The 227,731-nt window shown below is 54.3% G+C and carries 235 protein-coding genes, 2 pseudogenes and 1 other annotated feature (2 of these 238 only partly in view); of the genes and pseudogenes, 21 read left to right on the forward strand and 216 right to left on the reverse strand.

Annotated features, from left to right (window positions below):
- The 11 genes from BJQ97_RS11070 to dpaA all read right to left on the reverse strand — a co-directional run.
- A protein-coding gene (locus tag BJQ97_RS11070; protein WP_160156615.1) for a BMP family lipoprotein crosses the window boundary here: on the reverse strand, positions 1–453 show its start. 639 nt of this gene lie to the left of the window's left edge; 453 of the gene's 1,092 nt are visible here — the first part of the coding sequence; its start codon is at positions 451–453; its stop codon lies beyond the left edge, outside the window.
- 83 nt (positions 454–536) lie between these two features.
- A complete protein-coding gene (locus BJQ97_RS11075; protein ID WP_013145714.1) occupies positions 537–1,268 on the reverse strand; it encodes a GntR family transcriptional regulator in 732 nt (243 codons plus the stop codon).
- Positions 1,269–1,478: 210 nt separating this feature from the next.
- Positions 1,479–3,809: an FtsK/SpoIIIE family DNA translocase gene (locus BJQ97_RS11080; RefSeq protein ID WP_160156616.1), complete on the reverse strand. Its 2,331-nt coding sequence runs from the start codon at positions 3,807–3,809 to the stop codon at positions 1,479–1,481.
- Between the two features lie 108 nt (positions 3,810–3,917).
- Positions 3,918–4,142 (reverse strand): YlzJ-like family protein, encoded by a 225-nt coding sequence (locus BJQ97_RS11085; protein ID WP_011230780.1) that lies wholly within the window; start codon positions 4,140–4,142, stop codon positions 3,918–3,920.
- Complete coding sequence (locus tag BJQ97_RS11090; protein ID WP_160156617.1) at positions 4,139–4,879, reverse strand: ClpP family protease; 741 nt, start codon at positions 4,877–4,879, stop codon at positions 4,139–4,141. Before BJQ97_RS11090 ends, BJQ97_RS11085 begins: the two co-directional genes overlap by 4 nt.
- Positions 4,880–4,996: 117 nt before the next feature.
- Positions 4,997–6,667 (reverse strand): ribonuclease J, encoded by a 1,671-nt coding sequence (locus BJQ97_RS11095; protein WP_160156618.1) that lies wholly within the window; start codon positions 6,665–6,667, stop codon positions 4,997–4,999.
- Between the two features lie 181 nt (positions 6,668–6,848).
- Positions 6,849–7,724, reverse strand: a complete 876-nt coding sequence (gene dapA / locus BJQ97_RS11100; protein WP_160156619.1) for a 4-hydroxy-tetrahydrodipicolinate synthase — start codon at positions 7,722–7,724, stop codon at positions 6,849–6,851.
- Positions 7,725–7,729: 5 nt separating this feature from the next.
- Complete coding sequence (gene dapG / locus BJQ97_RS11105) at positions 7,730–8,983, reverse strand: aspartate kinase (RefSeq protein WP_160156620.1); 1,254 nt, start codon at positions 8,981–8,983, stop codon at positions 7,730–7,732.
- Positions 8,984–9,003: 20 nt separating this feature from the next.
- Positions 9,004–10,047, reverse strand: a complete 1,044-nt coding sequence (asd, locus tag BJQ97_RS11110; protein WP_160156621.1) for an aspartate-semialdehyde dehydrogenase — start codon at positions 10,045–10,047, stop codon at positions 9,004–9,006.
- A 111-nt stretch (positions 10,048–10,158) separates the two neighbouring features.
- Entirely contained in the window at positions 10,159–10,764 is a 606-nt protein-coding gene (locus BJQ97_RS11115) for a dipicolinate synthase subunit B (RefSeq protein WP_160156622.1), read from the reverse strand.
- Positions 10,761–11,666, reverse strand: coding sequence for a dipicolinic acid synthetase subunit A (dpaA, locus tag BJQ97_RS11120; protein WP_160156623.1), 906 nt, complete (start codon positions 11,664–11,666; stop codon positions 10,761–10,763). The genes BJQ97_RS11115 and dpaA overlap by 4 nt, the downstream gene beginning before the upstream one ends.
- A gap of 191 nt (positions 11,667–11,857) precedes the next feature.
- Here dpaA and BJQ97_RS11125 point away from each other — a divergent pair, with 191 nt between their 5' ends.
- The gene (locus BJQ97_RS11125; RefSeq protein WP_160156624.1) at positions 11,858–12,100 is read left to right on the forward strand and encodes a YlmC/YmxH family sporulation protein; all 243 of its coding nucleotides are present in this window, start codon (positions 11,858–11,860) and stop codon (positions 12,098–12,100) included.
- A gap of 62 nt (positions 12,101–12,162) precedes the next feature.
- On the opposite strand, the gene BJQ97_RS11130 is transcribed toward BJQ97_RS11125, so the two are convergent.
- The 90 genes and pseudogenes from BJQ97_RS11130 to BJQ97_RS11575 form a co-directional block, all read right to left on the reverse strand.
- Entirely contained in the window at positions 12,163–13,410 is a 1,248-nt protein-coding gene (locus tag BJQ97_RS11130) for a M16 family metallopeptidase (RefSeq protein ID WP_160156625.1), read from the reverse strand.
- On the reverse strand, positions 13,397–14,380 hold the full coding sequence (locus BJQ97_RS11135) for a polysaccharide deacetylase family protein (RefSeq protein WP_160156626.1): 984 nt from the start codon (positions 14,378–14,380) through the stop codon (positions 13,397–13,399). Before BJQ97_RS11135 ends, BJQ97_RS11130 begins: the two co-directional genes overlap by 14 nt.
- Before the next feature lie 87 nt (positions 14,381–14,467).
- Positions 14,468–16,639, reverse strand: coding sequence for a polyribonucleotide nucleotidyltransferase (gene pnp / locus BJQ97_RS11140; protein WP_160156627.1), 2,172 nt, complete (start codon positions 16,637–16,639; stop codon positions 14,468–14,470).
- 140 nt (positions 16,640–16,779) lie between these two features.
- Positions 16,780–17,049, reverse strand: a complete 270-nt coding sequence (rpsO, locus tag BJQ97_RS11145) for a 30S ribosomal protein S15 (protein WP_011230768.1) — start codon at positions 17,047–17,049, stop codon at positions 16,780–16,782.
- An 87-nt stretch (positions 17,050–17,136) separates the two neighbouring features.
- The gene (ribF, locus tag BJQ97_RS11150; RefSeq protein WP_201451730.1) at positions 17,137–18,117 is read right to left on the reverse strand and encodes a bifunctional riboflavin kinase/FAD synthetase; all 981 of its coding nucleotides are present in this window, start codon (positions 18,115–18,117) and stop codon (positions 17,137–17,139) included.
- 43 nt (positions 18,118–18,160) lie between these two features.
- On the reverse strand, positions 18,161–19,069 hold the full coding sequence (gene truB / locus BJQ97_RS11155; RefSeq protein WP_160156629.1) for a tRNA pseudouridine(55) synthase TruB: 909 nt from the start codon (positions 19,067–19,069) through the stop codon (positions 18,161–18,163).
- Positions 19,070–19,123: 54 nt separating this feature from the next.
- Positions 19,124–19,507, reverse strand: a complete 384-nt coding sequence (gene rbfA / locus BJQ97_RS11160) for a 30S ribosome-binding factor RbfA (protein ID WP_160156630.1) — start codon at positions 19,505–19,507, stop codon at positions 19,124–19,126.
- Between the two features lie 15 nt (positions 19,508–19,522).
- Complete coding sequence (locus tag BJQ97_RS11165) at positions 19,523–19,801, reverse strand: DUF503 domain-containing protein (protein ID WP_011230764.1); 279 nt, start codon at positions 19,799–19,801, stop codon at positions 19,523–19,525.
- Positions 19,798–22,017: a translation initiation factor IF-2 gene (gene infB / locus BJQ97_RS11170; RefSeq protein WP_160156631.1), complete on the reverse strand. Its 2,220-nt coding sequence runs from the start codon at positions 22,015–22,017 to the stop codon at positions 19,798–19,800. The genes BJQ97_RS11165 and infB overlap by 4 nt, the downstream gene beginning before the upstream one ends.
- Positions 22,018–22,030: 13 nt before the next feature.
- Positions 22,031–22,339 (reverse strand): YlxQ family RNA-binding protein, encoded by a 309-nt coding sequence (locus BJQ97_RS11175; RefSeq protein WP_160156632.1) that lies wholly within the window; start codon positions 22,337–22,339, stop codon positions 22,031–22,033.
- Positions 22,329–22,619: an RNase P modulator RnpM gene (rnpM, locus tag BJQ97_RS11180; protein WP_044731692.1), complete on the reverse strand. Its 291-nt coding sequence runs from the start codon at positions 22,617–22,619 to the stop codon at positions 22,329–22,331. Before rnpM ends, BJQ97_RS11175 begins: the two co-directional genes overlap by 11 nt.
- Positions 22,620–22,632: 13 nt before the next feature.
- Entirely contained in the window at positions 22,633–23,784 is a 1,152-nt protein-coding gene (gene nusA / locus BJQ97_RS11185; protein WP_160156633.1) for a transcription termination factor NusA, read from the reverse strand.
- Between the two features lie 24 nt (positions 23,785–23,808).
- Positions 23,809–24,282: a ribosome maturation factor RimP gene (rimP, locus tag BJQ97_RS11190; protein WP_160156634.1), complete on the reverse strand. Its 474-nt coding sequence runs from the start codon at positions 24,280–24,282 to the stop codon at positions 23,809–23,811.
- 245 nt (positions 24,283–24,527) lie between these two features.
- Positions 24,528–28,832, reverse strand: a complete 4,305-nt coding sequence (locus tag BJQ97_RS11195) for a PolC-type DNA polymerase III (protein WP_160157603.1) — start codon at positions 28,830–28,832, stop codon at positions 24,528–24,530.
- A 103-nt stretch (positions 28,833–28,935) separates the two neighbouring features.
- Positions 28,936–30,639: a proline--tRNA ligase gene (locus BJQ97_RS11200; RefSeq protein ID WP_160156635.1), complete on the reverse strand. Its 1,704-nt coding sequence runs from the start codon at positions 30,637–30,639 to the stop codon at positions 28,936–28,938.
- 23 nt (positions 30,640–30,662) lie between these two features.
- Positions 30,663–31,928 (reverse strand): RIP metalloprotease RseP, encoded by a 1,266-nt coding sequence (rseP, locus tag BJQ97_RS11205; protein WP_201451690.1) that lies wholly within the window; start codon positions 31,926–31,928, stop codon positions 30,663–30,665.
- A 2-nt stretch (positions 31,929–31,930) separates the two neighbouring features.
- Complete coding sequence (dxr, locus tag BJQ97_RS11210; RefSeq protein ID WP_160156637.1) at positions 31,931–33,079, reverse strand: 1-deoxy-D-xylulose-5-phosphate reductoisomerase; 1,149 nt, start codon at positions 33,077–33,079, stop codon at positions 31,931–31,933.
- 20 nt (positions 33,080–33,099) lie between these two features.
- Positions 33,100–33,894 carry a phosphatidate cytidylyltransferase gene (locus BJQ97_RS11215; RefSeq protein WP_160156638.1) on the reverse strand — a complete coding sequence of 265 codons (795 nt, stop codon included), beginning with the start codon at positions 33,892–33,894 and terminating at the stop codon, positions 33,100–33,102.
- Positions 33,891–34,664: an undecaprenyl pyrophosphate synthase gene (locus BJQ97_RS11220; protein WP_160156639.1), complete on the reverse strand. Its 774-nt coding sequence runs from the start codon at positions 34,662–34,664 to the stop codon at positions 33,891–33,893. Before BJQ97_RS11220 ends, BJQ97_RS11215 begins: the two co-directional genes overlap by 4 nt.
- Positions 34,665–34,746: 82 nt before the next feature.
- Positions 34,747–35,304, reverse strand: coding sequence for a ribosome recycling factor (gene frr, locus BJQ97_RS11225; protein ID WP_011230752.1), 558 nt, complete (start codon positions 35,302–35,304; stop codon positions 34,747–34,749).
- A 2-nt stretch (positions 35,305–35,306) separates the two neighbouring features.
- On the reverse strand, positions 35,307–36,029 hold the full coding sequence (gene pyrH, locus BJQ97_RS11230; protein WP_011230751.1) for a UMP kinase: 723 nt from the start codon (positions 36,027–36,029) through the stop codon (positions 35,307–35,309).
- 68 nt (positions 36,030–36,097) lie between these two features.
- Complete coding sequence (gene tsf / locus BJQ97_RS11235; RefSeq protein ID WP_011230750.1) at positions 36,098–36,982, reverse strand: translation elongation factor Ts; 885 nt, start codon at positions 36,980–36,982, stop codon at positions 36,098–36,100.
- 157 nt (positions 36,983–37,139) lie between these two features.
- Complete coding sequence (rpsB, locus tag BJQ97_RS11240) at positions 37,140–37,847, reverse strand: 30S ribosomal protein S2 (protein WP_013145737.1); 708 nt, start codon at positions 37,845–37,847, stop codon at positions 37,140–37,142.
- Positions 37,848–38,009: 162 nt separating this feature from the next.
- Complete coding sequence (locus BJQ97_RS11245; RefSeq protein WP_160156640.1) at positions 38,010–38,627, reverse strand: hypothetical protein; 618 nt, start codon at positions 38,625–38,627, stop codon at positions 38,010–38,012.
- 8 nt (positions 38,628–38,635) lie between these two features.
- Positions 38,636–38,881: a hypothetical protein gene (locus tag BJQ97_RS11250; RefSeq protein ID WP_160156641.1), complete on the reverse strand. Its 246-nt coding sequence runs from the start codon at positions 38,879–38,881 to the stop codon at positions 38,636–38,638.
- Positions 38,882–38,897: 16 nt separating this feature from the next.
- A complete protein-coding gene (locus BJQ97_RS11255) occupies positions 38,898–39,653 on the reverse strand; it encodes a FliA/WhiG family RNA polymerase sigma factor (RefSeq protein WP_160156642.1) in 756 nt (251 codons plus the stop codon).
- Positions 39,654–39,691: 38 nt separating this feature from the next.
- The gene (locus BJQ97_RS11260) at positions 39,692–40,189 is read right to left on the reverse strand and encodes a chemotaxis protein CheD (protein WP_160156643.1); all 498 of its coding nucleotides are present in this window, start codon (positions 40,187–40,189) and stop codon (positions 39,692–39,694) included.
- Positions 40,186–40,818, reverse strand: a complete 633-nt coding sequence (locus tag BJQ97_RS11265; RefSeq protein ID WP_160156644.1) for a chemotaxis protein CheC — start codon at positions 40,816–40,818, stop codon at positions 40,186–40,188. The genes BJQ97_RS11260 and BJQ97_RS11265 overlap by 4 nt, the downstream gene beginning before the upstream one ends.
- A 22-nt stretch (positions 40,819–40,840) precedes the next feature.
- On the reverse strand, positions 40,841–41,278 hold the full coding sequence (locus BJQ97_RS11270) for a chemotaxis protein CheW (RefSeq protein ID WP_011230743.1): 438 nt from the start codon (positions 41,276–41,278) through the stop codon (positions 40,841–40,843).
- 82 nt (positions 41,279–41,360) lie between these two features.
- Complete coding sequence (locus BJQ97_RS11275; RefSeq protein ID WP_160156645.1) at positions 41,361–43,361, reverse strand: chemotaxis protein CheA; 2,001 nt, start codon at positions 43,359–43,361, stop codon at positions 41,361–41,363.
- Between the two features lie 13 nt (positions 43,362–43,374).
- Complete coding sequence (locus BJQ97_RS11280) at positions 43,375–44,424, reverse strand: protein-glutamate methylesterase/protein-glutamine glutaminase (RefSeq protein WP_160156646.1); 1,050 nt, start codon at positions 44,422–44,424, stop codon at positions 43,375–43,377.
- A gap of 9 nt (positions 44,425–44,433) precedes the next feature.
- On the reverse strand, positions 44,434–45,300 hold the full coding sequence (locus tag BJQ97_RS11285; protein WP_160156647.1) for a MinD/ParA family protein: 867 nt from the start codon (positions 45,298–45,300) through the stop codon (positions 44,434–44,436).
- Complete coding sequence (gene flhF, locus BJQ97_RS11290) at positions 45,294–46,406, reverse strand: flagellar biosynthesis GTPase FlhF (protein WP_160156648.1); 1,113 nt, start codon at positions 46,404–46,406, stop codon at positions 45,294–45,296. Before flhF ends, BJQ97_RS11285 begins: the two co-directional genes overlap by 7 nt.
- The gene (gene flhA, locus BJQ97_RS11295) at positions 46,403–48,448 is read right to left on the reverse strand and encodes a flagellar biosynthesis protein FlhA (protein ID WP_236567369.1); all 2,046 of its coding nucleotides are present in this window, start codon (positions 48,446–48,448) and stop codon (positions 46,403–46,405) included. The genes flhF and flhA overlap by 4 nt, the downstream gene beginning before the upstream one ends.
- Before the next feature lie 36 nt (positions 48,449–48,484).
- Positions 48,485–49,567 (reverse strand): flagellar biosynthesis protein FlhB, encoded by a 1,083-nt coding sequence (gene flhB / locus BJQ97_RS11300; RefSeq protein WP_160156650.1) that lies wholly within the window; start codon positions 49,565–49,567, stop codon positions 48,485–48,487.
- Positions 49,568–49,702: 135 nt separating this feature from the next.
- Positions 49,703–50,341: pseudogene (gene fliR / locus BJQ97_RS11305) on the reverse strand (flagellar biosynthetic protein FliR); the annotation flags it as partial.
- 6 nt (positions 50,342–50,347) lie between these two features.
- Positions 50,348–50,617 (reverse strand): flagellar biosynthesis protein FliQ, encoded by a 270-nt coding sequence (fliQ, locus tag BJQ97_RS11310; protein ID WP_044731712.1) that lies wholly within the window; start codon positions 50,615–50,617, stop codon positions 50,348–50,350.
- Positions 50,618–50,632: 15 nt separating this feature from the next.
- The gene (gene fliP / locus BJQ97_RS11315) at positions 50,633–51,301 is read right to left on the reverse strand and encodes a flagellar type III secretion system pore protein FliP (RefSeq protein ID WP_160156651.1); all 669 of its coding nucleotides are present in this window, start codon (positions 51,299–51,301) and stop codon (positions 50,633–50,635) included.
- On the reverse strand, positions 51,294–51,950 hold the full coding sequence (gene fliZ, locus BJQ97_RS11320) for a flagella biosynthesis regulatory protein FliZ (protein WP_160157604.1): 657 nt from the start codon (positions 51,948–51,950) through the stop codon (positions 51,294–51,296). The genes fliP and fliZ overlap by 8 nt, the downstream gene beginning before the upstream one ends.
- Positions 51,951–51,969: 19 nt before the next feature.
- The gene (locus BJQ97_RS11325) at positions 51,970–52,329 is read right to left on the reverse strand and encodes a response regulator (RefSeq protein WP_033025091.1); all 360 of its coding nucleotides are present in this window, start codon (positions 52,327–52,329) and stop codon (positions 51,970–51,972) included.
- A 25-nt stretch (positions 52,330–52,354) separates the two neighbouring features.
- Complete coding sequence (fliY, locus tag BJQ97_RS11330; protein WP_160156652.1) at positions 52,355–53,536, reverse strand: flagellar motor switch phosphatase FliY; 1,182 nt, start codon at positions 53,534–53,536, stop codon at positions 52,355–52,357.
- Positions 53,526–54,530, reverse strand: a complete 1,005-nt coding sequence (gene fliM / locus BJQ97_RS11335) for a flagellar motor switch protein FliM (protein WP_160156653.1) — start codon at positions 54,528–54,530, stop codon at positions 53,526–53,528. Before fliM ends, fliY begins: the two co-directional genes overlap by 11 nt.
- A 28-nt stretch (positions 54,531–54,558) precedes the next feature.
- Positions 54,559–54,987, reverse strand: a complete 429-nt coding sequence (gene fliL, locus BJQ97_RS11340; RefSeq protein WP_160156654.1) for a flagellar basal body-associated protein FliL — start codon at positions 54,985–54,987, stop codon at positions 54,559–54,561.
- On the reverse strand, positions 54,974–55,198 hold the full coding sequence (locus tag BJQ97_RS11345) for a flagellar FlbD family protein (protein ID WP_160156655.1): 225 nt from the start codon (positions 55,196–55,198) through the stop codon (positions 54,974–54,976). Before BJQ97_RS11345 ends, fliL begins: the two co-directional genes overlap by 14 nt.
- Positions 55,199–55,242: 44 nt before the next feature.
- Positions 55,243–56,103, reverse strand: coding sequence for a flagellar basal body rod protein FlgG (gene flgG, locus BJQ97_RS11350; RefSeq protein WP_160156656.1), 861 nt, complete (start codon positions 56,101–56,103; stop codon positions 55,243–55,245).
- An 18-nt stretch (positions 56,104–56,121) separates the two neighbouring features.
- On the reverse strand, positions 56,122–56,550 hold the full coding sequence (gene flgD, locus BJQ97_RS11355) for a flagellar hook assembly protein FlgD (protein WP_160156657.1): 429 nt from the start codon (positions 56,548–56,550) through the stop codon (positions 56,122–56,124).
- 16 nt (positions 56,551–56,566) lie between these two features.
- Entirely contained in the window at positions 56,567–57,760 is a 1,194-nt protein-coding gene (locus BJQ97_RS11360; protein WP_160156658.1) for a flagellar hook-length control protein FliK, read from the reverse strand.
- Positions 57,757–58,368 (reverse strand): MotE family protein, encoded by a 612-nt coding sequence (locus BJQ97_RS11365; protein ID WP_160156659.1) that lies wholly within the window; start codon positions 58,366–58,368, stop codon positions 57,757–57,759. Before BJQ97_RS11365 ends, BJQ97_RS11360 begins: the two co-directional genes overlap by 4 nt.
- Complete coding sequence (gene fliJ / locus BJQ97_RS11370) at positions 58,369–58,815, reverse strand: flagellar export protein FliJ (protein WP_160156660.1); 447 nt, start codon at positions 58,813–58,815, stop codon at positions 58,369–58,371.
- Positions 58,816–58,857: 42 nt separating this feature from the next.
- On the reverse strand, positions 58,858–60,168 hold the full coding sequence (gene fliI, locus BJQ97_RS11375) for a flagellar protein export ATPase FliI (protein ID WP_160157605.1): 1,311 nt from the start codon (positions 60,166–60,168) through the stop codon (positions 58,858–58,860).
- Complete coding sequence (fliH, locus tag BJQ97_RS11380) at positions 60,146–60,925, reverse strand: flagellar assembly protein FliH (protein ID WP_160156661.1); 780 nt, start codon at positions 60,923–60,925, stop codon at positions 60,146–60,148. Before fliH ends, fliI begins: the two co-directional genes overlap by 23 nt.
- Positions 60,909–61,928 (reverse strand): flagellar motor switch protein FliG, encoded by a 1,020-nt coding sequence (fliG, locus tag BJQ97_RS11385; protein WP_023634015.1) that lies wholly within the window; start codon positions 61,926–61,928, stop codon positions 60,909–60,911. Before fliG ends, fliH begins: the two co-directional genes overlap by 17 nt.
- Before the next feature lie 12 nt (positions 61,929–61,940).
- The gene (fliF, locus tag BJQ97_RS11390; RefSeq protein ID WP_160156662.1) at positions 61,941–63,524 is read right to left on the reverse strand and encodes a flagellar basal-body MS-ring/collar protein FliF; all 1,584 of its coding nucleotides are present in this window, start codon (positions 63,522–63,524) and stop codon (positions 61,941–61,943) included.
- 82 nt (positions 63,525–63,606) lie between these two features.
- Complete coding sequence (fliE, locus tag BJQ97_RS11395) at positions 63,607–63,903, reverse strand: flagellar hook-basal body complex protein FliE (protein ID WP_160156663.1); 297 nt, start codon at positions 63,901–63,903, stop codon at positions 63,607–63,609.
- A 19-nt stretch (positions 63,904–63,922) separates the two neighbouring features.
- Complete coding sequence (gene flgC / locus BJQ97_RS11400; protein WP_160156664.1) at positions 63,923–64,375, reverse strand: flagellar basal body rod protein FlgC; 453 nt, start codon at positions 64,373–64,375, stop codon at positions 63,923–63,925.
- Positions 64,376–64,378: 3 nt separating this feature from the next.
- Positions 64,379–64,768, reverse strand: coding sequence for a flagellar basal body rod protein FlgB (gene flgB / locus BJQ97_RS11405; RefSeq protein WP_011230716.1), 390 nt, complete (start codon positions 64,766–64,768; stop codon positions 64,379–64,381).
- Between the two features lie 196 nt (positions 64,769–64,964).
- Positions 64,965–65,744: a GTP-sensing pleiotropic transcriptional regulator CodY gene (gene codY, locus BJQ97_RS11410; RefSeq protein WP_011230715.1), complete on the reverse strand. Its 780-nt coding sequence runs from the start codon at positions 65,742–65,744 to the stop codon at positions 64,965–64,967.
- A gap of 16 nt (positions 65,745–65,760) precedes the next feature.
- The gene (gene hslU / locus BJQ97_RS11415; protein ID WP_160157606.1) at positions 65,761–67,155 is read right to left on the reverse strand and encodes an ATP-dependent protease ATPase subunit HslU; all 1,395 of its coding nucleotides are present in this window, start codon (positions 67,153–67,155) and stop codon (positions 65,761–65,763) included.
- An 18-nt stretch (positions 67,156–67,173) separates the two neighbouring features.
- Positions 67,174–67,716 carry an ATP-dependent protease subunit HslV gene (hslV, locus tag BJQ97_RS11420; RefSeq protein ID WP_011230713.1) on the reverse strand — a complete coding sequence of 181 codons (543 nt, stop codon included), beginning with the start codon at positions 67,714–67,716 and terminating at the stop codon, positions 67,174–67,176.
- A gap of 23 nt (positions 67,717–67,739) precedes the next feature.
- Entirely contained in the window at positions 67,740–68,642 is a 903-nt protein-coding gene (gene xerC / locus BJQ97_RS11425; RefSeq protein WP_160156665.1) for a tyrosine recombinase XerC, read from the reverse strand.
- Positions 68,643–68,736: 94 nt separating this feature from the next.
- A complete protein-coding gene (gene topA / locus BJQ97_RS11430; RefSeq protein ID WP_160156666.1) occupies positions 68,737–70,812 on the reverse strand; it encodes a type I DNA topoisomerase in 2,076 nt (691 codons plus the stop codon).
- Positions 70,813–70,890: 78 nt separating this feature from the next.
- Positions 70,891–71,772, reverse strand: coding sequence for a DNA-processing protein DprA (gene dprA / locus BJQ97_RS11435; RefSeq protein ID WP_160156667.1), 882 nt, complete (start codon positions 71,770–71,772; stop codon positions 70,891–70,893).
- 71 nt (positions 71,773–71,843) lie between these two features.
- Positions 71,844–72,746: a succinate--CoA ligase subunit alpha gene (sucD, locus tag BJQ97_RS11440; protein ID WP_011230709.1), complete on the reverse strand. Its 903-nt coding sequence runs from the start codon at positions 72,744–72,746 to the stop codon at positions 71,844–71,846.
- Positions 72,747–72,763: 17 nt separating this feature from the next.
- The gene (sucC, locus tag BJQ97_RS11445) at positions 72,764–73,924 is read right to left on the reverse strand and encodes an ADP-forming succinate--CoA ligase subunit beta (RefSeq protein ID WP_011230708.1); all 1,161 of its coding nucleotides are present in this window, start codon (positions 73,922–73,924) and stop codon (positions 72,764–72,766) included.
- 114 nt (positions 73,925–74,038) lie between these two features.
- A complete protein-coding gene (locus BJQ97_RS11450) occupies positions 74,039–74,326 on the reverse strand; it encodes an EscU/YscU/HrcU family type III secretion system export apparatus switch protein (RefSeq protein WP_033006714.1) in 288 nt (95 codons plus the stop codon).
- Positions 74,323–75,870: a flagellar hook-length control protein FliK gene (locus BJQ97_RS11455; RefSeq protein ID WP_160156668.1), complete on the reverse strand. Its 1,548-nt coding sequence runs from the start codon at positions 75,868–75,870 to the stop codon at positions 74,323–74,325. The genes BJQ97_RS11450 and BJQ97_RS11455 overlap by 4 nt, the downstream gene beginning before the upstream one ends.
- Positions 75,871–75,888: 18 nt before the next feature.
- The gene (locus tag BJQ97_RS11460) at positions 75,889–76,671 is read right to left on the reverse strand and encodes a ribonuclease HII (RefSeq protein ID WP_160156669.1); all 783 of its coding nucleotides are present in this window, start codon (positions 76,669–76,671) and stop codon (positions 75,889–75,891) included.
- A gap of 86 nt (positions 76,672–76,757) precedes the next feature.
- A complete protein-coding gene (ylqF, locus tag BJQ97_RS11465) occupies positions 76,758–77,624 on the reverse strand; it encodes a ribosome biogenesis GTPase YlqF (RefSeq protein ID WP_160156670.1) in 867 nt (288 codons plus the stop codon).
- A 12-nt stretch (positions 77,625–77,636) separates the two neighbouring features.
- On the reverse strand, positions 77,637–78,191 hold the full coding sequence (lepB, locus tag BJQ97_RS11470; protein WP_160156671.1) for a signal peptidase I: 555 nt from the start codon (positions 78,189–78,191) through the stop codon (positions 77,637–77,639).
- Positions 78,192–78,310: 119 nt separating this feature from the next.
- Positions 78,311–78,667 (reverse strand): 50S ribosomal protein L19, encoded by a 357-nt coding sequence (gene rplS, locus BJQ97_RS11475; protein ID WP_013145772.1) that lies wholly within the window; start codon positions 78,665–78,667, stop codon positions 78,311–78,313.
- A 135-nt stretch (positions 78,668–78,802) separates the two neighbouring features.
- On the reverse strand, positions 78,803–79,537 hold the full coding sequence (trmD, locus tag BJQ97_RS11480) for a tRNA (guanosine(37)-N1)-methyltransferase TrmD (RefSeq protein ID WP_201451732.1): 735 nt from the start codon (positions 79,535–79,537) through the stop codon (positions 78,803–78,805).
- The gene (gene rimM / locus BJQ97_RS11485; protein WP_160156673.1) at positions 79,537–80,055 is read right to left on the reverse strand and encodes a ribosome maturation factor RimM; all 519 of its coding nucleotides are present in this window, start codon (positions 80,053–80,055) and stop codon (positions 79,537–79,539) included. Before rimM ends, trmD begins: the two co-directional genes overlap by 1 nt.
- A gap of 15 nt (positions 80,056–80,070) precedes the next feature.
- The gene (locus tag BJQ97_RS11490; RefSeq protein ID WP_160156674.1) at positions 80,071–80,457 is read right to left on the reverse strand and encodes a YlqD family protein; all 387 of its coding nucleotides are present in this window, start codon (positions 80,455–80,457) and stop codon (positions 80,071–80,073) included.
- A gap of 88 nt (positions 80,458–80,545) precedes the next feature.
- Positions 80,546–80,782 carry a KH domain-containing protein gene (locus BJQ97_RS11495; protein WP_011230698.1) on the reverse strand — a complete coding sequence of 79 codons (237 nt, stop codon included), beginning with the start codon at positions 80,780–80,782 and terminating at the stop codon, positions 80,546–80,548.
- Between the two features lie 11 nt (positions 80,783–80,793).
- Positions 80,794–81,066: a 30S ribosomal protein S16 gene (rpsP, locus tag BJQ97_RS11500; protein ID WP_011230697.1), complete on the reverse strand. Its 273-nt coding sequence runs from the start codon at positions 81,064–81,066 to the stop codon at positions 80,794–80,796.
- A gap of 94 nt (positions 81,067–81,160) precedes the next feature.
- On the reverse strand, positions 81,161–82,501 hold the full coding sequence (gene ffh, locus BJQ97_RS11505; RefSeq protein WP_011230696.1) for a signal recognition particle protein: 1,341 nt from the start codon (positions 82,499–82,501) through the stop codon (positions 81,161–81,163).
- A gap of 17 nt (positions 82,502–82,518) precedes the next feature.
- Positions 82,519–82,836 carry a putative DNA-binding protein gene (locus tag BJQ97_RS11510; RefSeq protein ID WP_407066456.1) on the reverse strand — a complete coding sequence of 106 codons (318 nt, stop codon included), beginning with the start codon at positions 82,834–82,836 and terminating at the stop codon, positions 82,519–82,521.
- Between the two features lie 252 nt (positions 82,837–83,088).
- On the reverse strand, positions 83,089–84,075 hold the full coding sequence (gene ftsY / locus BJQ97_RS11515) for a signal recognition particle-docking protein FtsY (protein WP_160156676.1): 987 nt from the start codon (positions 84,073–84,075) through the stop codon (positions 83,089–83,091).
- A gap of 19 nt (positions 84,076–84,094) precedes the next feature.
- Positions 84,095–87,658: a chromosome segregation protein SMC gene (gene smc, locus BJQ97_RS11520; RefSeq protein ID WP_160156677.1), complete on the reverse strand. Its 3,564-nt coding sequence runs from the start codon at positions 87,656–87,658 to the stop codon at positions 84,095–84,097.
- A 227-nt stretch (positions 87,659–87,885) separates the two neighbouring features.
- Entirely contained in the window at positions 87,886–88,626 is a 741-nt protein-coding gene (rnc, locus tag BJQ97_RS11525; protein WP_160156678.1) for a ribonuclease III, read from the reverse strand.
- Positions 88,627–88,805: 179 nt separating this feature from the next.
- Entirely contained in the window at positions 88,806–89,039 is a 234-nt protein-coding gene (locus BJQ97_RS11530) for an acyl carrier protein (RefSeq protein WP_011230691.1), read from the reverse strand.
- 60 nt (positions 89,040–89,099) lie between these two features.
- A complete protein-coding gene (fabG, locus tag BJQ97_RS11535; protein ID WP_160156679.1) occupies positions 89,100–89,843 on the reverse strand; it encodes a 3-oxoacyl-[acyl-carrier-protein] reductase in 744 nt (247 codons plus the stop codon).
- Positions 89,844–89,847: 4 nt separating this feature from the next.
- On the reverse strand, positions 89,848–90,789 hold the full coding sequence (fabD, locus tag BJQ97_RS11540) for an ACP S-malonyltransferase (RefSeq protein WP_160156680.1): 942 nt from the start codon (positions 90,787–90,789) through the stop codon (positions 89,848–89,850).
- A gap of 21 nt (positions 90,790–90,810) precedes the next feature.
- Entirely contained in the window at positions 90,811–91,794 is a 984-nt protein-coding gene (gene plsX, locus BJQ97_RS11545; protein ID WP_160156681.1) for a phosphate acyltransferase PlsX, read from the reverse strand.
- Positions 91,778–92,374 carry a transcription factor FapR gene (gene fapR, locus BJQ97_RS11550; RefSeq protein ID WP_160156682.1) on the reverse strand — a complete coding sequence of 199 codons (597 nt, stop codon included), beginning with the start codon at positions 92,372–92,374 and terminating at the stop codon, positions 91,778–91,780. Before fapR ends, plsX begins: the two co-directional genes overlap by 17 nt.
- Positions 92,375–92,672: 298 nt before the next feature.
- Positions 92,673–94,721: an ATP-dependent DNA helicase RecG gene (gene recG, locus BJQ97_RS11555; RefSeq protein ID WP_160156683.1), complete on the reverse strand. Its 2,049-nt coding sequence runs from the start codon at positions 94,719–94,721 to the stop codon at positions 92,673–92,675.
- The gene (gene sdaAA / locus BJQ97_RS11560; RefSeq protein ID WP_160156684.1) at positions 94,718–95,602 is read right to left on the reverse strand and encodes an L-serine ammonia-lyase, iron-sulfur-dependent, subunit alpha; all 885 of its coding nucleotides are present in this window, start codon (positions 95,600–95,602) and stop codon (positions 94,718–94,720) included. The genes recG and sdaAA overlap by 4 nt, the downstream gene beginning before the upstream one ends.
- Before the next feature lie 73 nt (positions 95,603–95,675).
- Positions 95,676–96,338, reverse strand: a complete 663-nt coding sequence (gene sdaAB, locus BJQ97_RS11565) for an L-serine ammonia-lyase, iron-sulfur-dependent subunit beta (RefSeq protein WP_160156685.1) — start codon at positions 96,336–96,338, stop codon at positions 95,676–95,678.
- A gap of 63 nt (positions 96,339–96,401) precedes the next feature.
- Positions 96,402–98,072 carry a DAK2 domain-containing protein gene (locus BJQ97_RS11570; RefSeq protein ID WP_160156686.1) on the reverse strand — a complete coding sequence of 557 codons (1,671 nt, stop codon included), beginning with the start codon at positions 98,070–98,072 and terminating at the stop codon, positions 96,402–96,404.
- A gap of 17 nt (positions 98,073–98,089) precedes the next feature.
- Positions 98,090–98,452 (reverse strand): Asp23/Gls24 family envelope stress response protein, encoded by a 363-nt coding sequence (locus tag BJQ97_RS11575; RefSeq protein WP_160156687.1) that lies wholly within the window; start codon positions 98,450–98,452, stop codon positions 98,090–98,092.
- Between the two features lie 228 nt (positions 98,453–98,680).
- Between BJQ97_RS11575 and rpmB the strand changes: the two genes are divergently transcribed.
- The gene (gene rpmB / locus BJQ97_RS11580) at positions 98,681–98,866 is read left to right on the forward strand and encodes a 50S ribosomal protein L28 (RefSeq protein ID WP_031410471.1); all 186 of its coding nucleotides are present in this window, start codon (positions 98,681–98,683) and stop codon (positions 98,864–98,866) included.
- 89 nt (positions 98,867–98,955) lie between these two features.
- Here rpmB and spoVM read toward each other — a convergent pair whose 3' ends face one another.
- From spoVM to BJQ97_RS11665, 17 genes are all read right to left on the reverse strand, one after another.
- The gene (gene spoVM / locus BJQ97_RS11585) at positions 98,956–99,036 is read right to left on the reverse strand and encodes a stage V sporulation protein SpoVM (RefSeq protein WP_011230680.1); all 81 of its coding nucleotides are present in this window, start codon (positions 99,034–99,036) and stop codon (positions 98,956–98,958) included.
- A gap of 81 nt (positions 99,037–99,117) precedes the next feature.
- The gene (locus BJQ97_RS11590) at positions 99,118–99,768 is read right to left on the reverse strand and encodes a thiamine diphosphokinase (protein ID WP_160156688.1); all 651 of its coding nucleotides are present in this window, start codon (positions 99,766–99,768) and stop codon (positions 99,118–99,120) included.
- 100 nt (positions 99,769–99,868) lie between these two features.
- Complete coding sequence (rpe, locus tag BJQ97_RS11595) at positions 99,869–100,528, reverse strand: ribulose-phosphate 3-epimerase (protein ID WP_160156689.1); 660 nt, start codon at positions 100,526–100,528, stop codon at positions 99,869–99,871.
- A 2-nt stretch (positions 100,529–100,530) separates the two neighbouring features.
- On the reverse strand, positions 100,531–101,412 hold the full coding sequence (gene rsgA, locus BJQ97_RS11600) for a ribosome small subunit-dependent GTPase A (protein ID WP_160156690.1): 882 nt from the start codon (positions 101,410–101,412) through the stop codon (positions 100,531–100,533).
- 4 nt (positions 101,413–101,416) lie between these two features.
- A complete protein-coding gene (gene pknB, locus BJQ97_RS11605) occupies positions 101,417–103,387 on the reverse strand; it encodes a Stk1 family PASTA domain-containing Ser/Thr kinase (protein WP_160156691.1) in 1,971 nt (656 codons plus the stop codon).
- A 5-nt stretch (positions 103,388–103,392) separates the two neighbouring features.
- Positions 103,393–104,142: a Stp1/IreP family PP2C-type Ser/Thr phosphatase gene (locus BJQ97_RS11610; protein ID WP_160157607.1), complete on the reverse strand. Its 750-nt coding sequence runs from the start codon at positions 104,140–104,142 to the stop codon at positions 103,393–103,395.
- 5 nt (positions 104,143–104,147) lie between these two features.
- On the reverse strand, positions 104,148–105,245 hold the full coding sequence (gene rlmN / locus BJQ97_RS11615) for a dual-specificity RNA methyltransferase RlmN (protein WP_160156692.1): 1,098 nt from the start codon (positions 105,243–105,245) through the stop codon (positions 104,148–104,150).
- A 4-nt stretch (positions 105,246–105,249) separates the two neighbouring features.
- The gene (rsmB, locus tag BJQ97_RS11620; protein WP_160156693.1) at positions 105,250–106,584 is read right to left on the reverse strand and encodes a 16S rRNA (cytosine(967)-C(5))-methyltransferase RsmB; all 1,335 of its coding nucleotides are present in this window, start codon (positions 106,582–106,584) and stop codon (positions 105,250–105,252) included.
- Complete coding sequence (gene fmt / locus BJQ97_RS11625) at positions 106,571–107,530, reverse strand: methionyl-tRNA formyltransferase (RefSeq protein ID WP_160156694.1); 960 nt, start codon at positions 107,528–107,530, stop codon at positions 106,571–106,573. The genes rsmB and fmt overlap by 14 nt, the downstream gene beginning before the upstream one ends.
- 6 nt (positions 107,531–107,536) lie before the next feature.
- Entirely contained in the window at positions 107,537–108,010 is a 474-nt protein-coding gene (gene def, locus BJQ97_RS11630) for a peptide deformylase (RefSeq protein ID WP_160156695.1), read from the reverse strand.
- A gap of 16 nt (positions 108,011–108,026) precedes the next feature.
- The gene (gene priA / locus BJQ97_RS11635; protein ID WP_160156696.1) at positions 108,027–110,432 is read right to left on the reverse strand and encodes a primosomal protein N'; all 2,406 of its coding nucleotides are present in this window, start codon (positions 110,430–110,432) and stop codon (positions 108,027–108,029) included.
- Complete coding sequence (gene coaBC, locus BJQ97_RS11640; protein WP_160156697.1) at positions 110,429–111,634, reverse strand: bifunctional phosphopantothenoylcysteine decarboxylase/phosphopantothenate--cysteine ligase CoaBC; 1,206 nt, start codon at positions 111,632–111,634, stop codon at positions 110,429–110,431. The genes priA and coaBC overlap by 4 nt, the downstream gene beginning before the upstream one ends.
- 49 nt (positions 111,635–111,683) lie before the next feature.
- Entirely contained in the window at positions 111,684–111,884 is a 201-nt protein-coding gene (rpoZ, locus tag BJQ97_RS11645; protein ID WP_160156698.1) for a DNA-directed RNA polymerase subunit omega, read from the reverse strand.
- 2 nt (positions 111,885–111,886) lie between these two features.
- Positions 111,887–112,504, reverse strand: a complete 618-nt coding sequence (gene gmk, locus BJQ97_RS11650; protein WP_075261654.1) for a guanylate kinase — start codon at positions 112,502–112,504, stop codon at positions 111,887–111,889.
- Between the two features lie 11 nt (positions 112,505–112,515).
- A complete protein-coding gene (gene remA / locus BJQ97_RS11655) occupies positions 112,516–112,779 on the reverse strand; it encodes an extracellular matrix/biofilm regulator RemA (protein ID WP_160156699.1) in 264 nt (87 codons plus the stop codon).
- Positions 112,780–112,835: 56 nt separating this feature from the next.
- Complete coding sequence (locus BJQ97_RS11660; protein WP_160156700.1) at positions 112,836–113,711, reverse strand: YicC/YloC family endoribonuclease; 876 nt, start codon at positions 113,709–113,711, stop codon at positions 112,836–112,838.
- 81 nt (positions 113,712–113,792) lie between these two features.
- Complete coding sequence (locus tag BJQ97_RS11665) at positions 113,793–116,465, reverse strand: calcium-translocating P-type ATPase, SERCA-type (protein ID WP_160156701.1); 2,673 nt, start codon at positions 116,463–116,465, stop codon at positions 113,793–113,795.
- A gap of 297 nt (positions 116,466–116,762) precedes the next feature.
- Here BJQ97_RS11665 and BJQ97_RS11670 point away from each other — a divergent pair, with 297 nt between their 5' ends.
- Positions 116,763–118,502, forward strand: coding sequence for an Rqc2 family fibronectin-binding protein (locus BJQ97_RS11670; protein ID WP_160156702.1), 1,740 nt, complete (start codon positions 116,763–116,765; stop codon positions 118,500–118,502).
- 130 nt (positions 118,503–118,632) lie between these two features.
- Here BJQ97_RS11670 and BJQ97_RS11675 read toward each other — a convergent pair.
- From BJQ97_RS11675 to BJQ97_RS11895, 46 genes and pseudogenes are all read right to left on the reverse strand, one after another.
- Positions 118,633–120,291: pseudogene (locus tag BJQ97_RS11675) on the reverse strand (IS1634 family transposase).
- Positions 120,292–120,684: 393 nt separating this feature from the next.
- Complete coding sequence (pyrE, locus tag BJQ97_RS11680) at positions 120,685–121,308, reverse strand: orotate phosphoribosyltransferase (RefSeq protein WP_066232810.1); 624 nt, start codon at positions 121,306–121,308, stop codon at positions 120,685–120,687.
- Positions 121,305–122,024 carry an orotidine-5'-phosphate decarboxylase gene (pyrF, locus tag BJQ97_RS11685; protein WP_160156703.1) on the reverse strand — a complete coding sequence of 240 codons (720 nt, stop codon included), beginning with the start codon at positions 122,022–122,024 and terminating at the stop codon, positions 121,305–121,307. Before pyrF ends, pyrE begins: the two co-directional genes overlap by 4 nt.
- A complete protein-coding gene (locus BJQ97_RS11690) occupies positions 121,996–122,937 on the reverse strand; it encodes a dihydroorotate dehydrogenase (protein ID WP_044731782.1) in 942 nt (313 codons plus the stop codon). The genes pyrF and BJQ97_RS11690 overlap by 29 nt, the downstream gene beginning before the upstream one ends.
- Positions 122,934–123,707 carry a dihydroorotate dehydrogenase electron transfer subunit gene (locus BJQ97_RS11695; protein ID WP_160156704.1) on the reverse strand — a complete coding sequence of 258 codons (774 nt, stop codon included), beginning with the start codon at positions 123,705–123,707 and terminating at the stop codon, positions 122,934–122,936. Before BJQ97_RS11695 ends, BJQ97_RS11690 begins: the two co-directional genes overlap by 4 nt.
- On the reverse strand, positions 123,704–126,901 hold the full coding sequence (carB, locus tag BJQ97_RS11700) for a carbamoyl-phosphate synthase large subunit (RefSeq protein ID WP_160156705.1): 3,198 nt from the start codon (positions 126,899–126,901) through the stop codon (positions 123,704–123,706). Before carB ends, BJQ97_RS11695 begins: the two co-directional genes overlap by 4 nt.
- Positions 126,894–127,988, reverse strand: coding sequence for a carbamoyl phosphate synthase small subunit (locus BJQ97_RS11705; RefSeq protein ID WP_160156706.1), 1,095 nt, complete (start codon positions 127,986–127,988; stop codon positions 126,894–126,896). The genes carB and BJQ97_RS11705 overlap by 8 nt, the downstream gene beginning before the upstream one ends.
- Position 127,989: 1 nt before the next feature.
- Positions 127,990–129,276, reverse strand: a complete 1,287-nt coding sequence (locus BJQ97_RS11710; protein WP_160156707.1) for a dihydroorotase — start codon at positions 129,274–129,276, stop codon at positions 127,990–127,992.
- Entirely contained in the window at positions 129,239–130,165 is a 927-nt protein-coding gene (locus tag BJQ97_RS11715; RefSeq protein ID WP_160156708.1) for an aspartate carbamoyltransferase catalytic subunit, read from the reverse strand. Before BJQ97_RS11715 ends, BJQ97_RS11710 begins: the two co-directional genes overlap by 38 nt.
- A gap of 162 nt (positions 130,166–130,327) precedes the next feature.
- Complete coding sequence (locus BJQ97_RS11720; protein ID WP_160156709.1) at positions 130,328–131,626, reverse strand: solute carrier family 23 protein; 1,299 nt, start codon at positions 131,624–131,626, stop codon at positions 130,328–130,330.
- A 155-nt stretch (positions 131,627–131,781) separates the two neighbouring features.
- Positions 131,782–132,321 (reverse strand): bifunctional pyr operon transcriptional regulator/uracil phosphoribosyltransferase PyrR, encoded by a 540-nt coding sequence (pyrR, locus tag BJQ97_RS11725; RefSeq protein ID WP_044736169.1) that lies wholly within the window; start codon positions 132,319–132,321, stop codon positions 131,782–131,784.
- 191 nt (positions 132,322–132,512) lie between these two features.
- Entirely contained in the window at positions 132,513–133,427 is a 915-nt protein-coding gene (locus BJQ97_RS11730) for an RluA family pseudouridine synthase (protein ID WP_160156710.1), read from the reverse strand.
- Entirely contained in the window at positions 133,428–133,919 is a 492-nt protein-coding gene (gene lspA, locus BJQ97_RS11735; RefSeq protein WP_080997780.1) for a signal peptidase II, read from the reverse strand.
- An 84-nt stretch (positions 133,920–134,003) separates the two neighbouring features.
- The gene (ileS, locus tag BJQ97_RS11740; RefSeq protein WP_160156711.1) at positions 134,004–136,778 is read right to left on the reverse strand and encodes an isoleucine--tRNA ligase; all 2,775 of its coding nucleotides are present in this window, start codon (positions 136,776–136,778) and stop codon (positions 134,004–134,006) included.
- 52 nt (positions 136,779–136,830) lie between these two features.
- Positions 136,831–137,051: a binding site (T-box leader), on the reverse strand.
- Between the two features lie 97 nt (positions 137,052–137,148).
- Positions 137,149–137,661, reverse strand: a complete 513-nt coding sequence (locus BJQ97_RS11745; protein WP_156133417.1) for a DivIVA domain-containing protein — start codon at positions 137,659–137,661, stop codon at positions 137,149–137,151.
- A 77-nt stretch (positions 137,662–137,738) separates the two neighbouring features.
- Positions 137,739–138,512, reverse strand: coding sequence for a YlmH family RNA-binding protein (locus BJQ97_RS11750; RefSeq protein ID WP_160156712.1), 774 nt, complete (start codon positions 138,510–138,512; stop codon positions 137,739–137,741).
- Between the two features lie 123 nt (positions 138,513–138,635).
- Positions 138,636–138,908 (reverse strand): YggT family protein, encoded by a 273-nt coding sequence (locus tag BJQ97_RS11755; RefSeq protein ID WP_160156713.1) that lies wholly within the window; start codon positions 138,906–138,908, stop codon positions 138,636–138,638.
- A 3-nt stretch (positions 138,909–138,911) separates the two neighbouring features.
- A complete protein-coding gene (locus BJQ97_RS11760; RefSeq protein WP_044731803.1) occupies positions 138,912–139,340 on the reverse strand; it encodes a cell division protein SepF in 429 nt (142 codons plus the stop codon).
- Positions 139,341–139,353: 13 nt separating this feature from the next.
- Positions 139,354–140,028: a YggS family pyridoxal phosphate-dependent enzyme gene (locus BJQ97_RS11765; RefSeq protein WP_160156714.1), complete on the reverse strand. Its 675-nt coding sequence runs from the start codon at positions 140,026–140,028 to the stop codon at positions 139,354–139,356.
- The gene (pgeF, locus tag BJQ97_RS11770; protein WP_160156715.1) at positions 140,025–140,849 is read right to left on the reverse strand and encodes a peptidoglycan editing factor PgeF; all 825 of its coding nucleotides are present in this window, start codon (positions 140,847–140,849) and stop codon (positions 140,025–140,027) included. Before pgeF ends, BJQ97_RS11765 begins: the two co-directional genes overlap by 4 nt.
- Positions 140,850–140,854: 5 nt before the next feature.
- Entirely contained in the window at positions 140,855–141,082 is a 228-nt protein-coding gene (locus BJQ97_RS11775) for a hypothetical protein (RefSeq protein ID WP_236567249.1), read from the reverse strand.
- A gap of 16 nt (positions 141,083–141,098) precedes the next feature.
- Positions 141,099–141,341, reverse strand: coding sequence for a YlmC/YmxH family sporulation protein (locus BJQ97_RS11780; protein WP_160156717.1), 243 nt, complete (start codon positions 141,339–141,341; stop codon positions 141,099–141,101).
- A 95-nt stretch (positions 141,342–141,436) separates the two neighbouring features.
- Positions 141,437–142,216: an RNA polymerase sporulation sigma factor SigG gene (sigG, locus tag BJQ97_RS11785; protein WP_081207029.1), complete on the reverse strand. Its 780-nt coding sequence runs from the start codon at positions 142,214–142,216 to the stop codon at positions 141,437–141,439.
- A 119-nt stretch (positions 142,217–142,335) separates the two neighbouring features.
- Positions 142,336–143,055 carry an RNA polymerase sporulation sigma factor SigE gene (gene sigE / locus BJQ97_RS11790; protein WP_160156718.1) on the reverse strand — a complete coding sequence of 240 codons (720 nt, stop codon included), beginning with the start codon at positions 143,053–143,055 and terminating at the stop codon, positions 142,336–142,338.
- A gap of 52 nt (positions 143,056–143,107) precedes the next feature.
- The gene (gene spoIIGA, locus BJQ97_RS11795) at positions 143,108–144,022 is read right to left on the reverse strand and encodes a sigma-E processing peptidase SpoIIGA (protein ID WP_160156719.1); all 915 of its coding nucleotides are present in this window, start codon (positions 144,020–144,022) and stop codon (positions 143,108–143,110) included.
- A gap of 379 nt (positions 144,023–144,401) precedes the next feature.
- Positions 144,402–145,529 carry a cell division protein FtsZ gene (gene ftsZ / locus BJQ97_RS11800; protein ID WP_160156720.1) on the reverse strand — a complete coding sequence of 376 codons (1,128 nt, stop codon included), beginning with the start codon at positions 145,527–145,529 and terminating at the stop codon, positions 144,402–144,404.
- A 27-nt stretch (positions 145,530–145,556) separates the two neighbouring features.
- Positions 145,557–146,825 carry a cell division protein FtsA gene (gene ftsA, locus BJQ97_RS11805; protein WP_160157608.1) on the reverse strand — a complete coding sequence of 423 codons (1,269 nt, stop codon included), beginning with the start codon at positions 146,823–146,825 and terminating at the stop codon, positions 145,557–145,559.
- 183 nt (positions 146,826–147,008) lie between these two features.
- Positions 147,009–147,371, reverse strand: a complete 363-nt coding sequence (locus BJQ97_RS11810) for a small basic family protein (protein ID WP_044731807.1) — start codon at positions 147,369–147,371, stop codon at positions 147,009–147,011.
- Between the two features lies 1 nt (position 147,372).
- Complete coding sequence (locus BJQ97_RS11815) at positions 147,373–148,089, reverse strand: DUF881 domain-containing protein (RefSeq protein WP_160156721.1); 717 nt, start codon at positions 148,087–148,089, stop codon at positions 147,373–147,375.
- A gap of 28 nt (positions 148,090–148,117) precedes the next feature.
- Entirely contained in the window at positions 148,118–148,822 is a 705-nt protein-coding gene (locus BJQ97_RS11820; protein WP_160156722.1) for a DUF881 domain-containing protein, read from the reverse strand.
- On the reverse strand, positions 148,803–149,588 hold the full coding sequence (gene divIB / locus BJQ97_RS11825) for a cell division protein DivIB (RefSeq protein ID WP_201451691.1): 786 nt from the start codon (positions 149,586–149,588) through the stop codon (positions 148,803–148,805). The genes BJQ97_RS11820 and divIB overlap by 20 nt, the downstream gene beginning before the upstream one ends.
- Positions 149,589–149,800: 212 nt before the next feature.
- Positions 149,801–150,901: a stage V sporulation protein E gene (spoVE, locus tag BJQ97_RS11830; protein WP_160156724.1), complete on the reverse strand. Its 1,101-nt coding sequence runs from the start codon at positions 150,899–150,901 to the stop codon at positions 149,801–149,803.
- 53 nt (positions 150,902–150,954) lie between these two features.
- On the reverse strand, positions 150,955–152,310 hold the full coding sequence (gene murD, locus BJQ97_RS11835; RefSeq protein ID WP_160156725.1) for a UDP-N-acetylmuramoyl-L-alanine--D-glutamate ligase: 1,356 nt from the start codon (positions 152,308–152,310) through the stop codon (positions 150,955–150,957).
- Positions 152,311–153,285 (reverse strand): phospho-N-acetylmuramoyl-pentapeptide-transferase, encoded by a 975-nt coding sequence (gene mraY / locus BJQ97_RS17425; RefSeq protein ID WP_201451692.1) that lies wholly within the window; start codon positions 153,283–153,285, stop codon positions 152,311–152,313.
- A gap of 6 nt (positions 153,286–153,291) precedes the next feature.
- Positions 153,292–154,761: a UDP-N-acetylmuramoyl-L-alanyl-D-glutamate--2,6-diaminopimelate ligase gene (locus BJQ97_RS17430; protein WP_201451693.1), complete on the reverse strand. Its 1,470-nt coding sequence runs from the start codon at positions 154,759–154,761 to the stop codon at positions 153,292–153,294.
- Between the two features lie 112 nt (positions 154,762–154,873).
- Entirely contained in the window at positions 154,874–156,808 is a 1,935-nt protein-coding gene (locus BJQ97_RS11845; RefSeq protein WP_160156726.1) for a stage V sporulation protein D, read from the reverse strand.
- Positions 156,809–156,879: 71 nt separating this feature from the next.
- Entirely contained in the window at positions 156,880–159,090 is a 2,211-nt protein-coding gene (locus BJQ97_RS11850) for a penicillin-binding protein (RefSeq protein WP_160156727.1), read from the reverse strand.
- Between the two features lie 6 nt (positions 159,091–159,096).
- Positions 159,097–159,453 carry a cell division protein FtsL gene (gene ftsL / locus BJQ97_RS11855; protein WP_160156728.1) on the reverse strand — a complete coding sequence of 119 codons (357 nt, stop codon included), beginning with the start codon at positions 159,451–159,453 and terminating at the stop codon, positions 159,097–159,099.
- A 71-nt stretch (positions 159,454–159,524) separates the two neighbouring features.
- Positions 159,525–160,457: a 16S rRNA (cytosine(1402)-N(4))-methyltransferase RsmH gene (rsmH, locus tag BJQ97_RS11860; protein WP_160156729.1), complete on the reverse strand. Its 933-nt coding sequence runs from the start codon at positions 160,455–160,457 to the stop codon at positions 159,525–159,527.
- A gap of 277 nt (positions 160,458–160,734) precedes the next feature.
- Positions 160,735–162,363 carry a bacillithiol biosynthesis cysteine-adding enzyme BshC gene (gene bshC, locus BJQ97_RS11865; RefSeq protein ID WP_160156730.1) on the reverse strand — a complete coding sequence of 543 codons (1,629 nt, stop codon included), beginning with the start codon at positions 162,361–162,363 and terminating at the stop codon, positions 160,735–160,737.
- 82 nt (positions 162,364–162,445) lie between these two features.
- Positions 162,446–162,832 carry a DUF3397 domain-containing protein gene (locus tag BJQ97_RS11870; RefSeq protein ID WP_160156731.1) on the reverse strand — a complete coding sequence of 129 codons (387 nt, stop codon included), beginning with the start codon at positions 162,830–162,832 and terminating at the stop codon, positions 162,446–162,448.
- Entirely contained in the window at positions 162,825–163,718 is an 894-nt protein-coding gene (locus tag BJQ97_RS11875) for a 2-dehydropantoate 2-reductase (protein ID WP_160156732.1), read from the reverse strand. Before BJQ97_RS11875 ends, BJQ97_RS11870 begins: the two co-directional genes overlap by 8 nt.
- Positions 163,719–163,816: 98 nt before the next feature.
- Positions 163,817–164,395 carry an RsfA family transcriptional regulator gene (locus BJQ97_RS11880; protein WP_160156733.1) on the reverse strand — a complete coding sequence of 193 codons (579 nt, stop codon included), beginning with the start codon at positions 164,393–164,395 and terminating at the stop codon, positions 163,817–163,819.
- A gap of 68 nt (positions 164,396–164,463) precedes the next feature.
- Positions 164,464–165,219: an enoyl-CoA hydratase/isomerase family protein gene (locus tag BJQ97_RS11885; RefSeq protein ID WP_160156734.1), complete on the reverse strand. Its 756-nt coding sequence runs from the start codon at positions 165,217–165,219 to the stop codon at positions 164,464–164,466.
- Between the two features lie 161 nt (positions 165,220–165,380).
- On the reverse strand, positions 165,381–165,554 hold the full coding sequence (gene rpmF, locus BJQ97_RS11890) for a 50S ribosomal protein L32 (protein ID WP_011230605.1): 174 nt from the start codon (positions 165,552–165,554) through the stop codon (positions 165,381–165,383).
- Between the two features lie 145 nt (positions 165,555–165,699).
- Positions 165,700–166,239 carry a YceD family protein gene (locus BJQ97_RS11895; RefSeq protein WP_160156735.1) on the reverse strand — a complete coding sequence of 180 codons (540 nt, stop codon included), beginning with the start codon at positions 166,237–166,239 and terminating at the stop codon, positions 165,700–165,702.
- A gap of 309 nt (positions 166,240–166,548) precedes the next feature.
- Here BJQ97_RS11895 and BJQ97_RS11900 point away from each other — a divergent pair, with 309 nt between their 5' ends.
- Positions 166,549–167,769 carry a nucleotidyltransferase gene (locus BJQ97_RS11900; protein WP_160156736.1) on the forward strand — a complete coding sequence of 407 codons (1,221 nt, stop codon included), beginning with the start codon at positions 166,549–166,551 and terminating at the stop codon, positions 167,767–167,769.
- Here BJQ97_RS11900 and BJQ97_RS11905 read toward each other — a convergent pair.
- Together BJQ97_RS11905 and BJQ97_RS11910 are read right to left on the reverse strand one after the other, a co-directional pair.
- Positions 167,742–168,761, reverse strand: a complete 1,020-nt coding sequence (locus BJQ97_RS11905; protein WP_160156737.1) for a SepM family pheromone-processing serine protease — start codon at positions 168,759–168,761, stop codon at positions 167,742–167,744. The genes BJQ97_RS11900 and BJQ97_RS11905 overlap by 28 nt on opposite strands.
- Positions 168,758–169,546 carry a patatin-like phospholipase family protein gene (locus BJQ97_RS11910; protein WP_160156738.1) on the reverse strand — a complete coding sequence of 263 codons (789 nt, stop codon included), beginning with the start codon at positions 169,544–169,546 and terminating at the stop codon, positions 168,758–168,760. Before BJQ97_RS11910 ends, BJQ97_RS11905 begins: the two co-directional genes overlap by 4 nt.
- A gap of 126 nt (positions 169,547–169,672) precedes the next feature.
- On the opposite strand from BJQ97_RS11910, the gene ylbJ reads away from it, so the two are divergent.
- Positions 169,673–170,908 carry a sporulation integral membrane protein YlbJ gene (gene ylbJ, locus BJQ97_RS11915; protein ID WP_160156739.1) on the forward strand — a complete coding sequence of 412 codons (1,236 nt, stop codon included), beginning with the start codon at positions 169,673–169,675 and terminating at the stop codon, positions 170,906–170,908.
- Positions 170,909–171,047: 139 nt separating this feature from the next.
- On the opposite strand, the gene coaD is transcribed toward ylbJ, so the two are convergent.
- Both coaD and rsmD read right to left on the reverse strand, forming a co-directional pair.
- Positions 171,048–171,542, reverse strand: coding sequence for a pantetheine-phosphate adenylyltransferase (gene coaD / locus BJQ97_RS11920; RefSeq protein WP_160156740.1), 495 nt, complete (start codon positions 171,540–171,542; stop codon positions 171,048–171,050).
- Positions 171,508–172,104, reverse strand: coding sequence for a 16S rRNA (guanine(966)-N(2))-methyltransferase RsmD (gene rsmD, locus BJQ97_RS11925; protein WP_160156741.1), 597 nt, complete (start codon positions 172,102–172,104; stop codon positions 171,508–171,510). The genes coaD and rsmD overlap by 35 nt, the downstream gene beginning before the upstream one ends.
- Before the next feature lie 393 nt (positions 172,105–172,497).
- Here rsmD and BJQ97_RS11930 point away from each other — a divergent pair, with 393 nt between their 5' ends.
- Entirely contained in the window at positions 172,498–172,887 is a 390-nt protein-coding gene (locus tag BJQ97_RS11930; protein WP_160156742.1) for a DUF7147 family protein, read from the forward strand.
- Between the two features lie 57 nt (positions 172,888–172,944).
- Here the strand turns inward: BJQ97_RS11930 and BJQ97_RS11935 are convergent, their stop codons facing one another.
- The 7 genes from BJQ97_RS11935 to BJQ97_RS11965 all read right to left on the reverse strand — a co-directional run bounded on the left by BJQ97_RS11935 (position 172,945) and on the right by BJQ97_RS11965 (position 176,494).
- Positions 172,945–173,214, reverse strand: a complete 270-nt coding sequence (locus BJQ97_RS11935; RefSeq protein WP_160156743.1) for a YlbG family protein — start codon at positions 173,212–173,214, stop codon at positions 172,945–172,947.
- 17 nt (positions 173,215–173,231) lie between these two features.
- Entirely contained in the window at positions 173,232–173,678 is a 447-nt protein-coding gene (locus tag BJQ97_RS11940) for a YlbF/YmcA family competence regulator (RefSeq protein ID WP_160156744.1), read from the reverse strand.
- Between the two features lie 134 nt (positions 173,679–173,812).
- Entirely contained in the window at positions 173,813–174,187 is a 375-nt protein-coding gene (locus tag BJQ97_RS11945; protein WP_160156745.1) for a hypothetical protein, read from the reverse strand.
- Positions 174,188–174,227: 40 nt separating this feature from the next.
- Complete coding sequence (locus BJQ97_RS11950; RefSeq protein WP_013145870.1) at positions 174,228–174,461, reverse strand: YlbE-like family protein; 234 nt, start codon at positions 174,459–174,461, stop codon at positions 174,228–174,230.
- A 12-nt stretch (positions 174,462–174,473) separates the two neighbouring features.
- On the reverse strand, positions 174,474–174,857 hold the full coding sequence (locus tag BJQ97_RS11955; RefSeq protein WP_160156746.1) for a YlbD family protein: 384 nt from the start codon (positions 174,855–174,857) through the stop codon (positions 174,474–174,476).
- An 80-nt stretch (positions 174,858–174,937) separates the two neighbouring features.
- The gene (locus tag BJQ97_RS11960) at positions 174,938–175,945 is read right to left on the reverse strand and encodes a CAP domain-containing protein (protein ID WP_160156747.1); all 1,008 of its coding nucleotides are present in this window, start codon (positions 175,943–175,945) and stop codon (positions 174,938–174,940) included.
- A gap of 123 nt (positions 175,946–176,068) precedes the next feature.
- The gene (locus tag BJQ97_RS11965; protein ID WP_160156748.1) at positions 176,069–176,494 is read right to left on the reverse strand and encodes a CBS domain-containing protein; all 426 of its coding nucleotides are present in this window, start codon (positions 176,492–176,494) and stop codon (positions 176,069–176,071) included.
- A gap of 175 nt (positions 176,495–176,669) precedes the next feature.
- Between BJQ97_RS11965 and BJQ97_RS11970 the strand changes: the two genes are divergently transcribed.
- Positions 176,670–177,029 carry a YugN family protein gene (locus tag BJQ97_RS11970; RefSeq protein ID WP_013523323.1) on the forward strand — a complete coding sequence of 120 codons (360 nt, stop codon included), beginning with the start codon at positions 176,670–176,672 and terminating at the stop codon, positions 177,027–177,029.
- 290 nt (positions 177,030–177,319) lie between these two features.
- Here the strand turns inward: BJQ97_RS11970 and BJQ97_RS11975 are convergent, their stop codons facing one another.
- The 8 genes from BJQ97_RS11975 to cyoE all read right to left on the reverse strand — a co-directional run bounded on the left by BJQ97_RS11975 (position 177,320) and on the right by cyoE (position 184,168).
- Positions 177,320–177,625 (reverse strand): Asp23/Gls24 family envelope stress response protein, encoded by a 306-nt coding sequence (locus BJQ97_RS11975; RefSeq protein WP_160156749.1) that lies wholly within the window; start codon positions 177,623–177,625, stop codon positions 177,320–177,322.
- A gap of 94 nt (positions 177,626–177,719) precedes the next feature.
- Positions 177,720–178,175, reverse strand: coding sequence for a DUF420 domain-containing protein (locus tag BJQ97_RS11980; protein WP_160156750.1), 456 nt, complete (start codon positions 178,173–178,175; stop codon positions 177,720–177,722).
- 49 nt (positions 178,176–178,224) lie between these two features.
- Positions 178,225–179,127 (reverse strand): cytochrome c oxidase assembly factor CtaG, encoded by a 903-nt coding sequence (gene ctaG, locus BJQ97_RS11985; protein WP_160156751.1) that lies wholly within the window; start codon positions 179,125–179,127, stop codon positions 178,225–178,227.
- 106 nt (positions 179,128–179,233) lie between these two features.
- Positions 179,234–179,566 carry a cytochrome c oxidase subunit IVB gene (gene ctaF / locus BJQ97_RS11990; protein WP_013145877.1) on the reverse strand — a complete coding sequence of 111 codons (333 nt, stop codon included), beginning with the start codon at positions 179,564–179,566 and terminating at the stop codon, positions 179,234–179,236.
- 4 nt (positions 179,567–179,570) lie between these two features.
- The gene (gene ctaE, locus BJQ97_RS11995; protein ID WP_011230584.1) at positions 179,571–180,191 is read right to left on the reverse strand and encodes a cytochrome c oxidase subunit III; all 621 of its coding nucleotides are present in this window, start codon (positions 180,189–180,191) and stop codon (positions 179,571–179,573) included.
- Positions 180,191–182,062, reverse strand: a complete 1,872-nt coding sequence (gene ctaD, locus BJQ97_RS12000) for a cytochrome c oxidase subunit I (RefSeq protein WP_160156752.1) — start codon at positions 182,060–182,062, stop codon at positions 180,191–180,193. The genes ctaE and ctaD overlap by 1 nt, the downstream gene beginning before the upstream one ends.
- 22 nt (positions 182,063–182,084) lie before the next feature.
- Positions 182,085–183,158, reverse strand: coding sequence for a cytochrome c oxidase subunit II (gene coxB, locus BJQ97_RS12005; RefSeq protein ID WP_160156753.1), 1,074 nt, complete (start codon positions 183,156–183,158; stop codon positions 182,085–182,087).
- 80 nt (positions 183,159–183,238) lie between these two features.
- Positions 183,239–184,168: a heme o synthase gene (cyoE, locus tag BJQ97_RS12010; RefSeq protein ID WP_160156754.1), complete on the reverse strand. Its 930-nt coding sequence runs from the start codon at positions 184,166–184,168 to the stop codon at positions 183,239–183,241.
- 381 nt (positions 184,169–184,549) lie between these two features.
- Here cyoE and BJQ97_RS12015 point away from each other — a divergent pair, with 381 nt between their 5' ends.
- On the forward strand, positions 184,550–185,503 hold the full coding sequence (locus tag BJQ97_RS12015) for a COX15/CtaA family protein (RefSeq protein WP_160156755.1): 954 nt from the start codon (positions 184,550–184,552) through the stop codon (positions 185,501–185,503).
- Positions 185,504–185,576: 73 nt separating this feature from the next.
- Here the strand turns inward: BJQ97_RS12015 and pyc are convergent, their stop codons facing one another.
- The 3 genes from pyc to BJQ97_RS12030 all read right to left on the reverse strand — a co-directional run bounded on the left by pyc (position 185,577) and on the right by BJQ97_RS12030 (position 190,704).
- Positions 185,577–189,020, reverse strand: a complete 3,444-nt coding sequence (gene pyc, locus BJQ97_RS12020) for a pyruvate carboxylase (protein ID WP_160156756.1) — start codon at positions 189,018–189,020, stop codon at positions 185,577–185,579.
- 62 nt (positions 189,021–189,082) lie between these two features.
- Entirely contained in the window at positions 189,083–190,294 is a 1,212-nt protein-coding gene (gene ftsW, locus BJQ97_RS12025; protein WP_160156757.1) for a putative lipid II flippase FtsW, read from the reverse strand.
- Positions 190,295–190,416: 122 nt separating this feature from the next.
- Entirely contained in the window at positions 190,417–190,704 is a 288-nt protein-coding gene (locus tag BJQ97_RS12030; protein ID WP_013145884.1) for an Fpa/YlaN family protein, read from the reverse strand.
- Between the two features lie 162 nt (positions 190,705–190,866).
- Here BJQ97_RS12030 and BJQ97_RS12035 point away from each other — a divergent pair, with 162 nt between their 5' ends.
- On the forward strand, positions 190,867–191,373 hold the full coding sequence (locus tag BJQ97_RS12035; protein WP_160156758.1) for a molybdopterin-binding protein: 507 nt from the start codon (positions 190,867–190,869) through the stop codon (positions 191,371–191,373).
- A 185-nt stretch (positions 191,374–191,558) separates the two neighbouring features.
- Here the strand turns inward: BJQ97_RS12035 and BJQ97_RS12040 are convergent, their stop codons facing one another.
- Positions 191,559–192,890: a PhoH family protein gene (locus BJQ97_RS12040; RefSeq protein WP_160156759.1), complete on the reverse strand. Its 1,332-nt coding sequence runs from the start codon at positions 192,888–192,890 to the stop codon at positions 191,559–191,561.
- Between the two features lie 136 nt (positions 192,891–193,026).
- Here BJQ97_RS12040 and BJQ97_RS12045 point away from each other — a divergent pair, with 136 nt between their 5' ends.
- Both BJQ97_RS12045 and BJQ97_RS12050 read left to right on the forward strand, forming a co-directional pair.
- Entirely contained in the window at positions 193,027–193,626 is a 600-nt protein-coding gene (locus BJQ97_RS12045; RefSeq protein ID WP_160156760.1) for a YhcN/YlaJ family sporulation lipoprotein, read from the forward strand.
- A 161-nt stretch (positions 193,627–193,787) separates the two neighbouring features.
- A complete protein-coding gene (locus tag BJQ97_RS12050) occupies positions 193,788–193,988 on the forward strand; it encodes a YlaI family protein (RefSeq protein WP_013145887.1) in 201 nt (66 codons plus the stop codon).
- Positions 193,989–194,048: 60 nt separating this feature from the next.
- Here the strand turns inward: BJQ97_RS12050 and BJQ97_RS12055 are convergent, their stop codons facing one another.
- From BJQ97_RS12055 to typA, 3 genes are all read right to left on the reverse strand, one after another.
- Complete coding sequence (locus BJQ97_RS12055; RefSeq protein WP_160156761.1) at positions 194,049–194,330, reverse strand: hypothetical protein; 282 nt, start codon at positions 194,328–194,330, stop codon at positions 194,049–194,051.
- A complete protein-coding gene (locus BJQ97_RS12060; RefSeq protein ID WP_160156762.1) occupies positions 194,327–194,635 on the reverse strand; it encodes a YlaH-like family protein in 309 nt (102 codons plus the stop codon). Before BJQ97_RS12060 ends, BJQ97_RS12055 begins: the two co-directional genes overlap by 4 nt.
- A 90-nt stretch (positions 194,636–194,725) precedes the next feature.
- Positions 194,726–196,570 carry a translational GTPase TypA gene (gene typA / locus BJQ97_RS12065; RefSeq protein WP_160156763.1) on the reverse strand — a complete coding sequence of 615 codons (1,845 nt, stop codon included), beginning with the start codon at positions 196,568–196,570 and terminating at the stop codon, positions 194,726–194,728.
- A 118-nt stretch (positions 196,571–196,688) separates the two neighbouring features.
- On the opposite strand from typA, the gene BJQ97_RS12070 reads away from it, so the two are divergent.
- Positions 196,689–196,859 carry a DUF5325 family protein gene (locus BJQ97_RS12070; RefSeq protein WP_011230569.1) on the forward strand — a complete coding sequence of 57 codons (171 nt, stop codon included), beginning with the start codon at positions 196,689–196,691 and terminating at the stop codon, positions 196,857–196,859.
- A gap of 50 nt (positions 196,860–196,909) precedes the next feature.
- Here the strand turns inward: BJQ97_RS12070 and BJQ97_RS12075 are convergent, their stop codons facing one another.
- The 4 genes from BJQ97_RS12075 to BJQ97_RS12090 form a co-directional block, all read right to left on the reverse strand.
- Positions 196,910–197,704 carry an inositol monophosphatase family protein gene (locus tag BJQ97_RS12075; RefSeq protein WP_160156764.1) on the reverse strand — a complete coding sequence of 265 codons (795 nt, stop codon included), beginning with the start codon at positions 197,702–197,704 and terminating at the stop codon, positions 196,910–196,912.
- A gap of 103 nt (positions 197,705–197,807) precedes the next feature.
- A complete protein-coding gene (locus BJQ97_RS12080; protein ID WP_011230567.1) occupies positions 197,808–197,996 on the reverse strand; it encodes a hypothetical protein in 189 nt (62 codons plus the stop codon).
- Positions 197,997–198,119: 123 nt separating this feature from the next.
- The gene (locus BJQ97_RS12085; protein ID WP_160156765.1) at positions 198,120–198,413 is read right to left on the reverse strand and encodes a UPF0223 family protein; all 294 of its coding nucleotides are present in this window, start codon (positions 198,411–198,413) and stop codon (positions 198,120–198,122) included.
- A gap of 16 nt (positions 198,414–198,429) precedes the next feature.
- Positions 198,430–199,389 (reverse strand): NAD(P)H-dependent flavin oxidoreductase, encoded by a 960-nt coding sequence (locus BJQ97_RS12090; protein WP_160156766.1) that lies wholly within the window; start codon positions 199,387–199,389, stop codon positions 198,430–198,432.
- A gap of 157 nt (positions 199,390–199,546) precedes the next feature.
- Between BJQ97_RS12090 and BJQ97_RS12095 the strand changes: the two genes are divergently transcribed.
- Positions 199,547–201,019, forward strand: coding sequence for an aminotransferase class I/II-fold pyridoxal phosphate-dependent enzyme (locus BJQ97_RS12095; protein ID WP_160156767.1), 1,473 nt, complete (start codon positions 199,547–199,549; stop codon positions 201,017–201,019).
- A gap of 113 nt (positions 201,020–201,132) precedes the next feature.
- Here the strand turns inward: BJQ97_RS12095 and BJQ97_RS12100 are convergent, their stop codons facing one another.
- Complete coding sequence (locus BJQ97_RS12100) at positions 201,133–201,258, reverse strand: GapA-binding peptide SR1P (RefSeq protein WP_160156768.1); 126 nt, start codon at positions 201,256–201,258, stop codon at positions 201,133–201,135.
- Between the two features lie 325 nt (positions 201,259–201,583).
- On the opposite strand from BJQ97_RS12100, the gene BJQ97_RS12105 reads away from it, so the two are divergent.
- Positions 201,584–201,961: a DUF1885 family protein gene (locus tag BJQ97_RS12105; protein ID WP_066233774.1), complete on the forward strand. Its 378-nt coding sequence runs from the start codon at positions 201,584–201,586 to the stop codon at positions 201,959–201,961.
- Positions 201,962–201,986: 25 nt separating this feature from the next.
- On the opposite strand, the gene BJQ97_RS12110 is transcribed toward BJQ97_RS12105, so the two are convergent.
- From BJQ97_RS12110 to pdhA, 5 genes are all read right to left on the reverse strand, one after another.
- A complete protein-coding gene (locus tag BJQ97_RS12110; protein ID WP_160156769.1) occupies positions 201,987–202,229 on the reverse strand; it encodes a hypothetical protein in 243 nt (80 codons plus the stop codon).
- Between the two features lie 576 nt (positions 202,230–202,805).
- On the reverse strand, positions 202,806–204,218 hold the full coding sequence (lpdA, locus tag BJQ97_RS12115) for a dihydrolipoyl dehydrogenase (protein ID WP_160156770.1): 1,413 nt from the start codon (positions 204,216–204,218) through the stop codon (positions 202,806–202,808).
- A gap of 4 nt (positions 204,219–204,222) precedes the next feature.
- Positions 204,223–205,521, reverse strand: a complete 1,299-nt coding sequence (locus BJQ97_RS12120; protein ID WP_160156771.1) for a dihydrolipoamide acetyltransferase family protein — start codon at positions 205,519–205,521, stop codon at positions 204,223–204,225.
- 72 nt (positions 205,522–205,593) lie between these two features.
- Positions 205,594–206,571 (reverse strand): pyruvate dehydrogenase complex E1 component subunit beta, encoded by a 978-nt coding sequence (pdhB, locus tag BJQ97_RS12125; protein ID WP_160156772.1) that lies wholly within the window; start codon positions 206,569–206,571, stop codon positions 205,594–205,596.
- 3 nt (positions 206,572–206,574) lie between these two features.
- Positions 206,575–207,684 (reverse strand): pyruvate dehydrogenase (acetyl-transferring) E1 component subunit alpha, encoded by a 1,110-nt coding sequence (gene pdhA / locus BJQ97_RS12130; RefSeq protein WP_160156773.1) that lies wholly within the window; start codon positions 207,682–207,684, stop codon positions 206,575–206,577.
- A 527-nt stretch (positions 207,685–208,211) separates the two neighbouring features.
- Here pdhA and def (BJQ97_RS12135) point away from each other — a divergent pair.
- A complete protein-coding gene (gene def, locus BJQ97_RS12135; RefSeq protein ID WP_160156774.1) occupies positions 208,212–208,766 on the forward strand; it encodes a peptide deformylase in 555 nt (184 codons plus the stop codon).
- A 52-nt stretch (positions 208,767–208,818) separates the two neighbouring features.
- Here the strand turns inward: def (BJQ97_RS12135) and BJQ97_RS12140 are convergent, their stop codons facing one another.
- Complete coding sequence (locus BJQ97_RS12140) at positions 208,819–209,601, reverse strand: Cof-type HAD-IIB family hydrolase (protein WP_160156775.1); 783 nt, start codon at positions 209,599–209,601, stop codon at positions 208,819–208,821.
- 176 nt (positions 209,602–209,777) lie between these two features.
- On the opposite strand from BJQ97_RS12140, the gene BJQ97_RS17960 reads away from it, so the two are divergent.
- The 3 genes from BJQ97_RS17960 to rnjA all read left to right on the forward strand — a co-directional run bounded on the left by BJQ97_RS17960 (position 209,778) and on the right by rnjA (position 211,937).
- Entirely contained in the window at positions 209,778–209,912 is a 135-nt protein-coding gene (locus tag BJQ97_RS17960) for a hypothetical protein (protein ID WP_268892802.1), read from the forward strand.
- A 145-nt stretch (positions 209,913–210,057) separates the two neighbouring features.
- A complete protein-coding gene (locus BJQ97_RS12145) occupies positions 210,058–210,273 on the forward strand; it encodes a DNA-dependent RNA polymerase subunit epsilon (RefSeq protein WP_011230554.1) in 216 nt (71 codons plus the stop codon).
- A complete protein-coding gene (gene rnjA, locus BJQ97_RS12150; RefSeq protein WP_011230553.1) occupies positions 210,270–211,937 on the forward strand; it encodes a ribonuclease J1 in 1,668 nt (555 codons plus the stop codon). Before BJQ97_RS12145 ends, rnjA begins: the two co-directional genes overlap by 4 nt.
- Before the next feature lie 70 nt (positions 211,938–212,007).
- Here the strand turns inward: rnjA and BJQ97_RS12155 are convergent, their stop codons facing one another.
- The 5 genes from BJQ97_RS12155 to BJQ97_RS12175 all read right to left on the reverse strand — a co-directional run bounded on the left by BJQ97_RS12155 (position 212,008) and on the right by BJQ97_RS12175 (position 216,069).
- Positions 212,008–212,670, reverse strand: a complete 663-nt coding sequence (locus BJQ97_RS12155; RefSeq protein WP_160156776.1) for a potassium channel family protein — start codon at positions 212,668–212,670, stop codon at positions 212,008–212,010.
- Positions 212,671–212,831: 161 nt separating this feature from the next.
- Positions 212,832–213,074, reverse strand: a complete 243-nt coding sequence (locus BJQ97_RS12160; RefSeq protein ID WP_160156777.1) for a YkuS family protein — start codon at positions 213,072–213,074, stop codon at positions 212,832–212,834.
- Between the two features lie 45 nt (positions 213,075–213,119).
- Positions 213,120–214,256: an N-acetyldiaminopimelate deacetylase gene (locus BJQ97_RS12165; protein ID WP_044731861.1), complete on the reverse strand. Its 1,137-nt coding sequence runs from the start codon at positions 214,254–214,256 to the stop codon at positions 213,120–213,122.
- 157 nt (positions 214,257–214,413) lie between these two features.
- Positions 214,414–215,124: a 2,3,4,5-tetrahydropyridine-2,6-dicarboxylate N-acetyltransferase gene (gene dapD, locus BJQ97_RS12170; RefSeq protein WP_160156778.1), complete on the reverse strand. Its 711-nt coding sequence runs from the start codon at positions 215,122–215,124 to the stop codon at positions 214,414–214,416.
- Positions 215,125–215,196: 72 nt separating this feature from the next.
- Positions 215,197–216,069 (reverse strand): transcriptional regulator CcpC, encoded by an 873-nt coding sequence (locus BJQ97_RS12175; RefSeq protein ID WP_160156779.1) that lies wholly within the window; start codon positions 216,067–216,069, stop codon positions 215,197–215,199.
- Between the two features lie 118 nt (positions 216,070–216,187).
- On the opposite strand from BJQ97_RS12175, the gene BJQ97_RS12180 reads away from it, so the two are divergent.
- Entirely contained in the window at positions 216,188–216,931 is a 744-nt protein-coding gene (locus BJQ97_RS12180) for a sulfite exporter TauE/SafE family protein (protein WP_160156780.1), read from the forward strand.
- On the opposite strand, the gene cbpB is transcribed toward BJQ97_RS12180, so the two are convergent.
- The 5 genes from cbpB to fadH all read right to left on the reverse strand — a co-directional run bounded on the left by cbpB (position 216,888) and on the right by fadH (position 220,327).
- Positions 216,888–217,361, reverse strand: coding sequence for a cyclic-di-AMP-binding protein CbpB (gene cbpB / locus BJQ97_RS12185; protein ID WP_160156781.1), 474 nt, complete (start codon positions 217,359–217,361; stop codon positions 216,888–216,890). The genes BJQ97_RS12180 and cbpB overlap by 44 nt on opposite strands.
- Before the next feature lie 100 nt (positions 217,362–217,461).
- Complete coding sequence (gene abbA, locus BJQ97_RS12190) at positions 217,462–217,665, reverse strand: antirepressor AbbA (RefSeq protein ID WP_160156782.1); 204 nt, start codon at positions 217,663–217,665, stop codon at positions 217,462–217,464.
- Between the two features lie 188 nt (positions 217,666–217,853).
- Complete coding sequence (locus BJQ97_RS12195) at positions 217,854–218,087, reverse strand: hypothetical protein (protein ID WP_160156783.1); 234 nt, start codon at positions 218,085–218,087, stop codon at positions 217,854–217,856.
- A 48-nt stretch (positions 218,088–218,135) separates the two neighbouring features.
- Positions 218,136–219,353, reverse strand: a complete 1,218-nt coding sequence (locus BJQ97_RS12200; protein WP_160156784.1) for an EAL domain-containing protein — start codon at positions 219,351–219,353, stop codon at positions 218,136–218,138.
- A gap of 206 nt (positions 219,354–219,559) precedes the next feature.
- Positions 219,560–220,327 carry a 2,4-dienoyl-CoA reductase gene (gene fadH / locus BJQ97_RS12205; RefSeq protein ID WP_160156785.1) on the reverse strand — a complete coding sequence of 256 codons (768 nt, stop codon included), beginning with the start codon at positions 220,325–220,327 and terminating at the stop codon, positions 219,560–219,562.
- Positions 220,328–220,470: 143 nt separating this feature from the next.
- Between fadH and BJQ97_RS12210 the strand changes: the two genes are divergently transcribed.
- Both BJQ97_RS12210 and BJQ97_RS12215 read left to right on the forward strand, forming a co-directional pair.
- Positions 220,471–221,340, forward strand: coding sequence for a metallophosphoesterase (locus BJQ97_RS12210; RefSeq protein WP_160156786.1), 870 nt, complete (start codon positions 220,471–220,473; stop codon positions 221,338–221,340).
- Positions 221,341–221,409: 69 nt separating this feature from the next.
- Positions 221,410–221,844, forward strand: a complete 435-nt coding sequence (locus BJQ97_RS12215; RefSeq protein ID WP_160156787.1) for a YkyB family protein — start codon at positions 221,410–221,412, stop codon at positions 221,842–221,844.
- 309 nt (positions 221,845–222,153) lie between these two features.
- Here the strand turns inward: BJQ97_RS12215 and BJQ97_RS12220 are convergent, their stop codons facing one another.
- The 5 genes from BJQ97_RS12220 to corA all read right to left on the reverse strand — a co-directional run.
- Positions 222,154–223,560, reverse strand: a complete 1,407-nt coding sequence (locus BJQ97_RS12220) for a glycosyltransferase family 2 protein (RefSeq protein ID WP_160156788.1) — start codon at positions 223,558–223,560, stop codon at positions 222,154–222,156.
- Positions 223,560–224,582: a HEAT repeat domain-containing protein gene (locus tag BJQ97_RS12225; RefSeq protein ID WP_160156789.1), complete on the reverse strand. Its 1,023-nt coding sequence runs from the start codon at positions 224,580–224,582 to the stop codon at positions 223,560–223,562. The genes BJQ97_RS12220 and BJQ97_RS12225 overlap by 1 nt, the downstream gene beginning before the upstream one ends.
- Positions 224,582–226,270 carry a GGDEF domain-containing response regulator gene (locus BJQ97_RS12230; protein WP_236567252.1) on the reverse strand — a complete coding sequence of 563 codons (1,689 nt, stop codon included), beginning with the start codon at positions 226,268–226,270 and terminating at the stop codon, positions 224,582–224,584. The genes BJQ97_RS12225 and BJQ97_RS12230 overlap by 1 nt, the downstream gene beginning before the upstream one ends.
- A 140-nt stretch (positions 226,271–226,410) precedes the next feature.
- Positions 226,411–227,061, reverse strand: coding sequence for a glycoside hydrolase domain-containing protein (locus BJQ97_RS12235; protein WP_160156790.1), 651 nt, complete (start codon positions 227,059–227,061; stop codon positions 226,411–226,413).
- Between the two features lie 76 nt (positions 227,062–227,137).
- Positions 227,138–227,731 carry the 3' portion of a magnesium/cobalt transporter CorA gene (gene corA / locus BJQ97_RS12240; RefSeq protein ID WP_044736108.1) on the reverse strand. It continues 405 nt past the right edge of the window, so 594 of the gene's 999 nt are visible here — the last part of the coding sequence; its start codon lies off the right edge, out of view; it ends in the stop codon at positions 227,138–227,140.

The raw sequence follows: 227,731 nt of genomic DNA on the forward strand, positions 1-227,731 counted from the left end.
GAACGAGCCTTCATGCTCCTTGAACGTGATGCTGGCGACATTTGGCTCGTCAACGACGGTGTCGACGATGGCGAAATGTTTTTTCGGGTTTTGCTTAGCGACTTCTTTCACCGCGTCGCCCATCAAATACCCGATGCCGAAAATCAAGTCAAAGTCGCTGCGCACAAGCTTGTTTAAGTTCGTGGCATAGTCAGCGTCGCTCGATGACTGCAAGTAGTCGTAGCCGCCGCGGCCTTTTTCAAGCCCGTTGTCTTTGCCGAACTTTTGCAGCCCTTCCCAAGCCGACTGGTTGAACGATTTGTCGTCAATGCCGCCGACGTCGGTCACCATGGCGACACTGAACGTATCTTTCTGATTGCTGCCTCCCGCATTGTTGCCAGCTTGTCCGCAGGCGCTAAGCAGTGTGCCGGCGGCAAACAGGACGGACAACACCAATCCGATTCGCTTTTTCACATTCACTACCTCCCAGCTTAAAAATTTGTTCCTTAATTAGTATAAAGCTTCCGCTCTCTTTCTATGTACCCATTTTCACCCCCTTAAAAGCTGAACCGCTTCCGCATAACATGGAAGCTGAACTTGTCGGAGCGGAAGTAGTTGACGGAATAAAAAATCGGCTCATCGTTTTTATCGAAATGCATTTGCTTGAGCACAAGTAGCGCCGTTTCCGGATCGCATTGCAAAATCGGCGACACTTTTTCATGATAACCGAGCGGCACGATGCGCGCGACCGCATAGGCGATATCACGATGCGTTTGGTTGTGCAAGTTTTCAAACAGCGACTCATGTTCATAGGAGATGCCTTTTGGTAAATATTTACATAAAATTTTATCCAAGCAATAAACGACCGGCTCCCCATCGGCGGTGCGCACCCGCTCGATGAGCAACAAATTCTCATCCGGCCGGCATTGGAAGCGGCGCATATCGTCTTCCGTCGGCTGTTGGATGGAGGAAGACAAAAAAATCGTTCCTGGCTTGCGCCCCGCTTGACGAATCATATCCGTGACGCTTGAGAGCTGCTCGATGCCGGACGTAAACAGCGGACGGGCGTTGACAAACGTTCCGACGCCGTGGCGGCGGATGATAATGTTTTCTTCTTCAAGCACCCGCAGCGCTTCCCTCAATGTCGCCCGGCTGACGCCAAGCTGTTTGGCGAGTTCAAACTCGGACGGCAGTTTTTGCTTTTCTTTGTACACTCCCGTTTCAATATCGCGCTTGATGCGATCAATCACTTGCAAGTAAAGATGGCGGCTGTCTGATTTGATTGACATGACAACGTCCTCCGTGTTACGCATTTCCGTTGAGATCAGACCTCTGACATTAGACATATAACCTTTTTGAGATTACTATATCATTTTTTACTGGGCAAATAAATAGGTGATATCAAATTTTGTCGAAGAAAAAGAAATAGGATTGGTAACGCTTCCAATAAGATGTATGATTGAGCGGGCAAGCTTTTTTCGCCCGCCCTTTTTCCCATTTTATGACGTCTTTTTTAAATCTTCCTTCGACCAAAGAACGGCGCGCGGCTTGCTTCCTTCATAGGGGCCGACGACGCCGCGCTCCTCCATGGCATCAATGAGCCGAGCGGCGCGATTGTAACCAATGCGGAAGCGGCGCTGCAGCATCGAGACGGAGGCGCTTTGCATTTCCACGACAAGACGGACTGCTTCATCGTACAACTCGTCTTCAAGAGCTGAGGAAGAGGGTTCGCTGTCTTCGACGAACATCTCCTCATAATATTGCGCCTGCTGCTGTCCGATGACAAACCGAACGACTTCTTCCACCTCTTGGTCGGAGACAAACGCCCCTTGAACGCGCACTGGCTTTGAGGCCCCCATCGGCAAAAACAGCATATCGCCGCGGCCGAGCAGTTTTTCCGCCCCGCCCATATCCAAAATGGTGCGCGAATCGATTTGCGATGATACACTGAAGGCGATGCGCGACGGAATGTTCGCTTTGATGACGCCGGTGATGACGTCCACCGACGGACGCTGGGTGGCGATGATCAAATGGATGCCAGCGGCGCGCGCCATTTGCGCCAAACGGGTAATCGCCTCTTCCACATCCGAGGAAGCCACCATCATCAAGTCCGCCAATTCGTCGATGATCACGACGATGTATGGCAAAAGCGGCTGCTGTTCCGATGCCGTTTCGTTATGGTGGCGGATATGCTCGTTATACCCTTCGATGTTGCGCGTGCCGGTATGCGAGAACAGCTCGTAGCGCCGCTCCATTTCTTGGACGACTTTTTTCAGCGCCTGGGCCGCTTTTTTCGCGTCGGTGACGACCGGCGTCAACAAATGAGGAACACCGTTGTACACACTTAACTCCACCATTTTCGGATCGATCATCATCAGCTTCACCTCATGCGGCTTCGTGCGCATGAGCAGGCTGACGATAATGCCGTTGATGCAGACGCTTTTGCCGCTGCCGGTCGCGCCGGCGATCAACAAATGCGGCATTTTGTTTAGTTCCGCAGCGACGACTTCACCGGAGATGTCGCGCCCAAGCGGAATCAAAAGCTTCGCCTTGTCCCGTGTATGCTCAATGGCTTCCAGCACTTCGCGCAGCGAAACAGTGGCGATCTCTTCATTTGGCACTTCGATGCCGATCGCGGACTTGCCGGGGATGGGCGCTTCAATGCGGATGTCTTTCGCCGCCAAAGCGAGCGCCAAATCGTCGCTTAAACTGACAATTTTGCTCACTTTCACCCCGACGTCCGGATACACTTCATATTTCGTCACCGCCGGACCGAGGTGCACTTGCGTCACTTTCGCCTTGACGCCGAAGCTTTGGAACGTTTTCTCCAGTTTTCGCGCGTTGGCGTAAATGTTAGCATGATCGGCCGATTGCCCGGCCGGCTTCGGCAGGCGAAGCAAATCAAGCGGCGGCAGGTCGTAATTGGTGTTTTCATGCTCGGAAAACGCCAACGGCGGCGCCGGTTTGTCCTCCTCCCCCCCATTGTCGCCTTCCACCAGTGGATTCTTCTCTTCTTCCGGCTCAGCGGCCGACCGGATCGCGGCAAAATCGGAAATGATCGGCGGCGGGGAAAACAGTTCCTCATTCGGCTCGACGCTGCTTGCTTCAGCCGGCTCGTCTTCCCGCTTTGCGGCCGCCCGCCGTGAGCGTCGGCTTCGGCCCCCGCTTTCCTTGCGCTTCCTCCCTGTCCGCCATTGCTTGATATCTTCGACAAACGCCAACCATTCTTTTCGCACAAACGCTGCGGCAAAAGCAACCCATTTGCCGGCTGTCTCGCGCAGCGATTTCCCGGTCAGCACGACAAAACCGACGATGAACAGAAGGAAACAAATCCATTTCGTCCCGGGCGAATCGAACAACTGGTAGCTGGCGGCAAATAACAGTGCGCCGACCATTCCGCCCCCTAAATCCACATCGGCCGCCTTGCCGCTTGCTTCGTTCCAAAACAGCCCCCACGTCGTCCGAATGATGCTCGGGTCCAGCTCGCCGCGCCGCGACATGAGTTCAAACAGCTTGTCATGGCTCAAAAGCAGGAGCGCCGCGGCGATGGACGAAGCGCCGACAAACGGGCGGCCCGTCCATGACGGCCACTCCCGCCGCCACATGAGGATGAGCGATAATATGAAAAGTCCGCCTACTAATAGCATGTACCATTCGCCGAAAAAAAAGCGGCCCACAAGCACGAGCGTCTTTCCGACAAGCCCGAGGCGGGCCATCGCAACGACGGCGACCGCGAGCAAGCCAAGTCCGATCAATTCAAAGCGGATTGTTTCCGTCCATGGCTGCGTTTTCGACGGCTTCCCTTTTCTTCTTCGCTTTCGTTTCGCCATGATCGTTCACTCCAGCATGAATGAATTGGCAAGCCGGAAAAAAGCAGCCAACAATGGCTGCTTTTTTCCGTTTGTTTACTATTATATCATGAACGGCCGAACAATTCATTACGATGTTGCCGCAGAAGCCGGAAATCGCGCCCCAGGCGCATATTTGGCGTTTAAAAAATGGAACGGATTCGTGCTTAAGTTTTGCACGATTTCATATTCTCCCGTTTCTACAGATTGGACGAGAAACGGAATGCCATCGTAATACACCATTTTCCGCTTCTCATAAACAGCGGCATCGACCGGAAAAATCAAATGTTCGGGCATGATCGTATACAAAATCATTGAATCATCTTCCCTTCCCCGTTTTTCCTCATCGCGATCAGCTCGCGCAGCTTCGCCATCGCTTGGGACACGCCCCCGACTTCATCGATGAGCCCGTACCGGACGGCGTCAGGTCCAACGACGTTCGTGCCGATGTCGCGCGTCAAATTGCCTTTGGAAAACATGAGCTCTTTAAACTTTTCCTCACTGATCTTCGAATGTTTCGTCACAAAGCGGACGACGCGCTCCTGCATTTTATCCAAGTACTCAAACGTCTGCGGTACGCCGATGACAAGCCCCGTCAAACGGATCGGATGAATCGTCATCGTCGCCGTCTCCGTGATGAACGAATAGTTGCACGACACAGCGATCGGCACGCCGATCGAATGGCCGCCGCCAAGCACAACGGAAACAGTCGGTTTCGAGAGCGAGGCGAGCATTTCAGCAATAGCGAGCCCTGCTTCCACATCGCCGCCGACCGTATTTAAAATGACGAGCAGTCCTTCAATTTTCGGGTTTTGCTCAATGGCCACAATCTGTGGAATGACGTGCTCGTATTTCGTTGCCTTGTTTTGTGGCGGCAGCTGAATATGCCCTTCAATCTGTCCGACGATGGTCAAACAATGAATATTCGTATCGGGATCCATTTGCGGGATGTTCGTCTGCCCAAGCTGGGTGATGGCGGCAGTCGCTTCCTCGGCCTTTGTTTCCGGCTGTTCGTCCTCGGTTTCCGCTTGAAAATAACGTTCCTTCTCCATCTATCTCGTCTCCTTTCTTGTCGATCATACGCTTAGTATGGCCGAAAGAAAAAAGAAAAATGCCGGCAACGGCTGATCGTTCCCGGCATTTTCCAGTCGACTTTGAGCATGATTGCATTATACTTCCATAATAATAGGCAAGATCATTGGTCTCCGCTTCGTTTTTTCAAATAAAAACTGGCCTAACGCTTCACGGATGTTCGCTTTCAACGACGACCATTCAAGCATGTATGATTCAAGGCAACGCTCGATGATTGCCGCCACCATTTTCTCCGCTTCCTCAAGCAGTGTCTCAGACTCGCGCATGTAGACGAACCCCCGCGAAATGATTTCCGGGCCGGCGGCGATCGTTTTCGTTTCTTTATTCAGTGTGACGACGGCGATCAAAATGCCGTCCTGGGACAATAAGCGGCGGTCACGCAACACAATGTTGCCAACATCTCCAATGCCGAGGCCATCAATTAAAATGTTGCCGTACGGCACTTTGCCGCCGGGGCGGGCGGCGCCGCCGCGGAACTCGATCACTTCGCCTTTGTCGATTAAAAACGTCCGCTCCTCGGAGATGCCGACCGCCTTCGCCAACCGGGCATGCGCTTTTTGCATCCGATATTCCCCATGCACTGGAATAAAGTATTTTGGCTTCATTAAATTGAGCATCAACTTTAATTCTTCTTGGCAACCGTGCCCAGATACGTGCACTTGCCGGTCACGGTAAATCACGTTGGCGCCGGCCCGGTACAAGGTGTCGATCGTTTTCGCGAACCCAAGCTCATAGCCCGGCATGACGGATGCGGCGACGATGACGGTATCCCCTTCTTTGATGTTCACTTGTTTGTTCGCTTGACGCGCCATGCGCCAAAGCGCGCTCATCGGCTCGCCATGTCCGCCGGTTGTCAAAATGACGAGCTCGCGGTCATTGTAGCGATCGAGATCGTGCGCAGAAATCGTCACCTTGTCTGGAACGTGCAAATAGCCAAGGCGCACGGCAATGTCCATTACTTTATGCAGCGTTTTGCCGATGACTGCCACTTTACGCCCGGATTGGTGGGCGGCGTACAGCACCTGCTGGATGCGGGTGATGTTCGATGCGTAGCAAGCAACAAACACGCGTCCTTTCGCACGGCCGATCACGTCAGCGATCTCATAAGCGACCACCGTATCGGAGCCGCTGTAGCCGGGGCGCTCGGCGTTTGTGCTGTCCGACAAAAGACACAGCACCCCTTCTTCGCCGATTTTCGCCATTTTCCCGAAGTCGGTGCGGTTGTTTCCGTACGGAGTTTGATCAAATTTAAAATCGCTCGTGTACACGATCGCACCTTGCGATGTATGCAGACTGATGCCGATCGAATCGGGGATGCTGTGGATGGTGCGGAAAAACGTCACTTTCGCCTTGTCAAACACGAGCTCCGCATCCGGATGAACTTCATTGAGCTTCGCGCCCGACACCCCTTGTTCTTTTAACAGCGCCTCCGCCAACCCGAGCGTCAGCTTCGTTCCGTATATCGGCACAGACAGCTGCTTGAGCACGTAGGCGATCGCCCCCATATGCTCCTCGTGTCCGTGGGTGAGAAAAATGGCCTGAATGCGATGCTGCCGTTCAATCAAATATGTGATGTCCGGAATCACTTTGTCGATGCCGAGCATTTCGTCTTCCGGAAACATCACCCCGGCGTCGATGACAAAAATGTCCTCGTCCAATTCGACAACATACATGTTTTTGCCGATTTCTCCGACTCCCCCGAGGGCAAAAATGCGTATTTTCTCTACCGGCTTTATTTTCGATTTCAAGGCTGCGTCCTCCCAATTGTGATGCTAACCCGCTCAAAGTCACTTGCTTTTATTATAACGAATCGATGCTGAAAAACACAAGATGGTTCATTCACCAGCCAATGGATTTCACAGCCAAGGCAAAAAAAGGCCCCAACGCGCAAGCAAAGCGTTGGGGAATCGTTTCACCGAGAGTCCATTGTTACGACAGCGCATCGAGCAGGCCGCTTAGCTCCTTCCGCTCTTGTTCGGTGAGCGGCACAAGCGGAAGGCGCACCGAACCGACGTCCAGCCCGCGCAACTGCAACGCCGTTTTCACCGGCACCGGGCTTGGGGCGGCAAACAAGCCTTTCATGAGGGGCAGCCATTTTCGATGCAGCGCCGCCGCCTTCTGATGATCACCCGATAAAAAGGAACGAATCATTTCCTGCATTTCATTGCCAATGATGTGCGAAGCGACCGAGACGACGCCATTGCCGCCGATCGCTAAAACCGGAAGCGTCAAGCTGTCGTCGCCGCTGTAGAGCCAAAAGTCGTCCGGCGTACGCTCAATGATTTCCGACATGGCGTCCAAATTGCCGCCCGCTTCCTTGACGGCGACAATGTTCGGAACCTCGGACAGCCGGATGACCGTCTCCGGGGCGAGATTCACCGACGTGCGCCCTGGAACGTTATACAGCATCACCGGCAGCGATGTGCTTTCGGCAATCGCTTTGAAATGTTGATACAGCCCTTCTTGGTTCGGCTTGTTGTAATACGGCGCCACAAGCATGACAGCATCGACGCCCGCCTCTTCCGCCTTTTTCGTCAGCTCGATCGACGCGCGCGTATCGTTCGTGCCCGTTCCAGCAATGACCGGCGCCCGGCCGTTGACGACGGAGACGACATGGCGAAAAAGCGCGATTTTTTCCTCGGTCGTCAACGTCGGCGACTCCCCGGTCGTGCCGGCGACCACAAGCGCGTCTGTGCCGTTGTCAAGCAAGTAGTTGACAAGCTCCGTTGTTTTGGCCAAGTCAAGATTTCCTCTGCGGTCAAATGGCGTCACCATCGCCGTTACGATGTTCCCGAATTGAACCACGGTTTTCACTCCTCGCTCCAAATCGCTTCATGCCCGCCCGCATCCGCCTCGGATAGGCAAAAGGCGTCATGCAGAGCGTTGACGGCTTTTTCCATATCGTCCTGTTTCACTAACACCCAAATCGTCGTATGGCTGTCAGCGGACTGCAAAATTTGAATGCCTTGCTCCGACAAGGCAGTGACGATTTTCGCCGTCACTCCCGGTACGCCAGCAATACCGGCGCCGACGACCGACACTTTGGCGCATCGAGGCGTCACGGCCGGTTCGTAGCCGATGCGGCGGAGGGCGGCCACCGCTTTTTCCGTCATGTCGCCGCTCACGGTGTACACAACACCGTACGGGGAAATGTTGATAAAGTCCACGCTGATCCCTTCATGGGCCATCGCTTGAAACACGTCAGACTGCAGCTCATAGCGTCCTTCTTTCGCCAGCACTTTGATTTGTGTGACGTCGGCGACGTACGTAATGCCGGTGACAAGCCGCTCTTTCACATCGCTTCCTCTTCGGCCGCGCACTGATGACGTGACGAGCGTCCCGGGGGCATCCGAGTACGTCGAGCGAATGCGCAGCGGCACTTTCGCCTGCATGGCGATCTCCACCGCGCGCGGATGGATCACTTTCGCCCCTTGGTACGCCATGTTGCAAATTTCCGTATACGTAACGACATCAAGCGGCCGGGCGCTCTCAACGATGCGCGGGTCGGCGGTCATGACGCCGTCGACATCGGTGAAAATATCAACCCATTCCGCGTTTAACGCCGCGCCAAGCGCGGCCGCCGACGTATCGCTCCCGCCGCGGCCGAGCGTTGTGATGTCGCCGTTTTCCGCCATGCCTTGAAAGCCCGCGACAACGACGACGTCGTATTGCTCAAGTGCCTCAAGGAGGCGGTCGCAGCGCATTTCGAGAATTTTCGCGTTCGTATGATCGCTGTTCGTGCAAAATCCTGCCTGGGCGCCAGTGAACGCCGTCGCTTTGATGCCGTGTTCGTTCAACAAGTTGCTGAACACAACGCTGGAGATGATTTCTCCGCACGCCATAAGCATATCTTGCTCTCGTTTGGTGACATGGTGATGAACGCCGCCGATCAAACTAAGCAGCGTATCGGTCGCATATGGATCGCCGCAACGTCCCATAGCCGATACGACGGCCACGACTTTATAGCCATCTTCCAACGCCCGTTCAATATGGCGGCGCGCCAAGTTCCGCCCGCGCTCGTCGCGGACGGACGTGCCGCCGAACTTTTGAACAATGAGTTTCATGCTAACACCTCGATGCTTTTTCAAATGAGCCCGAGCTTCAACAAACTTTCTGCGATTTGCACCGAGTTCGAGGCCGCGCCTTTTAGCAAGTTGTCAGCGACAATCCATAGATGGAAGCCGCGGCGGTTGTCCAAATCGCGGCGGATGCGGCCGACAAACACGTCGTATTTACCGACGCAATGGGCCGGCATCGGATACAACTGTTCGCTCGGATCATCTTGAAGCACAACACCCGGCGCTTCGCGGAGCACTGCCTGCAAGTCGGCAACGGTGACGCCGTCTTGTTCAATTTCGATGTACACCGATTCCGAATGGCCGCTCGCCACCGGAATGCGCACGCACGTCGCCGCCACTTTCAGCTCAGGCATATGCATAATTTTTTTTGTTTCATTGATCATTTTCATCTCTTCAAACGTGAATCCATTATCTTGAAACTTATCGATTTGCGGAATGGCGTTGAACGCAATTGGGTAATGCTTCCGATCGGATTTCACTGGCAAAATGTTCGCCTCAATCGGCTTGCCTTCGAGCACGGCTTTCGTCTGCTCGTTGAGCTCTTCAATGGCCTGCGCTCCCGCCCCGGAGACGGCCTGGTACGTTGAGACGATGACGCGCTCTAAGCCAAACGCTTTTCGAATCGGCTCCAACGCCACGACCATTTGAATCGTCGAGCAGTTCGGATTGGCGATAATGCCGTTATGCCACGTCAAATCGCTTTCGTTCACTTCCGGAACGACAAGCGGCACGTTTTCTTCCATCCGAAACGCACTCGTATTGTCGATCACGATCGCCCCGCGCCGCACCGCTTCGGGCGCCAGCGCTTTCGATACGGCGCCGCCGGCGCTGAACAAGGCGATGTCGACCCCGTCAAAGCGCTCGGGCGATGCCGCCTGCACCTCGATCTCCTCGCTGCGAAAGCGCATTTTTTGGCCGGCTGACCGCTCCGATGACAACAAAGTCAATTTTCCAACCGGGAAGTTCCGGTCTTCAAGCGTCCGCACCATTTGCTGCCCAACTGCCCCCGTTGCTCCGACGACAGCGACATGATATTGTTTTTGAGCCATCAACCATTCTCCTTCCACATCGTCACTCTAAGAAGTGAATTCATAGTCTTTATTTTATCACATTCCGCTGTGGACGAGAGAACATTTTTATGCGGAACATTGATTTTTGATTCAGGTGTAGCGGAACCGCTCGATAATGACCGGCTGCAGCTGCTTCCCTTCAAGCGCAGCGAGAATCGTATCGCGCAAAAGCGGCATGTAGGCGACCATAGAGTTCGGCTTCGCCTGCGGGGCGTCTTGGCCGAACGGGATAAAATAAATGTTTTTGGCTGCCATAAGCCGCATTAGATTGACGCCGTTTAAGCCGAGCGCATCGTTTGTCGAAATGCCAAGCACGACCGGGCGGTGGTTGCGCATCGTCGCTTTCGCTGCCATCAGCACGGGGGAATCCGTCATGGCATTGGCCAGCTTACTCATCGAGTTGCCGGTGAGCGGGGCGATCACCATGCAATCAAGCGGGATTTTCGGTCCGAGAGGTTCTGCTTTGACGATCGTATCAATCACCTCGTTTCCGGTCAGTTGCTCGAGTTTTTTCACCCATTCTTCTCCTTCGCCAAAGCGGGTGTTCGTCGTTTTCACCGTATACGTGACGATCGGCAGCACCTCCGCTCCTTCGTTGACAAGCTTCTCGATCTCCGAGAACACCGCATCATATGTGCAATGCGAACCGGTGAGGCCAAAGCCGATCCGTTTTCCTTTCAAGCTGTTTCCGCTCATGCATGATTCTCCTCCCGTTTTTGTAAATCTGCATATAACAGCTGCGCCAAGACGTTGGCGATGATTTGCCCAGCTGTCTTCGGCGCGACGATCCCCGGCAGCCCGGGCGCCAAAATGGCTTTCACTCCGCGTTTTTCGGCATAGCGGAAGTCAGTGCCGCCCGGTTTTGACGCCAAATCGATAATGAGTGTATGGGGCGGCATTTTGGCGATGACGCTCGCCGTCACGATGAGATGAGGCACGGTGTTGATGCAGACGTCAATGTCACGCACTTCTTTTTCCAAATCGTTTAAGTGAAACGGCACGAGCCCCATTTCTGTAATGCGGGCGAGATGCTCCGATCGGCGCGCCCCAACTTTCACTTTCGCCCCCAATGCGGCGAACGTCCGAGCGACCGTCATGCCAACGCGTCCAAGCCCCAAGACGGCAACACATGAGCCATGGATCGTAAAATCCGTGTGCTGAATGACCATCATCACCGTGCCTTCCGCGGTCGGAATGGAGTTGTAAATGGCGACATCGTCGCGCTCAAACAACTGCACATGCTTGCGCCCTGTTTTTTTCACCAATTCGTCCAAATACGCGTTGCTGATGCCGGAATAAATCGTGCAGCGCCGCGCCGTTTTTTGCACCATCTCTTCTGTAAACGGAATCGGTTCGTGGGCAAACACGCTGTTGACGTTTCCATCCAACGTCGTGCCGTGAACCGGCAAAATGATCGCATCCAAATCGGCAAAATCGACTTCGCCAATCGGCAGCTTCATCGCCCCGGTGAAATGATGGGCGAGCTGGTCGAAGCCGACAAGCGACAACTTCGCGTCGAGTTCAACGAGTTTGCGAATGACTTCAAGCTGCCTAGCATCGCCGCCGATGATGGCGATATGCATTCCTGTCAGCATCATGTTGTACGCTCACCTTCTTTTCTGGCAAACTGCTCCATTTCCTTTCCCATCTTATGTTGGAAGGAAAATATAGGTGAATATCCTTGCAGGAAAAAATGGCGATATGCGCTGAAAGCAGACAAGAGGCAGTCATTTTTTCCGTTTTTGTTCCTTACATATAAAGTAAAGAAGCGAAAAAGGAGGGAACCAGCATGAGGCTGAGCGAGTTAAGCGGAAAAGAAATTGTCGATGTAAGCCGAGCCGAGCGGCTCGGGGTGCTCGGGCAGACCGATTTGGAAGTCAACGAGCAAACGGGGCAAATCGAGGCGCTGCTCATCCCAACGGGAAAATGGTTCGGGTTTCGCAAAGACGGTCAGGAAATTCGCGTGCCGTGGAAATATATTCGCAAAATCGGCGCCGATATGGTGATGATCGACATCCCCGAGGAAGGGTGAAAGAGGCGGGAACGAAAAAGCTAACAACCTAGCGAAAGGTCGTTAGCTTTTTTGAGATCAGTCTATGAACGGAGCGGGCGCGGCAGCACGCCGTCCGGGCTGATTAAGGCAAGCGCGTAATCGTCCGTGAAAACCGTGCGCGCCAGTTCGTTTACTTTTTCCACCGTAACGCTTTCAATCTCTTCAATGATCTCATCAAGCGAACGGTGGCGGCCAAGAAGGAGCTCATTTTTGCCGTTGCGGCTCATCCGGCTGTTCGTGCTCTCGAGCCCAAGCATCAGGCTTCCTTTCATCTGCTCTTTGCTGTTATGCAACTCTTTTTCGGTCACTCCGTCCTCCTTCAGCTGGCGAATGGTCTGCTGGATCGTTTCGAACAGCACATCAAGCTGGCTGCTTCCTGTGCCGGCGTAAATGGCGAGCAGGCCGCTGTCTTGGTAGGCGGAATGGTACGAGAATACCGAATACGCCAATCCGCGCTGTTCGCGCACTTCCTGAAACAGCCGGCTGCTCATGCTGCCCCCTAAAATATTGTTCAAGATGAGGAGCGGGTACGCGTCCGGATGGCCGATCGGCAACCCGTTGAATCCGATGCATACGTGCGCCTGCTCAGTGTCCTTTTTGCGCGCGATCTTTTGCGGCATAAACGCCGGCGCCCCCGAAGAAGGGGGCTTGCTCTCTGCGGAGAACGAGCCGAAATAGCGCTCGACCTCATCAATAAACCGTTCGTCGACGTTGCCGGCGACCGAAATGACGACGCGATCCGGTGTATAGTAGTCCGCCATATATTGGCGCAACGTGTCGCCAGTGAACGTGCAGAGCGTCTCTTCCGTGCCCAAAATCGGATAGCCGAGCGGATGGCCCGCATAGCACGCTTTGCCGAGCAAATCGTGGACGATGTCATCCGGTGTATCTTCATACATTTTGATTTCCTCAAGCACGACATTGCGCTCCTTGTGCAGCTCATCTTCCACAAATGTCGAGTGGAAAAACATATCGGCGAGCATTTCAAGCGCCAGCGGCGCGTGTTCATCCAACACTTTGGCGTAGTAACACGTATACTCCTTCGATGTAAAGGCGTTTACTTGCCCGCCGATGCTGTCGAATGCTTCCGCAATGTCCCGGGCCGTGCGCGTCGTTGTCCCCTTGAAAAACATATGCTCTAAAAAATGGGAAATGCCATTGGTTTGCTCCGTTTCATTGCGCGAGCCGGTCCTGATCCATATACCGATGGCCACCGACCTTACAGTCGGGATTTGCTCGAGCACGATTCGCACACCGTTTTTGCACGTATATTTGTTAATCAACTCCATGTTCCTCCTGTTTGTTTGCCAGTCTTTTCTCGTCGAATAAGGCCGTCAAGCTGCCTAGGGCGTAGCCTTTTCGCTTAATCGAGGTGATCAGCTCGTCAAGTGCAGCCGCCGTCGGCATCGTTGGATGCATCAAAATGATGGCGCCAGGATGAACTTTCGATGTCACCCGTTTCACTATAACAGATGGCGACGGTTTTTGCCAATCAATTGTATCGACGCTCCATAGAATCGTTTTCATGCCGAGTTCCGCGGCGACCTCGACGACCTCGTCGCGGTAGCTGCCGCTTGGCGGGGCAAACCATTTGCATTTCACCGATGTCGCCGCTTCAATCACTTCGTTTGTTTTCTCGAGCTCGCGGCGGATGTTGTCGACAGCGAGTGTTTTCATATCGGGATGGCTGTAGGAATGGTTGCCGATTTCATGGCCGGCGTCTGCTATCATTTTTGCCATCTCCGGGTGCTTTTTTACCCATCGTCCTTCCAAAAAGAACGTCACCTTGACATTGTATTTCTTCATCGTCTCAAGCATGTCGGGGAGGTATTCTTCCCCCCAAGCGACATTGACCGCAAACGCCACCATCGGCTTGTCAGGATGGCCGCGGTAAATCGGCGCCGGCGGCAAATCGTCCAAATGGACGCGCGGGGGCACTTGACGAAACACGAGTTTTCGCTCATCAAACATCCCCGTTTTCTTCATGTTTTGATAGGAGGCGTCAATGTCGACGGCGAGCCCGTTGTAGCCGGGCGTCGCCTTCCATACTTTATCGATGACCGCATCTTGGGCGGGAATTTCATATTGCTTCGCTTGTTTGACAATCGTGTCGTACAGCTTGTCGCGCTCTTTCATCGCGGTTGTTTCCATCGGGCGCCAGCTTGCGATATAATCGCCAACCGGAGGCCAATGAACCGCCGCCCAGGCGGCAAGAAACATGACCGCTAGCGCTATATAGCGGGCGCTTCCGTTGTTCACCCTTGTCCCCCTCCTTTTTTACTACTACAACATATGTCTTAGGGGGACAGGATAGAACATAACAAAAGAGCCTTAAGAAACAAATTCCTAAGGCTTCATGCGATGGCGCTCCGGCCGTCTTCCTCGTTTTTCCCTAGATTCCCGCGGCAGTTCCCCTCCAATGCTGCGGGCATCGCGCAACACCGCTTTGCGCGACAAATTGACGCGCCCTTGCTTATCGATTTCCGTTACTTTCACTAAAATTTCATCGCCAATCGAAACGACGTCTTCGACTTTGCCGACCCGCCCTTCAGCGAGCTCGGAAATGTGGACAAGCCCGTCTTTGCCGTTGAACAACTCCACGAAGGCGCCGAATTTTTCAATCCGTTTCACTTTGCCTAAGTACACTTGGCCGACTTCGACTTCGCGGACGATGTCTTCGATGATTTGCTTCGCTTTTTGGTTGGCCGCTTCATCCACAGACGAGATGAAAATCGTGCCGTCTTGTTCGATGTCGATTTTGACGCCTGTTTCATCGATGATTTTGTTGATCTGCTTGCCGCTTGGTCCGATGACCTCGCGGATTTTATCCGGATTGATGTGCATGATCAAAATTTTCGGCGCATATTTGGACAGCTCTTTGCGCGGTTCGCTGAGCGTTTGCATCATATGGTCCAAAATCTCAAGCCGCCCTTTGCGCGCTTGCATGAGCGCCTCTTCCAAAATCTCACGCGTCAACCCTTTGATTTTAATGTCCATTTGCAGCGCGGTGACGCCTTTTCTCGTGCCGGCGACTTTAAAGTCCATATCGCCGAGATGGTCCTCGATGCCTTGAATGTCGGTCAAAATCGTATAATGATCGTCGTTTTTCACAAGCCCCATGGCAATGCCGGCGACCGGCGCTTTGATCGGCACCCCGGCGTCCATCATCGCCAGCGTGCTGGCGCAAATGCTGGCCTGCGATGTCGAGCCGTTCGACTCAAGCACTTCCGAAACGAGGCGGATCGTATACGGGAATTCACGCTCCGACGGCACGACCGGCTCAAGCGCCCGTTCGCCAAGCGCCCCGTGTCCGATTTCACGACGCCCCGGCCCGCGCATCGGTCCGGTTTCCCCGACGGAAAACGGCGGGAAGTTGTAATGGTGCATAAACCGCTTCGATTCTTCAAGGTCAAGCCCGTCCAAAATTTGCACATCGCCAAGCGCTCCAAGCGTACAAACGCTCAACACTTGCGTCTGCCCGCGCGTAAACAAACCGGAGCCGTGCGTGCGCGGCAGGACGCCGACAGCCGATGAGAGCGGACGGATTTCATCGACTTTGCGCCCGTCCGGACGGATTTTCTCGACCGTGATCAAACGGCGCACTTCCTCTTTTACGAGCTTATGCAAAATTTCCTGTACTTGCTTGAGCTTCTCCTCATCCGCTTCTTCCGCCTCATATTTGGCGATGACGCCGGCTTTCACATCTTCAATGGCGGCATCGCGCGCCAGTTTCTCCGGCACTTGCACCGCTCGCTTAATGTCGGCCTCGGCAAACTGGCGGATTTCGGCCTCCAGCGCTGGATCCGGCTCATAAAGGACGACTTCCATTTTTTCTTTGCCGACTTGGGCGGCGATTTCCTCTTGGAAGGCGATGAGCCGCTTCACTTCCTCATGGCCGAACATGATCGCTTCAAGAATCACTTCTTCCGGCACTTCATCTGCCCCGGCTTCCACCATGTTGATCGCATCTTTTGTGCCAGCGACGACCAAATGCAAATCGCTTTTTTCCATCTGCTCAACCGTCGGATTGATGACAAACTGGCCGTCGACGCGGCCGACGATGACACCGGCGATCGGTCCTTCAAATGGAATATCGGAAATCGTCAGCGCCGCCGACGAACCGATTAAGGCCGCTACTTCCGGCGCGCAGTCTTGATCAACGCTCATGACCATCGAGACGACTTGCACTTCGTTTCGGAATCCTTCGGCAAACAGCGGGCGAATCGGTCGGTCGATGAGACGGCTCACCAAAATGGCTTTCTCGCTCGGGCGACCTTCACGCTTAATAAACCCGCCAGGAATTTTTCCAACCGCATACAACCGTTCCTCGTAGTTGACGGTGAGCGGGAAAAAGTCAACGTTTTTTGCCTCTCGCGACGCGGTGGCTGTGCTCAACACGACCGTATCGCCGTAGCGGACGAGCGCCGCGCCATTCGCCTGTTTCGCCAGTTCGCCAATTTCGACGATGAGCGGCCGCCCCGCCAAATCGATGGAAAACACGCGTTTCTCTTGTTCCATACAGACGAGTACTCCTCTCTATGTACAGATGAAATGATCAATCCGCTGATGATTAGTATAGACGAATTGGCGCCATTGTTATCATCGCCGCGTCAATCACGCCTATAAACTAGCAAAAAAGCGGGAATGCTCCCGCTTTTTTATCGACGTAATCCGAGTTTCTCAATCAATTCACGGTAGCGCGCCACATCTTTCTTGCGCAAGTAGGCCAATAAGTTGCGGCGCTTCCCGACCATTTTCAGCAAGCCGCGCCGTGAATGATGGTCTTTTTTATGAATGCGCAAATGCTCGTTCAAGTTGTTGATTTGCTCTGTCAGGATCGCAACTTGCACTTCCGGAGAACCGGTGTCGTTCTCATGGATTTTAAATTGCTCGATGATTTCGCGTTTGCGCTCCTGCGTCAATGCCATCCTTGTTCACCTCCCTAGTCCTAGATCCCCGATTGCCGAGCGGGCGTCGGTGACTCGCCTAGCCAAGCAATGGTTCGCATACATTGATTAGAATACCTCTTTTTCCGGCAAAATGCAAGTCTTTTCGCTGAAACAGCGGAAATACTGCTCCGCCTCTCTCTTGTCGCGGGCAATTTGCGCCGTCAGTTCGTCGACACTGGCGAACTTCTGCTCGCTCCGCAGACGGCGGTGCCACTCAATGGTCATCGTTTGTCCATAAATATCGCCGGAAAACTTGAACAAGTGCACTTCAATATTCGGCAATCCTTCGCGCGTTTTATGGAATGTCGGTTTGTAGCCGACGTTCGCCACCCCTTCATATACTTGCCCGCCGATCATCGCCTTGACTGCATAGACGCCGACTGCCGGCAAAGCATAATCGCTGTTTAAAGTGATGTTCGCCGTTGGAAAGCCGATCATCCGCCCGCGCCGTTCGCCGGCAACGACCGTTCCTTCAAGCTCGTAAAAGCGGCCGAGCAGGCGGGGAAGCTGTTCGACCGCCCCGTTTTCGAGCAGTTTCCGCACCCGGGACGAGCTCACTTTTTCCCCATCGACCGCAAGCTTCGGAATGACCGTCTGTCCAAAGCGGCCACGAGCGTGAATCGGCATCGTCTCCATCGTTCCTTTTCCGAACCGCCCATAAGTGAAATCGAAGCCAGCGACGACATGTTTCACGTGCAACCCGTCCAAATATTGGTCAACGAACGCTTCTGGCGACAGCGCGGCAAACGTCGGCGTAAATTCAACGATGTACAGCCGGTTGACGCCAAGTGATGCAATCAGCTGCTCCTTTTTGCCAAGCGGCGTGATCGAGCGCAGCTTAGACTGTTTGCCAAGCACAACGGACGGATGAGGATGAAACGTCATCACCGCGCTTTCGTACCCACGCTCGTTGGCGATCTCGACCGCGGTGCGGATCACTTTTTGATGGCCAAGGTGGATGCCGTCGAAATAGCCGAGCGCCATCACCGCCGGAGGGAGCGCCTGGCGTTCGAGACGGTGTGGATGCGAAAGAAACAGCGTTTCCATGTCCATGACCTGCCTTTTTTATTTCCGCGCTGCACCCGCGGCGTTAACGAAACACTTTGAGCGGCTTCATCAAGCCGGGGCGCGCCGGATGCTTCACGTACAGGGCCAGCGCTTCCCGCTCGGGCGAAACAAGCACGACCGGCCCGTCAAGCTTCTCGAAGAAAGCGGGAAGCCGGAGCAACGCCCCGTTTTTTACCTTCTCTGCTACTTTATCATTGATTTCATATTTCGGCAAATGAAAAAGCGCCCGCTCGATCGAGATGAGCAAGGCATGAGCCGTCCCGTCGGCCGCCCGGCGCTCAACGTCCTCAAACGTTACGCAATCTTCAAGCCGAAACGGCCCGGACGCCGTACGGATGAGGTCCGACATATGCGCCGGATAGCCGAGCCGCTCGCCGATCATCACCGCCAGCGTACGCACGTACGTGCCTTTGCTGCACGTGACGCGAAAGCGAAATGACACCGTTTCCCCAAGGAATTGTTCACGTTCATCAAGCAATTCGAGCTCATAAATGGTCACGCGCCGCGTTGGACGTTCAACTTCGATGCCGGCGCGCGCGTATTCATACAGTTTTTTGCCGCCCACTTTCACCGCAGAGTACATCGGCGGCGTTTGCTCAATTTCTCCGGTCAAGCTGTCAAACACCGCTTCAATTTCCGCACGCGCAATCGGCCGGTCAACCGAACGGGCGGCGATGATGTCGCCGTCTGCATCTTCGGTTGTCGTCGCGGCGCCAAGCGTCACTTTGCCTTCATACGTTTTCGTCGTCCCGGTCAAAAACTCAGCGATGCGCGTCGCCTTGCCAAGGCAAATGGGCAGCACACCGGACACGTTTGGGTCAAGGGTGCCGGTGTGTCCCGCTTTTTTTACGCAAAGCAGACGGCGCACTTTGGCCACACAGTCGTGAGACGTCATCCCTTTCGGTTTATTGAGCAGCAATACCCCGTCCATCGACGCACCCTTTCCGTTTCCATGATCATGGATGGAAGTGGATAGACGGTTCGTCTATCCATTGTTCGGCTCCTCATCCGCCTCTTTCGCCGGGTGGTCATCGCTTGAAATTTGCCGGATCAGCTGTTCGATGCGGCTGCCGTATTCAATCGTTTCGTCGATTTCAAAGAAAATTTCCGGCGTCTTGCGAAGGCGGATGCGTTGCCCGATTTCCGAACGGATAAACCCTTTCGCTTTCTCGAGCGCCTTCAACGTCTCTTCCCGCTGCTTATCATCGCCGAGAACACTGATGTACACTTTCGCCTGCTGCAAATCACCGGTGACCCGCACATCGGTCACCGTGACAAAGCCGATGCGCGGATCTTTCAGCCTGCGGCTGATGATGTCGCTCAACTCTTTTTTCATTTGCTCGCCAACGCGAGTTGCCCGTATATTCATCACCCATCACCTCGGTTACAACCACTCGAATGATGTAGCCGCCCGCTCCAGCTCAGGGAACGAGTCGATCAAAGCAAGCGCCCGCTCGAGCTCCCGTTCAGTCGCCCGGCGGCTGGACGTAATGGCAACAAGGCCGATGGTCGCCCGCTGCCATGCATCTTGATGATCGATTTCGGCCACAGAGACGTTATATTTTTGCCGGATTCTTGTCATGACCCGCTGCAGGACGGCCCGTTTATCCTTGAGCGAGCGGGCGTTGTAGATGATGCATTCGCACGCGGCGAAGCCGATCATGCCCGGGCCACTTCCTGCATGATGTATGCTTCGATGACATCTCCTTCTTTGATATCATTGAAGTTTTTGATCGTCAACCCGCATTCATACCCTTGCGCCACTTCACGCACATCGTCTTTATACCGCTTGAGCGAATCGATTTCCCCTTCGTAGACGACAATGCCTTGGCGAATGAGGCGCACCTTGCTGTCGCGGGTAATTTTGCCGTCAGTGACATAGCAACCGGCGATCGTGCCGACTTTCGATACTTTGAACGTTTGCCGCACTTCCGCCTGACCGATCACTTTCTCTTCGTACTCCGGATCGAGCATCCCTTTCATCGCCGCTTCAATTTCCTCGATGACATTGTAAATGATGCGATGGAGGCGGATGTCGACTTTTTCCGATTCAGCGGCGCGCTTTGCGTTTGCATCGGGACGGACGTTAAATCCAATGACGATGGCGTTCGATGCCGTCGCCAGCGAAATGTCCGATTCGGTGATGGCGCCGACAGCGGCGTGGATGATTTTCACCCGCACGCCTTCGACCTCAATTTTTTGCAAGGCGGCGACAAGCGCCTCAACCGATCCTTGAACATCGGCTTTGACGATCAAATTCAGCTCTTTCATTTCGCCTTGCTTAATTTGTTCAAACAAATCATCCAAGCTGACGCGCGTTTTGACGCTTCGTTGCTCCTGCAACTGCCGCTGCGCCCGCGCCTCCGCGATTTGCCGCGCCTTTTTCTCATCCTCAAACACCATGAAGCGGTCGCCGGCTTGCGGCACTTCATGCAGCCCAGTAATTTCGACTGGCATCGACGGAGTCGCCTCTTTGACGCGCCGGCCGCTGTCGTTCACCATCGCGCGCACGCGCCCGTATGTTGTGCCGACGACGATCGGATCGCCGACACGCAGCGTTCCCGTTTGAACCAAAAGCGTTGCCACCGGGCCACGCCCTTTATCAAGCTTCGCTTCGATCACCGTACCGACCGCACGCCGGTTCGGGTTGGCTTTTAATTCTTCCATTTCACTGACAAGCAAAATCATTTCCAAAAGATGATCAAGGCCCTCTTTCGTTTTCGCCGACAACTTGCAGAAAATCGTATCGCCGCCCCATTCTTCCGGAACAAGGTTGTATTCCATCAGCTCTTGCATGACGCGGTCTGGGTTCGCTTCCGGCTTATCGATTTTGTTGATGGCGACAATAATCGGCACGTTTGCCGCCTTGGCGTGGTTGATCGCTTCCACCGTCTGCGGCATCACCCCGTCATCCGCGGCAACGACAAGAATGACGATATCAGTCACTTGCGCGCCGCGCGCCCGCATCGTTGTAAACGCTTCATGCCCCGGCGTATCGAGGAACGTAATTTTTTTATCATTGACCGTCACTTGATACGCACCGATGTGTTGCGTAATACCACCAGCTTCTTGCTCCGTCACTTTGGAATGGCGGATTGCATCAAGCAGCGTCGTTTTCCCGTGGTCGACGTGCCCCATGATCGTCACGACCGGCGGCCGTTCAACCAAATCTTCCGGCGCGTCGACAATTTCGATCGCTTCAAAGTTCGTCTCATCGATCGTCACTTTTTCTTCGACCTCAACCCCATAATCCGAGCAGATGAGCTCGATGGCGTCTTTGTCTAAATCTTGGTTGATTGTCGCCATCACGCCGAGCATAAACAGTTTCTTAATAATTTCTGACGGTTCACGGCCAAGCTTTTTCGCCAATTCGGCCACGGTAAGCGAGCCTTCAAACGTAATTTTTTTCGGCAGCTCTTTTTCTTTTTTCGCCGGCTGCGGCGCTTGTTTTGCGGCTGGTGCTCCCTGCTTTTTCCCTTTCACCGGCCCTTTTCCTTTCTTTTTCGCCGCTTGGAGCAGTTTCTTTTCCTGCTGTTGCGCCTCGGTTTTTTTCGTTTCCTTCCCTTTTGGCGCTCCTTTTTTCTTCGCTGGTTTCATTTTCGCCGCTTCTTTGCTGTCGTCAAAAATTTCCTCATCGGCAAAATCGGCCGCTTTCGCCGGCGTCGGCCGTTTCGGCTTCTCCGTTTTCTTTTCCGCTTTTTTCTCTTCTCTTTTCCCGGCGTTCGGACGATATTGATGGTCGAGTTTCTCGACGACATCAGCCTCCAGCATCGCCATATGGTTGTTCACTTCAATGTTCATTTCTTTCAATTTATGAATGACGTCCTTGCTTGGAACGTTTTGTTTTTTCGCGTATTCATACACACGCATTTTCGACATACATTCACCCCCATTAAGATCGGTCGAGCATCGTTTGCAATTGGCGCGCAAACCCTTCATCGGTGACAGCGACAACGACGCGGGCGTCCTTGCCGATCGCGCCGCCAAGCGTATACCGGTCCGGCACCTTGCAAAGCGGGACGCCATAAAACGTGCATTTGTCCGTCACTTTTTTTTCGGTGTTGACCGATGCGTCTTGCGAAAGCAAGACGAGCCGCGCCCGGCCCCGCTGCACTTCTTTGACGACAAGCTCCTCGCCGGAGACGACTTTGCCCGCCCGCTGCGCCAATCCAAGCAGCGATGCCCAACGGTTATGATTCATGTCCGGCTTGTTTCTCCTTTTCCGCCAAGGCGAGCAATTCGTCATAAATCGCATCATCGATGTCTGCTTTTAAATGGCGGGCCAAAATGTTTTTCTTTTTCGCCTGCAAAATGCATTCCGGATCAAGGGTAATATACGCGCCGCGCCCCGCCTTTTTGCCGGTTGGGTCGATCGACACTTCCCCCTCTTTCGAGCGGACGATGCGCACCATCTCCCGTTTCGGCTTCATCTCTCCAGTGACGACGCATTTGCGCAACGGAATTTTCTTTTGCGCTGCCATTTTTCATTCCCCCTCACTCGATTTCCGCCGATTGATCAAACGATGGGCCGTTTTGTTCGCTATTTTCATTATCGGCCGCCGCATCGATGAAATCAAGCGAAGTGGATGGCGCATGCGGATCAATGCCCATCTCCCGCGCTTCCGATTCGCTTTTAATATCAATTTTCCAGCCGGTCAATTTCGCCGCCAGCCGCGCGTTTTGTCCCCGTTTGCCGATGGCGAGCGACAGCTGATAGTCCGGAACGATGACCGTCGTCGCCTTTTGTTCTTCGTTGACAATGACGCGCAGCACTTTCGCTGGGCTTAACGCGTTGGCGACAAACTCCACCGGATCGGCCGACCAGCGGACGATATCGATTTTTTCTCCGTTCAGTTCATCAACAATGGCCTGCACGCGTTGCCCTCTCGGTCCGACACATGCGCCGACCGGATCGACTTCTGGGTTGTCGGAGTGGACGGAAATTTTCGAACGGTCGCCGGCTTCGCGGGCGATCGATTTAATCTCGACCGTTCCGTCGTAAATTTCCGGCACTTCGAGCTCAAACAGCCGTTTTAACAGTCCCGGGTGGGTACGGGAGACGAAAATTTGCGGCCCTTTTGTCGTTTTTTCCACTTTCGTAATGTATACTTTCAACCGGTCGTGCGGCTTATATGTTTCATTCGGCATTTGTTCGTTTGCCGGCAGGAGCGCCTCCGCCTTGCCGAGGCTGACGTAGACAAAGCGAGGGTCGACGCGCTGAACGATGCCGGTCATAATATCCTCTTCACGGTCGACAAATTCGGCGTAGATGATGCTCCGCTCCGCCTCGCGCACGCGCTGGGTGACGACTTGCTTCGCCGTCTGTGCGGCGATGCGCCCGAAATCGCGCGGCGTCACTTCGAGTTCGACGACGTCGCCGATTTGATAATTCGGATTGATCCGCTGCGCTTCCTCAAGCGAAATTTCAAGGCGCGGATCGGTCACCTCTTCGACGACATCTTTGCGCGCGAACACGCGGATTGTGCCGGTGTCCATATTGAGATCGACGCGCACGTTTTGCGCTTGGCCGAAATTGCGTTTATACGCCGAAACGATCGCCGCTTCGATCGCTTCCATCACGACTTCTTTGCTGATGCCTTTTTCCCGCATCAGATCAGCTAACGCCTCAAGCAATTGCGTGTTCATGCAACAAAAATCCCCCTTTTGCGATTAGAAGAAAATGACGGCTAATCGGGCGCTTGCCACTTTTTCATACGGAATGGCGACCGTTTTTTGCCGTCCGCGTTCTTTGACCAACAGCGTTACGGTCGTTCCGTCAAAAGCGGTTAGTTCGCCTTCAAACTGCTTTTCTCCTTCAATGGGCTCATACGTTTTGATATATACATGTTTCCCAATGGCCTTGGCAAAATCTTTTGCCTTTTTCAGCGGCCGCTCCGCTCCGGGCGATGACACTTCCAAAAAATAATTATGTGGAATCGGATCGACTTCATCCAGCTTTTCGCTCAATTTTTCGCTGACAACACCGCATTGTTCAATATCGACGCCATCGTCAGAGTCAATGAAGACGCGCAAAAACCAATTTTTCCCTTCCTTCACATATTCAATATCGACGAGTTCAAGCCCCATTTCGTCCAAGATCGGTGTGACGAGTTGTTCGACCGTTTCTGTCACCTTTTTGCTCATTGTGTTCCTCCTTACCGAGCAAACGTGCATACGTGGCATAATGAGAAAATCCCCTGCACAAGGCGGGGAATGAACGAGAGACGGGTGCCCATTCAAGACGAAAGAGTGGGTTTCCCCACTCTCTGCTTGCCATTATCTTTGCCAATTCCACTAAAACTATAACACATTGGGAAATATATTGCAACGAAAAAACTGCCGTCCGGACGAAAGAGCAATGTCCGCTTCCTTCAGCGGCGGCGCTTCCACTAAAACAGCGACAGCTGGTTATGGTCTGGAAGCGAGTCAAGGCAGCCGCGGCTTTCTAGATACTCGAGCAACGTTTTCGACAATTTGCCGCGCTGCTGCAAATCCTCCTTCGACAAAAACTCGCCTTCCTCGCGAGCGCGCACGATCGCCTGCGCCACGTTCGTCCCAAGCCCTGGAATGGCGTTAAACGGCGGAATGAGCGAATTGCCGTCAATGACGAATTCCGTCGCCTGCGAGCGGTACAAATCGATATTTTTAAAGGAAAATCCACGCTCGCACATCTCTAAGGCCACCTCAAGAACCGTGAGCAAGCTTTTTTCTTTCGCCGTCGCCTGAATGCCTTTGGCGTTGATTTCCTCAATCCGCTTGCGAATGGCGGCTGACCCTTTGATCATGGCGTCAAGGTCAAAGTCCTCCGCCCGCACGGTAAAGTACGACGCGTAATACAAAAGCGGATGGTGCACCTTAAAGTAGGCGATGCGCACCGCCATTAATACGTAGGCAGCGGCGTGCGCTTTCGGGAACATGTACTTGATTTTTTTGCATGAATCGATGTACCACTCCGGCACATCATGTTTGCGCATTTCTGCTTCAAACTCCGGCGTTAAGCCTTTTCCTTTGCGCACCGATTCCATGATTTTAAAAGCAAGCGACGGTTCGAGCCCGCGGTAAATCAAATAGACCATAATGTCGTCGCGGCAGCCGATGACTTCCGATAACGTGCACGTGCCGCTTTGAATGAGCTCTTGCGCGTTGCCGAGCCACACATCGGTGCCGTGCGACAAGCCGGAAATTTGCACGAGTTCGGAAAACGTTTTTGGCCTTGTCTCTTCCAACATTTGCCGAACGAAGCGCGTGCCAAACTCCGGAATGCCGATCGTGCCGACATTGCACATGATTTGCTCCGGCGTAACGCCAAGCGGCTCGGTGCTGCTGAAAATGCCCATCACATCCGGGTCGTCGGTCGGGATCGTTTTCGGATCGATGCCGCTTAAATCTTGCAGCATGCGAATGACCGTCGGATCGTCGTGCCCGAGAATATCGAGCTTCAACAAATTGTCGTGGATCGAATGGAAGTCGAAATGGGTCGTCCGCCATTCGGAGGACGTGTCATCGGCCGGATATTGAATCGGCGTAAAATCATAAATTTCCATATAATCCGGGACAACGATGATGCCGCCCGGATGCTGTCCGGTCGTCCGCTTCACCCCGGTGCAGCCAGCCGCGAGCCGGTCGATTTCCGCGCCGCGCAGCTGAAGATTATGGTCGCTCGCATATGCTTTGACAAATCCGTACGCCGTTTTGTCAGCGACCGTGCCAATCGTCCCGGCGCGGTAGACGTTGTCTTCGCCAAACAGCACTTTCGTATAGTTGTGGGCACGCGGCTGGTATTCGCCGGAGAAGTTCAAATCGATATCCGGCACTTTGTCTCCCTTAAAGCCAAGGAACGTCTCAAACGGGATGTCGTGCCCGTCTTTTTTGTATTTCGTCCCGCATCGCGGGCAGTTTTTATCCGGCAAATCAAATCCTGAGCCGACCGAACCATCGTTAAAGAACTCCGAATGCTTGCAGTTCGGGCAAACGTAATGCGGCGGCAGCGGATTGACCTCGGTGATTTCCGTCATCGTCGCGACAAACGACGAGCCGACCGATCCGCGCGACCCGACAAGGTAGCCGTCATCGAGCGATTTTTTCACAAGCTTGTGCGAGATCAAATAAATGACGGCAAAGCCATGGCCGATGATGCTTTTTAACTCCTTCTCAAGCCGCTCTTCCACAAGCTTCGGCAACGGGTCGCCGTAAATGTCCTTCGCCCGCCGGTAGCTCATTTCCCTGATTTCCTCGTCCGCCCCTTCGATGCGCGGCGTATACAGCTCATCTTTGATCGGCTTGACATCGCCGATTAACGAAGCGATTTTTTGCGTGTTGTCAACGACGATTTCCTTCGCTTTTTCCGGCCCTAAAAACGAGAAGCAGTCAAGCATTTCATTCGTCGTACGGAAATATACATCCGGCAGTTCATGGCGGTTGAGCGGATTCGCTCCGCCTTGCGAATGGATTAAGATTTTCCGGTAAATTTTATCTTCTGGGTTCAAGTAATGGACGTTGCCAGTGGCGACAACCGGGATGTCGAGCTTCTCACCAAGGGCGACGATGCTGCGGATGATGTTTTTGATCATCTCTTCGTCTTTCACATAATCCATCTCGATGAGCGGCTTGTACACGTCCGGCGGATGCACTTCAAGAAAATCGTAAAAACGGGCGATGTCTTCGACTTCTTCTGGCGCCTTTTGGATCAAGTTGTCAAACAGCTCTCCTTTGTCGCAGCCCGAGCCGACAAGCAGGCCGTCGCGATGCTTGACGAGCACGGAGCGCGGGATGCGCGGCATACGGTGAAAATATTGAATGTGCGACAATGACACAAGCTTGAACAAATTTTTCAATCCAGTCTCGTTTTGCGCCAACAGCGTCACATGGAACGGGCGCGCAAGCCGATAGGACGCTTCGCTGTGCGTGCGGCTGTTTAATTCGTCATGAAACAGTATGCCGCGCTCTTCCGCTTCCTTCAGCAGCCTCATAAGCAAATGCCCGGTTGCCTCCGCGTCGTAGATGGCGCGGTGGTGCTGCGTCAATTCAATGTCAAATTTTTTGCACAATGTATTGAGTCGATGGTTTTTCAAATCCGGGTATAAAAAACGGGCCAGTTCGAGCGTATCGATGACCGGATTCGTGATTTTGCCGCGCCCCATGCGAGCGAGGCCCGCGTTTAAAAAACCGATGTCAAAGCTGGCGTTGTGGGCGACAAGCGTCGCATCGCCGGCCCAGTCAACAAAACGGGCCAACACGTCTTCCGGCTTCGGGGCATCTTTCACCATCTCATCGGTGATCCCAGTCAGCTCCATCGTTGTCACCGACAACGGATGTCCAGGGTTGGCAAACGACATAAACCGATCAATGATCTCGCCGTCTTTCACTTTGACCGCTGCCAGCTCAATGATCGTATTGTACACAGCCGACAAGCCCGTCGTCTCGACGTCAAAGACGACGTACGTTTCCTCCGAAAGACGGCGGTGCGTTTCATTGTAGGCGATCGGCACGCCATCATCGACGATATTCGCCTCAAGGCCGTAAATGACCTTTATGCCATGTTTTTTCGCCGCACTGTAAGCCTCCGGAAACGACTGAACAACGGCATGGTCCGTAACGGCGATCGCCGGATGCCCCCATTTTTTCGCTTGCTCAATGAGTTTTGTCACCGAGGTGACCGCGTCCATTTGGCTCATCGGGGTATGCAAATGCAGCTCGACCCTCTTTTCCCCTTCCGGCGCCGTATCTTGCCGTTCGTTTGCGGCGATTTCGTTCAAATCGTTGGCGATGATGACCAAATCACGGACGAACGTATCGTTTTGCACGCTGCCGCGCACTTTCACCCACATGCCTTTTTTGACGCCGCTCATGAGCTCGGCGTCCTCTTTGTCGCGCGAGAACATTTTGACTAAAATCGAGTTCGTGTAATCTGTGATTTTGATGGTCAACAGCGTGCGGCCGCTTTTTAATTCGCTCACTTCGGCGTCAAATACATAGCCTTGCACCACGACGCGCCGCTCTTCTTCGACGATCGTCTCAAGCCGCCGCACCGGCTCCTCGTCGCGGATCGGATAGCCGATGACAAGCGGGCCGGACGGAGGTGCAGACGCAGCCTTTTCTTCTTCCCTCGCTAAATCGGTCAGTACAGCAAGCGCTCGCTCTTCGTCCTCTTGCTGTTTTTGCGCCAAAAACTGTTCCATTTCCTGCTTGGACGGCTCGACGCTGACGTCAAGCTGAAGGGTGGGAAACCCAAACGAAGCGTACACATCAGCGATTTTTTTCGCGAACCGCCGTTTGATCGCCAGCGCTTCCGCTTCATGGCGGGCAACGACAAGCAGCTTGTTTCCTTTCAGCTCCGGCGTCTGCCGGCTGAGCCAATCGACAAGCGGCGACATGCCTTCTTGCAGCTCGGCAAGGCAAAGCGGCCAATACGCCTGCACATCCGCCTCCGTTACGCGCGGCGCTTCGACCTCCATTGTATGGCGGACGGCGGCGATATGGCGGAACGCCGCTTGCAGCCGATCGGCAAACGTTTTGTATACATGAACCGGCAGCACGTTGTCAAACTGAAAATAAAAATGCCAGCTTTTCTCCTCTTTATCGATCACGACTTTGCGAATGGCCGCCTCGCGAAAATGCGGCATCCATTCGTCCGACGTCATCTTCAGCTGCTCAAGCAGGATGAGAAACCTCTCTTTTTGCTCTTTTGTCACCATGACGTCCGTTTGTTCCCCTCTCAACATCATTCTCTTTTCTATATCATACCATAACAAAAGCGCCGGCGAAAAAGACAGGATTCTTTTTCGCCAGCGCCGGCACTCATGATTGAAGGAGACGGCGCGCAGTGTCGACAAGCTCGCTGACCGGCACATCGAACGTCTCGCCTGTTTTCCGCACTTTTACTTCCACAACGCCTTCGCCCGCTCGCTTGCCGACGGTGACGCGGAGCGGAATGCCGATCAAATCGCTGTCGGCAAACTTCACCCCAGCCCGTTCGGGGCGGTCGTCATACAACACTTCAAACCCAGCCTGTCCGAGTTTTTCATACCACTCTTCCGCCAGCGCGCGCTGTTCATCGCTTTTTGCGTTCGCTGTAAGCAAATGAATGTGGAACGGTGCGACCGAAGCTGGCCACACAAGCCCGTGTTCGTCGGCAAACTGTTCGGCGATTGCGGCCACCAATCTTGATACGCCGATGCCGTAGCAACCCATGATCATCGTCTGCGTTTGGCCGTTTTCATCCAAATAGACGGCGTTCATCGCTTCGCTGTATTTCGTGCCAAGCTTAAACACGTGCCCGACTTCAATGCCGCGGGCGAAGCGGATCGTTCCTTTGCCGTCCGGAGACGGGTCGCCCTCTTGGACAAAGCGCAAATCCGCATACTGGCTGACGGCAAAATCGCGGCCCGGGTTCACGCCGATGTAATGATAGCCTTCCTCGTTCGCGCCGCAAACGCCGTTGACGATGGCGGTGACAGCATGGTCCGCAATCACCATGACGTCTTCGCTGACGCCGATCGGGCCGAGCGAGCCGATTGGAGCGTTCATCACCCGCTCTGTTTCTTCCGGCGTCGCCAATTCGACAACCGTCGCGTCGAGCACGTTTTTCACCTTCACCTCGTTCGCTTCATGATCGCCGCGGACGAGAACGAGCACATAGCGGCCGTCCACATTGAACAAAAGCGATTTGATGCAGCGCTCTGGAGATATTTGTAAGTACGAAGCGACTTCAGCGATCGTTTTTTGGCCCGGCGTCGCCACTTTTTTCAATTCGGCTGGCGGCTCATCGCTTTTTTCGTACGTCGCCACGACCGGCGCCATCTCAATGTTGGCGGCGTAGTCCGACGCGTCCGAGTAGGCGATCGTATCTTCTCCGATGTCTGAGAGCACCATAAACTCATGCGTATCTTTGCCGCCGATCGCTCCCGAGTCAGCGATGACGGCGCGGAAGTTCAATCCGCAGCGGCGGAAAATGTTCGAATAGGCGTTGTACATGTCGTTGTACGTTTCATCCAAGCTCTCTTTTGACGTATGGAACGAGTAGGCGTCTTTCATCATGAACTCGCGGCCGCGCAACAGCCCAAAACGCGGACGCTTTTCATCGCGGAATTTCGTTTGGATTTGATACAAGACAAGCGGCAGCCGCTTGTACGTTTTCACCTCGTCGCGGACAATCGCGGTGATCATTTCCTCATGCGTCGGACCGAGGGCGAAATCGCGCTCGTGCCGGTCTTTTAAGCGCATCAGCTCCGGCCCGTACGAGTACCAGCGGCCGGACTGCTGCCAAAGTTCAGCCGGCTGCAAGGCCGGCATGAAGAGCTCCATCGCTCCAATCCGGTTCATTTCCTCGCGAATGATCGCTTCCACTTTTTGCAAAACACGCTGCCCAAGCGGCAAAAACGTGTAGACCCCGCTTGCGCTTTGACGAATGAAGCCGGCCCGCAGCAGGAGCTGATGGCTTTTCACTTCCGCATCCGCCGGCACTTCACGCAACGTCGGAATAAATGCTTGACTTTGTCTCATCCATTAGCCACCTCGTTTTCTCTCTATAGGAAAAATTTTTGAATGTCATTCCATGTCACCACAAGCATAAGCAACATCAGCAAGGCAAAGCCGATAAAATGGACCATTCCTTCTTTTTGCCGGTCGACCGGCTTGCCGCGCACCGCTTCAATGGCGAAAAAGAGGAGCCGCCCGCCGTCTAGCGCCGGCAATGGCAACAAGTTGACAATCCCCAGGTTGATGCTTAAAATCGCGCCCCATTTCATCAAGTAATAGATCCCAGACTCAGCAACTTTGCCGGTCGATACGGCGATGCCGACCGGTCCGGACAGCATGTCAAGCTGAAACTGGCCGGTGATCAATTGGCCGAGCCCCGTTACAATTTCCCGCGTCCAGTAATACGTCTCAACCAGCCCTTGCTTGATCGAGCCCAGCACCGATTTTTCCATCGGCTGATAGACGCCGATCAAGCCGATCGTCTCCCCTTGCACCGTTTTCGCCTCCGGAGTGACCGTCACCCTCCGTTCTTTTCCATTCCGCTCAATTTGAAACTGAAGCGGTTCTCCCGGATGGGCGCGAATCGTGTTGACGATTTCCGTCCACGTTTCCATCCGTTCGCCGTTAATGGCGATCACTTCATCCCCTTGCTTCAAGCCGGCGGCACGCGCCGCTCCTTCCGGCGTCAGCTCGCCGATCACCGGCTTGTCGACCGGATAGCCTTGCAAAAGACCGATAATGATAAAGACAACGAGCGACAAGAGAAAGTTGGCGAGCGGTCCGGCCAAAATCGTCATCGTTCGCTGACCGAGCGTTTTTGCCGCAAATTGGCGATGGTACGGAGCAATTTGAATCTCTTGACGGTCGACGACGAAAAACGCCGGCTCCTTGACCGTAAACCGCTCGAACCGCTCACCATCCGTATAGCCGGCCACATACATGCCATGCTCTAAATCGGCCTCTTCCACTTCCACTACGCGGATATTTGGATAATCATCCTTATGGTTGAGGACGATTTTTTCCACTTGGCCGCTCTCATCAAGCAAAAGGCCGACGACTTGCCCCCGCTTCAATTCAATCGTCTCCGGGTCTTCCCCGGCCATGCGGACGAAGCCGCCAAGCGGGAGCAGGCGGATCGTGTACACCGTTTCGTTTTTCTTGAACGAAAACACTTTCGGCCCGAAGCCGATGGCAAATTCGCGGCACAAAATGCCGGCCCGTTTTGCCAGCAGCAAGTGGCCGAGCTCGTGAAAAAAGACGAGGGCACCAAAGACGACGATAAATGAAATGATCGATTCCAACGTTTCAACCACCTTTATGATAGTAGTGAGCGGACGTAGGCGCGCGCGTCCGCATCGATTTCACGAATGTCCTCAAGCTGCGGATCGCTCACTGGCCGATGGCGCTCGAGCGCGCGTTCAATCCACTCCTCGATGGCCAAAAACGGAATGCGCCCGGCTAAAAACGCCGCCACCGCCTCCTCATTGGCCGCATTCAACACCGTCGGCAGCGAGCCGCCGCGCTTGCCAGCCTCATAGGCGAGACGCAAACAGCGATAGCGGTCGAAATCAACCGGGGCGAAATGGAGCGCCCCAAGCGAGATGAAATCAAGCGGCTTGGCGGATGGGAGCGGCAACCGCTTTGGATACGCAAGCGCATATTGGATCGGAACGCGCATATCCGGCGCTCCAAGCTGCGCCAATACGCTTGTGTCACGGAACTGAACGAGCGAATGGATGATGCTTTCTCGATGCAAAACAACCTCAATCCGCTCATACGGCAGCCCGAACAGCCAATGAGCCTCAATGACCTCAAATCCTTTATTCATCATGGTCGCCGAATCAATCGTAATTTTTGCCCCCATCGACCAGTTCGGATGGCGGAGCGCCTCCTCAACCGTCACATGTGCGAGCTCTCGGCGCGTCTTGTCGCGGAAGCTGCCGCCGGATGCAGTTAAAATCAGTTTCTCGACGTGCTCCAACTTTTCCCCTTGCAAACATTGAAAAATAGCCGAGTGTTCGCTGTCCACCGGCAACAGCGGCACGCCGCGCCGCTTGGCTGCAGCCATGACGAGATGTCCGGCGACAACGAGCGTCTCTTTGTTGGCGAGGGCAATCGCTTTTCCCGCTTCAATCGCCTTTAGCGTCGGCACAAGGCCGACGCTGCCGACGACAGCGGTGACGACAACATCGGCTTGTGGGCAAACGGCTGCTTCAATCAATCCTTCCTCTCCGTACACGATCGTCGTCTGTCCGCGGTACTCGCGATACAGAACTTCATACGCATCACGGTCAGCGACGGCGACAAGACTTGGGGAAAATTCAGCGATCAGCCGCCTCGCCGCCTCGATATTTTTTCCGACTGATGCGGCGGCCAAGCGGAATTCGTCCGGATGGGCGCGGATGACATCGAGCGTCTGTGTGCCAATTGATCCGCTCGCCCCTAATATACTAATATATTTCAATTGTTTCACTCCTCACCCGCTTATCGTGCGATTGCAAGCAATATGTACAATATCGGCAGCACGAACAGCAAGCTGTCAAACCGGTCTAAAATGCCGCCATGCCCCGGCAAGATCGCCCCGGAATCTTTGACGCCGTAATGGCGCTTAAATGCCGATTCGATCAAATCGCCGAACTGACCGAACGCCGACAGCAACAACGCGACGCCAAGCGCCGCCGCCAAACTGCCAAACGGCGCCGCCGCCCACTCGTAAATCGCGGCGACAACAGCCGCGGAAGCGATGCCGCCGATGGCGCCTTCCACCGTTTTTTTCGGGCTGATCTCCGGCCATAGCTTGCGCCGGCCAAACGCGCGGCCAAAGAAATACGCCCCAATGTCAGTCGCCCAAATGACAAACAAGGCATAAACGAAGTACACGAACCCAACCAAACGAACAGCGCCGAAACAGAAAAACCCTACACCGACATAGACGACCGCCAAAACGACAAACGCCGCCTCATCGAACGAGAGCGCATTTTTCGTCACGACCGTACCGACAAGCAGCAAAAAAGCCAAAGCGGCGAGCACGCCAAATTTGGCGGTCCCAGACGCCAACCACTCGCCGCCGTAACGAGCGGGAACGAGCAACAACCAAAGGGCGATCAATCCAGCGGCCCCGGCAAACGACCCAAGACGCATCCCCTTCATACGCAGCAATTCAAACAGCCCGATCGTGGCCAATATATATGTTACTATTATAAACGGAAATCCGCCAAAAATAACAATCGGCAAAAAGAGCGCCGCCGCTATGACTCCGGTGATGATTCGCTGCTTCATCGCGCTGACACTCCTCCAAATCGGCGGTCGCGCCGCTGGTAAGCGGCAATCGCCTCTAAGAAATGTTGCTCTGTAAAATCTGGCCATAACACATCCGTAAACCAAAGTTCCGTATACGCCAACTGCCAAAGCATGAAATTGCTCAAGCGAATCTCCCCGCTCGTACGGATGAGCAAGTCAGGGTCAGCGAGCTCGCTCGTCATCAAGTACGAGGAAATGAGCGGCTCGGTGATGTCTTCCGGCGCGAGCATCCCGCGTTCGACGTCTTTGGCGATCTGCTTTACGGCGGCAGTGATTTCCGCCCGGCTTCCATAATTAAGGGCAAAGTTTAGCACAAGGCCGGTGTTGCTGCTTGTTTCCTCCACAGCTTTCTCAACCGCCCGGCGCGTATGATCGGGCAGCGCCTCCGTATGACCGATCACTTGGACTTTGACATTTTCGGCGACGAGTTCGGGAAGAAACGTCGTCAAAAACTGTTCCGGCAGCTTCATCAAATAATCGACTTCATTTTTCGGACGTTTCCAGTTTTCTGTCGAAAACGCGTAAAGCGACAAAATCTGAATCCCCAGCTCATTCGCAAAACGCGTGATTTTGCGCACCACTTGCATGCCTTCGTAATGGCCGGCCGCCCTCGGCAGCGCCCTCTTTTTCGCCCATCTCCCGTTTCCGTCCATAATGATGGCGACGTGGTTCGGCACCGGATGCCTGAGCACCTCTTCTTTCGTCACCGGGACGTCTTTCTCTTTTGTTTTTCGCATTTTATTGAACATACGAGTCCTCCGGGATCGTGTTTTGCCTTTCCATTATAGCAAAAAAACCCTCCATCAACATAGAGGGTTTGCATCGCTTTGCCTATACTTCCATTACTTCTTTTTCTTTTTCTTTTGTGATGGCGTCAATTTTGGCGATGTGGTCATCGGTCAGCTTTTGCACTTCGTCCGTGTAGCTGCGGAGCTCGTCTTCCGTAATCTCTCCGTTTTTCTCGAGTTTTTTCAATTCATCGTTCGCATCGCGGCGGATGTTGCGCACCGCGACTTTCGCGTCTTCTGAATACTTTTTGACAAGCTTCGCCAGCTCGCGGCGCCGTTCCTCGGTGAGCGGCGGAATGACAAGACGAATGACTGATCCGTCATTCGATGGCGTCAGCCCTAAATCCGATGCTAAAATCGCTTTTTCCATTTCTTTGATGGCCGATTTGTCATACGGCTGAATGACAAGCAGCCGCGCTTCCGGCACGCTGATGGAAGCCAGCTGGTTGATCGGCGTCGGTACGCCGTAATAGTCAACGGTTACTTTCTCAAGCAGCCCTGCGTTCGCCCGTCCAGCGCGAATGCTTGCCAGCTCGCGGGTGAACGCTTGCACCGCTTTATCCATCTTTTCTTTCGCCTGTTGGATCACTTGCTTTGCCATCGTTATTTCCCCCTTACGATCGTTCCGATGTTTTCACCTAACACTGCGCGTTTAATATTGCCTTCTTCCATAATCGAGAAGACGATGAGCGGAATGTTGTTGTCCATGCAAAGCGAGGAAGCAGTCGAATCCATGACGCCGAGGCCTTGCTTGATGACGTCCAAGTACGACAGCTCATCGTATTTGACCGCATTGGCGTCGACGTTCGGGTCGGCGCTGTAGACGCCATCGACGTTGTTTTTCGCCATTAAAATGACGTCCGCCTCGATTTCCGCCGCCCTTAAGGCCGCAGTCGTATCGGTCGAAAAGTACGGGTTGCCTGTGCCGGCGGCGAAAATGACAACTCGTTTTTTCTCAAGATGGCGAATCGCCCGGCGGCGAATGTACGGTTCGGCCACTTGCCGCATTTCAATCGATGTTTGCACCCGCGTTTCCACACCGAGCTGCTCAAGGCTGTCCTGCAAGGCGAGGGCGTTCATCACCGTCGCCAACATGCCCATGTAATCAGCCGTCGCCCGGTCCATGCCCATTTCGCTTCCCGTTTTTCCACGCCAAATGTTGCCGCCGCCGACGACGATGGCGACCTCGACGCCCAGTTCAACAACTTCTTTCACTTGTTTGGCGATCGACTGAATGACCGCCGGTTGAATGCCAAACCCTTGCTTTCCGGCGAGCGCTTCCCCGCTCAACTTTAACACGACGCGTTTGTATTTTGGCTGTTCCATGTCCAACCTCCATGATGCGAGTCGCTTTGAAAAACAGGGAACACGCGCGTGTTCCCTGTTGCGGTCCGTCATTGCTTTCTGACTTGGCTCATGACTTCTTCGGCGAAATTGTCTTGGCGTTTTTCGAGCCCTTCGCCGACTTCGTAACGGATGAACTGCTTGACTGTTGCTCCGTTCGATTCGACGTATTGGCGCACCGTCACATCCGGGTTTTTCACGAACGCTTGCTCGAGCAGGCAGACGTCTTCGTAAAACTTGTTCAGCCGGCCTTCGACCATTTTTTCAACGATTTTCTCCGGCTTGCCTTCGTTCAATGCCTGTTGTTTCAATACTTCACGCTCATGCGCAATCTCTTCCTGCGGCACGTCGTCGCGCGAGACGTATTTCGGATGAAGTGCGGCAATGTGCATGGCCACATCTTTGGCGACGTCTTCGCTCGCATTGCCGGCTAATAACGTTAATACGCCGATGCGCCCGCCCATGTGCAAGTACGCACCGAACGTTTCGCCGTCCGCTTTATTGACGACGGCAAAGCGGCGAAGCGTAATTTTTTCACCAATTTTGGCAATCGCTTCGTTGATGTAGTCTTGGACGGTCGACCCGTTGTCCATCGTTTGACCAAGCGCTTCATCAAGCGAAGCCGGCTTTTGTTTCAGCAAGTGGGCGGCCAGCTCTTTGACAAGCGTTTGAAATGCTTCGTTTTTCGCAACGAAGTCCGTTTCCGAGTTCACTTCCAAAATGACGGCGGTATTGCCTTCCACCGCGATGTACGCCATCCCTTCGGCCGCGATGCGGTCCGCTTTTTTCGCCGCTTTGGCAATTCCTTTTTCGCGCAGCCAGTCAATCGCTTTCTCCATGTCACCGTTTGTTTCGGTGAGCGCCTTTTTGCAGTCCATCATGCCTGCGCCTGTTTTTTCGCGCAGTTCTTTCACCATTTGTGCTGTAATCGCCATAAAAAAATCCTCCTTCTCATTGTCCCGTATATGTATCGGCGCCGGCAACGGCTTCCCGTTTTGCCCTTATTCGTTAGTATAGCCAAAAGCTGCTCATTTCTGTCTCAAAAAAAGGTGATAAAAGGCTTTCCCCTCTTATCACCTTTCTTGTGCATCGTTACTCTGCCGCGACAGCCGCTTCTTCGCCTTGTTTCGCCTCAAGCACGGCGTCGGCGATTTTTGAAGTCAACAGTTTGACAGCGCGGATGGCGTCGTCGTTGGCCGGAATGACATAGTCAATTTCGTCCGGATCGCAGTTCGTATCGACGATGCCGATGATCGGGATGTTCAGCTTGCGCGCTTCCGCCACCGCGATCCGCTCTTTGCGCGGGTCGATGACAAACAACGCATCCGGCAGCTCTTTCATGTCTTTGATGCCGCCCAAAAACTTCTCAAGACGCTCTTTTTCTTTTTTCAAGCGAATGACTTCTTTTTTCGGCAAAACGTCAAATATGCCATCTTCTTCCATTTTTTCGATTTCACGCAGCCGTTTGATCCGCTTTTGGATCGTAGCGAAGTTCGTCAGCGTGCCGCCGAGCCAGCGTTGGTTGACATAAAACATGCCGCAGCGTTCCGCTTCTTCTTTCACCGACTCTTGCGCTTGTTTTTTCGTGCCGACGAACAAAATTTTGCCGCCATTCGCCGCCAATTCGCGGACGAAGTTGTATGCTTCCTCGACTTTTTTCACCGTTTTTTGCAAGTCGATGATATAGATGCCGTTGCGCTCCGTGAAAATGTATTTTTTCATCTTCGGATTCCAACGGCGCGTCTGATGTCCAAAGTGGACGCCAGCTTCAAGCAGTTGTTTCATCGAAATAACCGACATGTATGCTCCTCCTGTTTCCTTAGTGGTTTTTGGTCCTCCGCCTGCCTCATCTTTCAGCAAGACTGGAGTTCCCAGCACCGTTGCTGAAATCATCAGGCGTGTGTATTCACACCATGAAAAAATATATCACAACTGCAAACGGCAAATCAAGCTGTTATTCGCCTATTGATTCGTTTTTTGCGCAAATTTGAGCCATAGCTCGACTTCCGTTTTCCCTTTGCCGAGCTGTTTGGCAATTTCCTCAACCGCCACCCCTTCCGCATATAGGCGGCGAGCAAGCTCACTCGCGTCGGCTGATCGAGCGAGTGAAAGTTCGAGCACATCCTTGACCGTTCCGATGTCTGGGAAATAGTCCAGCGTTGCGCTGGAGCGGCTTGTTTCTGTGCGTTTTTCGGTTTCTCCCTGCTCCGCCGGCTCGTTTTCCCCCTTTTTTGCTTCCGCTGTTCGCTTTTCGAACCCTGCTCCGATTTCACCGCCTCCCGCCCCCGGCATAGACGCCGTCTCTTTCCCGCTCGCGCCCCGTTGCACACTGAGCGCACCGTTCGTTTCCGGTGCAACAACGAATGGTGCCGCTCCGCTGCCAAGCAACGAGTCAAGCTCAGCCAAAAATCGCTCGTTTTCTTCCTTCCAGGCAGCAAGATAAGCGGTCATGGCTTCCTCGAGCTCCTCGGCCCGCCTCTCTGCCTCGCCAAGCCGCGACAAGCGGAGGAAAAGCACAATGATCAACCAAAACGACAAGGCGTGCAACAGCAAACTGATCGTTAGCCAAAATGCCATCATGATGTTCACTATCCTTGAATGTCGATCGTTTTTCCTTTATAAGGATGTCCTCCAAAATGGGACGCCTCCTGCTCAAGACGGGCGCTCGTTCGTTTATCCGTCACCCGACGGCGCGCACGCTCCGACCGCTTTTCACCGGCAGCTGCCATTTGCGCCTGCACTGCATAGGAGTGTTGTTGCGTCGAGGCTTGAAGCCTTTCCGCATCGGGCGTTTTCGGCATGACGCTTTGCAACGCTGGAAGCTGGATGTCCATCGTTTTTTCTCTCCCCTCATGGGTCTTTTTCAAAAAAGCGGCGCAGTTTCCAAAGCGCTTTTGCATGAATTTGCGAAATTCTTGATGTCGACAAATGCAAAAGACTCGCGATTTCTGTAAACGTCAGTTCCTCTTTGTAAAACAAACTGATGACGAGCTGCTCTTTTTCATTCAACTGTCCGATGGCTTCAGCGAGCTTTTCGATCATTTCCTGCTTGACGATTTGCTCCTCGGGAAGCGGAGCGCGGTCGTCGCGAACCGCCAATATTCCTTCATCTTCGTCGATGGTCGTCTGCCCGAGCGGCAGCCAATGGGAAAAAAACGTTTCACTCGCCGCCGTCTGCACTTCTTCTTCCGTCATCCCGAGCTCAGCGGCGATCTCTTTCGCCGTCACCGATCGCATGTGCCGCTGTTCGAGCCGCTCGATAGCTTCCTCAATTTTTTTTGCCTTATCGCGCATGCTGCGCGGCAGCCAGTCTTCTTTGCGCAAACCGTCTAAGATGGCGCCGCGGATGCGGAACGAGGCGTACGTATCGAACTTCAAATCACGCGATGGATCAAATTTCTCCAACGCATCGTATAAGCCGACGAGTCCAAGGCTGACGAGCTCATCCTTCGGCACGGAGCTCGGCAGCGTCGCCGAAAGCCGCTGCACGTGGTAGAAAACAAGCGGCATATAGCGCTGCACCAGCTCCTCGGCCGCGTGGCGGTTACGGCCGTTGATCCATTCATCCCAGTATTTCCGTTCTTCTCCTTTTAGCGCGCTTCCCATTATTCTCCCCCTTGCCTTGCGGAAACGGCGCATCCCGGTCATATTTCCTTTGTTTCTTGTGCGGCGGTGCGGATGGAGAGCACGCCCGTCTGCGGATTAAATTCGATCGTGCGGCCGCTATGACCCCCGACATCTTCAGCGACGACCGGAATGTGAAACCGCTCGAGCTGCTTTTTCACTTCCTCCACATTGCGCGCGCCAATGCGCATCATATCGCCGCCAGCTGTCGAAAACGAAAACATTTGCGCCCCGCCGGCCAGCTTCGCTTTCAGCATCCCTTTCCGCCCGCCAGCGGCCATGACAAGCTGAACGAGCGCCTCGACCGCCGTATCGGCGTATTTAGCCGCATTGATGACTCCGCCGCGCGCCATCGAGGAATGGGGAAGCATGACATGCGCCATGCCGGCAACCGCCTTGCCTGCATCGTAAATGACAACACCGACGCACGACCCAAGCCCGCACGTGCGGATGACATTCGGCGCTATGACGACCTCCATTTCCGCAATGCCGATTTTGACAGCCTGCGCTGTGCTCATAGACCATCCACACCTAATGCTCGAAAGATGGTGGAAAACGACCCAGGGTCAGGCAGAAGAAAGAAATGGCCGTTGATGCTTTCGTCCGGGCGCCGTTCATCGTAAATGGCTGTGTCAATCAAAATGGCGTAATCGCCAACACGCGACAGCTCAAGCAATCCGAACGACAGCACAGCTCCAATCATGTCGATGGCCAATGCCGGCACGGACGGGTGCAAGTTGAGCCGCGTAAAGTCGGCCAATGCCGACAAATACGAGCCGGCTAAAATATTGCCGAGCTCCTGAAGCGCCGAGCAGCCAAGCTCATGGGCTTCTCCTTGAAACGAAAACGAGTCATCGCCAATCATCCGGCGGACAAACCGCTCAGCCTGTTCCGGCGGCAACACGAAAAACATGTTTCCCGGCGCTTCTCCTTCGATGCGCAAATAGACGCACGCCACGACTTGTTCCGGTCCGCCGATGGATTCCATCATTTCGGCAAACGTCGCAATTTGAACGCGCGGCACCGCCATTTCAATTTTTTTGTTCAGCAACGTCGACAAAGCCGTCGCCGCGTTGCCGGCGCCAATGTTGCCGATTTCGCGCAAAATGTCAATATGCATCCCCGTCAAATTGCGAATATCGTCCAATGTCAACGCTCCTCTCCACGGGTTATCGGTCGAGCACTTTCGCCAAATCGAGCAAAATGAGGAGCCGATTCTCCACTTTCGCCACGCCGTCGATGTAACTTGCCTCAACGGAGCCAATGGCCTCTGGCGGCGGTTCGATGCTTTCCGCCGGCAGATCAAGGACATCATTCGCGGCATCGACGATGAGCCCGACTTCCATATCCTCAAGAGCAACGATAATGATTCGCGTCTGTTCCCCATATGGTTCGGGGGCAAACCCGAACCGCTCACGCAAATCGATGATCGGCGTCACAACACCGCGCAAGTTAATGACCCCTTTTACATAATGGGCCGTCCCCGGCACGCGCGTGATCGGCTGCATTTTCTCGATGGAACGGACATGCTGCACCGGCAAAGCATATTCTTCTTCTTTTAGGCGAAACGCAATCACTTTCCAGTCTGCTTGCACGCTGGCCGTCATCCAATCCTCCCCCTTTTTTTCGACATGCCACTGAAAACGGCAGATCAACGCCATAGGCGCCCCGCACCGACGCGGCCATCTCCTACTTCACGAGCGCGTTGCAGTCGATAATCAGCGCCACCCGGCCGTCTCCCAAAATCGTCGCCCCCGAGATGGCAAAAACCGAAGATAAATAGTTTCCTAGAGATTTCAACACGACTTCTTGCTGACCGATAAACGAGTCGACCGCCAGCGCCGCCAGTTTTTCCCCTTTCCGGACGATCACGACCGCCACCGCATCTCCGTCATCGGCCGCTCCAGGAACAGCGAAGACGTCCTTCAGGAGGACGAGCGGGACGATTTTGCCGCGAAAATCGATGACCGGCTGGTTGTGGGCGGAAAAAATCTCTTCCTTTTTCACCAGCGCCGTCTCAATGATCGATGACAGCGGAATCGCGTACGTTTCCTCGGCAATTTGAACGAGCAACACGGAGATGATCGACAATGTGAGCGGCAGCTGAATCGAAAAGAGCGACCCTTTTCCAGGCTGCGAATCGACCGAAACAGTGCCGCCGAGCGACTCAATCGTGCTTTTGACGACATCCAAACCGACGCCGCGGCCGGAAATGTCCGAAACTTGCTCAGCGGTCGAAAAGCCGGGAGCGAAAATCAACTCGTAAATTTGCTGATCGTTCAAATGCTCCGCCGCCTGCGGCGAGACAATGCCGCGGCTTTTCGCCTTTTGCAGCACCTTCTCCCGGGAAATGCCGGCGCCGTCATCCTCGATTTCAATAAAGACATGGTTGCCGCTATGGTATGCTCGCAATTGAACGGTCCCTTCTTCCGGCTTTCCGCGCGCCACCCGGACATCCGGCGCTTCGATGCCATGGTCGAGTGCATTGCGGATCAAATGGACAAGCGGGTCGCCGATTTCATCGATCACCGTCCGGTCAAGCTCGGTATCCGCGCCGATGATGTCAAGGCGCACCTTTTTGCCGAGCTCGCGGGCGAGCTGGCGCACCATGCGCGGGAAGCGGTTGAACACCGTTTCGACCGGCACCATGCGCATATTTAAAATGATGGTCTGCAAATCGCTCGAAATGCGAGACATCCGCTCGACCGTTTCCGTCAATTCAGCATGGTTCAGTTCGCGGGAAATTTGCTCAAGCCGACCGCGGTCGACAACCAATTCTTCAAATAAGTTCATCAACCGATCGAGCCGTTCGATGTTGACGCGGATCGTTTTCGTCGCCTGTTTCGCTGTTTGTTTTTCCGGCGCCTCTGCTTCGGCCTGAACGGTCGCCGCCTGCTCCATAGCGGCTGGTTGTTGGGGCGCAGCCGCTTTCTCGCTTTCTGGCGACGGTTCATCGCTCGATAGCCTAGACACCTTGACGTCATCAATTTCCGAAATGCTCATCAGCCGCTTTTGCAACTCATCGGCTGGCGCTTTGGATACGACTGTAACGAGAAACTCCCGGTCAAACTGTTCTTCCTCCAGCATCTCGACCGGCGGCGTTGCTTTCACAATTTCTCCGACTTCATTCAGCTGTTCAAACACCATATAGACGCGCGCTGCTTTCAACAAGCAATCATCACGAAGCCGAACGCGGATTTCGTAGACGGAAAATCCCTGCTCCATTGCCTGCTCGAGCACATGGTATTCAAACTCCCCATACGCATGTTCAAGGGGCGGTTCTTCCCTTGCTGCCTGCTTGTTCGGCATCTCCCCTTGCTCGATTCGTTTCAGCTGTTCGACTGTTCCTCTTACATCGCGCGTTCCGTCGCCGCCTGCAGCGATGGAACTGATCATCGCCTCCAAATGGTCGACGGCCTCAAAAATGACGTCAAGCAATTCCGGGGTAACGGAAAGCCGCCGATTGCGGATGCCATCGAGCACGTTTTCCATTTGGTGCGTCAAATTGGCCAAATCTTCAAACCCCATTGTAGCAGACATGCCTTTCAACGTATGGGCCGAACGGAAAATATCATTCACCACAGACATGTCCTCTGGAGTTTTTTCAAGTTCCAACAGCCGCTCGTTGATCGCCTGCAAATGCTCTTTGCTTTCATCAATAAACAAATCCAAATATTGGCTCATGTCCATGCCATTTCCCCCCTTACTCCCCGATCAATTGGACGATAGCAGCGGCGATGCTGTCAAGCGGAACGATGACATCAACGACGCCAGCCTCGATCGCCGCTCTTGGCATCCCAAAGACAACGGCTGTCTCGCGCGCTTCCGCGATCGCTTTTGTGTCCCCGCTTTCCTTCAGCTTTTTCAGTCCCGCTGTTCCGTCGCTTCCCATCCCGGTCATGATCACTGCGATTTTCCGACAGCGGCGAATGGCAGCGAGCGACTCGAACAACACGTCAACAGCCGGACGATGGCCGGCGCGCGGCGGCGATTCGTCGAAACGGGCTGTCAGCACGCCGCCTTCTTCGCGAACGATGAGATGAACGCCGCCTGGCGCAATATAGGCGGTGCCATTCCGCAGCACTTCTCCGTCTTCCGCCTCCTTGACCGTGATCGCGGTAAGCGCATCAAGCCGATTGGCGAGCGATGCCGTAAACCCTTTCGGCATATGCTGGACAGCGACGACCGGAGCCGCTAGATCGGGCGGAAGCTGCGTCAACACCGTCTCGAGCGCACGCGGACCGCCGGTGGAAGTGCCGATCGCGACGATGGACTGTTGCGGCCGCGCCGCCGCTTTGAACGATGGGCGCCAAGACGGGCGTTGGTAGCGCGGGGCAGCCAAGGCGGACACGTTCGCTTCGCTCGCGTGCAGCACTTTTCCAATCAGTTCATCTTTCACTTTGTACAAATCGAGCGAAATCGGTCCGGACGGCTTGGCGACAAAGTCGACCGCTCCGCACTGCATGGCGGCGATCGTGTTTTCCGCCCCTTCGGCCGTCGTGCTTGACACCATGACGACCGGCACAGGATGATCCCGCATGATGCGCTGCAACGTTTCGAGTCCGTTCATAACCGGCATTTCCACATCAAGCGTCACGACATCCGGCCTTAGGGCAGCGATTTTCTCGAGCGCCTCCCGGCCGTTGCGAGCTGTTCCGATGACTTCGAGGCGCGGATGCTCGGACAAAAAATCACTGATCCATTTGCGCATAAACGCCGAGTCATCGACGACAAGCACCTTGATCGCCTTCATTTTCCGTCTCTACCTTTCTAGCAAAAGTTGACGCAGCTTCGCAAAAAAGCGGGGAGCCCGTTCCAACTCTTTTTCTCCTTCCGCCGCATAGCGGCATGCCATTTGACGCACTGCCCGACTCGCCTTCGCTGCCGGATCAAAGAGAACAAACGGCGTTTGCCGTATGACACAGCGTGCAACAGTCCGGTCTTCAGGAACGACGCCAAGCAAGGCGATGTCTTTATGGAAAAACCGACTGGCGGCATGCTGCAGGCGCGAAAAAACGCCATATCCTTCCCGCTCGCTGCCGGCGCGGTTGACGATGACGGAAAACGGAGCCTCGCTGCCGGCGGTGTGCATATATTTCATCATGGCGTACGCATCCATCATCGCGGTCGGCTCCGGCGTCGTAACAATAAACACATCGTCGACGGACTTTAAAAAATACAATCGTTCTTCTGAGGCACCCGCCCCCATATCGAAAATGAGATAATCATATCGCGACGCCACCGTCTGCAGCTCGGCCAACAAATAGTCGATAGCGGATCGATCGACACTCAACCATTGCGCGGCGCCCGTCCCTCCAGCAATATACGATAGATGCTCCGGTCCGCTTTTTACCAGCTCCGAAAGCGGCAACCGCGCGGAAAACCAATCCGAAAGCGTCAATGGCGACGACTGGCCAAGCAAAATGTCGATGTTGCCCATGCCGATGTCCATATCAAGCAACAAGATGCGAAACCCGAGCTTCGAGAGCGACAGCGAAAAATTGAGCGAAAGGTTTGACTTGCCGACTCCGCCTTTCCCGCTCGTCACTGCGATGGTCCGCGGCCCCGCCGCCGGCTGGCGCCGACGGCCCAGCTCATAGCGCAGCCGTTCCGCTTGATCGCTCACCATCGCTCCGCCCCAAACAGCAAATGAACGAGCCGGTCTGCGGACGCTTCCACCATGTCGTCCGGCACATTTTGCCCGTTTGTGAAATAGGCGGCGGCAAGCCGGCTGTCAAGCAACACATTGACGATCGCGCCAAACGAGTCGGTCTCATCGAGCTTCGTCACGATCAATTGATTGATTGGCAAGCGGGAAAAGCGATCATAGACCGCCTTCATGTCGTCATACTTTCCGGTGGCGGCGAACACGAGAAACGTTTCCGTTTCATGGTCAAACTCGAGCGTTTGCTGCAGTTCATCGACGTATTGCGGGTTGCGGAAGTTGCGGCCAGCCGTATCGACAAACACGAGATCGCAGCCGGCCAATTTCCGCTTCGCGGTCCGAAAATCATCGGCATTGTAGCATACTTCCAACGGAGCGTGCAAAATGTCGGCATACGTCTTCAGTTGGTCGATGGCGGCGATCCGGTACGTGTCGGCCGTGATGAACCCGACTTTTTTTCCTTGCTCGAGGACGGCGCGCCCCGCCATTTTGGCGAGCGTCGTCGTTTTTCCAACCCCGGTTGGACCTAGCAAAATCATATACTTTTTTTGCTCCGCCGTTTTGACAAACGGAAGCGTCGACAATAAATCACGCACCGCTTCTCTCACCCAGGCAGCAACCGCAGCGGGCGACCGGCCGTCTTTGTCGGCATACCACCGCTCAAGCAGGCGATCCATCACTTGGCGGACGTACACATCTGCCATCCCTTGCCGAACGAGGCGACGTTCCGCTTCCGCAAGCGGCGGAGGGTACAGCAGCGAAGACGAGCGGGCGTTGAAGTGACGGATGAGCGCCTTGACTTCCTCGATCTCACGGGCAAGCGAGCTGTCTTCCTCCCGCTCAGCCACCCGCAAAGGGGCAAAGGACGCAGCAACACTCGGCTGACGCCGCGGCAATGGATCCGGATCAACGCCGGCCAACACTTCGATCTTTTTTTTCGCAAACAGACCGAAAAATCCGCCGGTCTGCACGACTTTCGAGTGCAAAATGACGGCGTCGCGGCCAAGTTCGGCGCGAACCATTTTCATCGCTTCGTTCATGGACGGGGCGACAAATTTTTTCACTTTCATTCAATTTCCACCATCCCCACGCTTTGAACTTCGACATCCGCTTCAAGCTCGTTGTACGACAGCACCGGAACAGTCGGAAAATGGCGCTCGATCAGCTGGCGGACGTACATGCGCACCGCCGGAGAGCAGAGCAAAATCGGCGTCTGGCCGGCGAACGGATAGCGTTCAAGCGCCGCGGCGACCGCTTCCACAAACGCCTGCGCCCGCGCCGGCTCGAGCGCCAAATAGCGGCCATGCTCGGTTTGCTGCACGGCGTCGGCGATCGTTTTTTCCACCCTGCCCGACAGCGTAATGACGCGCAGCGGCTCGCCCGGCACGGCGTACTGCGAGGTGATTTGCCGCGCCAACGCTTGGCGGACGTATTCCGTCAACAAATCGGTGTCGCTGGTCAGGCGGGCAAAATCGGCGAGCGCCTCAAAAATAAGCGGCAAGTTGCGGATCGACACTTTCTCTTTCAACAGCTTGGCGAGCACTTTTTGCACGTCGCCGACAGACAACGGATTCGGCGTCACCTCGTCGACAAGCACCGGATACGATTCTTTTAAATGATCGATCAGCTGTTTTGTTTCCTGACGCCCCAGCAGTTCGTGGGCATGGGCTTTCAGCACCTCCGTTAAGTGCGTCGAGACGACCGATGGCGGGTCGACGACTGTATAGCCAAGCATTTCTGCCCGATCTTTTACAGTCTCGGAAATCCATTTCGCCGGCAGACCAAACGCAGGTTCGATCGTGTCAATGCCGTCGATCGAACCGTCATCCCCTCCAGGACTCATCGCCAAATAATGGTCAAGCAACAACTCGCCGCGCGCCACTTCCTCGCCTTTCACTTTGATCCGGTATTCATTCGGCTGCAGCTGGATGTTGTCGCGAACACGCACGACCGGAATGACGATGCCGAGCTCAAGCGCGAGCTGACGACGAATCATGACGATCCGGTCGAGCAAATCGCCGCCTTGATTGGCATCGGCGAGCGGAATGAGCGCGTAGCCGAACTCAAACTCAATCGGGTCAACGTGCAGCAGCTGAATAACGCTTTCCGGGCTTTTCAATTCGTCTGCGGCCGCCGCCTCCTCTTCCGGAGCAGCCAACGCCGCTTCTTCTTGCTTTTGCCGCTCGATAAATCGATAGCCGCCAAGCGCCAGCAACACGGCAATCGGCATCGTCAACAAGTCGTTGATCGGCGTAAACAAGCCGAGCAGGAAAATCGTTCCTGCCGTGACGTACAACATTTTCGGAAAGGCGAACAGCTGGCGCATAATATCGCTGCTCAAATTGCTGTCGGACGCTGCTCGAGTGACAATGATGCCGGTTGCCGTGGAAATCAACAGCGCCGGAATTTGGCTGACGATTCCGTCGCCGACCGTCAACAGCGTGTAGCGCTTCGCCGCCTCCGCCATGTCCATTCCTTGCTCGACGACGCCGATCACCATGCCAAACAGCATGTTGATGACGACGATAATGATGCTGGCGATGGCATCGCCTTTCACGAACTTGCTCGCCCCGTCCATTGCTCCGTAAAAATCGGCTTCTTGCGCCACTTTTTCCCGCCGCTTTCGCGCTTCTTGCTCCGAAATCATGCCGGCGTTTAAATCGGCGTCAATGCTCATCTGTTTGCCGGGCATCGCATCGAGCGTAAAGCGAGCCGCCACTTCAGAGACGCGCTCCGCCCCTTTGGTGATGACAACAAACTGAATGATGACCAAGATCAAAAACACGACAAACCCAACGACGACATCGCCGCCAACGACGAACGTTCCGAACGTTTCAACGACGCCGCCCGCCTCCCCTTTGCTTAAAATCGAGCGGGTGGTTGACACGTTCAGCCCGAGCCGAAACAGCGTCAGCACTAAAAGCAATGACGGAAAAATGGAAAACTCAAGCGGCTCTTTCGTGTTCATCGCCGTCAGCAAAACAAGCAAGGCAAGGGAAATATTGATGATGATCAATACGCTCAACAGCCATGTCGGCAGCGGGATGACGAGCATGGCGACGATGAGCACGACAAGAAACAACACAGATAAATCTTTTATTTGCGCTTGCATTGTTTTCTCTGCTTGCATTGTTTTCTCTCCTTGTTGCTACACGTTTCCTTTGAGCCGATAGACATATGCCAAAATTTCCGCCACTGCCTTAAAAAACGCCTCTGGAATCATGTCGCCGACTTCCGTCTGACGGTAGAGCGCCTGCGCCAACGGACGGTTCTCAACGGTAACGACGCCGTGGGCTTTCGCCACTTCCTTGATTTTCAACGCCATATAATCCGCCCCTTTCGCGACGACGACCGGTGCTTCCATCTTGCCGTCTTCATACTTGAGGGCAACGGCGTAATGCGTCGGGTTCGTAATGACGACATCCGCTTTCGGCACTTCCTGCATCATCCGCCTCATCGCCATCTCGCGCTGTTTTTGCTTGATGCGCGATTTGATGAGCGGATCGCCTTCCGTCTTTTTGTATTCATCTTTAATGTCCTGTTTGGACATGCGGATGCTTTTTTCAAATTCAAACCGCTGATACAAGTAATCAAACAGCGCTAAAAACAAGAGCGCCCCCGCGGCGTACAGCCCCATTTTCACCGTCAAGCCGCCGACGACAATCAAAGCTGCGCCCGGCGTCTTGGAAACGAGCGCCGCGAGCTCACTTCGTTCGGCCAACAGCGCCGCGAACACGACCGCACCGATAATTCCCGCTTTTAACACGGATTTCAACAGCTCGACCAAAGCGCGCAACGAAAACAGCCGTTTCATTCCTTGCACGGGATTGAGGCGGTTCCAATCCATTTTTAACGGTTCAACGGTGAACATGGCGCCGATTTGCAAAAAGTTGGCCAACCCGGCCGCCAGCACTGCAGCGGCAAACAGCGGCGCCAAAAGCAAGGCGGCATGGGAAAGCCAGTCAAGAAACAGCTGGTGAAGCGAGTCGATTGTCAACGAAGCGGACGCAGAATCGGACAAGGCGCGGGTGAACAACCGCAACAGACCATCCCGCTCGTACTCCCCAGCCAAAAACAAAGCCAGAAACGAAGCAAGCAACACGGAAGCGGAAACGACATCGCCGCTTTTGGCCACCTGCCCTTTTTCCCGCACTTCTTGCCGTTTGCGAGGCGTCGCCTTTTCGGTTTTTTCCCCAGCGAAAAATTGCAAATCGAGGCGCCACCCGCCCATCTTATCCGCCCCCCAACAGCCGCATAAACTCGCGCAACGAAGCAAACATGAAGTGAAATACACTGCGCGCCGCGAGCAATATTCCCCAATCTCCGCCAACAGGAGCCAAAACGCCGCCGCCGTTTTGACGGAAAAGCCGACCGCGAAAATGTTCATTTGCGGCACCGCGCGGGCGATGATGCCAAGCGCCACATCAACTAAAAAGAGCGATCCGACAAGCGGGGCTGCCATTTGGAACGCAACGGCGAACATCGCGGCAAACGCCCGCACCGCGTATTCTATCGCCCGCCCGTCAGCGACGTGAGGCAAGCGGTCAAGCGGCAGCCAATGATAGCTGTAAAACATGCCATCAAGCAGCAAATGGTGCCCGTCAAGCATAAGAAAAAGGGAAAGCGCCAGCAAATGAAGATATTCGCCAAGCAGCGGGCTTTGCGCTCCGGTTTGCGGATCGATGACGTTGGCGATGGCAAACCCGGCTTGAAAGTCGATCAAACCGCCGGCGATTTGCACCGCCGCCATGAGGATCGCAGCCAGCAGACCAAGCGCCAGCCCGACTAGCGCTTCTTTCACGACGAGCAAGACGTACACGCCGTCAAGCGCCAACACAGGTTTGGGCATGGCCAAAAACAACAGCCAACTGAACAAAAACGCCAGTCCGACTTTATACGAAGCCGGCACAGTTCGATAGGAAAACAACGGCATCGCCGCGAAAAAGGAAGCTGCGCGGACAAAGACGAGCAAAAACGCCGGAAAATAAGTCCATACTTGTTCCATCGCCGATCAGCCTATAAACGAAGCAAGATTGTTGAAAATATCGTGCGCGTACGACACCATTTTCGAGAGCATCCACGGCCCAAAGAACACAAGTCCAAGCAAGACGGCGACGATTTTCGGCACAAACGCGAGCGTCTGCTCTTGAATTTGCGTCGCGGCTTGAACAATGCTGACGACAAGCCCGACGGCAAGGGACAACAACAAGAGCGGTCCGCAGACGACAAGCACGATATACACGCCTTGTTCAGCAAGGCGGATGATGAAATCGGCACTCATAAACGCCACCTATCTTTATTGAAAACTTTGCAACAATGATTTGACGACCAAATGCCATCCATCAACAAGCACAAACAATAAAATTTTAAACGGCAGCGAAATCATCACTGGCGGCAGCATCATCATCCCCATCGACATTAGGACGCTGGCGACGATCATGTCGATGACTAAAAACGGAATAAAAATCATAAATCCCATTTGAAACGCCGTTTTCAACTCACTGATGGCAAACGCCGGCACGAGCGCGGTCATCGGGATGTCGTTGACCGTTTTCGGCTGTTTGGCGCCGCTGTACGATAAAAACAGCGCCAAATCTTCCTGCCTTGTGTATTGGCTCATAAACTGCTTCAGCGGAACAGCCGACCGTTCATACGCCTCCTCCAACTCAATTTTGTCGGCAAACAGCGGCTGCAATGCCTGGTCGTTAATTTCTTTCCAGGTTGGCGCCATAATGAAAAACGTTAAAAACAATGCGAGCCCGACGAGCACTTGGTTCGGCGGCATCTGCTGCGTGCCGAGCGCCGTGCGCACAAACGACAAAACGATGACGATGCGGGTAAAACATGTCATCATAATGAGAATGCCGGGAGCGATCGACAACACCGTGAGCAGCAGAAGAAGCTTCACCGCTGTCGACACGTGCTCGGGAGCCATCGAATCAAACATATGGACAAATTCACTCATCGCCCGCCGTTCCTTTCCCTTTCAGCCGCTTCAGCCACTCGTTCCGTTTTTCAGCCATTTGCTTCATCTCCTCAGCCAACAGCGCCGAAAACGACGGCGGCAAACCGTTTTTCCTTTTTGATTTACCCGTCCACTCGCCGCGAAGGAGAGAGCCAAACCGGCCGAACTCCGTCATTCGTTCCAACCGCTCGCGATGCTGCGCTAGCAGCTCGTTGATTTCCTTTTCATCCTCAATTTCCCTAAGCAGCTGAATCGAATCGCCGACGCCGATGACGAGCAGCCGGCGGCCGACTTTAATCAGCTGCACAGAGCGGTTCGCCCCGACGCTCGTCCCGCCGAGATGTTCGATGACGCCCTTTTGGCTCAAAACGAATGACTGACGGCGAGACATCCATCTTAACAACGCATAAAGAAGAATGAGGACAAAGGCGGTCGCGCCGATGAGCCGAAGCACATCGGAAGCGGAAACCGCATCTGCGGCTTGATTCGCTGTCTGCTTTGTCTGCTGCCTGGAAGGAGCTGACGGCCCGCATGAATCGGGATGCTGCAGACAGTCGGCGACCGTCGGGCTTTGAGCGGCCGATGCCGGCACCGGCCCCAAAGCGATGGCTGCCGCCAGCAAAACGGCCGCCCAGCGCCAAATTGTCATAGTTTCCATCTCTGATCGCTCACCCGATCGTTTTGTTGATCGCCTCGATGACGCGGTCCGCTTGGAACGGCTTGACCACAAAATCTTTCGCCCCTGCCTGAATGGCATCAATTACCATTGCCTGCTGCCCCATCGCTGAGCACATAATGACTTTGGCGTTGCTGTCGATTTTTTTAATTTCCTTGAGCGCCGTAATCCCATCCATCTCCGGCATCGTAATATCCATTGTTACGACATCAGGCCGGGTTTCCTTGTATTTCTCGATCGCCTGCCGCCCATCGGCCGCTTCAGCGACGACTTCATGTCCGTTTTTCGTCAAAATGTCTTTAATCATCATGCGCATAAATGCCGCATCATCAACGACAAGCACTCTTGCCATGTCCCCTTACCTCCCAAACGCCTGTTTATTTTAGCCGTGTTAGCCGATCGCTTTGGCTGATGATGTCCGTGATGCGGACCCCGAAATTTTCATCGATGACGACAACCTCGCCTTTCGCGATCAGCTTGTTGTTGACAAACACGTCGACCGGTTCGCCGGCCAGCTTATCAAGCTCAATGATCGATCCAGTCGACAGTTGCAAAATTTCCTGCACCGACCGCTTCGTCCGTCCGAGCTCAACCGTCACCTGCAACGGCACATCAAACAGCAACTCTAAATTGTGCACCTCCGTTGCCGCAAGCGGCGGGGCATCGAACTCGACGAAATCGGCGGTTTGAATATGCCGCGCGGTTGCCCCCTCTCTCTCCTTGTCTGCGCGTCCAGCGGGCGGTTTATCCATCGAGCGGCTCGCCGCTTCTGAAACGGCCGCACCGCCGTTCGTCTGAGCGTCAGTCAGAACAGGCTGCGGCTCGCTGAACGGCCGTGCGTCCGCCGACGGCTTGAGGTTGACTTCCGCAGCCCCCGGCTCCTCAAGCGGCGAGCCGAGCAATTGGGCGACCAATTCTTTCGCGAAACTGATCGGCAACAGCTGCATAATGCTTGAGTCGATCAAATCGCCAATTTTCAGCCGAAACGACACTTTAATGAGAAAATCTTCGTCCGGCAAATATTCCATCCCTTTTCCTTCCGTCAAATCAAGAAGATGGAGCGTCGGCGGGGAAATATCAACCCGCTTGCCAAAGACGGTCGACATCGACGTCGCCGCTGAGCCCATCATTTGGTTCATCGCTTCTTGAACAGCGCTCAGCTGAATCTCTCCGAGTGGGCCATCGGCCGCCGTTCCGTCGCCGCCAAGCATTAAATCAGCGATAATCGCCGCGTCTTGCTGCTTAATGACCAATAAGTTTGTCCCAAGCAGCCCTTCCGTATAGTTGACTTGGATGGCGACATATGGCTGCGGAAACTCATCGGCGACGCTTGCGCGCTCGATCATGGACACACTTGGCGTCGTAATTTCCACCTTTTGGTTCAATAACATCGACAGTGCAGTAGCCGAACTGCCGAAAGAAATATTGCCGATTTCCCCAAGAGCGTCCTGCTCAAGTGGAGAGAGAATATCATGAAGCGCCGGAATATGTCCATCGCTGTCCATTCCGCGCAACAAAGCATCAATTTCATCCTGCGACAACATTCCATCATTCATCATGATCGTCTTCGTCCCCCTCGATCATCGCTAAAATTTGCACCGCCAGCTTTTTGTTCCGCTTCCCGGGCTGGCCGATAAACTTTGGAATATGGCCGATTTTGACCACGAGCGGCTCATGAATCGACTGTTCAAGCTGAATGACGTCGCCGGCTTCGAGTTGAAGAAATTCATTGACGGTGATGACCGCCGTTCCCAGTTCAGCGATAATCGGCAATTTTGCCGCGCGGATGCGCTGTTCGATCCGTTTCGCTTCCTCGGGGGAACGCTCCTTTTTTTGCGCCTGCATCCAGTAATGCACCGACAGCCGCGGCATAATCGGCTCCAAGACGACATGCGGAATGCACACATTCATCATACCGCGCGCTTCGCCGATTTGCGCGTTGAGCGAAATGACGACGACGGTGTCGTTCGGCGCAATCATGCGCAAAAACTGCGGATTGACTTCAAAATCGACAAAGAGCGGATCGACTTCCGCCACCGATTCCCAAGCGTCGCGCCAATGGATAAACGCCTTGTCAAACAAATTAGACATGATGCGTGTTTCAATCTCAGTCAAATGCTCCACTTTATCCATGCCAACGCCGCGCCCGCCCATCACCCGATCAAGCATGGCGTAAGCGATGTTCGGGTTGACTTCCAAAAGGACATGCCCGCCAAGCGGTGGCACCTCAAAGACATTGATGATCGTCATTTTTGGGATGGAGCGGACAAATTCTTCGTATGGAATTTGGTCGGCCGATGCAACCGAAATTTGCACATACGTGCGCAACTGGGCGGAAAAAAACGTTGTCAGCAGACGGGCGAAATTCTCATGAATGCGCGTCAGGCTGCGGATTTGATCTTTGGAAAACCGGAGCGCCCGCCGGAAATCATACGTTTTGACGCGTCGGTCTTCCTCCTCTTTTTTCAGCTCCTCCGCGCTCATCTCCCCTGCAGAAAGCGCAGCGAGCAACGCGTCAATTTCGCTTTGCGACAATACTTCCCCGGCCGTCATTTCGTCTTCCCCCCTTCCAATGACAGGGCTACTGGAGGATAAAAGAGGTAATGTAGACGTTCTCCACTCTCCCTTCTTGCATCAGTCCGTTGATCTCACGCTTCAACCGCTCTTTCAGCGCCGTCAGCCCTTCTTTTCCTTTAAAGTCGGCCGCTTTCATCTGTGAGAGTTGCTCGATGATCACGTCTTTCATCTGAAAATCCCGTTTCTCCGCCTCTTCTTTTCCTTGATCGCTGTCTGTTTCAATTTTAAATGAGATTTTAATATAACGCCCGTCCGCTAAATTCGTTGTCATTTCCGGAATGTCGATCGATCGTTCTGCAAGTTCATCGGCGCTTGGCGCCCCCTGTTTCTCGGCATGTCCCATCTTCATCACCGCGGCAAGCGCCGCCGTTCCGGCTAAGGCGATGACTGCCAGCACAATGATCATCGTTTTGATTGCTTTATTCCCTTTCACTGTCCAATCCTCCTGCTTTCGGTAAGCGAAACACGCCAAGCTGCTGGTAAAATTCGCTCGCTCGTGCAACCACTTGCTCGACCGTTTCGCGGACGACGAATTTTTTGCCGTTCGTCAGGGTCACGGTCGTATCAGGAAACGCTTCAATTTGTTCGATGTACAGCGCATTGAGCACAAACCGTTTGCCGTTGAGCTTCGTTAACGAAATCATCGGCCAGCAGGCGAGAGAAGGCCGCTCACGCCCTACCTCCTATTCTATTTTTTCAAGTTGACAAGCTCTTGCAAAATTTCGTCCGATGTCGTAATGATGCGCGTATTCGCCTGGAAGCCCCGTTGGGCGACGATCATCTCCGTGAATTCCTCGGCAAGGTCGACGTTGGACATTTCAAGCGCGCCGGAAACAATTGAGCCCGCTCCGCTTTCTTGAGGCGAGTAGGCAATCCATTCGTTTTGATTATTTGGATTGATGATTGTGCCTGAGTTGGCTGTTTCTCTAAATAAATTTTCCCCTACTTTTTCTAACCCATCATTGTTGGGGAACTTGGCCAGTCGAATTCTCCCTGCCACTTGCAAGTTTCCAACCGCATCTACATAGTTCACAACCCCATCAGCGCCGATGCTGACGCTTTGCGCATCAGTTGGAATTTGAATTCGAGCCCGTTTTCCCGTAAATGCCCCGTTCTGATATCCTTCACCGACTAAATATAAGCCGTCGGCATTGACAATATATCCCTCTTTATCTAAATAAAAATTTCCTGCTCTCGTAAACAACGGATTTATAAGATTTCCATTATTCAACTCGCCGAGAATAAAGAATCCATCCCCAGAAATCGCCAAATCGAGCACGCGGCCGGTTGTTTGCAAGCTGCCTTGCGTATGGACGGTGTCGATCGCCGCAAGCTGCGAACCGAGCCCGACTTGCTTCGGATTCGTCCCGCCGCGGCCGGCGTTCGGCCCGCTTGCGCCAGAAATCGTCTGGCTCATTAAATCTTTAAACACCGTTCGTCCTTTTTTAAATCCGTACGTGTTGACGTTGGCGATGTTGTTGCCGATGACATCCAACTTCGTTTGAAAGTTGCGCATGGCGCCGATTCCGGAATACATCGAACGAAGCATCGGTTCCCTCTCCCCTTTTTATCCTTTTTGTTCGACTTTCACGACCGCATCCGCGGCAATCGTTGTCCCGTTATCAAGCCCAAGAGTCACTTGGCCGTCTTTTTGCATGACCGATTGAACGACGGCGCTCATCATCGTCTCACCGTCTTGCCAGTGCACCGTTTTGCCGATCCATTCACTGTAGCGCAGCAGCGCATCGCGGCTGGACGCTTGCATCCATTGTTGCATCAGATTCGCGATATTCATCATTTGCTCAAGCGAGGAAAAGCTCGCCATCTGTGCAATGAAGTCTTTATCTTCCATTGGATTAAGCGGATCTTGGTTTTGCAGCTGAGCGAGCAAAATTTTGAGAAAATCGTCTTTTCCTAAAATTTGATTGCCCGTTTTCCGTTCCGGCTGAACCGCGTTGACCAGCCATAAACTTCCATCGATCACATTCGTTGTCATCCTCGTTCTTTTCCCCCTATGCGTCAGCTTCGATCCCGTCTAGCGCAAACGAGAAGGAAGATGATGGATTCCGCTTTTGTTTTTGCCGCGATTCGCCCTGCTGCTGTCCTCCTTGGCGGTTCCCGTAATACGGCGGCATCGCGGAACGTTCATAATCCGACCAAACAGTCCATTTTTCGACCGTGATGTGACTCGCATCAAGCTGCTGAGCAAGCTGCGGCAAATGAGCGTAGAGCAACTCTTTTACTGCGTCGTTCGCCACAAGCAGCTTGGCGGCGAGCTTTCCGCCTTCCTCTGTCATCTTCACCGTCACCGTCCCGAGATGTTCCGGATGCAGACGGATGACAAGTTGCATGACACCGCTTGGCAGCTTCATCCACCGAGCCGACCTTAGCGCGTGGGCGACTTGATCAGCAACGCTTCCGCCAGCTGACGCCGGCATCTCACCGATCAGCTCGACAGATGAAGAGAATGATAAAAGCGCAGGAGGAGTGGTGAAGGAAGGAGCAGCCTCACCGCCATGCCCCTTGTCCACCCTTTTTGGCAACGAAACGTCTTTTTCACCAGCCGGCCGGACGAAAGAAGCTCCGTTAGGCAGCGCGACTACCGGCCTGTTGCCTCCCTGCTCCTTGAATGAATGCTGGTAGCCATCGCTCAGGAGCGGAGGAAACATCCCTGTTTTTCCGCTGGAAGGCGAAAAAGATTCAGCATCGATATTACGGCTTTTTCGTCCGTCGGTTATGAACGCACGTTCAAATCCCGCTTTATCGGCCGCCGGCTGAGCGGCAATCGTTTCTTCCCCATTCATGGCTCCGACAAGCGGAAGTGTCGAATGATCACTAGTTTTCCCTTCCGTCTGCTTATCTGTATCTGCCACTAAAAGCGGCGCGCCTGCAGCTGCCCAAATTGGTGCAACAGCCAAAGCAGCCACGATGGAAGGGGCAAGCCACAATGGTTCTATTTGCGCCGGCTTCTTTTCCTCTGAAGATAGTTGTCCGGCTGCGTCCGTTTCCATTCCGTCATTTTGCCAATCCAGCTCTTTGTTTTTGTTCGACTCCTCTTGAAACAAGCTAATCCTTGCCCCAGCTGGCAATAGCTCTTGCTGCTTGTGGGCAAGCAGCGCCGCAAACACACTCGTGTTTTCAGATTCTTTTTTCACCGCCATAGTGCCTGCGGATGGCGGCGTGCTTGCTGTGATCGTTACTTTCATTCGGCCGCCTCCTTCCCCATCGCCCTTTTGCTTAACGATGCCAACAGTTTCGCCGCTCGCCCAGCCGGCAGTTGTTCCAAAATGGCTGCCGCTTTGTCGCCGTCAATCCGGCTCAATACACGGAGCGCTTCGCTCTCAGGTAGTTCCGCTAAAATAGCCGCTGCCTGTTTTTCCGACATGGCGTCATACATGCCGGCGACATCTTCTTCCGTCAAGGCCCGCTCGTCAACAGGTTCAGCCTGAGCGTCCGTTTTCCCGCTTGGCATAGACAGCTGGGCGATTTCCTTTTCCTTTGCCGCCAATTCGTTTTTCAACCGCTTGATTTGGTTTTGTTGGTCGGCAATCGTTCGTTTTTGCTGCTCGATCGTCCGTTGCTGGACCTCAATCGTTTTTTGCAAAGCTTTCTCCCTCTTGCTCCAGTTGATCCACTCGGAGACAAACGGCACCTTTGTTGTCCACTGCTTTGCCGCCTTGGCCACATCAACGCCAGCAACGTTTAAAATCAACAAGAGAAAGGAGGCGGCAAACGCACTCGGAATGACAATGACGAACAACAGCCATTGCCACCAGTTCGCCTGCATTTCCTGTTCAACTTTGCTATCTGCCATCTATACCTCTCCTTGCCTTGCAAAACGTTGAACGGCCATTTCATCGAGCAGGCGGCGTTCCGCTTCCCTCTCAAGCTGCTCAGCCCACCGCTTCATGCGCTCGCGCATTTTTTCGTATTTTTTCACTTCGATATTCAATTCCATCAAACGCTGTTGCCGGCGCTGCATCTGCTCGCGCGCCTGCATGACGACGAGCTGATAATGGTCGATCGTCCGCTCTAAATTCGCCATATATTGCAGCCTAAGGCGAATGTCTCCAACGGACAGGCCGGCTTGAAGCTGTTCATCCCGAGCCGCCGCGCATTCTTCTTTTTCCTTGAGCAGGCGGTAAAGCGTTTCGGCTGCCTGCTCAAACCAGCGGACCGCCTCCTCGTATTCGCCAAGCGCCTTCTCTTTTTCTTTTTCTTTCATCGCCATCACTTTTTGCAGCCGAAACGTCGGCGTCACATTTGTTCACCCTTTCATCGTCTGAAAATGGCGCGCGATTTCTCACCGAACCGACAGCAAGCGCAACAGTGCATCAATGCTTTCGGCGCGCGTCGTTTTTTCATCGATGTTTTGGCGGCAAAACGCCATCATTTGCGGATAAAATTCGATCGCCTCATCAATTTCTTGAGATGACCCCCGTTTATACGCCCCGATTTGAATCAAATCCTCCGAATCGATATAAGTGGACAGAAGGCGGCGGAACCGGTTTGCCGCTTCGCGGTGCTCTGCGCTGATCATGTGGGGCATGACGCGGCTGACGCTTTTGAGCACGTTGATCGCCGGGTAATGCCCTTTGTTCGCCAGCTGGCGTTCCAACACAAAATGACCATCCAAAATGCCGCGCACCGCATCCGCGATCGGCTCATTCATGTCATCACCGTCAACAAGCACTGTATAAAACGCGGTGATCGTGCCGGAAGCGTTTGTTCCAGCCCGCTCAAGCAACTTTGGCAGAAGGGCGAAGACCGATGGCGTATAGCCTTTCGTCGTCGGCGGCTCACCGACGGCAAGGCCAATCTCCCGCTGCGCCATAGCGACGCGGGTGACCGAGTCCATCATAAGCATGACATCCGCCCCTTGGTCGCGGAAATATTCGGCGATCGCCGTTGCCGTATAGGCGCCTTTGACACGCATCAGCGCCGGCTGGTCGGATGTAGCGACGACGACGACCGAGCGGGCCAAGCCGTCCGGGCCAAGGTCGCGCTCTAAAAACTCGCGCACTTCGCGGCCACGCTCGCCGATTAAGGCGATGACGTTCACATCAGCCGACGTATGGCGAGCGATCATTCCCATGAGCGTGCTTTTACCGACGCCCGAGCCGGCAAAAATGCCGACGCGTTGCCCCTTGCCGACGGCAAGCAGGCTGTCGATGACGCGGATTCCGACTTCAAGCGGTTCGGCAATCGGCGGCCGAACGAGCGGATTGGGCGGATCGCGTTCGACCGACACCGGCTTCAGCCCAGGCGGCAACGGACTCCCGTCAAGCGGTTGGCCGAGCGGATCAAGAACCATGCCAATAAGCGCATCGCCGACGTGCACTTCAAGCGGCCGGCCGGTTGCTTCGACAAGGCAGCCGGGAGCGATATGAGACATGGCAGAAAACGGCATAAGCAAAACATGCTGTTCATGAAAACCGACGACTTCAGCGGGAATTTTCCGGCATCCGCTCTGTTCATGGATGTAACAAAGATCGCCAATCGAGCTTTTCGGTCCTTTCGATTCCATCATCAAGCCGATGACGCGCGACACTTTGCCAAACCGTTTATACAAGTCAACAGCGTCTATTTCATCAAGAAGCGCCTGCCAGTTCAGAAAACGCCCCCTCCTTCAATCGCCGGTAGAGCGCCTCGCGCAGCCGCTCAAGCTGTACATCGACGCTCGCCTCGATGCGCCCAAACGGCGTCTCCACGACACATCCATATTCAGGAAGCGCATCGTCCGGGTAGATGAATAGATCAACGCGATGCGGGAACACAGATTTCAGCAGCTCTTTTTGCTCTGCCACGATTTCGTAGCTGTTCGAATGCACATAAACCGCCACTTCCGTTTGCCGACGCACTTCCTGCAACGCTTGGTGCACGAGCGGCAAAAAAGCGTTTCGATCGCCCTCAAGCGCGGCTCCAATAATGCGTTCGGCCGCTTTTAGCGCCACCTCCAACATCGCCTCAGCCGTCGATTCGATGCGAGCGTAAAATTCGGTGTTCGCTCGCTCTGCCAAACGGCGGGCTTGCTCGATCAACGCGCGGTGCTCGCTCAAGGCCTTCTCGCGCCCAGCCGCATAGCCATCTTCATACCCGCGGGCGCGCGCTTCCTGCATGAGACGCTCTTTCTCACGCTGCCATTCCTCTTGCTCGCGGGCCAACTGCTCGCGCACTGATTGGCAATATTGCTCTGCCTGGCGGCGAAGCTTGGCTGCTTCTTCCTTGGCGGCAGCGACCGCTTCCATCTCCCGCTGCCGATCGTCGACGGACGATGGAAGATCGGAAACATGGCGCTGCACGACGATCGTTTTTTTTCCAGCGCGCGCCGCCAATCTCGGCGCTTTAATGACGTTAGACAATAATATCATCTCCTCCCCCGCGCGCGATGACGATTTCTCCGACCTCTTCGAGACGGCGGATCACGGCGACGATGCGCGATTGCGCCTCCTCGACATCACGCAGCCGGACTGGCCCCATATATTCCATTTCTTCTTTGAACGTCTCGGCCATTCTTGTCGACATGTTGCGGAAAATAATGTTTTTCACTTCGTCGCTCGCTACTTTCAGCGCCAACATGAGATCGTTGTTGTCCACCTCGCGGATGACGCGCTGAATGGCGCGGTGGTCGAGCGTCACGATATCTTCAAAGACAAACATCCGTTTTTTAATTTCCTCGGCCAGTTCCGGGTCTTGGATTTCCAAAGCATCCAAAATCGTCCGTTCCGTGCTCCGGTCGACTTGGTTCAGCACTTCAACGACCGCCTCAATTCCGCCGGCTTGGGTGTAATCTTGCACGACAGTTGCAGACAGCCGCCGCTCCAAAATTTGCTCGACTTCGTTGATAATCTCCGGCGATGTGCTGTCCATGAGCGCGATGCGCCGGGCGACATCCGCCTGCATTTCCTGCGGCAGCGCCGATAAAATTTGCCCTGCCTGTGCCGGCTCCAAATACGAAAGAATGAGAGCGATCGTTTGCGGATGTTCATTTTGAATGAAGTTTAACAGCTGCATCGGATCGGCTTTGCGGGCGAAATCAAACGGCCGCACCATCAGCGCTGATGTCAGGCGGTTGATGATCTGCATCGCCTTATCCGGGCCGAGCGCTTTTTCAAGCACTTCTTTCGCATAGGCGATGCCGCCTTGGGCGATGTAATCTTGCGCCAAAGCGAGCTGCCGAAACTCTTCAAGCACTTCCTCTTTTTGTTCAGCCGTCACTTGACGGACGTTGGAAATTTCCAGCGTCAGCTTCTCGATCTCTTCCTCGGATAAATGTTTATAGACAGAGGCCGACACATCCGGGCCTAGGGAAATAAGCAGGATGGCTGCTTTTTGCCTACCCGACAGCCCGCCTTTTCGTTCGCGCTTTGCCATACGCCGTTCCCCCTACTCTTCCGATAGCCACGTTTTTAATAGTTTTGCAAACTCATCTGGCTTTTCTTTCGCCAGCCGCTCCAGCTGTCGGCGGCGCAACGCTGCCTCCGTCTCCGGCGGCTCCGGCAAATCCGGCTCCGTCGAAAGCGGCGGAGTGAACAATTGTTCTTCTTCCTCTTCCTCGTCTTCACGGCGGCGCAGCCAGAGGAACAACAGCAAGGCAACGAGCAACAGCGCTCCTGCACCAGCCGCATACCACCACCACGCCGGCCGGCCTGGCGTTGATTCGGTAAATGTCGGCTTGCCGTTGAATTTTTGCACCGAAACGACGATGCGGTTGTTGATATCTTGATCAGTGAGCGTTTGCGCCTCGCTTTTGTCAATGGACGTCCGAACGATCGTTCCTAGCAGTTTTTGAATATCATTGACCGTCTCGGGCGGCAGCGAGTTCGGATCATTAGGGTCAGGCGGCTCGACCATCACTTGGATGCCTAGATCGCGGATTTTATATGGACTTTCGACGATTTGCTTTTTGATTTTGTTTACCTCGTTGTTGATCGTCTCTTCCGTTCGTTCATAGTTGCCGTTTGCTGCACCGTTTGCGTTTTGATAGCCCGGCACTTCGTTCGCGCCCGTTCCAGCGGCGCCTCCGGGCGGCACTCCGCTTCCTGAATACGTCTCTTTAATGCGCTGGACGCTGACGGCAATGCCTTCTTTTGTTTTATCATCAACTGGGGCAACTAAGTTTTCTTCGCGCTTTTCTTGCGTAAAGTCAATGTCGGCCGTCACGGAAACGACGACTTTATCCTGCCCCATCATCGTGCCGAGCAGTTGTTGCACCTGGCGCTGAATGTCGCGCTCGATCTGTTTTTTGATTTGCTGCTGCGAGGCGAATGTTGCCCCTGTCGAATTTTCTCCGTCATTTTTCAAATCGAGATACTCAAAAAACTGATTCATAATGACGATATTATCTGTAGAAAGATTCGGAACACTTTTGGCGACGAGATGATAGAGCGCTTTGATTTGCTCGTCGCTGAATCGATAGCCCGGCTTCGTCTTCAGCACGATCGAAGCCGAGGCTTCCCCTTTCTCATCGGAAACGAATACGCTCGGCTGCGGAAGGTTGATCATGACTTTGGCGTCCTCCACGCCGTCGATCGTCTTGATCAAGTTGGCGAGCTCCGTTTGCATCGCCTTCAGCTTCACCATATTGAACTCGTTATCCGTCATGCCGAAGCTCGCGTTTTGGCCGAAAAATGAATAGTCAATGACTCCACTGTTCGGGATGCCTTCAGCAGCGAGCTCGACTTTCAGCGCGTCCACTTGCTCTTTCGGCACTTTGATCGTCGTCCCGCCGTCCGCCACTTCAGACGGAACGCCGCGCTGGTCAAGCGTTGCTTTAATTTGCCCCGCTTCTTGCGGCGACAAATTGCTGTAAAGGGGCACCATTTCCGTCCTTGTGGCGAAAAAGACGCCGACGCCAACGGCCAAAAGCACGGCCGCTGCCGCAGTGAGCACGAGCCATTTCTGTTTTTTTGTCCGTTCCTGCCAAAACGCGCGAGCGCGGCTCCACCACTCTTTCCATTTCCTTCTCATACAATTCCCCCGATGATCCAATACCTGCCGCCATAACGCAACGATGGCGGCGGCTTCCGTTATGTAGTGCAGTTCGTTTCCGCTACAATGGCATGCGCATCATTTCTTGATACGCCTCGATCGCTTTGTTGCGGATCTCCAGCGTCAGCTGCAGCGTGATGCTCGCTTTTTGCGCGGCGATCATCACATCATGCAACTGAACGTTCTCCCCGCGAACGAGCTTTTCCGTCAGCGCATCGGCTTGAATTTGCGCTTCATTCACGCGGTTGAGCGCCTCTTTGAAAAATGCAGCGAATTGCTTTTGCGCCTCAGCCCGCTTCGCTGGAGGCGAAACGGCGGAAGACATCGTCAGCCCAATGCGGGTTGCTCCATCAATCATCGTTTATCCCCCTCGCATGCTATTTCCCGATCTCGAGCGCCTTCATGAGCATTCCTTTTGAAGCATTCAGCACCGTGACGTTCGCCTCATACGAACGCGTCGCCCCGATCAAGTCCACCATTTCTTTCAGCGGGTCGACGTTTGGCAGACGCACATAGCCATCGGCGCCCGCATCCGGGTGATTTGGGTCGTAGACGAGTTTAAACGGCGCCGAATCATCGACAATTTCGCGCACCCGCACTCCACCGTCCACCGCGTCGGCACCGCCGAGCGCAGCCTGCAAATAGCCCGAAAACGACCCGCTGCGCGGTTCGATGATGACCATTTTGCGGCGGTACGGCTCCCACTGGCCGTTGACAAGGCGAGCGCGCGTCGTATCGGCGTTGGCGATGTTGGAGGCAATCACGTCCATGCGCAACCGCTGGGCGGTCAACGCCGAAGCCGAAATGTTTAGACTTTGAAACAAAGACACCCGTTATTTCCCTCCTTTAATCACGGTTTTCAACGTGGTAAATTTGCCGTTGAGCCGCTCGATTAAGGCATTGTAATAAATTTGGTTTTCTGCTAGTTTTGACATTTCTTGATCGATATCGACACTGTTTCCATTATGATTGTAACTCACCGTTGTGTCCGTCGTCACGATGATTTTTCCGTTTTGTTCGTTTGGAAACGAAAAATGCTTCGGATTCGTCCGTTTGGCCTCAAGACGAAACGCCCGTTCCAATTCAGCCTGAAAGCGCACATCTTTTGCCTTATAGCCCGGTGTATCGGCGTTGGCGATGTTATCGGCGATCGCCTGTTGGCGAAGCGCAGCATAGCGAAGCCCTTGTTCAAGCCAACCGATCGTCGCTGAAAAGAGCGCCAATGGAACCCCCTCTTTCCTCCTATTTTTCGACAATTTCTGCTAGTTTTCATTTTACGGGAAAGAAAATCCAATGTATAGCCGGAACTTGGTACTATTTTTCGACAATGCCATTACAGAAAAACGATGCCAAAGATATTTGTCAACACAAAAAACCCGCCGGGCCAAAATACCCAGCGGGCTTAGGCGGCTGCGCCGTTCAGCTCGATTTCAATTTTTCAAGTTCGCTTAAAAACTTGTCGTTCAATACTTTAATGTACGTTCCTTTCATGCCGAGTGAACGCGATTCGATCACGCCCGCGCTTTCCAGTTTGCGCAGAGCATTGACGATGACCGAGCGGGTGATGCCGACGCGGTCAGCGATTTTGCTCGCGACAAGCAGCCCTTCCGTTCCATCAAGCTCCTCAAAAATGTGTTCGATCGCCTCAAGCTCGCTGTAAGAAAGGGAGCTGATCGCCATTTGCACGACCGCCTTGCTGCGCGCTTCCTCTTCAATTTCTTCCGCCTTTTCACGCAAAATCTCCATGCCGACGACCGTTGCTCCGTATTCAGCCAAAATGAGATCATCATTGTCAAACTCGCGGTCAAGGCGCGACAAAATGAGCGTGCCGAGCCGCTCGCCTCCGCCGTTGATCGGAACAATCGTTGTCAAGCCGGTTTTGAACAAGTCACGATTTTCCACTGGAAACGCCGTATATTCGCTATTAATATCAATATTAGGAGACGTTTCCGTAATGTTGAACAAGTTTTTCGTGTATTCTTCCGGAAACTGGCGCTCCTCCAGCATCCGCTTCATCCGTTCGTTTTCAATCGATTGTTTAATGGCGAATCCAAGCAGCTTGCCGCGGCGGCTGACGACAAACACATTGGCTTCAATCACTTCGCAAAGCGTTTCGGCCATTTCTTTAAAATTGACCGGCCGCCCGGCCGCCTTTTGCAACATGGCGTTGATTTTCCGCGTTTTCTCTAGCAAGTTCATGGATTTCATCTCCTCCTCATAAAATAAATTCGCTTAAATCTTTGTTTTTGATGATGCTGCCGAGTTTTTGCTCGACATATTGCGGTGTGATGACGACCTTGTCGATTCCGATGTCCGGCGCCTCAAACAGCAAGTCTTCCAGCAGTTTTTCCAAAATCGTGTGCAACCGGCGCGCACCGATGTTGTCGGTCGTCTGGTTTACTTCAAACGCCACCTCAGCAATCTTACGAATAGCATCGTCAGAAAATTCAAGACTTATACCTTCTGTCGCCAAAAGAGCTTGATATTGCTTAATGAGCGCGTTATTCGGCTCTACTAATATTCTTACGAAATCGTCAACCGAAAGTTTCGCAAGCTCGACGCGGATCGGGAAACGGCCTTGCAGTTCAGGGATCAAATCCGACGGCTTCGCCATATGGAATGCGCCGGCGGCGATGAATAAAATGTGATCCGTTTTCACCGGGCCGTACTTCGTCATGACGGTCGACCCTTCGACAATTGGCAAAATGTCGCGCTGCACCCCTTCGCGCGAGACGTCCGCCGAGCCGGACACCGCTCCGCTGCGGGCGATTTTGTCGATTTCATCGATAAAAATGATGCCGGACTGTTCAGCCAAACGGACGGCCTCTTGCGTCACTTCATCCATGTCGATCAGCTTTTGCGCTTCCTCGTTGATGAGCACTTTGCGCGCTTCACTCACTTTGAGGCGCCGCTTTTTGCGCCGCTTCGGCATGAGGCTGCTTAAGGCGTCTTGCATGTTAACGCCCATCTGCTCAATACCTGCCCCTTGCAAAAAATCAAACCATAACGGCATCTGTTCCTCGATTTCAATCGTCACCATCTCGTTTTCCAACTGCCCGTTTGCCAACTGCCAAGCAACTTGGCGCCGCTTTTGTTCCACCTGTTCATCCTCATGGCTGTGACTGCTGTCCGCTTGGGCTCCTTGACCGCCAAACAGCAGCTCAAGCGGATTTTTGATTGTCTGCTTTGGCTTGCCGGGAACGAGCAGTTCAACAAGCCGCTTGTTCGCCTGCTGTTCAGCCCTGTCTTTCACTTCGTTCATTTTTCGTTCTTTCACGAGCCTGACTGACGTTTCCACCAAATCACGCACCATCGATTCGACGTCGCGCCCAACATAACCGACTTCGGTGAATTTCGTCGCTTCGACTTTGATGAACGGGGCGCCGACGAGTTTGGCGAGCCGGCGGGCGATCTCCGTCTTCCCGACCCCGGTCGGGCCGATCATTAAAATATTTTTCGGCATCACTTCATCGCGCAATTTTTCATCGAGCAAACTGCGGCGATACCGGTTGCGAAGCGCGATCGCCACCGCCTTTTTTGCCTCTTTTTGCCCGACGATGAACTGATCGAGTTTTTCGACAATCTGCCGTGGAGTCAACGTTTCCGCCATCATCGGCCTCCTCCTTTTTTACAGCTCTTCGACAATAATATGGCCGTTCGTATAAACGCAAATGTCAGCGGCGATCTCAAGCGCCGCCTTGGCAATCTCTTTCGCGGTCATCGACCCGCCGGCGTACTTCTTCAACGCACGCCCAGCAGCCAACGCATACTGACCGCCCGAGCCGATGGCAAGCATGCCATCATCCGGCTCAATCACTTCGCCCGTGCCGGAGACAAGCAGCAAATGCTGTTTGTCCATAACAATGAGCATTGCCTCAAGGCGGCGCAGCACTTTATCGCTCCGCCACTCTTTCGCCAGCTCAACCGCCGCGCGCGGCAAGTTGCCATTCCATTGTTCGAGCTTGCCTTCAAACATTTCAAAGAGCGTAAACGCGTCAGCGACGGAGCCGGCAAAACCGGCGAGCACGTTTCCTTGGAACAGCCGTCGCACTTTTTTCGCTGTATGCTTCATGACGACCGCATTGCCGAACGTCACTTGGCCGTCTCCAGCCATGGCGGATGCGCCGTTATGGCGGATGGCAAAAATTGTCGTCGCGTGAAAGGCTCCCATCATTTCCCTCCCTTGCCTGCGGGTTACGCCCGCGGATGCGCCTGCAAATAAATATGCCGCAGCCGGTCTTTCGTTACATGTGTATACACTTGAGTCGATGACAAATGCGCATGACCGAGCAGTTCCTGCACCGAACGGAGATCGGCCCCTTCGTTGAGCAAATGAGTCGCAAACGTATGCCGAAGCACGTGCGGGCTGATGTTTTGCGTCAGCGCAGCGGCTTCGACGATCCGATCTAGAATATGGCGCACTCCCCGAGGCGTGAGCGGATTGCCTCGGGCGTTCACAAATAAATAGCGGTGGTCCGCCGGCAGCTTTCTTGTCAGTTCGCGTCGCCCCCTATGGATATACCGTTCAAGCGCTTCGCGGGCCGGACGGCCGAACGGAACGTAGCGCTGCTTGTTTCCTTTGCCGTGAATGAGCACCGTTTCCGCAACAAAATCGACATCAGACAGCTGTATGTGACAACATTCACTAACCCGAGCGCCAGTCGCGTACAACAACTCAAGCAGCGCCGCATTGCGCTGGCCTAGGGCCGTATTTTCATCATTGACAAGAAACAATGCTTCTAATTCTTTGGGGTATAAAAAATTAGGAATTTTTTGCTCTTTTTTCGGCAGCGTCGCGAGCGCAAACGGATTTTCGGCCGCCCGCCCTTCGCGCAACAAAAACTTGTAAAAGCTGCGCAGACTCGAAATTTTGCGGGCAACCGAACGGCTGGCCAACTGTTGCTCGTATAGTTTCGTCAAATATAAACGAACGTCGCTGTAGGACACTTCATCGAGCGCGCCGATTCCTTCCTCATCCATAAATCGGAAAAACTGCTCAATGTCACGCCGGTAACACACAATAGTATATTGTGAATAATTTTTCTCGATTTGTAAATATTCCATGAATAATTGTAACGCAAGTTTCGAATTCTCCATCGCCTCACCCCGCAACAGCTACTACATCGTACCATATTCATCCGCATGAACGCAACTGTTTTTTATAAAATTCTGAATTGTATTCGATGCCTATTCAAGCTTCTAGCCGCTCTTCATAGTCGCACGCCGTGCATTGCACTTGCACACCTTTTTTCAGCTCTTTCTCCACAAGCAGCCCCGCGCATTTCGGACAAGGACGGGCGAGCGGTTTATCCCACGAGACGAAGTCGCAATCCGGGAAGCGATCGCAGCCGTAAAACACCCGCTTTCTTTTCGTGCTGCGCTCCACGATGTTGCCCTCGCGGCATTTCGGGCACTTGACGCCGATTTCTTTGACAATCGGCTTCGTATGGCGGCATTCCGGAAAATTTGAGCAGGCGATAAACTTGCCGAAACGGCCCATTTTGTACACCATCGGGCTGCCGCACACCTCGCAGTCAATGCCGGCCGGCTCATCCTTAATCTCAACTGCGCGCATTTCTTTTTCCGCCACTTTCAACCGTTTTTCAAATTCGCGGTAAAACTCGTCGACGACTTTGATCCATTCTACTTTCCCTTCTTCAATTTCGTCCAATTCTTTTTCCATTTTCGCCGTAAACTCGACATCGATAATTTCCGGGAAAAATTCGAGCATCAGCTCGACAACGATTTCGCCGAGCTCGGTCGGGACAAACCGCTTGTTCTCAAGGATGACATAGTTGCGTTTTTGGATCGTATCAAGCGTCGGGGCATACGTCGACGGGCGGCCGATGCCGAGTTCCTCCAACGTTTTGACGAGGCGGGCTTCCGTGTAGCGCGGCGGCGGCTGAGTAAAGTGCTGCTTCGATTCGATCGTTTCGCTCTCGACCGTTTCCTCTTCTTCCAAATCCGGGAGGATACGGTCTTGCTCTTCCGTTTGATCGTCCGTTCCTTCAATATACACTTTCATAAACCCTGGAAATTTCACTTTCGAGCCGCTGGCGCGGAACACGACGCCGTTGTTTTCCAACTCGACACTCATGGTGTCAAGCACGGCGGCCGCCATTTGACTGGCGATGAACCGTTCCCAAATGAGTTTATACAACCGAAACTGGTCGCGCGTCAAATACGGTTTCACTTTGTCCGGATCGCGAAATGCCGATGTCGGGCGGATCGCTTCATGGGCATCTTGGGCGTTCGTGCTTTTCTTCTCTTTCCGCTTTTCCTGATTGACATACATAGCGCCGAACGTCGCCTCGATATACGCCGCCGCCTCTTTCTGCGCCGTCTCGGCGACGCGCGTTGAATCGGTGCGCATATAGGTGATCAAACCGACCGTCCCTTCGCTGCCAAGATCGATTCCTTCGTACAGCTGCTGGGCGATCATCATCGTCTTTCTCGTCCGGAAATTGAGTTTGCGCGCCGCTTCCTGCTGAAGCGACGACGTCGTAAACGGCGGTACGGGGCTGCGCTTGCGCTCCCGCTTTGTCACCGTTTTCACCGCAAATGTCGTTCCGTTTAATCGGTCCAGCACGGCTTTCACATCCGCTTCCGTCTTTAAATCGCGCTTTTGTCCGTCAATACTGTAAAACGAGGCGGCAAACGTCTCCCCTTCTTTTTGAAACGTCGCTTGAATCGTCCAATATTCTTCCGGCTGAAATTCGCGAATTTCTCGTTCCCGATCGATGATGAGGCGCAGCGCCACCGATTGGACGCGGCCGGCGCTTAACCCTTTTTTCACCTTTTTCCATAAGAGCGGGCTGATGTTATAGCCGACGAGGCGGTCGAGCACGCGCCGCGCCTGCTGGGCGTCAACAAGATTCATATTGATCGCGCGCGGCTGCTGAAACGATTGCTGAATAGCATCCTTCGTGATCTCATGAAAGACAACGCGGCAATCAGAGTGAATGTCCAGATCGAGCATGTGGGCCAAATGCCAAGCGATCGCCTCTCCTTCGCGATCGGGGTCGGCGGCAAGAAACACTTTTTTCGCTTTTTTCGCCGCCGTTTTCAACTCTTTGATCACCTGGCCTTTGCCGCGGATTGTAATGTATTTCGGCTCGTAGCCGTGGTCTATATCAACGCCCATTTGGCTTTTTGGCAAATCGCGGACGTGGCCCATCGATGCTTTGACTGTATATTTTTTTCCCAAGTATCGTTCGATCGTCTTCGCTTTCGTTGGCGATTCGACGATAACTAAGTAGTCTGACATCCATCTTCCACCCCTAGGAGGTAAATTGAAATCTTCATTATTATTAATGATTATTGCCGCATTTGTCAAACATGTGCATTACACGTACGGGAATTCATCCAAAATGTCCGCCGCTTCTTGCACGAGTTTGGCCCCGTGCTGAATGAGCGTATTCGGCCCGGCGGATTCCGCCAAACCGATCGGGCCGGGGACGGCGAACACTTCCCTCCCTTGCTCAAGCGCATACGCGGCGGTAATGAGCGAACCGCTTTTCCGCTTCGCCTGCACGACAAGCGTGCCGAGCGACAGCCCGCTGATGATGCGATTGCGCGCGGGAAACTGCCATGCCTGTGGGCGCGTTGCCGGCGGATGCTCAGCGATGACCAACTGTTCATCCATCAGCCGGGCGGCGAACGGCCGATGTTCTTTCGGATAAATGTGGTCCAGCCCACCCGCGATGACGGCGATCGTCGCCCCGCCATGCTGGACGGCGAGCTGGTGGGCGCACACGTCAATCCCAAACGCGAGCCCGCTGACGATCGTAAAGCCGGCAGCCACAAGCGGCGGCACCAATTTGTTCAACGCTTCGATTCCTTCCTTCGTCGGCCGCCTTGTGCCGACGATGCTGATCAGTTTCCGCTCCTGAAGCAAAGCGGAGTCCCCCTTTGCATACAGCACCCACGGCGGGGCGTATATATATTTCAGCAGCGGCGGATAGTCGGAATCAAATACAGTGATCACACGAATGCACCGGTCCTTATATGTTTTTATCACACGTTGCACATCGATGGAATGCAAATCATGGAAAAAAGCGGTCCATTGAGCATCAGGAAGTGGAACGAGCGGGCGGAGATCAGCGGGAGGCAGAGAAAATGGAGCGGTGAGCGTTGGATCAACCTTAAGCAAGGAATGAATCGTCTTCCATCCCGCCCCGCGGCAATGATGGAGATGGATAAGTCGGTCGCGGACCGTATCGTACATACTGCTCCCCTTTCCTTCCGGCGTTGGACATCATAAGCGACACCCCGCACGATGATGTGCGGGGCTGATGATTAGTGCGTTTTGCATTTTTCGTACAAGCCGCGTTCTTTCAGCACAGAAATGAGTGTTTCTCCGATCACGGCCGGCGTTTCCGCCACTTTAATGCCGCATTCGGTCATTTTTTTGATTTTCTCTGCGGCTGTTCCTTTGCCGCCGGAAATGATCGCGCCGGCATGGCCCATCCGTTTGCCCGGAGGCGCCGTTTGTCCGCCGATAAAGCCGACGACCGGTTTCGTCATGTTCGCTTTCACCCATTCGGCCGCTTCTTCTTCCGCCGTGCCGCCGATTTCGCCGATCATAATGACAGCGTACGTTTCTTCGTCTTCATTAAACGCCTTCAACACATCGATGAAGTTTGTGCCGTTGACCGGGTCGCCCCCGATGCCGACCGCCGTCGACTGGCCGATGCCGGCTTGCGTCAGTTGGTGAACGGCTTCGTACGTCAGCGTGCCGGAACGGGAAACAATGCCGACATGTCCTTTTTTATGAATGTAGCCCGGCATAATGCCGATTTTGCACTCTTCCGGCGTAATGACGCCCGGGCAGTTCGGGCCGATGAGGCGTGTCTTTTTGCCCTCCATGTACCGTTTCACTTTCACCATATCAAGCACCGGAATGCCTTCGGTGATGCAAACGACAAGGTCGAGTCCCGCGTCGACCGCTTCCATGATGGCATCCGCAGCGAAGGCCGGCGGAACGTAAATGACCGAGGCGTTCGCTCCCGTTCTTTCGACCGCTTCCGAAACAGTGTCAAACACCGGCACGCCTTCGACTTCCGTGCCGCCTTTGCCCGGCGTGACGCCGCCGACGATGTTCGTTCCGTACTCGATCATTTGCTTTGTATGAAACAGCCCTTGCGAACCGGTAATCCCTTGCACGATCACTTTCGTGTCTTTATTGACAAAAACGCTCACGTGTCTCCCTCGCTTTCTTAACGTACTAGCTCAACGATTTTTTGTGCTCCGTCCGCCATCGATTCGGCCGCAATAATGTTTAAGCCCGACTCTTGCAAAATCTTTTTCCCAAGCTCAACGTTCGTTCCTTCAAGCCGGACGACAAGCGGAAGCGTCAAACCGACTTGCTTCGTCGCCGCGACGATGCCGCTCGCGATGACATCGCATTTCATAATGCCGCCGAAAATGTTGACGAAAATGCCTTTGACGTTCGGGTCGGACAAAATGATTTTGAACGCTTCCCTTACTTTTTCCTCGCTGGCGCCGCCGCCGACATCGAGGAAGTTAGCCGGCTCGCCTCCGTAATATTTGATGATGTCCATTGTCGCCATCGCCAAGCCGGCGCCGTTGACCATGCAACCGATGTTGCCGTCAAGAGCGATGTAGTTCAAGTCGTATTTCGACGCTTCGACTTCTTTCGGGTCTTCTTCATCCAAGTCGCGGTATTCAAGGATGTCCGGATGGCGGTATAAGGCGTTTGAATCGAAATTCAGCTTCGCATCAAGCGCCATCACTTTGCCGTCGCCGGTGACGACAAGGGGGTTGATTTCGGCGATCGAGCAGTCTTTATCGACAAACACTTGGTACAAGCCCATCATAAATTTGACCGCTTGGTTGACGAGATGCTTCGGAATGTTGATGTTGAAAGCCAATCGGCGCGCTTGGAACGCTTGGAGACCGACGGCTGGATCGATGTATTCTTTAAAAATTTTCTCCGGCGTTTTCGCCGCCACTTCTTCGATTTCCGTTCCGCCTTCTTCCGACCCCATTAATACGACGCGCGAGGTGGCGCGGTCGACGACAAGGCCGATGTAGTATTCTTTTTGGATGTCGCACCCTTCTTCAATCAACAGCCGTTTCACTTCTTTTCCTTCCGGGCCGGTTTGATGGGTGACGAGCACTTTTCCGAGCAATTCGCTCGCATATGTACGGACTTCCTCGAGGCTTTTTGCCACTTTCACCCCGCCCGCTTTGCCGCGCCCGCCGGCATGGATTTGCGCTTTGACAACACACACCGGCGCGCCGAGCTCTTTCGCCGCTTCGACCGCTTCATCCACCGTGAACGCGACGCGGCCGTTCGGCACGCTTACACCATAGCTTCGCAAAATTTCTTTTGCTTGGTATTCATGAATGTTCATGCGCCAACCTCCTATGTATAAAATCAAAAAGTCTTAGCGCTTTCATTTTATACCTAACATTTCGCGCTTGTCCACCGTTTCGCCGCAAAATTACAAAAGCGGGGAATAGGAAAATTACCCCTTCCCCGCTCTTTCTCCTTTCGCTTCTTGATCAAGCTGATACAAAAACGCGAACAATTCAGCCACTAAGGCGTACAGCTCCTCTGGGATCATTTCGTTGATCTCCACTTTCCCCAGCAGCTCAACAAGCGTCGGATCTTGGCGAATCGGCACGCCGTGCTCGCGGGCGGCGGCGATGATCGCTTCGGCGACCTTGCCAACCCCTTTCGCCTTGACGATCGGGGCTGCGTCAAGCGCCGCATCGTAAGACAAGGCGACTGCTTTTTTCCGCTCCTCGTTCATGCTTGGCAATCCACCTCTCTGCAACTGTCGGCAAACAGAAAAACGGAAGGCGGAGGAGGGGCGGAACGCGTTGTCTTTACATCAATGCCTGAAAGCGCATAGCCGTGCGCGTGAAACCGCTCTTTGACAAGCGGAGCCATCCGAGCGGCAGCAACCAGCAGCCGCGAATCATCGTGAAAAATGGAGATGTGGACGATCCGCCGTTGCACGCGCATATCGACGAGCACCTCTCCCAGCTCTTCAAGCGTCAGGCAACAAACAATGCGGTTGTAATCGGCATCAAGCGGCCCGCCTTGTTTTCTCCTTCCTTGCCAGCACACAGCCAAATCGTTGCTGCGGCCGCCAAGCGGCAATGGGAACGAAAGCCATACGTGCTCAATGAGCCCATCGCCGCCAGCAGCGATGGCCATGCCATCGAGCTGGTCGAGAATCGCTTCGGCCGCCCTCTTGGCCCCTTCGCTCCCCGATTCATGAAGAAAGCGAAGAAGCAGCCGTTTCAACGACGGAGCGGAAGGCAAATCCTCGATTTTCCCAACACGGACGAGCGCCGCCTCGTCCTCAAGTCCAAGCCGCACGGCCGCCCGCCTCAGCCAGCAAAACAGCGACAGCGCCGGATCTCTCGTCGCTCGAGCGGCGGCCCACAACTTCGCTTCCGCGGCGGGCAGCGCTCCGCTTTGATAGGCAGCATCGAGAGCGGCCCACCGTTCCAAAAACACCTCCTCGTCCGTCAAGCCGAGCTGCCGAATGATATCGGCAAACCGGCGGCATTGCACCGCCTCCCGAAGCGCCAAGCGGCGGTCCTCCGGCAACGGGGCGAGCCCAAGGCGGGCAAGAAGCACGCGGGCCGTCTCTGCCTCTTCCTCCCCTGACAGCAACAAACGCACGACTGCCTCGTAAGCGGACAGCGGCGGCGACAGAACCTTCTCCATCCCCCGGCTGAGCTCAAGCGCCGCCGGATGGGCGGAAAGAGCGGCGAGCGCTGTTTTCAGCTTTCCTAAACCATCAGCGAGCGGCGCCCCGGTTTTGGCTGCCCATAGCGCGCGAAACACCGCTGAAGAGAACGGCAGCCGGCGGCGAAACAAATAAGCGAGCACGTCTTCGGCGGCATCCGGCTGGCCGGTCTCTTTCACCGCTTCAGTCAGTGCGGCAATTTCCTCTTTCGTTGCAGCCGCGCCAGCTTTCAGCGCTTGGCGGAGCACCGGCAGCGCCGCATCCGGCAGTTTCCACGCTTTTTGCCACCGGCGCACCGCCTCTTCACTTGACGGGGCAGACGCCGGTTCGGAAAGGGGAATGGCTTTCCAATAAATTGTTCCTTGTCGTTCGTGAATTTCAAACAAATACAAACGTCCGACGGCAAGCGGCGCCTCCAAACGGGCGCGCACAAGTTGTCCGCCAGCGCGGACGAGCGCCGCCCGCTCCCCGGTTTCCATCTCCTCGACCCGCTCCACTCGGCCGACGACGGCCTGCCCCGGCTGAAACCGCCGGCTGGATGCCGCGTCGCGGACAGCGGTCGTTGGCATCGTCCGCTCCATGCGCTCGACCATTTCGTCCCATCCCTTCTTCTAAAGCTGCTCGCTCGCCTTCAGCACCTCCCTCACCGGCGCGAACGAACGACGGTGCTCAGGCGTAACGCCGTAGCGGCGAATCGCCTCGAAATGTTCCGGCGTTCCGTAGCCCATATGGCGCGCGAACCCGTATTGTGGATAGCGGCGATCCAGTTCTTTCATCCACCGGTCGCGCGTCACTTTGGCGATGACCGACGCAGCGGCGATCGAAGCGCTGTTGGCGTCTCCTTTTATGAGGCGCTGTTGCGGCAGTGGGCACGGCACCGCCATCGCATCAACAAGCAAATGTTCAGGCGGCGGGGAAAGGGCTCTCACCGCTTTCGCCATCGCTTGCCTTGTCGCTTCGTAAATATTCCTTTCATCGATCTCCGCCGCGCTGACGATGCCGATGCCGATGGCGACAGCGCACGCTTCAATTTGCGCAAACAATGCCTCGCGCTTTTCCGGCGTCAGCCGCTTCGAGTCGTCAAGCCCCGGCAAATAGGCGTCTTTCGGCAAGATGACCGCGGCGGCGACGACCGGGCCGGCCAGCGGGCCGCGCCCGGCCTCATCAATGCCGGCGATCCGTCTAACACCAGCGGCATATAGTTCCCGCTCATAACGCATCAATTCTTCCCACCGTTGTTGCTCAGCGTGCCGTCGCGCTTGCTGCCGTTTGAAACGGGCAAGAAGCGCCTGCACGCTTTTTCGCTCATCCTGCCGCAGCATTTCCCAGCGCGGGTCGTCCGCGCCAAGCTCCGGGAGCAGCGCTTCAATGTCTTTCACCGTATACCGTTTCATGCTCCTCTCCCTCTTCTACTTATACTATCGGCTCTATTCAGCCGGCCGTAAAGCACCGCCGGCAAAAAAAACGCCCGCCGGACGCGCTACGTCCGTGAAGCGGGCGTTTCAAAACTTAAGCGGCCTAATTTTTCCGTGCGGATGTCATACAAAACGATGTCAGCCACTTTATCGTAGTCAACAGCGCTGCCTGACGTCAAGCAGCCGCGCCGCCTTCCGATGGCGTCAAACAAAGCGACGATGTCACTCGGAATGTCATCAAGGCCGTAGCGCTCTTTAAGCCGGTTGGGATAGTGAGTCGACAAAAAGCGGAGCGCATAAACGGCGACATCCTGCAAGTTTAAAATTTCGTCCTTAATGGCGCCGGTCACCGCCAACTTGTAGCCCACGTCCTCATCCTCAAATTTCGGCCATAGGATGCCTGGGGTATCAAGCAGCTCCATTTCTTTGCCGACTTTAATCCATTGCTGCGCTTTTGTCACCCCCGGCTTGTCGCCGGTTTTCGCGATATGGCGGCCGGCGAGCCGGTTGATCAGCGTCGACTTGCCGACGTTCGGAATGCCGACGATGAGCGCCCGAACCGGGCGCGGGTTTTTAATCCCTTTCGCCCGCATTTTCTCGAATTTGTCTTTCACCATCTCTTTCGCTGCGGCCGCGATTTGCCGGACTCCTGTTCCGCTTTGAGCATCGATGGGCAAAGCCAGCCGCCCTTGATCGCGGAAATAGCGGATCCACTGTTCGGTCACCGCCTCATCGGCCATATCAGCTTTATTGAGCAAAATGAGGCGCGGCTTTTGTCCGAGAATCTCGTCGATCATCGGGTTGCGCGAGGACATCGGCACGCGGGCGTCAAGCAGCTCAAACGCTACATCGATCCACTTTAATTTTTCTTGCACTTCCCGCTTGGCCTTCGCCATATGGCCGGGGAACCATTGAATCACTGTCATTGGCATCACCTGCCTCGTTTATTTCACAATCCGGGCGTCAGAAAGCGGCCAATACACAAGATTCGCCTTCCCAACAACTTTTGACATCGGAATGAAGCCGATATGGCGGCTGTCTTTGCTGAAACGGCGATTGTCGCCCATGACAAACAAATGCCCCGGCGGCACCGTGCTTCGCCCGGTCAGTTCCTCCAAAGTGAACGATTCCGTCAGCGGACCGCCGTCGGACAACTGCTTTTTATACTCGTCCAAATATGGCTCTTCATACCGCTTGCCATTGATATAGAGCGTATCATTTTTGTATTCAATTCGATCGCCCGGCAGGCCGATGACTCGCTTAATATAGTCTCTCCCTTCTTCGGCGTGAAAAACAATGATATCGAAACGGTGCGGCATGCCGATTTTATACGCCAGTTTATTGACAATCATCCGCTCATGGTTATGTAATGTCGGCATCATCGAATAACCGTCGACGATGATCGGAGCGAAAATAAAGTAGCGGATGCCCCCGGCAAGCAAGACAGCAACGACGATCGCCTTCATCCATTCGCGCCATTCGCTTTTTTTCTGTTCCATTGTCCACCCACCTAAATCCAAGTTTGCAGTCGTGGATCACTGCCGTAACCATCATTGACGGTAGTGAAAAAAGGAGCTTGAAAGCAAGCTCCTTTTCCGCTGTGATCCACCGTTGTCCATTATTGCGCTGCGTTCGTATTTTCCTTGATGCGCGCCGCTTTGCCGCGAAGTTCACGCAAGTAGTACAATTTCGCGCGGCGGACTTTCCCGCGGCGGATGACTTCCAGCTTGGCGATTTTCGGCGTATGCACCGGGAATGTGCGCTCAACGCCGACGCCATAGGACACTTTGCGGACCGTGAACGTTTCGCTGATGCCCGCTCCGCGCCGTTTAATGACAACACCTTCAAACACTTGGATGCGTTCGCGGTTGCCTTCGACGACTTTCACATGAACGCGCACCGTGTCGCCCGGGCGGAAATCCGGCAAATCCGTCCGGAGTTGTTCTTTCGTAATCTCTTGGATTAAATGATGCATCATGATCCACTCCTTCCACAGATGTTCATGCCAATGATTTCTTCATTGCAGCGGAACATCGTTTTCCGTCCTCAAGCAGATCGCTTAAGGTCACACAAAAGACATGATAGCATAAACTGTTGACTCAGGCAATAGCTATTCGCACTCCTTTTCCCACTCTTTCAGCCATTGCTTTTGCCTGTCTGTAAGCGGATATTCATCGAGCAAGTCCGGACGGCGCAAAAACGTGCGCCGGAGCGATTCCTTCTCGCGCCACTCGGCGATGAGCTGATGGTTGCCTGACAGCAATACATCCGGCACTTTCATGCCGCGGAAATCGGCTGGTCTTGTGTATTGCGGATACTCAAGCAGCCCGGAGCTGAACGAGTCATCGACCGGCGACGCCTCATTGCCGAGCACCCCGGGGAGAAGACGGACGACGCTGTCGACAACAACCATGGCGCCGAGTTCCCCACCTGTTAAAATATAATCGCCGATCGAAATTTCATCGGTTGCTAAATATTGGCGGATGCGTTCGTCATAGCCTTCGTAATGGCCGCAAATGAGCACCAAATGCGTTTCTTTCGCCAGCTCTTCCGCCTTTTTTTGCGTATAGCGCTCGCCTTGCGGACAAAGCAAAATGATGCGGGCGCCAGGCGATCCAGCCGTCACGTGTTGCACCGCGTCAAAAATCGGCTGAGGCTTGAGCACCATGCCAGCGCCGCCGCCGTACGGATAATCGTCGACCGTTTTATGCTTGTTGTCGGCAAACTCGCGAAAATCAATAAGGCGGATGTCGACGGCCCCTTTTTCTTGCGCCTTCTTTAAAATCGACTCACTCAACACCCCGGAAAACATGCCGGGAAACAACGTTAAAATATCGATCCGCATCATTCGAGCAGCCCTTCCATCGGCCGGATGATGATCGTTTTCCGCTCCGGATCGACGTGCAAAACGACCTCGTCAATGTACGGAATGAGCGCTTCTGATCCGTCTTCGCGCCGGACGACCCAGACGTCGTTCGCCCCTGGAGTCAAAATTTCCTTTACCGCGCCGATGGTCTCCCCGCCTTCTGCCACGACAGTGCAGCCGATGATCTCATGGAAATAATATTCCCCTTCCGCAAGTTCGCCGAGCTGGCTTTCCGGCACCTTCAGCATCGCCCCCTTAAACCGTTCAACGTCGTTGATGCTGTCATAGCCTTCAAACGACAACAAGTCAAACGATTTATGGACGCGGTGGCTTTTCACTGTGACTTCAATCGGTTCCGTTTCCCGTTCGCGGAAAATGTACAGCTTGTTTCCTTTTTTATACCGTTCTTCAGGAAAGTCGGTGCGCGAAATGACGCGCACTTCGCCGCGAATGCCGTGCGTATTGACAATTTTTCCGACATTAAACCATCGTTCCATCGCTTTCATCCCTTCTTAGCGAATCTCTTTAACGACGCCGTCTTCAATGATGATGGCGCGCGTTTTTGTCACCTCTTCCCAACGGTCGCCGATGTTCACCTCAACGAGCGCCTCGACTTCCCGCTCTTTCAATTCGCTCCCTAACGGTAGCATATGTAATTGTTCGAGCTGAAACTCAAGCAGTTTCATTTTCTCCATCCGCTCGTCGATCTCTTTGGCAAAATATTGTTTTACTAAAGCGGGCGGATAGTTTCCGCTTTTCTCCATTCGTTTCTGTTCAAAACGAAGCTGGTCGCACTCGCGTTCGAGCTGCTGCTTGCGCGCCAAAAACGCAGCGGCAAGCTCTCGTTTGCTCCGTTCGGTGACGATTTGCCGCACCTCAACCGTTTGAATGAGCTTCATCCTCTTCCCCCTTTTGACACGGAATGAACGGCACCTGGGCCATTTCCGCGCCCTTTGGCATCATATCAAAAAAGGGAGAGGAACATCCTCACCCTTTGTCTTTCACTTGCACAACAACCCTCTTTGGCGATCCGGCCGCGGCGGCGGCAACGACCGTGCGAATCGCCTGGATCGTCCGCCCTTGTTTGCCGATCACTTTGCCAGTGTCGTCTTCATGCACGGACAGCTCATAGATGACGGCCGTCTCTTCTTCGCGGCGCTCAACCGCCACCGCCTCCGGATGATCGACAAGCGCCTTGACGATCGTTTCAATGAGCGGCTTCATGTGCATCTCGCTTATTTGCCGTATTTCAAGTTATGGAACTTCTCTAAAATGCCTTGCTTCGACAGCAAGCTGCGCACCGTATCCGACGGTTTGGCGCCGTTTTGCAGCCATTTGAGCGCCAGTTCCTCATCGATTTTCACTTGCGCCGGCTCAGCGACCGGATCGTACGTGCCGATCGTTTCGATAAAACGACCGTCGCGCGGCGAGCGCGAATCAGCTACCACGATGCGATAGAACGGTTTTTTCTTTGTTCCCATGCGTTTTAAACGAATTTTTACTGCCATAGTCAGTACGCACCTCCGTATAGAGTTCACACAAGATAGTATATTAACAATTCTTTTTCCGTTTGTAAAGGTTTTTCGCTTAACAGATCTTCATTTACATAAAGGGAAAACGGAATCCTTTCTTTTTCCCTTTTGGCATATTCGTCATCATTTTCATCATTTTTTTCATCTCGTCAAACTGTTTCAAAAGCCGATTCACTTCCTGAACCGTCGTGCCGCTTCCTTTGGCGATCCGCTTTTTGCGGCTAGCGTTGATGATTTCCGGATGTGTTTTCTCTTCTTTCGTCATCGAGCGGATGATCGCCTCAACGCGGGCGATTTGCTTTTCATCGACTTGGATGTTGGCGAGCCCTTTGATTTTGTTGGCGCCCGGTAGCATTTTAATCAGTTCGTCAAGCGGTCCGAGCTTGCGCACTTGGCCGAGCTGCTCCAAAAAGTCGTCAAGCGTGAAGGTGGCCGTGCGCATTTTTTGTTCGAGCTCCTTTGCCTTCTCTTCGTCGACGGCCGCCTGCGCTTTTTCGATGAGCGTCAGGACATCGCCCATGCCTAAAATGCGCGACGCCATGCGCTCTGGATGGAACGGCTCCAAAGCGTCAAGTTTTTCGCCCATCCCAGCAAACTTGATCGGCGCTCCGGTGACGGCGCGAATCGACAGCGCCGCCCCGCCGCGCGTGTCGCCGTCCAGCTTCGTCAAAATCACACCGGTGATGCCGAGCTGCTCATGGAAACTTTGTGCGACATTGACGGCATCTTGCCCGGTCATGGCGTCAACGACGAGGAAAATTTCATCCGGCTTGACCGCTTCTTTCATCTGCTTCAGTTCATCCATGAGCGCTTCATCAATGTGAAGACGGCCGGCTGTGTCGATGAGCACGTAATCATAATGTTCTTCTTTCGCCCGCTCGAGCGCCTGTTTCGCGATTTCAACCGGATTGGCGTGCTCGCCTAACGAAAAGACAGGCATGTCGAGCTGCTTGCCAAGCGTCTCAAGCTGTTTGATCGCCGCCGGGCGGTAAACGTCAGCAGCCACAAGCAACGGCTTCCGGTTATGTCGTTTGCGCAGCAAGTTGGCCAGCTTCCCAGTCGTCGTCGTTTTCCCGGCCCCTTGCAACCCGACCATCATCACAACGGTCGGCGGTTTCTTCGCGACAGCGATTTGGCTTTGCTCACCGCCCATTAACGCCGTCAACTCTTCCTTGACGATTTTGATCACTTGCTGGCCCGGCGTTAAGCTTTTCATCACTTCCTGCCCGACAGCCCGCTCGCTCACCTGTCTGATAAAATCTTTGACGACTTTAAAGTTGACGTCAGCTTCCAAAAGCGCAAGGCGCACTTCGCGCATCATCTCTTTGACATCCGCTTCGGTGACTTTTCCTTTGCCGCGGATTCGGTTCATCACCTGTTGCAAACGTTCAGACAATCCTTCAAACGCCATGGCGGCCACCCCCTTGTTTAATCAAGTTCGTCAAGCTCGCGAACTAGCGCCGCCAATTCGGCGTCAGCGCTGTAATGCCGGCTGATGTAGTCTTTCAGCCGCTCGATGATCTGCCGCCGCCGTTCATATTTTCGCAGCAACCCGAGCTTCTCTTCATACTGCTCCAGCATCGCTTCTGTACGCCGGATGTTATCGTACACCGCCTGGCGGCTCACCTCATATTGTTCGGCAATTTCCCCGAGGGAGTAGTCGTCCAAGTAGTAAAGCGCCATATAGTTGCGCTGTTTCGGCGTCAACAGCGCTTGGTAAAAATCGTATAAATAGTTCATGCGCATCGTTTTTTCCAGCACCGGACTCTCCCTCCCTCATTGTTAAGTAAAATACCTTTACAAAAATGTAGTGTACCGCCTTTTCCGTAGAGTGTCAAGCGAGAACGGGCAAACGAGCGCACAACGCTTGCCAACCAAAAAGGCCGATACTGTTCGCATCTCCCCCTCCAATTTTGCTTCTCTTCATTTTTACAAATTTGTTCCATATACAACAACAAAGGGCGTCCGTTGTTTTTGGAGCACCCTCTGTTGGCTTGTTTATGATTCCAGCAAATCAGCAAACAATCCGTAGACGTACTGTTCTGGATCGAACACTTGCAAATCGTCCATCTTCTCGCCGAGGCCGACGAGTTTCACCGGGATGGCCATCTCGTTGCGAATGGCAAGCACGATGCCGCCTTTCGCCGTGCCGTCAAGCTTCGTCAACACGATGCCGGTCACATCGGTCGCTTCTTTAAACAGCTTGGCTTGGCTCATCGCGTTTTGTCCGGTCGTCGCATCCAACACAAGCAATACTTCGTGCGGAGCGCCCGGAATTTCGCGGCTGATGACGCGTTTCACTTTTTCGAGCTCTTTCATTAAATTCACTTTGTTTTGCAGCCGCCCAGCCGTGTCGCATAACAATACGTCAACGCCGCGCGCTTTCGCCGCTTGAATGGCGTCATACATAACAGCTGCCGGGTCGGAGCCGGCCGCCTGCTTAATGACGTCGACCCCAACGCGCTCGCCCCACGCTTCGAGCTGCTCGATCGCCCCGGCGCGGAACGTGTCGCCAGCTGCCAACAAGACGGATTTCCCTTCCGATTTCAGCTTATAGGCGAGCTTGCCGATCGTTGTCGTTTTGCCGACGCCGTTGACACCGACGAACAAAATGACCGTCAGCCCGCCTTCTTGTATATTCAAAGCGGAAAGTTCTTTGTCATCGGCGCCGGCGCGGTAAATGTCAACGAGCTTTTCGGCGATGACGTCGCGCATTTGCGCCGGGTCTTGAATGTTGCGGCGCTTCACTTCCATTTTCAGCTCATCGACAAGTTCCATGACGGTCGTGACGCCCACATCGGCGGCGATCAAAATTTCTTCAAGCTCTTCAAAAAACTCTTCATCCACTTTCCGATAGCGGGCGATGAGGTCGTTCACTTTTCCAGCGAGCGAATTTCGCGTTTTTGACAGCCCTTCTTTAAACTTTTCGGTTACGGCATCCGCTTGCTTTGTCCATTTTTCTTTCCATTTTTGAAAAAAACCCATCCAAAGCTCCTCCTTTCCATTATGACCGCACGAGCTCCTTCGAATCTTCCAAACGGACGGAAACGAGCTTTGAGACGCCCGATTCTTGCATCGTGACGCCGTACAGCACGTCCGCTTCTTCCATCGTCCCTTTTCGATGGGTGATGACGATAAACTGCGTGTCGCGGCTGAACCGTTTTAAATATTGGGCATACCGCTGCACGTTCGCTTCATCAAGCGCCGCTTCGACTTCATCAAGGACGCAAAACGGCACCGGACGCACCTTTAAAATCGAAAACAAGAGGGCGATCGCTGTCAACGCCCGTTCGCCGCCGGAAAGCAAGCTTAAATGCTGCAGCTTTTTCCCCGGAGGCTGAGCGACGATGTCGATTCCCGTCTCAAGCAAGTCGTTCGGGTCGGTCAGCCGCAAATCGGCGCGCCCGCCGCCGAACAGCTCGCGGAACACCTCGCCGAAACGAGCGCGGATTTGCTCAAACGTCGCGAAAAATCGTTTTTTCATTTCATCGTCCATTTCATCAATGACTTGGTGGAGCGTCGCCTTCGCCTCTTCCAAATCGGCTTTTTGCTCACTTAAAAAGCGGTGCCGTTCGGAAACTCGTTCGTATTCATCGATCGCCCCCAAGTTGACGGTGCCAAGTTCTTCGATGGCCCGCTTAATGAGTTTCACCCGCTTGCGCGCCTCATCGGCGCCGATCTCAAGCGGGTACGCGGAACGAGCCGCTTCAAACGACAGCCCATATTCTTCGCGCAGACGGACAAGCAGATTCCCAAGCTCCACGTCAAGCCGGTTCAACTTCACTTCTTCGTCTTTCACGACATCAGCGAGCTGTTTATGCTGCCGCTTTGCTTCCTTCCATTCCCGCTCCAAATGCTCGAGCTGCCGTTGACAGTCGAGCCGCTGTTCGCGGCGGCTTGCGATCAGTTCAATCGTTTTTTGCTTGTCCTCGAGCTTTTGCTGTCGTTGCTGTTCAAGCTCTGCCTCATTCCATGCCGGCGCCTCCATTTCTGCGTCCAAAGCGGCCCGTTCTTGTTCAGCCTCCTCAAGCTCGCGGGCGGCTTCGGCAAGCTCTTTTTCGAGCTCTTCGACTTTCCGGCGCGCATGTTTCACGCGCTCTTTCGTTTCCGCCAAGGCAATTTTTTGCTCGGTGATCGCTGCCTGGAGCGTCTCTTTCGTCGTTTGCTCCGTCTGTTTTTGCGCCTGCAGCCGGTTGATGTCGTCATCGATCGCCTGCAGTTTCTCGGCAAGTTGCTCAAGCTGCCTGTCAATGGCGCCGAGGCGACGGTTCAGTTCTGCCATTTCGCGCTCATCGTTCGCTTTTTCCTCATCATACAAAGCGAGCCGCTCGTCGATCCGTTTTTTCTGCCATTCGAGCTCGCGTTGCTCGTCCTTTTGTCTTTGCAACGCTTCTTGCAGCGCCGCGATCTCCTCTTGCAGCGCGTCCGCCTGCGCTTCCCGCTCCACCTGCTCGCGTCGTTTCGCCGCAACAGCCCGCTCAAGCCGAGCGATCGTTTCATCCATTTCCTGAAGCTTAGTGGCTAGCGTTTCCAGCTCACGATTCCGGCTTAACAGCGACACGGTCTTTTTCGCCGCTCCGCCGCCGGTCATCGCCCCGCCGGGGCTGACGACATCGCCGTCCAGCGTCACGAGACGATAACGGTACTGAAGAAGCTTGGCCAGCTCATTCGCGCCTTTTAAATCGGCTGTCACGATGACATGGCCGAGCAAATGGGCGATCGCCGCCCTATAGGTGTGGTCGTATTCGACGAGCTCGCTCGCAATGCCGACAAACGCCGGATGGCGGTCAATCGCCGCCCGCTCCCGTTCGGAAAGCGCGCGCGCTTGGATGACGTCAAGCGGCAAAAACGTCGCGCGCCCGTAGCCGTTCGTTTTCAAATAGTGAATCGCTTGCCGCGCCGCCTGTTCGCTGTCAACGACGATATGCTGCATCGCCCCGCCGAGCGCCGTTTCAATCGCCGTCTCATAGCGGTCCGGCACGCGAATGAGCTCAACAATGGCGCCATGAATGCCGGGCAGAAGGCCGCGCGCCTTTAATACTTCTTTTACCCCTTGGACAAAACCGGAATAATCATGTTGCATCTCTTCCAACCATTGCTGGCGCGCTTTCGTTTGCTGCCGGTATTGGCGCGCCTGATGCAGCAACGCTTCATGCCGCTCGAGCTCCGTTTTTTGCGCCGCAAGCGCCGCGGCGAGAGCGGCTTGTCTGTTATGCGCTTCCGCCAGCGCCTGTTCGAGGCGGGTCTGCTCGGCCCATAAGGCCGCCCGCTTCTGCTCGAGCTGTTCACGTTCAGCGAGATGGCGGCGGTTCGCTTCATCGAGCGCCGTCCGTTTGGCATGCAGCTTGCCAATCGCCTGCTCCACATGTGCGCGTTCGTTTTTCAACGCCGCCTGTTCATGAACAAGGTCGATGTAGTCGCCTTTTCGCCGCTCGATTTCTTCTTCAATGTCGGCTTCATGCGCCGAAAACAAAGCCTGTTTTTCTTTCAGCTCTCGCTCGAGCGCTGCGCCGCTCGCCTCAAGCTGGGCGAGTTCCTCCCGCTCGGCTTGCAGCTGCTCCGTCAAGCGGCGCTGTTTGGCGGTCAAGGTCGACACCATGTCATCAAGCTGCCCTTTCCGCCTTTGTGCATGCTTTTTCCGCTCTTTCAGCACTTCCTTCCGTCCTTCAAGCTTTTCAAGCTCTTCGCTCGCCAACAGGAGCACCTGCTGCAGACCGTCGATCGATTCGTCAATGGCGGTCATTTGATCGCGCAGCTGTTCGATTTGGGCTTCCATTTTCTGCAATGCCGCCGCCAGCGCCACTTCGTCCTGCTGGTGCCCATCAAGGGCTTCCTTCAACTCATTCCATTGCCCGCGCAGCTGCTCGATGTCGTGAACCATCAGCGCCACTTCAAATCGCTCGAGCTCTTCGCGTTTTTCCAAAAACTCTTTGGCGAGCGACGCCTGCATGCGGAGCGGCTCAAGCTGCTGTTCGAGCTCGTGCAAAATATCGTTGACGCGGTGCAAGTTGTCTTGCGTCTCCGCTAACTTCGCCTCCGCCTTTTTTTTCCGCAGCTTGTACTTCAACACGCCGGCCGCTTCTTCAAAAATCGTGCGCCGCTCTTCCGGTTTGCTGCTTAAAATCTCTTCGACCCGGCCTTGGCCGATGATGGAAAACGCCTCCTTGCCGAGCCCGGAATCGAGAAACAAATCGACGATGTCTTTCAAACGGCACGGCTGGCGGTTGATGAAAAACTCGCTCTCCCCCGAGCGATAGACGCGCCGGGTCACGCTCACTTCCTGGTACTCAAGCGGCAAAAAGCCGTCTTCATTGTCGAGTGTGATCGTCACTTCAGCCACATTGAGCGGCTTGCGCGATTCACTGCCGGCGAAGATGACGTCTTCCATTTTCGCCCCGCGCAACGATTTCGCTGATTGCTCACCGAGCACCCAACGGATCGCATCGGTAATGTTGCTTTTGCCGCTCCCGTTCGGACCGACGACCGCCGTCACACCAGGGACAAACTCGATCGATACACGGTCGGCGAACGATTTAAAGCCGATCACATCCAATCGTTTCAGGAACATGGTATAACGCCTCACCATCTTTCCACTGTGATCCACCACAAGCACCCCGGAGCTCTTTTGAGAAACCGGGACATTCGATCTTTTCATCCTGCCATATGAACTATCGAAAAAATGCCTTTCTTCCCCTGCTCAAGGCGCGCATGTTCATCGAAACACCCATGAGCAGTGTTTATTCTCCATCCCCTCGCACGTTCACAGAAAAAAGACTGACGTAACAGCGCCAGCCTTCACTGCTTGTCGGCCGCCCGCAACGTTTCGAGCGCCATTTGCGCCGCATGCTGTTCGGCTTCCTTTTTCGAGCGGCCGACGCCGATGCCAAGCTCTTGGCCGTTTAACGCTACGCGGGCGACAAACTCCTTGTTGTGAGCCGGACCTTTTTCCTCCAAAATGGCATATTCAAGCGTTCCGCTGCCGTCCCGCTGCACCCATTCCTGCAGCTGGCTTTTAAAATCCATCACATGAGAAAAAGCACCTTCATCAATTTTCGGAAACATCGTTTGCTCCAAAAAGCGGATGACCGCGTCCATTCCTTGATCCAAATACAAAGCGCCGATGAACGCCTCAAAGACGTCTGCCAGGAGCGCCGGACGCGTCCGCCCGCCGGTCAGCTCCTCGCCTTTGCCGAGCAAGACGAGCTCGCCGAACGACAAGGCGTTGGCAAATTTCACAAGCGACGGCTCGCAGACGATGGCTGCCCTCAGCTTCGTCAATTGCCCTTCGCTCATATGCGGGAACTTTTGAAATAAATATTGAGAAACGGTCAGCTCCAGCACCGCATCGCCTAAAAACTCAAGCCGTTCATTGTCTTCGTGAAGCCGCCGCCGATGCTCATTCACATACGATGAATGGGTGAACGCTTGAATCAACAGCTTTTCGTTTCGAAAGGTGATGCCGATCTTTTTTTGCAGCTCTTGAAACTTCGCCCGCCTCTTTTCATGGATGCGCTCTTTATCTTTTTGTTTTGACATAAAAATGCCCTCCGACTTCGTTCCAGAACAAAATGGCCGTGTCTTCTTCTATTATATCCGTTCTCCGTTCCGCTGCGCGAGCGGGAATCGTGCGCTTTTTTCCACAAGGCCCGCCGAGCATCCCTGAAAAAGCAGAGAAAGCCCCGTTCGAAGCAACGGGACTTTGCAAAAAAACGGCATTACAGACGACTTTTTATGTAGTTCACAGCGTCTCCGACTGTGACGATTTTTTCCGCCTCTTCATCGGAAATTTCCATGTTGAATTCGTCTTCAAGTTCCATGACGAGTTCGACGATGTCGAGCGAGTCAGCGCCCAGGTCGTCCTTAAACGACGCCTCGAGCGTCACTTGCGATTCGTCAACCCCCAGCCGGTCAACGATGATTTTCGTTACACGTTCCAATACGTCTGCCATTGTGTTCACCTCCCTTCATGATTATAGTCGATGAAAGAGAAAAATACTAGCGGCGTTTTGTCATGGCATGACCATGCCGCCGTCAACATGAAGCGTCTGCCCGGTCATGTAGCTTGCCGCATCCGAAGCGAGGAAAGCGACGACGCGGGCGATGTCATCGGGCTCGCCAAAGCGGGCGAGCGGAATTTGCTTTAACATTTCCGCCTTCAGCTCCGGGCTGAGCGCTTCAGTCATATCGGTCGTAATGAATCCTGGTGCGACGGCGTTAACGGTGATGTTGCGGCTGGCGAGTTCGCGCGCCGCCGTCTTCGTCAGCCCGATGACGCCGGCCTTGGCGGCGACATAGTTCGCCTGCCCCGGATTGCCCATCACGCCGACAACCGAAGCGATGTTGATGATCCGCCCATAGCGCTGCTTCATCATTGGGCGCGTTGCCGCCTTCGTACAAAGAAATACCCCTTTTAAGTTCGTGTTAATCACGGCATCCCATTCTTCTTCTTTCATCCGCATCAATAAATTGTCGCGTGTAATGCCGGCGTTGTTGACCAAAATATCGAGGCGGCCAAAATGGTCAATCGTCGTTTTCACCATGCGCTCAACATCTTCAGCGCGGGCGACGTCCGCCTGCACGGCGATCGCTTCGCGGCCGAGCGAGCGGATGGCCTCGACAACTTCATTCGCTTTCGCCTCGCTGCCGGCGTAATTGACGGCAACGTTCGCCCCTTGGCGGGCAAGCTCCAGAGCGACCGCCCGGCCAATGCCGCGCGACGCCCCGGTCACGAGCGCAATTTTTCCTTCGAGCATCGCTTTATTCCCCTTTCAGCGCCGCAACGGTCGCTTCGAAGGAAGCAAGATCGTTCACCGCATAAACGCGGGCGTTGCGGTCGATTTTTTTCACAAGGCCGGACAACACTTTTCCCGGACCGATTTCGACAAACGTGTCGACGCCAAGCGAAAGAAGCGTGCGAACTGACTGCTCCCAACGCACCGGCGAATACAGTTGTTCAATGAGAAGGCGGGCGATGTCCTCTTTTCTCGTCACCGGCTCAGCAGTCACATTGGCGACGACCGGAATGGCGGCGTCGCGAATCACCAAACTGTCAAGAACCGCTTTCAGTTTTTCCGCCGCCGGCTTCATGAGAGCGGAGTGGAACGGACCGCTCACCTCAAGCGGAATGACGCGTTTGGCGCCGCGTTCTTTCAAAAGCTGCGCCGCTTTTTCCACTCCGGCTTTCGAGCCGGAGATGACGATTTGCCCCGGGCAGTTGAAGTTGGCCGGCTCGACCGGATCGCCTTGAGCGGCGATTTCATTTGCCACTGCTTCAAGCGCATCAGCATCCATCCCCAACACCGCCGCCATCGTCCCCTCGCCGGCCGGCACCGCTTCATCCATCAGTTCGCCGCGGCGGCGCACCGCGTAGACGGCATCGGCAAACGACATGGCCCCAGCGGCGACAAGAGCTGTATATTCGCCTAAGCTGTGGCCGGCGACATAGTCCGCTTTCAGCCCAGCGCCGTCGACAAGCTGGAGCAAGGCGATGCTGGCGGCTAGCAGCGCCGGCTGGGCGTTATATGTCAACGTCAGCTCTTCTTGCGGTCCGTTGAACATGAGCTTGGAAAGCGCGAATCCAAGCCGCTCGTCAGCCTCCGCGATGACGGCGCGGGCGCGGGCATCATGCTCGGCAGCGTCTTTCGCCATGCCGACCGTCTGTGATCCTTGGCCAGGAAATAAAAAGGCGATTTTCCCCATTTTTGATTCCTCCTTTACCGATTATGCCCGTTCCAGCTCCGCTCTGATCGTGCCGATGACATCATGAACCACCATCTCTCGCGCCTGGCGGATGGCGTGGAAGATGGCGTTCGCATCGGACGATCCGTGCGCTTTAATGACCGGAGCATTTAAGCCAAACAGCGCCGCGCCGCCATACTCCGAGTAGTCCATCATCTTTTTCAGCCCGGCGAGCTTTGGCTTGAGGACGGCGGCAGCCAGCTTTGCCGCGACGCCGCTTGTCAGCGTCTGCTTGAGCAAGGAAAAGAGCGCCAGCGCCGTCCCTTCAATCGTTTTTAATGCAACATTGCCGGCAAAGCCGTCGGCGACGACAACATCAGCCACTCCCTCTAGCAGGTCGCGCGCTTCGACATTGCCGATGAAATGAAGGTTCGTTTCCTTGAGCAAGGCAAACGCCCGTTTCGTTGTTTCGTTTCCTTTTTGGTCTTCCGTTCCGACGTTCAGCAAGCCGATGCGCGGTTTTTCGACGCCGCGCACGTTCTTTGCGTACACATGTCCCATCAAAGCGTATTGCTGCAAATGTTCCGGCTTTGCATCGACGTTGGCGCCGACATCTAGAAAGACAAAGCCGCGCCCATCCAATGTCGGCAGCGTCGGGGCGAGCGCCGGGCGATCGATGCCGGCTGCCCGCCCGACGACAAACAGTCCGGTTGCCATGAGCGCCCCGGTATTGCCGGCGGAAATGCAGGCAGCGGCGCGCCCTTCTTTCACTTCTTCCGCCATGCGCACCATCGACGAGTTCTTTTTGCGCCGCACCGCCCGCACCGGCTCATCATCTGCTTCGATCACTTCGTCGGTGTGGATGATCGAAATGCGCTCTTCACCCGTCACATGCGGGCGAATTTTCGCTTCATCGCCAATCAGCGTAATCTCGATGTCAGGGAAATGGGCGGCGGCCATAAGCGCTCCGCGCACGATTTCGCCCGGGGCATGGTCTCCGCCCATGGCATCAACCGCGATATTCATGGCTGTCCCCTTCCTTTTTCTCTATGTTTGAACGGTACATTTCAAACGTACCAGAAAAGACGAGCTCCTGGCCGACGTAGCTGTTCACCTCGACGATTGTGCGCCCGTGCACCGTTTTTCCGGTCACTTTCGCTTTCGCTACGACCCGCTCCCCTTCTTTCACTTGGCGCACAAAACGAATGGCCGCTTTCGCTGTCAGCGCCAGTTCATCATGGATGACGGCGACGGCAAGCGAGTTGGCCTGAGCGAACAAATGATGACCGCGGGCGATGCGGGTGCGCCGAAAGACGTGCTCCTCTTTCACATCGAAAATCGAAATGGCGCTCGCATCCGGCTCGATGTCAATAATGTCACCGATCACTTCTTCAAGCGGCAACGCCCGCACTTTATCAGCGAACGACTGGCGGGCGACATTCTTGATGCGCTCACGCAGTTCGGGAATCGACAGTTCAAGCCGATCAAGGCGGATCGTCTGCACGCTGACCGAAAATTTTTCGGCGAGCTCTTCATCGGTGATAAACGGGTTTTCCCGGATCGTCTCCTGCAACAACCGTTGCCGTTCGCGTTTGCTTTTTCTCATCGATTCGTGACACCGTCCGACTTTATGACTAGGTACTAAAAGTAATATATAATATCAAAAAACGAAATGCAAGCACAAAAAATGAACAGCGCCACATGCTGTCGGCCGCTGTGGATTCGACGCCCCCTCGCCAAACGGCTTTCTGCTCCATCCTCGAGGCCCACAAACGAAATAGTGGAACAGGCATCTCCTGCCTCCTCCGTCCGAGCAATGAAAATATAGACTTCCACTGGCGAAAACATCAATGGCCATAAAAAACAGCGGGGCGCGAATGCGCCGGCCGCCTCCTCCCTGTCTATTAATCTAGCTTTTCCCCGTCGAGTATGCCGGACGCTTCCAGCTCGGCGCGCAGTCCGGCGTACGCCTCATCGCGCCAAAACGCGGCCAAGGAAACGAGCTTGGCGGCATCGCGGCGGGCGACTTCTAAAATACGGTAATCATGCACTGGATCGCCGTAGCGAAATTCCGGGAGCCCGCTTTGTTTTGTACCGAAAAAATCGCCCGGACCGCGCAGCTCCAAATCTTTTTCGGCCAACACAAACCCATCGGCCGTTTCCGTCATGATGCGCATTCGTTCTTTGCCGACTTCCGATTTTGGGTCGGCGATCAAAATGCAGTACGACTGGGCGTCGCCACGCCCGACCCGCCCGCGCAGCTGATGGAGCTGGGCGAGGCCAAACCGTTCGGCGTCGTAAATGACCATCACCGTCGCATTCGGTACATTCACGCCGACTTCAACGACCGTCGTCGAGACGAGCACATGGATGCGGTTTTCGCTGAACGCCCGCATGACGCGTTCTTTTTCGTCCGCCGGCAGCCGGCCGTGCATCAAACCGATCTCATATTTCCCGCGATAATAATGGACAAGTTGGCTATGGACATCGATGGCGTTTTGCACATCCAACTTGTCCGACTCCTCAATGAGCGGACAGATGACATACGCCTGATGACCGCGGCGCAATTCCTTTTCGATAAAATCGAGCACACGGGAGAACTGATGATGCTTCACCCAATACGTCTCGACTTTTTTTCGTCCAGCCGGCATTTCATCGAGCACCGATACGTCCATGTCGCCGAACGCTGTAATGGCGAGTGTGCGCGGAATCGGCGTCGCCGTCATCATCAATACATCCGGTGCATGCCCTTTCTCACGCAAAACGCGGCGCTGTTCGACGCCAAACCGATGCTGCTCGTCCGTAATCACGAGGCCGAGCCGGCGAAATTGCACTCCTTCTTGAATCAAGGCGTGCGTGCCTACAACGATATCAATTGTTCCTTCTTCCAGTTCGGCAAGCACCGCTTTGCGCTGCTTGCCCTTCACTGAGCTTGTCAAGAGCGCGATCGTCACATCAGTATCGGCAAACAGCTCGGCGAGCGAGCGCGCGTGCTGTTCAGCCAGAATTTCCGTGGGCACCATCAGCGCTCCTTGAAATCCGGACAAAGCGGCAGCGTAAAGAGCGACAGCGGCAACAACCGTCTTGCCAGAACCGACGTCGCCTTGCAAAAGCCGGTTCATTTGCCGCGGCGAGCGCATGTCCGCCAAAATTTCGCCGATGACACGGCGCTGGGCGTTCGTCAAGACAAACGGCAATCCGGAAAGAAAGGACGAAAGCCGCTCTTCAGAAAACGAATGAACGACGCCGCGCCGCTCATCGCGCATCAATCGACGGAGCGCCTGCATTTTCAGCTGGTACAACAAAAACTCCTCATAGATGAGCCGACGCCGCGCCTGATGCAACTCTTCGCGCGTGCGCGGAAAATGAAGGGCGCGGAGCGCTTCTTGTTTGTCGACAAGGCGATAAGCACGGCGCAAAACGGGCGGCAGCGGGTCGGGGATGTGCTCGCCAAACTGTTCGAACGCCGCTTTCATCAACCGGCGCATCGTTTTCACCGTCAGCGGGCTGCGCACGGAGTAAACCGGCTCGATGCCAGACGTCTCCCGAGCCGGTCCGAACCGAAGTTCGTAGGCGTTGATCGTTTGCCGATGCCGGTCCCATTTGCCGATCACCGTCACCGTCTCGTTCAGGGTGATTTTTTCCTTCAAGTAGGGACGGTTGAAACAAACGACGGTGATCAAGCAGCGATCGGCCAGCATGCGGAAGGAAAGGCGCGATTTTTTCTTTCCGTAATACGTCAACAGTGGGGCGCTGTATACTTTCCCTTCCACTGTCACTTTTTCTTCATGGCGGACGGCGGCCAAATCTTTTTGTTCATAATCATCATAGCGGTACGGGGCGTACGCAAGCAGCTCACCGACCGTCGCGATCCCGATGTCGGCAAGCGCCGCCGCCGTCTCTTCACCGATGCCTTTGACCGCTGTCACCGGTTGCTGCATCGCTTCGTTCACTTCGATGCCGCGGAAGCGCCGAAAATGCGGGCCGCAATGGCGCGGCCGGTCGGCGTCGCGGCCAACCCCCCTTGCGCCGTTTCTTTGAGCGCCACCGGCATGGCCGCCCCGATGCGATACATCGCTTCAATCACTTCGTCACACGGGATGCGGCTTTTAATGCCGGCCAGCGCCATATCCGCAGCGATCATGGCGTTCGCCGCTCCTATCGCGTTCCGCTTGACGCACGGCACTTCGACCAGGCCGGCAACCGGATCGCATACTAATCCCAACATATTTTTTAAGGCGATGGCCATCGCTTCAGCCGCTTGGCTCGGCGTCCCGCCGGCCAGCTCCACCAGCGCCGCGGCGGCCATGCCCGCCGCCGATCCAACCTCGGCTTGACAGCCGCCGGCGGCGCCGGAAATCGAGGCGTTGTTCGCGACGACATAGCCAAACGCCCCGGCTGTAAACAAAAACTCAATCATTTCCATTCTTGTCGGCCGCAGCTTCTCTTTCACAGCAAACAGCGTCCCCGGGACGACGCCGGCCGCCCCGGCCGTCGGGGTGGCGCAAATGACGCCCATCGCCGCGTTCACTTCGTTGGTCGCCATGGCTTTGCTGACGGCATCCAAAATCGTCTCTCCGGACAAAAAGCGACCTCCGGCAATATAGCGCTGCATCCGCACGGCATCGCCGCCCGTCAATCCGGAGCGGGACACAACCCCTTCAAGCCCCCTCTCGACGGCGCGCTCCATGACGGCTAGATGGTGATCCATTTGCGCGATCACCTCTTCCCGGCTTCGCCCGCTCACTTCCACTTCCTGACGAATCATCACTTCAGCGATTTTGATGCTGTCCTTTTCGGCCAACGCCACAAGTTCAGCCACATTGCGAAACATTGTATTCCCACCTGTCCTCTCTCCATCATGGGTTATCTTCTTCGATGCACATCAACATGAAACCGATTTCGTTTCAATCCGCAAGCTTCGCCACTTGAATGATGTTCGGCAGCTGCTCCAATTCTTGAATCAGATCATCGGTCAACGGCTGGTCAACTTCGATCGCCATGAGCGCTTCCTTACCTTTCTCTTTGCGCGACACTTCCATATGGCCAATGTTGATTTTCCGCTTCGCCAACACCGAAGCCACCGCGCCGATCGTCCCGTACCGGTCGTTATGCATAATGAGCAGCGCCGGATGGTGGCCAGACAGCTTCAAGGCAAACCCATTCAATTCGACGATTTCGATTTTGCCGCCGCCGATCGAAATGCCGACGAGCTCAAGTTCGCCTTCATCATCGCCAATCAAGAGGCGCGCCGTATTCGGATGATGCGGGATCGCTTCCTCGGTAGAAAACGAAACGTCCACTGCTTCCTCACGGGCGATCTCAAGCGCATTCGGAAGACGTTCATCGAACGTGTCAAACCCGAGCAGCCCGGCGACAATGGCGACATCGGTGCCATGCCCCCGATACGTTTCGGCAAATGAGCCGTAAAACGAAATGCGCGCCCACGCCGGCTTTCGGCCAAACAACTTGCGCGCAACCAAGCCGATGCGCACCGCCCCTGCCGTATGTGAGCTTGACGGCCCGACCATCACCGGGCCGATGATATCAAAGACGCTTTTGTATTTCATTGTCTTGATTCCCCCATCAAACAGAAAATAGAAGGGAATGCTCCCTTCTATTATTCTAACATATTACTCGACGGAAATGATAAATGGATACAGCGGTTGCTTTCCGTTATGCACTTCCACTTCTACCCCATCATGTTTCGTTTCCAAATAGGCAACGACTGTTTCTACATCGATCTCCGTTGCGTCTTCGCCGTACAAAATGGTCACGATTTCGCTTTGTTCATCGATGAGCGCATCAAGCAACCGCTTCGTTACGGCGAGTTTGTCTTTGTCAGCGGCAATAATGCGGTCATCCCACAACCCCATGTAATCGCCCTTTTGAATCTCGATGCCGTCAATCGTCGTATCGCGCACGGAAAACGTCACTTGCCCCGTTTTCACTCGCGACAGCGCCGCCGTCATCGCCCGCTCATTTTGCTCGGCCGATTGCGCCGGATTGAACGCCAAGAGCGCCGCCAGACCTTGCGGAACCGTTTTCGACGGGATGACGATCACCCGCTGTTCGGAAAGCTCCGCCGCTTGTTTTGCCGCCATCACGATGTTTTTGTTGTTTGGCAGCACAAACACCGTTTCCGCGTTGGCGAGGCGGATGGCGTCAGCGATTTCTTCCGTGCTCGGGTTCATCGTTTGCCCACCTTCAATGATGGCGTGTGCACCGATGCTCCGAAACAGTTCAGCCACGCCAGCGCCCATGGCGACGGCGACGATGCCGTACGGCTTTGCTTCCTCTTTGGCAACACTAGGAAGCGTTTTTGCCTCCTTGCCGACGATGTTGGCATGTTGTTCGCGCATGTTTTCAATTTTAATATTGATCAAGCTGCCGTAGCGTTGACCGTATGTCAGCACCTCACCCGGCGTTTCCGAATGGATGTGCACCTTAACAAGCTCGTCATCGGCGACAACAAGCAACGAGTCGCCGAACTGGCTTAACTCGCGGCGGAACGTTTCTTCGGAAAACGGGTGCTCGGCCAGCTTGTCGGGCTCAAAACGGACCATAAATTCCGTACAGTAGCCAAACTCGATCTCATCGGTATGAATATGGCTTTGCGCGCTTTGATGGTGCACCATTTTCACCAAATCGTCCATCCGCGCCTCAGCGCGTGCGGCGCTCACGATTTCTCCTTTGAGAGCAGCAAGAAACCCTTCATAGATGTATACGAGCCCTTGACCGCCGCTGTCGACGACACCAACTTCCTTTAAGATTGGAAGCAATTCGGGCGTGCGCTGCAACGCCGCTTTTGCCTCGGCGAGCGCCGCTTCCATCACGGCGATCACGTCGCGCTCTTTTTTTGCCGCCTCCACGGCCTTGCGCGCCGCTTCTTTGGCAACGGTGAGGATCGTCCCCTCGACCGGCTTCATAACCGCCTTATAGGCGGTGTCCACCCCCGCCTGCAAGGCGGCGGCGAATTCGAAGCTGTTCACCGCTTGTTTGCCTTCAACTGCCTTGGCAAATCCGCGGAACAGCTGCGACAAAATGACGCCGGAATTGCCGCGCGCCCCCATCAACAGCCCTTTCGCCAGCGCCGCGGCGACGTTGCCGATATGGTCAGACGCATTCGCCTTCACTTCTTTCGCCCCGGACGTCATCGACAAGTTCATGTTCGTTCCTGTATCGCCATCTGGAACCGGAAAGACGTTCAGCGCATCGACCGTCTTGGCGTTGTTCGCCAAATGTGCGGCCCCTTGCTGCACCATATCGGCAAATCGTCTTCCGTCAAGCGTCCTCATTGTCACCGGCTAACTCCTCCTTACTACGGGTTTGACACCCGAACCCCTTGAACGTAAATATTGATCGACTGAACCGTCAGCCCGAGCGTCTGATCGAGCGTGTACTTCACTTTCGACTGCACGTTGTGGGCGACTTCAGAAATTTTCGTTCCGTAGCTGACGATGATGTACATATCGATATGTACCTCGCCGTTTTCTTCGCGGACTATAACCCCTTTAGAAAAATTTTCCCTACGCAAAATGTCCGACAGTCCATCGCGAATTTGGTTTTTCGACGCCATTCCGACAATGCCGTAGCAATCGACGGCAGCTCCTCCCGCGATCATCGCAATGACTTCATTGGCAACTTCGATGCGCCCGTATTTCGTTTGCCATTCGATCGACATGCTCGTTCCCCCTTTGCGTATCTCGCACAGCTACCCCTATTGTACTATAACGCTTTCGGTTTTCAAAGCGCTTCCCGTCCGCCCACTAGTATTATTTAGCCGAAAACTGAAATATATGTCAAGGACAGTTTCTTGAAAGAAAAACGCACGTCTATTGCAATCGCTACGGTTGTATGGTAAATTATAATAGTGTTTTTAGAGGGATGTGAAAGCAAGGAGGGAAACACGATGGCGAAATGCTTTGTGACCGGCAAGAAGAAATCGTTCGGCAACTCGCGTTCGCATGCCATGAACGCCAGCCGCCGCACATGGAAAGCCAACTTGCAAAAAGTGCGCATTTTAGTTGACGGCAAACCGAAACGCGTTTGGGTTTCGGCGCGCGCGCTGAAATCTGGAAAAGTGAAACGCGTCTAACGGCCTAACGAAAAGAAGCCGCCCAAAAGGTTGCCACCCTCCTTTTGTTCGGCGGCAACAAAAAAAGCACCAAAAATGGTGCTTTTTTCTTATCCTTTTTTAAATGCGTTCAACACCGCCCGCACGATTCCGCCTAAAAATCTCGGCAGCTTGATCGTATAAAACTTCATCCCGATTCCCTCCTCACACCGATCATAACGAGCTTCCCGCCATTTCCTTATCCATTATATTCCGTCATAAGCCAAGCGCGACTACGGGCAGCCGGCAAAATCGCTGCTCCTTATCATCATTAATATGCCTTCTGAAAACGAAAAAGTACCGGAAGATTGGATAAGTTCGTTACTAATACATAATGTTGAACCGCGGGAAATATGACAGTTTGTTAGCGGATATTTAAATCCGATCAGCGTAAGCTCTGCCACCGTTTCGGAAATCGGGATGTATGACACATAGCGGTATCGATCGTCGCGCACGACCGTATGCACGCCGGGCAGATGGACGGTGAGCACGTTTTGCCGGTCGATGAGTTCAATGGGCCGCCCGGCGTACTTGAACAGCAGCTCAACGTTGCCAAACAAATGGTCAAGCCGCCCGCCGGTCGCTCCGAACAGACGAATGACGCCGTCTGTCTGCCCGACGGCCCAATCAAGGGCGATCTCCATATCCGTTTTATCTTTTTCCGCCGGCCAAATGTCAAACTCCGGCAGCATCTCCCTTAGCCGCTTGACCTCCTCAGCCGGCAAAGAATCAAAATCGCCAAACGCCCGCACCGGACGGAGTCCGAAATCCAGCAGCGCTTTCGTGCCGCGGTCGACGCCGACCCACTGCACATCGCTTCCATCATACAAACGCAAATCGGGAAGAAGGTGGCGCGGACCGCCGCCGACAATATGAATCACCACATGCGTTTCCCCCTTTCGGCAAGGGCCGAGGCGGCCATCTTCTTCTTTGCCTCATCACCCTGCGGCTCGATAAAATGGCAAAAGCAGCGTTGCTTTTTGGCTAGTAGTTGGCGCACGCTTCGCGAAGCGTGCGAATGGCGGCGGCTCGATCGCGCTCATTGTAGATGGCCGAGCCGGCGACAAGCACGTTCGCCCCGGCTTCCACGCAAAGCGGCGCCGTTTTCGCATTGATGCCGCCGTCGACCTCAATATCGACCTCTTTGTTTTGTTCGCTGGCCATCCGGGCGACCTCACGGATTTTTGGCACAACCGCCGGAATGAACGCCTGTCCGCCAAACCCTGGATTGACCGTCATCAACAAGACGAGATCGACATCAGCGATCACATGGCGGATCATCTCGACCGGTGTATGCGGATTGAGCACGACCCCGGCTTTGACGCCTTGTTCTTTGATAAAATGAATCGTCCGATGCAAATGCGCGCACGCCTCAACATGGACAGAAATCACATCCGCGCCCGCTTTCGCAAACGCCGGAATGTATCGGTCCGGGTCGGCGATCATCAAATGAACGTCAAGCGGCAGCTTCGTCACCGGTCGAATGGCGGCCACGACCGGCGGACCGAACGTCAAATTCGGCACGAAATGCCCGTCCATGACATCTACATGAATCCAATCCGCCCCGCCTTCCTCGACCGAACGAATTTCCTCAGCTAGGCGGGCGAAATCGGCTGATAAAATCGATGGCGCAATTCGAATCATGTTCAATACCTCGGCTTTCGTTCTTTCATTTCGACAACAAAACTAACATAGTGGTCATAGCGGTACGATGGAATCTCCCCGGCTTCGACCGCCTCACGCACAGCGCATTTCGGCTCGGCGATATGAAGGCAGCCGCGGAACTTGCACCCTTCCCCGTACGTTCGGAATTCAGGAAAATAATGCGGCAATTCGTCAAGCTCAATCTGGTCGAACTCAAGGGCACTAAACCCTGGGGTGTCGGCGACAAGTCCACCGGCGACCGCAAGCAGTTCGACATGGCGGGTCGTATGCTTGCCACGCCCTAAATGGGTGGAAATGTCGCCCGTTTTCAACTGCAAATCCGGACGGAGCGCGTTTAATAGAGACGATTTGCCGACGCCGGACTGCCCAGCGACGACGGAGACGCGGCCGCGAAGGCGGGCCGCCAGCTCGTCGAGCCCCCCTTTTGTCACCGCCGATGTCTCAATTACGTCGTAGCCGATGCGCCGGTAATCATGCACGTAGCGGGCGATCTCTTCTTTCGATTCGCCATCCAACAAATCCATTTTGCTGATGACAATGATCGGCGTGATTCGTTTCGATTCAACCAAGACAAGAAAGCGGTCGAGCAGCTTGGCGTTGAAGTCCGGGCTTACAGCTGAAAAGACTAAAATCGCCTGTTCGACGTTGGCAATCGGCGGCCGCACAAGCTCATTTTGCCGCTCGCCAATCTCCAAAATATAGCCTTCCGTTTCGCTCGTCGCCTGAAAAACAACGCGGTCGCCGACGAGCGGCGTCACTTTTTTCTTGCGGAACACACCGCGCCCGCGGCATTGGAACACGCGGCCTTCGGACAGGACGTAATAAAATCCGCTTAACGCTTTAATAATTTGTCCTTCCGCCATAGCCTCACCCCTTTTTTCCGTCATTTTTTGGGTATGGGATCGATCCTTCCTCTTTGACGACATTGTTGACAATGACGCGGTAATAAGCGGTCTCCCCATATGGAATTTCAAACTCGACCATCTCGGTCGCTGGCGCCGTCAGCCGGTATGTTTTGTATGGCGTTGACATATTGTGGGTGGCATCTTGAATGTAAAGCTGGGCTTCCACCATTTGCCCGGGCATCTCTGGTTCATACGGGATCATAATCTCTTTCACTACCGTTTTGGACGGTTTCGGCTCCGGCCCGCGGGAAATGACGACAGTGATGGTTTCCCCTTTTTTTACCCGCTCGTTCGCCGCTGGCGTTTGCGAAATGACAAGCCCTTCCGGCACCTTGTCCGAATACTCGTACTTCACATCAATGCGCAGCCCTTGATCCACGCCGTAGTCGCGCACGCTTTTTTCCGTATACCCGGTTAAATCTTTGACCGTGACTTTCTCCGGTCCGAGGCTGACGGTAAAGACGACTTCCGTTTCATCAGGCGCCACTCGATCGCCGGCATATGGATATTGATCCAAAATCGTCCCTTCCGGCTTGTCGCTGTAGCGGCCGTTGCGTGTAATGCGGACAAATCCTTCGGCGCGCAGCTCCTCCTCCGCCGCAGCAATGTCATCGCCAATGAAGCTTGGAAATTCGATTTTCTTTTTTCCAATGCTTTTATAAATAATGACGCCGGCCCCTTTCTTCACCGTCATGCCGGCTTCCGGATCGGTGCGCACGACTTTTCCTTCTTCGATCTGATCATCTTCCACATCGATCGTATCTTTAATTTCCAAACCGAGCGACGACAGCTGTTCAACAGCGTCATCATAGTTTTTATTGACCACGTTCGGCATCGTCACTTCCTTTGGAAAAATGAGGTTTGGAATCCATGTGACCGCGCTGACGCCGGCAGCTCCAATGAACAGCAAGGCAGCCACAAGCCAGGCAATCCATCCCCGCTTCCGCTTCGGTGTCGGTTGGTCGATCGTATGAACCGGTTTGCTCGCTTTTTCCTCGTACACAAGCGTCTCTTGCTCCAACGCCGCGCTTTCCGCCTGTTTTATAATCGGAATGGCTTTCGTCGCTTCCTCGTCATCATCTGGAACGGTGAATTTCGGCTCGTTGCGCCGCCTTGGATCCAGCGCTGTCCGAATGTCCTCGTTCATTTCGCGCGCTGATTGGTAGCGGTAAAACGGGTCTTTCACCGTCGCCTTTAAAATAATGTTTTCCACGCTTTGGGGGATGTCCGGATTCCACGCCTTCGGCGACGGCGTTTCCTCCTGCAAGTGCTTCAACACGATCGAAACGGCTGATTCGCCGGAAAACGGCAGCCGGCCGGTGACGAGTTCAAACATGACAATGCCGAGTGAATAAATGTCCGATTTTTCAGTAGCGATGCCCCCGCGCGCCTGCTCCGGCGACAAATAATGAACCGAACCGAGCACCGAGTTGGTCTGCGTGATCGTCGTGCCGCTCATCGCCACAGCGATGCCGAAGTCGGTCACTTTCACATTGCCGTGCTCATCAAGCAAAATGTTTTGCGGTTTAATGTCGCGGTGAATGATGCCGTTCTCATGGGCATGGGCGATCGCTGATGTCAGCTGGTCCATGATGCGAAGCGCCCGTTCGATAGGAAGCGGAGCGTGCTGCTGGATGTATTGCTTCAGCGTCGCGCCGCGCACATATTCCATGACGATGTAATAGACGCCTTCCTCTTCGCCGACGTCATAAATGGAGACGATATGTTCATGGTTTAAGCTCGTCGCCGCTTGCGCCTCGCGGCGAAACCGTTTGATGAACTGATCATCATTGGCAAAATCAAGGCGGAGCACTTTGACAGCAACATCGCGCTCCAAAATCATATCACGGGCCAAATACACGTTCGCCATGCCGCCGCCGCCGATGAGGCTGATAATTTTATAGCGGTCATTTAATCGCTTTCCAATGAGCACGCCGATCACCCACCTTCACGTTCCGCTGAAACATCGATGACCGCCAGCGAAATGTTGTCTTCTCCGCCACGCCCGTTGGCGAGCTGGATAAGCGCCTCCACCTTCTCTTCCAGCGTGCCGGCACCCGTCAACATATGCATCATGTCCGCTTCCGGCACTTTATTGGACAACCCGTCCGAACATAACAACAACATGTCGCCCTCGTCGAGCGCCACTGTTTTCACGTCGATTTTCACCGTCGGTTCCGTGCCGAGCGCCCGCAATAGCACGTTTTTGCGCGGATGATGTTCAGCCGCTTCTTTCGAAAGCTGCCCGCTTTTGACGAGCTCATTGACCAACGAATGGTCGTCGGTCAGCTGCTGAATTCCACTTTTGTTGAGCACGTAGCAGCGGCTGTCGCCGATATGGGCAACCGTCGCAAACGAATGAGCACAAACAGCGGCGACGACCGTCGTCCCCATTCCTTGACATTCCGGGTGGGAACGGGCATGGCGAAACAATTGTTCGTTCGCCGCGGCAATATGCGTTTGAAGCCATTGCTCCGCCTCGGCCGGCGAAGCAAGGCCACTCTCGTTCTCCCATCGCTCCTGCAAATACGCCACCGCCATGGAACTGGCCACATCACCAGCGCGATGGCCGCCCATCCCGTCAGCGACGACCGCTAAATATTGGCCGCTTTGATTGACAAATACGCCGCCGCTGTCTTCGTTATGTTCGCGAATTTGGCCGATGTCAGTTCGGAAAACGGCTCGCATCCGATTCACCTCGTCTCCTCTTTTCGCTCCTTCGCGCGAAGCTGTCCGCAGGCGGCATCGATGTCGTGTCCATGTTCGCGGCGAATGGTGACATTGATTCCATGTTTTTTCAACGCCCGTTCAAAGGCGAAAATTTGGTTGCGCGGCGTGCGCACATAGTTGCGCTCCGGCACGTAGTTAACCGGAATCAAATTCACGTGGCATTTCAGCCCTTTAATCAGCTCGGCCAACTGCTCGGCGTGCTCAAGCTGGTCGTTCACCCCGCCGAACAATCCGTATTCAAACGTCACGCGCCGGCCGGTTTTTTCAATGTAATACCGAACTGCCTCCATCAACTTGGGCAGCGGGTACGCTTTATTGATCGGCATGAGTTTTGTCCGCAGCTCATTCGTCGGGGCATGCAACGAAATGGCGAAGTTGATTTGCATTCCTTCATCGGCAAATTGGTAAATTTTTGGGATGATGCCGCTCGTCGAAACGGTGATATGGCGGGCGCCAATGTTCAACCCTTTTGGGTGATTGACGATGCGCAAAAACTTGATAAGCGCATCGTAGTTATCAAACGGCTCGCCGATGCCCATGACGACGATGCTACTGACGCGCTCATTCGTGTCATCGAGCGCTTTTTGCACTTGCACGACTTGGGCGACGATCTCGCCCGCCTCCAAATGGCGCTTCAATCCGCCGAGCGTCGAAGCGCAAAACGTGCAGCCGATGCGGCAGCCGACTTGCGTCGTGACGCACACCGAGTTGCCGTAGTGATGGCGCATGAGCACCGTCTCGATCGAATAGCCGTCATGGAGCTCAAACAAAAATTTGATCGTTCCGTCTTTGGACGTTTGTTTGACAACCGTCTTTAATGTCGTGATCGAGAACGACGCAGCCAGCTGTTCGCGCAGCCGCTTCGGCAAATTCGTCATATCGGCAAAATCGGTGACGCGGTTTTTATACAGCCACTCGTAAATTTGCGTGGCCCGAAACGGCTTTTCGCCTTGAGCGACAAGCCATTCCTTCAATTCGTCTAGCGTGAGCGAATAAATCGATGGCAACGGAGGCTGCGTTTCGCCGACAGAGCGGCGGGCAGCCGGACGAACCATTTCCATGCTTTTACACCTTCTTTCGCAGTCGGGCGATAAAAAACCCGTCAGAGTCAAAATGATGCGGCAGCAGCTGAAGCATGCCGCCTTTCACATGCGGCCGCACCGGTTCCGGCATCCGCTCGGCAAGGCTGGCGTCGAGGAAAAAGTCCGGATGATCCGATAAAAAGCGGGCGATGGCCTCTTCGTTTTCCTCGCGCTCCACGGTGCATGTGCTGTAGACAAGCGTGCCGCCTTTTTTCAAAAGCGGAGCGGCCGCCCGCAAAATGGCTTGCTGAATCTCCACAAGCGCGGCGACATCATCTCTCCCTTTCGTATATTTGATCTCCGGTTTGCGGCGAATGACGCCGAATCCCGTGCACGGCGCATCGACCAAAACGCGGTCAAACGATTCCGGGGCAAACCGCTCGCCGAGCCGGCGGCTGTCAAGGGTGAGCGCCGCAACGTTGTCAAGCCCGAGCCGCTTGGCCTGCTGTTCGATCAGCATTACCTTATGTTCGTGGATATCAACAGCAACGACCTCGCCGCGCCCGTCCATCCGCTCGGCGATATGGGTCGTTTTCCCGCCCGGCGCCGCGCAGCAGTCAAGCACCCGCTCGCCGGGGGCTGGGTCGAGCGCTCGAGCAACAAGCATGGAGCTTTCATCTTGAATCGTCAGCCAACCGGCGCGAAACGTCTCCGTATGAGCCAAATTCCCTTTTTCCGCGCGAATGGCCTCGGGCGCGATACGACCGCGGCTGGCCTCCACCCCTTCGCCGCGCAACCGCGCAAGCGCCTCGTCGACAGTCGCACGCAGCCGGTTGACGCGGGCCGTTGATTGCGGCGGGCGCAAATTCGTCTCGCACATGCGCGCCGCGTCTTCATAACCGTATTGCTTGATCCAGCGCCGGACGAGCCACTCCGGATGACTGGTGGCAAGGGCGAGCCGCTTGCCAACGTCACCAACAGCCTCTATCGATGGCAGCCCCTCGCGGCCGATCGAGCGCAATACGCCGTTGACAAGTGAAGCAATGCCGCGATGGCCGCGCCGTTTGGCAATTTCAACCGCTTCAAAGACGGCGGCGCGGTCGGGAACGCGGTCCAAATACACCATTTGATACAGCGTCAACCGAAGAAGCACGCGCACCCACGGCTCAATCCGGCGCGCCTTGCGCAAAAACGGCGCCAAATAATAATCGAGCGTGTCGCGCCGCTGCACCGTGCCGTACACAATTTCCGTCAGCAACGCCGCATCGCGGCTGTCGAGATGCCCTTGGCGAATGGCGTCGTTCAGTTCGAGATGGCTGTATGCGCCTTTTTGTTCAATAGCCAACAGCGTATCTAAAGCAAGTTCACGTACGTTCATGATCCTCTCCTAACTTCATGCCGACCGCCAGCCGGCTGCCGGCGCCGCGCAAAAATTCATCCGCCGCCATCCGTTTTTTTCCAGCCAGCTGCAATTCGGTGATGCGAATGGCTGTCTCATTGCCGGTGGCCACGACAATGCCGTTTTCCTCAAGCGCCAAAATCGTGCCCGGCGGCGCCGAACGGGGCGCCGGCACTTTTTCCCCCCACCAAACCTTCCAAACGTGCCCATCCTGCGTTGTATACGTGACCGGCCAGGGATGGAAGGCGCGAATATGGTTGTAAATGGCCTCGCCAGGCTGCGTCCAATCGATCCGCTCCTGCTCGCGGCGAATGTTCGGCGCATACGTTGCTTTCTCCTCATCTTGCGGAACGGGCGTAATTTTTCCTTCCATTAAAAGTGGGAGCGTTTCTGATAGTAGTTTAGCCCCGGCGGCGCTCAATTTATCATGGAGCGTGCCGACCGTATCCGTCTCTTCAATCGGCACTTCGACTTGCGCTAACATGTCACCGGCGTCCAACCGCTCCACCATATACATGATCGTGACGCCCGTTTTCGTTTTCCCTTGCCAAATGGCGTAATGGATCGGCGCCCCGCCGCGCAGCTCGGGCAGAAGCGAGGCGTGGACGTTGATGCATCCGTATTTCGGCGCCTCAAGCAGCGCTTTCGGCAAAATTTGCCCGAACGCCGCCGTGACAATCAAATCGGGCGCAAACGCCAGCACTTGTTCATACTGCTCCGGCTCGCGAATTTTCGTCGGCTGCAGCACCGGGATGCCCCGGCGCACCGCTTCCACTTTCACCGGGGGTGGAACGGGCTCGCGCTTCCGCCCTTTTGGCTTATCCGGCTGGGTGACGACCGCTGCCACTCGGTAGCCGTCATGAAGAAGCTGGCGCAAAATCGGCACAGCAAAGTCAGGCGTTCCCATAAACACAATGTTCGTCATTGGCATCTATCCTTCCAGTTCTTCAAGATCGCAATATCGAACCACTTTCGAAGTAAACAAAACGCCGTGCAAATGGTCAATTTCATGTTGCAGAGCGCGCGCCAAAAAACCGGTCGCGGAAAGCGTAAACGGGCGGCCGCGCCGGTTTTGCGCCCGCACTTTCACATACTTGGCGCGCGGCACTTCGCCAAACAAACCGGGAAAGCTCAAACAGCCTTCAACATCCACATGTTCGCCGCGCGCCTCGATAATGACCGGGTTGATGAGCTCGATCCGACCGTGTTCATCACCGACATCGATGACAGCGATCTGTTCAGCGACGCCGATTTGCGGGGCGGCTAGGCCCACCCCGTCAGCGGCAAGCATCGTTTCATACATATCGTCAAGCAGCCGCCCGAGCCGACGGTCAAACGCCGCCACCGGCGCGCACGGCCGCTCCAAAATCGGATCAGGATAAGTGACAATCGGCAAAACAGACAACGTCATTCCCCCAAGTTCACATCATCATATATGGGTTTGTATCAATGGTGACCATCACACCGCCATGGGCGGCATCAGCTTGGTAGCGGTCCATGACCGCCTTGAGCGCCGCGGTCAAATTCGGTTCCCGTTTGTATTTTATCATGCATTGGTAGCGATATCTATCGTGAAGACGGGCGATTGGCGAGGCGACCGGGCCGAGAACGACCGCTTCGTGCGACAGATGCTTGCGCAAATAGGCGGCGATTTTCTCCGCCGCTTTGGCCGCAGCCGGCGCCTCTTGGTGGGCGGCGGTAATGAGCGTCAAATAATAGTACGGCGGATAGCCGTGCGCTTTGCGCAGCGCCATCTCCCGCTGGTAAAAGGCGCGGTAGTCGTGGCGGGCGGCCAGTTCAATGCTGTAGTGGTCAGGCGTATACGTCTGAATGATCACTTCGCCGGGAAGCTCATGCCGTCCGGCGCGCCCGCTCACTTGCGTCAACAGCTGAAACGTTTTTTCGGCGGCGCGGAAATCGGGCAAATGAAGCATCGTGTCAGCCGCCAGCACACCAACAAGCGTGACGTTCGGAAAATCAAGTCCTTTGGCGATCATTTGCGTGCCGAGCAAAATATCGGCTTCCTTGGCGGCAAAACGGGAAAGCAGCTCTTCATGCGCCCCTTTGCGGCCGGTCGTGTCGACATCCATGCGGATGACGCGCGCTTTCGGCAGCAACCTCGTCAGTTCTTCTTCCACTTTTTGCGTGCCGGTCCCGAAAAAGCGGATATGTTCGCTTCCGCACGACGGACAGCGAGGGACAAGCGGCTCTTCATGCCCGCAATAATGGCATTTCATCCGCTCGCCGGCGCGATGGTACGTCAGCGAAATGTCACAGTGCGGACAGCGGATGACATAGCCGCAACTGCGGCACATGACAAACGTCGAATAACCGCGTCGATTCAACAGCAACACTGCCTGCTCGCCGCGCTCAAGCCGGCGGCGCAATTCGTCAAGCAATCGGCCCGAAAACATCGAACGGTTGCCGCTTCGCAGCTCCTCGCGCATATCGACGACATGAACGTCCGGCAGACCGCGGTCGCTGATGCGCTCCGGCAGCTCGAGCAGCTCGTACACCCCTTTGGCGGCGCGGGCGAACGTCTCAAGCGAGGGGGTGGCGCTGCCAAGCACGACCGGGCAGCTGTGGCGGCGAGCGCGGTAGATGGCGACGTCGCGCGCATGATAGCGCGGCATTTCTTCTTGCTTGTAGCTCGTCTCATGCTCCTCATCGATGATGATCATCCCTAAGTTTTCAAATGGGGCAAACACCGCCGACCGCGCGCCGACGACAAGCTGCACTTCTTTCCGGTGGATTTTCCGCCATTCGTCATATTTTTCGCCGACTGACAGCCCACTGTGAAGCACCGCTACTTTCGAGCCGAACCGGCTTTTGAAGCGCTCGACCATTTGCGGCGTCAACGAAATTTCCGGCACGAGAACGATCGCTTCCTTTCCTTGGCGCAACGCTTCATCAATCGCCTGCATATACACTTCCGTCTTCCCGCTGCCGGTGACGCCATACAGCAAAAACGTGCGATGCTCCCCGGCGCGCACCGAAGCGGCGATCTTAGCCAACGCCGCCTCTTGCGCCCGGGTGAGCGCCGGCGGTTCGCTCGGCTGAAACGTGCGATGTTCGTACGGGTCGCGGTACACCTCGACATCGTTCAGCGCCACAAATCCTTTGTCGACGAGCGCTTTCAGCGGCGCTGAGGAGACGCCAAGCACCGCTTGCAGTTCGGCAACCGACGCTGCCTGCCCTTTTTCCAGCAAAAATGAAAGCACCTCTTTTTGCCTTGTCGGAAGCGACCCGAGCTCCTGTTTCGCCTGTTCCGATGGAATGGCAAGAGCGGCGTGCTTCACCGTTTTCTTGCCCGCTTTTTCTTTTACCTTGTAGACCGCCTCGAGCACGCCCTGCTGCACCGCTTTTTGCGCCGCCCGCCATAAACCGGCCGCCTCAACTTCTTTCCAAGCGGCTTCCGTCCGCCCGGCAAACAGCGGCTTTACCTCATCCGGCAGCCTCTCTCTCTTCTCTTCATCCGTCAAGCGGAGCGTTTTTTCATATTTCGCCCGCATCGCCGCCGGCAGCATCGCCTGGTACGCCGAAATGGCAAAACAAAGCGTCGTTTCCGTTAAATAGCGGCCAAGATCAAGCATCTCTTCGTTTAACACCGGCACGACATCAAGCACATGCTCAATCGGTTTCAGTTGTTTGATGTCGGAATGGTCTTTCACATCAACGACAAACCCTTGCAAACGCCGCGCCCCAAACGGCACCGTCACCCGCATGCCCGGCTGGATGACGCCTCGCCAGCGCTCCGGAATCCAATAATCAAACGGTCGGTCCGTCTGCCGGGACGGGACATCGACAATCACGGATGCTACTTTCATCGAATCGCCTCGATATACGCGTGAATTTCTTTTAAAATTTCCTCGGCCGCCTCGCGTTTCGTCATGAGCGGCAGCGGGCGGACGACGCCGTCGCGGCGGAAGATGGTGACGATGTTCGTATCGCCGGCAAACCCTGCCCCTTCTTCGGTGACATTGTTGGCAACGACCATATCAAGCCGCTTCTCCTCAAGCTTTTTTAACGCATACTGTTCAAGGTTGTCCGTCTCAGCGGCAAACCCGACTAAAACTTGTGATGTTTTCCGCTCGCCAAGCGTCTTCAAAATGTCCACCGTCCGCTCCATCTCGACGACATAACCGCCTGGCTGCTTTTTAATTTTGGAAGCCGCGACATATTTTGGCCGATAATCGGCGACCGCCGCCGCCTTGATCACGATGTCCGTTTCCGCAAACCGAGCCATCACCGCTTCATACATCTCTTCCGCCGATTCGACCGCCACCGTCTCGACGCCATCGGGCGAAGAAAGCGCCGTCGGTCCGGAGACGAGCGTCACCGAAGCGCCGAAGCGGGCCGCCGCTTCGGCGATGGCGTAGCCCATTTTGCCGCTCGAATAGTTGGAGAAATAGCGGACTGGATCAAGCCGCTCCCGCGTCGGCCCAGCGGTGACAAGCACACGCTTCCCGCGAAACAGCGGCGGATCACCGGCAAAAAAGCGCTCGATATGAGCGATGATTTTCTCCGGCTCCTCGAGCCGTCCTTTGCCGATGTAGCCGCACGCCAAATAGCCTTCCGACGGTTCGATGAATCGATAGCCGAACTGGTACAGGCGTTCAATGTTCGCTTGGATAGCCGGATGTTCGTACATATGGACGTTCATCGCCGGAGCAATCCAGACGGGCGCTTTCGTCGCCAAAATCGTCGTCGTCACCATATTGTCAGCGATGCCGGCGGCCAGTTTGGAGATCGTATTGGCCGTCGCCGGCGCAACGAGAACAAGATCGGCCCAGTCCGCCAAATCGATATGGGCGATGACGGCCGGATTGTTTTCCGCAAACGTATCGACATACACTTCCTGACGCGACAATGCTTGGAACGTGAGCGGCGTAATGAATTGACACGCCCCTTCCGTCATGATCACTTTCACCTCGGCGCCGCGCTGGGTGAGCTGGCTGGTGAGCGCCGCCGCCTTATATGCCGCCACCCCTCCGGTCACACAAAGCAAAATATGTTTTCCTTTAATCATCTTGGCCACCCCCCGACATTGAAAAAAATAACAACCTAAAGCTAGGTTGTTATTTTTCCTCTTCCACTAATTCGACCTTGTCACTGGCGATTTCCTCGAGCGCTTGACCGACAAATTTTTTCGACACCGGTTTTTTCACCGTCAGCTCGGCGCCGTCCTGAAGCTCGCGCGCCCGCTTGGCCACCACCGTGACGAGCTTGTATTTCGAATCGACTTTTTGCATCAGCAAATCGATGGAAGGATACAGCATCGTCATTCCACCCCCAACATCCGTTTATACCGCTCGGCGACGCGCTCGCGCCGGCAATGTTCGGCGATGACGATCGCCTTGATCCGCTCGCAGGCGAGCTCCACTTCATCATTTTCTACGACATAGTCGTACTCGTCCATCATTTCAAGCTCCTCTTTCGCCGCCCGCAACCGGTTTTCAATCAGCTCTTTCGACTCAGTGCCGCGCCCGACGATCCGCTTCTCGAGCTCCTTCAAGCTTGGCGGGGCCAAGAAAATGAAGAGTGCCTCTGGAAACGCCCGCCTCACTTTCATCGCCCCTTGCACTTCGATCTCTAAAAACACATCTTTCCCTTCGGCAAGCGTCTTCTCCACGTAATCGATCGGCGTGCCATAGTAGTTGCCGACATATTCCGCCCACTCGAGCAGTTTGTTTTCGCGGATCATTTGTTCAAACTGCTCGCGCGTGCGGAAGAAATAGTCGACGCCTTCCACTTCACCTTCGCGCGGCTTGCGCGTCGTGACCGACACCGAATAATGAAGATTGATGTCCGGCTGCGAAAACAACGCTTTGCGCACCGTTCCTTTGCCAACCCCAGACGGACCCGACATGACGATCAACAACCCACGTTCGTTCTTCAACGCCCAAAACCCTACCCTTCCTCGAAGAAATCGTCGCTTCCATATAAGCGGTTCGCCACCGTTTCCGGCTGCACGGACGACAAAATGACGTGATCGCTGTCCATGATGATGACGGCGCGCGTCCTCCGCCCGTGCGTCGCGTCAACGAGCTTGCCGCTTTCGCGCGCATCTTGAATGATTCGTTTGATCGGCGCCGAATCAGGGCTGACAATCGTAATGATGCGAGCGGCTGACACCATGTTTCCATACCCGATATTGATAAATTTCATCATCATGACACGCCCACCTGCCATATTCAATATTGTTGCCGCCAACAAGTCGTTTTAAACGGTTATTCCACGTTTTGCACTTGCTCGCGCATTTTCTCAAGCACGCTTTTCATCTCCACGACTTGCGCGGCAATCAGGCTGTCATTCGCCTTGGCGCCGATCGTGTTGACTTCCCGGTTCAACTCTTGCACCAAAAAGTCGAGCTTCCGCCCAACCGGTTCGTCCATTTCTAAAGCATCTGCCATTTGCGCCAAATGGCTGCGGATGCGTTTCAATTCCTCGTGAATGTCCGCCTTTTCGGCAAACACCGCCACTTCCGTAAGCAGGCGCGCTTCATCGACCGGAGCGGGCGCCCATTCGCGCAGGCGGCGTTCAAGCCGCTCACGATATTGCTCGACGACGAGCGGCGCCCGCTGCTCAATGATGGCAGCGCCGGCCTCCACCTCCCGAAGGCGGGCGTGCAAATCTTCAGCGAGCGCCTCTCCTTCTCGCCGGCGCATAGCGGCCAGCGCTTTTGCCGCCTCATCGACGGCATCTAAAAGCAGCGGCTCTACTTCTTCATTCGCGCCTTCTTCTTCGACGACCTCGACCGCCCCTTCAAGCCGAAGCAGTTCGGCTGCCGTCACGCCGCCATCAATGGCAAATCGCTTTGCCGCTTCCTGCAATCCGGCCCAATATTGGCCGATCAAATTCCAATCAATATGTACGTTTCGTTTCACAAGCCCTTCGCCGGCGATCGTGACGAACACTTCCACTTTTCCGCGCCGCACGTACGGTGAAATTGCTTTTTTTATTTTATCCTCAAACACGAGCCATTGTCTAGGGAGGCGAATGGAAATTTCGCAAAACCGATGGTTGACCGATTTCATTTCCACCGCCACCATCAATCGATCCGTTTTTTTCACACTCGCGCCGAAGCCGGTCATGCTGTAAACCATATCATCACATCCGTTTGTCTTCTGATCAAAAAAGAAAAGGTCATAGAGCGCTTCTCTATCACCTTTTGATTATACCATATCCTATTTTCTCGAAAAAAGCGAGCCGGCAAACAAAAATGTCGGCAAGGCGGACAACCCCGTGATGAGCAGCCAATCGACCGCCGCGAGCGGCTTCGTATGGAACACCGAGGCAAGCGGCGGATAGTAGATGACGACCAAAAGCAATACAAGCGACACGGCCACCGCCGCGACAAGGTACATGTTCCCGAACGGATGGCGGTCAAAAATCGAACGGTCGCAGCGGCAATCAAACACATGGATCAATTGGGCCAACACCAACGTCGCAAACGCCGCCGTCTGGGCATAAACGAGATCCTCGCCGCTCCGTTCATAGGCGGTCAGAAACGCGGCGAGCGTCACCACACCGATCAAAACGCCGCGGCTGATGATTTTCCAGCCGAGCCCGCGCGCGAACACCCCTTCATCCGGGCGCCGCGGCGGCCGCTTCATCACATTTTCTTCCGGCCGGTCAAGCCCGAGCGCCATCGCCGGCAAACCGTCGGTGACAAGATTGACCCATAAAATTTGAATCGGCACAAGCGGCAGCGGCAACGCCAGCAGCATCGCAAACAACATGACGAGAATTTCCCCGACGTTCGAGGCCAGCAAGTAGCGGATAAACTTGCGAATGTTTTCGTAAATGTTGCGTCCTTCTTCAATCGCCGCCTCAATCGTCGCAAAATTGTCATCCAACAAAACGATCGACGCCGCCTCTTTCGCCACCTCCGTCCCCGACCGGCCCATGGCGACGCCGATATCAGCCGCTTTTAATGCCGGCGCATCGTTCACCCCGTCGCCGGTCATGGCGACAATATGGCCGCGCCGCTTGAAGGCGTTGACGATTTTCAGCTTATGCTCGGGAGCAACGCGGGCAAACACGTAAATCTCATCGACGGCGCGTTCCAATTCATCGACCGACAGCTTCGACAACGTCGCCCCGTCCATCACTTTGCCGCCAGGCGGCAGCACGCCAAGCTGTTTCGCGATCGCCGTCGCGGTCAACACGTGATCGCCGGTGATCATCACCGTTTTCATGCCCGCTTCTTTGCATCGCGCCACCGCCTGTTTCACCTCTGGGCGCGGCGGATCGATCATGCCAGCGACGCCGAGGAACCGAAGCTTTGTCTCCGCATCCTTCTCCGACTCGATCCGTTCTGTTTCCGCAAGCGGCCGATACGCGACGGCAATCGTGCGCAAGGCGGAAGACGCCATCTGGCGAATCGCCTTCTCGATCGCATCTTTCCACGCAGGCGTCAACGGCTGCTCGCGGCCGTTCCACTCAAGGCAGCCAGACCGCTCAAGCAGCACATCGGGCGCCCCTTTTGTCACGATAAACCGGCGGCCGTTTCGGCCACGGACAATCACCGTCATCATTTTCCGCTCCGAATCAAACGGAAACTCCCGTTCGATCGTGTACTCACGCAAAACCATTCCTTTTCCCATTCCAGCTTTGGCTGCCGCGACAAGCAGCGCCCCTTCGGTCGGATCGCCGTCGATATAGCGCCGCCCGTTTTCTTCTTTCAACTCCGAACGATTACAAAGCACCCCCATCGTCAATAGGCGAGCGAGCTCGGGAACGCGGTTCGGATCAACCGTCCGGCCGCGTTCGGAAAACTCGCCATCCGTTTCAAGACCAACGCCGCTTACCGTAAATGTCCGCCCGCCTGCCCATACTTGCGTGACGGTCATCATATTTTCCGTCATCGTTCCCGTTTTGTCAGAACAAATGACGGAAGCACAGCCGAGCGTTTCGACCGCCGGAAGTTTGCGGACGATGGCGTTCCGCTTGATCATCCGCTGCACGCCAAGCGCCAATACAACCGTTACGATGGCCGGCAACCCTTCCGGAATGGCGGCAACCGCGAGCGACACGCCAGCCAAAAACATTTCATACAAGTCGTGCCCTTGAACGACCCCGACTGCCACCACCGCCGCCGTCAGCGCCAATGCGACGACAAGCAAAATTTTCCCAAGCTGCTCGAGTCGGCGCTGGAGCGGGGTTGTCCCCGCATCTGCCTCTTCCAGCATCGTCGCGATTTGTCCCATCGCGGTCTTCATCCCGGTGGCGATGACAATCCCAACACCGCTTCCCCTTGTCACGAGCGTCCCCATAAACGCCACATTGTGTAAATCGCCAAGCGACGCCTGTTCCGTATGAAGCGGGGCGGCGGATTTGGCCACCGGCACCGATTCGCCCGTCAGCGCCGACTCCTCGATTTCCAAGCCGGCCGCCTCAATCAAGCGGACGTCAGCCCCGACTCGATCGCCGCTTGACAGCCTCACCACATCGCCGACAACAAGCTCGCGCGCTGGGACTTTCACCCACACGCCGTCACGCAGCACAACCGCTTGCGGAGCGGATAACCGTTTTAAGGCGGCCAGTGATTTTTCCGCCCGCCGCTCTTGGACAAACCCAAGGATGGCGTTCATGATCACGATGACGACAATCGCCGCCGCATCGACATACTCGCCTAAAAACGCGGAAATCACCGTCGCCAAAAGCAGCACAAGGACCATAAAATCTTGAAACTGGCGGAAAAAGACAACGATGGCCGACTCCGCCTTCCCTTCCACCAACTCGTTGTACCCGAACTGCTGCAGCCGTTTTTCCGCCTCCGCCGCAGTAAGCCCGGTCTTGACATTCGTCTTCGTCTCGTGCGCGACATCGCTTGCCGCGAGCGTATGCCATTGCATCTGTCTCCCCTCCGTCTCTCCGTCTTTTCGGCGCACTGTTTCTGCTTTTTTATGCTTATTCACCCCTGTCCGAAAAAATGACACTCATACAGCAACGTTTCGCAGTCTATGCCCCCACTCTCCAAAATCGCGGTCTCGTATCACCCAACCGCACCCCCATCCCCCGTATGGGAGCGAATGCGGTTTTTGCTCCCCCCTCTTCTTTTTTTCGCACCATAAGCCGCCAACATGTTCACAACAGCGGATCGTATGGTAATATCGGAATAGCAGACAACCAAAATAGAAAGGTGTTTTCCCATGTCCTTTGACGGAGTGTTTACGTACGCCATTGTCGGTGAACTCAAAGAGGCGCTTGCGAGCGGGCGGATCACGAAAATCCACCAGCCGTCGGCGTATGAGATCGTCATGGTCGTGCGCGCCCGCGGCCATAACCATAAAGTGATGCTGTCGGCGCATCCGACGTACGCGCGCGTCCATTTGACAAACGAAACGTACGACAACCCGCCTGAGCCGCCGATGTTTTGCATGCGGCTGCGCAAACAGTTAGAAGGAAGCATCATCGAATCGGTCCGCCAAGTCGATTTTGACCGCATCATCGTCATCGAGGCAAAAGGGCGCGATGAACTCGGCGACGTGCAGACGAAGCAACTCATCATTGAAGTGATGGGCCGCCATAGCAACATCATCTTAGTCGATGCGGCCGCCAACACGATCATCGACAGCCTGAAGCATTTGCCGCCATCGGTCAACCGCTACCGGACGGTGCTCCCCGGGCATCCGTACGTCGCACCACCGACGCACGGCAAGCTGAATCCGCTTGACGCGACGGAAGAAACGGTGCTGAAAAAAATCGACTTTCACGCCGGCAAGCTCGCCCATCAGCTCGTTTCCGCCTTCAGCGGCATTTCACCGCTATTCGCCAACGAAGTGGTGTTCCGCGCTGGACTCGCCAACCGGGCGACGCTGCCGAAAAGCTTTCTTTCGCTCATCGATGACGTGCGCCACCGCCGCTTTGCCCCGATGATGTACACGAACGGGGAAAAAGAATGGTTTTATGTTCTGCCGCTTGAGCACTTAAAAATAGAAGGCCAGCCATTTGCGAGCGCGAGCAAGCTATTGGACCGCTTTTATTTCGGCAAGGCCGAGCGCGACCGCGTCAAGCAGCAAGCCCATGACATCGAGCGGCTCATGGCGAACGAAAAAGCGAAAAACGAGAAAAAGCTCGCCAAACTCGAACAGACGCTTGAAGAAGCGAAACAAGCCGACACTTACCGGCTGTACGGCGAACTGCTCACCGCCCATTTGTACGCCGTCAAGCGCGGCATGACGGAAATCGAGGTCGTAAACTACTATGACGAAAACGGCGGGACGGTCACCATTCCGCTCGACCCGCAAAAATCGCCGGCCGAGAACGCGCAGCAGTACTTTCAAAAATACCAAAAAGCGAAAAACTCGCTCGCTGTCGTCCAAGAACAAATCGAGCGGACGAAAGAAGACATCGCTTATTGCGACACGATTTTAAGCCAGCTCGAAACCGCCTCGCCGAAAGACGTCGAGGAAATACGCGACGAGCTCATCGAACAAGGCTACTTGCGCCCGCGCGCGGCAAAAGGGGCGAAAAAGCGAAAAACCGCCGCGCCCGAGCTGGACCGCTACGTCGCAAGCGACGGCACGGAAATATTGGTCGGCAAAAACAACAAACAAAACGATTATCTCACGACAAAGCTGGCCCATAAGGACGATGTTTGGCTGCATGTGAAAAACATTCCCGGCTCGCACGTCGTCATCCGGAGCAAGCAACCGTCTGACGAGACGCTCTTGGAAGCGGCGCATCTCGCCGCCTACTTCAGCCAAGCCCGCCACTCCGGATCCGTGCCGGTCGACTACACGCGCATCCGCTACGTGAAAAAACCAAGCGGCGCCAAACCGGGGTTTGTCATTTACGAAAACGAGCAAACACTCTACGTCACCCCCGACGAAGAGCTCGTCCGCGCCATGAAACAGCGGCAAAAAGAACAAGCGGCGAAACCATCGTAAGTCTCACATTTCGCACCCTAACAGGGTAGAAAGAAAGGATTTTTGATTTCGTTTTTCAGAATCACGTTTCGACCAACACGACGAGCGATGGAAATCCTTTTTTTACCATCGCTCGTCGTTCCGTATCACGTTACACGTAGATGCTCTCATCCATGCCCAATCCCTGCAGAATCCTTCGCTGATCCGGGGTAAGGGAGTGATCCAGTGCGCGTTGGATGCGCCCATCCGGCAGCTGGAACAGGATGACGTTCACGTATTGAAACAGCTGTAAAATCGCCTGTCCCGTTGGACGGGTCAGCTTGCGGCCTCCAGGCCCCTTCAACGGGCGTTCCGGTGTGATGAATTGACGCACTCGGCGCTGAAAGACGCGGTAAATGGCCAAGGCCAAGAGAAACAAATCACCCAATACCGCAACCCGCTCTGGCTTTTTGACATCAATCTCATCCGTGAAAAAAGGATCTTTCAAAAAAAGCGAAGTTCATTTCCACGGAGATCTGCCCTTTATACAGCTTCAAGATCTCTTGGGCATCCATTTGTTGGCCCTTCCATTCCTTCGGAACGGTCGTGACGAGGACAAACCGGGACGCTTTCCGTTTCGCCTGTTCCCACGCGTCTTGGTCCAATTCGACGTCAAGGCGCAGGAGATGCAGCGTCTCCATCTCGGGTCCCGCCCCTTTTTTCGGCCGTCCGCGCCGTTTTTTCGGACGCACGATCTCTTCGACGACGGCCTCGACCCGATGGAACCGGGGACGGAGGGAGGCCTTCAGGGATGCTAAGGCTTGTTCAGCGTCTTCGCGGCAGGAGAATGGGTGACGCTCCCAACGGATTTGTTCCTCGCGAAGAAGCTCCGCTTCTTTGGCTCGTTCTTTTTCAAGCGTCTTTCCTTTTCGCTGGTCAAGCGCGCTCGATTCGACGACGATCAGCCGAACCGGATGGCCTTCATACGTTGATGTCGTTTCCCATACCCGGTACTTGGCGCCGTTTCTCTCCGCCAGCGCAAAGGGATCGCTCCACGGGATGTGGGCCGAATCGGCCTCGGCCAATGCTCGTTTCACGATCCGAAGCGACGAAGGGCCTCTCGTGATCAAAAAGGCGTTGGCGGCTTTCGTTTGCGCCAAGGTCTCTTTCGTCATCGCAGCGGAATCCGCCACATAAATCCATTCGTCCTCGATCTTGGCTTGTTTGAGCTGTTCATGGACACGGGATCTCACTTGGGAATTCCACGTTTTGTCAGGCAGGTTGCCGTCGTGCACATCGCCGTAAAACGGGATGCCGTCCTCGTTGCCGACCAGTCCGAAGCCGATCTGTTTTTGCCAATGTTGATGGCGATTGCAGCCATGTGTGATCTGCAGAGCCGCTAACGAGGCCGATTCATACGCTCCGTAAACGGTTTTGTCCGTCGCATCGGCGTGGAACACCCGAAGAGGAAGGCCTTCTTTCCGATAAAGATGAATTAAGCAGGTGCTGATGACCTTGTGAATGCCGGCCTCATACAAGCGGTCGAGATGACGAACCAGCGCATCGTCATTCAACCAGGAAGGATGGAGCCCGGAACGGATGAGTTTTTCCAGATCGATCTCCTGAGCCCATCGCTCCAGGTGAACGAGGGCTTGCCGGCCGTCAAACATATTGTAGAGGATGGCCTGAACGGCATCGCTGGCTCGAGTCTGGCACTGCGGGTGGGCGGGAACGAGATGGTCAATCAATGGGGGAAGGCCCCATTTCTTGAATAGGGCACTTATTATTTCAAATAGGAATTGTGATAGACCGCTTTGACTTGAACGTTCATGAGAGAAAAACTCCTTCACTTTCCTTGTGTGTCAAGGATTCATTCGACGATGGGCGCAAAAAATCCTCCCGATTTTCGTCGGGAGGGTGCGAAATGTGAGATACAACATATTGCGCATGATTCATTATTTCGTGGCGATATATGGTGATGAGCAAGGGTGTCCCGATCCTTTTGGGACACCTCCATGCTTGGTGGTGAGCGAAACTTGCTCATGAATGTTTTTGATGATTTTTTTCAGAAAGCCCACGAAATGTTGACGACACTAGGCGCTGTCACACTCCGTTTTTCCCCCATGGAATGAAGCTGATGACGAGTGAGGCATCTCCCCGCTTGATCCATGTCCATGACTAAAGCGCGGACCGTTTCGTGGTCCACGCTTCTCTTTCCCTGCTTTTAGTCCCCCCACTCCTCTGGATTCTCCCGCCATTTTCGCAATGTCGCCAGATCATGTTCGCTGACGGCGCCAAGGCGGACGGCCGTTTCGATGAGCGTGTTGTAGTCGGTGAGGGTGTAGGCAGGCAAATTCGCTTCGGCAAACGCCTGTTTCGCTTTTTCGAGCCCATACGTGAAAATGGCGGCGACGCCAAGCACGTCGCAGCCGGCCTCTTTCAAGGCGCGGACGGCCGTAAGCGAGCTGCCGCCCGTCGAGATCAAATCTTCGATGACGACAACGCGCTGGCCCGGTTCGGCTTTTCCTTCGATTTGTTTCCCCTTGCCGTGCGCTTTTGCTTGGCTGCGGACGTAGCACATCGGCAGATCAAGCCGTTCGCTCACCCAGGCGGCGTGCGGGATGCCGGCGGTCGCTGTGCCGGCGATGAGGTCCGCTTCGGGGAAATGGGTGCGGATGAGCTCCGCGAGGCCGTCGGCGATCGTGCGGCGCACGTCGGGGTAAGCGAGCGTCAGGCGGTTGTCGCAATAAATGGGCGATTTCAAGCCCGAGGACCATGTAAACGGTTCGTTCGGCTGCAGGGCGACCGCCCCGATTTCAAGCAATTTGGCGGCGATGTCGTGTTTCATTCTCTCTCTCCTCCGTTCCATTCGTGTTGCAAGCGGTTGTACGCTTCAAGCGGATCGGCGGCGCGGGTGATGCTGCGGCCGACGACGATGTAGTCGGCGCCGAGCTCGCGGGCGAGCCCCGGGGTGACGACGCGCACCTGGTCGTGCGCCGCATCATCGGCAAAGCGGATGCCCGGGGTGACAGCGAGAAACGAAGCGCCGCACCGTTCTTTAATGAGCGCCGCTTCTTTCGCCGAGCAGACAACGCCGTCAAGCCCGCTCTCTTTCGCCAAGGCGGCGTAATGGGCGACCGTGTCCGCAAGCGGGCGGGAAATCCACAGCTCGTCCCGCACCATCCGCTCGTCCGTGCTCGTCAGCTGGGTGACGGCGATGCAGAGCGGCCTCCTCATGCCGCTTGGCGTGCCGGCGTCAAGCCCTTCCAGGGCGGCTTCCATCATGCGCCGGCCGCCGGCGGCGTGGACGTTCACCAAATCGGCGCCGACGCGGGCGAGCCCTTTCATGGCCTTTTTCACGGTATTGGGGATATCATGCAGTTTTAAGTCTAAAAAGACGGCATGTTCTTGTTCTTTTAAAAACGCGACAATGCCTGGCCCTTCCTGATAGTACAGCTCCATGCCGACTTTGACAAACAGCGGCGTTCCGGCAAACGGCCGCAAAAAGGCTTCGACTTCTCGCTTCGACGGAAAATCAAGCGCGACAATGAACGGCGTGTGCACCGGTCTTCCAGCTCCTCCCTATGCATTCGGAAATGCGGCCAATTCCGAGTCCATCCAACAGCGCCGGCAGTTCGGCGATGATCGTCGGGCAGACGAACGGATCGACGAAGTTGGCCGTTCCGACCGCAACCGCGCTCGCGCCGGCGTAGAAAAACTCGAGCACGTCTTCTGCCGTTTGAATGCCGCCCATGCCGATGATCGGAATCGACACCGCTTGGCTCACCTCATAAATCATGCGAATGGCGATCGGCTTGACCGCTGGGCCGGATAAGCCGCCGGTGCCGTTGGCCAAAATCGGCCGGCCTGTTTTGATGTCAATGCGCATGCCAACGAGCGTGTTGATCATCGTCAACCCATCGGCGCCCGCTTGTTCAATCGCTTTCGCCATCGCCACGATGTCGGCGACGTTCGGCGACAGCTTCACATAGACCGGCACGGCGGACACTTCTTTGACAAGCCGCGTCAGTTCAGCGGCCACGTCCGGCACCGTGCCGAACGCAATGCCGCCTTTTTTCACGTTCGGGCACGAAATGTTGAGCTCTAACGCATGGACGTTGGGCGCTTTGGAAATCGCTTCGGCTACCTCGACGTACTCTTCCACCGTCGAGCCGGCGATGTTGGCGATGATCGGCACGTCAAACTGTTCAAGCCACGGCAGTTCTTCTGCGAGCACTTTGTCAAGGCCGGGGTTTTGCAGGCCGATGGCGTTTAACATCCCAGCCGGCGTTTCTGCCACCCGCGGCGTCGGGTTGCCAAAGCGCGGCTCTTTTGTCGTCGCTTTGATCATAATGGCGCCTAACACGCTTAAATCATAAAATTTGGCGTACTCGCGGCCAAACCCGAAACAGCCGGACGCCGGCATGATCGGGTTTTTGAGCGAAAGACCCGGCAGTTCAACGGCAAGCCGATTCATAGCACCACCTCCCCGGCCCGAAACACCGGGCCGTCGCTGCATACTTTTTTATACGCCGTCTCGCTTCCCGGCACATGGCAGACGCAGGCGAAACACGCTCCGACCCCGCAGCCCATCCGCTCTTCCAGCGACAAGTACACCGGCCGGTGTCGGAATCGCTCCTCAAGCGCCTTCAACATCGGTTTCGGGCCGCAGGCGTATAAGACGTCAAACTCGAGCGAGCGCGCTTCGATCACATCGGTGACGCGCCCTGCTGTTCCGTACGAACCGTCATCGGTGGCGACATACGTCTCGCCGAACGAGGCGAATTCTTGTTCGTAAAAGACCGCCGCTTTCGTTTGAAACCCGAGCACGCTCACCACTTCAACGCCGCGCTTCGTGAGCTGTTTTGCCAGTTCATAGAGCGGCGGGACGCCGATGCCGCCGCCGACTAGCAGCGCCCGGCCGCCCGCCGGCGCGGCCTCGAGCGGAAAGCCGTTGCCGAGCGGGCCGAGCACATCGACCACATCGCCCGGCTGTTTTTGCGTAAGAAGCGCCGTGCCTTTCCCTTCCTGGCGGTAAATGATCGTGCATTGCCCCTGCTTGTGGTCGATATGGCAAAGGCTGAGCGGGCGGCGCAGGAGCGGATCGGCGGATGCGGCCGCTTTCACATGGACGAACTGGCCCGGTTGCTTCATCTCTTGCACAAGGCGTCCTGAAAGCGTCAATTCATACGTCCGCTCGGCGATCAACCGCTGGCTTGCGACCGTCATTCGTTCGCGGCCGATCATGAGCGCACCAGTCCTTCCGTCATCGCCGTTGTCGAGAACGTCATCGATTCGAGCACTTGCAGCATCGCCCGGGCCGTATCGAGCGACGTCAAGCACGGGATGCCGTTTTCGACCGCTTCGCGGCGGATGCGGAAGCCGTCGCTTTCCGGCTGCTTCCCTTTCGTCAGCGTGTTGATGACGACTTGCGCCTTCCCTTGGCGGATGACATCCAAAATGTTCGGCGATGCTGAGTGAATTTTATTGACAACCGTCACCGGAATGCCGGCGGCTTTCAACGTTTCCGCCGTGCCGTTCGTCGCCAACAGCTGGTAGCCGATGTCGGCAAAGCGGCGGGCCAGCTCGACCGCTTCTTCTTTATCTTTGTCAGCCACCGTCAACATCACCGCACCGTGCGGCTGGATATGGATGCCCGAGGCGACAAGCCCCTTATAGAGCGCTTTTTCAAACGTCAGGTCCTTGCCGATCACTTCGCCGGTCGACTTCATTTCCGGGCCGAGCGAAATGTCGACGTTGCGCAATTTCGCAAACGAGAACACCGGCACTTTCACGTACACGCCAGGGCGCACCGGGCAGACGCCCGTCTCATAGCCCATCTCGGCGAGCTTCGTCCCTAAAATGGCTTTCGTGGCGAGATTCGCCATCGGCACGCCGGTGATTTTGCTTAAAAACGGCACCGTGCGGCTTGAGCGTGGGTTCACTTCCAAGACGTAGACGTCGCTTCCCGAGACGACAAACTGAATGTTCAACAGTCCGACGATGCGCAGCCCGCGCGCCACCCGGATCGTGTAATCCGCGATCTTGTCGATCACTTCCGCGCTTAATGTCTGGGGCGGGTAGACGGCGATCGAGTCGCCGGAATGGACGCCGGCCCGTTCGATATGTTCCATGATCCCGGGGATGACGACCGTCTCGCCGTCAGCGATGGCGTCGACTTCGACTTCCTTGCCGGTGATGTAGCGGTCGACAAGCACCGGGTGCTGCGGATTGACGCGCACGGCGTGTTCCATGTAATGAAGCAGCTCGCCGCGATTGTACACAATTTCCATCGCCCGGCCGCCGAGCACGTACGAAGGGCGGACGAGCACCGGATAGCCGATCTCCTCAGCGATGGCGACCGCTTCTTCGACCGAAACGGCCGTTTTGCCGGCTGGCTTCGGAATGCCGAGTTCCGAGAGCGCCTGTTCAAATTTATCGCGGTCTTCGGCGCGATCCAAATCCTCAAGCGTCGTCCCAAGCAAACGGACGCCGCGCGCCTCGAGTTCCGCCGCCAAGTTGATCGCCGTCTGACCTCCGAATTGGACGATGACGCCGACCGGCTGCTCGAGATCGATGACATGCATCACATCTTCGGCGGTCAACGGTTCGAAATACAGTTTGTCCGACGTGCTGAAGTCGGTCGAGACTGTTTCCGGATTGTTGTTGATGATGATCGCCTCATAGCCGGCCTGCTTAATGGCCCAGACGCAATGGACGGTCGCATAGTCAAATTCGATCCCTTGGCCGATGCGGATCGGGCCGGAGCCAAGAACGACCACGCTCGGTTTCTTCGTGACGATTGATTCGTTTTCTTCTTCGTACGTGCTATAGTAGTATGGCGTTTCCGACGTGAATTCGGCCGCACACGTATCGACCATTTTGTACACCGGCATGATGCCTTGTTGGCGGCGCAGCGCGTAAATATCGCGCTCCGTTTGCCCCCATAGCGCCGCCACGGCCGCATCCGAGAACCCAAGCGCTTTCGCTTTCGTTAACACGTCAAGGTCGCCCGGGTGGTTTTTCAAGACCGTTTCCATCTCAATAATGTTTTGAATCTTATGCAGGAAAAAGCGGTCGATTTGGCTCCATTCATGCAGCGTCTCAACCGTCACCCCGCGGCGGAGCGCCTCGGCGATGTAAAAGAGACGCTCGTCGCCCGCCTTGCAGATCCGCTTTTCGAGCACGTCGTCGGCAGCCGTTTTCGCCTCATTCAATTCGAGATGATGAACACCGATCTCAAGCGAACGGACTGCTTTTAACAGCGATTCTTCGAACGTCCGGCCGATCGCCATCACTTCGCCGGTCGCTTTCATTTGCGTGCCAAGGCGGCGGTTCGCCGATTCAAATTTGTCAAACGGAAAGCGCGGAATTTTCGTCACGACATAATCGAGCGCTGGCTCGAAGCAGGCGTACGTTTTCCCGGTGACCGGGTTGATCATTTCGTCAAGCGTCAGCCCGACGGCGATTTTCGCCGCCAGTTTCGCGATCGGATACCCCGTCGCTTTTGACGCCAGCGCCGATGAGCGGCTGACGCGCGGGTTCACTTCAATGACGTAATAGCGGAAGCTGTCCGGGTCAAGCGCGAGCTGGACGTTGCAGCCGCCTTCGATGCCAAGGGCGCGGATGATTTTCAAGGATGCGTTGCGCAACAGCTGGTATTCGCGGTCGCTTAACGTCTGGCTCGGGGCGACGACGATCGAGTCACCCGTATGAATGCCGACCGGGTCGATGTTTTCCATGTTGCAGACGACGATGGCGTTGTCGTTGGTGTCGCGCATCACTTCGTATTCAATCTCCTTGTAGCCGGCGATGCTCCGCTCAAGCAGGCATTGGTGCACCGGGCTCATCTTCAAGCCGGTCGAGACGATTTCCATCAATTCTTCTTCGTTCGTGCAAATGCCGCCGCCCGTGCCGCCGAGCGTGAACGCCGGGCGGACGATGACCGGATAGCCGATTTGTTCGACAAATGCGTATGCCTCTTCCAAGCTGTGAATAATCGCGCTTTCCGGCACCGGCTCGCCAAGCTCGTTCATGAGGGCGCGGAACTGTTCGCGGTCTTCCGCTTTTTCGATCGCTTCAAGCTTCGTGCCGAGAATTTCGACGCCGCACTCCTGGAGCACCCCGGCTTTCGCCAGTTCCACCGCCAAGTTGAGGCCGGTCTGGCCGCCAAGCGTCGGCAAAATCGCGTCCGGCCGCTCTTTGCGGATAATGCGGGCGACAAAGTCGAGCGTCAACGGCTCCATATACACTTTATCGGCGATTTCCGTATCGGTCATGATCGTCGCCGGATTCGAGTTCACAAGAATGACTTTGTATCCTTCTTCTTTTAGAGCGAGGCACGCTTGCGTTCCCGCGTAGTCGAACTCGGCCGCCTGGCCGATGACGATCGGCCCCGAGCCGATGACTAAAATCGTTTCAATGTCGCGGCGTTTAGGCATGGATGACTTCCCCTTTCTTGTTGAACTCGCGGATGAGCGCCAAAAACTCGTCAAACAGCGGATTCGCATCTTCCGGCCCCGGTGAGGCTTCCGGATGGTATTGCACCGTAAACGCTGGGACATCGCGATGGCGAAGCCCTTCCACGGTGCCGTCATTCAAAGCGACATGCGTCACCTCAAGGCGGGTGCCGGAAAGCGATTCATGGGTGACCGTATAGCCGTGGTTTTGCGACGTAATGGCGACTTTGCCGGTGCGCAAATCTTTCACCGGATGGTTCGAGCCGCGATGGCCGAATTTCATTTTCTCCGTATTCGCGCCGCACGCCAAGGCGAACAGCTGATGGCCGAGGCAGATGCCAAAGAGCGGCGCTTTGCCAAGGATTCCCCGGATCATCTCGATCGCTTCCGGCACGTCTTTCGGGTCGCCGGGTCCATTTGAGAGCATGACTCCGTCCGGATGCCAGCTGAGCACGTCTTCGGCGGTGGCGTTGTACGGCAAGACGATGACATCACAATTTCGCTTGTTCAATTCGCGCAAAATCCCATGTTTCATCCCGAAATCAATCAACACGATGCGCTCGCCGCGCCCCGGGCTCGGGTAGGCGCTTTTCGTCGAGACGCGCCGCACTTGGTCGCGCGGCCACTCCATCGCCCGCAGCTTGGCCGCCGCTTCCGCCGGATCGACATTTAGCCCACAGATCATCCCTTTTAACGTCCCGTGCTGGCGAATGATGCGCGTCAATTTGCGCGTATCGATGCCGGAAAGGCCCGGAATGTCTTTTTCTTTCAAATACTCATCCAACGTCAGCTCCCCGCGCCAGTTAGACGGCGTCACGCACGCTTCTTTGACGATGAATCCGTGCACATACGGGCGAATCGCCTCAAAGTCGTCGCGGTTGATGCCGTAGTTGCCGATCAACGGATACGTCATCGTCACGATTTGCCCGCAATACGACGGGTCAGTCAAAATTTCTTGGTAGCCGGTCATGCCAGTGTTAAAGACGACTTCCCCGGTCGTCTCTTTCAAGCTGCCAAACGCGTCCCCGACAAAAAACGAACCATCTTCCAAAATAAGCTGCCGTTTCATGTTACGCCCTTCCTTTCTCCCATACGAGTGTTCCGCCGACGAACGTCATCACCGGCCAGCCTTGGCACGCCCAGCCGGCAAACGGTGTATTTTTTCCTTTGGACGCAAACGTCTCCGGGTCAATCGCTTCTTCTGCTTCCAAATCAATGACCGCAATATCAGCCGGCGCGCCGACGGCAAGCCGCCCGGCATTGAGGCCGAAACATTGCGCCGGCTTGATCGTCAGCCAATCGACGAGCTGCTCTAATGTAAACACGCCAGTTTTGACAAAATGCGTATACAAGAGCGGAAACGCGGTCTCCAACCCAACGATGCCAAACGGCGCCGCCTCGATGCCTTTCGCTTTTTCCGCGGCTGTATGCGGCGCATGATCCGTGGCGATAAAATCGATCGTGCCGTCGAGCAGCCCTTCCATGAGCGCTTCGCGATCCTCACGGCTGCGCAGCGGCGGGTTCATTTTATAGTTCGCATCCAAACCCGGAATGTCTTCGTCGCACAAGAGCAGATGATGCGGCGTCACTTCGGCGGTGACGCGGATGCCGGCCCGCTTCGCGTCGCGGACGACGCGCACCGACTCTTTCGTGCTGATGTGGCAGACGTGATAATGGCAGCCGGTTGCTTCAGCGAGCAAGACGTCGCGGGCGATGTGCACCGCCTCGCACACAGACGGAATGCCGGCGAGGCCATATCGGCGGGCGAAATCGCCGTCATGCACCGCTCCGCCGTTTTTCAGCGTGTCGTCCTCGCAATGGGCGACGATCGCCATATCAAGCGCCGCGGCTCGTTTCATCGCCTCATACATCATTCCGGCCGATTGGACGCCGACGCCGTCATCGGTGAAGGCAAACGCCCCGGCTTCTTTTAACGCGGCAAAATCGGTCAGCTCTTCTCCCTTTTGCCCAATCGTGATCGCCGCATACGGCAACACGTTGACGTGCGCCGTTTCGCGGATGCGTTTTTGCAGCCATTCCATCTGCTCTTTTCGGTCCGGCACCGGGTTCGTGTTCGGCATGGCGGCGACCGTCGTAAAACCGCCTTTCGCCGCGGCGAGCGTGCCCGTTTCGATCGTTTCTTTCGCTTCACCACCCGGCTCGCGCAAATGGACGTGCAAGTCAATCAAGCCAGGAACGATGAGACGGCCGGCAACATCGATGACGTCCTCCCCATCCGCTTCTAGCGGCTGTTCATAGCGGATCGCCGCAATATTCCCACGTTCGATTTTGATATGTGTCCGCACCAATTCCCCATCTTCATTGAACGACCTGCCATTTTTCAACCAGACGGCCATGTTTCATTCTCCCTTCCATTGCCCGTTTTAAGACGGCCATGCGTACATAAACGCCGTTTTCCATTTGTTTAAAAATGCGCGACGCCTTCGCTTCGACAAGTTCGCTCGCAATTTCGACCCCGCGGTTGACCGGCGCCGGGTGCAAGATGATGGCGCCCGGTTTCATCCGCCGCGCCCGCTCGAGCGTCAGCCCGTACCGCAAATGGTACTCTTCTTTCGTCAACCCCATCGCTTCAGCGTGGCGCTCGTGCTGGATGCGCAGCAACATCACGACATCGGCGCGGGCGATGGCCTCATCCACTTCGACGTACGTCCCATACGGATTCGTTTCATCTTTCCACTCTGCCGGTCCGGAAAACAGGACGTTTGCCCCCAACCTTGTCAACACTTCCGCATTGGAGCGGGCGACGCGGCTATGGCGGATGTCGCCGATGATCGCCACCGTCAAGCCGGTGAAGGCGCCAAACTCTTGGCGGATCGTCAATAAATCCAAAAGCGATTGGGTCGGATGGTGTCCGCAGCCGTCGCCAGCGTTAATGATCGCGATGCCGACCGCATGGCGGAGCGCTTCGAAATAAGCATCTTCGTGATGGCGGATGACAACGGCATCGACACCGATTGCCTCAAGTGTGCGGACGGTGTCATACAGTGTCTCCCCTTTTTGCACGCTCGAGCGTTCCGGGTCAAACGGAATGACATGAAGCCCAAGTTTCCGTTCCGCCATCTCGAAGCTGCATTTCGTGCGCGTGCTCGGTTCGAAAAACAAGTTGGCGACGTACATCGGGGCCGCCGGGCGCCAAATGCGCCCGTTGCGGAACGCTTCCGCTTCATCGAGCAAACGGTTGATTTCATCGAGCGGCAGTTCGCTTAACGTGAGAAGATGGGTCATCGGTCTCGCTCCCTTTTCCTTTTTTACAAAAAAACACCTTGCCGATGAGGCAAGGTGTGACGGTCGGCGCACGGCGGGGCCGAGGGTAGACTCCGGCCCTGGATGCGCCTGTTTTCACACCTTTTTAAGCCTCGCGGGACTTAATTAAAAGGTGCTTTTCGATTAGGCGACATGGTCGCTGCTGTTTTCTTCAAATAGGTTTTCCGCCGCTTGCGGACGCCCCGGCAACATCAAGTTGAGGAGGACGCCGACAATCGCGGAGAGCGCCATCCCGGTGATTTGGAAGCTCTCGCTGATTTTCAGCACGGCGCCGCCGATGCCGATGACCAAGATGACCGAGGCGATGACTAAATTGCGAGTCTGGCCGAAATCGACGCGGCTGTCGATCAACATGCGCAGTCCGGACGAGGCGATGATGCCAAACAGCAAGATCGACACACCGCCCATGACCGGCGTCGGAATCGAACTGATCAGCGCCGTGATTTTGCCGACGAAGCCGAAAGCGATGGCGATCACCGCCGCGCCGGCCAACACATAGACGCTGTAAACCCGGGTGATGGCCAGCACGCCGATGTTTTCCCCGTACGTCGTTTTCGGCGGGCCGCCGAGCAAGGCGGAAATCATCGTCGCCGTTCCGTCCCCTAAAATCGAGCGATGCAATCCCGGCTTTTGAATAAGGTCGCGGCCGACGACTTTGCTTAACACAAGCTGGTGGCCGATATGCTCCGACAAGGTGACGATGGCGACCGGAACCATGAGCATGACGATCTCCCACGTGACGCGCACCGGATAGTCGGCAAACGGGATGAGGAAATCCGGCCATTCGAACCATTTCGCCGCCGCCACTTTCGACAAATCGACGAGCCCGACGGCCAGCGCGTAGAGGTAACCGACCACGATGCCGACAAGCACCGGAATGAGGCTCAACATTCCGCGCGCCAGCACAGAGCAAATGATCGTTGCCGCGAGCGTCACGAGCGCCACTGAGAAATGGAGCAGGCTGTATTTGCCGTCCGGGCCGTTCATCGCCATCTCGACCGCCGTGCCGGCTAGGCCGAGGCCGATGACGATGATGACCGGGCCGACCACAACCGGGGGCAGCAGCTTCATCACCCAGCGGTAGCCCGCTTTTTTAATGATGAGGGCGACAACCCCGTACACCAACCCCGCAAGAAAGCTGCCGATCATCGCCGCTCCCGGGCCGCCAGCCGTTTTCGCCGCGATGATCGGCGCAATGTAGGCGAACGACGAACCAAGATACGCGGGCACTTGCCATTTCGTAATGATCAAAAACGCAAGCGTTCCAAGCCCGCTTGTGAGCAAGGCGATCGACGGGTCCAACCCGACTAAGTACGGCACTAAAATCGTCGCGCCAAACATGGCGAATAAATGCTGAAGGCTTAATGTGATCCATTGCCCAACGGTCGGGCGTTCTTGAATGTCCAACACCGGTTTGTTCATCTTTCGTCACTCCTTTGATCAAATGAGCGAACTTACTGTCTAGTGTGCACAAAAAACCCTCTTTGCCCATGAAGGCGCAAAGAGGGTGCAGAAACAGTCGAAACGGTTTCGCCCCTTTTGCAGCCTCACGGGACTGCGCTTAAAAGGGTGCTTCGCTATTTTTCATGAATGGAGACTTGATCGATGCCGTCCACTTCCGTCAGCTCAACGACAATAAGTTCCGAACGGGAAGTCGGCACATTTTTGCCGACAAAATCGGCGCGGATCGGGAGTTCTCTATGGCCGCGGTCGACAAGCACCGCAAGCTGGATGCGCGCCGGGCGGCCCAAATCCATCACTGCATCCATCGCCGCCCGCACCGTCCGGCCGGTGAAGAGCACATCATCAACCAAAACGACGTTCCGCTCGGTTACCGGAAACGGCACATTCGTTCCTTTCACAAGCGGTTCATGGTCGTCCGTCTTCACGGTCAAATCGTCGCGGTACAAGGTGATGTCAAGCTCGCCGACGGGAACGGACGCTCCTTCAATTTGCTCGATCCGCTCCGCCAGGCGGCGCGCCAAGTAAATGCCGCGCGTTTTAATCCCGACAAGCACGCAGCCGTCAATGCCTTTGTTTCGTTCGATGATTTCGTGGGCGATGCGCGTCAAAGCGCGGCGAATCGCCTGTTCGTCCATCACGACCGCTTTTTGCATGCGAGCCACCTCCGTTGGCACAAAAAAATCCCCGGCCTGTGAAGCGGGGGATGGCGGGTTGATCGCCGCAGACATCAAACGGGCATGCGCCGCGATGTTGTTTGTTGAATCCGACCCCTTTTCAGCCTCACAGGACTGAACTTAAAGGTTCTGTTCACTTAGTTTCATTGTAAAGCGAGCGGTTCCGTTTGTCAATCGTTTTTTCGCAGCCAGTCAAGCAATTCGGCAAACTCCGGCGGCAACGGCGCTTCAAATTCCAAATACTCGCCGGTGCGCGGATGATGGAAGCCAAGCACGCCGGCGTGAAGCGCCTGGCCGTCGATTGCGAGCGTTTTTTTCGGCCCGTATTGCGGATCCCCGGCAAGCGGGTAGCCGATGTATTTCATATGGACGCGAATTTGGTGCGTCCGCCCCGTTTCCAGCTGGCACTCCACATACGTATAATGGCGAAACCGCTCGAGCACGCGGAAATGGGTCACCGCTTCCTTGCCGTTTTCCTCGGTGACGGCCATTTTCTTTCGATCGCGTTTGTCGCGGCCGATTGGAGCATCGATCGTGCCATAATCGTGCGGAATAACGCCGTGGACGATCGCCTTGTAGCGGCGCGTCACCGTTTTGTTCACAAGCTGCTCGACAAGCGAGCGATGGGCGGCATCGTTTTTCGCCACCATCAATAGTCCTGATGTGTCTTTGTCAATCCGATGAACAATGCCGGGGCGAAGCACGCCGTTGATCCCAGACAAGTCGCGGCAATGGGCGAGAAGCGCGTTGACAAGCGTGCCGCGCATATGCCCGGGCGCCGGATGGACGACCATGCCGCGCGGTTTGTTGACGACAAGGACATCTTCATCTTCATAGTAAATGTCAAGCGGAATCGGCTCCGGCTCGACATGAAGCGGCTCAGGCTCCGGCGGTGAGACGACGACCGAGTCGCCCGCTTCGCATTTGTAGTTCGCTTTCACCGTATGGCCGTTCACGGTCACAAGCCCGTTTTTGATCCATTGTTGCACTTGCGAACGCGACCATTCCTCATTCAACGCCGCGATCACTTTATCAATTCGTTCGCCGTCATATTCGTCTTCGATGTGAAACGTGATCGTGTCCATCTACTCATTCCCTTTCTCTGGTGTCGCGAAAAAAAACATATGGACAAACAGCAAGATGACGCCGACCGTCAGCGCCGAATCGGCGACATTGAACACCGGAAAACTGTATGTGCCGATGTACGCGTGGATGAAATCGACCACTTCCTTGCGAAAGACGCGGTCGAGAAAATTCCCAATCGCCCCGCCGAGCATCAGCCCAAGCCCCACGCCCGCCAGGCGTTCGGAAGGCTTCAGGCGGCGGATGTAGATCACGATCGCCGCCACGACAATCACCGTAATCAAATAAAAGAGCCAAAACTGCCCTTCGAGCATGCCCCACGCCGCGCCGCGATTGCGGTGCGACGTAATATAAAGCACATTGTCAATGATCGGGATGCTTTCCCCAAGCCGCATATAGCGGACGACAAGCCATTTCGTCCATTGATCGAGGATGACGACCGCCGCCGCAATCCAATAGTATGCCACCGTGCCAAGTCCCCCTGTCCTTCTCATTCATCCTTTTTGCATTGTAGCATAATTCGCCACGGCAAACAAATGAAGCGGCAAGGCCGCCCCAAGGCAGCCTGCCGCTTTTCGTTACGCGGAATAATGTTCATTCACGATATGTGCGCAGCGCGGGCAAAGCGTTGGATGCGACGGATCGGCGCCGACTTCTTTCGTCACCGTCCAGCACCGCTCGCACGTCTCGCCTTCCGCCGGGCGGACGAGGACGGCCACGTGATCGAGCCGCTCGGCTTCGGCCGGCGCGGCGTCATACGGTTCATCCGCAACGGAAAACGCGGAAACAATGAGAAGCTGGCGCAAGTCGGCATCAAGCGACGCCAACAGCTTCCGCGCCTCGTCTTTCGGGTAGACCGTGACGCTCGCGGTCAGCGATTTGCCGATCACTTTTTCATTGCGGGCGTTCTCGAGCGCTTTGAAAATGTCATCGCGCACGTCCATAAACGCATCCCATTTCGCCATCAGCGCTTCTTCGCCGTCGATTGCGATCGGCTCCGGCATATCGGTGAGCTGGACGCTTTCCACGTGTTCTCTGCGATTCGGAATGTGCTCCCACACTTCATCAGCCGTATGCGGCAAAATCGGCGCGATCAACTTCGCCAATGCAACGACCGTTTCATACAATACGGTCTGCACCGCACGGCGGGCGCGCGAGTCGGCTGCTTCGATGTACAAAATGTCTTTCGCCATATCCAAGTAAAACGCGCTCAGCTCAACGGTGCAGAAATGGTTCATCTCATGATAAACAGCGGCGAAATCGTAGCTGTCATACGCTTTTTTCACCTTGACGATCAGCTTGTTCAACTTCGCCAGCATATAGCGGTCGACTTCCCCAAGCTCCCCAACCGGCACCGCGTTTTTGTTCGGGTCGAAATCAAACAAGTTGCCGAGCATAAACCGGAACGTGTTGCGGATTTTCCGGTACACTTCCGACACTTGTTTTAAAATATGATCGGAGATGCGCACGTCCGCTTGATAGTCGACCGAAGCGACCCAAAGCCGCAAAATGTCGGCGCCGAACTGTTCCATCACTTTGGCTGGCACGACGACGTTGCCGAGCGATTTGCTCATTTTCCGCCCTTCGCCGTCCAACACAAAGCCGTGGCTCAACACGCCTTTATACGGCGCTTTGCCGGTGACGGCAACGGCGGTGGACAGCGACGAGTTGAACCAGCCGCGGTATTGGTCAGACCCCTCTAAGTACAAATCAGCCGGACGCACGAGATCGTCGCGTTCGACCAACACGGCTTGGTGCGACGAACCGGAGTCAAACCAGACGTCCATAATGTCCGTTTCTTTCGTAAAGAGGCCGTTCGGGCTTGACGGATGAGTGAACCCTTCCGGCAGCAAGTCTTTCGCCTCGCGCTCAAACCAGACGTTTGATCCGTATTGGCGGAACAAGTTCGACACATGCTCGATCGTCTCATCGGTGATGATCGGTTCGCCGTTTTCGCCGTAAAAGACCGGAATCGGCACGCCCCACGCCCGTTGGCGGGAAATGCACCAGTCGCCGCGGTCGCGCACCATGTTATGGATGCGGATTTCTCCCCATTCCGGAATCCATTTCGTTTCTTTAATCGCTTGAAGCAGCTCGTTCCGGATTTTATCGATCGACGCAAACCATTGCGTCGTCGCCCGGAAAATCGTCGGCTGTTTCGTCCGCCAGTCGTGCGGATACGAGTGGGTGATAAAGCCGAGCTTCAACAAGGCGCCGGCTTCCTCAAGCTTCTGTGTAATCGCCTTGTTGGCGTCTTCGTAAAACATTCCTTCAAACCCCGGCGCTTCGCTCGTCATATAGCCGCGCTCATCGACCGGGCAAAGAACCGGAAGCCCATATTTTTGTCCGACAAGGAAGTCGTCTTCCCCATGCCCCGGCGCGGTATGGACGCAGCCCGTGCCGGCGTCGGTCGTGACGTGTTCGCCGCAGACGACGAGCGAGTCGCGCTCATAAAACGGATGTTTCGCCACTACATACTCGAGCGCTGTTCCTTTGATCGTTTTCACAACCGACCATGCGTCCCAGCCGACTTCTTTCGCCACCGACTCGACAAGGGCAGCGGCGACGACGTATTTTTGCCCGTTAGCTTCGACGACATGGTAGTCCAACTCCGGATGGACGGCGATCGCCAAGTTGGCCGGAATCGTCCACGGCGTCGTCGTCCAAATGACGATACGTTCGTCCCCCTCAAGCACGCCTTTGCCGTCTTTCACCGGGAAGGCGACATAAATCGACGGCGAGCGCTTGTCTTTATATTCGATTTCCGCTTCGGCGAGCGCCGATTCGCTTGACGGCGACCAATAGACCGGCTTCAACCCTTTGTAGATGAGCCCTTTTTTCGCCATTTCGCCAAACACTTTAATTTGTTGGGCTTCATACTCAGGCTTGAGCGTAATGTACGGGTTGTCCCAGTCGCCGCGCACGCCGAGCCGCTTGAACTGCCGGCGCTGGTTGTCGATTTGTTCATACGCGTATTGCTCGCACCGCTTGCGGAACTCGGCGACGCTCATCGATTTGCGGTCGACGCCTTGTTTCGTGAGCGCCGTTTCGATCGGCAAACCGTGCGTATCCCAGCCCGGCACATACGGCGCGCAATAGCCGCTCATGGATTTGTAGCGGACGATGATGTCTTTTAAAATTTTGTTCAGCGCATGGCCCATATGAATGTCGCCGTTGGCATACGGCGGGCCGTCATGCAGGACAAACAGCGGCCGCCCTTTCGTCCGCTCCTGCACTTTCCGATAAATGTCCATTTCCTCCCATTTTTTTTGCATTTCCGGCTCCCGCTTCGGCAAATTGCCGCGCATCGGGAACTCGGTCTTCGGCATGAGTAGCGTTTCTTTGTAATCCATCCTTGCTCCTCCTTCGAACGATCGATTCCAAATAAAAAACCGTTCTCCCCCGGCAAGGGACGAGAACGGTCTCGCGGTACCACCCTTCTTGGCCATGCAAACGACGCACAGCCCACTTTTCATTCGTAACGGGAATGACGCGCCATGGCCTACTTGATGTTCGGCATGGAACTCCAGGGTGATGTTCACTCTTGCACCGATGCCAGGCTTCCACCGTCCCCGGCTCGCTGCGACCGGTCGTACAAGAGCTACTGTCCCTTTCATCGTCGATGGCTGTTTCGCGATCCATCCGGAAAAAAGCCAACCGCCGCCCATGGCGGCTGGTGCGGCGATTTTTGCCAATCATTATAACCGAAACGGCTTCGGTTCGTCAAGGATGAGACAGTGGTTCTTTCGCCCCTTCTTCCAAATCGGGCGTCTCATACTCCATCAACTCGTCCCAGTCGCGACTGTTGATCATATCAAGCTGCGCCTCGACAAGCATGCGGAAACGGGCGCGGAACACTTTCGACTGCCGCTTCAGCTCCTCGATCTCGAGGGCGATTTTCCGCGATTTCGCCAATGCATCGCTGATGATGCGCTCGGCGTTTTTTTCCGCCTCTTTAATGATCAGCTTCGCTTCCTTTTGCGCATTCCGCTTCACTTCTTCCGCTGCTTCCTGAGCAACAAGAATCGACTTATTGAGCGTCTCTTCAATGTTCGCAAAGTAGTTCAGCTTTTCCGTCAGTTCGGCTACTTTTTCTTCCAGCTGCTTTTTTTCACGGATGAGCATTTCATAGTCTTTAATGACTTGATCGAGAAACTCGTTCACTTCGTCTTCATCGTACCCGCGAAACCCGCGGCTGAATTCCTTGTTGTGAATATCTAATGGCGTCAACGGCACAACGGCCACCTCCGTCTCCATCATTCCTTTTCTTCACTTTATTCGACACAGTTTGCCGATTTCCTGCCGCCGTTTGTTTATTTTTGTCGGCCGATCCGGACGAGCCAGCGCTCTTTTTTCGTCGGCCCTTCCACCGAAAACAGCTTGCAACGGCCAAAGCCCCGCGCCGACAGCACATCACCCGGTTCGCAGAGAAAATCAGGCTTGTCCACCACCTTCCAGTTGACTTTGACAAGCCCGCTTTCAACAAGCGTACGCGCTTTCTCGCGCCCAAGGCGAAATGCCTGAGCGAGCACAGCATCGAGCCTTAGAGAAGAAACCGTGACCGTTCCTTCCTCCCACGTTTCGGCAAGCGGCATGGCTGCCGACAACGGCAACGGCTCAAGCGCAACCGGAGCTTTGCCGATCGTTTCGACATGCAGGCGGACGTAGTCGGCGACTTCAGCGGCGGCGAAAAATTGAATCTCTTCATCTTGAACGAGAATATCGCCAAACTTGCCGCGCCGCAAGCCAAGCGACATGAGCGCCCCCAACACGTCGCGATGTTCAAGGGAAACGAATTTCGCCGGATAGCGGACAGCAAACAGAGCGATGCGATAATCACTTTCCTCCGGCTCGATATACGGCGGAGCGAGAAACGCCCGCTTCCGCTCGACAAACGGGGCGCCGCCGAAAAAGAACGCGCGCACATCTTCCGCGCCGCCGACGATGCTTTGCACGATTTGCTGCTCACGCGGATCGAGAAAATCGGTCAGCTTCGGAGCGTACTGACGGCTCACCATCTCCTTCCACTCGAGCACTTGATCAATGAACGGATGTTCCTCTTTGCGAAAATGCTGATACAGCTCCACTCGACGTCACCTTGCTTTCATGGAAGAAAGGAACCCACAACGGATTCCTTTCTGCGAGTTCCGTCCTTCCGCTTTTTTGCCTGCCGGAACGGAGAGCGGCGGCGCCGTGCGCGCAAAACGAAGCTAAAACTGCGACTGAAGAATGTCGAACAAGGCGTGAAGCCCTCTCGTCGCGAATTCAAGAACGATAAACGCGACGATTGGGGAGACGTCAATGATGCCAAGCGGCGGAATGACGCGCCGAAACGGCTCCAAATACGGTTCGCAAATGGCGGCAAGCATTTGTCCGAACCGTGTTTCGCGCGCATTGGGAAACCACGACATTAAAATATAAATGATCAGTGCATACGAGTACACTTGAATCAATGTCGTCAAAAACGCGAGTACATAATCCAACGGCTACCACCTCTTCATCGGTCTGTCATCCTCGCCGTCGAGCGAAATCGAGCCGCTGACGTCGACGTTTTCCGGAGTGCATAAAAAAATTTTTGTGCCGACTTGCTGAATGTCGCCGCCAATGGCGTACACGGTGCCGCTTAAAAAGTCGACGATCCGCTTCGCCTGCTCATGCTGAATGCGCTGCAAATTGACGATGACCGCGCGCCGGCTTTTCAAATGGTCCGCGATCTCCTGCGCCTCCGCATACACCCGCGGCTCAGCAAGCACAACTTTCGCCGATTTTTGCACGCTTTGCAGGCTGACGACGTTCGCCTTTCCTGCCGTCTTCGGCGGCGCCTCCTCTTCCGGCTGCGGCGCTTCATATTCTTCCTCATAGTCTTCGTAGTCTTCTTCTAAAAAATAATCGCGGAATTTTTTCATCAATCCCATCCCGTTTCACCTCCTACAATGATCCGACAAGCGCGCTGCCGATGCGCACAAACGTCGCTCCTTCCTCGATGGCGATCGTGTAGTCGTTTGACATGCCCATTGATAGTTCGGTGCATGGCGCATGGGCCATTCCCAGCGCCTGAACACGTTCCTTCAGCATCCGCAATTGACGAAAGCAAGCGCGCAATATCGCTTCGTCGTCGGTGTGCGGCGCCATCGTCATCAATCCGACGACTTCGATGCGCGAAAAGGCGTGAAGTTGTTCAATAAACGGAACCGTTTCTTCGGGGGCGAGCCCGTGTTTGGTCGCCTCTCCTGAGACGTTCACCTGCACAAAACATTTCACCCGCCGCGCCGCCCGCTTTTCGATTTCTTTCGCGAGCGACAAGCGGTCGAGCGAATGAATGTAATCGACTTTATCAATGATGTCTTTGACTTTGCGCGACTGAAGCGTCCCAATGAAATGCCACGTCGCTTGATTTCCGATCCGTTCATGCTTTTCCATCAATTGGTCAGAGCGGTTTTCGCCGAGATCGGCAATGCCGGCGTCAAGCACCTCGAGCGCCCGCTTTGCATCCACATATTTGGTGACCGCCACGATGCGCACGCCCGCCGGATCGCGGCCGACGCGAGCGCAGGCCGCCTCGATTTCTCGGCGAATGGCCGCCAAGTTGTCGCGCACCGTCATGTCCATTCCTCCCTTCGGCCAATGAACGCCAACATCCTTCCGGTCGTTCCGCGGTCGCGGCGGTGGGAAAAAAACAACGCTTCCTCACAGCTTGTACAGCGTTCCGACACATAAATATGGCTGTTCGGAACGCCAGCCGCGAGCAACTGAAGCCGGTTGGCTTCCTTTAAGTCAAGCGCATATTGCCCTGGGCTTGTTTCCCGCCATGGCAACGGGCTTTCCGGAGGAAGCGTCGGGCGCAAGCCATCGATCACCCGGTCATCGACCGTGTAACAGCACGGGCCAATGGCCGGTCCAATCGCCACATAGATGTCAGACGGAGCAATTTGTTCGCGCTCCTGCCAAATCTGCACCATATTGCGGGCAATGCCGCCCGCCGTCCCCCGCCAGCCAGCGTGGACAAGACCGACCACATCGGCTGATGGCGCGATAAAATAGACAGGCACGCAGTCAGCAAAACAAAGCGCAAGCAATACCCCCGCCTCATCCGTATACAACCCGTCGACCCCCGGAACCGCCGTGGCGAAATCCTGCGCTCCGCTCCCCCGGTCGTTTTTCGTCACCTTTCGAATGTCGGCGCCGTGCACTTGTTGGCAACATACCCATCGTTCAAGCGGGAATGAGAGCCAGTGTGCCAAGCGCCGGCGGTTGTTGACGACATCCATGCGATCGTCGCCGACATGCAACCCCATATTGAGCGAGGCGAACGGCCCTTTGCTCTCCCCGCCGTGTTTCGTCGTCAATCCAGCGACGACTCCAACAAACGGAGGCGCCTGGCAACGGAGCCAGCCGCAGGCTTCCTGTTGAAAAATGTCTGGCATTCGCGTCAACCCTCACGCTGCTTTTTGTAGTTTTTTATCACTTTTTTTCCTATTTTATCATAGTTTGTTTGTCCATGATAACCTTTATTTGCGATTTTGTCGAAACATTGTCGCCGAATATTGTCCAGCCCCCATTGCCGCTCGAAAACCGCGCTGGCGGCAGAGCCGATCTGCCCACGAAAAGCGGAAAGGCCTGCAACGTCGTCCTGCCGCGTTGCAAGCGACGGGGCCAACCGTTGCACCAGCCGTTTAATCTAAATCATGAAGGCGGACTAAAATCACATCGGCTCCGATTTTGACGATGTTCTGCCATGGAATGACGACCGCCTCTTCGCGCCCAAACAGCCCGAGCATCTTTCCGGCGCCTAAAATAATGAGTGAGCGGATTTTTCCAGTATCTAAATCAATATCAATGTCCCCAATATTGCCAAGCTTTTTCCCATTGGCTACATTGACGACATCTTTCGTCTGAAATTCGGAAATTCTCATCACAGTTTTTCTCCCCGCCTTTCCTCTCCCTCTTTTTCATCTATATGACGACAAATGAGCAGTTATGTGCCAAAGAAAAAGGCTGCGCCTGCAGCCTGTCACACTTGGATGTTTTTATTCATTTGCCGAATCGCCGCTTTTTCGAGCCTGGACACTTGCGCTTGGGAAATGCCGATTTCCTCGGCCACTTCCATTTGCGTCTTTCCTTGAAAAAAACGTTTGCGGATGATCATTTTTTCCCGCTCATTCAACCGCCGAAGCCCTTCCTTCAAGGCGATTTCTTCGATCCATTGGCTGTCGCGGTTGCGCTCATCGCTCAGCTGGTCCATCACATAAATCGGGTCGCCGCCATCGTTGTAAATCGGCTCAAACAATGAAACAGGATCTTGAATGGCATCGAGGGCAAACACCACTTCCTCATGGGCGACGCCGAGTTCTTTGGCAATTTCCTCAGTTGACGGTTCTTTCGCCGTCTCGCTCATGAGCCGCTCTCGCACTTGCAGCGCTTTGTAGGCAATGTCGCGCAACGAACGCGAAACGCGGATCGGGTTGTTGTCGCGCAAATAACGGCGGATCTCGCCGATGATCATCGGCACTGCGTAAGTGGAAAATTTCACGTTTTGATTGAGGTCAAAATTATCAATCGATTTCATAAGTCCGATGCAGCCAACTTGAAACAAATCATCGACAAATTCGCCCCGGTTGTTGAAGCGCTGAATGACGCTCAACACGAGGCGCAAGTTGCCGTTTACTAATTTCTCTCTCGCCTCCAAATCCCCCTCATGCATCCGCTGAAACAGTTCACGCATTTCCTCATTTTTGAGGACGGGAAGCTTCGAAGTGTCTACGCCGCAAATCTCGACTTTGTTCCTCGTCAAGTTGTTCCCTCCCATCAGGAGATGCTAAGTCGTCAGTTTTCAGTATCTCCTTGGAAGGGAAAAATATGCACAGCCCGTCCGACGAGGAAAAAGCGGCGGAATTTCGCTCCCGCCGCCCGCTACATCATTTTATTGAATTCTTTGCGCAACCGTTTAATGATCCGCTTCTCGAGCCGCGATATGTACGATTGCGAAATGCCGAGCAAATCAGCGACGTCTTTTTGCGTCTTTTCTTCGCCGCCGGAGAGGCCAAAACGCAATTCCATAATTTGCTTCTCGCGGTCGCTCAGCTGGCGCAAGGCGTTTAAGAGCAAGCGCCGGTCGACATCCGCTTCCAAATCTTTCGTAATCACATCGTCTTCCGTGCCCAACACGTCGGAAAGCAACAGCTCGTTGCCATCCCAGTCGATATTGAGCGGTTCATCAAACGACACTTCCGCCCGCACTTTGTTGTTGCGGCGCAAATACATTAAAATTTCGTTTTCAATGCAGCGCGACGCGTATGTCGCCAGCTTGATCTTCTTCTCCGGGTTGAACGTGTTGACGGCCTTAATAAGGCCGATCGTTCCAATGCTAATTAAATCTTCAATGTGAATGCCGGTGTTTTCAAACTTGCGCGCAATGTAGACGACAAGACGCAAATTGCGTTCGATCAAAAGCGATCTCGCCGTGTCATCGCCGGCGGCAAGCCTGGCGATCAGCTGCTCCTCTTCTTCTTTTGTCAGCGGCGGCGGGAGCGCTTCGCTGCCTCCGATATAATAAATTTCATCCGCCTTCAAGCCGAGCTTGGCCAAAAGCTTATACACCCAGTACATGAAACGAAGTTTCCACTTTTTCATGAAAATCCCCCTTCTAAACGGATCAAAAGCGAGTATGATATACTAACAAAACCTACGAAGCGGTCAGCTTTCTTCCCGCCTGCACCATTTTCGGATGGACGATGCAGTCGTACTCTCCATCCGCCGACAGCGGATCAGCGCTTAGCGCCACAAGCCCTTGCGCTACTTCCAACCATTCGTTTTCATACCGAAGCATAATGCTGTCTGGCTTGACCGCCGCCATCATTTGTGGACCGCTGCCGACCGCGCGGTACGGAATGAGGCGAAGGCGATGGACCCACTGCTCCGGCGGGGAAGCCAGCATTATGTGAGCGCTGAGGCAACCCAATAACTCTTCAGGAAGCACGGCCTTCGCTTTTTCCTGTTCGACTACCATCACCGGCGTTTTTGTCAACGGATCGACGAGCTGGTTGCCGCTGTCAATCAAGCCGCGCAGCATAAGCGGCCGCCCGTCCCATACGATCTTGACCTCAATGATATGTTCAAACCGCAGTTTTTTTTCGCGAATCGCCTCCACCCTTCGGCGGGAAAAAAGCCATAAAACCGGAAACCCGATGACAACAAACAGCCAGCTGACCGGATCGCCAGCCCCGGGATGATGCATGAGAAGCATTCCTTTGCGGATGGACAGTTGGTGCGCGAAAAAGTAATGAATCGCCAACATGCCGCCGCCAACGGCGAACGTGGCAAAGTAAAACGCCAGCATATTCTCAAGCAAATAGCGCGGGCGCTTAAAGCCGAAGGCGGCCCACACGATCAATACGGAAACGGCTACTTTTATCAGTGGGTGCTGGGCGATGGCGGAAAAAGGGGTAAACAGCAATATGACAAGCAGCGAACCGATCAACGCCCCGGCCAACAGGCGCCACCAAACGATCGGCCGCTTGAGCATGAGCGCTGTCAGCCAAAGAAGCAACGCGTCAAAACAGACATTCAACAGCCAAATGACATCGAGATAGACGACCAACCGTCAAGCCCCTCCCCCGCCCACATCGGCTTTGTCTGACACAAGTATATAGCATCTCTTCGGGGAAAGTCTGTCAATCGGTGGAGGTGAAAAAGGGGATGTTTTGTCAAAACAAGGGGAACCACGGCGGATCAAATCAGCCGGCACGAAAGCCTAACCTGCCTTCTCTTTTTCGCCCTTGGGCTGCGAAAGAGCAGGCGTCCAACGCAAGAAAGTTTTTGGTCCTAATCGGAAAAGCGAGGCTGTCTCAAAAGACCGTCTTTCTTTAAGAGAGATACAATATATCGTTTCACCAAAGTGCTTCGTGCACGTTCGTGCCATGCATCTTGTGATGAAGAAAGGGTGTCCCGTTGCTTTTGGGACACCCTCGTTTCGCCATCTAGCGGCGGCGGTTGCGGTTGCGCAAGAAAGCGGGAATGTCAAGCGGATCTTCTGCTTGCCCCGAGCGGAGCGCTGCATAGTCTTGCATCGGCTCTTCACGCTTTTCGCGCTTTGGCGCCGGCGCCGCTTTCGGCACGGTGCCAATGCGCGGCGCGCGCGGCTGCGAAGCGACGTTTTCATTGAATCCGGTCGCAATGACCGTCACAATGATCTCGTCCTTTAAGTTCTCATTAATAACGGAGCCGAAGATCATGTTCACTTCTTGGTCAGCCGCCGAAGCGACGATGTCGGCAGCCTCTTGCACTTCGTACAAACTTAAGTTCATGCCGCCAGTGATATTCATGAGCACCCCTTGCGCACCGTCGATCGACGTCTCCAACAGCGGGCTGGAAATGGCTTTTTTTGCTGCCTCAGCCGCTCGGTTTTCGCCGCTGGCGATGCCAATCCCCATCAATGCCGAGCCTTTATTCGACATGATCGTCTTCACATCAGCGAAGTCAAGGTTGATCAACCCCGGCACGGCGATCAAATCGGAAATGCCTTGCACCCCTTGGCGCAACACATTGTCCGCTTCGCGGAACGCCTCAAGCATCGGCGTATTTTTGTCAACAATCTCAAGCAATCGGTCGTTCGGAATGACGATGAGCGTATCGACCGCCTCTTTCATGGCGGCGATGCCGCTTGCGGCCTGCGTCGCCCGCTTCCTCCCCTCAAACGTAAACGGTCGCGTAACAACACCGACCGTAAGCGCCCCTAACTCGCGCGCAATTTGGGCGATGACCGGGGCAGCGCCAGTTCCCGTGCCGCCGCCCATGCCAGCGGTGACAAACACCATATCAGCGCCGCGAAGCGCTTCTTCAATTTGCTCTTTGCTCTCCTCAGCCGCTTTTTTTCCAACTTCTGGATTCGCTCCCGCACCCAAGCCGCGTGTCAGCTTCGCCCCGATTTGCAGCTTGATCGGCGCTTTCGACAAGTTGAGCGCCTGTGCATCCGTATTGACCGCAATAAACTCTACACCTTGCACCCCATGCTCAATCATCCGATTGACGGCGTTGTTGCCGCCGCCCCCGACTCCAATCACCTTGATCGTTGCCAACTGATCGACTGTTGTCTCAAACTCCAACATGGCCAAATCCTCCTAAAATTTCAATCTCTATTCAAAGAAAGAACCGAAAAATTTCTTGACCTTCTTCCCAAAATGGTCTTCTTTCTTTTTCTGTTTCGGCTGCTGTTTTTGCGAGGGGCGCTCGACCGGCTCCACCGCAGCGGCAGCCGGGATCGTTTTCCCTTGCAACTGCGCCTGCCGGTAGGCAAACTTGAGCAAGCCAACGCCGATCGTATACTGCGGATCGCGCACACCAATATAATCCGGCATGGCAATGCGGACGCTCGTCCCGAAAACGACGTGGGCCAGCTCAAGCAACCCTGGCATATTCGCGACGCCGCCGGTCAGCACATAGCCGCCAGGAAGATCGCGAAACCCGAGACGACGCACTTCCTGCTGAACCATTTGCAAAATTTCTTCCAGTCTCGCCTCAATAATATCAGCGATCTCCAACTGGCTGAACTGCTGATGTTGATCGGTGCCCATGATCGGCACACTGAACACCTCTTCCTCTGAAGCGTAGTCGTAAAATGCATGTCCGTGCTTCAGTTTGATTTTTTCGGCATCATCCGTTGTCGTCCGCAATCCGATGGCCAAGTCTTTCGTAATGTGCTCCCCGCCGACCGGAAGCGAAGAGACAGCTTGCAACGTCCCTTGCTCAAAGACAGCGACCGTGGTCGAGCCGCCTCCCAGGTCAACGAGCGCCGCCCCCAAATGCCGTTCGTCATCGGACAGCGCCAGCGAACCGGCGGCCAGCGGCTGAAGACAAAGGTCGCTGATTTCCAAGCCTGCCCGCTCCACACAGCGAAGAAGATTATGTAATATCGTCTTCGCGCCAGTCACCATAGTTCCTTCCATTTCCAAGCGGACGCCGAGCATGCCGCGCGGATCATGAATGCCGTCCAATCCGTCGACAATAAACTGGCGCGGAACGACGCCGATGATTTCTCGATCGGGAGGGATGGAGACGACTTGCGCGGCATCGATGACGCGGGCGACATCTTCATCGCTGATTTCCCGGTTTTCGCTCGCGACGGCGACAATGCCGTGGCAGTCATGGAGCTGAATATGGCTGCCGGCCACCCCGACGATCACACGGCGGATCGATAAACCGACCATCCGCTCCGCTTGCTCGACGGCCCGTCTGATCGACTGCACCGTTTTATCTATATCAACAATCGCTCCTTTTTTGAGCCCTTCCGCTTTGACATTGCCCACCCCGATAATGTTGATGGAGCTGCCTAGCATTTCCCCGATGATGACTTTCACGCTCGATGTTCCGACATCCAGGCTAACGACGATCTCATTGCTGCTCATTTTTTGGCATCTGCCTACTAAAAACGCGCCGGTGTCGGCCGGCGTTTCAGTAAGCAGCGACACCTCCTTTTTCGGCTGAAATTTCCTTATCTATTGGTCTATGTCTAGTTTGCGAGTTTCGCAACAACATTTTGTTTTACCCCATATAATTCAACACGCGAAAACACTTTCCCTGTCGTTTGCCTAACTTTTTTCGCGATTGTGCCGCCGCTTGGCCCACTCCGCAAGCCAAAGGCGGCGGATGATGGCAATGTTTTGAAACAAGCGGACGCCGAAGGCGAACACAGCCGCTAAATACAAGTCTACACCAAGATGCACCCCAAGAAAAGTTAAAGTTGCGGCCAGAACAATGTTGAAAAAAAACCCGGTTATAAATACGGTTTCGTCGTACGTCCGCTGCAGGTGGGCGCGCCATCCTCCGATTAATGTATCAAAGGCGGCCAAAATGGCAATCGACAAATAATTGGAATATTCATCGGGAACTTCCCAGCCAGCGAGAACGCCGATAGCAAACCCAAGAAGCAATCCGAGAAGCGGGAGCCACATGCTATTTCTCCTCCTTGCCGCCGTTTTCTGTCTCCATGTATTTCACATCAGGGCGGCTAGACGCGGGCGGAATGACAACGAGCGGCTGGGGCTTGGATATTGACAGCTCCAAGTTTTCCACGGCGAAATCATCGCGGATCGGCGAAACGGCGAGCCCGCTGTACAGCTTGTCCGCATCATCGGCGATTGCTCTCACTTCGACTGGCAGCCTCACTGAACGGCTCCCGACTTTCGTTGCGCCATTGACATCGCGAATGGCTGTCCAGTTCGTCAGTCGCTCACCGTCGATGGCGATTTCTTTCGCCCCGTATTTGTTCAACTCATTCACTAACCGTTGCAATAGCTCGGGCGATACGGTGGCAACGGCCGGACCAACGTAGCCGGCCGCCGAAAGCGGCGCGATCGTCAACACGAGACCGCTCCCCCTCACTTCTGTCAGCCCGGCTTCTTCCCTTAGCTTCGCGACTGTCGCTTCAAGCTCTGTCGCGCCGCCCGCCTCGTGTTCCTGACGGTAGCGGCGCAATGTTTCCTCATAACTCTCCAGCTCCTCAAGCAGCCGTTGTTCAAGCTTCTGCTCTTTTGTCAAATCGGCGCGCAGCTCCCAAATGTCGCGCGTGTCGCGTCCTTCCGGATGCAGCGTCGTCCGAAGCCCGACAGCCAGCATCACACCGAATATGACAGCTACGCCGGCAAAATAGAATCGATGTTTCCGTTCCAATTCGCTTCACCGCCCCTTTCCGCCCGTTTTACGGCTCAGGCGCAAACACCGGATCCAACACGATCGCTTCTTGCTTTTCCACTTTTACGTCGATATGGTCTTCGACAAGTTCGTCGACGATGCCGCCGGGAAGCTCTAGAGCGGACATGAGCACGTCCGGATTGCCAATGGCCGAAATGACAAACGGAGCGGCATGCTGCGTTCCATCGACCTCAATGACTGGGCCGTTGCAGACGATGTATGAACGGTGGGAAATGCGCTGCCCATTAATCGCGACCGCTTCGGCGCCGGAAATGAGCAGCTCGTGAACAACTTTCCATACGTGCTGTTCGTGAACGATATAATTGGTAGCGCTCGCTTCAGAGGGGATATAAGAGGAATCGGAAAGGGTGACTGCTACACCTTTCCCTTTCACCCTCGCTTTTCCGACATGCATGCGCAGCTGTTCCGCTTCTTTTGCCAATCCGGCCTCGTTCTCCTGCTCCTCGGCCAGCTTCTTCTCCCATGCAGCCAGCTCCTCCTGCTTTTTGACAAGCTGCTGCTTGAGCGAGCGGTTTTCTTTTTGCAAAACAAGAAGCGCCGAGCGATATTCGTAATCTTTTTTCCACTCGCTGTCGCTCCATTCCCGACGGGATGCCTCGTTTTTCACATGTTGGTACGAGAACCCGAGCATGGCGCCGAAGATCAAGCAGATCAACGTCATCAGGAGGCGGCTACGGGCTTGTCGTTTCATCGCCATCCTCCTTTTTCGGGGGAGCGTAAGGAACAAAATAGCTGCCGACTTCCAAATGAATGACTCCTTTGACGTTTCGGTCAAGCGCGGCGGCAATCGCTGGATAATGCGACAGCTTGTCGGCAAAATGCCGAATGGTCGCACTTACTTCATAACCGTCATTCATGTAGACGATGACGCGGTCTTCATATTCCCTCGTCGGCTTGTAGTGAATTTCCGATATGGCGCCCAGCACGGACGCGGACAGTTCGGCGAGCTGACCCGTCATTTCCGCAATGGCGTCGCCGTCTTTCCAGCCGACAAGCACCGGTGCATCGCTTGGCGCCGTCTTCGTCCCTTCCTGCTTTAACAGCCGCCCATTTTCAAGCAATGGAAAAAACGTTTGCCGGTCATACACATAAGCGATGCGCCGCCATTCGCGGACGCGGATGACGATCGTGTTCGGCAGCTGTTTTTCCACTATTGCCTCTTTAATTTCTGGATGGCGAGTAAGCTTTGCTTCCACGTTTTGCTCCTTCACTTTCCAAAAGCTTGTCCGCTTCGTAATGCCGCTTAAGCTGATGATGCGCTCCGCTGTGAGATGACGGTTGCCGCTCACTTCCACATGCCTTACCGCGCTGAGCGGCGACTGGAAGTAAAGGACGCACAAAATAAATAGAAAAAAGAAAGATAAGTACACAATGAGCCGGCGGTTCGCTTTCTGGCGGCGCCGCTCCTTCAGTTTCGGCACGCGGTCCTCCAAGACGACGACTTTTCCCTTTTCCATCGCATTCCCCGCTTTCTTCTTCAACGCCAGCACTGAAACAACCGGTATAAAAACAAACGGCATCCGCTGCCGTTTCTTTGTTTTTGCACTTATTTTCATTATATCACAAATGAATGCAAGAGAGAGCCTGTTTTTATCGCATTTGCCGGCACCGTTCGACGATGGGCTGCGTTCGAGAGATGCCAAAAAAAAGGCGGACATCCGCCGCTTGCCTAATACCGGGCATGCCTGCTGATATTAAGCAACACGCCGATGGCCATCAGCATCAACGTCAGCGACGATCCGCCGTAGCTTAAAAATGGGAGCGTGATGCCGGTAACAGGCATCAATCCGGTCACAACGCCGATATTGATCATCACTTGAATCGCAATCATCGAAATAATGCCAAGCGCCAAAAAACTTCCGTACAAGTCAGGGGCCCCAAGGGCAATGCGCACGCCGCGCCAAAGAAGAAGGGCAAAGAGCAGGAGAACGAGTGAACCGCCGATAAAGCCGAGCTCTTCGGCTAAAATGGCGAAAATAAAGTCGGTTTGCGGCTCCGGCAAGTAAAAAAACTTTTGCCGGCTCTGCCCGAGCCCAAGGCCGAACAAGCCGCCCGGCCCAATGGCGTACAGCGACTGGATGATTTGAAATCCGCTTCCAAGTGGATCTTCCCATGGGTTTAAAAACGATGTAATCCGCTTGATTCGATATGGAGCCGACAGGATGAGGACGGCAAGCCCAGCGAGCCCCAAAACGCCAAGCCCGGCAAAATGGCTGAGACGGGCGCCGGCGACGAAAATCATCGTCACGCACGTACCAACCATAACGGCGCCCGTCCCTAAGTCCGGTTGGAGCATAATCATGCCGAACGCGGCAAACACAAGGGCCAACGCCGGCAACAACCCTTGTTTAAACGACGTAATTTTTTTTTGATTTTCCGATAAATATTTGGCCAAAAAAGCGATCATAGCCAGCTTCATAAACTCGGACGGCTGGATCGAAAACGCCCCAACACCGATCCAGCTGCGCGACCCATTGCGAACCATGCCGATGCCAGGAATGAGCACAAGAACGAGCAACACAAAACAGACGCCAAGCAGCACTTTCGACCAGTCGCGCCACACCCAATAATCGATGTTCATGACAAAAAACATAGCGATAATGCCGACGCCCGCAAACAACAGCTGGCGCTTGGCGAAGAAAAACGAATCGTTGAATTTGTATTCCGCCCAAATGGCGCTCGCGCTGTACACCATAATAAGTCCGATGGCCAAGAGCGAAAACGTCAAAATAATGAGCAAAAAATCCGGCGCAGACTTTTTCCGCGGCAATGCCCAACACCTCTATTTTTATAAACTAGAGGGGAAGGGCTGTCCCTTTCCCTCTATTTCAACTTATGCACGGCGTTGATAAAAATGTCCCCTCTCTCCTCGAAAGTTTTGTATTGATCCCAGCTGGCGCATGCTGGAGAGAGCAAAATGACGTCGCCCGGCTCGGAAAGCTCGAAAGCAACCGGGACGGCTTTTTCCACATTATCGACATATCGGATCGTTTCTATTCCCGCTTTTTGGGCGATGCGGCCGATTTTATCCGCCGTCTGGCCGAACAGTACGACCGCCTTCACCTGTTGCAAATACGGAAGGAGATCATCAAACTCATTGCCGCGGTCAAGCCCGCCGGCCAACAAAATGACCGGCTCGTCCGCAAACGCTGAAAGCGCCTTTTGCGTCGCTAAGATGTTTGTTGCTTTCGAATCGTTGTAAAACCGCCGGCCGTCAATTTCCGCCACATATTGAAGCCGATGTTTCACGCCGGAAAACGCCGCCAGCACCTGGCGGATCGCCTCATCGCTGGCACCGGCCAACTTGGCGGCCGCCACTGCCGCTAAAATGTTTTCCAAATTGTGCTGTCCAGGAAGAACGATGTCAGCGATTGCGATAACTGGATCACTGTTCCAATAGATGGCGCCATCTTGAATGTACGCCCCTTCGCCGAGAAGCTTCGTCGCCGAAAACAGCACTTTTTGCGATCGAACCGAGGAAGCAATGTTCATCACGAGCGGATCGTCGGCATTGACGACGGCATAATCGCGCTCCATTTGGTTGCGGAAAATGTTCGCCTTTGCCGCTGCATACGCCTCTTTCGTTCCGTGGTAGTCCAAGTGGGCGTCGAAAATGTTGAGCAAAACCGCAATGGCTGGGCGAAACTTGTCAATGCCGGCAAGTTGGAACGAAGACAGTTCCGTAACAAGCCATTGCCCCGGTTTCGCTTCCCTCGCCACCTCGCAGGCAACAAGGCCGATGTTGCCGGCCAGCAGCGGATCTTGGCCATCCGCTTTTAACATTTCATAAATAAGCGTCGTCGTCGTCGTTTTTCCGTTGGACCCGGTGATGCCGATAAACGACCCTTCGGAAATGTGATAAGCAAGTTCCACTTCGGTCACAACCGGAAGCCCCTTCTCGAGCGCCTTTTTCACCATCGGATTCGTGTACGGAATGCCCGGGTTTTTCACGACAAAGTCAAACGGCTCATCAAGCAGTTCGAGCGGATGACCGCCGCAAACGACGCGAATGCCGAGCGGTTCAAGCTGCTTGGCCTCCATGTTTTCCGAAAGCGGCTTTTGATCATTGACGACGACCTCAGCGCCTAACTCCGCAAGAAGCCGAGCTGCCGCCGCTCCGCTTTTCGCCAATCCAATGACAAGCACACGACGATGTTGATAAAAACGAGTCGGTTTCAATTACATCCACACCTCGATATAAATTGCTAGCATCGCAAATAAAAGGCCGACGGCCCAAAACGTCACAACGATCCGCCATTCTGACCAGCCGACAAGCTCATAGTGATGATGAAGCGGACTCATGCGGAACACGCGCCGTCCCGTCGTTTTGAACGAAGCCACTTGAATGATGACCGACAGCGTCTCGATGACAAACACACCGCCGATGATGACAAGCAACAGCTCAAGCTTCGTCAGGACAGCAACAGCGGCGATCGCCCCGCCAAGTGCGAGCGAGCCGGTGTCGCCCATAAACACTTTCGCCGGGTGGGCGTTAAACACTAAAAAGCCAAGCACGGCGCCAACAACAGCGATGCAAAATACAGCGACATCGTACTGGCCTTGATTCCAAGCCAAGACGGCATAAGCGCCAAAGGCGATCGCCGCTGTTCCGGCAAGCAGCCCGTCAAGCCCATCGGTCAAGTTGACGGCATTCGAGCCGCCGACAAGCATGAACAACAAGAGAACGCCGTACGCCCATCCGAGGTCGACCGACCAATCGACGCCAGGAATATGTAAAATGGTCGAAAAGCCGCTTTGGCGGTAGACGACAAAAAAGATGGCTGCGATAAGGAGCTGGCCGATAAATTTTTGCCGGCTCGTCAAGCCAAGATTTCGCTTCATCACGACTTTGATCATATCGTCGAGGAAGCCGAGCACCCCATAGCCGACGGTGACCAACAACAGCAAATACGTCCTCGTCGACAAGTCGGCGATTTTCGGCGTGATCCATAGGGTGGTCGCCACAATCGCCAACAAAATCATGATGCCGCCCATCGTTGGCGTGCCTGATTTTTTTTGATGCGACTTCGGCCCTTCCTCGCGGATGCTTTGTCCGAATTTCAACCGCCGCAAAAACGGGATGAACAGCGGCGACAACATGACGGTGATCAAAAAAGAAACCACCATCGCAATCACGATCACTTGTTCTGGCATACATCGTCATCCTCTCTCCTTCACTGCCGCTCGGGCAACAGCGCGATCGTCAAACTCAATCACATCATTGCCAATGATTTGATACGTTTCATGCCCTTTGCCAGCAATCAACACAACATCGCCTTCCTGCGCCTGGCCAATGGCGTAGCGGATCGCCTCTTCACGGTCAGGAATCGTCACATGCTTTCCGATCTCAGCGCTTACTCCCGCTTCCATGTCGCGCAAAATTTGCTTCGGGTCTTCCGAACGCGGATTGTCGGAGGTAAAAATAGCGACATCTGCATACCGCACCGCCACCTGCGCCATGAGCGGCCGTTTCGACCGGTCGCGGTCGCCGCCGCAGCCGATGACGACATACACGTTTCGCTTCGACATTTGGCGCACCGTTTTTAAGGCGTTTTCTAAACTGTCCGGCGTGTGGGCGTAATCGACGATGATCGTAAAGTTTTGCCCTTCATCGACCGTTTCAAACCGCCCCGGCACCGGCTCGACATCCGCAAGCGCCGCGGCGATCGTTTCAAGCGAAAAGCCAGAGGCAAGGCAGGCAGCGGCAGCGGCGAGAATGTTATAGACATTGAACGAGCCGACAAGTTTCGTTTCGACCGCCGCCGACCCGTGCGGCGTGCAAAGCCGAAACGCCATGCCGCCTGCGGTCATGCGGATCTGTTCCGCCATCACATCGCTTTTTTCCCTCATCCCGTATGTGACGATCGGTGCGGCCGTCATATGTTTATAATACTGCGAAACTGGATCGTCATGATTGAGAACGGCAAATTTCGGCCGCTGTTCGTCGTAGCGGTTTCCGAGCTGGGCAAACAAAAGCCCTTTGGCGTTCCGGTATTCCTCCATTGTCCCGTGATAATCCAAATGGTCTTGCGTTAAGTTCGTAAAGACGGCCACATCGTAATCACAGCCATGCACCCGCCCTTGGTGCAGCGCGTGCGACGACACTTCCATGGCGACAAACTCCACTCCTTCGTCAATCATCTGTTTAAACGTGCGCTGCAAAATGAGCGACTCCGGCGTCGTATTGGCCGCCGGATAGGAACGGTCGCCGATCTTGATGTGAACCGTGCCAATGAGCCCTGTTTTCTTGCCGGCTTTTCTCGCGATTTGTTCCATGATCGACGTTGTCGTTGTCTTGCCGTTTGTACCTGTCACTCCGATTAAATGAAGGCGGTGGGTCGGCCGCCCGTAAAACGCGTCCGCTAAAATCGCCATCGCCCGCCGGCTGTCCGGCACGAGAACGACCGGAACATCGACGGAAAGCGGACGCTCGGCCACGACTGCCGCCGCCCCGCGCGCCACCGCTTCCTCGGCAAAGTCGTGTCCGTCTACTGTAAGCCCTTTAAGGCAAAAAAAGAGAGAACCGGGGACAACGCGGCGCGAGTCCATTTCGAGCGCCGCGATATCAGGGTTGTCTCCATCGTGCACCCAAAAACCGGGCAAGTGTGACAGCAGCGTCAACAGTTTCATGTTCGTTCATCCCTTTCGCTTCGAAATCATCCGCTCCGTTAGGCAGACAGCGGAAAAAGGGGCACAACCAACCCGATGTGTCATCGCATCGGTCGCCCCTTGCACGCTCGTCTTACCGTTCTTCCGCCGCTTCGCGTTTCCCCAAATAAATGCGGACCGTTGAACCTTCTTTCACTTTCGCCCCTGGCTTCGGGGATTGTTCAACAACAATATCTCCCTCGCCACTAACATCTAATTTTAAGTCAAAAAGCTGTTCTTGCAAATCATTTTTTGTCAATCCAATCAAGTTCGGCACCTCAATCACTTTCGGCTCATTCCAGTCACGTTCTTTCGCAAGCTGGTCTTGGCGCGGTTTCACGCCCATAATCCGCAAACTATCTTCCATAATTTTCCCAACAATCGGCGCAGCGACCGTGCCGCCGAACTGAACCGTTCCTTTCGGGTTGTCGACGGCGACGTACACGACAAGCTTCGGGTCATCCGCCGGAGCGAAGCCGATGAACGAAACGATATGGTTGTTTTGCAAATAGCGGCCGCCTTGCGCCTTTTGCGCCGTTCCCGTTTTTCCACCGACGCGGTACCCTTCGACATACGCCTTTTTCCCTGTTCCTTGAGCGACGACGCTCTCAAGTGCGTAGCGGACTTGTTTCGATGTTTCCTCGGAAATGACGCGTCGTTTCGCTTTTGGCGTGTTACGGCGGACGATCTCTCCTGTTTCCGGGTCGACCCACTGCTTAGCAATGTACGGAGTGTACAAAATGCCGCCATTAATTGCCGCCGACACGGCAGCGACTTGCTGGATCGGCGTCACCGACACTCCTTGGCCAAACGCCGTCGTTGCCAGTTCCACTGGCCCGACCCGTTTCAAATCAAACAAAATGCCTGTTCCTTCGCCTTGCAAGTCGATGCCCGTTTTCTCACCAAAACCGAATTGCTTAATGTAGCGAAACAACGTCTCCTTTCCAAGCCGCTCGCCAAGCTCGACAAACCCCGGGTTGCACGAGTTTTGCACGACTTCCAAAAACGTCTGATCGCCGTGGCCGCCTTTTTTCCAGCAGCGAAGCGTAGCGCCGGCTACTTTGGCGTAGCCCGGGTCAAAGAAATGGTCTTTCAGCAAATTCACCTTATGTTCCTCAAGCGCCGCGGCCAGCGTAATGATTTTAAACGTCGATCCCGGTTCGTATGTGCTCCAAATCGGCAAGTTGCGGTTGTAAATTTCCGGAGGAACGCTCCGGTAATCCGCTGGATTGAACGTCGGCCGGCTCGCCATCGCCAAAATTTCACCGGTGTTCGGGTCCATGGCGATGGCGATGATGCCGTCCGGATTGTATTTCGCCTCCGCGATGTCAAGTTCGCGCTCAATGATTGTCTGAATGCGCGAATCGATCGTCAACACCAAATTCAAGCCGTCAGTCGGAGGCGTATAGTCATCAGCTATATCGGGCATGCGCCGCCCTTTCGCATCGGAATAAAACTGCACGGAGCCGCGCTCACCCCTCAGTTCCCTGTCATAATACAGCTCCAACCCGGTGAGCCCTTGGTTGTCAATGCCGGTGAAGCCGAGCACGTGCGACAAATAGTCGCCAAACGGATAGTAGCGCTTCGTATCTTCAGCGATATACACCCCATCCAAGTCGAGGGAGCGCACATTCGCCGCTTTTTCATCGGAAATTTTCCGCCCTTCTTTCAGGCGGACGATCGACGTTTTTTGCGTGATTTGTTTATAGATGGATTCGACCGAACCGCCCAACACCCCGGCCAGCTTTTTCGCCGACTCTGCCGGGTTTTTGACTTGCCGCGGAATGACATACACCGTCGGCGCGCTCATGTTCGTCGCCAGCGGGACGCCGTTGCGGTCCAAAATTTCGCCTCGCTTCGGCTCAAACGGAATGTTCCGGCCCCATAGCCCTTTCGCCCGTTCCGCTAATAGATCGCCGAGCCAAAATTGGACGTAGCCGAGACGGAGATCAATAATAGCAAAGATCAAAATCCCGATCAAAAACACGATCGTCAGCCGCTTGCGCACGGTAACGTACGATACGCGCATATGGCGGAACCTCCTTCATGGTGGGCTCGTTCCACTATATGCTTGTACGCCCCGTTATAGAACGGCAAACATCATTCGCGCGGCTCGGCTTCTTTCCGCTCGGCCGCCTCTTTCTCCTTCTCCGCCGCCGCTTTCTCCCATTGGCGCGGCGGAGCCAATTCAACGATTAAATAATCGCCTTTGCGCACCTCCGCTCCTGGACGAATGTTTTGGCTGACGACATAGCCGGTCCCTTTCGTGCTCGGACGCAGGCCAAGAACGCTGGCCACTTTCATAGCGTCGCGCAGCGAGAAGCCGCGCAAATCCGGCATCGTTGCCGCCCCGTCCGTTTTCAACACGACCCGTTCGCCCAAAAGAACGTGATCGCCGCCTTGCGGAAGCTGCTGCTCCACATATTTGCCGCGGCCGATCACAACCGGCACATATCCCTTTTCCTTCAGCTGCTCTGCTGCCGAAGCCGCCGGCTGGCCGATCCATGAATCAAGCGCCTGCGGTTCTGAAGTTTTTGCTTTCATTCGTTTTTCCCCGTTCGGTTCAATATGCAAATATTGCAAACTGCTTTTCATCACCGTCGTAAAAATTTGCGACACCGGCGCCGCTCCGGTTTCGGTCACATCAAGGTGCGGCTGTTGGACAGCCACATACATGAGAAGCTTCGGATCATCCGTCGGCGCCATGCCTAAAAACGAAAAAATGTAGTTTTCCCGTCCGGTCAAATAGCCCCCGGAAGCCGACGGAATTTGCGCCGTCCCCGTTTTGCCGGCGACGCGGTAGCCGTTGATTTGGTACGGACGGCCGGTGCCGTGTTCGGACGTGACGACCGTCTCTAAAATGGCGCGCACTTTGCGCGCGGTTTCCGCCGTAATTGGCTCGCCGGCCACGGTCGGCCCATGATCGAGCACGACTTTGCCGCTGTCTGGGTCGACGACTTTCTCGATGACATACGGCTTCATCATTTTCCCATCGTTGGCGATCGCCGTCGCCGCTTGGATTTGCTGGATCGGCGTCACCGATGTCCCTTGGCCGAATCCGGTCGTAATTCGTTCGATCGGGTAGCGATAGCGGATTTGCCCGACCGCCTCATTCGGCAAATCGATGCCCGTTTTCCGGTCAAAATGGAAACGGTGCAAATATTGCAAAAACCGATCTTCGCCAAGTTTTTCTTTCACTAAAATCGAAAAGGCGACGTTTGAAGAGCGCTGCACCCCTTCATTAAACGTGATCGTCCCCCAACCAACATCGTTATGGTCGCGGATCGTGTTCGGCCCCACTTTGTAGGAACCGGAGCGATACGTTTCGTTGCCATTATACACTCCTTCGTTGATGGCCGCCGCGAGTGTGAACACTTTCATCGTCGATCCCGGCTCATACGGATAGGAAATGGCGTCATTTAAAAAATTCGTAATATCACGCTTGTTTGGGTCGAAGCTCGGACGCGTCGCCATCGCCAAAATTTTCCCTGTTTTTGGATCAGCGACGATGGCGATCATTTTTTTCGGCTTGTATTGCTTCTCGACACTGTTCATCGCATCTTCCAAAAACGATTGAATCTTTCCGTCGATCGTCAAATAGACGTTTGCCCCATTGTCCGGCTTGACAATGCGCTCTTTCCCCCCAGGGAGGCGAAAGCCGTTCACGTCGCCGGCAAACGACACATAGCCGTCTTCTTCACGCAAATACCGGTCAAGCTCTTTTTCCACTCCCATTTTGCCGACCGTTTCGTTGGCTGCATTTTTTTGCGCATAGCCGATGACATGCGACGCAAACATGCCGTTCGGATAAAACCGGCTCGTGTCACGGATGAAAGCAATGCCTGGCAAATGGAGCGCTTCGATTTTTCGCTTCAGCTCAAAACTGATGTTGCGGCCGTAGGCCCCAAACTCCACTTGCTTCGCTTTTTTGGTCAAAATGCGTTCCATCGCCTCGACGTCCATGCCAAGCAGCGGGGCGAGTTGTTCCGCTGTTTTTTTCGGATCGACCACATGGCGCGGATGATCTGGATCGGTGGTCATCTTCGGATCCAAAATGGCCACAACCGTATACGACGGTACATCTTCAGCCAAAATGGCGCCGTTGCGGTCGAAAATCGTTCCGCGCTTCGCTTTGATCGTCCGCGTTTGTTGATGCTGCCGCTCCGCGATCACAGCCAGCGTTTGGCCGTTCGCTTTGCCGGTCCATTCAAGCTGCACAAAGCGGGCGAACAACAGAGAAAAGAGGAAGCCGAACAGGCAAAACAGGATGAACGCTCCTTGATGGGTGTTGCGATGCTTTCTTGCCTCCATCCCCGATCATTCCTGCACAACTTTCACATGGTTTTCGTTGAGCGACAAACCGAGCTCTTTCGCCTTTTGCAAAATGCGCTCGTACGCGCTCAGCCGTTGCACCTCGACATATAGGTCATTGTTCTCCTTTTTCTGCTCGTCAATCGACGCCTCGAGCTTTTGCACCCCTTTGTTCAATTCGTAAATGCGCACTTGGTTCGAGACGATATGAACCGCCGCATAGAAGACAAACAAGAAAAACAACACAAACAGCATCTTTTCAGCCAACGACAGGCGAAAGCGCTGCTTCCGCCGCGTCTTCGGGCTTGGCGGTGCCGCCGGATGTCGTTGTTCTCGCGCGACTTTGACTGCTGCATCGCTCACATTTTTCCCCTCCTGTTTCTCCATGCATTCGTTTTTGGAAATTGGTTGTATTTCCCCGCTATTTTCGTCATCTACAGCTTTTCGGCAATGCGGAGTTTCGCCGAACGGGCGCGATGATTTCGTTCGAGCTCTTCCGCGGAAGGAACGATCGGTTTTTTTGTAATGATTTTCAGCACGGGGCGATAATCGTCGGGGAGAACCGGAAGCCCCGGGGGCAATGACGGACTTTCGCTCGCCTTTTTAAACGTTTCTTTGCAAATGCGGTCTTCAAGCGAATGAAACGTAATGACGCTCACCCGGCCGCCGGAGGCAAGCAGTTGGATCGACTGCTCGAGCGCCTCGCGAAACGCCTCAAGTTCGTCGTTGACCGCGATGCGGAGCGCCTGAAAAATGCGCTTGGCCGGGTGTCCGCCGCTGCGGCGCGCCGGGGCGGGAATCGCCTCCTTGATCACATCAACGAGCTCCCCGGTCGTTTCGATCGGCCTCGTGCGGCGCACCTCCTCGATTTTGCGCGCCACTTGCTTGGAAAACTTCTCTTCGCCGTAACGGAAAAAGATGCGGACGAGCTCCTCGTATGGCCAGCAGTTGACAATCTCCGCCGCCGTCAGCCGCTGCTTCCGATCCATCCGCATATCAAGCGGCGCATCGTGCTGATAGCTGAAACCGCGCTCGGGTTCATCGAGCTGCGGCGAAGAAACGCCCAAGTCAAACAAGACGCCGTCAACGGACTTGACGCCAAGCGCGGAAAGCTCCTCGTGCAAAAACCGGAAGTTCCGGTGCACAAACTGCACTTGCTGGCCATAGCGGGCGAGCCGTTCGCGCGCATGCATGATGGCGGCTTCATCTTGGTCAAAGGCAAACAGCTTCCCATGTTCCGACAAACGGGAGAGCAAATATTCGCTATGGCCGCCGCCGCCCAGCGTACAATCGACGTAAATGCCATCAGGGCGGATGTTCAGTCCATCGACTGCCTCTTTCAGCAACACTGTTGTATGTTGAAACACATGTCCACCACCTTCGTTGCGTAAAGCCACACTCACATCGACCAGTGGCCGCCTCCTTATTATATCGCAAAGATGGACAAAATTTTAGCTTTTTTTGTAAAAAAACGTCCTTTTTTGTTTCTTTTTGTCGGACGCGCCAATCACGGCCATCCTGGCGGCTCCCTCCCTTTACTTTTATTCCCATTTAAGGAATGTTGTTTTTTACAATTCATTTCACAAAAAAGAAAATCCTGCTCAAAGCAGGATATTTCTTTTCGACTTTTTCTTTGAAAAAGCCTCACATATATACAATTTTATGCATTCCATTGCCAGCACTGCGAATGGTCAAAAGTTTTTCTACAAAATCAAATCCGTAGCGATTGATGTAATAAAACACGTTCCAAACCCGCTCCTGGAGCACACCGTTCGGCCGAAGCGACGTCTCGATGCGCCAAAATTTCCGCCACTCCGTCTCATGTTTGCGCAACAGCGCCCGCTCGAGCGCGTGCTGAAGAAACTCGATTTGCGCCTGAATGATGGCGGCATTTTTCGCCACCAATCCCTCCAATCCGCGGTCAATCGCCACCCCAAGCTCACGAAGCGGCTGGTGCGCCGCGTCAATGTCCGCCTTCGCTTTGGCAAACGCCGAAGCAAGCGGCGCTTGAGCAGTCGCCTCCCGCCACTCCCGCTTTGCTTCATCGAGCCGCCCGGACAATACATCAGCCACCTCAAGTCCCATATCCGACAGGTCGGTTTGCAGCGAACGGCTGACGATCGTTGCCTGCAGACGCGGCACGACCGGCGGCATTTCCAATCCGAACAGCGGAAACGCTCCTTTCAACTCCGCCCAATAAGCGATCTCCCCCGGTCCGGCAACGAAAGCGAGCGTCGGCAGCAAATACTCTTGCATGAGCGGACGGGTGACGACATTGTTGCTGAAACAGGCCGGATTCGTTTCGGCAAGCTCAAGCAACTCTTCTCTTGTCCAAACGAGAGTTCCCGCTTTATTGTGAAACAGGCCGCGCTCCTCGTCATACTGCAAAAGCGAACGTTCACGGCCATCGTAATAAAACAAGTTGGCCGCGTCACGACCGATTTCAATCAGCGGCGCATATCCGAGCGCGCGCAACGCCTCTTGCTGAGCGAGCACCGCGGCCGTCACATCGCGATGGCGTTCAATGAGCGCGGCGAAAAAGCGGCGCTCAAGCGGCCGCACCGCCGCATCGCCAGCGTTCAAAACAACTAAACCGTGATCAGCGAACAACCGGAGCACAATGGCAGCAAAAAAGTCGACAAACGTGCGCGCCTCATCAAGACACGATGACAAAAAGGAGAGCAGCTCATTCGTCACGTCCGTTTCCCCATATGTTTTGACGACGCGCTCGATCCACTCTTTCGCAGCCATCCGGTCGAGCGGCACATCGGCCGCCATCCGTTTTTCGTTCGTTTTGTGTGGGTACGCTGCTTTTTTTACTTCTCCTTCCTCAACGACATAGACATGATCGATTTCTGCGATGTCATGGTCTTCGCCGGCGATCCAAAACAGCGGCACGACCGGCACGCCCAGTTTCCGTTCCTGCTCTTTGGCAAACTGGATGATGGTGATGATCTTATAAATCGTATACAGCGGCCCGGTCAACAGTCCGGCTTGCTGGCCGCCGACCATGACGATGCTTCGCTCGTCGCGCAGTTTCTCAATGTTTGCCATCGTAGCCGCGCTCGCCGAGAAGCGCCGGTGATAAGCGTGCAAATAGTCGGCAAGCCCTTCTCGGTCATAGGTTCTTCCTTGCAAATAGGCCAACCGCCGACAAAACGCTTCATCGTCCGCCTGGGCATAAGCGAAGCCGCTCTCTGCTGGAAACGCGCCGGTTATGTAATCAGCCGCCAATTTCGTCGCCGCTGGCAACGGAATTTCGCGAACTTCCATGGCTAAAAACTCCCTTTCTTATGTATTCTTTCATGAGTATAGCACGTTTATTGCCAAGAGAAAAAAGGCTTGCTCGGCCACACTAAAGGCTCACAGCAACGCGCATAGCCATTCCGTATACAAGCAGCCCGGCGTAAAGGGAGGCAAAAATGAGAAAACTCGCCCGCCAAAAGACGCGGAACACCATCCGCAAATGAAAGTCCGCCTTTTTCCGCCAATAGCCAAGCGCGATCGCCGCGTGCAGACCAAACAAAAAGAGAAGAAGAGGAACGAAGTACGATTTCCCAAACAGCACTGTCAGCAAAAAATAGACAGCGGCGATGAAAAAAGCAGTCGCAGTGTTGACCGCGGCGTAAAACGCCGCCCGCCTCCGCCTGCCGACCAAGCGTGCCCCGAAGTAGACGAGTAAAAACAGCAGAAGCGGCGCAGTCACAAACGTGGCCAGCGTCGAAGCGAGCCAATCACCCATCCATCTCTCCCCCTTCTTTCCCTTTCACCGCGCAAAAAACAAAGCGGACGACCGGCAGCGCAACGCCGCGCGCTTCCCCTTGTTTCAACACATAGCCCAAAATGGCGTCAATCTCCGTCCGGCGCCCGTTCGCCAAGTCCATATACATCGACGAATAGTTGTCCGCTGTTTTTCGGCATATGCGAACGACGCGCTCCCATGCCCGATTGGCGTCTTCAAGCGGCAGCACGTTCTGCACCTCATCAAACAGCTGCCTCATCATATCACGGTACGGAGCTGTTTCGAGCAGCGCCCCATTTTTCACTTGCAATAGAGCGGTGAGCGGATTGATGACTGCGTTGACGACAAGCTTGTCCACAAGAATGCGCTCCCAATCATCCGCCCATTCGATCGGAAAGCCGCGCTCCCCTTCTCGAAGCTCCCGGGCGTCGCCAAGTGAACCGTAGCGGGAAGCAAGTGTCAGCTTTCCGGCGCCCGTATGCGCCACGGTCCGGTCATCTAGCTTCATTGCGCCATGCTCCACGACGCCGACGAGGACATTTTTGTCAGCAAACATAGCCAACTGCTCGAGATGCCCCATGCCGTTTTGCAAAAACACGAGCGTGCGAACGCGGCGAAACGCGTCGATTTGCGCACAGACGGAAGCGAGATCGTACTGTTTGACGGTCACAAACACGAGCGGCTCGTCCAGCTCCGCCCCAGCAAACGGCTGCGCGCGCACCACCACGACCGATGTCTCGCCATCTTTTTTCAGCGCCACACCATGCTCGGCCAGCTGCCTTGCTTGGGACGGACGCCTCGTATAGACCGTCACCCCATGGCGCCGCCCAAGATAAGCGGCGAGCAGCAATCCAACTGCTCCGCCGCCAACAATCCCGATGTTCAAACCCTTCTCCCCCGCTTTCTTGCAACGTCGCGTTAGCCTTATTTTAGCAGAGATCCTCTTCTTCCGTTAAGAAAAAAAGCCGGCGAAAAGCCAGCCCTTTACCCTTCGCCGGCGCCTTCAGCCGCTGCATTCGGCACCGGTTTTCCGCTGTCTGTCGCCATTTTGCGCGCCCGCTCCATAATGGAAAGCAGCGTTTTATACTCCTCCTGGATAGCAGCTAGTTGTTTTTGCAGCGCTTCTTTTTCCATTTGCAGCTTCGTCACCATTTGCTGCAGCTGCTCCATATCGTTTTTGAGCGCCCGGTTTTCATCGGCCGTCCGTCGGGCGTCGCGCGCCTTTTGCTCCTCAGCTTGCAAAAAGGCCAGCACTTCCGCCCATGACAAACGGCTTTTTACTGCCGTTTCCATCTTCACCTGCCCCTCGCTTTCCTTTATGGATGCGGTTTCTTTTTTTCGCATCTTCCGTTCTTGCTTAGCTTGCTCGATCTCCTCCTTATACTGCTTGCGAACGCACGAATTCCAGCGAAATCCGCACGCTGCCGCCGTCCGCGACAAGCGCCGCCCGACTTCAGCAAACGCCTCCAGCTGAGTGTTCCCTTCGCGAATATACTGAAGCACGACATTCGCCAACAACTCATCCTCTTCTTTCGTCCATGCGTCTTGACGTCCCCCCGTCATCCCCTTCCCCCCTTATCGCCGCTTTGTCATTATATGTATGCGGCTAGTAGAAACGGTAGAAGGAAAAATTACTTCTTACGCAAAAAAGGACGCAATGCTTGTTCATGTTCGGCCGACCCCCACAGCTCGGCGCAACGGGCGATCTCGGCGAAAAACTGCTCGCGAAACCAAGCTGTTCGCCACGTTTCGCCGGCTGCGGCCTTATATGCCTGCAAGACGGAAAGCGACCGCTCTGCATAAGGCGCCAGCCGTTTGCGCCATTGTTCGCCCCAATGTTCGGCTGGTAGGATGGCGTCAACCCAACCGCACGCTTCCATCGCCTCCGCCGTCATTGGCTCGGCACGCAACAATAAATCAAGCGCCCGCCCGTACGGAAGTTTGGCAAACAGCATCGACGCTCCTCCCCAGCCGGTCGTAATGCCAAGTCGACCTTGCACAAATCCGATCCGGCTTCCTTCTTTGACAAAGCGAAAATCGCAAGCGGTCGCCAGCTCGCAGCCACCCCCCATCGCTGTCCCGTTGACAAGGGCGGCCGTCGGCTTCGGAAACGTCAGCAGCCTGTACAACAGCTCTCCCATGCGCATGAGCATCTGTCTTGCCTCCGTGCCGCGCAAATGCCCAAACTCGCTCAAATCGCCGCCAGAACAAAACGCTTCGCTGCCGGCGCCGGTAATGGCGAACACTTTCACCTGTGGATCAGCCGCCGCTTGTTCCATCGCCTCCTCAAGCGCCCCCATCACGGCAAAATTGATCGCATTCCGTTTCTCTGGACGGCAAATCGTAAACAGCGCAATGCCGTCATGATGCTCCAACATTGCTTCCATCAGCACGTCTCTCCTTTCTTCATCAATGAATTGGGCGCGTCCTCTTCAATTTCCTGCCTCACGACGAAAAAAACTGCCGCCTGGACGAACAGCGTTGATTTTTTACAGACAATCAAAAAGGCTGTCCTGTTTTCGGACAGCCTGTCGTTCGATGTCGGCCATTATTTGTTGACGACATCTCTTCCTTTGTATGTTCCGCATGCTTTGCAGACGCGGTGCGCCAATTTCCATTCGCCGCAGTTCGGGCATTGCACCATGCCTGGCACTTGCAGTTTAAAGTGCGTGCGGCGCAGCCGTTTTCTCGTTTTCGATGTTCTTCTAAAAGGTACTGCCATCATTCCCACCTCCTTGTCGGGTGCATTTTGCCATATCCATGCCGGCGGATCAGTCAACCTCAGGGCCGCCGTCCGCCGGCACACAAGACGGCTGCCGGACGGTGCGCAATATTCCGCGCCATCGGCCGGCAACGCCGACTCACGATCATTCCTCTCGTTTTTCCTCGAAAAACTTAGCCAGCCCTGCAAGACGAGGATCTACTTTCTTTTCCCGCTCTTGCATTGCTTTCTCCCATTCTTCTTCCGACAGAACGTCCCATCCTTCCCCATGTTGCGGCGCTCCGCCGGCAACCGGCCCTTCGGCGATCAGCTGCAACGGGATTTCAAGCAAAATCAACTCGCGGATGATGGGATTCAAATCAATCGTGTCCCCCGCCACCATATGAGTGTCCTCATCGGGCTTCACGATGCCGCTGCCATCTGCAAAAAACGTCTCCGTCGTCTGAATGGAAAACGGATACGTCACATCGACAAGCGTTCGCGAACAAGGCAACACCATCGTTCCGGACAACGTCAAATGAAACGTGAATTTTGTCGACCCGACATCCGCTTTTCCTCGGACGTGCACCAGCGAAATATCGCGGATCAACGTGTCAATTTGTTTTAAATCGGATACATCGACCGTCTCATCAATCGCCATTTCTTTATGTTGAAAACGGCGAAGCTGTTGGACCGTCCATTTCATATCATCACCTCAAGGCAACGAATAAAATTATACGTTTCGTTTCTAGTTTTGTCAATGTTTTTTCTTTACAACCACTCATTCCTTAGGAAAAGAACGGCATGCTCCCATCATTTCCAACTGTCATTCCGAACATGCACGGTCAGCGCGCGGACATCAGAAAACGATCAACCGCTTCGTTTCTTTTGCTGTCCTCACTGCATGTTGCCGTTGATCTTCGCCGCTTTCTATTCCATACTAAGTTCAGATAGAATAGACAGCCATTTCGTTGCGGCCAAGCCGCGCCAATCGCCATGAAAGGAGCGAAAAAAGGTGAAAGCCGTTGGCGTGATCGTGGAATACAACCCGTTTCACAACGGTCATTTCCACCATTTGAACGAAACGAGGAAAAAGACAGATGCAGATTGTTTGATCGCCGTCATGAGCGGAAACTTCTTGCAACGCGGTGAGCCGGCCATCGTCTCCAAATGGACGCGGGCGAAAATGGCGCTCGCTGCCGGTGTAGATGTGGTCATCGAGCTGCCGTACGCCTTCGCTGTGCAAGCGGCTGAACAGTTCGCACATGGGGCAGTGCAACTCCTTGCGGCGATCGGCTGCCAAGAGCTTTGCTTTGGCAGCGAATCGGGGGAAATGTCCTCTTTTTTATCCGCGGCGGAAACATGGCTCAAACAGAAGGAAACGCTCGATTCCCTCATCCGCACCGGGCTGGCGCGCGGACAAAGCTTTCCGAAAGCCGCCGCTGAAGCGTGGCAAAAGCTCCGCGCCGCTCCGCTTGATTTGTCGCAGCCAAACAACGTGCTTGGTTTTGCGTATGTGAAAGCCATTTGGCAAAACAAGCTGGCGATTATGCCGCGCACGATTCCGCGGCTGGCCGCCGGCTATCATGACGAATCATTTTCCCACCCGTCGATTGCGAGCGCCACCAGTCTGCGGAAAACATTGCGACAAACCGGACAGCTCGAGTCGATTGCGGCGTACGTTCCGCCCGCTGCGCTCGAACAACTCCGCCAATACCGGGAGACATACGGGCGCTTTCACGATTGGGAAGTGTATTTTCCACTCCTAAAATATCGGCTGTTGTCCGCCACAGAGGCCGACTTGCGCCGCATCGCCGGCATGGAGGAAGGGATCGAACACCGGCTGAAGCAACACATCGCCCACGCCGAAACGTTTGCCGCCTTTATCGCCGCTGTCAAAACGAAGCGATACACCTGGACAAGGCTGCAACGCCTATGCGCGCATGTGTTGACGAATTTCACAAAGGAGGAGCAAGCCAAAGCGGCCAACCCAACCTATATCCGGCTGCTCGGCATGAGTGAAACCGGCCGCCGCTACTTAAAGCAGGTGAAAAAAAGCGCTGCGCTCCCGCTCGTCGCCAGAGCATCCAAACTCAACGGCGACCCTCTTTATGAGCAAGAAAAAAGAGCGGCAGCTGTGTACGCCGCCGCTTTTCCGGAGCCGCTCTACAGCGCCGCGCTGAAAGAAGAATACGCCACAGCGCCGATTTACATTTCCGGCATCGAGCGCAAATAACGAACTGCCTCGTCGAACGTATCGACTGGGACGATTTTCATATGCGTCCCGATTTTTTTCGCCGTCCGCACTGCCTCGCGATAGTTCGACGTCGGCACACCATGTTCGTTCGGGGCGAAAAACACCTCGGCTCCTTCGCGGTCAGCGGCCACGACTTTTTGCGAAACACCTCCGATCGGCCCGACGTTTCCATCAAGATCAATCGTTCCAGTGCCGGCGATTTTATGACCTTTTGTAATATCTTCATCGACAAGTTGGTTGTAAATTTCAAGTGAAAACATGAGCCCAGCCGACGGCCCGCCGATTTTTTCCGACTCCACGTCAACCGGCGGGTCGGTGCGGACGTCATAATCAGTCATGAGCGTCACCCCAAGGCCGACTTGGTTCGGGTGTTGTCGAAACGGCTTCAGCTCGAGCTCTGTTTCCTGCTGCTTCCGGTCGCGAATGAATGCGATCCGGACGCGATCACCCGCTTGTTTTCCGCGAATGTAGTTGACCATCTGCTCCGATGTGCCGAGCGGCTTTCCGTCGATCGCGACGATGCGATCGCCGGTCTCTAGGCGGCCGGCGGCCGGCATATCAGGGAGGACGCTCATGACATAAACGCCATGAGGTTCATACGACACCGGTTTTCCGGCATGGCGATACGCGACGATAATCGCCGCTTCCTTCGACTGCTCCATGAGCTCAAGCTGGCGCATCGTATATTCCTTGTCGCTCTCCCCTTCCTGCTTGATTTCCTCGACCGGGTGAAGCTCATAAAACGGGCGGATATGGGCCAACAAATACGCCATCATATTCGCCCGCCCCATCCGCACCGTCGTAAGCATAAACGTTCCCTTATCGCGGTCGCCGTTTTCCACGTGGACGAGCGGCTTTAAACTTTGAGCGCTTCCCGGCATCGTCACATAATACGGCAGCTTCATAAAAATGAACAGAAAGGTGAGGGCGGCGCCAAAGAAAAACAGGGCAATATACGTCCGTTTCTTCATTCGTGTGATGGCTCCTTCCACTGTTCGATCGCTTGACGGATCGCTCCCACTTGCTTCCGCGCTTCCTCTTCCCCGCGAGCGATGATTTCCTGAATATCCGTGAACGCCCGCGAGCTATACTGTTCGACTCGCGGCCGGATCATCACATCTGAGGCGAGCTGACGATGGGCTACCAGTTCCGCTTGCAAAATATCGAGGCTCTGCCAAATGACATCGGCGATCGACGCAATTTCCGCCTTTGTGTTGAGCGGAGAGACATCGACGGCTATGACAATATCCGCTCCCATCGCTCGGACGACCGACACTGGCACCCGGTCGACGACGCCGCCGTCGACAAGCAGTCTGCCATTCACCTCTGCCGGCACAAAAATGCCAGGAATCGATATGCTCGCCCGCACCGCCTGGGCTGCTTCCCCTTGCCGAAACACAACTTTCTCCCCTGTCTGCAAATCAGCGGCGACAACAGCCACAGGCGGGGACATCTCCTCGATTCGTTTTCCTTTCGTCAACAAGCGAATAAACTGCGTGATGCGCTCGCCAGCGATCAGGCCCATTTTCGGCACCGTCCAATCAAGAAAATCGTTGCGTCGAAACGATTGAGCCAATCGATAGAGACGATGGAGGCCATGGCCGCTTGCGTAAAGGACGGCGACGAGCGCGCCGATGCTGCTGCCGGCCAAATAGGAAATCGGAATATGCTCCTCCTCAAGCACTTTCAATACCCCAAGATGGGCGAACCCGCGCGCTCCTCCCGAGCCGAGCGCCAATCCGACTTTTGGCGGCACGCCTCCTCCCCCCTTTGTCGCAGCGCTATCCGCTTTCATCTTATGGTCTAAAACGCCCCCCTATGCTCGTATATTAGGTTAAGGTTGTACTACAAGAAGCCGCACGGCAAAAAAGGGGGGAAAAAAGTGAAACAAAATTGGGGAGCGAAATGGAAAACCGTATTGCTCGCTTCCGCCGCCACCTTGTTTGCGTTTTCGCTGATTTGCTATCCAAAACAGTCGCTTGAAGCGTCCATTCGCGGTTTAAATATGTGGTGGGAGGTCGTCTTTCCATCGCTGTTGCCGTTTTTCATCGTCTCCGAGCTGCTCATCAGCTTCGGCGTCGTCAGTTTCCTTGGCGTCTTGCTCGAGCCGCTTATGCGCCCGTTATTTCGCGTCCCGGGCGTCGGCGGATTCGCCTGGGCCATGGGAATGGCGTCCGGCTACCCGTCTGGAGCCAAGCTGACCGCCCGCCTGTACCAGGAAAAACAGCTGACAACGATTGAAGCCGAACGGCTCTCGTCGTTCACCAATTCATCCAACCCACTTTTTATTTTTGGGGCTGTATCAGCGGGATTTTTCAACAACCCGCAACTCGGCCTTGTGCTGGCCGTTTCCCACTATTTAGGAAACATTAGCGTTGGGCTGATCATGCGCTTTCACGGCATCCGAAAAGAACAGAGGCAATCGAAGCGGCAGCCACGCTCATTTTCGCTCCCGTATGCGCTGCACACACTGCACCGCACGCGACTAAAAAACGAACAGCCGCTTGGCAAACTTCTTGGCGACGCCGTGCGCTCTTCTGTCCAAACACTGTTAATGATCGGCGGTTTTATTATTCTCTTTTCGGTTATGAATAAACTTCTGTATATGATGCATTTGACCGAACAGCTCGCCCCATTGCTGCGCCATCTGCTCCGCCTTGCCCAGCTGCCGGAGCAGCTTGACATCCCAGTGTTTTCCGGCTTGTTTGAAATTACACTCGGCAGCCAAATGATCAGTCAGACCGATGAGGCGATGCTGATGGAAAAAGCAGTGGCAACAAGCTTCGTCCTCGCTTTCGGCGGTTTTTCCGTCCAAGCGCAAGTCGCCAGCATTCTCGCCGAAGCGAACATCCGCTTTCAGCCATTTTTCATCGCGCGCTTGCTGCACGGAGTGTTTGCCGCTTCCTTTACATACTTGCTTTGGAAACCGTTGTACATCAAAACAGCCGGCGGGACGCCGACCCACATCCCAGCGTTTCTTCACGCCGCTCTAGACAGCGCTTGGAATGAAGGCTGGCAGTGGCTACAGCAATACGGGCCGCTCCTGACACTATTGTTCCTTTGCCTTTATATATGGCTCGTTATCAAGGCGGAAAGTGAATCGCGCGGGCGCTCATAAGATTCTTGAGCGCCCAGCTTCTTGGCAGCACCCAGCCATCGGGGCGGTTCGCGTCGCCTCGGCCTTGAACCGCCCTTGACGGCAAAGCTGGGCCGGCGCCGACTGCAACGTTCGCTTAAGCGGCTTCCATAAGGAAGCGTCAATCAGCGGCCGTAGACGCAAATTTCCGCTTCAGCGCCTGCTCAACGACCGGGGGCACGAGTTCGGAAATATCGCCGTTGTATTTGGCCACTTCTTTGACGATGCTCGAGCTTAAAAACGCATACTGGCTGTTCGTCATCATAAAAAACGTTTCAATGTTTTCATCAAGAACGCGGTTCATCGACGTAATTTGCATCTCGTATTCGAAATCGGATACAGCGCGCAAGCCGCGCAAAATGGCATTCGCTTTTTTGCTGCGCGCGTAATCAACAAGCAGGCCGTGAAACGCTTCGACATGGACGTTCGGAAGCGTCCGCGTCACCTCACGAAGCAGCTCCATCCGCTCCTCGACAGTAAACAGCGGCTTTTTCGACGAGTTGTTCAATACCGCCACATACACTTGATCAAACACTTTCGCCCCTCGTTTAATAATATCCAAATGCCCATACGTCACAGGGTCAAAGCTCCCGGGGCAAACCGCAATGCTCGCCATCGCTTCCATCCCCTTCCCATCTATAAATCGTCACACCGGTGATACCGTATGTTTCCCGCTTCCATCGTGTCAGGCCGCCGACCTCCTCCGGCAGCTCCGCCTCCGCCGAGTGTTCAGCGACGACGACGCCGTGCGGCTCCAGCAACTGACGCTCGGCGATCGACGACAGCAACGTCGGCCACTGGTTCTCTTTGTACGGCGGATCAAGGAAAATAACCGCAAAGCGGAGGCCGCGCTTCGCTGCCGCCTTCAGCGCTCGCTCGGCGTCGTTGCAGTAAATTTCCGCCCGCTTCTCAAACCCGCAGGCCGCCACGTTTTTTCGGACCGTCTGCACCGCTTTCCTGTCATGATCGACGAAAATGACGCGCTCGATTCCTCGACTGAGCGCCTCGATGCCCAAGCCGCCGCTCCCAGCAAACAAATCAAGACCGTTGCCGCCTGAGAAATATGGCCCGATCATATTAAATATCGCTTCTTTGACTTTATCGGTCGTCGGACGCGTCGACATCCCTGGAACCGCTTGCAGACGCCGTCCTTTGCATATCCCGGAAACGACTCTCATCGCCTTCACCCAATTCACCGTTTCAAGGTGGCCTTGTCATCCATTTGATTCGTTGTTTTCATGGTAATCTTACCATAAAGTTGATGATCGTCAAACTACGGAATTTTTTCGCCATTCATGTATAGAAATCGGCAAACGGTCCATAATGAGTAATGGCAACACGCTTGACGCGTTGTTGCCAGTGACGGAGAAGACTTACGTTTCCCCATAAGTTCTTCCTCCGGTTTCTCCTCTCCCTTTTCTATTCTTTCCGATCCTTGTTCCGCCCTGCGCGGAGGCAAGGAACTGGAAAGGGCCTTGCGGGTTCATTTCCGCAAGGTTTTTTTTGATTGCAATTCGCGAGGATGGCCGGTAAAGTTAAGGGTGGACGATTCTTGCAAGGGGGAACGATTCATGATCCAACGATTTATCGAACTTGGCGAAGGATATTCCGATATATATGAACTGATTGCATTGGCGAAAGCCAACCGCCATCGTTTGTCTGGATTCTTTGTCTTCCATACGGTGAAAAAAGGCCAGGCGGTCGTCTCCTTGGCCGTTGTCCTTCATCCGACGGCCCCCGGTGATTTCCAGCCGCTTTACATTTGCCGCGAAGGCATTCCCGACCCGTCCGTCAAGCCAAACAAACGGTACGAACTGTTTATGGAAACCGCAAAGGAGCTGGGCATGGACGTCATTCACCTTGATGTCAAGCCATCAACGATGTTCGCTGAACTCGACTTATATTACCAGCATTTGATCGGCATTATGCGGATGAACCGCTTCATTCCGCCGCTTCAGTAAACAACGAAACAGCGAGCTTGCCAAGCCGTTTTCGGCCGACAGGCTCGCTGTTTGTTTTCATCCGAGCGGATACGGGGAGTCTTTTTCCTTCTCCCCTTTCGATTCAAACTCCAGCTTTAAAAACGGGCGGTACGACGGCTCGACCCGCTTGACGAATGGAAGCGAGGCGAGCTTTTTCATCACATGATCGGCTTGCTCCATGTCGCAATACAAAACGGCATACTTCAGCCGTTTGGAAATGTAATGAATGTTGCCGAACTTGCGCAGCTGTTTCCCATATTTCAGCGAATGAAGCCAAACGATAATCCCTTGCCGTTTTGGAAACATAGTCCCTTCCCCTTTTTTTATGTGCGGCAGCCGCAGCTTCCGCCCGCCCCGCAGCCGCCGGAACAGCCCGCCGACAAAAAGTACGGATTTCCGGTCGGCACTTTGACGTGTTCCGATACCGCTTTGCCAATCAGCACGCTGATCTCATCAAGCAGCTCTTGCATCGCCTTCTCCGCCTCCTTAAAGGCGGCGACCGTCTCATGCAAATCGAGCTCCCGCTTCGCTTCGCGCACTTCTTTCATCACGCCGCGGTAATCAGGATGGTATTTGCCGAAGCGTTGCACTTCTTCGTAGCGCTCCTTCAGCTTGACAAAGCGAGCGATCAGCTGCTGGGCGCGGCGGTCTTGCCTCAGCCGCCAAAACGCGCGGCGATATTCGTCCGCCACGTCCGACTCGACAATCATTTTGGCCAACGCTTCTGCTTTATCTAAAATCTCGATGCGCTCGAGAGTCGCAATCTTCACCAAATGGCACCTCCATTAACCATCATACCATGAACGAAAAGAAAATGAAAAGGAAAGAGATAGGAAAGAAGCAAACAAAAAAGGCGATCCAGACTGTGCCGAATCGCCTCTGTTCGCCTTTTAAACGATCGTCGTCATCTTGATCGGATGGCGACGTCAAATTTGTGCGTCATGCCGGTTGCTTTCCCATCATTGTAGACGAGCTCAAGACGGATGGTATGCTTCCCGCTCGGCAAACCGCGCACGATAAAGGCGGCCGTATACACTTCCGTCATTTTTTGCCCGTTGACATAGACATTAATATGTCCGCCGCCGCTCCCTTTGCGGAACGGAAAGTGGACGGCAACACATTCAATGAATACGTCGCTTCCTTTCACTTCATGTTTCACCTGAAGCGGACCGCCCACTGCTTCGGCGTGAGCAAAAGACGGCGGCGCCGGCTCAAAGAAGGCATACGCCGCAAGCAATATGACAGCCGCAAACCATGCGAACCACTTTGACAAAGACATCACTCCCTTTCGAAACTAGTCTTTGCCATTGGCCGCCCGATTAGTCGCGCATGGCTTTAAACATTTGCCACATAAGCGACGCCATTTGCAACGATTGGGAGATTTTTTCCACTTTGTCAGGAATCGTCAGCTCATAGTGGCGCAAAGCGGCCAATTGGAACGTCGACAGTTCATGCGGACGGCGGGCAAGGAGCCGGTACCAGCGCGGCTGTTCGCGCAAAAACGCTCGCAACATCGGTGTTCCTTGCACATATTGCCATACATCTTTCCTCATCGACACCACCCTTTAATCTTTGCGGAACGAAAACGGATGCGCTTCTTTGTTTCTTTGTTCTTGACCGGCCCCTTGAAATTCGGAAAGAATGTTTTGGATCGCCGCGATCGCCTGCTGAACGTTCGCCAAATGCTTTTGCACATCAGCTGCATCGATCTGTCCAAGCATAGCCGCGAGCTTATCGAGCCATTTGTTCGTTCCTTTTTCCTCCTCTTTTGCTGCACTGTTTGTTTCCCGATACGGCTCCCATATGTCATCGTCTTCTCCGAACAAATACCAATCCTCATACACTTGCTTCCATGTCTTTTTGCCGCTGCGCACCTCTTGAATGATTTTTGGATGTTTTTTGACAAACTGTTTGAACTGTTCAACGGAAGGATGCAGAGGCTTGGCCATAGTGGTTCTCATTCCTTTCACCCATTCATGCCTATCTGCCATATCATATCGCACCCAGCATACAGAGGTGCGCCCAATTTTTAGAGCGGCGTAAAGAAATTTTGTGTATAATAGTCAGCGTAGACGCCGACGCCCAAGCGGGTGAACTGCTCGTTCAACATAATTTCTCGATGGTTTTGGCTGTTCAGCCATCCGATGGTCGCCTCGACGCCATCGACTTGATGAGCGGCGATATTTTCCCCGGCAAGCTGGAACGGGATGTGAAGCGCGCTAAGCCGCTTGGATAAATCCCCATATTGCGGCGACTCGTGAGAGAAAAACCGGTGATCATGCATGTCGCGGCTATGTTGGGCGGCAGCAGCAGCGGCCTTGTCATCCCACATGAGAGGGGAAAGCCCGTGACGGCGGCGGATCAAATTCGTCCAGTCAAAAATTTGCTTCGCGTTGGCCGCATCAACAGCCTGTTGCTCTTCTTCCGACAACGGCGCGGCCGCCGGCAGGCTGCCGCGGTAAACGAGCTCGTACGGCCGCAACTTGACGAACGTTTCGGCATCCATCAAGCGGATCGCCGCCACCTCGCCGGTAAGGCGGTCAACATAAAGCTGAGCATAGACGCTGCCAACTTTGACAACCGGCCTTGATGAGTAATCTTGTTCAGACAGCTCAAACCGGTATGTCCCGCTGCCTAGCCTAATCTCAATATTCGATAGCACCGGCATCGTTTGAAAAATCGTCTGCAACCGCTGGCCGACCGCAAACGGTTCAACGTTCACCTTCTCTCCACCGACAAGAGCGGTGACGACGCGGCTGCTCAAGATGCCAATCTGCACGTACGACTCGGGTCGACGGCTGTACACCCACCAGTCATATCCGTAAGCTGACGGGTCGATTCGGTCTGGAGCGCCAAGCAGTTTTTTCGCCTCTTGCGCCGATTGTCCAATCAATGCAACGATGCCGGCCGTCGCCTTCGGCTCTTTCAACATGTATCTATTCGTCTCTAGCTGCTCCGAGGGGCTCGGGGGCGGCGGACTCGGCGCAAAATAATACAATCCAATCAAGAAAAACAAAAAAAGGAAAAACCATTTCACACGGCAACTCCCGCTTTCTGCACAATCTCCTTATTGCCATTATAGCCGTTTTTTAGAGGCAAAAAAAAGAGGACGCCCAAAAAGAGCGCTCCTCCTCGAAAGAAGCCATGTCCGTTGCGTTTGTCAATGGATGGCGTCTTGTTCGGAAATCTCGCTTAACGCACGACCGGCGCGTTCATCAGAATAGCGGTTCGTCGCCAAATCGCCGAGCGAGATGATGCCGACCAAACGCCCATTCTCTATGACCGGGAGGCGGCGAATTTGATGGCGCGCCATCATATCTGCTGCCTTTTGCACCGAATCGTCCGGGGAAAGCGTGATGAGATCGCGGCTCATCACTTCCGTCACTACAGTCGAACCGGGACGTTTTTCAGCTATGCCGCGCACGACCATATCGCGGTCGGTAATCATTCCGACAAGGCGGCCGTCATCGACAATCGGAATCGCCCTGACGTTGAAATCGCGCATTTTTACCGCCACTTCGTAAAGATTGTCAAGGGGGGTGCAATATTGCACATCCGTTGACATGACGTCCCGTATCATTTGCATCCTTTGTCTCTCCTTTCTACCCGTATTATGCGCCGAATCACACAAAAAAATGCGAGCGAAACGGAAACAATGGCAAACAATTCATTGAAAAGAAAACCGTTTTCGTACTATTATAAATGAAGGGATGATTTCCTGTTTGGCCCTTTTACATACTGTGTTGTTAGGAGGAAGAAAGATGAAGTTTGAAAATACCGGACTGGAAAATCAGACGGTCGAACTATCCCGCCTTGATGACATTATGGAGCGCCTCGGCTTTGTCCGTGCGGCGCAATGGGATTATGAACGGGTCACATACGACCGGAAATACGTCGTGAAAGAAGGCACCTACTATTTGCGCGTTCAAGGATACGCCATTGAGGGGGACGTCGACTCGCGCTATGCACTCATTAAGCTGCTCACGCCGATTTTAGGGAAACATTACTATCCACACGGCGTCGAATACGGCGATGATGAACATTTTCCGTCCTCCCTTGTCAGCCAATGCCAAAACGTGTTGGCGCAGGTCAAAAGCGAGCTTGAAAAAATCAAAGAATAATAAGAAAAGCGCAAAGCGCCCCAATTTCGCCGTTGCCCGCAGGATGCGGGCAACGGCGAAATGTCGCCATCCTTGGCTCTGCGAAGAGCACACAAGCCCCACCGAGGAGGCTCAGCCCAAGCTTTGCTTGGGCTTGCGTAGGATATTTCTAAAGAAGCGAACTCAGTGTGTCGCCCCCGTGTGGGGCGGAGCGCATCACACCGATGGCGCTTGGAGCTGGACAGCTCCCTAGACCCGAAACGTATTTCTTAATCTTTTCTTTTCAAAAAAAACGCATGAGAGCGCGGTTCTCATGCGTTTTTTTCCGGCATGACAAGCCGTTTGACAACAATGTCGACCGCCTCGGCGACATATGGCGTCATCGCGGCGATCTCCTCGGCAATATGCTGTTGCAGATGGCGGCAAACTTCCATCACCGGCGCCCCATATCGAATGGACATCTTGACCGTGACGCGGCACCGCTCGCCTTGAGCAACGGTGATGAACACCTCACAATCGTCAAGGGCGACGTCCGTCTGGCCGCGCACACACATCATGACAATGGTCAATAGCGTCGCCTCTACGGCGCTCCGTTTCCGAGAGCGAAACGTGTTCACCGCCTTCTCCTCCCGCTGCACAAAATCACGTCTATACAGGCGTGTTGTATTCTATGCTATGCAACCGTCGCTGCCCTTGCTCCTTGACGGGCGGTTAAAAACCGAGCACCGCCTTGATGAGCGACGTCGTTTGGCCCCCTGGATAGAGGACATAAAGCAACCAGTAGACGACCACCCCAGTTGAGGCGCTGCCAAACCAAATGATGCTGGTGATCGGCCCGAGCCGACGATGGCGGGCCCGTTGGTCTTTCAATCCCGTCCAAATCGTGACAAGACCAAATACGGCGCCAACTGTCGCTAGCGCAATATGGAAAATAAGAAACAGCGTATAATACACTTTGACGCTCTCCGGCCCGCCAAAACTCGTATTGCCGATAAACAACGTCCGCGATATGTAAATGGTGAAAAACAGCAAAGCAAACACTGCTGCCGTCAGCATCACCTTTTTATGCGCTTCGATCCGCCTGCGGCTGATCAAATACCACCCATAAGCAACAAGCAAAGCGCTGATCACGATGCAGCTCGTGCTGATTGTCGGTAAAACGGCCATCGCTTCTCTCCCTTTCTTCTTTGTTCATCGTTTGGCGGCCAACCGCGCTTTACAGTTTGGTCGGCCGCGGCTCCATATCCATGCTTGGCTCTTTCTCCCGCTCCTTCCGATACCATTCGACGAAGATGAAGAACAGCATCGTCCCGTACACGATTTCCTGAATGATTTTCATCAACACGCCGCCGAGCTGCTGGTCATGGAGCGGCGACATCGACAAAAACATTTGCGGCCCGGTCAAATCAAGCGAAGCCAGCGTCCCTTGAGGAACGCATAGCGCCAGCGCGGCCATCCATGCTTTCGGGTCCGTATACGTCGCATAAAGCGGCGTATCGGTAAAAATGATGAGCGCGCAAGCCGGGGTCAACAGCATGCCGTCAGCGAAAATGTAGCCCATTTTTTTTAAGCCGGACAACGTTTGCCAATCGGGCAGCTTGTTGACAAGCGGCCACCACATGCAAAACGCGGCAACAAAAATGACCGAGGTAACGAACGCGTGCAGCCACATATTCATTTTCACGGCGTCAAAAATGAATGGAACGTGATAAAGCGAAAACAAACCGTTAAACAGCAACAATGCTACGATCGGCTTTGTCAACAGCCGAAACACGCGGCGCACCGCTGTGATGCGGAACGCGCGCTCATAAAGCGGCACTGGAAGGCCTAAAATAAAACATTGCGGCACGATCAAATACAGCACCGCCATTTGCACCATATGGGCGGTGAACGTCAAATGACCCATCAAATCCAACGGAGACCCTTTGCATATATAAAGAAGCACGATCCCTGTCAAAAAATACGCCTTCTGCGTCCCCGAAACCGCATCACCGAGGCCGAAACGCTGCCGCCATCGCCCGGTCATCCCCATGTACAGCAACGCAACCGCCGCTAACACAAGCAAAAAAAACGGACTCCAAAGGGCAACGGGGCCAAACATTTGCAGCGATTGAAACATACGAATCCCCTCCTGATTTGTCCCTTTCCCATTATACTACACGCCGCAGCGCCACGGCTATTGCAAAAAAAGGGGAAACCGGCGCAAAACCGATTCCCCCTTTCACTTACCACCAAATGACTGTCGTAAACGCCCAAACAAGAAGAAGCATGACCGCCACGCCACCGTAAATAAACATCGCCGGAAATTCGTGGCCTTTATGGCTCATGTGCATGAAATAATAGAGCTGAAACGCCACTTGCACGGCGGCCAAAAGCAAAATAAACGGAACGACAAACCAATGGGAAAACTCTTCGTAACCAACGGCGGCGAAAGCGATGAGCGTCAACAAAATCATCAAGACGAATGCAATCATTTGATGGCGCATCTCTTCCGCGTTTTTCCGCCGGCGATACGCCAAATCGACGCGTTCATTTCCCGAGTTCGTTTGATTCGCCATACGTTCACCCCACCATTCCCATCAAGTATACAACGGTAAAAATGAACACCCAGACGACGTCGATAAAGTGCCAGTACAGGCTCGCAACGTAAAATTTCGGGGCGTTGTACAAGTTCAACCCGCGTTTGGCGTTGCGGATCATGAGCGTTAAAATCCAAAGCAATCCAAACGCGACGTGGCTTCCGTGCGTGCCAACGAGCGTGTAGAACGCTGAAGCGAAAGCGCTCGTCGTAAACTTATGGCCTTCATGCACATATTCGTTAAACTCGTAAATTTCAAGGCCTAAAAAGCCGGCGCCAAGCAAAACGGTAATGCCAAACCAAAGCTGCATCTTTTTAAAATCAAAGTTTTTCATATGATAAATGGCATACACGCTCGTCAAGCTGCTCGTCAACAGAAGCATCGTCGCCATGAACACAACCGGCATTTGGAACAGCTCTTCAGCAGAAGGGCCGCCATTCGTTTTGTCTTTGAGCGCCAAATAGGTGGCGAAGAGAGAGGCGAACAGCACCGTCTCTCCGCCTAAAAACAGCCAGAAGCCGAGAAATTTATTTTTCCCTTCAAGGGTGGCGCGTTCCGGCGCGGCCGGAAACGTCTCGGCCGTCAGTTTTTCCTCTGCATGCATCAGGCGTTCGCCCCCTTCTTCTCAAGTTCAAGCACTTCTTCTTTATGGATGTGGAAGCCGTGATCATCGATCACCGAGCGCAAGAACATCGAACCGAGCGTAATGAGCAGGCCAAGAATGCCGACCGGCAAGCCCCATCCGGCGTCGTTATGATACGTAAAGCCAAAGGCGGCGACAAACAGGCCGAACGCGATGACAAACGGCAAAAACGATGAATTCGGCATATGGATGTCGCCAAGCGGTTCGGCTGGCGTCAATTCTTTTTTGCCTTCCATTTTTTCGAGCCAGAAGGCGTCCAAACCACGGACAAGCGGTGTTTGCGCAAAGTTGTACACCGGCGGCGGCGAAGCGATCGCCCATTCGAGCGTGCGGCCGTCGCCCCACGCATCGCCCGGCACTTTTTCCCCTTTTACCGTCGTAATCACAATGTTAATGAGCAAAATGACCGTTGCGATGGCCATAAAGAACGCACCAACCGTGCTGACGAAGTTCCCTGTCTCCCATCCTTGGTTCGGCAAGTATGTGAATACGCGGCGCGGCATCCCCGTCAAACCAAGGAAGTGCTGAATAAAGAACGTCAAATGGAAGCCGATAAAGAACAACCAGAATGTCATTTTGCCGAGCGTTTCATTCAACATGCGGCCAAACATTTTCGGCCACCAATAATGCGTGCCAGCAAGCAAAGCGAACACAACCCCGCCGACAATGACGTAATGGAAGTGCGCGACGACGAAATAGCTGTCATGGTATTGGTAGTCTGCCGCCGCCGACGCCAACATAACCCCGGTCACCCCCCCCATGACGAACGACGGGATGAAGGCGACCGCATAGTGCATCGGCGTCGTAAACTTGATGCTTCCGCCCCACATCGTAAACAGCCAGTTGAAAATTTTGACTCCTGTCGGAACGGCGATCGTCATCGTCGCGACGGCAAAGATGGCGTTCGCAATCGGCCCCATTCCGACCGTAAACATATGGTGCGCCCACACCATGAACCCTAAGAAGGCGATGAGCACGGTCGCAAACACCATTGACGAATAGCCGAACAGCCGCTTGCGCGAGAACGTCGCAAAAATTTCCGAGAAAATGCCGAACGCCGGCAAAACAAGAATGTAGACTTCCGGATGGCCGAACACCCAGAACAAGTGTTCCCAAATGATCGTATTGCCGCCGGCAGCCGGATTAAAGAAGTTCCCACCGAACAGCCGATCCATCATCATGAAAATCAACCCAACGGTCAACGGCGGAAACGCAAACAAGATAAGCGCCGAGGTCACAAACGTCGCCCAGGTGAACATCGGCATGCGCATAAACGTCATGCCCGGGGCGCGCATATTGATGATCGTCACCAGAAAGTTAATGGCACCCATGATCGTTCCGAAGCCGGAAATTTGCAATCCGAGCGTGTAAAAGTCAATGCCGTGATGCGCTTTCGAGTCAAGCGACAGCGACGCGTACGACGTCCATCCGGCATCCGGCGCACCGCCTAAAAACCACGAACAGTTCAAAAACAAACCGCCGAAGAAAAACATCCAGAATCCAAGGGCGTTCAAAAACGGGAACGCGACGTCGCGCGCGCCGATCTGAAGCGGCACGACGGCGTTCATAAAGGCGAAAATAAGCGGCATGGCAGCCAAGAAAATCATCGTCGTTCCATGCATCGTCAACACTTCGTTATACAAGCCGCCGACAAGGAAATCGTTGTTCGGCTTGGCGAGCTGAATGCGGATGAACAACGCTTCAAGACCGCCGAGCAGGAAGAAAAACCCGCCAGCAATCAAGTACAGATGGGCGATTTTTTTATGGTCGACCGTTGTCAAGTAATCCCATAAAACGGCGCCGACACCCTTTTTGCGCGCGATCGTACTCACGGTGAAACCTCCTTCTCATGCTTTATTCCACTTTTAAGCTCATCAAGTATTTCGTCAATGCGTCAATTTGCTCTTCCGTCAAGTGGCCATATGTACCCGCCATTTTATTTCCAGGCTTCACGCTATTCGGGTCTCTCAGCCATTTTTTCAGATTTTCTTCGTTATGCTCCAAAATACCAGCGATTCGTTCGCGATCGCCAAAGTTCGCCAAGTTCGGCGCCGTGCGCGCTTGCACCGGACGCTTGTCCACAGGCGTCACCGCATGGCAACCAATACAGCTTTTATTGAAAATCGCCTCGCCTTCTTTGGCGACCGGATCGGTGACAACCGGTTTTTTCGCGTTTTGCATCTTTTTCACCCAAGCGTCAAATTCATCGCGCGGCAACGGCCGAACTTTAAAGTCCATCAGTGCATGGGACGGACCGCAAAGCTCCGCACATTTGCCGTAAAAGACGCCGCCGGCTTTGTCTGTCGCTTTCTGATCAAACACGAGCCAAAATTGGTTTTTGTTGTCCGTGTTCGTATCCATTTTGCCGCCGACCGCCGGAATCCAGAACGAGTGTTTGACATCGGACGCGATCAAGTTGAAATACACTTTTTCATTCGTCGGCACAACTAAATCTTGGCTTGTAATAATGCCGTAGTCCGGATATTCAAACTCCCACCAGTATTGGTTGGCGCGCACATTGACAACGACCGTGCCTTTTTTATCGCGGTCTTTGTCATTCATCGCCTTCACATCAGCCAGTTTAAACGTTGTCAATACCGTCGGCACCGCCAAAATGAGCAGGAGGATGATCGGAATGACAGTCCAAATAATTTCCAGCTTATGGCTCCCTTCCACTTGCTTCGGGATTTTATTCTCTTCCCCCTTGCGCCGCCGGAAGCGGATGACGACGTAAACGAAGATAATCGCTACGACGACAATGACGAGCACCATGATCGACGTGCTCAACAGCATGAGCGAATACTGCATGTCCGCTACTTCACCGGCGGGCTGGAGCGTCGATAAAAACGGCTTGCCGCAGCCGGTGAGCAACAGCGCCATCATCCCGAACAGGGAAAATAAGCGCCAGTTACGCAGCCCTTTGTTCATAGCCTAATCAAACCCCTCTTTCTTTGATGGATGGATGAATGTATATAAATTCTTTCACAAAGAAAGAATTTTACCTCAATTCACCAAAGCGTGGCGATGATCATCGCCACGAACAAAATCGTCAAATAGTTGAGCGAATAGACGAACATCCACTTCGCCCATTTGATGTCATCTTTCATTTTCAAGCCCCACAAACCGAGCAGCAGCCAGCCGACATTAAGCAACGTGGCAACCGTTAAAAACGGCACGCCGAGCGAGAACAAGTAAAACGGCAACGGCAACAAACACGCCACCCAAACGATGATTTGGCGCTTCGTCATGGCAAAACCGTGGACGACCGGCAGCATCGGAATGCCGGCAGCACGGTATTCTTCGCATCGCTTCATCGCCAATGCCAAAAAGTGCGGCGGCTGCCATAAAAACATGATTAAAAACAGGATGAGCGGAACAATATGGAAATCCGGGTCAACGGCCGTCCAGCCGATTACCGGCGGCACCGCGCCGGAAATGCTGCCGACAACGGTGTTGATCGTGTAATGGCGCTTCGTCCAAAGCGTGTATAAAAAGACGTATGTCACCATACCGATCAATCCAACGACCGCAGCCGCAACCGTTGTCATAAGCAGGCTCATCTCGCCGATCGCGACAAGACCAATCCCAAGCCAAAGCACCCGCCGCGGATCCACCGTCCCCGTGACAGTCGGGCGAGCTTTCGTTCGCTCCATATATTGATCAATGTCGCGGTCAATGTAGTTGTTGATGGCGCATGAACCCGCGATGACAAGCGCTGCTCCAAACAACGCAAAAAAGACGATGTGCAAGTTTTCCAAAAAATGCTCGCCAGCAAAATAAAACGCCAGCCACATCCCGGCGAACGTTGTAATCAAATTGGAATTGACGATTCCGATTTTCACAACAGACGACAACTCTCTCCAAACTGCCTTGACGCTCACATGCGAGCGATGACCGGCATCGGCCGCATCCTGTTGCACCGCTTTCAATTCGGCCATGTCTCCTGTTCCTCCTCGCTGCGCCGCCCCATCCATGCAGACAGCGCCATCATAATGCCTGAAATTCCTTCCAATGCGCAATAACAAAAACGGGCTGTTTCTCTTTATATTAAATCACATTTTTTTCTCATCATGTGAACTTTTTTTGAATAATTTGTGTCAAATTTTTGAATCCATACGCTCCAAATGGCTCATTCGCTTGTCCCATTAATATTTCTAGCAAACTTAATCGACTTATTCAATATGCAAACGTCATTTTGTGTTTCCGGCCGTCATCGTGTAAAATAGACTTGGCTTGGCAACACGGTTGGTTGCAATAAAATCCACCACTTTACTAATATGGACAAAATCACAATTTCTCAATACAAGAAGGTGAAGATTTTGCAACGTTCACTGAAATGGTTTGCCTCGGCGACCACATTGGCGATGCTGTTTGTCCTGATCGGCGGGGCGCTCGTGACAAAAACCGGCTCCGGCATGGGGTGCGGCCGATCATGGCCGCTGTGCAACGGCCAATGGGTGCCGGATGACATTACGCCCGAGCTCGTCATCGAACTGAGCCATCGACTCGTTTCCGGCCTTGCCGGCATCATGGTGCTCATCCTTTCCATTTGGGCGTGGCGAGCCATTGGCCATGTGCGAGAGACGAAGTTTTTGGCCGTCATATCGTTCGTCTTTCTTGTCTTGCAAGGGTTGATCGGCGCCGCCGCGGTCGTGTGGGGGCAGTCCGATTTCGTTTTAGCTCTGCATTTCGGCATTTCGCTCATTTCGTTTGCCGCTGTGCTGCTGTTGACGTTGCTCATTTTTGAAATCGACAAAAAGTTTTCCGCCGCTTCGCTTTCGCTTGACGGTAAAATGAAGTTTCATATTTATGGCATCCTCATCTACTCATACATCGTCGTGTACACCGGGGCGCTCGTGCGCCATACGAACGCCAGCCTCGCCTGTCCGAGCTGGCCGCTTTGCGCGAAAACGCGCCTCCTCCCCGTTCAGTTTCATGAATGGGTGCAGATGGGCCATCGATTGGCCGCTGCTGCCATCATCATTTGGATCGCCGCTGCCGCGATACATGCCGTCCGCCATTACCGCAGGCAGCCGGTCATCTACTACGGATGGCTCATCGCTCTTTTTCTCGTGCTCGCGCAAATGACAACCGGAGCACTTGTCGTATTTACACAGCTGAATTTGTACATCGCCTTGGCGCATGCGTTCTTTATCTCTTGTTTGTTCGGCGTGCTCAGCTACTTGTTTCTATTGGCGCTCCGCACCCGCCGTGAGCCGATCAAAACCACGGACCATTCAGCTCGCGAGGCAGCGCCGGCCGCGTTGAAATGACGGCCATCCACCCGCAAACGAAAAGGGATGCCCGCAAACGTTGGGCATCCCTTTTGGTGCGGTACAGACCGTTTTATTTGGACAGCTCAATCAGCAAATCGCCCGCTTGAATGGCGTCGCCGCTTTTGACGTAAATGTCTTTGACAATGCCGGCAAACGGCGCCTGCACCGTTGTTTCCATCTTCATCGCTTCCGTAACCATCAAATGGTCGCCTTTGTCGACTTTTTCTCCTTTCTCAACGAGCACTTTCACCACCGTGCCCGGCATCGTCGCCGCAATATGGTTCGGGTTTGTCCGGTCAGCCTTGATGCGCTCAGCGACAGCCGCTTTGATGCTTTCATCACGGATGATGACTTCGCGCGGCTGGCCGTTCAGCTCAAAGTAGACGACGCGCGTGCCGTCCGCCTGCGGCTGACCGATCGACACAAGCTTGACGATGAGCGTTTTTCCGCGCTCGATTTCCACTTCGATCTCCTCGCCAAGACGCATGCCATACAGGAACGTCGGTGTATCAAGCACCGAAATGTCACCGTATTTTTCAACCGTTTCGGCATATTCCAAAAACACTTTCGGATAAAGCGCATAGGCAATGGCGTCAAAGTCGGTCACTTCGCGGCCAAGTTTGTCGTACAGCTCCCGCTTGATTTGCTCGAAATCGACCGGCTCGAGCAGTTCGCCCGGACGGACGGTGATCGGCTCGCGCCCTTTCAAAATAATGCGCTGCAACTCTTTCGGGAACCCGCCATGCGGCTGGCCTAAATAGCCTTCAAAAAACTCAACGACCGAGTCCGGGAAATTGAGCGTCTCGCCGCGTTCAAAAATGTCTTGCTCCGTCAAGTTGTTTTGCACCATGTAAAGCGCCATGTCGCCGACGACTTTCGACGACGGCGTCACTTTGACGATATCGCCGAACAAGTCGTTGACGCGGCGGTACATTTCCTTCACTTCGTCCCACCGATCGCCGAGCCCGACCGCTTTTGCCTGCTGCTGCAAGTTGCTGTACTGGCCGCCTGGCATCTCATGCATGTATACTTCTGTATGCGGCGCGTTCATGCCGCTTTCAAACTCCTGATAAAATTTGCGCACGTCTTCCCAATAGCGCGCCAGCTGCTCCAAACCGTAAATATCGACTTCCGGCGCCCGCTCTGTTCCTTCCAAGGCATAGTAAAGCGTATTGGCGCTTGGCTGCGACGTCAAGCCAGCCATCGAGCTGACGGCAACATCGACGATATCGACGCCGGCTTCAATCGCTTTGGCGTACGTGTAAATGCCGTTGCCGCTCGTATCGTGCGTATGCAAATGGATCGGGATGCTGACCGTCTCCTTGAGCGCCGAGATGAGCACGTACGCCGCCTGCGGCTTCAACAGGCCGGCCATATCCTTAATGCCTAAAATGTGCGCTCCCGCCTGTTCAAGCTCTTTGGCGAGCGCCTTGTAATAGTCCAAATTGTACTTTGGGCGGTTCGGGTCCAAAATATCGCCCGTATAGCAAATGGCCGCCTCGGCGATTTTCCCGCTCTGGCGGACGGCGTCGATCGCCACCGTCATCCCTTTCACCCAGTTGAGGCTGTCGAAAATGCGGAAGACATCAATGCCGGCTTGCGCCGATTTGTCGACGAACTCGCGGATAACGTTGTCCGGATAGTTTTTATATCCCACGGCGTTGGCAGAACGGAGCAGCATCTGGAACAATACGTTCGGGATGCGCTCGCGCAGCTTCAAGAGGCGGTCCCACGGATCCTCCTTTAAAAAGCGATACGCCACATCAAACGTCGCCCCGCCCCACATTTCAAGCGAGAACAAATTCGGAAGCAGTCGCGCCGTCGGCTCAGCAATGCGCAACAGATCGATCGTGCGCACCCTTGTTGCCAACAGCGACTGATGGGCGTCGCGGAACGTCGTATCGGTCAAAAGCACGCGCGGCTGTTCCTGCATCCAGCGGACAAGCCCTTCCGGTCCGCGTTCATCCAAAATTTGCTTCGTTCCCGCTGGGATCGGTTCCGTTTGGCTCACCTTCGGCACACGCGGTTTGTCAAACACCGGCTTTTTCTTTTTGCCGATGCCAGGGAAGCCGTTGACCGTCACGGTGCCGATGTACGTCAGCATTTTCGTCCCACGGTCTTTCCGGCGCGGGAATACAAACAATTCCGGCGTCGTATCGATGAATGACGTATCGTATTCCCCCGACAAAAATTTTGGGTGCTGAACGACGTTTTCCAAGAATGGAATGTTCGTTTTAATGCCGCGAATGCGGAACTCGCGCAAGTTGCGCAACATTTTTCTTGCCGCCTGCTCAAACGTCAACGCCCATGTCGACACTTTCACGAGCAGCGAATCGTAATATGGCGTAATGACCGCCCCTTGGAAGCCATTGCCGGCGTCCAAGCGCACGCCGAAGCCGCCGCCGGAACGGTACGCCATAATTTTTCCCGTATCCGGCATAAAGTTGTTGAGCGGGTCTTCCGTCGTCACCCGCGACTGAATGGCGTAGCCGTTGATGCGGATGTCTTCCTGCTTCGGAATGCCGACTTCCGGGCTGTGGAGCGAAAAGCCGTCGGCGATTAAAATTTGCGACTGGACGATGTCAATGCCGGTGATCATTTCGGTGATCGTATGCTCGACTTGGATGCGCGGATTCACCTCGATGAAATAAAAATCATCCCCGGAGACAAGAAACTCAACCGTGCCAGCGTTGACGTAACCGACGCTTCTCATGAGCCGGACCGCCGCTTCGCAAATGCGCTCGCGCAGCTCGTCCGACAACGAGACGCTTGGCGCGACTTCCACGACTTTTTGGTGACGGCGCTGCACCGAGCAGTCGCGTTCATAAAGGTGAACGATGTTTCCTTCGTGGTCGCCCAAAATTTGCACTTCGATATGCTTCGGCTTTTCGATCAGCTTTTCGACATAGACGTCGTCGCTGCCAAACGCCGCTTTCGCTTCCGACTTAGCGCGCTCGAATGCTTCCTTCACTTCCGATTTCGAGCGGACGATGCGCATGCCCCGGCCGCCGCCGCCCAACGCTGCCTTGATGATGATCGGGTATCCGTGCGTCTCAGCAAAGCGGACGACGTCTTCAAGGCCGCCCACCGGTCCATCGCTGCCCGGGATCACCGGAATGCCCGCCTTCATGGCCGCATGGCGCGCTTTCACTTTATCGCCGAACATATCCAAATGATCTTCGTTCGGGCCGATGAAAATAATCCCCTCTTCGCGGCACCGTTTAGCAAATTGAATGTTTTCCGACAAAAACCCATATCCCGGATGGATGGCATCGACATCGTGGGCTTTGGCGATCTCAATGATGCCTTCAATGTCCAAGTAGGCTTCGATCGGCTTTTTCCCTTCTCCGACTAAATACGCCTCATCTGCTTTGTAGCGGTGGTACGATCCGGCGTCTTCCTTCGAATAAATCGCCACCGTGCGGATATCAAGCTCCGTGCAGGCGCGGAAAACGCGAATGGCGATCTCTCCGCGGTTGGCTACCAGCACTTTGCGAATTCGTCTTGTCCTCATTCTGTCCCTCCTCCTTTATTTAATAAAAGTATAAAAGTTTTGCCGATTTGTAAATACACTTTCTAAAAAGTCAGACCTCTTTTCTGTTTGCTGACCATCGTTTTTTCAGCTTTTTTATACCGTTGTTCATACTTTGCGAACATCGAAATGTTCACAAGCAGACCGAGCGAAGCCATGGTTAAGACAAGCGACGTTCCCCCATAGCTGACGAGCGGCAGCGGCACCCCTGTAATCGGAATAAGGCCAACGACTCCACCAACGTTAATGAACGTTTGGAAGCCGATCATGACGGAGATGCCGATCGCAAGCAGGCTCCCAAACGCATCGTGGGAGCGGCGGGCGATCCAAAGCCCGCGCAGCACGATAAACGCCAATAATCCAAGCGTAAATGCTACACCAAATAAGCCGAGCTCTTCGGCGATGACCGCCATAATAAAATCGGTGTGCGACTCTGGCAGGTAGCCGTATTTTTGAATGCCTTTGCCAAGCCCCACTCCTTTCAGCCCGCCAAGCCCGATCGCCAAATACGAATTAACAAGCTGGTAGCCATCGCCGTTTGCGTATTGAAATGGATCCAAAAAGCTGTAAAGACGCGACATCCGTTCAGGAGAAAAAATTTTTTTGCCGGCAACCGGGAGCCAAAACGGTGACAGCACCGTCCCCATCAGTGCAAAAAAAAGCAGCTGCTTTAGAAGCAACACGAGGCGCAAACCAGACGAAACAATGATGCACATCGCGATGACCAACACGATGGCCGCCGTTCCGAAGTCAGGCTGTATGGCAATCAGGAAACAAATCACTAATGTATAATAAATGGGGAACAAATTGCTTTTCGCCGGCTCGGCCAGCCGCTTCCGCTTGTTGGCAAACGCTGCGGCCAAGTATAAAATCAGGCCGAGCTTCGCGAGCTCCGCCGGTTGGATCGAAAGCGCCCCGACACGAAACCAGCTTGTTGCGTTGTTGGCCGTATGGCCGAGAAAAGCGACGGCGATAAGCATCAATGGAGAAGCAAAAAAGACGAGTTTCACCCATCGCTCCGCCCTCCACACTTTATACGGAATCGCCATCATGATGACGAACGCGATGAATCCGGCAATCAACCACAATTTTTGCCGCTCGTAAAAATAGTCGCTTGGCACTTCAAAGCGGATGACAGCGGTGACCATGCTCGAGCTGTACACCATAATCAATCCGAACAACGACAGCATGATGACCGCGGCGATCAACGGATAATCATAGCACTTCAATACTTTTTTCCATAATTGTCGTTCCATCGTTCCTCTTCCCTGTGAACATGTATGTACTTAAAATCATTCGCAGCGGCGCACTGTTTTCCTGCCGAAAAACAGAAAAACTCAAACGATGGTGTGCCAATCGTTTGAGTTGCCTTATATTCTTATCGTACGCGCTTTTTGGCCACGGCCTCGTGCAACGCGGAAAGTTCGCGCTCAAGCCGGTCAAGGAGCGCCTTTCCGTCTTTCGCCTCCACAAGCCCGAGGCGCACCGCAAAATCAATTTCCCGTGACAACCCGAACATTTGCGTGTCAAGCACTTCTTCATACACCGGACATTGCGGCATCGTCAAATGGTCCATTTGCACGCGGATGAGTTGGATGATTTTCTCTGCATCCGCTTGTAAAAGCGCGTACGCCTTCTCCCGATAGCTCATCGATTCGTCCGTCACATCGATCCCTCCGTTCTCTCCCCTATCCTTCTTTACATCTTAACGTGAAACAAGCCATTTTGCAAGTTGAAACCGTTGACAGCAACCCGACCTGGAACATGACAAGCTCTTTCGTTATTATTATACTAAAAACGGTGGGAACATGCAGAGGAGAGGTGTTTCATGAACGATATTATTGTGCTGACAGGAAAGGTGAAGTTTACGATCACACTTGACCCCGGCGTCTGGATTTTCGACGACCGGAAAGTGGACATGGATGCGTATTTTTCGGAGCCGGCTCCACAGCCGACGGAAGCGGAGCAAGAAGACGAGGAAATCAAAAAGCTGTCGGCATTTTGGGACCGGGAAATTCAAGAGGGCGCGGTTTTTCCGCCGACGTTGAAAACGGAGCGGCGCTTTTTGAAGGAGAAAATCATCACCGGCTCGTTCGGTATGCCGTTCGCCCCATTTTTGCGAAACGCTGAGCCGTATGAAAACGCGTCTGAACTTGTCATTGAGACGGAACATGGAGAAACAGTGATCCCTCTGGAAAAGGCGTACGACCTGATTTTCGCTTTTTCCAAAAACGGAAAACCGTTGCGCGACGACGGTCCGGTGCACATTTATTTTGGCGACGGCTCCAACGGCGAGGCGCCGATTACTCATGTGCGTCGGCTCGTCGTCCGATGACCGGGCGCCCCTTGTGGGGGCGGCCCGGTGTTTGAGCTTTTTACGTCTTCAACCGCCTCAAGCGCTTTGAATCCAGATGTTTTCCACAGCGCCCCAGGCGGCGGGCGCCTTTCGAAACGTTCGCGGCGGCGGGCCGCGCGCCTGGCACCCGTTCTTTAACGGCGGATGCTCTGAGGAACGCCTAGCTACAGCAAATCAGCGGCAAGCTGTGCGAGCGCCGAACGCTCCCCTTTGACGAGCCGGATATGACCGGCGATTTTTTGGTCTTTAAACTTTTCGACGACGTACGTCAACCCGTTGTTATATTCATCCAAATACGGATGGTCGATCTGTTCCGGATCGCCCATTAAAATGATTTTGCTTTTCTCCCCGACGCGCGTCAAAATCGTCTTCACTTCATGCTTCGTTAAATTTTGCGCCTCATCAATGATGATAAACTGCTCCGGCAGGCTCCGGCCGCGGATGTACGTGAGCGCCTCCACTTCAATCGAGCTCATGCCAGCTAAAATCGCATCGAGCTCCCCCGGTTTTTTCGTGTTGAACAAGTATTCCAAGTTGTCAAAAATCGGCTGCATCCACGGGCGCAGCTTTTCTTCCTTTTCCCCCGGCAGAAAGCCGAGATCTTTCCCCATCGGCACAATCGGCCGAGCGACGAGCAATTTTTTGTATGTGCGCAAATCTTCCGTTTGCATCAACCCGGCGGCAAGGGCAAGCAACGTCTTGCCCGTTCCGGCTTTGCCGATCAGCGTCACAAGCGGAATGTCGTCGCGCATGAGAAGCTCAAACGCCATCGTTTGCTGCACGTTGCGCGGGCGAATGCCCCATATATGTTCGTGATGGAAGATGAGCTTTTTCACTTTTTTGCCGTTTTGGTCGACAATGCCAATCGCTGACGCCGAGCTGCCAAACGCGTCTTTCATAATGATGAACTGGTTCGGATAAAACGGGTGGTCGGCAATATCGGCGAGCACGAGCTCCCCTTTGTCGTAAAATCGCTGCAGGTGTTCCTTTCCTATGTACAGCTCCAAAAATCCGCTGTAAATATGGTCGACATCAACGACGCGATCGCTTAAAAAGTCTTCTGCCTGCAGCCCGATCGCATCCGCTTTGACGCGCACGAGCGCATCTTTGCTCACCAAAATGACGGAGCGTCCATCTTCCTTCGCCTGCTCTTCAATCGATAAATTTTTCGCCACCGCCAAAATGCGATTGTCGTTCGTCTTTTCGACAAAAATTTCTTGCAGTTGATGAAACGAACGATGGTTCAACTCAATGCGCAACGCCCCTCCGTTTTCAAGCGGAATTTTTTCATGCAGCTTGCCGTTTTCGCGCAGGCGGTCGATGAGCTTTGACACTTGGCGGGCATTCCTACCAATTTCATCCATATACCGCTTTTTCGAATCCACTTCCTCAAGCACGACCGCTGGAATGACGACCTCATTATCCTCAAACGCGAAAATCGAATACGGATCTTGCAACAGCACGTTCGTATCAAGCACGTAAATTTTTTTTCCCAAATTCCGCTTCCCCCCATGTGAGAGTTTTTCACGTTTTGTCGGTCGGATGGGAATGACTGTAATACAGCATATGAAAACATGTATAAAGATAGAAGGACATTTGCAAACTAAAGAAAAAAAGTCGAGGTGGCCCATTATGAAGAGAAACTGCTGGCTTGCCGTTTTCTTCCTTCCCCTTTTGATTTTCAGCGGCTGCACGTTTGGAAACGGTCATGAAGCGAACGAGCCCAATCGTTCACTCGTGCGCGTCAAAAATACGGTCGATGAACGCGTCGAGAACAAATCCGGGCAAGAGATCGCCCGCCGGCTTGCAGAAATCGCCGACCGTGTTCCAAACGTTCACAATGCCGCCGCGATCGTCGTCGGCAAATACGCCATCGTCGGCATTGACGTCGGCGCCAATATGGACGCCTCGCGTGTCGGCACCATCAAATATTCCGTCGCCGAAGCATTGCAAAAAGATCCGTACGGAGCAAACGCGATTATTGTTGCTGACCCAGATCTTTACACCCGCGTGCGCAACATCGGCCGGCAAATCGATGAAGGGCGGCCGGTGCAAGCGTTCATGAACGAAATCGCCGACATTGTCGGACGAGTGATGCCGGAAGTGCCAAGCGATTTGTTTGAAACGACGCCGAAGCCGACCGAAGAAAACAACGGACAGCTGAACGAACAGGAGGAGCGGCAGCTGAACAAACAGCAAAACAAGCAATCGAATGAACATTTAAATCGATAAACGGTTTCTGTGTAGGTTATAATGGAACAGAAAGCACGGCTCATTTCCGAGGGCAACAGGAGTAAAATGCATTTGAATCAACAAACGATGGCAGGAAATGTGGTATAATGGGAACGAAAGAACACCCTACCATTTCGCGTTTGGATGTATTGAGGTGAACAATGAGAGTCAAATGCGTGCTTTGCGACCAAATCGATACGATCGACGATGAATCGCCGCTCGCCAAGCGGCTGCGCAACCGCCCGATTCACACGTACATGTGCCGCGAATGCCACGACCGCATCACTGAAAAAACGAAACAGCGGCTGGCAACAGGAAAGTTCCGCTTCTATCGCGGCCGCCGCGCTGACGATGATTGGTGACCGCGCAAAAAAAAAACGGTGCGGAAGAGCGATCGCTTTTCCGCGCCTTTTTGGTTGTCATCATCCATACTTTTCCGGTTCGGCTTCGATCTGCCGCCACATCGCCTCAGCCAGCTCAAGTGGGAAACACGCCGCCTTTGTTTCCCCGCCGCACACATACTCGACGATGTATTGCCCATTCGTTTCATCTTTGACAGCGTCTACGGCTGACACACCAAAGTCGTTTTCCAACATGGCGCGGAAAAACGCGGCCGTATCGCGCGCCGCCGTATCGTGCGGACGAGCTTTGGCGACGATGTGAATCGTCAGCCAGTTATAAAGGGCATGCTGCACGGATTTCATGACTTTTTTCCCTCTTTCGCCTGCTTCAGGCGCACTTTATAAATGATTAATACGAGGGCGGCGACGGCCAATCCTTCTGCCACCGGCAAAAAGACGGCAAAAAAGGTCAAAACCGTGCAACCAAGCGCCAGCAAGACGTAAATGATGACGTTTTTCAACAGCGGCAGGCGGCGGGCAAAACCGAGCCGATACACAAGCGCGGCAAGCAACAACACTGTCACATACAATAGCCACATACCGCGCTCGGGATTATCGTGCACCTTATAAAGCGAGGCGAAAAACGTGAGCCGTTCGAGCACATTCACACCATTCCCCTCCCGTTCATCCTAATAGCGCCCCTCTCCAAGGCGTTTTCGATTGTTCGCAAACTAAAGACGCGCGCATGGCGCTTCCGGCTATTTCGCCTGCTCAACCGCTTTCTTTTTCTTCTCCGTCTTTTCACGCTCGCTTTTATTCAAGATTTTTTTGCGCAACCGGATCGAGGCTGGCGTCACTTCACAATATTCATCGTCATTCAAATACTCGAGCGCTTCTTCAAGTGTCAACAGGCGCGGCTTTTTCATCGTCACCGTCTGTTCTTTCGTCGACGAGCGCATGTTGGTGACATGCTTTTCGCGGCAAATGTTGACGACTAGATCGTTTTCGCGGTTATGCTCGCCGACGATCATCCCTTCGTACACTTCAGTGCCCGGCTCAACAAAAATGGTGCCGCGATCCTCAAGTTGCATGATGCTGTAAGCTGTCGCCTTGCCGGTTTCCATCGAAACGAGCACCCCTTGGCGGCGGCCGCCGATCGCGCCAGGCTGCACGGGGGCATAATGGTCAAACGAATGGTTTAAAATGCCGTACCCGCGCGTCAGCGACATAAATTCGCTTCGATAGCCGATCAAGCCGCGCGACGGCACGAGAAAGACGAGGCGCACTTGCCCGTTGTCGCCGTGCACCATATCGACAAGCTCGCCCTTGCGGCTGCCGAGCGACTCCATGATCGCTCCCGTATATTCCTCCGGAATGTCAATGACGACCCGCTCGATCGGCTCGCATGTGACACCGTCAATCTCTTTTAGAATGACTTCCGGCTTCGATACTTGCAGTTCGTATCCTTCGCGGCGCATGCTTTCAATCAAGATCGCCAAATGAAGCTCCCCGCGGCCTGAGACAATCCACGCATCCGGCGACTCGGTCGGCTCAACGCGCAGACTGACATCCGTCTCCAGCTGGGTGCGAAGCCGCTCCTCCAGCTTTCTCGCCGTCACGTATTTGCCTTCGCGCCCCGCAAACGGGCTGTTGTTGACGAGAAACGTCATTTTCAACGTCGGCTCATCGACGCGAAGCGGCGGCAACGGCTCTTGACGATCGGGCGGACAAACCGTTTCACCGACATTGATGTCCTCCATCCCAGCGACCGCGACGATGTCGCCAGCGTGCGCTTCTTCAATCTCAATCCGCTTCAACCCAATAAAACCAAACAGCTTCGTGACACGAAATATCTTGACGGCGCCGTCGCGCTTTAAGAGAGCGACTTGCTGGCCTGTTTTCATCGTGCCGCGGAAAATGCGGCCGATGCCGATGCGTCCGACATATTCATTATAGTCAAGCAGCGCCACTTGAAACTGCAACGGTTCGTTGCGGTTGTCCGCAGGGGCCGGAATATGCTCGATGATCGTCTCAAACAAGGGGGCCATGTCACCGTCCTGGCGATCCGGATCGAGGCTTGCCGTCCCGCGCAGCGCCGATGTGTATACGACTGGAAACTCGAGCTGCTCCTCAGAAGCACCAAGTTCGATAAACAGGTCGAGCACCTCATCAACGACTTCCACCGGCCGAGCAAATTCGCGGTCGATTTTGTTGACGACGACGATCGGCACGAGCTGCTGCTCAAGCGCCTTTTTCAGCACAAACCGCGTCTGCGGCATGCAGCCTTCATACGCATCGACGACAAGCAAGACGCCGTCGACAAGGCGCATGATCCGCTCGACTTCCCCGCCGAAATCGGCATGCCCCGGCGTATCCAAAATGTTGATGCGCGTTCCTTTATACAAGACAGCCGTATTTTTCGCCAAAATCGTAATGCCGCGCTCCCGCTCCAAATCGTTGCGATCGAGCGCCCGCTCCGCGACTTGTTCGTTTTCGCGGAACGTCCCCGACTGCCGAAGCAGCTGGTCAACGAGCGTCGTTTTCCCATGGTCGACGTGAGCGATGATCGCGATATTGCGAAGATCGGTTCGTTTGTTCGTCAATGTCGGTCACTCCTGTTCGGCAAACTGCTTGTCTATTATATCACAACCGATAGAAAATCGACATGTTTTCCGGTACACTAGAAAAAGACGCCCACTTTGCCAGAAAGGAGTCAACGAGATGAAACGGATCGAGCCTGTACCGCTGTTGCTCGCCATTCTTGCCGTTGCGGCCATCATGGCGATCGGCGTCTTCATCGCCGAGCAAAGTTTGATCGGCATCGCCGCTTCCACGCTCATCTTTATCGCCGCCATGGGCGCTGGATTCGCCCATAAAAAACGGACGCGCTGAAAAACGGGACAAGCTCGATGCTTGTCCCGTTTTCGCGATTTCGCACCTCATCAATTGTGAAGATAGCGCCGCAAAATTTCTTCGTGCACCCCAGGTTTCGCAGCAAGCACCGAATTGCGGCCAAGCAGATCGAGCGGCTTCCCGTCAAGGGTCGTCACTATTCCACCCGCTTCTTCAATCAAAATCATTCCGCCGGCGAAATCCCACGGCGACAAGCGCGGTGAAATGTAGGCGTCTAAACGGCCAGCGGCAACATACGCAAGCTCAAGCGCCGCTGAACCATACGAGCGCGTGCCGCGCGCCTCTTTCGCCAGCCGCACGAGCGGGCGATGGTCGAGGCGCTTGTTTTCCATGAGCCATGTCCCGTTGATGCCGATGATTGACTCCGCCACTGGTGCGGGCTGCAGGCGGCCGAGCGGCTCCCCGTTTAAAAACACCCCCCGCCCTTTTTGCGCCGCATACAGTTCGTCAAACACGACGTCATACACGTAGCCGAGCTGCCCGATGCCATCTTCAAAAATGCCGATCGATACAGCAAAATGGCGCCGCTGATGAACGAAATTCATCGTGCCGTCGATCGGGTCAATCACCCAAACAACGCCGTCCAAGACATCGATCCGGTCGCCAAATCCTTCTTCCCCTAACAGGCGGTGGCTAGGGAACTGGCGGCGGATGTGCTCGGCGAAAAACTGCTCAATGGTGCGGTCAACGTTCGTCACTAAGTCGTTCGGGTTCTCTTTCGCTTCCACCGTCAGCTGTTCTGCAAACGAGGCACGGATTCGCTTTCCGGCTTCGTCGATCCATTGCCGAGCGTATCGGTCGATCTCTTCCCATTTTTCTGCCATGTTGATTCCTCCTGCATTCGGTTATGTATATAACAGCTGGAACAAGGGCGGACACCGCTCAAGAAAAAAACGAACCGGAAAGATGGTTCGCCTTGAATCAGAATCATACTTGAAGGCGCATCAGTTCTTGGCGCAGCTTTTCAAGCCGCCGTTTGCACTCTTTTTTCTTTTCTTCATCGTTTTCCATCATGGCCTCGTACAGCGTCGCTAATTCGTAATCGAGTTCGAGCCGCAACACCGCCATGCGTTTGTCTCCATCTGGCCGCTTCAGCGAATTGGCGGTTTTTTTCATATTCGTCCGCACCCCTTTCCCTATCATCCGCGAAACTTCCGGCGCCCGTCACGAATGTGCTGCTTCATTTTGTTTTATATTATATTATGTGGAAAAAGGGGTGTATGCAACTAATTTGTGCGTTTACCTACCGCGCTTCCCTTGCGGCTCGATGTGAATCCAATCGCCGTTTTTTGCCTCTTTTGCCCGCTTCATGACCGCATATGACGAGTAGCCGCTTTCTTTTTCAAATTCAGCATACAGTCGGTTTTCTTCGCTTTTCGATGGGACGATCTCTTTGAAACGACGGTAGACATCCATCAGCTCCTCGCGCCTCATCCCCCGCTCATAGACCGTTTCGATCGCCGTGAAAAATTTGATGACATCAATGATTTCTTGTGTTGACCAGTCGTAGGAAAATGGATAGGAATAACCCATTGTTCCACCTCCACCGTTAGTTTGCCCAACGGCGCCGAATTTGTTCCGCCTCTTCGATCATGCGGGCAAACAACTCAGCAACGGACGGAACGTCGTGAATGAGCCCGATCGCCTGCCCGGCCCAAGCAAATCCTTCGTCCACCTTTCCTTCGTAAATGAAGCGCCGGTTCGCTTCTCCGCTGATATATTCTTTTAAATCATCGTACGTGCCGCCTTGGCGCTCGATTTCCAATATTTTTTCCGCCCAGGCGTTGGCCAGCACCCGCCCTGGCGCCCCGAGCGACCGTTTAATGATGACCGTATCGTTTTCGGTGGCGTTGAGAATCATTTCTTTATAAGCGGGATGAGCATGAACGCATTCTTTCGTGGCGATAAACCGCGTTCCCATCTCAATCCCCTCCGCTCCAAGCGCCAATGCCGCCATCAACCCGCGTCCATCAGCGATGCCGCCCGAGGCGATGACCGGAATCGATACGGAGTCAACGACTTTCGGAATGAGGACGAACGTGCCAATATCGTATTTGCCGAGATGCCCGCCCCCTTCCTGACCGACGACCATCACCGCATCAGCACCGAGCTCCTCTGCTTTCACTGCCTGGCGGACGGCGGCGACGAGCACGAGCTTTTTCACGTTTGTTCCTTTCAATTGTTCAAAAAACGGCGCCGGATTGCCGCCGGTGACCGAAACGACCGGCACCCCCTCATCAAGCGCTGCTTCAAGCATATGAGAAAACGGGCGGCCGTGCTGGCCAATGGCGAAATTGACGCCGAACGGCCGATCGGTTTTTTCCTTCACCTTGCGGATTTCCTCGCGCAACTGCTCCGGTCCATCAAGCGACATGGCCGTAATTTGTCCGAGCCCGCCGGCGTTCGAAACCGCTGCGGCCAAATCAGCGTACGCCAAATAAGCGAGTCCTCCTTGAATGATCGGATATGTAATGCCGAGCAGCTCTGTCACCCTCGTTCTCCATTTCATTTCGATAACGCCCCCTTTTGGTTTTGTCTCTCTTTTATTTCTCTCTTGAACCACTGTTCTCCTTTTTCAGCGTCCATTCATTTCTTCTTTGCAAACAGAAAAATCCATGCTATAATGCACTTGTTTTATCCTCGAGATAAAGAGGTGTGAAAAACCATTGTCGCAGCTCGAAACACCATTGTTTACCGGTTTGTTGGAGCATATGAAAAAAAATCCGGTTCAATTTCACATTCCCGGCCATAAAAAAGGGGCCGGCATGGATCCGGAGTTTCGCGCTTTCATCGGAGACAACGCCTTGGCGATTGATTTGATCAACATCAGCCCGCTCGATGACTTGCATCATCCAAAGGGGATGATCAAACGGGCGCAGGAGCTCGCTGCCGAAGCGTTCGGCGCCGATTATACGTTTTTCTCGGTGCAAGGAACAAGCGGCGCCATCATGACGATGGTCATGTCGGTCGCCGGGCCGGGCGATAAAATCATCGTGCCGCGCAACGTCCATAAATCGGTCATGTCGGCCATTGTCTTTTCTGGAGCGACGCCGATTTTCATTCATCCCGAAATCGACAAGGAGCTCGGCATTTCCCATGGCATTACGCCGCAAGCAGTGGAAAAAGCGCTCCGCCAGCACCCGGACGCCAAAGGGGTGCTCGTCATCAACCCGACGTACTTTGGCATTGCCGGCGATTTGAAAAAAATCGTCGATATCGCCCACTCGTACAACGTTCCGGTGCTGGTCGACGAAGCGCACGGTGTGCACATTCATTTTCATGAGGACTTGCCGCTCTCAGCGATGCAAGCGGGCGCCGATATGGCGGCGACAAGCGTCCATAAGCTCGGCGGATCGCTGACGCAAAGCTCGATTTTGAATGTGCGCGAAGGACTCGTCTCCGCAAAACACGTGCAGGCGATTTTAAGCATGCTGACGACGACCTCAACATCGTATTTGCTGCTCGCTTCGCTTGATGTCGCCCGCAAACAGTTGGCGACGAAAGGGCGTGAACTCATCGACAAAGCCATTCGACTCGCCGACTGGACGCGCCGGCAAATCAACGAGATTCCGTATTTGTACTGCGTCGGCGAAGAAATTTTAGGCACGGAAGCAACGTACGACTACGATCCGACGAAGCTCATCATTTCGGTTAAAGAGCTCGGGCTGACCGGCCATGACGTCGAACGGTGGCTGCGCGAAACGTACAACATTGAAGTCGAGCTTTCCGATTTATACAACATTTTGTGCATCATCACCCCGGGCGATACCGAACGGGAGGCGAACCTGCTCATTGAAGCGCTCCGCCGCTTGTCACAGCAGTTCAGCCATCAGGCAGAGAAAGGGGTCAAGCCGAAAGTGCTCCTTCCGGACATCCCGGCGCTCGCCTTGACGCCGCGCGATGCGTTTTACGCTGAAACCGAAGTCGTGCCGTTTCACGAATCGGCCGGCCGGATCATCGCCGAATTTGTGATGGTGTATCCGCCTGGCATTCCGATTTTTATTCCAGGCGAAATCATCACGGAAGAAAACTTGAAATATATTGAGACGAACTTGGCTGCTGGCCTCCCTGTCCAAGGACCGGAAGACGACACGCTGCAGACGTTGCGCGTCATTAAAGAATATAAACCAATCCGCTGACCGCACAAGCCGGTTTGCCCGGCTTGTGTTTTTTGCGCCAAAATAAACGACGCGCATGTGACTTGTCGACATGCGCGCCTCTATCCATTCCTTCCCCCATCAGTTTGACCGTTTTACTCTCTTTCTCCGCCCTCGTTGTCATGCTCACAGCAATCACATTTCCCATAAAGCGTTGTCACTTTTTCATCTTCAAAATACGCAATCGTCGCATCACACGTTTGGCATACGATCGTGCCCATCCCCAAAACCCCTTTGTGATGATAAATTCCGTTGTTGACTTTATAATAATATATCACATTTAGGTTGTCAATCCTAATTTGTATATCACATTTAATCAAAAGGGAATTTTTTTGCAATCGCTCTTTTTTCCACCTATCGTCTAGCGACATATGGTACAATGAATTTGAACTACTCCACTGTTCGGAAAATTCGATGATATAGGCTGGACTTCCTGCCATTCATCTCCCACTTATTTTTGGGCTATGCCCTGAACAAAACGGAAGTGGGGGTCTTCTGTTGAGAAATGATAAAGACGCAATGCGAATCATGGGAGGGTCGAGAAACATGAACACCTATCTAAAGCTGCCGGCGGGGAAAACGATGACAACCGAGGACGTCAAACAGCTGCTCGAACGCTACCAGACGGCGCTCAAAAAGACAGGGGAACAGCTCGGTTGGGCGTATGAACAGGCCGCTTTCCCGTATACGGTCCGCGAACACGAATCCATTCTCTACTTGCAAGGCGACGGCCGTTTGTACAAAGGGATGGCGATTTCCGTGCGGACAGCTGGGGAAGAGACATTCATTGACGTCACGCTGCCGCCGGGGGCGACGCATGGGGATAAAGGGAAGGCCAATGAATTCAGCAAATGGCTGGCGAAAACGCTCGGCGGGGAACTGCACTTGTTCAGCGGCCGGACGATGGCGTTTGGCGGCGCGTAAACAGCGGTGGAGTGCCCGCTGTTTTTTATTGGACAGCCTGCCAAATGACATGCTGGCCGGCAAAGTACACCGCCGCCGTCCCAATCGTCGTCAGCGCCGCCTTGCGCGTCGCCAAGCCGAGCCGGCGCGCCAGCAAAAACGCGATGTACATAAAGACGCACAGCATCAGCCCGCGGAAAAACGGCCGGTCCCTTCCTGACAGCCACTCGATCAATGAGAAACTGCTCCAAATCATCATCTGCATCAAAAATGCAACGTAAGCTTTCATTTCAACTCCATCTCCCGCTTGCTCTTTACCATAACGATATGAAGCGAGAGCGGAAAATAGTATGGGAAATTGGACAAGAAATGGACTAGGCCGCTCCTTTGAACAAAAGACTGTCGACCGGGCGCAACAACAGGCGAACATACAGCTGCCGCCGCAGATTCATTTCTTTTCTGCCAATCATCTTGCAGCGCCATTATAAGATACTGTGAAATTTGTGAAAAAATTTTTATTACTCCCCCTCCCGGTTCCCTGCATAATACTGTATGACATCTAAAATAACCAACTTTTGGAGTCTGATGAAATATAACTTATTGTATGGAATACAAGGAAGGATGCAACCGAAAGCGGTAGGCTTTGTGCATGACCTTCCCTCCCCCCATTACAGAACATTTGTTCTAATCTCTATTTTACACCTTTTGTTCGTTGAAGGCAAGAGAGAGTGATGGCGAATGCCGATTCATCCCCCACTTCCGCTCACGCGTAGAAGTGGGGGGCTTCTCGGTTTGGAATGATAAAGGGGTTGACCCAAAAGTCCGCCAAAAAGCGGATTTTTGGGGTCAGCCCCTTCGCTTTCCGTTACTTCGCAATGATATGAATCGGCGTGCCAAGCGCCACTTCCGCCGCTTCCATGGCGATTTCGCCAAGCGTCGGATGGGCATGGATCGTCAACGCGATGTCTTCCGCGGTCATGCCGGCTTCGATGGCAAGCCCAAGCTCGGCGATCATATCCGAGGCGTTCGGGCCGATGATTTGCGCTCCAATGACGACGTTGTCTTCTTTGCGGACGACAAGCTTCAAGAAGCCGTCCGTATCGTTGAGCGACAGAGCGCGGCCGTTGGCGGCAAACGGGAATTTCGCCGTCATGACGTCGATGCCTTCCTCTTTCGCCTGCTGCTCAAAATAGCCGACCGAGGCGCATTCCGGATCGGAGAAGACGACCGCCGGAATGGCGATGTAATCGACGACCGACGGATGGCCAGCGATGGCTTCCGCCGCCACTTTTCCTTCATACGACGCTTTATGAGCAAGCGCCGGGCCTGGAACGATATCGCCGATGGCGAAAATGTTCGGCACGCTCGTCCGGCATTGTTGGTCCACTTCAATCAAGCCGCGGTTGTTCATTTTAATGCCGATTTGTTCAAGACCAAGCTCATCTGTATTCGGCCGGCGGCCGACCGTCACCAACACATAGTCGGCGTCAATCGTTTTCGTTTCGCCGTTCGCTTCATACGTAACCGTCACGCCGTCTGCACGCTCTTCGGCCCCTTTCGCAAGCGCGTTCGTTATGACTTCGACCCCTTTGCTCTTCAGACGGCGTTTAATGACCGACACCATTTGCTTTTCAAAACCGGATAAAATCTCACCGGCCCCTTCAAGAATCGTCACTTTCGCTCCAAAGTTGGCGTAAGCCGTACCGAGTTCGATGCCGATGTAGCCGCCGCCGATCACAACGAGCGACTTCGGGATTTCCCCGAGGTTGAGCGCACCGGTCGAGTCGAGAATGCGGCCGGAAAACTTGAAGTTCGGCAACTCGATCGGGCGTGAACCAGTGGCAAGAATTGCGTTTTTAAACGTATACGTCTGCGCGCTGTCGCCGTTGACGACGCGCACCGTGTTGGCGTCGACGAAATACGCTTCCCCTTTGACGATGTCGACTTTGTTGCCTTTGAGCAACCCTTCAACGCCGCCGGTCAACTTTTTGACGATGCTCGCTTTCCATTCTTGCACTTTCGAGAAATCAACCGTAACGTTTTCCGCCTTGATGCCCATCTCTTCGGAATGTTTCGCCTGCTCGTAGCGGTGGCTTGCCGAAATGAGCGCCTTTGACGGGATGCAGCCGACGTTTAAGCAGACGCCGCCTAAATTTCCTTTTTCCACAATCGTCACTTTTTGGCCGAGCTGTGCGGCGCGGATGGCGGCGACATAGCCGCCAGGGCCGGCGCCGACGACGAGCGTTTCGGTTTCAATTGCAAAATCGCCAACTACCATCGTTTTACGCCTCCATTAATAATAATTCTGGATCGCTTAACAGCTGCTTGATATGGTTGAGCGCTTTTTGCGCCGTCGCTCCGTCGATCATCCGGTGGTCAAAGCTCAACGAGAGCGCCAAGACCGGAGCAGCGACAATTTCACCGTCGCGGACGATCGGTTTTTCAGCAATGCGGCCGATGCCAAGAATCGCCACTTCCGGATGGTTAATGACCGGCGTAAACCATTGCCCGCCGGCTGAGCCGATGTTCGTGATCGTGCACGATGCGCCTTTCATTTCGTTTGGCATCAGTTTGCCTTCGCGCGCTTTTTCAGCAAGTTCGTTGATTTCCTTCGCCAGCGCGAAAATCGGCTTCCGGTCGGCATGTTTAATGACCGGAACGAGCAACCCCCGATCCGTATCAGCGGCGATGCCGATGTTGTAGTAATGCTTATGAATAATTTCCTCCGCCGCATCGTCAATCGACGTATTCAGCACTGGATATTCACGCAACGCGGAAACAAGCGCTTTGACGACATACGGCAAGAACGTCAGCTTGATGCCCTTTTCCGCGGCAATGCCCTTGAATTTTTTTCGGTGAGCAACAAGCTTCGTCACATCGGCTTCGTCCATGAGCGTCACGTGCGGGGCCGTATGTTTCGAATGCACCATGGCCTTGGCGATCGCCCGGCGGATGCCGCTCATTTTCTCGCGCGTTTCCGGGAATTCGCCTTCCGGCACAACCGGTTTCGCCGCTGGCGCTTGCGGCGCTGCCTTCTCTTCCGCCGCTTGCGGCGCCGGCTCAGCCGCGGCTTTCGCGCCGCCAGCGAGGAAAGCATCAATATCTTCTTTCAAAACACGGCCGTTTTTCCCCGTCCCTTGAACGAGGCGGATATCGACGCCTTTTTCACGCGCATATTTTCGCACAGACGGCATCGCGATGACGCGGCGGTTCGGGTCGGCTTCTGCCGCCGGCGCTTCCGGAGCGACCTCAACGTTTTCTTCTTTCGACACCGTTTCCGCTTTTTCCTCTTTTTTCGTCTCTTCTTCGTGCTCCTGCCCTTTAAACGTCATGTTTTCATAGCCCGGCGCATCGAGCGTAATGAGCGTTTGCCCGACCGTCGCCACTGTTCCTTCCGGGACGAGGATCTCAAGCACTTTTCCTTTAACCGGAGACGGGATCTCGACGACCGCTTTGTCGTTTTGCACTTCGCACAACACGTCGTCCTCGTTCACTTCATCGCCCGGCTTGACGAACCATTTGACAATCTCGCCTTCGTGAATGCCTTCGCCAATATCCGGCAACTTAAATTCAAATGCCACTGTAGGTCGACCTCCTATCGTTTGCCGAAAATGAGCGGGGGAAGGCGCTTCGCTCCCCCGGACTTGTCCACATTAGAAGTTGATCACTTTTTTCGCCGTCTCGATCACGTCTTTAAAGTTCGGCAGCCACACCGATTCTGCTTGCGCGAACGGATAGACGGTATCCGGAGCGGCGACGCGCAATACCGGCGCCTCAAGGCTTAAAATCGCCCGCTCATTAATTTCCGCGACGACGTTGGCGGCGATGCCGGCTTGCCGTTGCGCTTCTTGCACGACGATGGCGCGGCCCGTTTTTTCAACCGAACCAATGATCGTCTCAATATCGAGCGGCTGCACGGTGCGCAAGTCGACGACTTCGGCAGAAATGCCCTCCTTCTCTAATTCTGCCGCCGCTTTTAACGATTCATGCACCATGGCACCATACGCGATAATCGTAATGTCTTTCCCTTCACGCTTAATGTCCGCTTTGCCGATCGGAATCGTGTACTCTCCTTCCGGCACTTCTTGGCGGAACGAACGGTACAGTTTCAAATGCTCAAGGAAAATCACCGGATCGTTGTCGCGGATCGCCGAGATGAGCAATCCTTTCGCATCATACGGCGTCGACGGGATGACGACTTTCAAACCCGGCTGTTGGGCGACGAGTCCTTCTAAGCTGTCTGAGTGCAATTCTGGCGTATGGACGCCGCCGCCAAACGGCGAACGAACCGTAATCGGCACATGGTAGCGACCGCCAGTGCGGTAGCGGATGCGCGCCATTTGTCCGCAAATCGCGTCCATCGCCTCATAGACGAACCCGAAAAACTGAATTTCCGGCACCGGTCGGAACCCTTGCAAAGCCAAACCGATCGCCAAGCCGCCGATCCCGGATTCGGCCAACGGCGTATCAAACACGCGCTCTTCGCCAAACTCCGCTTGCAGCCCTTCGGTCACCCGGAATACGCCGCCGTTGACCCCAACGTCTTCTCCAAACACCAGCACGTTCGGATCGTTTCTCATCTCGATGCGCAGCGCATCGGTGATCGCTTGAACCATTGTCATTTGCGCCATGGCTTACTTCGACTCCTTCTCTTTATAAATTTCATACTGCTCTTTCAAATTGAACGGCAGCTCTTCGAACATGATGCTGATTAAGTCGGTCACTTTTTGCTTCGGCGTTTCGTCCGCTTTTTTGATCGCTTCTTTGATGTCCTCTTTCGCCTGCTCGATGACGCGGTTTTCTTCCTCTTCGCTCCATAAACCTTTCGCTTCTAAAAACTTGCGGAAGCGGACAAGCGGGTCTTTTTTCGCCCATTCGTTTTCGAGTTCCTTCGAACGATAGCGCGTCGGATCGTCGCCGGACATCGTATGCGGACCGTAGCGGAAGCAAAGCGTTTCGATGAGCGTCGGCCCTTCACCGTTAACGGCGCGTTCGCGGGCTGCTTTCACCGCGGCGTAGACTGCAAGCGGATCCATGCCGTCGACTTGAATGCCCGGGATGCCGGCCGCGACCGCTTTTTGCGCCAATGTTTTGGCAACCGTTTGCTTTTCCACTGGCGTCGAGATGGCAAAGCGGTTGTTTTGCACGACAAAGATGGCCGGTGCCTTAAACGCCCCCGCAAAGTTGATCCCTTCGTAAAAGTCGCCTTGCGATGTGCCCCCATCGCCGGTATATGTAATGGCCACTGCCTTTTTGCCCCGCATTTTCAAGCCGAGCGCCACGCCGGCCGCTTGAATGTATTGAGCCCCGATGATGATTTGCGGCGGCAAGACGTTGACGCCTTCAGGAATTTGGTTGCCATGAAAGTGGCCGCGCGAGAACAAAAACGCTTGATAAAGCGGAAGACCGTGCCAAATGATTTGCGGAACGTCGCGATATCCCGGCAAAATGAAATCGTCTTTCTCAAGCGCAAAATGGCTGGCGATTTGGCTCGCTTCTTGCCCGGCGGTCGGCGCGTAAAACCCGAGTCGGCCTTGGCGGTTCAACGAAATGCAGCGCTGGTCGAGGATGCGCGTATACACCATGCGGCGCATCAGCTCTTTCAGCTGCTCATCACTCAACTCCGGCATCGCCTCTTCGTTGACGATTTCGCCTTCTTCATTCAAAATTTGAAATGTCGGGAACTGCTCGGCTACTTTCTCGAGCTGCTCCGCAAATCGAAACTGGGAGGTTTTCACACCCATGTCATCCACCTCTACCTTTCGTTGGGAATTTTGGAAATGAGAATACATTCACCCGTATACTATTAATGTACCCAAAATGAAAGAGAAATAAAAAACGGCCGCCATCCGGCGCCAACGCAAGCAGCAAAGGCACCGAAATCTGTTTCACTATTTTGCAAGACTGAATTAGTACAATACGCATTTGCAAGTTTTAGTTTACACATTCTTGGATCAACCGTCAATGACTTTGATTTCTCATGTTTTTTCGTTTTATCTTTTGGGTGGAATTGGAATTTGAAATATTCCGTCCACAAACTGTTATATTACATTCCTCACCATCTGTATGAGTCCTGTATTATATTTTCACAAAATATAAAACATACAGCAGCTTGACAAGATAATGAAAACGTTTTCTCTAATTTGTCTTCTTGTTTTCCTTATATTCGAATAATATATTCGTGGGGTTGCGTTTTTATTTACGATCGATGCTCATTTTGTTAGACTAAACGATAGACAGCGATGCCAAACGTAGGGAGTGAACAAAGGGAATGATCACGATGAAGGACATCATCAAAGAAGGGCATCCGACGTTGCGGAAAATCGCCGAACCCGTTCCGTTGCCGCCTTCAGAGGAAGATAAGCACATTTTGCAAAGCTTGCTCGACTACGTGAAAATGAGCCAAGACCCGGAGTTGGCCGCCAAATACGGCCTGCGGCCCGGCATCGGCCTTGCCGCCCCGCAAATCAACGTCTCGAAGCGAATGATCGCCGTCCATGTCACCGATGAAAACGGGACGCTGTACAGCTACGCCTTGTTCAACCCGAAAATCATCAGCCACTCCGTGCAACAATGTTACTTGACGACCGGGGAAGGCTGCCTGTCGGTCGACCGCGACGTGCCGGGATATGTGCCGCGCTATGCTCGCATCACTGTCACTGGGACGACGATCGAAGGCGAAGAAGTCACACTGCGGTTGAAAGGATTGCCAGCCATCGTCTTCCAACATGAAATCGATCATTTAAACGGCATTATGTTCTATGACCGCATCAACCAAGATGACCCATTTCGAGTGCCAGACGGGGCGATTCCAATCGGGCGCTAAAAATCCCGCTGTCAATGGCAAGCGGCCTCGCCGAAAAGGCTGAGGCCGCTTTTTATCGGATGAGCTGCAGCTGTTTCAATCCGTACCAAATCCCTTCCTTATCGACCGGCTTCGTGACGAAATCGGCGACCCGCTTCACTTCTTCATGGGCATTGCCCATCGCCACCCCGGTTCCGACGAACGAGAGCATTTCAATGTCATTCAATCCGTCGCCGAACGCGTATACATCCTTCTTATCGATCCCGAGCTTTTCGATCATCATGCGGATGCCTTCCGCCTTCGAGCCCCCTGCCGGCAGCACATCTGTCGAGACGTCGTGCCAACGGACGAAGCGAAATTCGGGATAGTTGCGCACATACGGTTCTTCTTCCTCGGCGCGGCAAAACAGAAGCGCTTGATAAATGTCTTTATTCTCATAATAAAGGGGGTCGACAGGCGGGTGGGCGAATTTTAGGCTCGCCATGCTGACGTGGATGTGCGGATGGTCGCCGATGCTCGCTCTCATTTTCTCCGCATCCATAAAAACGAGTGGATGGCCGTTTTTGTGGGCTTCCTCTGTCAGCGTCCTGACTTTCTCGCGCCGGAGCGGCTGCTTGTATAATACGTTCCCTTCAAAAACGACGTACTGACCGTTGAAGCTGACGAACGAATCGATGCCAAGTTGTTTGCGCACATGCTCAAACATAAACGGAGCGCGCCCGGTGGCGATGGCGACATAAACGCCCGACTGCTTCAGGCGGCGAACCGCTTCGATCGTTGACAGCGGCAGCTGCTTTTGCTCATCAAGAAGCGTACCGTCGATGTCGAAAAAGACGATTTTTCTGCCCACGTTCACTTCCCCTTGTGAAAAAGTTGTTCATTGTTTACCGTACTGAAAAACGCCTGGAATGTCAACCAAGAGGCATGATCTGTTCCATTTTTCCCCATGAAAAACAAACCTCCATCTACATATCATATATAATAGAACATTTACTTTCGCCGCAAAATGAGTACAATAAAAGGTAAGGAGTGATGAAACATGTTGAAAAAGCTGAAAAAAAAGCTGCTTCAACAATGGAAAGACCTGCTCCGGAAAAAATTGATCGCCTGACCGTTACAACAACAGCCCTTCCATTCGAAGGGCTTCTTTCCCACTTTGGCGAATAAAGCGGGCAACATTCGTCAAAGATGATGCATATCGTCGGCACATCTCACGCCTGTTTTTGCTTTTGGCAACAAAACACATGAAAAGAAAGTTGCATTCTTATATAATAGATAGAGCAACCATTGTACGATAAGGAGAGATTCTACGATGATTTTCAAAGTATTTTACCAAGAAAACGCAGATGAAGCACCCGTGAGAGAAAAAACGAAAACACTCTACATCGAAGCAGAATCAGAGCGGGATGTACGCCGAAAACTCGAAGGCCGTCCGATCAATATTGAGTATATTCAGCCGTTAGAGGGAGCGCATCTAGAATACGAAAAGAAAAGCCCGAACTTTCAAGTATTGGAGATTTCATCATGAAGCTGTTGACGGACCAGCAAGTTGGCGTTTTTGCCCTCGGCGGACTGGGTGAAATCGGAAAAAATACATACGGCGTACAATTCCAAGACGAAATCATTGTCATTGACGCAGGCATTAAATTCCCAGAAGATGAACTGCTCGGGATCGACTATGTCATTCCAGACTACTCCTATTTAGTGAAGCATGCGGACAAAGTGAAAGGACTGTTCATCACCCACGGGCACGAAGACCATATCGGCGGCATTCCGTATTTGCTCCGGCAGGTGAACATCCCAATTTACGGCGGCAAATTAGCACTTGGGCTGATTCGCAATAAACTTGAGGAACATGGATTGTTGCGCCAAGCGAAACTCATTGAGATTCGCGAAGACGATGTCATCCGCTTCCAAAAAACGGCCGTCACCTTTTTCCGGACGACGCACAGCATTCCGGACAGCTACGGGATTGTTGTGAAAACACCAGTCGGGCAAATCGTTCACACTGGGGATTTTAAATTCGATTTTACGCCGGTCGGTGAGCCGGCCAATTTGACGAAAATGGCCGAAATTGGGAAAGAAGGCGTGCTTTGCCTGCTGTCGGACAGCACGAACAGCGAGATTCCGCATTTTACGATGTCGGAGCGGCGCGTCGGCGAAAGCATTCACGACATTTTCCGCAAGGTGGAAGGACGCATCATTTTTGCCACATTCGCATCAAACATCCACCGCCTCCAGCAGGTGACGGAAGCAGCCGTCGCCAACAACCGAAAAATCGCTGTCTTCGGCCGAAGCATGGAAGCAGCGATTGAGATCGGACAAGACCTCGGCTATATCAAATGTCCGAAAGGCACGTTCGTCGACGCGAACGAAATCAACCGCCTGCCGGCCAACCGGGTGACCATTTTATGCACCGGCAGCCAAGGGGAGCCGATGGCCGCCTTGTCGCGCATCGCCAACGGCACGCACCGGCAAATTCAAATCATCCCGGGCGACACTGTCGTCTTTTCCTCATCGCCGATTCCGGGCAACACGGTGAGCGTCAATCGGACGATCAACATGCTGTATCGGGCCGGCGCAGAAGTCATCCATGGCCCGCTCAACGACATCCATACGTCCGGCCACGGCGGGCAGGAAGAACAAAAATTGATGATCCGGCTGATGAAGCCGAAATATTTCATGCCGATCCACGGCGAATACCGCATGCAAAAAATGCACGCCAAGCTCGCCATCGACTGCGGCGTGCCGGAGGAAAACTGCTTTATTATGGACAACGGCGAAGTGCTTGGCATCAGCGACAAAGAGGCACGCATCGTCGGCAAGATCCCGTCCGGCTCCGTCTACATCGACGGGAGCGGTGTCGGCGACATCGGCAACATCGTCTTGCGCGACCGCCGCATTTTGTCTGAGGAAGGGCTCGTGATTGTCGTCGTCAGCATCAACATGAAAGAGTTCAAAATCGCCGCCGGCCCGGACATTATTTCTCGCGGCTTCGTCTATATGCGAGAGTCAGGTGACTTAATCAGCGAAGCGCAAGTGTTGATCTCCAAGCATCTCGAAAAAGTGCTGGAACGCAAAACGAACCAATGGTCGGAAATCAAAAACGAAATCACGGAAACGCTCGCCCCGTTCTTGTACGAGCGGACAAAACGGCGGCCGATGATTTTGCCGATCATCATGGAAATCTAAAAAAAAAGGGCGTCCTTGCAAAAGGATGCCCTTTTTCCGTCACCATCATGCACAGGCCGCCTGCCAACCGTCAACCGACCACTTTTTCCTCAAACCGGTCAATGTCGCTGTCAGCGCCGATGACGACCAATACATCACCTTTGCGGATGATTTCCGAAGCGAGCGGAGAGACGATGACGTTTGCTCCACGCTTGATGGCGACGATGTTGATGCCATAGCGGGCGCGGATGTCAAGCTCCAAAAGCGAATGGCCGTCAAGCCGCTCGCTTGCCACGATTTCGACAATGCTGTATTTGTCCGACAGCTCCAAATAATCGAGGACGTTGTTGGAAATCAAATTGTGGGCGATCCGCTCGCCCATGTCGCGCTCTGGATGCACGATTTGATCAGCGCCGATTTTTTTCAGCACTTTCTCATGGTAATCGTTTGTTGCCTTGACCGTAATATGGTTGACGCCGAGCTCTTTTAAAATCAGGGTCGTCAAAATGCTCGCCTGGATGTTGTCCCCGATCGCGACGATGACATGGTCGAAGTTGCGGATGCCTAAACTTTTCAGCACGTTTTCATCGGTCGTGTCGCCGACGACAGCGTGCGAAGCGATCGACGCAAATTCGTTTACCCGGTCTTCATCAATATCAATGGCCAATACTTCCATCCCTTGTTCGCTCAGCGTCCGGCAAATGCTGCCGCCAAAGCGCCCAAGGCCGATGACGGCAAACTGTTTCTTTTTCATTGACACTCCTCCATATCGTTGATCAAGCATTGTTTCTTCCCCTTATTTTAGCAAAAAAGAAAAAGGAACGAAAACGTTCTTCGCTCCTTTTTCTACTATCCTTTATACCACATTTCCGCAAAATACGGGCTGCCATCGCCCACAGACCAAACGTTCGATCATCAGCGAAGTTTTTCTTCGACTTTTTGGCAAATCTCTTCTGCAGTGAGCCCGCTCGCTTCAATGACCGGACCGGACGTTACGATGTTGTGAATGCCGGCAATATTGGCGTCCAGGCCGGTAATGACGCAGCAGTCGCAGCCTCTTGCGTCTTGCTCCCCGCGGAGCGGCACGACGTCATACCCTCTTTCTCTCAACGCCTCTTGCACATCAGTCAGCGATGGCTCGACACCGATTTTCGCCATCACACTCCACCTCCTCACACATAATGTGCCTTGACGGAGGCGGAACTATACTTCCTCATTTCCTTTCCAGGAAAAATAGCCGATTAACAAAGCGATCGCGCGGTCGATCGCCGCTTCATCCGGGGCCAGCTTCGCATGGTGCAGCCCATATGGCGAGGCGACGCCAAGCCAAAACATAAAACCCGGGATGTCCGCCAGCATATAGCCGAAATCCTCGCCGGTCATCGCCTCCTTGCAGCGGATGACGTTCACGCCGCCGTGCGTCTCGGCAAACTTCATAAATTCCGCTGTCAGCTCCGGATCATTGTACACTTCATGGTACATGGCACCATAATCGATGGCTGCTTCACACTCGTACGCGACTTCAATGCCATGCACGATCGCTTCAATCCGCCTCTTTACCTTCTGCATCGCTGCAGTCGACAGCGTCCGAATCGTTCCTTCGAGCCGGGCGTGCTCGGCAATGACGTTCTGCACCGTCCCGCCGGCAATTTTTCCGATCGTAATGACCGCGCTATCCAGCGGATCGACGTTGCGGGCGACGATCGACTGTAGCTGCGTCACCAATGCGCAGGCGGCGACGACCATGTCATTCGCTAAATGCGGAAACGCCGCGTGGCCGCCTTTCCCCTTCAAGTCGATAAACAGCTCCGACGTATTGGCAAACAGCAACCCTTCTTTCGTTGCAATCGTGCCGACTGGATATTCCGGCGCAATATGCAAGGCGACAATTATATCCGGCTTCCATTCCCGCATGATGTCGCTTTCTAACATCGGCTTTGCTCCGCCCGGTCCTTCCTCGGCCGGCTGGAATACAAACAGCAAATCGTCTTTCAGTGGATGATGAGCAAAATGAGTGAGCACACCAAGAGCGATGCTCATATGCACATCGTGGCCGCACGCGTGCATGCGCCCTTCATGTTTCGACCGATACGGCAAGCCGGTCTCCTCGCGAATCGGCAGCCCGTCCATATCGGCGCGGTAGCCGATCGTTTTGCGCGGCGATGTTCCGTTGACTTTGACGAAAATCCCGGTCTTCCACGTCCGGACTTGAAGCCGCTCTTGCGGCAGGGACTGGATATAGCGAAGCAAATATTGCTGCGTCTTAAACTCCTGAAACCCAAGCTCCGGGATTTGATGCAAGTCGCGGCGAATGGCGACAAACGGACTGATCGTTTCCATCCTCTCTCTCCTCCATGAGCAAAAAAGGGGCTGACCCAAAAGCGTCATTCCTCTCAAACGAAATACAACATATTGCGCATGATTCATTGTTTCGTGGCGATATATGGTGATGAGCAAGGGTGTCCCGATCCTTTTGGGACACCCCCCTTTGTTGTGATTATAATTGACGAAGCTCCTGTTTAATCTCTGTTTTCGCCCGTGTTTGCTCGTCGATCTGCTTAATGACGCGCGCTGGCACGCCAGCGACAACCGTATACGGCGGCACATCTTCCACGACGACCGCACCGGCAGCCACAACCGCTCCTTTGCCGACGGTGACGCCCTCTAAAATGACGGCGTTTGCCCCGACGAGCACATCGTCTTCAATGACGACCGGCTTGGCTGATGGCGGCTCGATCACCCCCGCCAACACCGCGCCGGCGCCGATATGGCAGTTTTTCCCGACCGTCGCCCGGCCGCCGAGCACCGCGTTCATATCAATCATCGTTCCTTCGCCGACGACGGCGCCGATGTTGATGACCGCCCCCATCATAATGACGGCGTTGTCGCCGATTTCGACATGGTCGCGGATGATGGCGCCCGGCTCGATGCGCGCCTTGATGCCTTTCAAATCCAAGAGCGGAATGGCCGAGTTGCGGCGGTCGTTCTCGACGACATAATCCTCGATTTTGTCGTGATTTGCTTCGATTGCGGCTTGAATGTCTTGCCATTCGCCAAACACGACACCGACGTTGCCGGTAATAAACGTTTTCGCGCTTGAGCCGAAATCGATGCCCTCGAGATTCCCTTTTATGTATACTTTAACAGGCGTTGATTTTTTGCTGTTTTGAATAAATGAAATGATTTCATTGGCGTCCATCATCTTCATGGGCGATATCCTCCTTTACATCTCTATTCTTCTTTACTTTAGCAAAACAGAGATCATCGTGACAAGCCTAATTCATGGAATAAAATTTTGCAGCACCTTCTCGAAGGCTTGTACTTGCGGAAGCTGCCACGCTGCTTCCGAGCTGATAAGCCATGTATCTCTCGTCATCCGTTCACCTTGCTTATTTTTTAGCGGAATCATATGAACAAGATGTTGTTCTCGGTCATCTAAAGCAATTTCCGGTAAAATCGCATAGCCAACTCCATGGTAAGCAAGCTGTTTGCATGTTTCGATTTGGTCGACAATCACTGTTCGCGGCGGCAGGGCTTGAAATTGTTCATGCCACCATTGTTGGATATGCAGCGAATAGGTCGAATCGCTTTTAAATTGAATAAATGGCCGGTCGGTATGGCGCAGCTGCTCCAGAGATTGAATTTTTTTGTCTACTAAATATAACTGATCCGTAAATAAACGTGTCGCAATCCCGCTCCAATTTGGCTTTCCGCGAACAATTCCGAGTTGAAACCGATTTTCATACATGCTGCTTAAGACTTCGCTTGTCCACCCAGTTGTCAACGACACATTTACATTTGGGTATAACATCATAAACGTTTTTAAAACTGCGGGTAGCCAATGCTGTGCAACTATGGAAACAACCGCTAGTGTTAATGTTCCGCTTATTTGTCCGGTCAGTTGTTTGATCTCTTCTTTTACTTTGTTCGTTTTCTGCACGATTTCTTTCGCCAGCTGGACAATTTTTTCCCCCTCTGGTGTTAACAGTAAACCTCGCTGGGACCGGATGAACACTTTCACATTCCAGCTGGCTTCTATCGCCTGCAGCCGTTGGGACAATGCGGACTGAGTAATATACAGCCGAGCTGCCGCTTTTCTCATATTTAATTCTTCCGCCAAGACGGCGAGTATTTCGTACCCTGAAATATTCAAGCTATCACCCTTTTTGATAAGTTTTTCTTATCATTTTCATCCATTTTTTCAACATTTTCTTATTTCCATAAAATGAATACAATAGCTGTAGAACGCTTGTAGAAAGGGGTTGCCTTGCATGGACTGGGTACTGTTTGTCCTCGTTGGATTTGCTGCTTCATTCGTTGGTACATTAGCTGGCGGCGGCGGCCTCATTGGCATGCCCGTTTTGCTTATGATTGGCGTTCCTATCCATCAAGCCATTTCCGCCGCCAAGTTTTCCAATACAATCAGCTCGTTTTCCAGCTTCTTCGTCCTATTTCGCCAGCAAAGCATTCGTTGGAAACAATTGTTGCTGATCATCCCAATGAGTCTCGGCGGGGGAGCAACAGGAGGAGCCATCGCCTCGCTGCTGTCTGAACGAACGATGACCATCATCGCCATTATTTTGTTAATGTTCGCATTATGTTTGCAACTTTTCAAAAAACAGCCTGAGCAAGCAGCATCGGCTCCTGCTCTCCCTAAAACCTTATATCCCATTCTCTGCGGCATTAGCGTCTATGATGGCATGTTTGGCCCTGGCCAAGCCGCCATGCTCATGTATGCCTACTTGCGCGCCGGCATGGATTACTTATCGGCCATGGCGCTGACAAGATTCCAAACGTTCATCAGCTGCTTTGGCGCACTAACGTCTTATCTATACAGTGGCCATGTGAACTGGCACATCGCTCCGTTCTTGGCTATTGGATCGTTGATCGGCGCCCAAGCATCAGTGCGAGTCGCACAAAAACTGAAACAAAGCCAGCTGCGCTTGTTATTGCACACGATTACTTTTCTGCTCATTGTTCATCTTCTTTTCGGCCTGGCTGCCGGCCGCCATTAGGCTTGCGCAGCTGTTTATTCAGTTGCTTCAGCACTTCCCGTCGAGTGAAAATGCCTGCAAAATAGCCGTCGTCATTTTCCACACACACGAACGGATGGTTGACAATAAGCCCCACTGCCTTCATCAGGCTATCGTCAAGCCGCAAGCGCGGAATGTTTCGGTTCATCACTTCTTCAACCTTCATCGTCTCGAGGCGTTCAAATTCGATGCGCTCTAATCCTAAAATCGCATCCATCATCATCGTCATGCTGATGAGCCCGTGAAGCTTATAAGAGGTGTCCAATACCGGAATCGCCGAATAGCCGGTTTTCGTAAGGACGAGCAGCGCATGATCCAAATAATTTCCCGGCTGCACATGCGCCACTTTATCCGCCGGAATCAGAAATGGCTTGACCGTCATTTGCATGAATTCATTGTGTTCCCATGTCATGCCGATGTTCCGCCTTTCTTCTGCATCTTCTCCTCTCCACACTGTTATCATACCATAAAAAGACTATCGCTTCCTGCGAAGCGATAGTGCACAACAACTTTTATCCTTCCTCTTCCTCTGTCAACAGGCGGTCGTATAAACGCAACAGCTGCCGGTACCGATGTTCATCGACCGCCTTGTCTCCGTTTTCGATATCCGCCAGCTCAGAGCGAATGAGCTCAAGTGCATATTGCTGGCTGAACAAAACGTCAAGCAATAACGCCGCCTCCTCGCCCGACAGCCTTGTCGGCAGCCGCTTCGCCATCTCCATTCCCCCTTTGCCTCTTCCGCTTCCATATATATTCGCCGGCAAAGGAAAAAAGTCGTGGAAAAAACCGTCATTTCCAAGCGACCAAAAAACGGTTTTCTCTCTTTAAAGCAGACAGATGCGTAATATTTTGTGCATGGCGGCCATCAAAAAAAGTGTCCCGCCTCTGTTGGGACACCTTCCTTTCAATAATATCGAAGCGCCAAATAACCGATGGCAAACACAGCAAGCAAGACGGCGAGCACATACGCAAGCAATATCGGGTTGCGCAAATAGGCATGCTCCTCGACCGTTTTCGGGATCGGCCCGTCAAGCTCTCCTTGCCAGCGCTGCTGGCGGCCGAGACGGACCGTATAGATAAATCCAACCACCGCAATCAATACAGAAAGGACAGATAATACGAAAGTCAGCTGTGCCATACGTTTCACCTCATGCTTACTTTGCCGCAATGAGGCGATTTTATGCAATCAATAATGGGCGTCATGCTCAAACAAATAGCTGTACGACAAGTCAATAAACAAGTAATGGCGCTCATCGATCGGATACGAATACGTCCGGATCGTTTCCCCTGTTTCAATATCCGTGTATAAATCGGACAAAATCCCTCTTCGGCGCGAGCGCATACGAATAATGTTTTCCAAAAAATATGGGCGCCAGCTCCAGTTTTTCATATAATATTGCGGCTGAAGCTCCCACCGGCCGCCGCGCTTGAACATATTGCCCGACTGCTGGAAGCCGTCCTCATCACAAACATAAATGCGGAAGCAAACATCGTCGAGCTCGCCGGCCAACAGGAAAATGAGCTCGTTAAAATCGGCGGCTTTTTTGTATTTGCCAAGCAACGCGCTGATCCGCTGCTGAAATTGCTCAGCAATTTGATACAGCGTTTCAAGCTTTTTCTTTTCCTGCTGGATGAAGCGATGGCACTCTTGGCGGAGCAAGTCTTTCAACAAATCGCGCGGTACAACCTCAGGCGCCGGCTTGGCCAAATAATACCCTTGATAATAGCGGCCGCCATGCCGCCAAGCATACTGAAGCTGAAACGACGTTTCGATGTCCTCATACAGGAGCGTCGCTCCGATTTTGCGTGCCAACAGCGAAATCGAGTGAACGATTTCCTGGTATGCTTGATGAACGGACGTTTTCCGCAATTCACGCAAATCGATTTTTAAAATGTCAGGCGACAAGACGCCGATTCGCTCAAGATGAATGCTATGTTCGGCGATGTTGTCGACCGCCACTTTCACACCGTATGTACGAAGATACGTCAATAAATGGCTGAGCTGATCGACGTCTCCCTTGAAATGCTGCTCATTGATTTCCAAAACAATGCGGCTAAGCGCCAACCCTTTCGCTTCATAGGAGAGAAGCAGCTGCAAAAACGATTCGCCGCGGTCAAGCATCAGCAAGTTGGCATCGCGGTTTAAAAAAATGAGCAGCGTTTGATCATCAAGCGACAGAAAATAGTCGAGCGCCTTTTTCGTGACGACATCATCCACTTCGATGCGAAATTCTTCTGGAATGGTTTCATCATGAAAAAACGGTCCAAGGCTGACCGGCCCTGTTTCCGTTTGAAACCGACCGAGCACTTCATAGCCGACGACCCCATGCTCATCGGCGCTGAAAATCGGTTGATAGTGCGGGATCACTTGCGGCAAGTTGGCCATAACGTCTAATGCATCCATCGTGCTCACCTCATTTCCATCGACCATCTTTGCCTTTATTATAGCATATTGCCCAATCGTTCCTGACGCAAAAAAAGCGGCTCCCCTGACAGCAGGGAATCCGCTTGTGACAAAAGCCGTTGCGTGCAATGAGCCGGTTGTCCGCGATATAATGAAGAAATACCGCCTGCAATCCCTTTTGGGTGAAGGCGCATCTGCAAATTTGATTAAAACGGCCGCCGATTTAGCCATTGACCGCCGTCGACAGTGATACAAGCACCGTTGATGTAAGCGGCTTCATCCGAAAGCAAAAACGAAGCGACCGCCGCGATTTCTTCCGGCGTCCCGAGCCGCCCGAGCGGCACGCTTTCCAACGTCATCCGCTCCGCTTCCTCTGATTCCCAAAGCCGCTCCGCTCCGCCGGTCCGTTCGATCGGTCCGGGAGCGATCGCATTGACGCGGAAGCCGTACTTTTTCCCCCATTCCACAGCAAGCGTGCGCGTCATGGCCAGCACTCCAGCTTTCGCGCAAGCGGAATGAATGACCCCGGCGCCGGCATGCCAAGCGTACGTCGCGATAATGTTGATGATGTTTCCTTTTAAACCGCGCTGAATCCAGTAGTTGCCGACTTCCCGGCTGCAGTAAAACGTGCCGTTTAACACAATGTTAATGACGCTGTTCCAGCCGTTGATCGACAACTTTTCCGCCGGGCAAATGAAATTGCCCGCCGCATTGTTGATGAGGGCATCGATGCGGCCGAATTCCGCATCAGTCCGCTCCACCATGTGCGCCACTTGTTCCGGGTTGCGCACATCCATCGGAATCGTAAGCACTTGTCCCCCATCCGGCGCAGCGATTTCCCATTTGGCCTCTTCGAGCGCCTCGGCCCGCCTTCCCGTAATGACGACGTTGGCCCCCTCAGAAACAAACCGCTTCGCCATATATTTCCCCATTCCGCTCGACCCGCCGGTCACAATGATCACTTTTCCGTTCATCCATTTCTCCTCCTATGACTGATTATTCATTCATTTCTATCATACCATAAAATAGTGGAATATTCGAACATCATTGTTCCCCTATTGTCCTTCTCTCCCCCTTTTCGTTATAATAAAGCTACTTGTGAAAGGACGAGGAAACGATGCACCATATCGAAACAACCAAACTAAGCCGGCGCGCCTTTTTGAAAAAGCTGGCGCGTACAAGTTTCAGCGCAGCGCTGGCGACGGCAGCCGCCTCTGGCTACGCCCGCTGGATTGAGCCAGCTGAGCTGACCGTGACGCACCATGCGCTGTCGCATCCGCTGATCCCAAAGTCGTTTGCCGGCGTCAAGCTGCTGCAGTTCAGTGATCTCCATCTCGGCCATTATTACAGCTTGAGACGCTTTTACCGCATTATCAGCCGCATCAACGAACTCAGGCCCGATCTCGTCGTATTCACAGGCGATCTGCTCCATGAGGCGAACCGGTATCCGCACGTCGACGCGGTCGCTGAGGCGTTGGCCAGTGTCCGTGCTCCTATTGGTAAATTTTGTATTTACGGAAACCATGATCACGGCGGCTATGGAACAGATATTTACCGTCGATTGATGGAACGGGCCGGATTCCGCGTTCTCGTCAATGAGCATGCACTCGTCCGACGCGGCCATGACGCGATCGCCATCGCCGGCAGCGACGATATGATGCTCGGACGCCCGGACTGGTCGAAAATGACGAACGGCATTCCGCCGGCGACATATACGATCGCCCTCGTTCATGAGCCGGACGGTGCCATTGAGGCGCGCCGCTTTCCTATTCACGTTCAACTGTCCGGCCATAGCCACGGGGGGCAAATTCAGTTGCCGTTGATCGGGCCCCTCATCACACCGCCGCTGTCTGAGCGGTATTATGAAGGGTTTTACCACGTCGGCGGGCTCTTATTGTACGTCAACCGCGGCCTTGGCACGACGCGGGTGCCGCTTCGCTTCTTCGCTCCGCCGGAGTTGACCGTTTTTTCGCTTACCCCCAGCTAGAGGTAGGACAAACCGTCCAACAACGCCGCTTCCTATGTTATAATAGAAAGAAAAAAAGGAGACATGCCGATGAAACCGGTGCAATTGACGGTCGACAATATTGCCAAAGCGATTTTTACCGTCAACCGCCATGCCAAAACAGCATTGAACCCTTCGTTTCTTTATCTTCTGAAGAAAAAAGCGATCGAGAAGCTGCTTGAGGAGGGCAAAGCGAAAAAAGTGGGCCTCCATTTTTCCCGCAATCCGAAATACAGCCAACAGCAATCCGACGTGCTCGTCGCCGTCGGCGACTACTACTTCCACATCCCACCGACAAAACAAGATTTCGCCGCCCTTCCGCACCTTGGCGCTCTCAACGATTCGTACCGCAACCCTCCGGCTCGGATGCCGCTGTCGGAGGCAAAAGCCATTCTCATCGCCTACACCGGACTGAAGGAAAATCCGGAACAAAAGCCGAAACGACTGACAAGACCCGCATTTAAACGGCTCGGCGACCGCTATTAAGCGGACGCCGGTTTTTTTCAACACGGGCACATCTTAACGCCGGGTCGGCAACAGGGGCATCGATGTCTCATTTGCTTCATGGTTAACCAGCTTTTTCGCCCGCCCTGTCCTGCAATGAAACCCCCTCTCCTTTTCGCTGCAGGAAGAGGCCGGTGAAAAGCAACCATTTTCTCTAAATCGATGATTCTCGAATGAAGAGAAGAACAATATCCATAAGTTTTTTCTATTTGAGGAAAAACATGATTGAGCCGCCTTCCCTGTTCAATCACCGGCCTTCTAAAACAAACAAGCTAGCCGCTGTTCTGTCGGCTACGCTGAGACCCCTTTCCGCTTTATGCTCCCCCATTGCTTTTTTCGGCGCACAGCGTCGATCACCCCCTCGCACCGCCACCAAGCGGTAAGCGGCCGGTACCAAAGCGTCTCGGTCAGCGAGAAGAAAAAAAGCCGCACTAAATCAGAGACGTTCGGGAACTTCCGCTCGGTCCATTCTTCAAGCAAGACGGCAGCGGCCGACAAAAACGAACCGTACAACACAGAAACCGTCAGCAACAGAAGAGCAAACTCCACGTACATGCTCCCGAGAAACAATGAAAAAACAACCACGATATAGCCGATCAATTCAACGACCGGTCCGAGAAGCTCAATGAACCAAAAATACGGCAGCGAAAGAAGACCGATCGAACCGTACCTCGGATTGAACAGCAGCGACCGGTGGAGCCATAAACTCTCAAGCAGCCCGCGATGCCAACGCCGCCGCTGCCGGCGCAAATCCCCATACGTTTCCGGCGCTTCCGTCCAGCAAACCGGGTCAGGGATGTAGATGATTTTTTTCGTCTCGTTTTTTTCCCGCGCCAATCGATGCAGGCGGACAACGAGTTCCATATCCTCGCCAACCGTATCGGCATATCCCCCGGCTTCAATCACCCAATGTTTGGAAAAGACGCCGAACGCTCCGGAAACAATCAGCAGCAAGTTATGTCGGCTTAAGCCGAGACGGCCGAGCAAAAACGCGCGCAAATATTCAATCGTTTGCATAATGACGAGCGGACGCCGCGACAAACCGACCTTGACGATTTCGCCGCGTTCAATCCGGCAGCCATTGGCGATGCGGACGCTTCCTCCGGAAGCAATGACCTCTCCGTCAGATTCAAGCACTGGTTTCATCACCTTCAAAAATGCGCTCCGCTCCAAAACCGAATCGCCGTCAATCGAGCAAATGTATGGATAACGGGCAGCGTTGATTCCAGCGTTCAGCGCATCCGCTTTCCCGCCGTTTTCTTTATCCAGCACAAACAAATGCGGATAATCAGGCGACCGGTAAACCGCTTTGACGTCCTTTGCGTCCAGCTGGCGGCGAATGACGCGATAGACCGGCTTCAGATGAAAATGATCGATCAACCGCTCAAGCGTCTTGTCAGTCGACCCATCATTAATGACGATGACTTCGTACTCAGGGTATTCAATGGCGAGCAGCGACCGCACCGAGCCGACGATGCCGGCTTCCTCATTATAAGCGGGAACGAGAATGGACACCGGTTTGGCATAGCTTGCGTCGAGCAGCTCTTCATACGGCTCCCAATCATCGAGGCGATGGACGCGGCGCAAATGGATAAAAGAGACAATAAGCAAAAAAGCATAAAAAAGGAGAACGATTATCATGTAAATGAGTACAATGTGTCCTGCGATCGAGAGAAACGCACGCCATGCTTCCACCATTATTCCTCCCCTCGAAGCCACTGCCTCGCCATATCGCGGGCGTAACGGTCCGATGCTGTGCGCGCCGCGATGCGCAGCACAGCCCGGCCCCCCGGCAGACGCGCGATGGCCGCCGCCGCTTCGGAACGAACGACAAATGAACGGTCGCTAAGCCGCTCATACAGCAACGGAAGAAGCCGCTCTTCGCGGCATTTTCCCGCAAGACGGGCGGCCATCAGCCGCTCTTGCCAATAGGGGGAGCACAAATGCTGCTCGAGCCTTGCTGCTTCAAGCTTCATGCCGATTTCCGCCATCGCCTTGAGCGCTCGAACGCGGAGCTCCAACTCATCTGATGCCAAGAGCTCCAGCAAAAACGACCGCTCCTCGCGCCGGCGGATGCCGATCATATCCACGAACGCGCATTTCCCCGCCGGCGGCAGCTCATCAAATCGCTGTTCCACCTGCCGAAGCAGCCGCTCACTCATATGGCCAAAAATGACCCGGTACGCAAACTCGGTCAATTCGTATTTCGGCTCAAGCACATAGGCCACCACCGGGCTATAGTCAAATTGGGCGAAAATAGCCAACAGCTTTGCCTCTTCCCCCCTCGTCACCCGGTCGGAGCGGTACAGCCGCTCCATCTCCGGCACCATCACTTTCATCCGCAAGTCCTCGATCAAAAACAGCGCGTTCATCCGCTCGCTCCAATGACGGCTTGACAGCCGGCGGCGCAGCCATCCTTGAAAATGCTCCTCCGCCAACGCCCGGATGCGCGCCTGCACCTGTTCTCCTTTCAAAAGGGCGGCAAAATGGTCAAGCAGTTCGATCATCGCTTCCCGCTCAAGCGGCGAAGCCGGCAACAACAGTTGTTCCTCCTCGCCGAGCAAATACCGAAGCAGCCCAAGCCGGTGTCGTTCCTTATAAGCGCATATCCGAGCTTGGCGCCGGTTTTCCCTCCATTTGCGCACAACCAAATACAGGAACAAATTCGACAACAAGGTGAATAAAGCAACCGCTGCCGCCGTAACGACCAACAGCGCCATTACGCATCCAGCTCCTTCAGCAGCCGGCGCAGCCGCGCCTCAAGCTCAAGCCATTTGAACGGCTTTGTCACATATTCGTCCGCTCCTCGGTTCAGCGCATGGGCAATATCCCGCTCATCTTGGCGCGACGTCAGCATCATCACCTTGTATGGCTTTCGCTCTTGACGAAGGCGGTTCAGCACCTCAAGCCCGTCCATTTTTGGCATCACCCGGTCCAAAATGACGACAGATTGCCGCCCGCTTTGATAAAACGGAGATTCAAGAAACGAAAGGCCGTCGTCGAACTCGCAAATGTCTGCTTCCCTCTTCTGCTCAGCAGCAAGCTTGCAGACAAGATCGGCGATCATCATCCGCACGAGTTCATCGTCGTCTACGATGGCAACCCTCCATCGCCGCCGATCCGTTGGCGCTTGACGGAGGGCCTCATCCGAAGACCCGTTTTCCTCCCGCACCGCTTCTTCGATCCGATTGCCGCCGCCTCGTTTCGCCGCATACAGCGCCTTGTCGGCCAGACGCAGCCAATAGTCAAGCGGCCGATCCGGTTCATCGCACTCGACCAAACCGGCGGAAAACGTACATGATAGAAGTGCGCCATCCGCCTCGACCTTTTCGGCGGCGAACTGGCGCCGCATCCGCTCAAGCACTGCACGCGCCTCTCTTTTGGACGTTTTGGCCAGCCAAACGACAAACTCTTCGCCACCAAAGCGAACGACCGTATCCACTCCACGTGTATGTTGGCGCAAAAAGGCAGCCAGCTTTTGCAACACCGCATCGCCTGCAAGGTGGCCGAAGCGGTCATTGACTTGTTTGAAATGGTCCAAATCAAGCAACGCCAAACAGCTTGGCGCTCCGTAACGCTCGAGGTCGCTCCGAAGACGGACGTATACCCGCGGCAAATACTTCCGGTTGTATACGCCCGTCAATTCATCAATGAGAACAAGGTCATCGATTTTTCGTTTTTTTTCAATGAGCCGGCGAACGCGAACGAACAGTTCATCTGCCGCTGAGATGGTGATGACATCATCCGCGCCAAGCTCATACCCTTTCAACCGCCCCTCTTTGCCCTCGTCCCTGCTCACAATGACAATCGGAAGATAAGGGCGCTGTCCGGCGCGCTCAAGCAAAACCGCCAAGTCCGGATTCTCCCACTCTCCCTCCTTCACGCTGACGATGATGCAATCCAGGCTGATGCGAAACATTGACGCGGCGGCCTGCTGAAGGGAGGGGATCGTCGTGAAACGCCATGGCACGGTTTGCAGGGCGACGCGGACGTAAGCAAAAAACAGGGGATCATTTCCACAAAGGAGAACAGCTGCTTTCGGTCCTTGGCAGTGCGAAGAGGGAATGATGGCAGAAGCCCCTTTGCCGGCTTCATAGAAGCAGCGAAGGAGAGGAGCCATCTCCATCAGCGCCTCCTCCGCTGTCCATTGCCGTTCCGTTTGGCCGTTCAACCGATGAATGAGCCGCTCTGCTTCAGCAGCGATGTCGCTGCGACCAATCACCGCCGCCGTCCGGCCGACAGCATTGAAAAATCGGGCCAATTCCGCACCGTCAAGCGGCGGTCCCGTCCTCCATCGTTCGTACTGTTCGTGGATGAGATCCAACAGCGAGGCGACAGATCGATCCATATTCCCCCCTCCTTTCCGATCACCGCTTTGTTTCGCCACACCGCCCGATTCTCTTTTCATCCCCCTTTTTTCCTAATTACTAATATAATCGATTGACATGAAAAACATGAAAAACATGAAAAGAAAAGCGCGCAACCGTCAACAATTTCAAATGCCTCACACCCCCTAAAAAAGCGGTTGTTTTTTGGCAACGGCTTTGTTCAATACAAAAAATCAAGCAAGCGGCGATCGGCCAAATTCGTATCAACCGGGCACTCTTCCGCATCACGGCCGTACTGCCACACCCAGACGTTCGCGCTGCAAGGCGGGGCGGCAGGCTGGTAGCGCGGCGCTTTCTGCTCTTTCGTCGTTCCCGTCCTTGGGGCGGCGCTCCAAATGACTGCCTGCACCGCCACTTGGTTGTTCCGGCTGACCGCCTCGCAATAGGCGGCAGCGAAATCCCCTTTCGTCGGGTCAGCATACAGACCCGGGCGATATCCGGTCGGATAGAGCGTTTCCACCCAGGCGGCGATCCAAGCGGCATCCACAGGAAAAAAATCTTCAATGTTAGCAAACAGCAGCTTATTTTTTGGAATGCCAAGCCGACGCGCATGGAACAGCGCGTTGCGCGCCGCCACTTGCCCGTTCGCATAGCCGACCGCTTCGCGGAAGGCGTTATAAATCGGCAGCACTTTCACCCCGTAGTTGCGAATGCGGGCGATCTCGTCGCGCGTCAACCCTTCGGACACATTCGGCACTTCCGACAAATAGCGGCCCCAAAATTTCGGATAGCCAAGCTCCGTCCGCACGCATTGAAACAGTTGATCCGTTACGACTTGCGCCGAGTCGACGCCCCAAATTCCTCTTGCCATCGATTCCCCTCCTTCGCTCTTACGCTGCCGTCATGATGTAATTATGTATATGAGGGGAACAGCCTGTTTTATACAGCTATTGGCGGCGCTCCCGCTCCTCCTTCGCCCAGTCGCTTTTCAACAACTGAAACCAGCCGTTGCGCTTAAACCAGACGAACATCGTCATCCCGATCACCGCCATGGCCGCCAATACAACAAAGTATCCGTACTTCCAGTGCAATTCAGGCATATAATCAAAGTTCATCCCATAAATGCCGGCAATAAAGGAGAGCGGCATGAAAATGGTCGTAATGGCTGTAAATGTCATCATAATATTATTCATTCGATTCGAGTTGAGCGATAAATAGCTGTCGCGGATATCCGCGGTAATTTCTCTGTTTGTCTCAATCATTTCCGACAGCTTCAGCAAATGATCATAAATGTCATGAAAGTACAGCTGCCGTTCTTTCATGCGCTGCAGCCGGTCGGAATGGATGATGCGGTACAACAAGTCGCGCATCGGCACGATCGTTCGGCGCAGCTTCGATAAATCGCCGCGGATGTCAAACACTTTTTCAATAATGTCGTGAATCGGTTCATTGTTCGTATTCTCCTCTAAATCGTTCAGCACGTCTTCAATATGATAAAGCGGTGGAAAATAATCATCCACAAGCTTGTCGATCAGCCGGTA

This window comes from Geobacillus sp. TFV-3, assembly GCF_009901865.1.
GTDB lineage: Bacteria > Bacillota > Bacilli > Bacillales > Anoxybacillaceae > Geobacillus > Geobacillus thermoleovorans_A.

What these genes read in the sequence shown, in the direction of transcription:
- BJQ97_RS11075 (WP_013145714.1), bottom strand. Translation starts at nt 1,268, where the DNA reads ATGTCAATCAAATCAGACAGCCGCCATCTTTACTTGCAAGTGATTGAT.
- BJQ97_RS11080 (WP_160156616.1), bottom strand. Translation starts at nt 3,809, where the DNA reads ATGGCGAAACGAAAGCGAAGAAGAAAAGGGAAGCCGTCGAAAACGCAG.
- BJQ97_RS11085 (WP_011230780.1), bottom strand. Translation starts at nt 4,142, where the DNA reads ATGATTTTGTATACGATCATGCCCGAACATTTGATTTTTCCGGTCGAT.
- BJQ97_RS11090 (WP_160156617.1), bottom strand. Translation starts at nt 4,879, where the DNA reads ATGGAGAAGGAACGTTATTTTCAAGCGGAAACCGAGGACGAACAGCCG.
- dapG (WP_160156620.1), bottom strand. Translation starts at nt 8,983, where the DNA reads ATGAAACTCATTGTTCAAAAGTTCGGCGGCACGTCCGTCCGCGACGAG.
- asd (WP_160156621.1), bottom strand. Translation starts at nt 10,047, where the DNA reads ATGGCTCAAAAACAATATCATGTCGCTGTCGTCGGAGCAACGGGGGCA.
- BJQ97_RS11115 (WP_160156622.1), bottom strand. Translation starts at nt 10,764, where the DNA reads ATGAGCGGAAACAGCTTGAAAGGAAAACGGATCGGCTTTGGCCTCACC.
- dpaA (WP_160156623.1), bottom strand. Translation starts at nt 11,666, where the DNA reads ATGATGCTGACAGGAATGCATATCGCCATCATCGGCGGCGATGCTAGG.
- BJQ97_RS11125 (WP_160156624.1), top strand. Translation starts at nt 11,858, where the DNA reads ATGAGGCTGAGCGAGTTAAGCGGAAAAGAAATTGTCGATGTAAGCCGA.
- BJQ97_RS11130 (WP_160156625.1), bottom strand. Translation starts at nt 13,410, where the DNA reads ATGGAGTTGATTAACAAATATACGTGCAAAAACGGTGTGCGAATCGTG.
- pnp (WP_160156627.1), bottom strand. Translation starts at nt 16,639, where the DNA reads ATGGAACAAGAGAAACGCGTGTTTTCCATCGATTTGGCGGGGCGGCCG.
- rpsO (WP_011230768.1), bottom strand. Translation starts at nt 17,049, where the DNA reads ATGGCATTGACGCAGGAGCGCAAACGCGAAATCATCGAGCAATTTAAA.
- ribF (WP_201451730.1), bottom strand. Translation starts at nt 18,117, where the DNA reads ATGGAAACGCTGTTTCTTTCGCATCCACACCGTCTCGAACGCCAGGCG.
- truB (WP_160156629.1), bottom strand. Translation starts at nt 19,069, where the DNA reads ATGGACGGGGTATTGCTGCTCAATAAACCGAAAGGGATGACGTCTCAC.
- rbfA (WP_160156630.1), bottom strand. Translation starts at nt 19,507, where the DNA reads ATGAATATACGGGCAACTCGCGTTGGCGAGCAAATGAAAAAAGAGTTG.
- BJQ97_RS11165 (WP_011230764.1), bottom strand. Translation starts at nt 19,801, where the DNA reads ATGATCGGCTTCGCCGCGTGCGAATGCATCATCTACAACGCCCGCTCG.
- infB (WP_160156631.1), bottom strand. Translation starts at nt 22,017, where the DNA reads ATGTCGAAAATGCGTGTGTATGAATACGCGAAAAAACAAAACGTTCCA.
- BJQ97_RS11175 (WP_160156632.1), bottom strand. Translation starts at nt 22,339, where the DNA reads ATGAATCATAACCGTTGGGCATCGCTGCTTGGATTGGCGCAGCGGGCG.
- rnpM (WP_044731692.1), bottom strand. Translation starts at nt 22,619, where the DNA reads ATGGCAGCGCAAAAGAAAATTCCGTTGCGCAAATGCGTCGTCACTGGA.
- nusA (WP_160156633.1), bottom strand. Translation starts at nt 23,784, where the DNA reads ATGAACACGCAATTGCTTGAGGCGTTAGCTGATCTGATGCGGGAAAAA.
- rimP (WP_160156634.1), bottom strand. Translation starts at nt 24,282, where the DNA reads ATGAGCAAAAAGGTGACAGAAACGGTCGAACAACTCGTCACACCGATC.
- BJQ97_RS11195 (WP_160157603.1), bottom strand. Translation starts at nt 28,832, where the DNA reads ATGGTGACAAAAGAGCAAAAAGAGAGGTTTCTCATCCTGCTTGAGCAG.
- BJQ97_RS11200 (WP_160156635.1), bottom strand. Translation starts at nt 30,639, where the DNA reads ATGAGACAAAGTCAAGCATTTATTCCGACGTTGCGTGAAGTGCCGGCG.
- BJQ97_RS11215 (WP_160156638.1), bottom strand. Translation starts at nt 33,894, where the DNA reads ATGAAGCAGCGAATCATCACCGGAGTCATAGCGGCGGCGCTCTTTTTG.
- BJQ97_RS11220 (WP_160156639.1), bottom strand. Translation starts at nt 34,664, where the DNA reads ATGTTCAATAAAATGCGAAAAACAAAAGAGAAAGACGTCCCGGTGACG.
- frr (WP_011230752.1), bottom strand. Translation starts at nt 35,304, where the DNA reads ATGGCAAAGCAAGTGATCCAACAGGCGAAAGAAAAGATGGATAAAGCG.
- pyrH (WP_011230751.1), bottom strand. Translation starts at nt 36,029, where the DNA reads ATGGAACAGCCAAAATACAAACGCGTCGTGTTAAAGTTGAGCGGGGAA.
- tsf (WP_011230750.1), bottom strand. Translation starts at nt 36,982, where the DNA reads ATGGCGATTACAGCACAAATGGTGAAAGAACTGCGCGAAAAAACAGGC.
- rpsB (WP_013145737.1), bottom strand. Translation starts at nt 37,847, where the DNA reads ATGTCGGTTATTTCGATGAAACAACTGCTTGAAGCTGGCGTCCACTTT.
- BJQ97_RS11245 (WP_160156640.1), bottom strand. Translation starts at nt 38,627, where the DNA reads ATGATGGCATTTTGGCTAACGATCAGTTTGCTGTTGCACGCCTTGTCG.
- BJQ97_RS11250 (WP_160156641.1), bottom strand. Translation starts at nt 38,881, where the DNA reads ATGGACATCCAGCTTCCAGCGTTGCAAAGCGTCATGCCGAAAACGCCC.
- BJQ97_RS11255 (WP_160156642.1), bottom strand. Translation starts at nt 39,653, where the DNA reads ATGGGAAGCGCGCTAAAAGGAGAAGAACGGAAATACTGGGATGAATGG.
- BJQ97_RS11260 (WP_160156643.1), bottom strand. Translation starts at nt 40,189, where the DNA reads ATGAGCACAGCGCAGGCTGTCAAAATCGGCATTGCGGAAATGGAGGTC.
- BJQ97_RS11270 (WP_011230743.1), bottom strand. Translation starts at nt 41,278, where the DNA reads ATGACGGCCAGCGTGCAAGCAGACTGGAAAGTGATTGCGTTTCGCCTA.
- BJQ97_RS11275 (WP_160156645.1), bottom strand. Translation starts at nt 43,361, where the DNA reads ATGGACATGAGCCAATATTTGGATTTGTTTATTGATGAAAGCAAAGAG.
- BJQ97_RS11280 (WP_160156646.1), bottom strand. Translation starts at nt 44,424, where the DNA reads ATGAAGGCGATCAAGGTGCTTGTCGTCGATGACTCGGCGTTTATGCGC.
- BJQ97_RS11285 (WP_160156647.1), bottom strand. Translation starts at nt 45,300, where the DNA reads ATGGTGAGCGATCAAGCGGAACGGCTGCGCTATGAGCTGGGCCGTCGG.
- flhF (WP_160156648.1), bottom strand. Translation starts at nt 46,406, where the DNA reads ATGAAAGTGAAAAAATTTGTCGCCCCGTCCATGAACGAAGCGATGAAA.
- flhA (WP_236567369.1), bottom strand. Translation starts at nt 48,448, where the DNA reads ATGCAAGCGCAAATAAAAGATTTATCTGTGTTGTTTCTTGTCGTGCTC.
- flhB (WP_160156650.1), bottom strand. Translation starts at nt 49,567, where the DNA reads ATGGGCGGGTGGCGCCTCGATTTGCAATTTTTCGCTGGGGAAAAAACC.
- fliQ (WP_044731712.1), bottom strand. Translation starts at nt 50,617, where the DNA reads ATGAGTGCCGATTTCATCATCCGCCTTGCTGAACAAGGCGTGTATATC.
- fliP (WP_160156651.1), bottom strand. Translation starts at nt 51,301, where the DNA reads ATGAGTGAATTTGTCCATATGTTTGATTCGATGGCTCCCGAGCACGTG.
- fliZ (WP_160157604.1), bottom strand. Translation starts at nt 51,950, where the DNA reads ATGACAATTTGGCGCTGGGCGGCCGTTTTGCTGGCGGCAGCCATCGCT.
- BJQ97_RS11325 (WP_033025091.1), bottom strand. Translation starts at nt 52,329, where the DNA reads ATGGCAAGAGTGCTTGTCGTTGATGATGCGGCATTTATGCGCATGATG.
- fliY (WP_160156652.1), bottom strand. Translation starts at nt 53,536, where the DNA reads ATGATGAATGATGGAATGTTGTCGCAGGATGAAATTGATGCTTTGTTG.
- fliM (WP_160156653.1), bottom strand. Translation starts at nt 54,530, where the DNA reads ATGACGGCCGGGGAAGTATTGTCGCAAAGCGAAATTGACGCGTTGCTC.
- BJQ97_RS11345 (WP_160156655.1), bottom strand. Translation starts at nt 55,198, where the DNA reads ATGATTTCGTTAACGAAGCTCAACGGCAAACGGTTTGTGCTCAATGCG.
- flgG (WP_160156656.1), bottom strand. Translation starts at nt 56,103, where the DNA reads ATGCTTCGTTCGATGTATTCCGGAATCGGCGCCATGCGCAACTTTCAA.
- flgD (WP_160156657.1), bottom strand. Translation starts at nt 56,550, where the DNA reads ATGACAACGAATGTGATCGATGGAAGTTTATGGCTGGTCAACGCGGTT.
- BJQ97_RS11360 (WP_160156658.1), bottom strand. Translation starts at nt 57,760, where the DNA reads ATGAAAGTAACGATCACAGCAAGCACGCCGCCATCCGCAGGCACTATG.
- BJQ97_RS11365 (WP_160156659.1), bottom strand. Translation starts at nt 58,368, where the DNA reads ATGGCAGATAGCAAAGTTGAACAGGAAATGCAGGCGAACTGGTGGCAA.
- fliH (WP_160156661.1), bottom strand. Translation starts at nt 60,925, where the DNA reads ATGATATTATTGTCTAACGTCATTAAAGCGCCGAGATTGGCGGCGCGC.
- fliG (WP_023634015.1), bottom strand. Translation starts at nt 61,928, where the DNA reads ATGGCAAAGCGCGAACGAAAAGGCGGGCTGTCGGGTAGGCAAAAAGCA.
- fliF (WP_160156662.1), bottom strand. Translation starts at nt 63,524, where the DNA reads ATGAGAAGGAAATGGAAAGAGTGGTGGAGCCGCGCTCGCGCGTTTTGG.
- fliE (WP_160156663.1), bottom strand. Translation starts at nt 63,903, where the DNA reads ATGATTGATGGAGCAACCCGCATTGGGCTGACGATGTCTTCCGCCGTT.
- codY (WP_011230715.1), bottom strand. Translation starts at nt 65,744, where the DNA reads ATGAACTTGCTAGAGAAAACGCGGAAAATCAACGCCATGTTGCAAAAG.
- hslU (WP_160157606.1), bottom strand. Translation starts at nt 67,155, where the DNA reads ATGGCGGAAACGTTGACTCCACGGCAGATTGTCGAAAAACTCGATCAG.
- hslV (WP_011230713.1), bottom strand. Translation starts at nt 67,716, where the DNA reads ATGGGAGCCTTTCACGCGACGACAATTTTTGCCATCCGCCATAACGGC.
- xerC (WP_160156665.1), bottom strand. Translation starts at nt 68,642, where the DNA reads ATGGAGAATTCGAAACTTGCGTTACAATTATTCATGGAATATTTACAA.
- topA (WP_160156666.1), bottom strand. Translation starts at nt 70,812, where the DNA reads ATGTCAGACTACTTAGTTATCGTCGAATCGCCAACGAAAGCGAAGACG.
- dprA (WP_160156667.1), bottom strand. Translation starts at nt 71,772, where the DNA reads ATGTACGATACGGTCCGCGACCGACTTATCCATCTCCATCATTGCCGC.
- sucC (WP_011230708.1), bottom strand. Translation starts at nt 73,924, where the DNA reads ATGAACATTCATGAATACCAAGCAAAAGAAATTTTGCGAAGCTATGGT.
- BJQ97_RS11450 (WP_033006714.1), bottom strand. Translation starts at nt 74,326, where the DNA reads ATGAACGAGGAGCGGAAAAAAGCAGTCGCCTTGTCTTACGATGCGGCG.
- BJQ97_RS11455 (WP_160156668.1), bottom strand. Translation starts at nt 75,870, where the DNA reads ATGGTCGAGCGCATGGAGCGGACGATGCCAACGACCGCTGTCCGCGAC.
- BJQ97_RS11460 (WP_160156669.1), bottom strand. Translation starts at nt 76,671, where the DNA reads ATGAAACGGTATACGGTGAAAGACATTGAAGCGCTGCTCCCGGAGCTT.
- ylqF (WP_160156670.1), bottom strand. Translation starts at nt 77,624, where the DNA reads ATGCCAATGACAGTGATTCAATGGTTCCCCGGCCATATGGCGAAGGCC.
- lepB (WP_160156671.1), bottom strand. Translation starts at nt 78,191, where the DNA reads ATGGAACAGAAAAAAAGCGAATGGCGCGAATGGATGAAGGCGATCGTC.
- rplS (WP_013145772.1), bottom strand. Translation starts at nt 78,667, where the DNA reads ATGCATCATTTAATCCAAGAGATTACGAAAGAACAACTCCGGACGGAT.
- trmD (WP_201451732.1), bottom strand. Translation starts at nt 79,537, where the DNA reads ATGCGGATCGATATTTTAACGTTGTTTCCCGGCATGTTTTCCGGGGTG.
- rimM (WP_160156673.1), bottom strand. Translation starts at nt 80,055, where the DNA reads ATGGAACGATGGTTTAATGTCGGAAAAATTGTCAATACGCACGGCATT.
- BJQ97_RS11490 (WP_160156674.1), bottom strand. Translation starts at nt 80,457, where the DNA reads ATGAAGCTCATTCAAACGGTTGAGGTGCGGCAAATCGTCACCGAACGG.
- BJQ97_RS11495 (WP_011230698.1), bottom strand. Translation starts at nt 80,782, where the DNA reads ATGAAGCCGCTCATTGAAACGATCGTCAAGGCGCTTGTCGATCATCCG.
- rpsP (WP_011230697.1), bottom strand. Translation starts at nt 81,066, where the DNA reads ATGGCAGTAAAAATTCGTTTAAAACGCATGGGAACAAAGAAAAAACCG.
- ffh (WP_011230696.1), bottom strand. Translation starts at nt 82,501, where the DNA reads ATGGCGTTTGAAGGATTGTCTGAACGTTTGCAACAGGTGATGAACCGA.
- BJQ97_RS11510 (WP_407066456.1), bottom strand. Translation starts at nt 82,836, where the DNA reads ATGCGCATGAACTATTTATACGATTTTTACCAAGCGCTGTTGACGCCG.
- ftsY (WP_160156676.1), bottom strand. Translation starts at nt 84,075, where the DNA reads ATGGGTTTTTTTCAAAAATGGAAAGAAAAATGGACAAAGCAAGCGGAT.
- smc (WP_160156677.1), bottom strand. Translation starts at nt 87,658, where the DNA reads ATGTTCCTGAAACGATTGGATGTGATCGGCTTTAAATCGTTCGCCGAC.
- rnc (WP_160156678.1), bottom strand. Translation starts at nt 88,626, where the DNA reads ATGTCAAAACAAAAAGATAAAGAGCGCATCCATGAAAAGAGGCGGGCG.
- BJQ97_RS11530 (WP_011230691.1), bottom strand. Translation starts at nt 89,039, where the DNA reads ATGGCAGACGTATTGGAACGTGTAACGAAAATCATCGTTGACCGGCTG.
- fabG (WP_160156679.1), bottom strand. Translation starts at nt 89,843, where the DNA reads ATGCTCGAAGGAAAAATTGCGCTCGTGACCGGGGCGTCGCGCGGCATT.
- fabD (WP_160156680.1), bottom strand. Translation starts at nt 90,789, where the DNA reads ATGGGGAAAATCGCCTTTTTATTTCCTGGCCAAGGATCACAGACGGTC.
- plsX (WP_160156681.1), bottom strand. Translation starts at nt 91,794, where the DNA reads ATGAATATCGCGGTTGATGCCATGGGCGGAGACCATGCCCCGGGCGAA.
- fapR (WP_160156682.1), bottom strand. Translation starts at nt 92,374, where the DNA reads ATGAGAAAAAGCAAACGCGAACGGCAACGGTTGTTGCAGGAGACGATC.
- sdaAA (WP_160156684.1), bottom strand. Translation starts at nt 95,602, where the DNA reads ATGTTTCGCAATGTGGCTGAACTTGTGGCGTTGGCCGAAAAGGACAGC.
- sdaAB (WP_160156685.1), bottom strand. Translation starts at nt 96,338, where the DNA reads ATGAAATACAAAAGCGTCTTTGATATCATCGGCCCGGTGATGGTCGGG.
- BJQ97_RS11575 (WP_160156687.1), bottom strand. Translation starts at nt 98,452, where the DNA reads ATGTCGATCGAATGGCAAACGAAATACGGGCGCATCGAAGTTGCCAAT.
- rpmB (WP_031410471.1), top strand. Translation starts at nt 98,681, where the DNA reads ATGGCGAAATGCTTTGTGACCGGCAAGAAGAAATCGTTCGGCAACTCG.
- spoVM (WP_011230680.1), bottom strand. Translation starts at nt 99,036, where the DNA reads ATGAAGTTTTATACGATCAAGCTGCCGAGATTTTTAGGCGGAATCGTG.
- rpe (WP_160156689.1), bottom strand. Translation starts at nt 100,528, where the DNA reads ATGATTCGAATTGCGCCATCGATTTTATCAGCCGATTTCGCCCGCCTA.
- rsgA (WP_160156690.1), bottom strand. Translation starts at nt 101,412, where the DNA reads ATGGCGGAAGGACAAATTATTAAAGCGTTAAGCGGATTTTATTACGTC.
- BJQ97_RS11610 (WP_160157607.1), bottom strand. Translation starts at nt 104,142, where the DNA reads ATGCGAGCCGTTTTCCGAACTGACATCGGCCAAATTCGCGAACATAAC.
- rlmN (WP_160156692.1), bottom strand. Translation starts at nt 105,245, where the DNA reads ATGGAAATGGTTCGTCCGGCTGCCCGCCGCTCTGTCGGCGAAACGCAG.
- rsmB (WP_160156693.1), bottom strand. Translation starts at nt 106,584, where the DNA reads ATGAACGTACGTGAACTTGCTTTAGATACGCTGTTGGCTATTGAACAA.
- fmt (WP_160156694.1), bottom strand. Translation starts at nt 107,530, where the DNA reads ATGACGAACATTGTGTTTATGGGAACGCCTGACTTTGCTGTGCCGATT.
- priA (WP_160156696.1), bottom strand. Translation starts at nt 110,432, where the DNA reads ATGAAAGTAGCATCCGTGATTGTCGATGTCCCGTCCCGGCAGACGGAC.
- coaBC (WP_160156697.1), bottom strand. Translation starts at nt 111,634, where the DNA reads ATGATTAAAGGAAAACATATTTTGCTTTGTGTGACCGGAGGGGTGGCG.
- rpoZ (WP_160156698.1), bottom strand. Translation starts at nt 111,884, where the DNA reads ATGCTGTATCCTTCCATCGATTTGCTGATGCAAAAAGTCGATTCGAAA.
- remA (WP_160156699.1), bottom strand. Translation starts at nt 112,779, where the DNA reads ATGATGATGAAATTTATCAATATCGGGTATGGAAACATGGTGTCAGCC.
- BJQ97_RS11660 (WP_160156700.1), bottom strand. Translation starts at nt 113,711, where the DNA reads ATGGTTTACAGCATGACCGGCTTCGGCGCGAGTGTGAAAAAAACGGAT.
- BJQ97_RS11665 (WP_160156701.1), bottom strand. Translation starts at nt 116,465, where the DNA reads ATGCAATGGCATACGCTCGCGGCAAGCGATGTCGCGCACGAGACGAAG.
- BJQ97_RS11670 (WP_160156702.1), top strand. Translation starts at nt 116,763, where the DNA reads ATGTCCTTTGACGGAGTGTTTACGTACGCCATTGTCGGTGAACTCAAA.
- pyrE (WP_066232810.1), bottom strand. Translation starts at nt 121,308, where the DNA reads ATGAAACACGACATCGCCGCCAAATTGCTTGAAATCGGGGCGGTCGCC.
- BJQ97_RS11690 (WP_044731782.1), bottom strand. Translation starts at nt 122,937, where the DNA reads ATGAATCGGCTTGCCGTTGAACTGCCGGGTCTTTCGCTCAAAAACCCG.
- BJQ97_RS11695 (WP_160156704.1), bottom strand. Translation starts at nt 123,707, where the DNA reads ATGATCGGCCGCGAACGAATGACGGTCGCAAGCCAGCGGTTGATCGCC.
- carB (WP_160156705.1), bottom strand. Translation starts at nt 126,901, where the DNA reads ATGCCTAAACGCCGCGACATTGAAACGATTTTAGTCATCGGCTCGGGG.
- BJQ97_RS11705 (WP_160156706.1), bottom strand. Translation starts at nt 127,988, where the DNA reads ATGAAACGGCAGCTTATTTTGGAAGATGGTTCGTTTTTTGTCGGGGAC.
- BJQ97_RS11710 (WP_160156707.1), bottom strand. Translation starts at nt 129,276, where the DNA reads ATGGCCGTCTGGTTGAAAAATGGCAGGTCGTTCAATGAAGATGGGGAA.
- BJQ97_RS11715 (WP_160156708.1), bottom strand. Translation starts at nt 130,165, where the DNA reads ATGACCCATCTTCTCACGTTAAGCGAACTGCCGCTCGATGAAATCAAC.
- BJQ97_RS11720 (WP_160156709.1), bottom strand. Translation starts at nt 131,626, where the DNA reads ATGAACAAACCGGTGTTGGACATTCAAGAACGCCCGACCGTTGGGCAA.
- pyrR (WP_044736169.1), bottom strand. Translation starts at nt 132,321, where the DNA reads ATGCAAAAAGCGGTCGTGATGGACGAACAGGCGATTCGCCGCGCTTTG.
- BJQ97_RS11730 (WP_160156710.1), bottom strand. Translation starts at nt 133,427, where the DNA reads ATGGACACGATCACGTTTCACATCGAAGACGAATATGACGGCGAACGA.
- lspA (WP_080997780.1), bottom strand. Translation starts at nt 133,919, where the DNA reads ATGAGAAGGACAGGGGGACTTGGCACGGTGGCATACTATTGGATTGCG.
- ileS (WP_160156711.1), bottom strand. Translation starts at nt 136,778, where the DNA reads ATGGATTACAAAGAAACGCTACTCATGCCGAAGACCGAGTTCCCGATG.
- BJQ97_RS11760 (WP_044731803.1), bottom strand. Translation starts at nt 139,340, where the DNA reads ATGGGATTGATGAAAAAATTCCGCGATTATTTTTTAGAAGAAGACTAC.
- BJQ97_RS11765 (WP_160156714.1), bottom strand. Translation starts at nt 140,028, where the DNA reads ATGACGGTGCGCGACAACTTGGCGGCCATTCGCCGAGAAATCGAGGCG.
- pgeF (WP_160156715.1), bottom strand. Translation starts at nt 140,849, where the DNA reads ATGCCAGACATTTTTCAACAGGAAGCCTGCGGCTGGCTCCGTTGCCAG.
- sigE (WP_160156718.1), bottom strand. Translation starts at nt 143,055, where the DNA reads ATGAAAAAGTGGAAACTTCGTTTCATGTACTGGGTGTATAAGCTTTTG.
- ftsZ (WP_160156720.1), bottom strand. Translation starts at nt 145,529, where the DNA reads ATGTTGGAGTTTGAGACAACAGTCGATCAGTTGGCAACGATCAAGGTG.
- ftsA (WP_160157608.1), bottom strand. Translation starts at nt 146,825, where the DNA reads ATGAGCAGCAATGAGATCGTCGTTAGCCTGGATGTCGGAACATCGAGC.
- BJQ97_RS11810 (WP_044731807.1), bottom strand. Translation starts at nt 147,371, where the DNA reads ATGTGGCTCCCGCTTCTCGGATTGCTTCTTGGGTTTGCTATCGGCGTT.
- BJQ97_RS11820 (WP_160156722.1), bottom strand. Translation starts at nt 148,822, where the DNA reads ATGAAACGACAAGCCCGTAGCCGCCTCCTGATGACGTTGATCTGCTTG.
- divIB (WP_201451691.1), bottom strand. Translation starts at nt 149,588, where the DNA reads ATGGAAAAGGGAAAAGTCGTCGTCTTGGAGGACCGCGTGCCGAAACTG.
- mraY (WP_201451692.1), bottom strand. Translation starts at nt 153,285, where the DNA reads ATGCCAGAACAAGTGATCGTGATTGCGATGGTGGTTTCTTTTTTGATC.
- BJQ97_RS17430 (WP_201451693.1), bottom strand. Translation starts at nt 154,761, where the DNA reads ATGAAACTGTTGACGCTGCTGTCACACTTGCCCGGTTTTTGGGTGCAC.
- BJQ97_RS11845 (WP_160156726.1), bottom strand. Translation starts at nt 156,808, where the DNA reads ATGCGCGTATCGTACGTTACCGTGCGCAAGCGGCTGACGATCGTGTTT.
- BJQ97_RS11850 (WP_160156727.1), bottom strand. Translation starts at nt 159,090, where the DNA reads ATGGAGGCAAGAAAGCATCGCAACACCCATCAAGGAGCGTTCATCCTG.
- bshC (WP_160156730.1), bottom strand. Translation starts at nt 162,363, where the DNA reads ATGGAAGTTCGCGAAATTCCGTTGCCAGCGGCGACGAAATTGGCGGCT.
- BJQ97_RS11870 (WP_160156731.1), bottom strand. Translation starts at nt 162,832, where the DNA reads ATGGGTGATTGGCTCGCTTCGACGCTGGCCACGTTTGTGACTGCGCCG.
- BJQ97_RS11880 (WP_160156733.1), bottom strand. Translation starts at nt 164,395, where the DNA reads ATGACGGGGGGACGTCAAGACGCATGGACGAAAGAAGAGGATGAGTTG.
- BJQ97_RS11885 (WP_160156734.1), bottom strand. Translation starts at nt 165,219, where the DNA reads ATGGAAGCAATGTTGGAGCATCATGACGGCATTGCGCTGTTTACGATT.
- rpmF (WP_011230605.1), bottom strand. Translation starts at nt 165,554, where the DNA reads ATGGCAGTACCTTTTAGAAGAACATCGAAAACGAGAAAACGGCTGCGC.
- BJQ97_RS11895 (WP_160156735.1), bottom strand. Translation starts at nt 166,239, where the DNA reads ATGAAATGGACGGTCCAACAGCTTCGCCGTTTTCAACATAAAGAAATG.
- BJQ97_RS11905 (WP_160156737.1), bottom strand. Translation starts at nt 168,761, where the DNA reads ATGAAGAAACGGACGTATATTGCCCTGTTTTTCTTTGGCGCCGCCCTC.
- coaD (WP_160156740.1), bottom strand. Translation starts at nt 171,542, where the DNA reads ATGGCGAGCATTGCGGTTTGCCCCGGGAGCTTTGACCCTGTGACGTAT.
- rsmD (WP_160156741.1), bottom strand. Translation starts at nt 172,104, where the DNA reads ATGAGAGTCGTTTCCGGGATATGCAAAGGACGGCGTCTGCAAGCGGTT.
- BJQ97_RS11930 (WP_160156742.1), top strand. Translation starts at nt 172,498, where the DNA reads ATGATCCAACGATTTATCGAACTTGGCGAAGGATATTCCGATATATAT.
- BJQ97_RS11935 (WP_160156743.1), bottom strand. Translation starts at nt 173,214, where the DNA reads ATGTTTCCAAAACGGCAAGGGATTATCGTTTGGCTTCATTCGCTGAAA.
- BJQ97_RS11945 (WP_160156745.1), bottom strand. Translation starts at nt 174,187, where the DNA reads ATGTCTTTGTCAAAGTGGTTCGCATGGTTTGCGGCTGTCATATTGCTT.
- BJQ97_RS11950 (WP_013145870.1), bottom strand. Translation starts at nt 174,461, where the DNA reads ATGAGGAAAGATGTATGGCAATATGTGCAAGGAACACCGATGTTGCGA.
- BJQ97_RS11955 (WP_160156746.1), bottom strand. Translation starts at nt 174,857, where the DNA reads ATGGCCAAGCCTCTGCATCCTTCCGTTGAACAGTTCAAACAGTTTGTC.
- BJQ97_RS11965 (WP_160156748.1), bottom strand. Translation starts at nt 176,494, where the DNA reads ATGCAAATGATACGGGACGTCATGTCAACGGATGTGCAATATTGCACC.
- BJQ97_RS11970 (WP_013523323.1), top strand. Translation starts at nt 176,670, where the DNA reads ATGAAGTTTGAAAATACCGGACTGGAAAATCAGACGGTCGAACTATCC.
- BJQ97_RS11980 (WP_160156750.1), bottom strand. Translation starts at nt 178,175, where the DNA reads ATGGCCGTTTTACCGACAATCAGCACGAGCTGCATCGTGATCAGCGCT.
- ctaG (WP_160156751.1), bottom strand. Translation starts at nt 179,127, where the DNA reads ATGTTTCAATCGCTGCAAATGTTTGGCCCCGTTGCCCTTTGGAGTCCG.
- ctaF (WP_013145877.1), bottom strand. Translation starts at nt 179,566, where the DNA reads ATGGCGAATCAAACGAACTCGGGAAATGAACGCGTCGATTTGGCGTAT.
- ctaE (WP_011230584.1), bottom strand. Translation starts at nt 180,191, where the DNA reads ATGCATGCAGAGGAAAAACTGACGGCCGAGACGTTTCCGGCCGCGCCG.
- coxB (WP_160156753.1), bottom strand. Translation starts at nt 183,158, where the DNA reads ATGAACAAAGGGCTGCGTAACTGGCGCTTATTTTCCCTGTTCGGGATG.
- cyoE (WP_160156754.1), bottom strand. Translation starts at nt 184,168, where the DNA reads ATGGCCGAATTGAAAGCGGTGCAACAGGATGCGGCCGATGCCGGTCAT.
- pyc (WP_160156756.1), bottom strand. Translation starts at nt 189,020, where the DNA reads ATGAGGACAAGACGAATTCGCAAAGTGCTGGTAGCCAACCGCGGAGAG.
- ftsW (WP_160156757.1), bottom strand. Translation starts at nt 190,294, where the DNA reads ATGGAACGACAATTATGGAAAAAAGTATTGAAGTGCTATGATTATCCG.
- BJQ97_RS12035 (WP_160156758.1), top strand. Translation starts at nt 190,867, where the DNA reads ATGAACGATATTATTGTGCTGACAGGAAAGGTGAAGTTTACGATCACA.
- BJQ97_RS12045 (WP_160156760.1), top strand. Translation starts at nt 193,027, where the DNA reads ATGAAGAGAAACTGCTGGCTTGCCGTTTTCTTCCTTCCCCTTTTGATT.
- BJQ97_RS12050 (WP_013145887.1), top strand. Translation starts at nt 193,788, where the DNA reads ATGAGAGTCAAATGCGTGCTTTGCGACCAAATCGATACGATCGACGAT.
- BJQ97_RS12055 (WP_160156761.1), bottom strand. Translation starts at nt 194,330, where the DNA reads ATGAAATCCGTGCAGCATGCCCTTTATAACTGGCTGACGATTCACATC.
- BJQ97_RS12070 (WP_011230569.1), top strand. Translation starts at nt 196,689, where the DNA reads ATGAAACGGATCGAGCCTGTACCGCTGTTGCTCGCCATTCTTGCCGTT.
- BJQ97_RS12075 (WP_160156764.1), bottom strand. Translation starts at nt 197,704, where the DNA reads ATGGCAGAAAAATGGGAAGAGATCGACCGATACGCTCGGCAATGGATC.
- BJQ97_RS12080 (WP_011230567.1), bottom strand. Translation starts at nt 197,996, where the DNA reads ATGAAAAAAACCGCCAATTCGCTGAAGCGGCCAGATGGAGACAAACGC.
- BJQ97_RS12085 (WP_160156765.1), bottom strand. Translation starts at nt 198,413, where the DNA reads ATGGGTTATTCCTATCCATTTTCCTACGACTGGTCAACACAAGAAATC.
- BJQ97_RS12090 (WP_160156766.1), bottom strand. Translation starts at nt 199,389, where the DNA reads ATGAAATGGAGAACGAGGGTGACAGAGCTGCTCGGCATTACATATCCG.
- BJQ97_RS12100 (WP_160156768.1), bottom strand. Translation starts at nt 201,258, where the DNA reads ATGGGCACGATCGTATGCCAAACGTGTGATGCGACGATTGCGTATTTT.
- BJQ97_RS12105 (WP_066233774.1), top strand. Translation starts at nt 201,584, where the DNA reads ATGAACACCTATCTAAAGCTGCCGGCGGGGAAAACGATGACAACCGAG.
- BJQ97_RS12110 (WP_160156769.1), bottom strand. Translation starts at nt 202,229, where the DNA reads ATGAAAGCTTACGTTGCATTTTTGATGCAGATGATGATTTGGAGCAGT.
- lpdA (WP_160156770.1), bottom strand. Translation starts at nt 204,218, where the DNA reads ATGGTAGTTGGCGATTTTGCAATTGAAACCGAAACGCTCGTCGTCGGC.
- pdhB (WP_160156772.1), bottom strand. Translation starts at nt 206,571, where the DNA reads ATGGCGCAAATGACAATGGTTCAAGCGATCACCGATGCGCTGCGCATC.
- pdhA (WP_160156773.1), bottom strand. Translation starts at nt 207,684, where the DNA reads ATGGGTGTGAAAACCTCCCAGTTTCGATTTGCGGAGCAGCTCGAGAAA.
- def (WP_160156774.1), top strand. Translation starts at nt 208,212, where the DNA reads ATGATCACGATGAAGGACATCATCAAAGAAGGGCATCCGACGTTGCGG.
- BJQ97_RS17960 (WP_268892802.1), top strand. Translation starts at nt 209,778, where the DNA reads ATGAAACATGTTGAAAAAGCTGAAAAAAAAGCTGCTTCAACAATGGAA.
- BJQ97_RS12145 (WP_011230554.1), top strand. Translation starts at nt 210,058, where the DNA reads ATGATTTTCAAAGTATTTTACCAAGAAAACGCAGATGAAGCACCCGTG.
- rnjA (WP_011230553.1), top strand. Translation starts at nt 210,270, where the DNA reads ATGAAGCTGTTGACGGACCAGCAAGTTGGCGTTTTTGCCCTCGGCGGA.
- BJQ97_RS12155 (WP_160156776.1), bottom strand. Translation starts at nt 212,670, where the DNA reads ATGAAAAAGAAACAGTTTGCCGTCATCGGCCTTGGGCGCTTTGGCGGC.
- BJQ97_RS12160 (WP_160156777.1), bottom strand. Translation starts at nt 213,074, where the DNA reads ATGGCGAAAATCGGTGTCGAGCCATCGCTGACTGATGTGCAAGAGGCG.
- BJQ97_RS12165 (WP_044731861.1), bottom strand. Translation starts at nt 214,256, where the DNA reads ATGGAAACGATCAGTCCGTTTGTCGCCATTCGCCGCGACTTGCATCAA.
- dapD (WP_160156778.1), bottom strand. Translation starts at nt 215,124, where the DNA reads ATGAAGATGATGGACGCCAATGAAATCATTTCATTTATTCAAAACAGC.
- BJQ97_RS12180 (WP_160156780.1), top strand. Translation starts at nt 216,188, where the DNA reads ATGGACTGGGTACTGTTTGTCCTCGTTGGATTTGCTGCTTCATTCGTT.
- cbpB (WP_160156781.1), bottom strand. Translation starts at nt 217,361, where the DNA reads ATGACATGGGAACACAATGAATTCATGCAAATGACGGTCAAGCCATTT.
- abbA (WP_160156782.1), bottom strand. Translation starts at nt 217,665, where the DNA reads ATGGCGAAGCGGCTGCCGACAAGGCTGTCGGGCGAGGAGGCGGCGTTA.
- BJQ97_RS12195 (WP_160156783.1), bottom strand. Translation starts at nt 218,087, where the DNA reads ATGGCACAGCTGACTTTCGTATTATCTGTCCTTTCTGTATTGATTGCG.
- BJQ97_RS12200 (WP_160156784.1), bottom strand. Translation starts at nt 219,353, where the DNA reads ATGGATGCATTAGACGTTATGGCCAACTTGCCGCAAGTGATCCCGCAC.
- fadH (WP_160156785.1), bottom strand. Translation starts at nt 220,327, where the DNA reads ATGAACGGAAAAGTGATCATTGTGACCGGCGGGTCGAGCGGAATGGGG.
- BJQ97_RS12210 (WP_160156786.1), top strand. Translation starts at nt 220,471, where the DNA reads ATGCACCATATCGAAACAACCAAACTAAGCCGGCGCGCCTTTTTGAAA.
- BJQ97_RS12215 (WP_160156787.1), top strand. Translation starts at nt 221,410, where the DNA reads ATGAAACCGGTGCAATTGACGGTCGACAATATTGCCAAAGCGATTTTT.
- BJQ97_RS12220 (WP_160156788.1), bottom strand. Translation starts at nt 223,560, where the DNA reads ATGGTGGAAGCATGGCGTGCGTTTCTCTCGATCGCAGGACACATTGTA.
- BJQ97_RS12225 (WP_160156789.1), bottom strand. Translation starts at nt 224,582, where the DNA reads ATGGCGCTGTTGGTCGTTACGGCGGCAGCGGTTGCTTTATTCACCTTG.
- BJQ97_RS12230 (WP_236567252.1), bottom strand. Translation starts at nt 226,270, where the DNA reads ATGAAAAGAGAATCGGGCGGTGTGGCGAAACAAAGCGGTGATCGGAAA.
- BJQ97_RS12235 (WP_160156790.1), bottom strand. Translation starts at nt 227,061, where the DNA reads ATGGCAAGAGGAATTTGGGGCGTCGACTCGGCGCAAGTCGTAACGGAT.